The sequence below is a fragment of the Mesorhizobium sp. M0140 genome (genome assembly GCF_040322475.1).
GTDB lineage: Bacteria > Pseudomonadota > Alphaproteobacteria > Rhizobiales > Rhizobiaceae > Mesorhizobium.
The window spans coordinates 113,855-338,087 of record NZ_JAMYTM010000001.1 but is presented as its reverse complement, the minus strand read 5'-3'; the positions used below and the strand labels follow the sequence as shown (position 1 = coordinate 338,087).

The window sequence follows — 224,233 nt, the reverse complement described above, 5'->3', positions numbered from 1 at the left end:
GTTTTCGCTGAGCGGCACTGACCAATGGTCTTTACGGTCTAAAGCCACTCCAGACTTTTGCCTTCGAGCTTAAGCAAACGATCGTGCGGTATTTCCAGGTTCGCTGCCTCGTTCTCGGTCAGCCCCAGAACGAAGCGAAACAAGGTGCGCATGACGCCGCCATGGGTCACGGAGATCGTCTGGCGTTCGATCGCGTCGAAGCATGGCCTCACCCGTTCGAGCAGCATCTGGTAGCTCTCCGCACCTTCACCGGGCGGCTGAAAGTTCCATTTGTCCAGCGCGCGCGTCCTGCTCGCTCCGGGATATCGTGTCTCGAGTTCGGCAAAGGTAAATCCCTGCCAATCGCCGAAATTGACTTCGACGAGGCGCGGGTCGGTTCGATAGGCACCCGGATCGAGCTTCATCGCAGCGCGAATACGCTGCATCGTTTCGCGCGTCCGTTTCATCGGACTGGCGAGGAAATCGAACTCCCAGGGATTTGGGACCAACGCGGCTAGCCGAAGCCCGTTGCCGGTCGCCTGCTCGCGGCCAAGAGCGTTGAGATCGGTGTCGGCCTGCCCTTGAAGCCGCATTTCGGCGTTCCACGCGGTCTGGCCGTGGCGCGCGATATAAACCAGCGGGTACATCAGGTCTTCCGGTGCGGGATCGGGACGGACGACGGTTGGCCGGGCGTTAGTCCTTGACCGTCGAAATATCAGGCGCGTCGACGGCCTTCATGCCGACGACGTGGTAGCCCGAATCGACGTGATGCACTTCACCGGTGACGCCGCGCGACAGATCGGACAGGAAATAGACGCCGGAATCGCCGACTTCCTCCTGCGTCACCGTCTGCTTCAGCGGCGAATTGTACTCGTTCCACTTCAGGATGTAGCGGAAATCGCCGATGCCGGAGGCCGCAAGCGTCTTGATCGGGCCGGCCGAAATGGCGTTGACGCGGATCTTCTTGGCGCCGAGGTCGACCGCCAAATAGCGCACGCTGGCCTCGAGCGCCGCCTTGGCGACACCCATGACGTTGTAGTGCGGCATGACCTTTTCGGCGCCGTAGTAGGTCAGCGTCAGCAACGAGCCGCCATTGGTCATCAGCGCCTCGGCGCGCTTCGCAATGGTGGTGAAGGAATAGACCGAAATGTCCATGGTGCGCAGGAAATTGTCGCGCGTCGTCTCGACATAGCGGCCGGTCAGCTCGTCCTTGTCGGAGAAGGCAATGGCGTGGACGAGGAAATCAAGCTTGCCCCAATGTTTGGCGACATTGGCGAAAACCTCGTCCAGGCTCGCCGGATCGGTGACGTCGCAATGGCCGGCGACAAAGGCGCCCAGTTCCGCCGCCAGCGGCTCGACGCGCTTCTTGAACGCCTCGCCCTGATAGGTCAGCGCGATCTCGGCGCCATGGTCGACGCACGACTTGGCGATGCCATAGGCGATCGACCTGTTGTTGGCGACGCCAAGAATGAGGCCGCGCTTGCCGGCCATTAGGCCCTGTCCACCCGCCATGTGAGCGCTCTCCGCAAGATTTCAGCTTTGTGGGTTGCCCTATCGCACAGGCACAGAGCCCCTTCAAGCGTTCAAACCGGACAGTTCAGGGGACAAAAGCCGCCGATCAGCCTTTTTGGCTGCGCAACAGCGCTTCGAGCGCGCTATCACCGCCTTCCGGCAGCATGATACGCACATGAGCGTAGAGATCGCCGTGGCCGCCGGCCTTTTCCGGCAGGCCTCTGCCCTTCAGCCGCAGGACCTTGTCGGAGCTCGACCAGGCAGGAATGTTGACCGCGAGCCTCCCGGTCGGCGTCTCGACCGGCACCTTGGCGCCGAGCACCGCATCCGCCAGCGCCACCGGCAGATCGGCGTGCAGGTCGCGGCCCTCGATGCGGTAGCGTGGATGGCGGCGCAGATGGATCTTGACCAGCGCGTCGCCCGGCTGGCCCGGCCCCTGCTCGCCTTGGCCCTTGAGGCGGATGGTCTGGCCATCCTCGACATAGGCCGGCAGCTTGACCGCCACCTTGCGGCCGTCGGGGAACATCGCCGTCACCTTTTCGGCGGTCGCCGCTTCCTCGATGGTGACATCGAGCGTGACGTTCAGATCGGCTGCTGTCGCCTGCTGGCGGCGATCGCCCGTTCCGGGACCGCGCGCGCCCGAAAAGGTGTCGCCAAAAATCTGGCTGAAGATGTCGCTGTTGCCGTCGAACGGATCGCCACCCGGTCGGCCGGAGCGGAATTCGAACCGCGAACCGCCCGGACCTTGCTGCCGGCGGAAGCCACCGAAGGGATCGCCGCCACCGGCAGCGCCCTCAAAGCCTTGGAATCGCGGCTTGCCGTCGGCGTCGATTTCGCCGCGATCGAAAGCGGCGCGATTCTTTTCGTCGCCGACGATCTCATAGGCCTGGTTGGCCGCGGCAAAACGGTCCTTCGCCTTGGGATCATTCGGGTTCTGATCCGGATGATGCTTCTTGGCGAGTTTCCGGTACGCCGATTTTATATCCTTAGCCGATGCGTTCTTGGCAACGCCCAGCACCTCATAGGGGTCGCGCATGCTTACTGCCCTGGAGAAGAGTTGAGTCTCTAGCTGCCCCCTATATGCGCTCGCATAGGAAGAAATTCCAGTGCTGGAGCCGCATATCAGACGCGGAAATCAGAGCCGGTCCGATCGGCTTGCGGATCAGGCTCAGAGTGCCTTGAAGTCCTGCATGCGCCAGCCGCCGGCGCTGGCCAGGCACAGTTCGCCTTCAAACATGGCAACGCCGTCAAAGCTTTCGCGCGAGGCCTTGAAGCGGCGGCAGGTCTGGCCGTTGTCCTTCAATTCCGCCAGATCGGTGATGGAACCGCGCGAGCCGGTATCGGCATTGGCCCATGGGACGGCCTGCCCGCCGAGCTGCTCAATGTCGGCCGAGGAGACTGCATTGCCGATCGTCGTCTGGTCGGAGTCGCGATCCAAATTGGCCGGCGCGGCCGAGGCCGACGTGCTGCTGGTCAGAATCGAACGGTCGACTTCGGCTTTTTCCAGGCTGAAGCCGCCGGCGCCACAAGCGGCAAGCGGCAAGGCGACCGCCACGATCGCGGCTTTCGCGCTGGCCGAAGCGATAACGCTCCATTGCCTGCTGTCAAAAGCTTGCGCGATACGCGACAATCGGCAGCCTCCCCCTTGCTTCGTTAAGAATCTTGGTTTTGTAAGAATCTTGGCTTCGTGACAATTTGAGAAAAACTATGAGTGACACTGAGTTAACAAGCGGTGACTTTACCGAGGCTGCCGAGCCGTTTCGCCTCTTTGCCGCATGGCTGGACGACGCAACGAAAAGCGAGCCGAACGACCCCAACGGCGTGGCTCTGGCGACCGTCGATGCCGACGGCATGCCGGATGTGCGTATGGTGTTGCTCAAGGGATTCGATGAAGGCGGGTTTGTCTTCTACACGAATTTCGAGAGCGCCAAGGGCCAGGAGATTCTTGGCAGCATGAAGGCGGCGATGTGTTTCCATTGGAAGTCGCTGCGCCGCCAGGTGCGCATTCGCGGACCGGTGGAGATCGTCAGCGACGCCGAAGCCGACGCCTATTACGCGACGCGGCCGCGCGGCAGCCGCATCGGCGCCTGGGCCTCGAAACAGTCGCGACCACTGGAAAGCCGCTTTGCGCTGGAAAAGGCGGTGGCAGAATACACGGCACGCTATCCGATCGGCGAGATCCCCCGGCCAAAGCACTGGTCCGGCTTCCGAATCGTGCCGAGCACCATCGAGTTCTGGCACGACAGGCCGTTCCGCCTGCACGACCGGCTCGTCTTCAGCCGCGACGCGAAAGGCGCCTGGGATAAGACGAGGCTTTATCCCTGAAGGAGAGGCTCAGGCCTTCTTTCTCGTCATGAACGCGGTGAGCGCGGCGCGGGCCTCATCGGACTTCAGCCGCTCGCGAAAATGCTCGCTTTCCTCGCCGATGCGGGCGACGAGGTCGTCTCGCGAGCCACGCATCAGGTCGCGCGCGATCTTCAGCGCCTGCGGCGGCTTGGCCGCGATCTGCCCGGCCGCCGCCAGCACCGAGGCCTCCAGCGCTGCTTCCTCGACCACCTCGTAGATCAGGCCGGCGGCCTTCGCCCGTTCAGCCGAAAAGCCTTCGCCGAGGCCGAGCAGCGCGAAGGCACCCTGCTGCCCGAGGATGCGCGGCGCCAGAAGGCTCGATCCCGCCTCAGGCACCAGGCCAAGGTCGACGAAAGGCGTCCTGAACACGGTGCGTGGCGTGGCGAAGGTCAAGTCGCAATGCAGGTTGAGCGTGGTTCCGATGCCGACCGCGATGCCGTCGACGCCGGAGACCATGGGTTTTTCGACCTTGGCCAGGGCCATCAGGAAATCCCAGACTTCGGTGCCGCCGTCGCCGCCGGTGGCGACGACCATGAAGTCGGCAAGGTCGTTGCCGGAGGAGAAAGCGCCGGGCACGCCGAGGAAGACATGGACGCGGATCGCGGGATCGGCGTCGCCTTCAGCCAGGGCTTTTGACATTTTCGCATACATGGCGCGCGTCAGCGCGTTCTTCTTGTCCGGCCGGTTCATGCGGATAATCTGGATGGCGCCCTGGCGCTCGACGAGGATATGGTCTGTCACGGTGTCTTCCTTGTGAAACGTCAGGCGGAGACGAGCGTCTTGCCGGCAGCGGCGAGGCTTTCGGCGCCATCGATGACGCGCGCCCTCAAGGCGCTGACCTCGCCGAGCAGGTTTTCGGCAAAGAAACGGCAAAGCGCTATGCGGTTGTGATCGGCAAGAGCACCGCGCGCCAGATAGGCGCCGCCGGCGGCAAGCGAGATCAGCCTGAGATAGGGCGTGGCGCCTGCCAGCGCCTCTTCCGACCGGCCATCGGCCGTCAGTTTTTGCAGGAAGCGGGTCGCTTCGCTGAGATCGCCAAGTGCCGCGTCGAGAGCGTCGGCGGTGCGGCCGAAACCCTTCATGTTCGAGGTCCGCACCGCTGCGGCCATATCAGCCAGTTCGGCGATGTAACCATGCACATGGTCGCCACCGCCGAGTGGCAGCTTGCGCATCACCAGATCGATCGCCTGGATGCCGTTGGTGCCCTCGTAGATCGGCGCGATGCGCGCGTCACGATAGAAGGCGGCCGCTCCCGTCTCCTCGATGAAACCCATGCCGCCATGAACCTGGAGGCCGAGTGAGGCAACTTCGACGCCGATATCGGTCGAGAACGCCTTTGCCAGCGGCGTCAGCAGATTGGCGCGGTCGCGCCAGTGTGCCGCCTCGTCACCGGCGGAGACACGGGCCATGTCGATGGCGTGGGCACAGGAATAGCTGATGGCGCGTGCGGTCTGGGTCAGCGCCTTCATGGTCAGCAGGCTACGCTGGACATCGGGGTGATGGACGATAGGCGCCATACCCGTGCCAGTGTAGCTCGAGGCCTTGCCCTGCCGGCGCTCATTGGCATAGGCGATCGCCTTCTGCGTTGCGGCTTCCGCGACCGCCACCCCCTGCATGCCGACACAAAGCCGCGCATTGTTCATCATGGTGAACATGCAGGCTAGCCCCTTGTTCTCCTCGCCGATCAGCCAGCCGACGGCGCCGGGTTCGGCCCCTTCGAAGCCGTCGCCATAGATCATGGTGCAGGTCGGCGAGGCATGGATTCCGAGTTTATGCTCAAGTCCGAAACAGAAGACGTCGTTGCGGCCGCCGAGCGCGCCATCGTCGCCGACCAGGAATTTCGGCACCAGGAACAACGATATGCCGCGCGTGCCGGCCGGCGCATCGGGCAGCCGCGCCAGCACCAGATGGATGATGTTGTCGGTGAAATCGTGCTCGCCATAGGTGATGAAGATTTTTTGGCCGAAGATGCGGTAGCTGCCGTCACCCGCCGGCTCGGCACGGGCGCGCAAGGCGGCGAGGTCCGAACCGGCTTCCGGCTCGGTCAGGTTCATCGTGCCCATCCAGTCGCCGGAGACGAGCTTTTCGAGATATTTGGCCTTGAGGTCGTCGGAGGCGTGTTTGTCCAGCGCCTCGACCGCGCCCATGGTCAGCGTCGGGCCGATGCCGAAGGCCATGGCGGCGGAGTTCCACATTTCGAGCGCGGCCACGCCGAGCATGGTCGGCAGCGCCTGGCCGCCATATTCCGCAGGCCCGGAGAGCGCGTTCCAGCCGCCATCGATCCAGCGGCGATAGAGTTCCTTCCAGCCGGGCGGCGTGGTGACGGCGGCGCCGTTCAGCACCGCACCCTGCCGATCGCCGATCGTGTAGAGCGGTGCGACCTCTTCGGTGGCGAAACGGCCGGCCTCGCCAAGAACGGCATCGACCAGATCCTCGCCGAGATCGCCGAAGGTGCCGGCATCGAGCGCCGACTTCATGCCGGCCACGTGCTTGAGCGTGAAGGCGATATCCTCGACCGGTGCCCTATACATGCCGCTCACTCCTCCTGATGCATCGGCCCGCCCAACCCTAGAGCCGGTGCCGCTGCAAAACCACCCGCCGTATCAGCGGTCTCCCATCTTCTTTTTACGTAAACGTCAAATTTTGTCACGCGGATTTTGCAATCGCGGCGGCGCGTATTAAATTCAATCGACGCCGGATCAAATCAACCGGCGACAGATCAGAACCCGCCGACCGGAACCGCCCATGCTTGCCAGACCCGACGCTTACCGCTGCATCGAATGCGGCCTGCCCTATCGAGCGGAGGGGTTCTGCTACCATGGAGGCAGACTGGACCACGGTGCCGCCTACTGGTCGGATCGCGGCATATTGTGCTCGCCGCAATGTTCGCTCGCCCACCACCGCAAACGCGCCGCCGAAGGCACGCTGCGGCAAGAGCCGGCGCCGGACCCGTTTGAATTCTAGCCATTCAGCCGGCGCTGAACGCTCGACCAAAGGTGATCATAATGCCAAACGAACAGACCGGTATTGCCCACACCGAAGCAGCGCAGCCCTCCATTGACGAGGCTGCCGCCATCCGCCTTTCAATCGAGGACCAGATCGCCTTGGTGGCAGCGATTGTGAACCCGCCGGAGCCGAATGAAGCGCTACGCAAAGCCGCGAATGCTTACAAACGGCTTGTCGTTGAATCCCGGTAAATCTCACCCTGATCGTCGATCCACCAAAGGCCACCTCAGCCGTGTCTCCCGCCGAAGCAAATCCTTAACCATGGCGGTTCAGGATTTGCCTTTGATCAACGGGGATTCCCTGTTTTGAAAAGTACGGTGCGCCTTCTTCGCCGCACAGCGCTCCTCGCTCTTGCGGCGACGATGGCGCTTTCGACGGCGGCAACGGCCTCGGATTTTTCCGAGCCGTGGAAGAACGCCGACCGCGCTCTGGTCGTCGATGCCTACGAATACAATTCCATCGACTGGGCCCAGCTCGCCACCGACAAGCGGGTCGTCGGCTTCATCAACAAGGCCTCCGACGGCATGCCGCCGTCCTATTTCTGCCTGGGCAACGACATTGAGGTGAAGCTTTGCAAGGCGCTGTGGAAACGTCATGCGGTGACGCGCGAACTGTTCCAGACGCGCCGGGTGGTCGCCAAGGCACTCGGCCTGAAATGGGGCGCCTATCACCTCGCCCGCCCCGGCAATCCGGTCGAGCAGGCCAACAATTTCCTCGATTTCGCCGAGCCTGCGCCGGACGATCTCATAGCTCTCGACATCGAGGGCAATGATCCCTCGCAATGGATGTCGCTCGACGATGCCGAGGAGTTCGTACGCCATGTGCATCGGCGCATCGGCCGTTTCCCGGTGCTGTACACCAACGGCAAGACCGCCCAGTACATTGCCGACAACAGCTACCGATACCGGCTCCTGTCGCGGCTGCCGCTCTGGTATGCGCGCTACACCAACGACATCGACGTGCATTTCCCGATGGGCAACTGGCAAGGCTACGCACTTTGGCAGTTTTCGGCGCAAGCCAATTGCGGCCGTTTCCGCTGCCCTTACAGGGTTGCCGGCACGCCTAACGACATAGACGTGAATGTCGCGCCGACAGACGCCGCCACGCTGCGCGCGCAATGGCCGTTCGGTGGGCTTATCGACGTGCCGCCGGACTATCTCGCCTCGATACCGCTACCGGTCTCACGCGAGGCCGGCCTCGCCGGCAATGTCACCATCACCTATGCGTCAGTGGCCGCGCCGCCGACTTTCGAGGACATGGTTGCAGCGTTGGGCACACGCTGGTCCCGTTTCCGCGACGGCTTCCGCATGCCAGTCGTGAAGACGGTGCCCCGGAGACCGAGTTTCGGCATTGTCCAATATGTCGCCTGGAAGCGGACCGAGCGGCGTTCGCCCGCACAACTCGACGCTGCCTTTGCCTTGTCCGATCCGCTCAGCACCGCTTCCACCGAACTCGATCGCGGCCAGCGGTGAGCCAACGCGGAACTTCAGGTTCCCTGTTCGCGCGCCACGGCCTGCCAGCCGATATCGCGGCGGCAGAACCCGTCCGGCCAATCGATGCGGTCAAGCGCGGCATAGGCTCGTTTCTGTGCCTCGCCGACCGTGGCGCCTGATGCCGTCACGTTGAGGACGCGGCCGCCATTGGCAACCAGCGCGCCGCCATTGATGGCGGTACCGGCGTGGAAGATCTCGACACCGTCGCTCGCCGCGTCTTCGACGCCGCGGATGACCGAGCCTTTTTCCGGCGTGCCGGGATAGCCTCTCGCCGCCATCACCACGGTGAGTGCCGCCTCGTCGCGCCAGCGCACCGAAGTATGCGCAAGCTGGCCGTCGGTCGCCGCGTTGAGCAGGACCAGCAGATCGTCCTTCAGCCGCATCATCAGCACCTGGCATTCCGGGTCGCCGAAACGGGTGTTGTATTCGATCAGCCTCGGTCCCTTGTCGGTGATCATCAGCCCGGCAAACAGCACGCCGGAGAACGGCGCGCCAAGTTCGGCCATGCCGCGCATGGTCGGCTCGATGATCTCGCGCATGGTGCGCTCGACCAGTTCCGGCGTCATCACCGGTGCCGGCGAATAGGCGCCCATGCCGCCGGTGTTCGGACCGGTGTCGCCGTCGCCGACGCGCTTGTGATCCTGCGCGGTGCCGAAGGGCAGCGCGGTGTTACCGTCGCAGAGACAGAAGAAGCTCGCCTCCTCGCCGGTCATGAATTCCTCGACCACAACTTCCGCGCCGGCGGCGCCGAAGGAACCATCGAAGCAGGCATCGAGTGCTGCCTGTGCTTCACTGGGCGTCATGGCGACGGTGACGCCCTTGCCGGCAGCGAGCCCGTCGGCCTTGATGACGATCGGCGCTCCGGTCTTTTCGACATAGGCCTTGGCCGAGGCCAGATCACTGAAACGGCCATAGGCGGCGGTCGGGATGTCGTAGCGGGCACAGAGGTCCTTGGTGAATCCCTTCGAACCTTCCAGCTGTGCGGCAGCCTTGGAGGGACCGAAGACGCGGATATTTTCGGCGCGCAGATCGTCGGCAATGCCGGCGACCAGCGGCCCCTCCGGACCGATCACCACGAGGTCGATTTTTTTCTCCCGGCAGAACGCGGCCACGGCGGCGTGGTCGGCTAAATCCAGCTTCACCAGCTCAGCCTCGCTGCCGATGCCCGGGTTGCCGGGAGCCGCATAGAGCTTTGTCAGCAGCGGTGATGCGGCAATCTTCCAGGCGAGCGCATGTTCGCGGCCGCCGGAGCCCAGAAGAAGAACGTTCATGGCCACCTCTTGATGCCGAAATTCTGCTCTGGCGGCCATCTGATGGCGTTTTCTGCGCTTCCGTTGCTCACGGACCAAATGTCCGCTCCGCTACGGTTCTCGAAACCACCACCATATGACTCGCCAGAGCGAATTTCGAAACAGTCTCTTGGAGCACCCGCTATTGCTCTCCGGGCGACGGGTCAAGGCATCAGGGTGTTTTGATCGGAATTGCGCACGGGAACGTTACCCCAGCCAGAATATGGGCCTCGAATACCGGCGCTCATATTCTGGCTGCCGCCTCAGCCCTGGTAGACCACCGGAAACCAATCCTCGCGCAATCTCTGTCCCGGCTGCATGCCATGGCCATGATAGGGCGGCGAGGTGCGGCCCGGCCGCTCGACATAGCGCGCATCGTCACCGACCCAGCGAAGCGACAGCGCCCGGCGCCGCGCCGCGGTCATATTGCCACGGGCGCCGTGCGCGGTCCTGAAGTCGAACAGGATGGCGTCGCCCGGCTCCATTTCCCATTCGAGCACCTTCATCGACGGATCCTTGTCGGGATCGGGCACCGGCAGATAGTCGCCCTCGCCGGCATAAAAGTTGCTGTCGTCGAGCCAGCGCACCGGCAGGATCATCTTGTCCCATTTGTGCGAGCCGGCGATCAGACGCAGCGTCGCTTCCTTCACCGGGTCGATGGGTATCCAGAAGCTCACCGTCTGCCGGCCATCGACGAAATAGTAGGGGATGTCCTGATGCCAGGGCGTCGGCTTCTGCGTGCCGGGTTCCTTGACCAGCACGTGATCGTGGAAGAACTGCGCGGTGCGCGACTGCATCACACCCGCCGCCAGTTCGGCGGCGGGTGAGTCCCGCACCAGGCTGACGAATTCGGGGATGCGCTCCCAGTTGCAGTAGTCGTCGAAGAAACTGCCGCGGCCGTTGGCGATGTCGGATGCGGTAGCGCTGCGGCTCTGCATGTTGCGTTCGATGCCGGCGGCAATCGTGTCGACCCAGCCCTTGAAGGCGCCGCGAATGCAGACAGCGCCGTCACGCTGATAGTCGGCAATCGTGGACGCGTCGATCATGGTGGCGTCGATGGTGGCAGTCTGGGAAGCCATGGCGTTCTCCTCTTGGAATGAAGCCATTATCGCAGTATCAATTCATTCAGTAAAATAATAACTTTCCATCCGATATATAGAGTACTCCTATGAGTGTGACCCTCACGCAGCTGCGCTACCTGGTTGCCGTGGCGCGTCACGGCAGCGTCACCGGCGCGGCAAAGATGCTGAACGTCTCTCAGCCGTCGATTTCGGTGGCGATCGACGCGGTCGAAAAGAATTTCGGCCAGAAGCTGTTCGTCCGCCAGCGCGGAAGCGGCGTGTCGCCGACATCGTTCGGCCGCGCCGTCGTGGCCAAGGCAAGGCAGGTTCTCACCGAAACGGACGAACTCGTCGGCCTGGGTTCAAGCAAATCGGCTGTCGCGGGTGAGTTGGTGCTGGGATGCTTCGAGGATCTGGCGCCTTTCTTCGCGCCGGCTTTGATCCGCGCCTTCTCCGAACGCTATCCGGCCGTCAAAATCGTCGTTCGCGACGAGACGTTCGAGACCCTGGGACGACGGCTGGGTGATGCGGCCATCGATCTCGGCCTGACTTATGACCTCAGCCTGCCGACGCATTTCGCCCGCATCCTGTTGCGCGAACTTCGCCCGCATGCGCTGTTGCCGGCAGGCCATGCCCTGGCGGACCGGCCAACGGTCAGCCTTGCCGATTTGGCCGCCTATCCGCTGATCACGACGGACCAGCCGCACAGCTGGCAGCACATGCTCGACCTGTTTCGCAGCCGCGGCCTTTCGCCGGTGGCCGATACGACGACAAGCTCGTTCGAACTGCAGCGGAGCATGGTCGCCAACGGATTCGGAGTCGCGGTCAGCTACACCCGCCCGCACGGCGACCGCAGCTATGACGGCCTGCCGCTCATCTGCAAGCCGCTGTCCGATCCGCTGCCCATGCAGCGGATCCTGCTCACCTATGACACGCATCAGCGTGTGTCGAATGCAGCGCTGGCCTTCGTCGAGGTAGCCAGGGACTGGTTCGCCACCCGCGACATCTTTGCCTCGTGAAAGGCTGACGTGCACCACTCTCCCGCTTGCCGCTTGACGGTTTCTGCCGCTGCTGCCACTCCATGGACATGGAAAACATCCAGTCGAAAGCGGCCCAGGGCCGTGTCGCCGATGCGCCGAACGGCCATTGGGTCTACGGCGTGCTGCCGCGCTCGATATGGCCCTATGCGCAGCTTGCCCGATGGGACAGGCCGATAGGCTGGCAGCTGCTGCTGTGGCCGTGCTGGTGGTCGGCGGCCTTGGCGGCAAGCGCCTATCCGCGTCCCGGCGACCCGCTGCTCTCACTGCTGCCGGCACCAGTGTATCTCGTGCTTTTCCTGGTCGGGGCCATCGCCATGCGTGGCGCCGGCTGCACCTACAACGACCTCGTCGACGAGGACATCGACAGCCAGGTGGAGCGCACGCGCTCGCGACCGCTGCCGTCGGGCAAGGCGACCCGCCGGCGGGCATGGCTGTTTCTCGTCCTGCAGGCTCTGGTCGGCCTCGTCGTGCTCATCCAGTTCAACAGCTTCGCCGTCCTGCTCGGCATCTGCTCACTGGCGGTCATCGCCATCTATCCATTCATGAAGCGGATAACCAACTGGCCGCAACTGGTGCTTGGCCTTGCCTTTTCCTGGGGCGCGCTGATGGGATGGGCGGTCGAGTTCGGCGATCTCGATGGGCCTGCCATCATGCTCTATATCGGCTCGATCCTGTGGGTGATCGGCTACGACACGATCTATGCGCATCAGGACAAGGAAGATGACGCCATTGTCGGCGTGCGCTCGACGGCACGCTTGTTCGGCGACAACACCAAGTCGTGGCTGGCAGGGCTTTATGGTGGCGCGCTGATCTGTTTTGCGATCGCCTTCGCGTCGGCGCAGGCGCCGGTGGTGGCGCTGGCCGGGCTGATTGCCGCCGGCGCCCATATGGCGCGGCAGATCGCGGTTCTGGATATCGACAATCCGGACCAATGCCTGCGACTGTTCAGGTCGAACAACCAGGTCGGCTGGCTGATCTTTCTCGGCCTGATCGGCGGCGCTGTGTGGGTGGCGCTGAAGCCGCTGGTTTAGCGGCTTCCCGTTTCAGCATTCCCAGCGGGATCATGCTCAGTCCCTCGAAATAATCTCCTGGCCGTCGATGACCAGCCTGAGACCGAGGGCGCCTGCTCTGCGGCGAGCGAGGAAACGCGGGCGGCGCGTGTTCGAAATCCGCCCCTTGCGCCGATCCTGCGGCGGCAGCGTCTTGATGGCGGCGCCGAGCGATTCTTCCAGGGTGCGGGCAACGCCGTCCGATTCGATCAGCAGCATCGGCAGACGGTAAGCGTCGGCCCAGGCGCGCCAGTCGGCTGCGACATCGTCGAGATCGTCGGCCACAAGCAGCGGCACCGACAGCATCGGGTCGTTGTGCAGGAGTTCCAGGGTCACCGTGACATTGCCGTCCGGGTCTTCCATGGCGCGGGCGGCAACGCCGCGGAACGCATTGGCGGGCAGAACGATGATTGCGGGCAGGCCGCTCATCTCGAGCAGGCGGCGGATCACGGCGCCGCGCTGGTCGATGGTGAAGGTTACATCGCCGTAGTCGTCGCGAGTCGCGTAGCTCACCACTTGCGGCAGGCGGAATGGGTCGAGACGCATGTTGCGTCCCGCCCAGACTGGCTTCAGTCCGGTGTTCATAGAGTGGCCTTCCTGTCTGTCTCCTGAGAGCCGGTGTCCGGTTCTCTCCGGGCCGGTTTTTCCGGCCTCGTTTGTATGGAGACAGTAGCGCGGGCTCCTTACCGCCCCGCTTAAGAAAGTCGGTTAAATTTTGCTGATCTCAGGGATGGTTATCGGAATCCCACCAGCCACAAGATGTCGAAAGGATCAGATAACCTTACCCGGATTCATGATGCCGGCCGGGTCGAAAGCGGCCTTAACCCTTCGCATCAGATCGATCGCCATCGGCGGCGCGGTGGCGATCAGTTCGTCGCGTTTCAACTGGCCGATGCCGTGCTCGGCCGAGATCGAACCGTGCAGGCTGCGCACCACATCGTGCACCGCCTTGTTCATGGGATGATAGAGAGCGAGGAACGCCTCATCGTCGCCGTCGACGGGCCGCGAAATGTTGTAGTGGAGATTGCCGTCGCCCATATGGCCGAAGCAGACGACGCGGGCACCGGCGCTCACCGACGCCACGGCGCCGGCAGCCTCCGCGATGAAACGCGGAATCGATGCAATAGGCACCGAAATGTCGTGCTTGATCGAGGCGCCCTCCGGCTTCTGCGCCTCGGGCAGCAGCTCGCGGAAATTCCAGAAGGCATCGCCCTGCGTGAGACTCGCGGCAATGACGGCGTCGCCGACGAATTCCTGTTCAAGGCCGGCCGAAAGCACGTCCTCGATCAAGGCTCTCGAATCCTCCGATGAACGACCGGACGAAATCTGCATCAGCACGTACCACGGCCAGTCCTCGATCAGCGGCCGCACCACGCCCTGGGCATGCGCCAGCGTGAAATCATAGGGCCGCTTGCCGATCAGTTCGAAAGCGGTGAGTGCTGCCCCGGCACGGTCCATGGCCAGGCTGAACAGCGAAAGTGCTGCCTCGGGCGACGACAGGCCGACGAAGGCGACTTCGCGCCCCTTCGGCTTCGGGAACAGCTTGAGCACGGCGGCGGTGATGACGCCGAGCGTGCCTTCGGCACCGACGAACAGGTTTTTCAGATCGTAGCCGGTGTTGTCCTTCTTCAGCTTGCGCAGGTCGTCGAACACCTCGCCGGTCGGCAGCACCACCTCGACACCGAGACAGAGTTCGCGCGCATTGCCATAGGCAAGCACTCCGGTGCCGCCGGCATTGGAGGAAAGATTGCCGCCGATCTGGCAGGAGCCTTGCGCGGCCAGCGACAGTGGAAACAGCCGGTCGGCGGCGTCGGCCGCCTCCTGCAGCGTCTGCAGGATGACACCGGCCTCGACCGTCACCGTGTTGGACAAGACATCGATTTCACGGATGCGGTTCAGCCGCGACAGCGACAGGACGATTTCGCGCCCGGACCTGTCCGGCACCTGGGCGCCGACCAGGCCGGTGTTGCCGCTTTGCGGCACGATCGGCGTGCCTGTCTCGGTCGCCAGCCGCATGATCCGGCTGACTTCGTCGACGCTGCCCGGCCGCAGCACCAACGATGTCGCGCCGTGCCAGAGCCCGCGCCGTTCAACGAGGTAAGGCGCGATATCCTGCTCTTCACGCAGCGCATATTTGTCGCCGACGATCGCCGTGAAGCGATCGATGAGAGCGGGATCGAGTGTCTCTGTGATTTCGGTCATGGGGAAAAACTATGTTGCGGGTTGTGGGATGTCACGAGGGGCGGCGGCACGCGACAGCCGATCGTTGATCGCTTCGCCGAGCCCGTCGAAGGGAACCGGCTCGACGGCGATGGTCCGCGCGCCGCTGCGGTCAAGCTCCTGCATATAGGCGAACAGATTGCTCGCCGCTTCGCGCAGGTCACCGGTTTCGGACAAATTGAGGAAGGCTTCGGCGCGGCGCCAGCCTTGCGCCCTCTGGCTGCCGAAGCCGAGCAAAGCCTCGCCCTCGCCGACCGTGCCGGCATGGAGCCGCATCGCAGCACCTGGCGCATAGTGCGAGGCAAGCATGCCCGGCGCCTCGATACCGGCGGTGCCGCCGCGCAACAGCTCCATGCCGATAGCCGCCTCGATCTCCTCGGCGGCGATGCCGCCGGGCCTCAGCAGCCGCAATCTGTTTCCTTCGGCCTTGATGATGGTCGATTCCAGCCCGATCGGGGTCGCGCCTCCATCGACGACCAGCTTGATCCGCGCGCCGAGATCGGCCGCCACCGCTTGCGCGGTCGTCGCGCTGATCCTGCCGGATGAATTGGCGCTGGGCGCGGCAAGCGGGCGGCCGAGCCTGGCGATCAGGTCGCCGCCAAAGCCCCTCGGCATGCGCAAGGCAATCGTATCGAGCCCGGCGGTGACCAGCGGATGGATGCCGTTGCCGGGCCGTTGCGGCAGCACCAGCGTCAGCGGACCTGGCCAGAATGCCAGCGCCAGTTTCCTGGACAGCGGATCGAACATCGCGAGGCGCTCTGCCATCGCCATGTCTGCGACATGGGCAATCAGCGGGTTGAAGCGTGGCCGGCCCTTGGCCTCGAAGATGCGCGCCACGCCGATGCCGTTGGTGGCGTCGCCGGCCAGCCCGTAGACGGTTTCCGTCGGGATGGCGACGACATCGCCCTCCCTGAGCAGCGCCAGCGCCCGCTCCAGCGCCTCGCCCGAGCCAAGTATTTCAGCCACTCTCGTCACCTCACAGATGCGGGGTGCGTAGTACGATGGCGGCCGTTGGGCAAGTCGGCTGTTGGGTAACCGATTGTTGGCGAGCAGGAGCATTGGCGATTTATCAATCCCTAAAATGCTATGTTTCCACGAAAGCCGGCATCAATTCCGGCCTGCTATCGAACAGCTTCTGGGCAAAGGGGAGCGATATCAGTGTCTGCGCGTATCTTGCTGGGTATCATTCTTGCTGCTGCGGCCGGCGAAGCCCAGGCGTCATCCCTGGTTTTTCCAGGCACGCCATCCTCCACACCATCGATCGTCAGGATCGGCGCCCCCAACCAGCCTGGAACCGCCGATGCAGTCAACGCCAGCGATGCGCGGTCGGTGGTGGCAAAAGGGGAAGCGCAGCCCGACGTCACCGATGAAAAGGTGGCGGCGATCCCGGACAAGCCCGCGACCGGGCACGGCTTCCAGCCGGGCCCGATGGTCATTCGTGGCGGCGTTACCGGTCCCGACTTCCCGGCACCGGCGCCAACCGCTGCACCAGCGACAGGTACTGCGCCGGCCGCTGGCACGGCGCCGGCAACGGCCACCGCCTCCGCAGCCCCTTCGGGGACCGAGAACCAACCCACCCCGCCGAGTCCCCCGGCGCCGGCTGCAGGTCAGCGCATGCCTCCCAACGGCTACACCAAATAGCCCCGGCTTGAAGACAGGCTGACATCGATGGCGTGACTTGACGGCGGTCTGGCGACCGGCGCACCATTGCCAAGCAAACCCCGTTTCGGTTTATGTCAGCCGCAGGACGCCATCGCCTGTATTTCGCCAGGCGGTTTTGGCAGACGGGATTTCATCACTAGGGGGTAAAGGGGGGGACCATGAGAAAAGCTGGAATCGTAACCGGGGCTGGCCTTCTGCTGGCGTCACTGCTTGGCGTCCTCGCAGCTCACGCCGACGACATGCTGGGATCTTATGTCGCGCGCATTTCCGATCGCGACCATCAGGCGAGTGACGGCTATGCGCTGGACAATGCCGCGCAGATGGTGCGGCAGGACCGCGCCAACTGGCACAAATTCCACCGCCGTGACAGCGACGACGAGGGTGATGGCTGGTTCAGGACCAACGGCCAGCGCGCCGACCTGCAACGCATGCTGGAACGCGGCGGCGCGATGAGTTCCTCGACCAAGCGCGCCATCGTCAATGGCGAACCGCTGATCCAGGTCGATGTCTACGAAAACAGCGTGCGCGTCAGCATTCTCGAGAACTGACCGGGCCGTCGCCCGGGGCGGCTGACAGTCGGCTTCGGGGACGACTGACAGGAAAAGGCGGCGCCTCAGCACCGCCTTGCCATCGATGGAACCGGCGGCTGAAAAAATCAGGCTTTTTCCTTGTCATCGTCTTCTTCGGACTCGTCGCCTTCAGCCTTCACGCTATCCTCGGCGTCGTCTTCGTCTTCGTCCTCGTCGTCTTCATCTTCGTCGTCATCCGAGAGCGTGGCAGTTTCGGTGGACTCTTCGCCATCTTCATCGTCGCCGTCTTCGTCGTCATCAGACAGGTCAGCGGCTTCGACCGCTGCGGCGGCGGCATGATCGAGGATGGTTTCGGAAGCGGATTCAAGCGCCTCGGCGGAAGCCGGGGTTTCTTCTGTCACTTCGATGTCGTGATCGGAATTCATAGAAGCCTCCGTGGGGTTGGGGAACATGTCCCTTTTGCCACGGAGAGATCATCGCCATATGACTGTAAGCCGGCTCGAACGGCCGGCGGCAAAGAATATTTTCTTCGCCTTAACCTGCGATCTTCGAGAAATCCGCGACCTGGCCGGTGGCCGCGCGGATGCGGGCGAGCAGCGCCAGGCGGTTGGCACGCACCGCCTGATCCTCATCGTTTACAAGAACATGCTCAAAGAATGAATCAACCGGTTCGCGCAACACGCTAAGCGCCAGCAAGGCGGCGGAAAAGTCATCGTTTTGAATCGCTTCGCCGGCTTGCTTCTCAGCCTGATTCACCGCCGCAAACAGCGATTTCTCGGCATCCTCGCGCAAGAGTGCCGACTCAACGGTTTCGGCGACCACCGTTTTCTTCTTCTCCTCGGCGGCCAGAATGTTGGCCGCACGCTTGGTGCCGGCGAGCAGGTTCTTGCCATCCTCGGTGTCGAGGAAGGAGCCCAGCGCCTCGACCCGGCGCACGATCTGCAGCAGGTCGTCATTGGACGATTGGCCAATCTCCCCCCTTGTGGGGGAGATGCCCGGCAGGGCAGAGGGGGGTACTTGGCGCTGAGAGGACGGCGGGACAGCGCCCCCCTCTGTCGGCTTCGCCGACATCTCCCCCTCTAGGGGGGAGATCGGGCGCGAACCTGTCGCCAGCACCGCATCGATCAGGTCGTGCCGAGCGCCTTGATCGCGGAGGTAGACCTTTAGGCGATCGTGGAAGAAGGCCAGGAGGTCGCGATCCCCAGACTTTCCGTCGCCGGCGTGCGCCCGTGCACTCACATAGTCGCCACCCAACTTGACCTGCTCTTCAGCGTGCCGGCGGTCGATCTGGTCTTCAATGATTCTTCGATGTTCAGCTACGATCGAAAGAAGGCTTACCGGCGTCTCGTTATCCAGCACCAGCCTCACCACCCCAAGAGCAGCTCTGCGCAGTGCGTAGGGATCCTTCGACCCGGTCGGCTTTTCATCGATCGCCCAAAAGCCGACCAGCGTATCGAGCTTGTCGGCGAGCGCGACAGCGACCGACACTGGATCGCTCGGTACGCGATCGGACGGGCCCTGCGGCTTGTAGTGTTCCTCCGCTGCAGCGGCGACCGATGCATGCTCGCCCTGAAGCAGCGCATATTTGCGACCCATAGCGCCTTGCAGTTCTGGGAACTCGCCAACGACTTCGGTGGTGAGATCGGCCTTGGCCAAGACGGCAGCGCGCCGCGCCAGTGCCGGATCGGCGCCGATGATCGGCGCCAGTTCCTCGGCAAGCCGCGCAATCCGCTCCACCCGTTCGCCTTGCGTGCCGAGCTTGGCGTGGAAAGTCACGCCGAGATGGTCGAGGCGGGCCATGCGCTGGTCGAGCGGCTTCTTGAGATCAAGCCCGAATTTTTCCGCCGATGCCTCGAGCTCACGCAGGTCAGGCAAGTCGCCCTGGTCGGTCGTCCAGAAATAGAGCGCATCGGACAGGCGGGCGCGCACCACCTTGCCATTGCCGTGGGCGATCTCCTTGCCGCCATCCCTCGCTTCGATATTGGCGGTGAGGATGAAGCGATTGGAAAGCGCGTCGTCGAAACCCTGCGGCCGCGTCACAAAGCATTTCTGGTTGGCGCGAATGGTCAGCCGGATCACTTCGGCTGGAATGGCGAGGAATGCCTCCTCGAACTCGCCCATCAGCACGACCGGCCATTCGACCAGCCCGGACACTTCCTCCAGCAGCCCTTCGTCCTCAACCAGATCAAGCCCGTTGGCGAAGGCGAGATTGCGGGCATCGGCAAGGATGATCTCCTTGCGCCGGTCGGCATCGAGCACGACCTTGGCCGCTTCCAGCTTGGAGACATAGTCGTCGAAGCGGCGCACCGTGATGGCATCCGGCGCATGGAAGCGGTGGCCATAGGTGATGTTGCCGGAGCGGATGCCGTCGATCTCGAAATCGACCACGACAGGCTCCTCTGTTTCCGGGCCGAAGGTGCACAGGATCGATTGCAGCGGCCGTACCCAGCGCAGTGAACCGGGCTTGGCCGAGGCCGGCCCCCAGCGCATCGATTTCGGCCACGGAAAATTGCGGATGATGCCCGGCACCAGTTCGGCGATGATCTCCTCCGCCGCCCTGCCCGGCTTCGAAATGTGGGCGACATAAAAATCGCCTTTCTTCGGATCGGAATGGACATGCGCCTCGGCGATCGAGGAAAGTCCGGCCTTGCGCAGGAAACCCTGGACCGCCTGTTCAGGCGCCGATGTCGAAGGCCCCTTGATCTCTTCGCTTATATCCTTCGAGCGCGCGGTCAGGCCCCTGATGTCGAGGGTCTGCCGCCGCGGCGTCCAGTACTCGCGCGCCGCCTCATAGGTCAGTCCCGCCTCGACCAAACCGTCGGTCAGCATCTTCCTGAGATCACCCGCCGCCTTGCGCTGCATGCGCGCAGGGATTTCCTCAGAGCGAAGTTCTAGAAGCAGGTCAGGCATCGGGGTCAGCTCATGCGGGAGAGTGGTCCGGGCGGGGCATAGCAACTCGGCTGGCTGCTGTCACCCTTTACACAAATTTTGACCGCCCTGTCGGGACGAGACCACGCCACCCGTCCTTGGATCAAAGATTTCCATGAACCGAACGCAGCGCTGAAGCGACCCACGCTCAGGCAGGGAACATTTGGCTCAACGATCATGAAAACGGCATCCAGACTTCTGCAGATCCTCGCACTCGGCGCCTGCTTCACCGCGCAGGCTCACGGTGCCTTCTCGATGCCAGGCGTTCGACAGGCATTGCGCACGATCGACGGTGCCAGCAGCCAGAACATACTGCCGATCAAAGCTTCCTTCGAGATGATGAAGCGGGCCTGAGACTCAGGCCGCCAAGCCACCCGCCTGCGTCTTCAAAAATGCCTCACCGCAAGCCTTGGCCAGATTGCGCACCCGCAGGATATAGCTCTGCCGCTCGGTGACCGAAATCACGCCGCGTGCGTCGAGCAGGTTGAAGACATGGCTGGCCTTGATGCACTGGTCGTAGGCCGGGAAAACCATGCGGTGCATCGGCAGATTGTCGTTCGATGCCGGCGCGCCGGCGTCGAGCAGCGCCTTGCACTCGGCCTCGGCGTCCTCGAAGTGGCGCAGAAGCATCGCCGTGTTGGCGTATTCGAAATTGTGGCGCGAATATTCCTGCTCGGCCTGCAGGAAGACATCGCCATAGGTGACCTTGTCGGCGCCTTCGCGGCCGTTGAAATTGAGGTCGTAGACATTGTCGACGCCCTGCACATACATGGCCAGCCGCTCCAGCCCGTAAGTTAGTTCGCCGGCCACAGGCGCGCATTCGATGCCGCAGACCTGCTGGAAATAGGTGAACTGCGAGACTTCCATGCCGTCGCACCAGCATTCCCAGCCGAGACCCCAGGCGCCCAGCGTCGGGCTTTCCCAATCATCCTCGACGAAGCGGATGTCGTGCAGCAGCGGATCGACGCCGATCGCCGCCAGCGAGCCGAGATAGAGCTCCTGCAAATTGGGCGGGTTCGGCTTCAGGATCACCTGGTACTGGTAATAATGCTGCAGCCGGTTCGGGTTCTCGCCATAGCGGCCATCCTTGGGACGACGCGAGGGTTGGACATAGGCAGCGTTCCAGCGTTTTGGGCCGAGCGCGCGCAGCGTCGTTGCCGGATGAAACGTGCCGGCGCCGACTTCCATGTCGTAGGGCTGCAGGATGACGCAGCCATAGGCCGCCCAATAGTTGTGCAAGGTCAGGATCAGCCCCTGGAACGAGCGGCTGGGATGCATATGGGCGGGGATTTCAATTGTCACGGGTGGCCTCGACAGCACAGGCTAGCTTGCCGGCACGTCCTAGAGACCCAGCAGCAAAGCGTCAAGCAAGGCACGCCGATGCCGTCACCCCGACATTATGGACAATGTTGAAAGCTTTGCAGGGGCTGGCCCATTGCCCATCTCTCGGGCCTGCGCTCTGTTTGCCTGTGCAGCAACGACAACAGGTTTCAGCCATGCCCAGCCCGATCGTCATCCGCCCTGTCGCGCGACAGGATTTCGAGCAATGGCTGCCGCTGTGGGATGGCTACAATGCATTTTATGGCCGCTCGGGCGAAACGGCCCTGCCGGGTGAGATTACCCAGATGACATGGTCTCGTTTCTTCGATGCCTATGAGCCGGTCCACGCGCTGGTGGCCGAAGGCGAGGGACAGCTTCTCGGCCTCGTGCACTATCTCTTCCATCGCAGCACCACGGCGATCGCACCGAATTGCTATCTGCAGGACCTTTTCACCACGCAGGCATCGCGTGGCAAAGGCATCGGACGGGCGCTGATCGAGGGCGTCTACGAGCGCGCCCAGGCGGCCGGCTCGGGCCGCGTGTACTGGCTGACGCATGAGACCAATCACACGGCGATGAAGCTTTACGACAAGGTCGCCGAACACTCCGGCTTCGTCGTCTATCGCAAGCTCTTCTGAGACAGCCAGCCTAATACGGTTCAAACGAAAACGGGACTCCGAAAGAGCCCCGCTTGCGTTGAATTCAAATGGCTGACTTCATCCCTTCGGGGCGGGCACCGGCTCCGGCTTGACCTTCGGGGTCTCCTGCGCCGTGTTGGATTCGATCGGCGGCAGGCCCTTCATCAGCTTCTGCTGCAAGTTGGCCAGCACATCGGGATCCGGCTTCAGGTCGCGAGCCTGGTTCCACTGGAAGGTGGCTTCCAGCTTGCGGCCGACGCGCCAGTAGGCGTCGCCGAGGTGATCGTTGAGAACCGGATCTTCCGGCTTCAGCGACACGGCGCGTTCCATTTCGCGCACCGCGTCATCGAACCTGCCGAGGCGGAAATAGGCCCAACCCAGCGAATCGACGATGTAACCGTCGCTCGGCCTGAGGTCGACGGCCTTTTGAATCATCGCCAGGCCTTCCTTGAGGTTCATGTTCATGTCGACCCAGGAATAGCCGAGATAGTTCAGCACTTGCGGCTGGTCGGGGAACAGTTCCAGCGCCTTGCGGAAGTTCGGCTCGGCCTTGGGCCATTCCTTCAGGCGCTCATAAGCGATGCCGCGCTGGTAGAAGATGTTCCAGTTGGCCGCGGTCGGCGCCTTCAGCACCTCGACGGCCTTATCGTAGAGAGTGGCGGCCGAACGGAAATCGTCCTTCGAGGAATAGACGCCACCGAGCGCCAGATAGGCGCGCATGTCATTGGGATGGGCGTCGACCAAGGCTTTCAGATGGGTGATCGCTTCTTCGTGACGGTCGAGATCGGCAAGATTGAGGCCGAGTTGCAGGTCCGAAAGCTCCTTCAGCGGCGAAGCGGCGGGAATCCGGCGATAGAGCGCGATGGCACCTTCGCCGTCCTTCAATTGCTCGGACACGGCGGCGAGTTGCACAAGGGCAGCGTCGCTATCTGGCTTCAAAGCAAGCGCATATTGCAGATAGAGGCGGACGAAGGGCTCGCCGCCACCACGGTTGAGCGCGGTGGCGAGGTCGAGCAGGATTTCGGAGGCGCCATCGGATGGACCGGCAACCAGCGGCGCAATCTTGTCGCCTTTTGCAATTCGGTCGCGCAAGGCGACGATTTCCAGCTTGCCCGGCGAAAACGCCTCGGCCTGGTCGAGCACCGACAGCGCCTTGGTCTTGTCGCCCTTGCGGACCAGGAACGAGGCGTAGGCCTGGGCATTGCGCATCCAGGTTTCGGGAGCGGCACCGCCGGCGGCGGTATCCTGCATGGTCGCGGCATAGATCGCCTCGGCCTTTTCGGGCATGCCGGATGCATCAGCGATCAGGGCGCGGTGGAACGACTTGAACAGGCCGAACCAATCCGGCCCCTGCAGCTTGTCGATGGACGCCATCGCATCGGCAGGCTCGCCGGCGCCTTGCTGCGCCCAGCCGGACATCACCCCGGAGATCAACCGGTCGAGATCGGATTCCAGCGACAGCTTGAGCCAGTACTGCGCCTTGGTGAAATCCTTCTTGTGGAAGGAATCGACGGCGAGCGCCAAGCGCGAGAAACGCTCGACGTCAGGCACTTCCTTGAGCTTGTCGGCATAGACCAGGGACTCGTCGAAGCGCCCTTGCGCGATCAGCGACAGCATCAGGCTCTGCTGCAGGCCGGTGTCGCTCGGGTCAAAGGCCAATGCTTGCTTGTAGTAGGCGATGGCGCTGTCGAGGTCGTTATCGCCTTCGGCGATCCGGGCTGCCAGATAGGCGCCCGAAAATGACGTGATCTTGACCGGTTCGCTGGTCTGCTTGGCATAGGCCGGCAAAGCCGAGATCGTCATGCCTGTCACAATTGCCAGCCTTGTCAGCCAGCGCGCACATCCTTGCCGCATCGTATCCCTTTCAGCCAGGCGCCATCTCCGCATCAGCGGGATCGGCGTAGACTCGATCTTTCCAGGCAAAGCATGGCCTTTTTGGGGTCGCGCTTCAATCCGCCTCGAATTCACAATCCGGGCACCCGATTAACAAATCATGGCGACAGGGGGCAGTTTTCCGATTTTGAATTTCGGCCATGGCCCTGCGCAGCGCCGAATATATCACAGCTTCGACCCTTGAGCTCGGCGCCAATATCAACCCTTGGCTGGCGAGGCGGACCGCTGCACCAGCGTGTCGCTATATCCACCGGCCGCTATCGTGCTGCACAGTTCGTTCCATTCGCAGCCGCCGCAGGCCTTGCGTACAAGGCCAGCCGAAAACGCCTGCCGCATCCGGGCTAAGGTCCCCGTGTCGAGATCGAGGTGGGTGCCGACACGGATTGGCCGCGCCAGCAATTCCTCTACATCCAGCGCGGCGAGCCGGTCCCGCTCGACGACACTCTCGTTGAGACAATGCGGTTCCGGCTCGTCGAGCAAGGGAGCGCAGACATCGTCGGGGCCGGAAACGAGGAGGATGCCCTCGCCCCGGCTCAGGCGCTCCGCGACGCGATCATAATTGGCGATGAAGGCGGGGCTGTATCCCTTGCCCACATAGGTGAGCAGGCAAAGGAGGTGATGGGCGCGCAGCCTGATCGTCACGGATTGGCCGGCTTCGCCTTGCCGCCGGGAAGGGCCATGAGGGTCGCGGCACCCAGCGCTGACTTGAGCAAGCCGCCGACGATGAACGGCAGGAAGCCGAAGGTAACGGCCTGTTCGGCTCCAATCATGACGGCAAGCCATGCTGTGCCAAGCACAAGGCAGGCAAGGTTGCCAAGCAGCATGGCGACGAAGGCAAGCATCACCCTTTTGCCGTTCCAGCCGCGTTCGGCCAGCCAGCCGACCAGTGCGCCGACAAGCGGGAAGGCGAAGAGATAGCCACCCGTCGGCCCGACGAAATGCGCCGCACCCGCTGCCCCTCCGGACAGAACCGGAAAGCCGACCGCACCCTCGACCAGCCAGGCGGCGATGGTGAGCGCGCCAAGCCGCCAGCCATAGAGGGCGCCGATCAGTGTCACCGCAAAGGTCTGCATGTTTACCGGGACCGGCACCATCGGCACCTCGATATAGGACGCCAGCGCCAGGAACAGCGTGCCAAGCACGACGGCTCCAACCTGCCAGGCAAGAGAACGATCCTGGAGCTGGAGCGGACTGAACGACGGCTTGCCGGGTGAGAATGCGACGTCTGTCATTGGGATTCCTTCGATCGATTGCAAATTATAGATAATTTCTGTTTTCGATCTATTATCGAATCCACACTTCCCTGGGGATTGCAAGCCCTGGCTTTGGCGGAGGCCGTCTAACCTACTATGGCGAAGGCTTCGCGCGTCGTTCCGGAAGCCGTCCTGACCGGCTTGCGGCCAATCCATTGGACGTGCCGCCCCAGTGTGACGGCCGCGGATTCGGTGTTTCCCTGCCGCAAGGCGGTGAGGATCGCGCGATGGTCCTGATCGGTGCGCGTCTCCCACTCCGACCGCCATGCCGCGAACAGGAAACGGGCGCTTGCCGCGTGCAGGTCGTCGATGGTCGCGAGCAGGCGCGGCATGCCGCATGGCGACAGGATCAAGCGGTGGAAGGCGCGGTTGGCCTCTTCCCACGACCTGACATCGCGGGACTTGTCGCCGGCCTTGGTCGCCTCCTCGGCGAGATCGAGAATGGCCGATGTCAGATGCGGCGCGGCGTGGCGCAGCGCCAGCACTTCGAGTGCTGCCCGCATTTCGGCGACCTCCTTGACCTCGCCCAGATCGAAAGACGCGACACGCACGCCGCGGCGCGGCTCGCCGATGGCCAGTCCCTGCGCCTCGAGACGGCGGAAGGCCTCGCGCACCGGAACATGGCTGGTTTGGAATTCCTCGGCGATATGATCCTGCCGAAGCCTGGCCCCTGGCTCGATCGCACCGGAAATGATCCGGTCCGCCAGAACCTTGCTGATGCGCACCGCGATGGTGTCGTCCGTGCCCTTTGCCATGTTTATAGATAATTTGCGGCAGGGCAGCTTGTCGAGCCAATTGCAGTCGAAATCGCGAGGCGCCAGAAGCAAGACTCAAGGCTGTGAGACGAAACCGTCGAGTGCAGGCATCGCCACGGTGATCAGGTCATGCAGCCGCTTCTTCGGCACCCCGTCGCGCGCCTGCACAGAGAGGCCAAACAACAGCGTGGTGTAGTAGTCGCCAAGCGCTTCCGGATCAGTATCCGGCTTGAGGTCGCCGTCGCGAACGCCCTTTCTCAGGCGCTCGACAATCAATGCATTGCGCGCCAGTCGGCGCTCGGCCAGCCAGTGCAGCACGTTATCGTTTTCCGTGGCGCAGTTGGTGGCGGCCGAGACGACCATGCAGCCTTTCGGCAAGTCCGGCCTTGTGTAGATTTCGATTGCATCGCGCAGCAACCGCTCGACAAACCGCCTTGCGGTCGGCTCCTCGGCAAGCGCGCTGGTGGCGAAGCTTCCTTCGCTGGTTTCGTAGAGAACAACGGCTTCGCGAAACAGATCCTCCTTCGAGCCAAAGGCGGCATAGATGCGCGCCGAGGCTAGGCCAAGCATGGAGACGAGGTCGGCCATCGAGGTGCCCTCGTAGCCGCGCATCCAGAAGGCATCGCGCGCTTTCTGCAGAGCCTGGGCTCTGTCGAACTCCCTTGGCCGTCCCGCCATTGCAGCCTCCATTTCTTTATCGATCCACAAATAATCCGCTTGACTCCGGATTGCAAATTCAATTCTTTGTCGATCGATAAAGAACCAAAAGGAGATTGGCATGAGTTCATTCGATCAAGGGCTGCCGTTCGGCGCCATGGCGACACAGGGAGAGGTTGGCGCGAAGCGCGGCGCTACGCTGGCATTGCTCGCCTTCGCCCAGCTTATCATCGCTCTCGACATCAACATCGTCTTCGTGGCGCTGCCCGAAATCGGGGCTGGACTGGGCTTTTCCGGCCAGACCTTGCAATGGGTGGTGAGCGCCTACACCGTGTTTACCGGCGGTTTTCTGCTGTTCGGCGGCCGAGCCGCCGACCTTATCGGTCAGCGCCGCATTTTCATCTTCGCTCTCTGGCTCTATGCGCTTTCGTCGCTGGTCGGCGGCCTCGCCTGGTCGCCGGAAATCATCATCGCTGCCCGCGCTGTACAAGGCATCGGCGGCGCTTTCCTGTTCCCGGCGACGCTCTCGCTGATCAACCGCCTGTTTGCCGAAGGACCGGAACGCAACAGGGCGCTGGCGGTGTGGGGCGGTGCCGGCGCGAGCGGCCTCACCCTTGGCTCACTGGCCGGTGGATTCCTGACAGGCGCCTTCGGCTGGTCGTCGGTCTTCTACGTCAATGTGCTGCTGGCAGGCATCGCCATCATCGCCGCTTTTGCCATCATTCCACGCGACCCCAAGCGGCGCGAGCACCGCAACTTCGATCTCCCGGGCGCGCTGACCGTCACCGCAGGCGCCACGCTGCTGGTCTTCACGCTGGTCCAGGGACCTGAATATGGCTGGGGTTCGCCAGCGATCATCGCCAGCGCCGCGCTGGCAGCGATCTTCATCATCGCCTTCGCGCTGATAGAGGCAAGGAGCGCCGACCCTCTGATGCCGCTGCGGCTGTTCCGCAATCGCAGCCTCGTCGCCGGCATGACGATCACCTTCCTGTTCATGGGAACGTTCGGGGCCCTGCCCTATTTCCTCACCGTCCTGTTGCAGACCGTGCATGGCTTTACCGCGCTGGAAACCGGCCTCGCCTTCCTGGTGCCGTCGATCGCCATCGCCGCCGGCACGCAGCTCGGTGAACGCCTGGCAACGCGCTTTTCAACCCGCTCGACCCTGGTCGGCGGCATGGTCATAGGGGCGGCCGGCACGGCGCTGATGGTCCTTGGAGCATCAGCCAACAGCTTCTATCTGGCTCTCGTTCCAGGGCTGATCATCTCCGGTGTCGGACAGGGCATCGTCTGGACCGCCATGTGGATCGCGGCCGCGTCGGGCGTGGCTCACGACGAACAGGGCGTCGCCTCGGGGATGGCCTGCACGACGCTCAACATCGGCAACGCGATCGGCATGGCGACGTTGATCGCGATCGCCAACAGCCATGTCGGCGGATTGAGCGGCGATGCACTGAAGGCCGCGATAGCCGACGGCATACAGATCGCCTTCTGGCTGGCGGCGGCGGGCATCGTTGTCAGCCTGCTTGCCGCAATCGCTTTGCCGGGAAAGGCGAAGTAGCCGGCAACCGGGTGACGCCGCTCAGTTCACCCGGCTGATGCAGAAATCGATGACGTCGATCAGCGCCGATTTCTGCGGCGTCGCTTCCAGCGGCGCCAGCGCGTCGCGGGCGATCTCGCCGAAATGGCGGGCGCGTCCGATCGTGTCGGCAATGGCGCCATGGCGAGTCATCAGGCCGATCGCCTTTTCCAGACCGGCGTCATCGGTGACATTGTCCTCGATGGCACGCTTCCAGAAAGTGCGCTCGGCCTTCGTGCCCCGCCGATAGGCGAGAATGACCGGCAAGGTCACCTTGCCTTCGCGGAAATCGTCGCCGACATTCTTGCCGAGATCCTTGCTGGTGCCGCCATAGTCCAGCGCGTCATCGATCAGCTGGAAGGCAAGGCCGAGATTCATGCCGTAGGAGCGCAGCGCCGCACGATCGTTGCGGGTCGCCTGGGCAATGACGGGGCCGACCTCGGCAGCAGCCGAAAACAGTGCGGCGGTCTTGGCCTTGATGACGGCGAAATGCTCGTCCTCGGTGGTTTCGAGGTTCTTGGCGGCGGCAAGCTGCATAACCTCGCCCTCGGCGATGATGGAGGCAGCACTCGACAGGATATCGAGCGCTTCGAGCGAGCCGACATCGACCATCATGCGGAAAGCCTGGCCGAGCAGGAAGTCGCCGACCAGCACGCTTGCCTGGTTGCCCCAGATCATGCGGGCGGTCTTCTTGCCGCGCCGCATGCCGCTCTCGTCGACGACATCGTCGTGGAGAAGCGTCGCCGTGTGCATGAATTCGACGGAGGTGGCGAGCTTGACGTGGCCCTCGCCGGCATAGCCGAACATCTGCGCGGCGGCCAGCGTCAGCATCGGCCGCAGCCGTTTGCCGCCGGACGAGATCAAATGGTTGGCGACCTCCGGGATCATCTCGACGTCGGAGCCGGCCTTGGACAGGATCAATTCATTGACGCGCCCCATATCCGCCACTGTCAGATCGATCAGATCCTTGATGGAGGCGGGCTCCCGCTTCCCGTTTTCGATGTTGAGAACGACACCCACAACAATCACTCCCGTCTTGGTATAGAGCGTGCGACGGCACCCTTAGTCCCTGCATGGACTCTAGGGCGGCGGACATGGCCACGGCAAGTGGCGAATTGGCGCGGCGTCGATGACGGAATGTCAACGACCCGAGAGGGAAAGGGGCTCTGCCTCGGAATCCCCTGCCCGTTTACATCAATAGCGCAAACTGCGAGTTTCATACGATGATAGAACTTGTCCGCACCAACGATGCCGTGATCATCTCCTTTGTTGAATCGCTGATGCGCGACGCCGGCATCGCCTGCTTTGTCGCCGATCAGAATATGAGCATTCTCGAAGGGTCGATCGGCCTTTTGCAGAAACGCGTCATGGTCGATGCCGACCAGGCCGACGCGGCACGGCGCATCCTGACGGATGCCGGCATCGCCAACGAAATCCGCGGAAAATAATGTCCGCCGCGCCCGCCGCCCTTGTCCCGGACACGCCGGCCCATACGGTCGATGCTTTCCATCGCGGCCGATTCTGGCTCGTGCAGCCCAAACATGGCGGTCATCGCGCCGGCATGGATGCGATGATGCTGGCGGCCTCCGTGCCATCGACCTTTAGCGGGCGCCTGGCCGATTTCGGCGCCGGAGCCGGAGCTGCCGGACTGGCGGTGCTGTCACGCTGCCCGGCGGCAGAGGCGGTGCTTGTCGAACGCGCGCCGGAAATGGCGGCCTTCGCGGCGGCGACGCTTGCCCATCCCGGCAATGCCCATCTCAGCGATCGCGCATCCGTGCTGGTCGCCGATGTCACCGTATCGGGCCGGGCGCGGGCGGCCGCCGGCCTCGCCGACAACGACTTCGACTTCGTCATCATGAACCCTCCCTTCAACGCTCCCCGGGACCGCGCCTCCCCCGATCGCCTCAGAAAAGAGGCCCATGTCATGGAGGACGGGGTGTTCGAGAGCTGGATCCGCAGTGCGGCGGCGGTGGTCAGGCCGCGCGGCGGGCTCGCCGTAATCGCCCGGCCCGAACAGCTCGGCGCCATTCTCGATGCGATCGCCGGCCGCTTCGGCGATGCCGAGATGCTCGCCGTCCACCCTCGTCCCGATGCGGCGGCGATCCGCATCGTCGTGCGGGCAGCGCTCGGGACACGGGGAAAGCTTGCCATCCGCCCGCCCCTGATGCTGCACGCGCAATCAGGCAACGGCCCCGACGAGCGCAGCGAAATGATCACCAACGGCCTCGCCTCGCTGTTCGGAGATTGAGCTATTCTGCCCGGCCACATTGCCGTTGGCCGGGAAATCCCTACATGCCTGCAACCTATCGACCGGAGACCGCGCCCTCGTGAAACGACTCATCAACCGCCTGTTGCCGAAATCCTGGCGCTCCACCGTCGTCACCATTCCGGTCATCCGGCTGCACGGCACCATCATGGCAGGCGGTGGGCAGTTTCGGCCGAGCCTGTCGCTGGCTTCCACCGCCGGCCTCATCGAGAAGGCGTTTTCCTACGACGCGCCGGCGGTCGCCATCTCGATCAATTCGCCGGGCGGCTCGCCGGTGCAGTCTAGGCTGATCTTCAAGCGCATCCGTGACCTGGCCACGGAAAAGAACAAAAAGGTACTGGTCTTCGTCGAGGATGTCGCGGCGTCGGGCGGCTACATGATCGCGGTCGCCGGTGACGAGATCTTTGCCGATCCGTCCTCCATCGTCGGGTCGATCGGCGTCGTCTCGGCTTCGTTTGGCTTCCCGGAACTGATGAAGAAGATCGGCATCGAGCGACGTGTCCACACCGCTGGCCAGAACAAGGCGGTGCTCGATCCGTTCAAGCCCGAGAAAAAGGAAGATGTCGAGCGGCTGAAGGCGCTGCAGCTCGAGGTGCACGCAACCTTCATCGACCTCGTCAAGGAGCGGCGCGGCACGAAACTGAAGGACGATCCGGACCTGTTCACCGGCCTGTTCTGGACCGGCATCAAGGGCCTCGAACTCGGGCTGGTCGATGCGCTCGGCGACATGCGCACTGTGCTCAAGACCCGTTTCGGGGCGAAAACCCAACTCAGGCTGATCACGACACCGCGCGGTTTCCTTAGCCGCTTCGGCCTGTTCGGCTCAAGCAAGGGCTTTTCAGCGCCCGATATCGCAGCCGCTGCCGCCAGCGGCGTGATCGATGCGGCGGAAGAGCGCGCATTGTGGTCTCGCTTCGGGCTTTGAAAACCCGGCAAAACCGTCTAGCATGAGAGCTTGAGTTTCATGCATGTCGTGTTCCCAAAAGCGGGCCGACATGCATCAACCGACCCGACCGGCCGCCTTCGCCGGCCCAGCGTGGGAGGAGTTTTGGCATGCCGCAGATCATTTTCTTGGCCGTCGTTGGCGTTGCCGCCTATTTCGGCTACCGCACCTTCATTAGGGAAGCCGAGCGCGTGACCGCCAAGGTGCGGCGCACAGAAAAGCAAACGGCCAACGGCGCGATCGGCACTTTGGTCAAGGATCCGAAGACCGGCGAATACCGGCTGGCCAAGGACTGAGCATCATCCCGCAGACGATTGTGGACACCGACATCGGGTCGCGTAGCTGGCACGCACACGCCAAAATCAATCTTGCGCTGCATGTCACCGGCAGGCGCCCTGACGGCTATCATCTGATCGAGAGCCTGGCGGTGTTCACACGGTTTGGCGACAGGGTCGAAATCGCGCCCGCCGACGGCGATGAGTTTACCGTATCCGGCCGTTACGCCCCGGCCGTTCCTCTCGACGCCAGCAATCTGGTGCTCAAGGCGCGCGATGCCCTGCGGCAGACAGCCGGGCACGAGAGAACACCGCCGGTCGCTATTCGGCTGGAAAAGAACCTGCCGGTTGCCTCCGGCGTCGGCGGCGGTTCGAGCGACGCGGCGACCGTGCTGCGCGGACTGGTGGAGACATGGGCGCTGGACATCGATGGCAGCGAGCTGGCGCGGATCGGCCTTTCGCTTGGCGCCGATGTGCCGATGTGCCTGGCGGCAAAGCCGCTGGTGGCGCGTGGCATCGGCGATGAACTGTCGATGGTGCCGGATTTTTCGGCGCTTGGCCTGGTGTTGGTCAATCCAGGCACCCCGGTGTCGACGGCGGATGTCTTTGCAGCGCTTTCCCGGCGCGACAATGAGGCCTTGCCGCCGCTGCCGCGCAGCATCGATTTTCACAGCCTGCGCAACTGGCTGGAGATCACCCGCAACGATCTCGAGCCCGCGGCGCTGGAGGTGCAACCCGCAATCGGCAGGGCGCTTTCCTGGCTGAACAAGGCCGGATCGGGGTTCTCGCGGATGTCGGGATCCGGCGCGACATGTTTCGGCCTGTTCGAAACCGGCAATGTCGCCAAGCGCGCCGCCGCCGAAATCCGCGGCCGCCAGCCCGACTGGTTCGTTGCCGCGACGCGCAGCATCGCATCGGAGGGCGCAGATGGCCAGAATTGACGAGAGCCGCTCCTTCATTCCCGTGCGCATCGCGGTGCTGACCGTTTCGGATACGCGCAGCCTCGCCGACGACAAATCCGGCCAGACGCTGGCCGACCGCATCACCGAGGCCGGCCATCTGCTGGCGGCCCGCAATATCGTCACCGACGACCGCGAGAAAATCCGCGACACGGTTCTGGCGTGGTCACAGGACAAGAATATCGATGTCGTCATCACCACCGGCGGCACCGGCTTCACAGGCCGTGACGTGACGCCGGACGCGCTGGAGCCGATCTTCGAAAAGCGCATGGATGGCTTTTCGGAAGTGTTCCACCGGATTTCCTACGACAAGATCGGCACCTCGACGATCCAGAGTCGGGCGACCGGCGGCGTCGTCAACGCCACCTTCGTCTTCGTGCTGCCGGGTTCGCCAGGCGCCTGCAAGGACGCGTGGGACGGCATCCTGAAAGCGCAGCTCGACTACCGGCACATGCCGTGCAACTTCGTCGAGATCATGCCGCGCCTGGACGAGCATTTACGGCGCGGCAAATCGGCTTTGTAAAAGCCAGGCAAAGCGTCGGTTCCACGCCGCTTTTGCAGGCAGAACAGCACCGGTGCCTTCGAAACACCATTCCAAACCGAACCTCGGAAAAGTACCTTGCCTGAAGGCGATCATCGCCATCACGACAAGGCAGAACCATGACCACGCATACCGGCGGATGCCATTGCGGCAACATACGCCTTGCATTTTCAACCGAACTCGACCCATCGCAAATCGAAGTTCGCGCCTGCCAATGCTCGTTCTGTGTCAGACATGGTTCGCGCGCCATTGCCGATCCGGACGGCAGACTGACCATCTCGGTCAAGGATGAGGCGCGATTGCGAAAATATCAGTTCGGGCTGAGGACGGCCGACTATTTGATCTGCCGGGATTGCGGCGTCTATGTCGCCGCAATCGCCGGAGAGGATGACGCAAGGGCGATCGTCATCATCAACGCCCTGGACGACCGAGAGCGGTTCAATCAGGAGCCGGCTCGTGTCGACTTCGATGCCGAAAGCCGGGCACAGCGCCAAGCCAGGCGCCGCGCTCACTGGACGCCTGTCGAGATGAGCTTCGGATAGGCAGCTCTCAGCGGATGACCGGCTCGCCATGAAACCGTCGGCGCGACGGCGGCGATACGCCGAAGCCGACTTCCATCATCAGTCGCGGCGTGCGTGCCGGCACGGTGCCCATATGAAAGCCAAAGGGGTCCTCGACGAAGCCGAGACCGGCCTCGCCGGTCAGCGTCACCGGGCTCTGCTCGCCATAGACATCCAGAACCTGTTGCGCGGGATGGCCGACCAGAAGGGTAAGCTGATGCTTTAGGCTGCGGCGCTTGTGGCTGCCCCTGACATAGACATGCGGACCGGTGTCGGCGTCGACCGGCTTGAGGTAGAAGAAGAATTTCAGCATGCGCCAGTCGTCGAGGTCAAAATGATACTTGCCGAGCGAGGCGAGGTTCTTGTCGGCATCCGAAGCGGCACCTGTGGGAAAACTCCACCAGACCCGCGTCGTGATCAGTTTCGCCTGGCCGCCGAGATAGTGCGCGGCAATATCCAGAAGCAGCGGATCGCGCTGGATGGCAAGCGCCGCCGGGCAGTCGAGGATGCGCTCGAAAAAATGCCCGCTAAGCAGCGAGCGGCCAAGGCGTTTCTCGGCCTCGGCATGTTCCCCCGGCATGAATTCGAGACGGCGGTCGAAATTGCCGAAGCAAGGCGTGCGCCCGGCGAAGTCGGCGATCTCTTCATGGATATCAGGCGGCAGGACCAGGCCTGAGAACAGCCCGTCGGAGCGCAACGCATCGACGACCGCTCCCCGTTCGACACCGGCAAACATCGTATCCCCGGCATTGGCGACCGGGCGGGCGCGCTTTGCGCCGAGCCAATGCATGCGGCGTCCGGGCATGGTGCGCGCCAACACGAACATCGGCAGCCAGGCAGGGTTCTCACGCAGGTCCGTCAGATAGGTTGGAATACGCACGGCGATGCGCCGCAGCAGGCTGCCGTTGCGCGCAATGGCCTCGAGACTGGCCGCGCCGGATGTGTCGGGGGTTGAAAGCTTCATTGGGTCCTCGGCTATGAGAGCACCACCGATGCCGCATCGGTGCTCGCCTCTCGGCATGACCCAAACCCAATTCCCGCTTGAACGGAAGCTAACCCCGCGTCAAACTTTGTGCAATGCACAATGACCTGAGCAACTGCAAAAAATCACGTCGAGGGGCGGCGCTCCTGCTTGGCCGGCGCCATCCAGATTTCGGCGTCGAGCCGCTTCGTCGCGAGGCCGCGGGCGATGGCCTCGGCACTGCCGGCACTCTTGGCCGCGGCCGCCGCCTGACGCTTGCTGATCAGCAAGCCGTCGGCCAAGGCGCGGTTCCCCGAAAAGACCCGGGCCAGGAATGGCGTGCGACTGGCTCGCGTGCGCGAAAACCGTGCCGCCATGGTCTGCCTGGCCGTATGGGCGACAACTTCATCGATCCAGCCCTCCACCAGCCGCGCGCCCGGCTCCAGGAGCAGCAACCAATCCCCCTTGGCCTGGCGGATGCCGGCAGCGACACCGCCCGTCACGTACTGACAGCCGGCATGCTCGGCCACATGATGCGTCTGGTCGGTAGAGCCTGTGTCGCAGACGATGACTTCACGCACCACGCCTTCGACCGCGCCGCCAATCAGCGAGGCGAGCGTGCGGGCGAGGCCCTCCTCGTCGTTGCGGGTTTCGATGAGAACACTGAGCATCCTTAGCCGAATAGCGGAAAGCGCCCGACAGCGCCAGTTTTGCATCGCACCATAGAAAGTTCTTGCTTTGTTCTTATCAACGAAATAGGAATAATTTCATGAGCAGAGCGATTCGACACAACATGGACAGTCCCTGGGAGCGGGCGAAAATGGAACAGATCGTGCGCGCCGACATTGCAGCTTTCGGAGCAGGAAGAGCCGAGATGGCCAACGCGATGGTCGAGCAGAGCGGCATGCGTGTCCGCCCGGACCGCAACCGCGGCAGGTCAGCGGGTATCAATCCGTCCGGCCGGTTCGAGCCGGTCAGCCGGCACGTGTTCGACGATGGCTGGAATTCGCTGGAGGAACTGCCGCCCTTCAAGACCGAAGTGCAGGTCGAGAAGCCGCGCACAATCATCACCCGCAACGAATCGCCCGACATTTCCTTCGACCGTTCCATCAACCCCTATCGCGGCTGCGAGCATGGCTGCGTCTATTGCTTTGCCCGCCCGACGCACGCGTTCATGGGCCTGTCGCCGGGTCTGGATTTCGAATCGAAGTTGTTCGCCAAGCCTGATGCGGCGCGCTTGCTTGACAAGGAGCTTTCGAAAGACAGCTACCAGCCGCGCACCATCGCCATCGGCACCAACACCGACCCCTACCAGCCGATCGAGAAGCAATACCGGATCATGCGCGAAATTCTCGAAGTGCTGGAAGCGCGCGGCCATCCAGTCGGCATCGTGACAAAGTCCGCTCTGGTGACGCGCGATATCGATATCCTGTCACGCATGGCCGAACGCGGGCTCGCCAAGGTGGCGCTGTCGGTGACGACGCTCGACCGTATGCTGGCGCGCACCATGGAGCCGCGCGCGTCGACACCGACCAAGCGGCTGGAAGCGATCCGGCAGCTTTCGGATGCCGGCATTCCGGCGTCGGTCATGGTGGCTCCTATCATTCCGGGCCTGACCGATCCGGAGATGGAACGCATCCTCGATTCCGCACGTGCGGCCGGCGCGCGCGAAGCGGGCTACGTGATCCTGCGCCTGCCGCTGGAGGTCAGCCCGATCTTCAAGGATTGGCTGCTGCGCCATTATCCCGACCGCTACCGCCATGTGATGTCGCTGGTCCGCTCGATGCGCGACGGCAAGGACTACGATTCGGAATGGGGCAAGCGCATGAAGGGCGCCGGTCCCTACGCCTGGCAGATCGGCCGGCGCTTCGAGATCACAGCCAAGCGGCTCGGCCTCAATGCCGAACGGCGCACGCTGCGGACCGACCAGTTCGTTGCCGCCGGGAAAGACCAGGTGCAGCTGACGCTGCTTTGAGAGACAATTCGTCGCGGTGGTTTGATCCGTCGCGGCACCAGAATCCCGTCCGGCCTGCCCCGGCCTGCAGACGGTGCCCTCCCGGTCCGGCGCCCCACCCGACCCGGAGGGACTTGCGGAGAATCAGAGCCGATGCGAACCTCGCCGCAACATGGCTCGCGCGCGTTCTGATTCTCCGCCTCTCTTTGAGATCATCGAGAAGCCTGACTTCTCCTTCGAGACGAAGGCGATGGCGGAGGGCCTGTGGCCGGTCGCCGGGATGGACGAGGCCGGCCGTGGCCCCCTGGCCGGGCCGGTGGTCGCCGCGGCCGTGGTGCTCGATCCCGCCAACATTCCGGACGGCCTCGACGATTCCAAACGCCTCAGCCATTTGCAGCGTGAGGCCTTGTTCCTGCGAATTCTCGGCTCTGCGCAGGCGGTCTCAATGGCCTCCATCAGCGCCGAGGGCATCGACGGCAGCAACATCCTCAAGGCAAGCCTGGAAGCCATGCGCCGCGCCCTGGTCGGGCTGTCGGTCCGACCGAAACTCGCCCTTGCCGACGGACGCGACGTGCCACCGGGGCTGCCTTGTGAAGGGCGCGCGCTGATCAAGGGCGACCAGCGTTCGCAATCGATCGCTGCCGCCTCGATCGTCGCCAAGGTAATGCGGGACCGCATGATGTGCGGATGCGGCAACCACCACGACCGCTACGGGTTCGAAGTCCATATGGGCTACGCCACGCTTCGCCATCGCACCGCGATCGAAGCGCATGGCCCGGTGGCGCGGCTGCATCGCGTATCGTTTTCGCCGTTCAGGCTGGGTGGCGCTGAAGTGGTTGAAGAAGAGAGCTTTGCTGGGCTGGATTGAACAACGGCGGCGGCGACAAGCCAATCTCCCCCTTGTGGGGAGATTGACCGCTTCGGCGTCTCACGCACTCTCCAAGCAAAAAAGCCGCCAGGTTGCCCGGGCGGCTTTAATTGTATGAGGGCCGTGAGGGCTCAGTTCAGCTTCGACTTCACGTCCGCGAGCGATGCCTTGAACAGATCGGCACCGGCCTTGGCGTCGATCTTGCTGGCAAGCAGCGCGCGCGCTGCCTCGACGGCGATATCGACGGCGCTGGCGCGGACTTCGCTGATGGCGTCACGCTCGGCCTGGCCGATCTTCTGTTCGGCAAGCGCGGTGCGCCTGACAACATAGTCCTCAGTTTTCTTGTGCGCCTCGGCGGCAAGCATATCGGCTTCGCGCTTGGCGGCGGCGACGATGTCGGCGGCCTCCTGCTCGGCTTCCTTGCGCTTGCGCTGATACTGGCCAAGCAGTTGCTGGGCCTCCTCGCGCAGTCGGCGTGCTTCGTCCAGTTCATTGCTGATCCTGGCGGCGCGGGCGTCGAGCGCCTTGGCGATCAGGCGAGGCACCTTGATGTAGACGGCAATGCCCAGGAAGATGACCAGGGCAACCGTGGCCCAGAGCGTCGCGAGAGATGTGTAATCCATGATGCGCTCCTCACCGGGCCACGGATTTGACCGCGGCCGCGATCTCGGCCTTGCTGGCCTTGCCGCCAACCAGGGCTTCGACGATCGCCGAAGCGGTATCCTCGGCGATGCTGCCGACTTCCTTCATGGCATTGGCCTTGATGGAAGAAATGCGGGCTTCGGCTTCGCCAAGCTTGGCGTCGAGCGCGGCCTCGACCTTCTTGCGCGCGGTATCGGCCTCGGCCTTGGCCGCGTCGCTGGCCTGCTGGCCGATCGCGTTGGCCTTGGTCTTGGCTTCCGCCAGTTCCTGCTCGTAGGCAGCAACGGCGGCGTCGGCCTCGCCCTTCAACTTGGCCGCCTGATCAAGGTCCTGCGTGATGCGATCGTTGCGGACATCGATGATGCCGCCGACGCGCGGCATCACCACCCGCTTCAGGAAGAGATAGAACAGCCCGAAGGTGATCGCCAGCCACAGAAGCTGCGACGGGAACGTCGCCGGATCGAATGGCGGAAACGTGCCATGCGCTTCAGCAGGCACGCTGGTGCTGGAATGCGTGTCGCCTTCCGTCGCAGCGTGGCTGGTATCGGCTGATGGCGCGGACTCTTGCGCAAAGGCAGATGTCACGAACATGGACTATCCCCGAAATTCAGGCCCGCCGCTCGCGCGGCCGGCCTGTCCAATCTTCCCGAGTGCTCAGCCGAACAGGGCCAGAAGCGCGATGAGAAGCGAGAAGATGCCCAGAGCTTCGGTCACGGCGAAGCCGAAGATCAGGCGGCCGAACTGGCCATCGGCAGCCGACGGGTTGCGCAGTGCGCCCGCCAGGTAGCTGCCGAAGATGTTGCCGAGGCCAATGCCCGCGCCACCCATGCCCAGGCAAGCGATGCCGGCGCCGATGTACTTTGCTGCTTCTGCGTCCATTTGTTCAACTCCTTTGGATCTAAAATTCCGTTGCGATTCCATCCGGCGCCTATGTTGGAAATTCCTGGGCCGGAAACTTTTGGACCTAATGCCCGGGGTGCAGGGCGTCGTTGAGATACATGCAGGTCAACACGGCAAAGACGTAGGCCTGCAGGAAGGCGACCAGCAGTTCCAGTGCCGTCAGCGCCACCGCCATCGCCAGAGGCAGGATAGAGCCGGCGACGCCGACCGCGCCGAGCGCGCTCAGGCTGACCACGAAGCCGGAGAACACCTTCAGCGTGATGTGGCCGGCGAGCATGTTGGCGAACAGACGAACCGAGAGGCTGACCGGGCGCGACACGAAGGAGATCACCTCGATCAGCACCACCAGTGGCAGCAGGAAGACCGGCACGCCATGCGGCACGAACAGTTTCAGGAAGCCAAAACCATGCTTCATGAAGCCGTAGACGACCACGGTTGCGATCACCAGCACGGCAAGGCCGAAGGTGACGATGATGTGGCTGGTGACGGTGAAGAAATACGGGAACAGGCCAAGCAGATTGGCGACGAGCACGAACATGAACAGCGAGAACACGAGAGGGAAGAACTTCATGCCTTGCGTGCCGGCGGCATCGCGCAACATGTTGCCGACGAACTCGTAGGCCATCTCGGAGACCGACTGAAGCCGCCCGGGAACCAGGCTGCGGCTCGACGTCGTGAGAAACAGGAATCCAGCCGCGACGATCACGGTTGCGACCATGAACAGCGCCGAATTGGTGAAAGACAGGTCATAGCCGCCGATGTCGATCGGAATCAGCTTGTTGATATGGAACTGGTGGATCGGATCGACCTTGTCAGCTGCCACGTTCAAACCCCGTCAATGCCGCGTACGGCCTCGTTACCATTACCGCACATGAAGCGCGGTCATTTCTTGTCGTCTTGGTCACGGCGCGATTTATCGCCCTGTCCAAATTCTGCCACAACGCCGGCGGAACGCATCACATTGAGCACTCCGGCGCCAAAACCAAGCAGCAGAAACACGATCAGACCCCATGGCGATGTCCCCGCCAGACGGTCGATGATCCAGCCGATGCCGGCACCCACCACCACCCCGGCGATAAACTCGCTGGAGAGTTTGAGCGCCTGACCATAACCGGCCACACTGCCCGCTTTCGCGTCGTCTTTCCCCTCGAGCCGGCCCGGCCGCCTTGTCGCAAGCGAAGCTTCAAGGTCACGGCGGCGGCGCTCAAGATCGTCGTCGCGGATATCGGGTTCATGCTGATTGCCGCGGCCGGTTTTTCCGGTTCCGTCTGGCCCATTCTTGTCGGCCATCGCAACCCCCCTGCCCGGTCAGACCGTCACCGTCCGTCCGCTTCTAAAGTCGCCGGCAACATAGTTAGAGGGTTTGCGCCCGTCAAGCCACGGGCGGAAGTTCATTGCCATGTATTTTAGGCAATAAAATCAACAGATTAGAAAGGTGCGACATCGTGCCCGCCATGATGACGAGGATGCATGGCGCGAATCCCCCGCGCAATGGCTCTTCGATAGGCTGCGCGCCACATCAAAGATCAGCGGCTGCTCCGTACTCAGCTCCAGCCGCCGCCATAGGTCCGATAGAAGATATGCAGGCCGATCTTGGTCATCTTCTGCATCGTGCGCGCCCAGCCGGGATGGACATATTGCGCATAGTAATGGGTCGACGATCCGACCTCCGGGATGAAGATCTTGCCGGCAGTGACGGCCATGGCGATCTCCTGGGCGGTCTTGTAGGCGACGGGACTGTCGATGCGCTTCTTCCTGCCGTCGCAGGCGAAGGAGAACTGGCAGCGGTTGAACCAGCTGTCGTTCTGGTAGACGACGCCGCAGATCGAATTCGGATAGGTCGGATTGCGGACGCGGTTGAGGATGACCTGGGCGACAGCGGCTTGGCCGCGCACGGATTCGCTCCTCGCCTCGAAATAGATGCCGTTGGCAAGGCATGCCTGCTCCTTTTGGGAGAAGACACTGGCGGGCAGCGGGTTCTGGATCCACGAATGATCGCCCTTGGCCATCGGCGGAATGAAGCGGCCCTCATTGGGCTGCTCGTCCTGAAGCAGGGCTTCGAAGGGCGATGCCTTGGCATAATCAGGCTCGGACTGCGCGTAGGCGGTGGCCAGCACGTCTGGATGGTCGTTGTTGACCAGCGCTGCCAGCATGGCCGGCACGCCGGGATCCGGCTTCTTGTCCTCGCGCGCATGGAATGCCGCGGCGATCTGGATTTCCTTGCCTTTGATCTGCGGCTTGGCGAAAGCCATTTTCAGGCCGCTGTCCATGCTGGGCCGCAGCAAGGAGGAGGTGCGCTCGAAGATCGAGCCGGCGTTGAAGTTCTTCGGCGGTGCGACGGGAGACATCTGGACGATGCGCCCTTTCTTCTCGGCGCGCACGACGCGGTCCTCATCGGGCGTGCCGCTGACCTTGCCGCCCTTGCCGCGAAACGACACGTTGCCGACACCGGCCAGGTGGACACCCGATCCGGAGATGGAGCCGGTGACATCAGAATCGACAAAGGGCATCTCGGCCGCATGGGTGGAGCCGGCGACGGATTTCTCGACATAGGAATTCCAGCGCGTGCTCGATGCTTCGAGGCCGGAAACCAGGCTCGTCATGTCCTGATAGGCGGCGACCGTCGGAAAGCCGATCCAGATGCCGAAACCGATGACGAGCGGAGCCAGAAAGCCACGTTTTCTCTCACCGGCGGCGGCAACCAGCCGCTTCAACACACGTCGATGCACGGAACTCTCTCCAGGAACGCTACAGACCCCACTGGAGAGCAAAATGATGCATTAACCTTGATGGGACGTTAACGGGTTCGATCGGGTTTTCCCGGTCGGCCCGAGGTGGTGGTTCCGAAGTCGGGCGGTTTTGCGGCGGTCCATTTAGGCCGGACGCAGGAAGATCGGCCGGGCGATCAGCGCGCAGATGGCGGCCGCCAGCCAGACGCCGGACCAAGACCAAAGGTGCAAAAGCCCCGGAATAGCCACCGGCACCAGGAAGAAGCCGACGAAAACAAAGGTGTTGGCAAGACTGAGCGCGGTCCCGACATGGCTGGCGCCGGCAAGGGTGGCAAGCTCGGTGTATGCGACGCCGTGCCAGGCGGAGACGGAGATGCCTGCGACAATAAGCACGACTGGAAGGACCGCCAAGCAGATGAGCTGGCCGCCCGGAACGGTTGGGCCGAACAGGACCAGCAGCCAAAGCATGGCGAAGGCAAGGGCGCTGAACGCGCTGCACAAGCGAAGAAAATGGCGGCGGTTGCCGTGACGGTCGGTGAAGCGGCCGCTCCAGATGCGCATGACCATGGCGCCGATCTGAACGGCGGCGAGGCTCGCGCTGATCGCCGCCGTTCCCAATCCAACGAAATCGTGCAGGAACACGGAGGCGAAGGTGAGCACGGCCACCTGCGGAAAGCAGAGCAGGCCGATGGCGGTCGCGATACGCCAAACATCGCGATTGCGCAGCGGCGCCGGTCCGGCCACAGAAGCCGCAGCGAGATGATCCTTGCCCGCCGTCGGCGGCTCGTGCAGCCAGCGCCAGGCGAACAGGGCAGACAGAGCGGATGCACCCGCCAGGACCCCGAACACCGCGCCAAAGCCGAAAGCCAGAGCAAGCGAGGGCAGTATGAGGGCGCCAAGGCCGCCGCCGAGCGGCACCGCCGTCTGCCTGATGCTCATTGCAAAGCCGCGCTCGTTTTCCCGGAACCAGCCCATGATGGCGCGGCCGCTCGAACCGTTGACGCTGCCGCCGAGCAGTCCGGTGATGAGCAGGCTCGCGGCGAGCAGCGTGACGCCGGGAGTACCGGCCTTTGTCGGCACAACCAGCATCGCCATGACCAGGAGCCACACCGCCGTCGCGCCGAGCCCGATCAGGAGCACGCGGCGATCGCCCCAGCGATCGGTGAGCAGACCCCAGGGCAGTTCGCTGAGCGCGACCCCCAGCCCGAGAAGGCCGAGCGCCAGGCCGAGCTCGGCATTGCCCAGGTGATAGCCCTGGCGAAGAACGACCGCCGTCGCCGGGATGCCGGAGAACGTAGCCGAGAAGGCGGCATTGGCGGCGACGCCGATGCCCAGAACCTTCCAGCGATGGCCGGGCTTGAATACCCTTTCGGCGGAACCGGCTGCCGTATCTTCCAGGAGTTCTGACGGCTGCCGGTCGGTGCAATTGACAATGGCGGACATGATTTCATTTCCCGTTCTGGCCAGTGGTCCGGCCTTGACGATCTGTCCCTACCGCCGTAATTTCATCCTGAAAATTAGGAAGTTTTGAACATACAATCCTGAAAATCGGGACTCACATGCGACGCGTAACTTTCGACCTCGACGTCCTGCGCAGTTTCGTCACCGGCATGGAACTGGGCAGCTTTGCCAAGGCCGCTGGCCGGCTTGGCCGGTCGACGTCGGCGGTCAGCGCGCAATTGAAGAAACTGGAAGAACAGGCGGCGACGCCGATCTTCCGCAAATCAGGACGCGGCCTCGCCCTGACCGAGGCCGGCGAGACCTTGCTCGGCTATGCGCGCCGGCTGATCGAATTGAATGATGAGGCGGCATCCGCCATCCACGATGTCGAGTTGGAAGGCTGGGTACGGCTCGGCTTGCAGGAGGATTTCGGCGAGGCGGTGCTGCCGGACGTGCTCGGCCGATTTGCCCGGGCGCACCCCAAGGTGAAGATCGAAGCCAGGATCGCACGCAGCCACGACCTTGCCGAAAGGGTCATGTCAGGCAGTCTCGACATCGCGCTCGCCTGGCACTGCGGCGAAACGCTGCCCTACAGCCAGCATGTCGCCGATGTGCCGATGCGTTGGATCGGGCCGGCAAAGGGCATCGAGGCCAGCCTGCGGCACGGCGAGCCGCTGCCGCTGGTGGCGCTCGAGGCGCCATGCCTTTTGCGTACGGTTGCAACTGAAACGCTCGACCGTGCCGGCCTGTCGTGGCGGATGGCCTTTTCCAGCCCAAGCCTTGGCGGCATCTGGGCCGCGGTTGCTGCGGGGCTGGGGCTGACGATCCGCACCGACATCGGCCTGCCGGCCAGCGTCAGCGCAATGACGCCGGAGATCGCCGGATTGCCCGCCCTGCCCAAGATGGCGTTGTTCCTGCATCGCAAGGACGCCGAGGCGGAGCCGGTGGCGGCCCGCCTCGCCGATATCCTGCTGGACGCCGCACGGCAAGCGCTGCCCGAAAATGCGCGGGTCAGCGACAACGGCCTGCGCAACGTGGCGTGATCATGAAGCGCCAGGTGGGCGCCGACGATCAGCTGCGTTTCTTGTTTGACCTGCCGGCGAACGGGTTGTCCGACGTGCGCAGCGCAATGCGGATCGGCACGCCGGGCATGTCGAAGGCTTCGCGCAGGCTGTTGGAGAGGTAGCGGACATAGGATTGCGGCATCGCGTCGGGCCGCGAGCACTGGACGACGAAGCCCGGCGGACGGGTCTTGGCCTGGGTGACGTACTTGACCTTCAGCCGGCGCCCGGCAACAGCAGGCGGCGGATGATGCGCCAGGATGCCCTCCAGCCAGCGGTTGAGCTTGCCGGTCGAGACGCGGCTGTTCCACACCTTGTGGGTCTTGATGACGGCATCCATCAGCTTGTCGAGGCCGCGCCCGGTCTCGGCCGAGACGGGTACGGCCTGCATGCCGCGCGCCTGGGGAAGAAGCCGTTCCGTCTTCTCGCGCAGTTCGGCCAGAAGCTCCTGGGGATGGTCGATCAGATCCCATTTGTTGAAGGCGATCACCGGCGCCCGGCCTTCCCTGATGATCAGGTCGGCGATCTGCAGATCCTGCTTCTCGAAGGGGATGGTGGCGTCGAGGACGATGATGACGATCTCGGCAAACCGGATGGCGCGCAGACCGTCCTGCACCGACATCACTTCCAGCTTTTCGTGGATCCTGGCCTTGCGGCGCATGCCGGCCGTGTCGAACAGTTTCAGGCGGCGGCCATGCCAATCCCAATCGACCGAGATCGAATCACGGGTGATGCCGGCTTCCGGTCCGGTGAGCAGCCGCTCTTCACCGATCAGCGCGTTGATCAGCGTCGACTTGCCGGCATTGGGGCGGCCGACGACGGCAATGCGCATCGGTTTGGTGTCGTCATAGGCGTGCTCGGCATCCGGATCGGCGATATCCTCGCCGATCAGCACCTCGCCGGCAGCGACGTCTTCGTCTTCGCCATCTTCTTCTTCGCCGAAGGCGCGCGCTTCGCCGAGCGCGCCGATCACGGCGTCGCGCAAATCGGGCATGCCCTGGCCATGCTCGGCCGAAACCGGGATCGGCTCGCCAAGGCCGAGCTCCCAGGCTTCCAGCATGCCGCCCTGGGCGCCCTTCGCCTCGGCCTTGTTGGCGACCAGCACGACCGGCTTGCCGGACTTGCGCACGATCTCGGCGAAGGTCCTGTCGTCAGGCAACAGGCCGGACTTGGCGTCGATGGTGAAGAAGATCAGGTCGGCTTCGCGGATGGCGATCTCGGTCTGCGCACGCATGCGGCCGGGCAAGGTCGAGGCGCCAGCGTCCTCGAAGCCGGCGGTGTCGATGACATCGAAATGCAGGTCGTAGAGCTTGGCGGCATGGACGCGACGGTCGCGGGTGACGCCCGGCGTGTCGTCGACGAGCGCCAGCTTCCTTCCCACCAGCCGATTGAAAAGAGTCGATTTGCCGACGTTAGGTCTGCCGATGATGGCGACTTTGAAGGTCACGACGCACTGCCCGACCCGCGGATCAGCTCGGACATCAATGTTGCGCGCTCGCGGGTGTTGCGCGGGGCGCCGTCATCGGCGGCGATCTGGTCGAACAGTTTCAGCGCATCCTGCGTCTTGCCTTCCTTCCAGGCGGAAAGGCCGAGTGCCTCGCGCGCCGTGTGGCGCAGCGTGTTGGTGTCGGATGTGAGCGCTTCGACACGGCTGGAGACGTCGGCAAAGGAGCCGTGGTCGACAAGCAGCAGTGCTGCCCGCAGGCGCGCCATGTCGCGAATGCCCTGGGGAATGGCCGTATCGGCGGCGACTTCGTCGAAATCCTTGACGGCGGCGGGGACGTCACCCTTGTTCGCCTTGACGGTCGCGCCGCGCATGCGGGCGAGCAATGGATAAGCGCCGTAGCCATCCTTCTCCAACTGATCGAGCGCGGTCAGCGCCTCATCGTTCTTGCCGTCATTGGCGAGCTTCAGCGCCTGCGAGAACGCATCGCCCGAGCGGTTGGCGCGCGTCTCGTCCCAATAGCGGTAGCCGACGAAGGCGGCGGTGCCGAGCACCACGAGGATCGCAACGACAATCAGAGCGGGGCCAAAACGGTCCCACAGCGCCTGCGCCTGTTCGCGACGGATCTCGTCGTTGACTTCACGGATGAAACTGTCGTCGGACATCAAATCAAACCATTCCTGCCCCGTCGGGCCTTTGTCAGCCCGCGTTTTAGCGAAATTTTGCCGGCATGGAAGGGGTTCAACCGGAAAATCGCCTATTGTCCGGGGCAAACGGATGTTTGCCCCGGACAAGCAGCCGAAAAGGCTCATCGCACCCACGCCACATTTAGGCGATAGCCGGCTTGCAGACGTTCCCCGAGTGAAGATCAGATTGCCTATGCTTCGTCCGTTCCGCGTTGTTGCGTTTTCGCTTGCCGCGCTCACCACTGGTGGCGGGGCTTTGGCCGATCCGCCGGTGCCGGCAAAGCCGAAACAGGTCGTCATCATCTCATTCGACAGCGCCCGCGATATTTCGCAATGGAAACGCAGCCGGGCATTGGCTGAGCGCACCGGCGCGCATTTCACCTATTTTCTGTCCTGCGTCTTCCTGCTGTCGACGGAGACGCGCAAGGAGTACACCGCACCCGGCAAAAGCGCCGGCAAATCCAACATCGGCTTTGCCGCCTCCAAGCAGGAAGTCACCGAGCGGCTCGAACAGATCGGCCTTGCCGCGCATGAAGGCCACGACATCGCCAGCCATGGCTGCGGCCATTTCGACGGCAAGGACTGGAGCAAGGCGGACTGGCTGAAAGAGTTCAGTTCGTTCGAGCACATTCTCGAAAACGCCTATGCGATCAACGGCATTGCACCCGAACCACAGGGCTGGCGCGATTTCGCGCGGCATGCGGTGGTCGGCTTTCGCGCGCCGTACCTGTCGACCAGCAAGGCGCTTTACGAAGCGCTGCCGGCGGCCGGATATCAATTCGATGCCAGCGGCGTCTCGCAAGGCCCTGCCCGACCGGCGGCCAGCAACGGCATCATGCACTTTTCGCTGCCGCAGATCCCCGAAGGACCGAAGTCGCGGCCGGTGATTGCCATGGACTACAACCTCTATGTCAGGCATTCTGGCGGCTTCGAGCGGCCAAGCCAAGCGGGCGAGTTCGCCAACCGGACCTATGCTGCCTTCCGCGCCGCCTTCGACAAGCAGTATGCGGGAAAACGCATTCCGCTGGAACTCGGCTTCCACTTCGCGCTGATGAACGACGGCGCCTACTGGAACGCGCTGGAGCGCTTTGCCGGCGACGTCTGCGTCAAAGCCGATGTCGAATGCATCAGTTTTCGCGATTATGTTTCGCGCCAGGATGCTGGCCAAAGGCAGGTCTCGGTCGACGGCTGAGCCGCCAACCCGGTTCGATTTCCAACCCTCGGTTTTTAGGCTGGGTCCTCGGCGCCCTGCCTTGCCAGATAGCGCTGGTCGATTTCAGGCAGCGGCTCGCCTTGGAGCGTCGCCTCGAAGGCGCGCAGGCGCTTGTGGACCGATTGCAGCTCGACGATGGTCGACCAGGAGGTGAGCAGAAACTGCAGCGAACCGGTCACCTTGCCGAACGCGTTCGAAATCTGGTTCAGCGCGCCGAACGTTATCTTGTGCGCCACCAGCGAGGGACCGAGGATCAGCAGCGAGAAAATGTTGTCGGCCTGCAGGTAGGTGTAACGGACGACGTTGAAATAGATGTAGTGAAAATAGAGCCTGAAATAATTGTGACGAACATTCTCGAACAGCTCGGCAGTGGTGGCCGGCTGGGCCCGGTCCGCATGATCCTCGCCGTAGACGAGTTCCTTGCGGTAGGCGGCTTCGACACGCTGGTTGCGGAACTGCAGCCCTGGAAGCTTCAAACCGGCAACCATGACCGAGATCGTCCCGAACAGACACCAGGCAAGGGCCGCGACAACCAATGGCTGCGGGATCGCGCCGATAATCGGCAACTCGGTGATATGGGCCTGCAACTGGATCATGACCGGCAGGAATGCGATCAACGTCATGATCGACTGGACGAAGCTGGAGCCGAGATCTTCCATGATCTGCGAGAACCGCATCGTGTCTTCCTGGATACGCTGCGAGGCACCCTCGATATGGCGCAGCCTGCCCCAGTTCTCGACGAAGTAGTTGTTCATCGCCGTGCGCCAACGGAAGATCCAGTGACTGACGATGAAGGCATTGACCACCTGCACATTCATGCCGACCAGCGCCAGCCACGAAAAATCGGCCAATCCGATATAAAATTCGCTGTTGGTCGACTTTCCAGTCCCCGACATCAGGCCCTGCACATAGTCGAAGAAAGGCCCATACCAGGCGTTGACGGCGACACTGACCTGCACATTGAAATAGATGAAGAACAGGATGACCGCGGTCATCAGGATCGACCAGCGCTGCCATGGATGCGGCGAATACCAGCTCCAGAATGCGTAGAAGACGAGCACGCAGAACGCGAAATAGAGATAGAACCAGAGGAACGGTTTCGATACGAGGATGGCGATGCCGATGAGGGGCGGCGCGCCGGCCGCGGCGGGCGGCAATCCGAAAACCGCACCCAATTGTTCACCACCGAAGAACCAGAACAGGATCGCCGCAAGGCTCCAGACGGCGGCCGAAGTGAAAAAGAGCTTCGGCTGCGGGAAAAAGGATACGAACACTGTGGCGAATTCCTCGATCTAGGCGCAAATCAGCTGACGACAGCGGGCATAAAGTCACACATTAGTGGGAAAGAAAATGCCCGTGCCCGATGCCCGGCACAGCAAGCCCACAATCATGGCGATTTTGGCGCAGCCGACCAGGTGATGGCGCCCGAGACGACCAGCATGGTTGCGGCGGTGATCGAGGCGAGGAAGAAATCGCCGGACATTTGCGCCAGAAATCCGGCTGCGACCGGACCGATGATCTGGCCAAGGCCGAACGCAGCCGTCATCAGGGCAAAGATCCGCCGCGGCGCCTCTGGCGCCTGCTGCCGGGCGGCTTGCAGGCCAAAGGCGGTAATGGCAATGAAGGTGCCGCCGAGCAGCACGCCGGCAAGCAGCGGCCCGGTGGCTCCGCCGATGGCGACGCTGGCGGTGACGCCGGCAACTTCGATGAAGCACGCCAGCGCATAGGCGGCATAGAGGCCGGTCCGGGCCGCGATCTTCTGCCAGAGCCAGACGGAGGGAAAGCCCGCAAGACCGGCGACCATCCACACCATGGCCTCGAAGATGCGGCTGCCGCCGCCTTGCCGAACGATGGCGACCAGGAATGTCGCCGTCACCACATAGCCAAAGCCGAACAGGCCGTAGGCGATGATGACCTTGACCAACGACCGGTCCATCCGCAGTGCCGGCTCGCGGGTGACTTCGCCGTTGCCGAGCGGACCCTCATTGACCAACAGAGCGACGAGGACGAAACCACAGGCCGAAATCGTCGCCGACCACAGCCAGCCTGCCGCCCAGCCCGAATGCTCGGCGACCAGCACCGCCATCATCGCCGCCGATGCCGCTATGCCGAGCCCGACGCCGCCGAAATGCCAGGCCTGCAGGTCGTTGCGACCGGCAGCCGCGATATGGCTGAACACGATGCTGGCCATGAACACCATGACGAAGGCGCTGGCCAGACCGGCCAGAAAGCGGATGGCGAGAAAGGCCGCCATCGCTTCGGTCAGCCCCATCAGCGCGGCAAGGACCGCACTGGCGCCAAGCCCCGCCAGCATCAGCAGGCGCTCGCGCCCATGCGCCCAGCCGCCCGCCGCTGCCAACGCGCCGACGAGGTAGCCGAGATAATTGGCCGACGCGATCCAGCCGGCATCGGCAGGCGACAGATGCAGTTCCTGCATCATCCCGGGCAGGATCGGCGTGTAGACGAAACGGCCGATGCCCATGGCAATCGCCATGGCAATCATGCCGGCGAGAGCGAACCGCAGCGCTGTCGAGGTGGCTGATGTCATTGCACTGCACAATAAGTGCAGGGATCGCTGAAACAATCGCCATCTGTTGGGCCAGTGCGTACGCGGGACGTGCTCGCCTCGACTTCCTATGTCGGAACGCTTGGCGCCTGCTCAGCAGCGACCGCCGGCGCGCAATGAACCCCTCTCGTGCACTGTCCGCCGTGCCGTCAGCCTGAACGGCACATCGCCCAGTTCGCGCTCCGACATGGTGTTCAGCACCGGATGCGAAAGCGGATCGATCAGCCATCTCTGCGTTTCGCTGTCCTGGCGCGGCTCATGCGAAGTACTCGCAGCGAAAAAGACCTTCAGCGATGACGACAATATCCTCAGCATTTCCGGCTCCACAGGTCTGTCTCTCCCGAGAAAATCTGCCGTTTCGACATGCCTTTCAATTGAGATTTCAGCCGGATCAGTTTAGAAAAACTCAATGGCCATGCTCAACCGCGTCCATCTCAACGGCCTCCGCGCCGTCGAAACCGTTGCCCGTCTCGGATCGCTGGCGGCGGCGGCCGGTGAACTCAACGTTTCCGTCAGCGCCGTCAGCCAGCAGATCAGCCGTACCGAAAAACAGCTCGGCCAAGCGCTGTTCGAGCGAACGGCGAGCGGTCTGGCACTGACCGAATTCGGCGCCGTCTTCGCGGCCCGCCTTGGAGCAGGGTTTCGCGAGCTTGCCCAGGCCGTGGCGCTGGCCGACGAGGCGACGCAATGCACATTGGTGGTTTCGGTGGCGCCGGCCTTTGCCTCGAAGTGGCTGTTGCCCAGGCTATCTCGCCACTTCGACCGGCATCCCAACGTGCTGCTGCGCATCGACGCTTCGGTGCGGCTGGCCAATCTCGATCACTCGGACATCGACATCGCCATCCGGCTCGGCGACGGCAAATGGCCGGGCGGGCGCACGGAACTGCTCCTGGCGCAGGAAGTCTTCCCGGTCTGCGCGCCGGCGATCGCCCAAAAACTGAGATCGATCGAGGACCTTGCCCAGACCTGCGCGATTACCGACGAGCGGGCGATGATCAACTGGGAAAGCTGGTTCGAAACGGCCGGTGTCCCACCTGTCACCTTCCTCAAGGGTGCGCGTTTCACCGACCCGATGCTGTGCCTGGAGTCGGCGATTGCCGGCCATGGCGTGATGCTGGGCTGGCAATTGCTCGCCGCGGATGCGCTGGCCGACGGGCGGCTGGTGGCGCCTTTCGGAATCCGCGCCCAGAGCGGGCTCGGCTATTGGCTGGTGACCTCGTCCGTCAAGGCGGAAAGCCGCAAGGTCCGGGATTTCAAGCTCTGGATCAGGGAAGAGATCGAGGCAACCATGGCGCGGTTCGGGTCCGCGAACGCAGAACCCACCGTCGCGATCGCGGTGGAAAGGACGGAGGCACCGAGCTATGTAGAGTCGGACATCAAACTACGACAGGCAGGATCATGACCACACATTCGCGCGGCGTTTCCGCATCGATCGACCCGGTGAAGCTCGACAGGCTGGCGGAAGTCGCCATCAAGGTCGGGCTGCAATTGCAGCCAGGCCAGGATCTGGTGTTGACTTCGTCGATCGCGGCACTGCCGTTGACCAGGCGGATCGTCGAGCATGCCTACAAGGCCGGCGCCGGGCTGGTGACGCCAATCTTCAACGATGACGAGATGACGCTGGCCCGCTACCGTTTCGGCGCCGACGCGAGCTTCGACCGCGCCGCCGGCTGGCTTTATGAGGGCATGGCGAAAGCCTTTGCCAACAATGCGGCCAGGCTTGCCGTGCGCGGCGAGGATCCATCGCTGTTGTCGGCTCAGGATCCGGCGAAGGTGGCGCGCGCCAACAAGGCGAATTCGATGGCGTATCAGCCGGCGCTGGAAAAGATCACCGGCTTCGACATCAACTGGAACATCGTCGCCTATCCGGACCTCGCCTGGGCCAGACAGGTCTTCCCCGGCGATGCCGACGACGTTGCCGTGGTGAAGCTTGCCGATGCCATCTTCGCCGCCTCGCGGGTCGATGTGGAGGACCCGATCGGCAACTGGAAAGCGCACAACGCAGCGCTGCGCAGCCGCACCGAATGGCTCAACGGCCATAATTTCCATGCGCTGCATTTCACCGGGCCAGGCACCGACCTGACCGTTGGGCTGGCGGACGGCCATGAATGGATGGGCGGCGCCTCGACCGCCAAGAACGGCATCACCTGCAACCCCAACATCCCGACCGAGGAGGTCTTCACCACGCCGCACGCAAGGCGGGTCGAGGGTCATGTTTCCTCGACCAAGCCGCTGTCCTACCAGGGCACGCTGATCGACGACATTTCGGTGCGTTTCGAAGAAGGCAGGATCGTCGAGGCCAAGGCATCGAAGGGCGAGGACGTGCTGAAGAAGGTGCTCGATACGGATGAGGGCGCGCGCCGCCTCGGCGAGGTGGCGCTGGTGCCACATTCCTCGCCGATCTCGGCGAGCGGGCTGTTGTTCTTCAACACGCTGTTCGATGAGAACGCCGCCTGCCACATCGCGCTCGGCCAGTGCTATTCGAAGTGCTTCGTCGACGGCGCCTCGCTCAGCCAGGACGAGATCGCGGCGCGCGGCGGCAACAAGAGTTTAATCCACATCGACTGGATGATCGGCTCGGACAAGATCGACATCGATGGCGTTCACAAGGACGGCGCCCGCGTGCCCGTCATGCGCAAGGGCGAGTGGGCCTGACCCGCTTACGGAGGGTCCGATGGCCTTCGACCTAGCGGTCAAGCGTATCTACGAGCCACCCGCGCCCGATGACGGGCAACGGGTTCTGGTCGACCGAATCTGGCCACGCGGCGTCAGCAAGGAGGACGCCGCGCTGGCGCTGTGGCTGAAGGACATCGCGCCGAGCGACGATCTGCGCAAATGGTTCGGCCATGAGGCGGCGCGCTGGGCTGAGTTTCAGAAGCAGTACCGAGTTGAGTTGGACGGGAATGAAGATGCGGTGGGTGAATTGCGCGGCCTGCTTCGCCACGGCAAGGTGACACTGCTCTACGGCGCGCATGACGAGGCGCACAACAATGCGGTGGCGCTGGCGGCATTTCTCAGAAAGACGGATTGAAGGGCGCCCACAATCTGTAAGGTCGGCGATTGGCCAATCTCCCCCCTTGCGGGGGAGATTGGCAGCGTCGCCTTCTCGCTACGCTACTTCACCGCCGCCTGATAAACATCAGCCTTGAACCCCACCAGAATCCGATCACCGACCTCCAGCACCGGCCGCTTGATCACGGTCGGCTTGGCCAGCATCAACGCCTTGGCCTTCTTTTCATCCAGGCCCTGCTTGTCCTTTTCCGCCAGTTCGCGAAACGTCGTACTCGCCTTGTTGAGCAGCTTTTCCCAGCCGACCTTGCCAACCCAGCCGTCAAGACGCTTGGCGTCCAGCCCCTCTGCCCTGAAATCGTGAAAACGGTAGGAAACATCATGGCCCTCCAGCCAGACGCGCGCCTTCTTGACGGTGTCGCAGGTGGTGATGCCGTAGATGATGATCGTCAAAACAGTGGCCCTTCCGATTTCGAATCTGACCGCAGATTAAGGACGCTCTGCGCGCTTTGCCAGCGCTCCCCGGCATCCCTTCGGTTTGCTCTTGCCAACGCTAAGGAATTTTCCTAAGTGTTTTGACAGCGCCTCAGGACCAACCAATGACAAGCCTTCAGACCACAACTCCGAGCCGTCCACCGATCGACGGCATCTTTCGCGCACTGTCCGATCCGACGCGGCGACGCGTGGTGGAGCGGCTGAACCGCAGCCCTGCCTCGGTCAGCGAGCTTGCCCAACCGTTCGACATGGCCCTGCCCTCCTTCATCGAACATCTCAAAATCCTCGAAGGTTGCGGGCTGGTGCGCTCGCAAAAGACCGGCCGGGTCAGGACCTATCAACTGGCACCCGAGCCGCTGAAGCTTGCCGAAAACTGGCTGGCCGAACAGCGCACGCTGTGGGAGCGCCGCCTCGACCAGTTCGACGCCTATGTGATGACCCTCCAGGAGACAGAAAAATGATCTATCCCCTCAAGCCGGATCCCAGACTGGACCTCGTGCTGGAGCGCGTCATCGATGCGCCGCGCGAATTGCTGTGGCGCGCCTTGACGACGCCTGAGCATGTCAAGCAATGGTTCACGCCTAGGCCTTGGATGATCACCGACTGCGAGATCGACCTTAGGCCGGGCGGTCTGTTCCGGACGCGCATGCAGTCGCCCGACGGCAATGAGGTCAACGACCGCCATTGCTGCTATCTCGAAATCGTGCCGAACGAGCGGCTGGTGTGGACGGATGCATTGTTGCCGGGTTACCGGCCGTCAGGGGAACCCTTCATAACCGCTGTCATTTCCTTGCAGCCGGACGGCAAGGGCACGCGCTACACCGCCACCGCCATCCATCGCGACGAGGCGACCCGCAACAACCATGAAGAGATGGGTTTCTTCGATGGCTGGGGCACGGTGGCCGATCAGCTTGCGCAGTACGTGAAGACCATTTGAGCCTCTCACATGGCGGCCTGGGACATCGTCCCGGCCGCCATGCTTATTTTTCAACCTTCAGCGACGAGACCGAGCTCCCGCAAGCCGATGGTATTTCACGGCCTCAATAATAGAAGCGCTCTTCGGTGATCTTGCCGTTTTTGACCGTGTAGAGGCCAACTTCATCCATGGTGACACGCTCGCCGGTAGCCTTGGGCGTTATGTCGAACTTGAAGCGCACCGCGAACTGGTCTCCGTTGACGTAGGGGCCCTCGACCGAGCCGCCATGCACTTCGTTGTTCTCCTGCCACCACTGGCCCTTCTGCCTGAGCGCCTCCTTGCCATGGGAGATGGCCATCGGCCCCGCCATGGCTTCGAGACTGACTATATCATCGGCGTTGTGCTTCTCGGCAGCAGCTTCGTTATCGCCCTGCTTGAGCAGCTCGGTGAAATCCTTGGCAATTTCCGCGATGGTCATTTGTATTCCTCCTGTCAGACGCACTGCAAATGGGGAACAGCTTGCTGGCCTGCCATCGTCGGGCCACGTCGTAGCTGACAAGCCATGTCAGCATGATGGTCCCGCGGACATATGACGATGATTTGGGGCGTTTACATCGCGGGCCGGGCATCGTCCTGGCCCGTCAATCGCCAACGGTAAGGCATCTCGTACCGACCTTCCTGGATGAAGCTCTGGACGAGCGCAAAATCCCGCACTGTCCAACTGATGCGGTCAATCGCCCTTTCGCGAATTTTGGGCACTCCCACTTTGTCACGAAGCAGCGTGACATGCGGTTCAATGGATTTTGTGAGAAAGGGCTTTAACGGGCTATCCGAAATCACCGCTGTGAGGTTTCGCCAGAATTCTTGCAGCGAAGGATTGCCGTCGCTGTTGCGTAAAACAAGCGCGCCACCCGCCAAAAGCGCACAAACGATCAAAAGAAACGTCGAATGGTTTTGCGACAATCATCGAGCCTATGTGGTGAGCGAGTTCTACCAACCCCTCCGGCAATCCGTCATGGTCGCCGAGTCCAACAAGCGAGATGTGATTGGCAACTATTTTCCCTTTCAGCCCGAGTTCCTGCCGCCAAGTGGTTGCTTGTAAAGCGATAGGGTCGGCGATGGTGCCTTCCATCAGGTGACAGAAGAACAACCGATCAGTGCGACGACGCCTGCTCCGCTCATGCCAATTGAAAGATGCTTGACCGTTTTCGGCTGTGTTGAATGTGGGCAGTTCGTTCATGTCCTTCCTCTTTTTGCGCCACCCATCTCCGCCAAGCCGGAGATTTTAGAACAAAAAGGGAACACAGCAAGCGAAATGAGCGTTGGGGCTTTCCGGATCCGCGCCCGCGAGGGAATCGCGTAGCCCAATCGGCATATTCGCGATCATTGCCCGACTGCTTGTAGCCGCCGAACGTGCGACGTGTGCTCCGTTTTTGATACCAATGAAACTAACCTGGTAGCACCGGGCAATTGGCGCCACGGCGCAGGCTGATATGCGCCACGTCGCCGACCTGAAATTGAAAACCCTCGGCCTGGCGCGGCGCGTCTATGACAACAGGTGCGCCCTGCCCGAGTTCAGCGTGCAGACGCAACGTGCAGCCGTGAAAGACGATGCTGTTGACGCGTGCCGGCGCTGTGCCGGGCGCGGCCTCGGTCATCGCCAGGAGATCTTCCGGCCGCACGCCGACGGTGCGCATGGCATCCTCGGCGAGAGCTTCGCCGGTTTCAGAAATGGCCTCCAGCGGCAGGGCGCCGGCGGCGAAGCGCAGGCGATCGCCATCTCGGCCGACGAAGCGCGATTGCAGGAGATTCATGGTGCCGATGAAGCTCGCCACAAACTTCGTGGCGGGCCGGTCGTAAAGGGTGGCCGGGGGCGCGATCTGCTCGATGCGGCCCTTGTTCATAACGACGATGCGGTCGGAAATCGACAGCGCTTCAGTCTGGTCATGGGTGACCATGACGAAGGTGGTGCCGAGCCGCGACTGCAGCCGTTTCAGTTCAACCTGCATCTGCTCGCGCAGATGCGCATCGAGCGCCGACAGCGGCTCGTCGAGAAGCAGTACGCGTGGCTCGCAGACGATGGCACGCGCCAGCGCGACGCGCTGGCGCTGGCCGCCAGACAGTTCGGAGACGCGGGCGCCAAGCTTGTCGGCGAGGCCGACCATGTCGAGGGCTTCGCCGGCGCGCTTTGCCTGTTCGGCTCCAGACAGTTTGCGCAGCGACAGGCCAAAGCCGACATTTTCGGCGACATTCATGTGCGGGAACAGCGCGTAATCCTGGAAAACGGTGTTGACCGGCCTGTCGAACGGCCGAAGTGCCGTGATATCGCGACCATCGAGCAACACCTTGCCGGTCGTCGGGCTTTCGAAGCCGGCGATGACGCGCAGGCTGGTGGTCTTGCCGCAACCCGACGGCCCGAGCAGCGTGATGAACTCGCCGCCGACAATGTCGAGATCGACGGCGTCGAGCCCGACGATGCCGCCAGGAAAAATCTTCGAGACAGCCTGTAGCCGCACAACTGGATCAGGCGCCATCGCGAACCTCGGATGGCTTCGTGGTGTTGACCCAGAGGATCTGGCAACGCTCGGCGCCTGGATTGCGGAAGGCATGCAAAAGCGTGCTCTTGAACGCAAAACTGTCGCCGGTCTTCAGCACGTAATTTGTCGAATCAACCACCAGTTCGACCTCGCCCGACAGCACGAAGCCGAATTCATGACCGGCATGCGCATAGGCCTCCGCGGTGCCGCCGCCGGCTTCCACCGTCACCAGCATGCCGGTCAGCGTCGCGCCCGGCGGCGACAGCAGCGCCTTGGCAATGCCTTCCGACTTGACCGGGATTTGCCGTCGCTTATCGGCACGCACGCAATAGAGATCGTTGACGGCATCGTTGCCGTCGGCGATCAGCGCCGACGGCTCGATGTCGAGGGCGGCGGCGAGCGGCCAGATCACCTTGACGCGCAGCGAGGACATGCCGCGTTCGATCTGGCTCAACGCACCGATCGACACGCCGGCTTTTGCCGCAAGATCGGCCAGCGACAGGTTGCGCTCCAGCCGCAGCGCCCGCACGCGCCGGCCGACCCGCACATCGGCATCGTCCTTCGGCTTCTCAGCAGCTTCGTCCAGTATGTCCATCAATTCCCGACCTCGTTTGCAGTGTCTCGGGTGACACCGCGTGGCTGACGCCGCGCGGTGCTCTAGGGTTCAGCCGCCTGCCTTGACCTTTTCGAACATCTTGGCGAGGTCGTCATTCTGTTTCATCGGTCCGGTGAAGATGGTGGTCTTCAGCATCACTTCCGGGTCGGATGGCAGCTGCAATTTCTCCAGCTCCTCCTTCGGCACGGTGGCAAAAGCGGAGCTCAGCGAACTGCCATAGCCATAGGCCTCGATCAGGTATTTGCCGGAGTCGGCTTCCAGCCGGCTGTTGATGAAGTCATAGGCGAGGTCGACATTCTTGGCGTCCTTGAGCATGACGAAGCCGCAGGCCCAGGTCAGCATGCCCTCCTTCGGCTTCATGAACTCGACCGGCACGCCCTGCTTCTTCAGCGAGGTGGCCGACGCGTTCCAGGTCATGGCGGCGACCAATTGGCCGCTGGCCAGCGCCTGTTCGACGGAGGTCATGTCGGTGGTGTAATTGGAGAGCAGCGGGCGCTGCTCGCGCAGCTTCTCGGCCACCTTGTCCATTTGCTCCGGCGTCATGTCGAACGGATTAACGCCGGCGAGCAGTGCGGCAACGACCGGCGTGTCGTGCACCGCGTCGATCGTCGCCATGCGACCGGCATACTGCTTGTCCCACAAAAGGTTCCAGCTCGCTTCCGGGTTCTTCACCAGGTCGGTGCGGTAGAGGATCGAGGTGTTGCCCCAGTCCCATGGCACCATCCAGACCTTGCCGTCGCCGGCCTGCAGGTCGGGCAGGTTCTTGAACACCGGGAAGATCGAGTCCCAGTTCTTGATCCGCTTGGTGTCGATCGGCTGCAGCAGGCCTTCCTTGTTCCAGCGCGCCACCTTGTCATAACAGGGATGCGCGATGTCGGGGCGGAAGCCGGCCTTGACCTTGGTGAAGGCGTCATCGTCGTCACCGAAGATCGAGGCCTCGACGCCGTCGGGGTGCGCGGCGAGGAAGCTCTTGTTGAAATCGGGCAGTTCATAGCCCGACCAGGTGAAATATTGCAGCTTGTCGCCGGCGAAAGCGACGGTCGACGACAGCGCCAGCGCGAACGCCGTCAATCCAGCGCAAACAGTCTTTGCAGAGATCGATTTCAGGTCGAATGCCATTGCAGTTCTCCTCTCTTGGTTTGTTTTGGTTGTGACGGATCCGCGGGCTTTGGCGCCGTGGCGGACAAGCCGCGATGGCGCAGGATTTCAGCCGCTGCAGCGATGATGAAGGACACAGCCAGGATCGACGTGCCCAGCGCCATCACCGTCGGCAGCGACTTTGGAAAACGCAGCTGGCTCCAGATGTAGAGCGGCAGCGTCGGCTCGGTGCCGGCCAGGAAGAAGACGACAATGAATTCGTCGAAGGAGATCAGGAAGGCCAGCATGAAGGCCGAAACGATGGCCGGCAGGCTGAGCGGCAGCATGATCCGCCGGAACGTCGTCCAGTCGGAGGCGCCGAGATCGAGCGCCGCCTCGCGAATGGTTTTCGGGATGGCGGCGAAGCGGCTGCGCATGATCACCACGGTCGTCGGCAGCGCCACCAATATGTGACCGAGAACGATGGCGATGCGCGATGGCCCCAGACCAATGAGATTGATGAGGATCAGCAGCGATATGCCGACGATGACGCCGGGGATCAGGATTGGCAGCCGGGCGATGGCGCTGATGGTGGCGGCCAGCGGCGAGCGGCCGTAGAGGTCCATGTAGGATACGGTGATGCCGCACAGCGTCGCACTCGTGGCGGCAATGGCGCCGATGACGAGGCTGTTCAGGAGTGCACCGGTCAGCGCCGAATTGCCGAACAAAGTCGCGTACCATTGCAAGGTGAAGCCTTGCAGCGGAAACGCTGCCTGGATCGAGTTGTTGAAGGAAAACAGCGGGATCAGCAGCACCGGCAGATAGAGAAAGACCAGATAGGCGACGACGTAGACGCCGAGCCAGCGGCCGCCTCCCTGCGTGCGTGCAGCGCTCATGTGCGGCTGCCAAATCTGCGGTCGGCGAAACGCGCGACCAGCACCACGCACAGGATGACCAGCATGACGGCGACGGAGAGTGCGGCGCCAAACGGCCAATCGTTGGCCTTGCCGAATTGCGCCTGGATCAGCGTGCCGATCATGGTGCTGGCCGGGCCGCCGACGAGCGCCGGCGTGACATAGTCACCGACCGTCGGCACGAAGACGACAAGGGCTGCCGCCAGCACGCCCGGCATCGAATTGGGCAGCACGACACGGCGGAAAGAGGTGAAGGGCCGCGCGCCGAGATCGGAAGCGGCCTCGATCAGCGATTTCGGGATGGTGTCCAGCGCCACGTAGATCGGCAGGATGGCAAAAGGCGCGTAGGCGTGCGCCAGCGTGACGACGACGGCGGCCGGCGTGTTGAGAAAGGCCAATGTCGGCTCGGACCAGATGCCGCTTTCGATCAGCGCCGAGTTCAAAACGCCATTGTAGGCGAGCACGATCTTCCAGGCGAAGACGCGCAGGAGATAGCTGGTCCAGAATGGCAGCGTCACCAGAAACAGCAGAAGGCCGCGCCGCCGGCCGGCGTGGAAGGCAAGATAGTAGGCGACGGGATAGGCAGTGACGACGGTCGCCAGCGTGACCAGAGCGGCAATGATCAGCGAACGCAGCGTCACCGTCCAGTACAGCGGATCGGACACCACAGTTGCGAAGTTCGCCAAGCTGAAACCGGCACCGAGCAGCGAACCGTCATTGTTGCGGAAGGCGAGGAAAAGCACGAGGCCGAGGGCAAACAGGATCAGCAGGAAAGTGACCAGAGCGCCCGGGAGCAGCATGGCGACCCGGAAGCCCTGAGAAGACCGGGCCTCTGGCGCTGATGTTGCAACTAGGGTCGACATCGACCTGCCTATCGGAATTTGAAATTGGCTTAGAGTTTTTCATATCCATGAAACTGTCAAGCGGAATCCCAAACGGAAACCCATTGACAGGAATTGCTTTGGTCAGCGCTCCAACGCATCGAGCAGCCGGTACCAGGCGATGGTCGCGGCGACGCCGACTTGGCGGAAGGCGTGAAACGGGATCGGTCGGATCGGCGAGACCGGGAAGGGCAAATGCCTGGCGTCGCCACTTTGGAGATAGCCGGCGATGCGCTCGCCAAGAGCGGTCATCAGGCCGACACCACGACCCTGGCAGCCGACCACGGCGAGCAGGCCCTGCTCCGGCTCGTGGATGTGCGGCAGATGGTCCGGCGTCATCGCCACGCGGCCGAACCAGCGCTTCTCGATGGCGATGCCGGACAGCATGGGATAGAGCCGCCGCAGCGCCCGCTCGAGATGCGCCCAGTCGCTGGCGCTCGTCGGCAGCGCCATGCGACCCCGCCCGCCAAGCACCAGCCGGCCGTCGGCGCTCTTGCGGTAGTAGACGAGGATGCGCCTGGAGTCCGACACCGCCTGCCCTTCCGGCAGGATCGGGGCCGCCTGACCGGACGACAGCGGTGCTGTGGCGATCTGAAAAGAATGCAGCGGCACGATCGTCTGCGCAAGGCCGGGGATCAGACCGTCCGTATGGGCGTTGGTCGCCAGAACGACCGCCTTTGCCTGCAATTCCAGGCCATTTTCGGTCGAAATACGCCAAACGCCGGCGGTCTTGGTGAGCCGCACGACCTTTTCGCGCTCGGCTACCCTCACGCCAGCCGCGGTCGCGACACGGGCGAGTTCAGATGTGTAAGCGAGCGGATCGATAACACCGGCGCGGCGATCGAGCCAGCCGCCGAGATAGCCCTGCGCACCGGTCTTGGCCGCGATCTCCGCTGCGTTCAGCAACTGGACATCCGCGCCCCGTGCGCGCCATTGCCGGTCACGGTTTCCCGCCGCCTTCAGCGCGGCCTCGGTGTGCGCCGCCTGGATCCAGCCATTGCGAACGAACGGCACCGCCAGCTTCTCGTCGCGGATCAGCTCGAACACCGCATCGGCGGTCGACGCCGCAAAATTGACAAGCGCCTCGCCGCGCTCAAGGCCAAAATGCTCCAGCAGCCATTCCGGATCGTATTTCAGGCCGGGAATGACCTGACCGCCATTCAAGCCTGATGCGCCCTGGCCGATCTCGCCGGCGTCCAGCACCTGCACCGACAGGCCAAGCCGGGCGGCATGCAAGGCGGTCGATAAGCCCATGATGCCACCGCCAACAATGGCGAGATCGACACGTTCGCCATTGGGAAGCGATTGAAACGTGGAAGCTGCCTGTGGCTTGAGCCAGATCGGATCGGAGAATGCTGTCGCCAAGGGTCACCTGAATGCGCTGCGATTGGTGAAAATCCTAGTCAGAATTTCACATTTTTGAAAGAGCACTCCGGCTTTCGTCTGTGGACTGCCGCCGAGGCGATCGGAGACCCAGAGTTCCGATCGCCTGCGACGGGATAGACCTTTGACGGGAATCCGGTGAAAGTGCCGCGCCGATCCGGCCGCCCACATTGACGATCACTTCGCCACATTGTCGATCACTCAGAGGACAGAGCGCTATGACGAACCCGACCCACCTGCCCACCGAGGGCCTTTTTGTCGGACGCGCCAGAGGTAGCGATGCCGCATACCCGCTGGTCGTCACGGTGCGCGATGGCACGGTCTTCGACATCACCTCGCGTGCGGCACCAACCATGCGAGACCTTTGCGAGATGGCTGACCCCGCTGGGCATGTCCGCTCGGCCGAGGGCAGACCGATCGGATCGCTCGATGACATCGCCGCCAACAGTTTTGAGACCGGGCGCGATCCAGCAAAACCCTACCTGCTCTCCCCGGTCGACCTGCAGGCGGTCAAGGCATCGGGCGTCACCTTCGTCGTCAGCCTGCTGGAACGGGTGATCGAGGAACAGGCGCGCGGTTCGGCTGAAAAAGCCGACGCCATCCGCGCCGACATCGCAGGACTGATCGGCCACGATCTGTCGAAGCTGAAACCCGGTTCGCCCGAAGCGATGGAGATCAAGGCCAAGCTGATTTCGCGCGGCGCCTGGTCGCAATATCTGGAAGTGGGCATCGGCCCCGACGCCGAGATCTTCACCAAGTGCCAGCCGATGGCCTCGGTGGGCTTCGGCGCCGATGTCGGGCTGCACCCGGTGTCGACCTGGAACAATCCGGAACCCGAGATCGCCATGATCGCCGCCTCCAGCGGCAGGATCGTCGGCGCCACCATCGGCAACGACGTCAATCTGCGCGACGTCGAAGGGCGTTCGGCGCTGCTGCTCGGCAAGGCCAAGGACAACAATGCCTCGGCCTCGCTCGGTCCCTTCATCCGCCTGTTCGACGACAAATTCTCCATCGATGACGTCAAGCGCGCCGTCGTGCGCCTGAAAGTCGAGGGCGAGGACGGGTTCTCGTTGGAGGGCGCAAGCTCGATGGCCGAGATCAGCCGCTCGCCGGAGGAACTGGTCGCCGCGGCCATGGGGCCGCACCACCAGTATCCGGACGGGCTGGCGCTTTATCTCGGCACCATGTTCGTTCCGTCCAAGGATCGAGGCGAGAAGGGCAAGGGGTTTACTCACAAGGTCGGCGACATCGTCACCATCTCGTCGGAGAAATTCGGTGCGCTGGTCAACCGGGTGCGGCTCTCGCCCGACTGCCCGCACTGGACCTATGGCGCCAGCCATCTGATGCGGGAGCTAGCCAGAGCCGATCTGATCTAGCAACTGGTATCGTCGACGCCCTGCCAGGGCGCTACGGACCTGGTCCCGTGGGCGTAGGATGATCGCCGGCGTGACCCTTGTCGACGCAGGCCGCGTTCGCGCGACCCGAAACAATCCCACCAATTATCCGACAGTCGGAAAATCACCTCAACTGATGCAATCTGATGGGGCAGCTGATGACGACCCGTCAGGCGCCCACTACACCTGCAAATGGAGGCTTGCCATCCGTCGAAAAAGGGGATGCTCTGACGCATTCAACCGGCGCTGGCAAAAGATGCTGAACAAGGGACGGATTTTGAACTGACCATCTACAACGGGAGGAAATCAAATGCTGACACGGCTAAGACTTGTTCTATACGGCCTGTTGGTGGCGCTGATGGTGATACCAGCAGCGGCACAGGCCAAGACGTTCTACTGGATTTCGCATGGCGGCCCGGCCGATCCGGTCTGGACCTACTTCCTGGCCGGCGCCAAGCAATGGGCCAAGGATACCGGCAACACGGTCAACACCTCGTTCCACAATGGCGACGTCGCCTCACAGCAAGAAGCGGTTCGCGCCGCCCTCTCCGCCAAGGCCGATGGTATCGTCACCACGAGCCCTGATCCGGGCAGCCTGATCGAGATCGTCAAGGAAGCGCGGGCGGCGAAAGTGCCGATCATCAATTTCAACACGCCCGACCCGAAAGCCGACTTCAACGCCTATGTCGGCGGCGACAATGTCACCTTCGGCAAACACTGGGCGCAGTATCTGGTCGACAAAGGCCTGGTGAAGAAGGGCGACTTCGTCTGGATGCCGGTCGAGATCCCCGGCGCCACCTATGGCGTGCAGGAAGAGGAAGGCATCAAGAGCGTCTTCGAGCCGCTCGGCATCACCTATGAAATCACCGAAGCGACGCTCGACCAGGCTGAAGTGATCAACCGCATGGTCGACTACCTCACTGCCAACAAAGCCAAGGTCAAGGCGATCATCGGCCTGGGCGATCTCGTCACCGGCTCGATCAAGCGGGTGTTCGACCAGGTCGGCATCAAGCCGGGCGAAATCCCGGTTGTCGGCTGGGGCAACTCGCTCGACACCACCCAGGAAGTGCTGAACGGCTATGTCAATGCCGGCCAGTGGCAGGACCCGCAGGCGACCAGCTATGTCGCGCTTTCGCTGGCCAATATGGCCGCCGGCGGCATTCCTCCGGGCTTCAACGTCATCACCGGCGCGCTCTACGAAAAAGACACCGCGCAGATCTACGACGACATCCTGTCCGGCAAGTAACATCCAATCTCAACAGTCGCGGCCGCCCAACGGTCGCGACTGGCTCTCCATTTCGCCGAGCCCTTCGCACGCGATGTGCAACGCTCAGCCTTCCACTCATGTCGCGGATTGCCTGTGGAAAATCATTCGCTCGTCCAACGCCTGATCGCACGGCCGGAATTCGGCCCTTTCGTGCTGCTCGTCGTCGAGATCGCCGTTTTCTGGAGTTTCAACCACGACTTCCTGTCGCCGCAGAATATCTCCAATACGCTGGCCTTCACGGTCGAGCTCGGCCTGATCGCGCTGGCGATGACGCTGTTGATGACGTCGGGCGAGTTCGACCTCTCGGTCGGTTCCCTGTTCGGCTTCTCGCCGGTCTTGATGTGGACCCTGTTCAACAGCGGGCTGACCTCCCTTGAGGTCGGCTTTGTCGCCGCGCTGCTGGTCGCCGCCATCATCGGGCTGGTCAATGGCTGGTTCGTGACGCAGCTCAAGATCCCATCCTTCCTGGTGACGCTCGGCATGCTGCTTGTGGTGCGCGGCACCGCCCTTTTCGTCACCGACGGTTTTCCGCAGCGCACCTGGAGTGCGGAGGGCAGCTGGCTGGCCGAAGCGCTGGTCGGCGATTTCTTCATCGGACCGTTCCGCATCTACATGTCGCTGTTCTGGTTCATCGCCGCGGCGATCGCGCTCGGCTATGTGCTGACGCAAAGCCGCACCGGCAACTGGATCCAGGCGGCCGGCGGCAACCCGAGTGCTGCAAGGGCGCGCGGCGTCAATGTCAGCGGCGTCAAGATCGGCCTGTTCGTGCTGTCGTCGGTCATGGCTTCGCTTGCCGGCGTCATCTCGTCGCTGCGCACCTCGGCGGCCAACCCCAACAGCGGCACCGGCTATGAACTGGAAGTCATCGCCATGGTGGTGATCGGCGGTACCGCGCTGACCGGCGGGCGCGGCACGATCATCGGCACCGTGCTCGGCATCCTGATCCTGCGCGTGATGCGCAACGGCATCGTGCTGATCGGCGTGCCCGGTCTTGCCTACAACATCTTCATCGGCGCCATCATCCTTGGCATGATGGCGCTGCATTCATGGCTGGAACGCCGGCATCAGGCAGGGACTTGAACCATGGCCGAGCCACTGATCCGCATGACGAACATCCGCAAGTCCTACGGCCGCGTGCAGGCGCTGGAGGATGCCAATTTCCACGTCAATGAACGGGAGATCGTCGGCTTGCTCGGCGACAATGGCGCCGGCAAGTCGACGCTGATCAAGGTGCTCTCGGGTGCCGTTCCGCTGACCAGCGGCGACATCTTCATCCGCGGCAACAAGGTGAGCCTGCGCAGCACCAGCGACGCCATCGCCCACGGCATCGAGACCATCTACCAGGACTCGGCGCTGGTCACGCAACTGTCGATCGCCCGCAATCTGTTCCTCGGACGCGAGCCGATCAAGTCGCCGCGCTTTCTCAACCGGATGGACCAGGACGCGATGAACACGGTTGCCCGCGACTTGCTCAAGCAGGTCGGCATCTCGAAGAACATCCCGCCGACGACGCCGATCGGCTCGCTCTCCGGCGGCGAGCGCCAGGCGGTGGCGATCGCGCGCGCCATGCATTTCGACAGCGACCTGATCATTCTCGACGAGCCGACCAACAATCTCGGCGTCGCCGAAACACAGGGTGTGCTGAGCTTCGTGCGCAGCGCCCGCGATTCCGGCCATTCCTGCATTTTCATCGCCCACAACATCCACCATGTCTTCCAGGTGGTCGACCGCATCGTCGTCATGCGCCGGGGCAAGGTGGTTGCTGACGACATAGACCCCAAGAAGACCAGCGTGGCGGAGGTCGAACGGATCATTACCGGCATGTCGGACAAGGAGATCCGCGATGCCATCGCCGATGGCAAGCCATCGCACTGAGAATGGTGATGGGCGGCAATCACCCGTCACCTCAGATCGCATCGCTTGTCTGACGCGCCATCGCATGGCGAACAGGATTGCAGCATGAAAGCCACAGTCTCGGATACCGCACGCAACTGCGGGCTGTGGGTTACGGCATGAAAGCCACTGTCTCCGATATCGCTCGTAGCTGCGGGCTATCGACCGCAACGGTCGACCGGGTGCTCAACAACCGGCCGGGTGCGAGTGCGGCCAACCGCCAGCGCGTCATGGAGGCGGCCAAGCAAGTCGGCTATCTGCCGGTCGCCGATCAGGTGACGCTACCCTCGCGGCCCGCCCACCTTGAATTCCTGCTGCCGATCGGCAGCAATGCCTTCATGCGCGATCTCGCCGGGCACATCGAGGACTACGCCGCGCGCCTGCCGCTTGTTGCCTCGTGCCGGATCCATAACCTCGCCGGTATCTCGCCGAACGCGCTGCAGAGCGCTGTCGAAAACCTTTCGCTCAGGGCCAATGGCGTCGGTGTCATCGCCGTCGATCATCCGCGTACGCGCAACATCCTGCACGACATCGTCGATGCCGGCATGCGCCTGGTGACGCTGGTGTCCGATGTTCCGGCGGCACCGCGCGCGGCCTATGTCGGCATCGACAACCGGGTGGCGGGACGAACGGCGGCGCTGCTGATGGGACGCTTCCTTGGCGGCCGAATCGGTCATCTGGCGATGGTCGTCGGCTCACGTTCCTATCGCGGCCACGAGGAACGCGAAATGGGTTTCCGCTCGGTGCTCAGTGAGGAGTTTCCCAATCTGACCGTCAGCAGCGCCGTCGAGGTCAACGACGAGCCCGATGCCAGCTACACCGAGACCATGAAGGCGCTGCACGACGAGCCGGAGCTGCTCGGCATCTATTGCGTCGGAGCTGGGCATTCGGGCGTTGCAAAGGCGATCCGCGAGGCCAGGCCGAACCGCAAGCCGGTGTTCATCTGCCACGACTTGACCAAGGACACGCGTGGTCATCTCGTCGACGACCTGCTCGATGTCGTCATCGACCAGAATGCCAGGCTGATCGCGGAACAGTCGGTCATTCGCCTGCTCGGCTCGATTGCCTCCTCGGCACCCTATCTGACGCGCAAGTTCATCGAACCGCGCTTGATCTTCAGGGAAAACGTCCCCGTGCAGTAATGCGAAATGGCTTGGCTAAACCGGGTTTCCGGATTTGTACGATAATTGGCACGGCAAATCTGCACAGCAGCTATGCAAGTTTCTTTGTTGCCGAATCGTTGGGCAACTCGTAGGTTCTGGTTGTCGGCCATCTACTCCTCCCAGATGCGATGCCGACGCTGAATGGGGTGCACCTCCTCCCGCGCCACATTCGAAAATCGAGCCCGCTGCCACCTCCTCCCGGCAGCGGGCTTTTTTCGTTTGGCCGGCAGGAATGGCGGTACAGCGACACCAAAGCACGCCCAGTCATCGCAGATGGAATGACGCACGTTGACAGGCCACGGGTCCCGTCAACCGGCGGCGGCGCCCCGGAAAGAAGCGATCAATCCTTCAGCCATGCGCACGAACTGCGTGCTCGGACCTTCCGAACCCACGGTCTGTACACTAACCCGCGCACCCTCGAGCAGAAGCGACAGCGTATCGGCGAGCAGTTCAGCCTGGCCGATGCCCGCGTCCCGACATAGCGTCACAAGGCGCTCGCGCTGGGCTTCTTTGAGTTCCTTGATCACCAGCCTGGCCGGATGGTCCGGCTCGGTCAGTTCAGCGGCGGCGTTGGCCATGTCGCAGCCGCGCCCGTCCGCATTGAGCATGGCAGCCGCCTTGCGAACCCAGGCATGCAGCTGGGCAAGCTTGTCACCAGGAAATTCGGCATCGAACGCATCCCACATAGCGCCGGCCTTGGCCGCATTGGCGCGCAGGCATTCGACGATCAGTTCGTCCTTGGATTCGAAGTGACGATAGAGCGTCATCTTGTTCGTGCCGGCAGCTTCGGTGATGGCGTCGACGCCGACGCCCTTGATGCCATGCTTGTGGAACATGTCGCGTGCCGTCTCCAGGATCCGATCCCGGGGACGAGAGCGCTCCACGATGCCGTCTGTCATCATGATCTCCTTTCGTTTCCAAAAAACCCTCGGCCACCTCTTGACTAGGGTGTTACCGGTCTGTAACTTCCAGAATGTTACTTACTGGTAACACCTATATCGTCCACCGTCAATAACAAGGCCGTGAACGGCCCTGCCAGACGAGAGGGGCGAGAAACTGCCAATCATGCGGCCTCGGCCGGTGAAGAGATTAAAAACGGTTCGCGAGCATGGGCTGCGAATCGACAGACAAGGAGCCGGCCAATGCCACAGCGCCGCGATCTTACCATAGATGAGGCCGTCCGGGATCCGATGATCCGGCTGGTCATGAAAGCCGATGGCGTCGACCCGCGCGCCTTCGAGACGATGCTGCGCTCGCTTGCCGATGCGCAGCGCAACGAGGTGCCGTTGCTGCATTCGCGGGACGACCTCGGTGACAAGCGCGGTCAAAGACTGTCCAGCGTCGCCAGCGCCTTCGGGCGGGCAAGAGCAGCCGGGGAGGCTTGCGTCTCGTGGTAAACTTTTTCATCCACCGTCCGATCTTCGCCTCGGCGATCGCCATCATCATGGTGCTCGCCGGGTCGATTTGTTATTTCCTGCTGCCCGTCTCGCAGTTTCCCGACATCACGCCACCGCAGGTCGTGGTCAGCGCCCACTATCCAGGCGCCAGCGCACAAGTGGTGGCCGATACGGTGACGACGCCGCTGGAGCAGCAGATCAACGGCGTGCAGGGCATGACCTACATGTCGTCGACGAGCTCCAATGACGGCTCCTCGACCATCACCATCACCTTCGATGTCGGCTATTCGCTGAGCACCGCCGCCGTCGACGTGCAGAACCGCGTCTCGCAGGCGGCTTCGTCGCTGCCGGCGATCGTCAACCAGGGCGGCGTGACGATCAAGAAGCAGAATCCGAACTTCGTCCTCATCGTCAACCTGACCTCACCCGACAGTTCGGTCGATCCGGTGGCACTGAGCAACCTTGCCTATCTGCAGGTGGTCGATCCGCTGAAGCGGCTGCCCGGCGTCGGCGATGTGCAGATCTTCGGCGAGCGGCGCTATTCGATGCGCGTCTGGCTCGATCCCGACAAGCTCGCCAATCTCGGCATCACCGCCGTCGATGTGCAGAACGCCATCGCCGAGCAGAATGTCCAGGTGGCGGCCGGCAAGATTGGCCAATCGCCGGCCCCGGCCGGCACCGCCTTCGAGATGCAGGTCAACGCCGTCGGCCGGTTGAGCGATCCAAAGGAATTCGGCGACATCGTCGTGCGCGCCAATACCGACACCGGCTCGTTGGTCAGGCTGCGCGACGTCGCCCGCATCGAGCTCGGCGCGCTGCAATATTCGTCGTCGGCCTTCTTCGGCAAGGACCCGACCGTGGTGCTTGCCGTCTACCAGATGCCCGGCTCCAACGCGCTCGATCTGCAGCAGCGCGTCAAGGACAAGATGCAGGAGCTGTCGGGCCGCTTCCCGAAGGGCGTGTCCTATGCGATGCACTACGACACGACGCGCTTCGTCTCGGCATCGATGCATGACGTGCTGATCACGCTCGGCGAAGCGCTGGTGCTGGTCGTCGCCGTGGTGTTCCTCTTCCTGCAAAGCTGGCGCACGACGATCATCCCGACCATCGCCATTCCGGTGTCGCTGGTGGCGACGCTGGTCGTCATGGAGATGCTCGGCTTCTCGCTCAACATGCTCTCCCTGCTCGGCATGGTGCTGGCGATCGGCCTCGTCGTCGACGACGCCATCGTCGTGGTTGAGAATGTCGAACGACAGCTGGAGGCCGGGCTCAAGCCGCTTGCGGCGACCAAGGCCGCAATGCGCGAGGTCACCGGACCGATCATCGCCACCACCGCGGTGCTGATGGCGGTGTTCGTGCCGGTCGCCTTCATTCCCGGCGTCTCCGGCAAGCTCTACAACCAGTTCGCGCTGACCGTGGCGATCTCCGTCGGCATCTCCGCCTTCAACTCATTGACGCTCAGTCCCGCGCTCAGTGCGGCCTTCCTGCGCCATCGCGGCGAGACGCAGTTCGCCCCGTTCCGCTGGTTCAATGCCGGCTTCGACAGGCTATCGCACGCCTACGCCAATGGCGTACGCATTCTCATCCGCTTGCGCTGGATCATGCTCGGCCTGTTCGCGGCCGGCCTGGTCGCCACCTACTTCGTCTGGCAGCGGCTGCCCTCGACCTTCCTTCCGGTCGAGGACCAGGGCTATTTCTTCGTCGTCATCCAGTTGCCCGACGGCGCGTCGCTGGAACGCACCGACGCGGTGGCGCAGAAGGCGCGCGACATCCTGCAGGCGACGCCCGGCGTCGAGATTGTCGGCTCGATCAGCGGCCTGAATTTCCTGACCAGTGCGGCGCAGTCGAATTCGGCGGTCGAATTCGCCATCCTGAAGCCCTGGGAGGAGCGCGGCCCCGACCAGAGCGCGTCGAAGCTCGTCGCCGATGTGCGCGGCAAGCTGATGCAGATCCCGGAAGCTTTCGCGCTGAGCTTCGATCCGCCGTCTATCCCGGGTATCGGCACCACAGGCGGCTTCGAATTCGTCGTCGAGGATCTGACCGGCCGCGGCAGTTCAGCCCTCAACGATGCGACGCAAGCCGTGATCGCCGAGGCGCGCAAGCAGCCGGAAATCAACCCGCAGCAGCTGTTCTCGCCGTTCTCGACCTCGACGCCGCAGTTCAACTACGACCTCGACCGCAGCAAGGCCAAACTGCTCGGCCTCAACCTGCCCGATGTCTTCAACACGCTGCAGATCTATCTCGGCTCGCTCTACGTCAACGACTTCAACCTGTTCGGCCGCACCTTCCGGGTGACCATCCAGGCCGACAAGGATGCACGTGCGGGTGCCGCCGACATTTCGCGGCTCTATGTACGCAATGCCTCCGGCGGCATGGTGCCGCTCTCGACGCTGGGCAAACTCGTGCCCTTCGTCGGCCCGGAGACCGTGCCGCATTACAACAACAATGCCTCGGCCTCGATCAATGGCGGTGCCGCACCCGGCTTTTCCTCAGGCCAGGCGGTTGCCGCGATGGAACGGGCCGCCGCCATTGCGCTGCCAAGGGATTTCGGTTTCGAATGGACCGGCATCACCTTCCAGGAGCTCAAGGCAGGATCGATCGCGTCCGTCGTCTTCGGCCTCGCCATCGTCTTCGTCTTCCTGATCCTGGCGATGCAGTATGAGAGCTGGGCGATGCCGTTCATGGTGCTGTTGGCGGTGCCACTGGCCCTGTTCGGCGCCTTCGTGGCCTTGTTGCTGCGTGGCATGCAGATTGACGTCTACTCGCAGATCGGCTTCGTCATGCTGATCGGCCTGGCGGCCAAGAACGCGATCCTGATCGTCGAGTTCGCAAGGCGACGGCGCGAAGAAGGCCTCAGCATCGTCGACGCGGCGATGGAGGCGGCACGGCTCAGGCTGCGGCCGATCCTGATGACGGCCTTCGCCTTCATCCTCGGCGTGCTGCCGCTGATGTTTGCGACCGGCGCCGGTGCGGCAAGCCGGCAGTCGATCGGCACCACCGTGTTCGGCGGCATGGTCGCGGCGACCATCCTGTCGCTGGTGTTCGTGCCGGTGTTCTACGCGGTCATCGAGCAGCTGCGCGAACGCCGCGGCAGTGACGAGCCCGCCTCTCAAGACAATGAACCAACGACTGAGCACGCTATCCCGCCCCTGGCGGAAGCGGCCGAATAAGATTGGAGACTGATCATGCGTAAATGGAAAATCGCGTTGGGAACGGCCGTCGCACTGGGAGCGATCTCGGTGGCCAGCGTCCACCTGCTCGACATGGGCAATCTCAGCCTCAATGCCGGCACGGCCGCAGCGACGCCTGCTCCGGCGGCATTCGTCATGCCGGTGCCGGTGGTCAGCGTCGTCAAGAAGACGATCCCGATCTACCTGGACTACGCCGCGCGGACGGAACCGATCCGCAGCATCACCTTGCAGGCCAGGATTCCAGGCTATCTGCAGGAGCAGGCCGCCGACGACGGTGTCGATGTCCGGCAAGGCGACCTTCTCTACAAGATCTCGCCTGACGACTTCCAGGCGGCTCTCGACCAGGCCAAGGCGCAAGTGCAGCGCGACACGGCGACGCTCGACTATGCCCGGTCCAATCTCGGTCGCGGCACCGAGCTCGCCAAGAGCGGCTACCTCGCCAAGGACGGGTTCGACCAGCGCACCAGCACCTTGCGCGAAGCGCAGGCGTCGCTGGCGGTCAACCAGGCGGCGGTCCGCACGGCAGAGCTCAATCTGGGCTATGCCGAAATCCGCGCGCCGTTTGGCGGGCGCCTGGGCCGCAACCAGGCCTCGGTCGGAACGCTGGTCAGCGTTGCCGGTACCGTGCTCAACACGCTGGTGCAGCTCGACCCGATCTACGTCACCTTCAACCCGAGCGAGACGGATCTGGCCGAGATCGAGCAAGCCCGTGCCAACGGCCCGATCGAAGTGGAGGTCCTGCTCCCCGGCCAGACCGAGGCCAGCCAAAAGGGTGAGCTTACCTTCATCGACAATTCGATCGACCGCTCGACCGGCACCATCACCGCGCGCGCGACGATCGGCAATGGCAAGTTCACGCTGCTGCCGGGCCAATATGTTCGTGTCCGGCTGCATGTGAGAGAGCAGGCCGACGCGCTGATGGTGCCGCAGACGGCGCTGGGCTCGAGCCAGCTCGGCAAATATCTCTATGTCGTCGGCAAGGGCAACACCGTCGACCAGCGGCTGGTTTCGCTAGGACCGACGAGCGGCGATCAGGTCGCCATCCTCAGCGGCGTCGCCGAGGGCGACCAGGTGATCACGGGCAATCTGCAGAAGATCGGACCCGGAGCGCCTGTATCGCCGATACCGGAAAAGCCGGCCACCTGAACACCCCCGTCAGGACCCGGCTTCAGCGCGGCGCCCCCCCCGTGCCCCAGGTGGCGGGGGCCCCGCGACCGGGCAGTTCCACCAGACCGGCAACATCGGCGCGGTCGGCCTTGGCCGGCGGCATAAACGCACAGTAGGGATGCCCGAGGCGCACCGAGACGGAGGAGAGCGCAATCAGCCGACCGGCCTCCAGATCGGCGCGCGCCATGACCCGCTGGCCAAGGGCGATGCCCAGACCCAGTCTTGCCGAGGCGATCGCCAGGCTGGACAGGCCGACGCGCCGCCCGTGCGACGGGTCGGGCGAGCGACTGCCGCCGGATGCCGCGAACCAGTCCGCCCAGGTCGGGTGCGAGGCATAGTTCGGCCCCCAATTGGTGTGGATGAACTGGCTCTCGTGCAAATCCGCCAGACTGGGATCGCCATTGCCGTGCCGGTGCCAGAATTCCGGTGCACAGACCGGCAGGACATCGTCATGGACGAGACGAACAAGTTTCAGCCCGGGATAGTGATAGTCGCCATAGCTGATGCGCAGATCGATGTTCTGGCGCATCAGGTCGACCGGATCGTCCTCGACCCGAACGTCGATCGCCATCTGCGGAAAGGCATCGAGAAGTACCGCCAGCCTCGGCGCCAGCCACAGTTCGGCCAACGAGAATGGCACACTGACGACCAGACGCGTCCGCACCCCGCCCTCCAGCATGCGCTGGCCTATGGTGGCGATGTCTCCCAAAGCTTTCGCTGTCTGCGGATAGATGGCGTGGCCGGCGTCGGTGAGCGCGATGCGATTGCCGCTACGCACAAACAGCTGCTTGCCGAACCAGCTCTCGAGGTTGCGGATCTGCTGGCTGACCGCCGCCGACGATACGCCGAGTTCAGAGGCGGCCAAAGTGAAGCTGCCGGCACGCGCCGCAACCTCGAAAGCCTTGATCGCATTCAGCGGCGGCAACCGTTCCACATCGAGTCCGTAAGTTTTTCTTGGCCAATCCTAACTATTTTCGACGTTGAGAGAAAGATTTTTTTGCCGTCTCATAAGCTCACAACCTTCGGAGCCATGACGATGAAAGACATCCTCGATCTCAACCGCTATCCGCTCGACCGCGAAGGCAGCGCCGAATGGCAGCGCCTTGTCGAACAATCCGTCGCCGCGCTCGAAGCCGACGGCATGTTCAATCTGGAAGGGTTTTTGCGCCCCGGCGTGGCGGAACAAGCCGTGCGCGAAATCCAGCCGGTGATGGCCGCGCGCTCGCATGCGCACAAGCGCATGCACAACATCTACTTCAAGCCTGACATTCCCGAGCTTGCACCCGACCATCCGGCGCTGCGCAAGGTGGAGACCATCAGTCACACCGTCTGTGCCGACCAGATTCCTGGCAGTGTCGTGCTCGCCATCTACGAATACGAACCGCTACTGCGCTTCCTGGCAGCGACGATGGGCAAGCCCAGATTGCATGTCATGCAGGATCCCCTGGCCCGTACCAACGTCATGGCCTATCGCGCCGGCGAGGCTTTGAACTGGCATTTCGATCGTTCCGAATTCACGACGACGCTGTTGTTGCAGGCAGCGGAGCGTGGCGGCGACCTCGAATACCGCACCGATCTGAGGTCGGACGACAATCCCAACTATGACGGCGTCGCAAGGCTGCTGGAAGGGCGCGACCCCGATTCCAAGATCCTGTGCATGAAACCGGGCACACTCAATGTCTTCCGCGGCAAGAACACCGCGCATCGCGTCACCACCGTCGAAGGCGAGCGAGAGCGCATGATCGCGGTGTTTTCCTACTATGAGAAGCCCGGCGTGATGTTCAGCGCCGAGGAGCGCGTCGGCTTCTACGGCCGCGCCGCCTGAGACCGAAGAGGCAATATGCCAGCGGCCCCAAGAATCCGAAGATGACCTCTTGTTAGATCGTCGACAATCTGCTTGTCTTGCTTTCGATTTCCCTGGGAGCGGCCGAATGGCGAAAGCGGATTTCAGTCCGATTGCGGACACGACGCGACGCGCCGAGATCGTCGCGCTGTTGCGGCGCGCGATCCTGACCGGGCAGCTCGCACCCGGCCAGAAGCTCAACGAGCTGCGGATTTCCGAACAAATGCGGGTCAGCCGCGCGCCGTTGCGCGAGGCAATGCGCGAGCTGGTGCAGGAAGGCATCCTGACCAGCATTCCCTATGCCGGCACCTTTGTCATCGAGGTCACAGCCAAGGACATCGACGATGCCTATTCGTTCAACAAGGTGATGGACGAGCTGGCCATCGAGCGGGCGTGGCCGCTGCGCGACCAACGCTTCTTCGACGAGCTCGACCGGCGCCACGAAGCCGTGAAGCAGGCGACCCGTGCGTTGGACACGACACGCCAAATCGAAACCGCGCTGCAACTGCATGGCCTGATCTACGAATGGGCCGACAATTCGGTGCTGCTGGAAACCTGGCAACGGCTGACCAGCCGGCTGCAGATGTATTTTGCGCTCCACCAACATGCCCGCAATGAGCCGGTTCCGGCCGAAGACGTTCACGAAACCTATGTGCGGTTGCTGAAGGGCAAGGACATGCGTGCCGCCCAGCGCCATGCCAGGGAGCACATCGATCTCGATTTCGAGGAGTTGCTTGCCTACGCGCGCGGCCTCGAACAACGCCCGTCGAGGGGCGCCTGACCCGTTCCCAACTCACAGACAGCGGACAAGACACGTGCAGATCGAAACCATCAAGGCCTACCACGTCGTGCAGCCCTTCGTGGACGGGCCATACCGCATGTCGAAGGGGCGCGAAGCCGACGCATTCGACGCGGTGATCGTGTCGATCACCTCCGACAGCGGCCTTACCGGCTGGGGCGAGATGGCGCCGCTCGGCAATTTCTATTCGGCAGCCTTCCCGGCCGGCACCCGCGCCGGCGTGCCCGAAATCGCGCCGCACCTTATCGGCCACGATCCGCGCGGGCTGGCAAGCATCGGGCGGCTGATGGATACGGTGTTCAAGGGCCATTCCTACATCAAGTCGGCGCTCGACATGGCCTGCTGGGATCTGGCGGCACGAGCCGCCGACGTGCCGCTGGTAACGCTGCTGGGCGGCAAGGAGAGCGAGACGGCCGAACTCTACAAGGTCGTCACGCACGGCAGCCTCGACGCCATGGCCGCGCTGGCCAAGCGCATCGTCAAGGATGGTTTCCACCGGCTGCAGGTCAAGGTCGGCGGCAATGTCCATGACGACATCGAACGCGTCGCCGCGGTCGCCGCCTCGGTGCCGAAAGGCACGGTCATCTTCTGCGATGCCAACGCCGGCTGGACCCCCTACCAGGCGCGCCAGTTTGCCGACGCGACGCGCAGCATCGACTACACGTTCGAGCAGCCCTGTACGACGATCGACGAGAACATGTCGGTTCGCCGCATGCTCGACAAGCCAATGGTGCTCGACGAATCCGTCACCTCGCTCGAGGAGATGCTGGAAATCCATCGTCGGGGCGCGGCCGACGGGCTAACGCTGAAGATCTCGCGGCTGGGCGGCGTGACCAAGACCCGTCAGATCCGCGATGTTGCCGTCGATTTGGGTTTCATGATCACGGTCGAGGACACTGGTGGCGCCGAGATCGACACCGCTGCGATGGCACACCTGTCGCTGTCGACGCCCGAGGAGCGCCGGCTGCACGCCATCGCCTTCCATGAATGGGTGACGGTGCGCACGGCGTCGAACATGCCGCCGGTCACCGGTAGCCGCATGGGCATTCCGGACGGACCGGGCCTCGGTATCGACGTCGTTCCCGATCTGCTGGGCAAGCCTTTCTTCGAAGTCGGCCGCTGAGATGAAAATCCGCAGCATCAAAGCCACGCCGATCAATTTGCGCCTCGAGGCGCCCTATGCCTGGGTGTTCGGCGAACTCGACGGATTTTCGCCGACCATCGTCGAAGTCGAGACGGAGGATGGCTTGATTGGCCTCGGCGAAGCGCCGACGCCGGCGGCGGCCGCGATCATCAACGATGTCCTGGCGCCATGGCTGGTCGGGCGCGATGCCTTCGACATCGCCGGCGCCGAGCATGTCTGCCTGCCCTTCTGGACCGGCGTGCAGTCGATCAACGACCGCACCCGCATCATGGCTTTCGGCGCCATCGAGATGGCTTTGTGGGACCTGCGCGGGAAGGCGTGGAACCAGCCGCTCTACCAGTTGCTCGGCGGCGCCGTGCGCAAGGACATCCCGTTCACCGACTATTTTTCGCTGCGCGGTGACGGGCCAAAGGTGAAGGGCGAGACGACGCCGGAGGAAGTCGCCGACTATTGCGTCGAATTGCACGAGACGCATGGAACGACCTTCTTCGAAGGCAAGTTCTCGACCGAAGATCCGAAAATCTCGCTCAGGATGGTCGAGCTGATCCGCAAGAAACTCGGCGACGATGCGATGATCCGCATCGATTCCAACCAGGCCTATTCGCTCAGCACCGCGCGTCGCCTAGCGCGGTCGCTGGAAGACCTCGGCGTGCGCAACTGGGAGGATCCGGTGGCGACGATCGAGGAGATGCGCGAATTGCGGCGCCATTGCTCGATCCCGTTTTCGACCCACAACATCGACATTGCGCGCGCCATGGAAACCAAGGTGCCGGACGCCTTCGTCGGCAACCCGACGACGCATGGCGGCATAGGCCGGCTGTTGCGCTTCGTCGGCGCCTGCGAGCATGCCGGCATCGATTTCTGGTGCTACAGCGGTGACAGCGGCATCGGCAGTGCCGCCTATCTGCACCTGTGCGCGGCACTAGGCTGGATCAGGGAGCCTAACCAGTCGCTGTTTCGCATGCTGCCGATGGATGTCACCGAGGAAGGGCCGTTTTCGCCGAGAAACAATTTCGTGCGCGTTCCGGAAGGTCCCGGTCTCGGCGTCACCTTATCGCGCGAAAACCTCGCTGCCTGTCACAGAGACTTTACCGAGAAAGGACCGTGCAACAAGTATCATGACCCGGCAAAGCCCGGAACCTATCGCCGTTTGCCGCTGAACTAGATGACGGCAAGACCGACGGCCAGGCACGAGAAGCCAACCACCGCGACTTCGGCCGGGAAGGTTGGACAAAGACGATGGAAGCAGTGCAGCCAGCAATCCGGCGCGTCCGTGCCACGACTAGATACCGGGCAAAACCGCATGCTAAGATTCCGATCGACAGGCCTCTCTGGCGATCCGAAATGGAGCAATCCACGAAATTTCGTCAACCATAAGAAATAGGGGAAAGGGTAAAAACCCATGAGCAAGAACTACACCATTCTCGACCTGATCCGGCGCAATCGCACGCCGCTTGAAAATCACCTGATCGACGGCCTTGTCGACGGTCGTGTCAGCCGCCGCGACTTCGTCCGTCACGGCAGCCTGCTCGGCCTGTCGCTGCCGCTGCTGGGCCGTATCGGCATGGCAGCCGGCCTCAGCGGCATGCCGTCGCTGGCGCGCGCCCAAGGCGCGCCCGGCGCCACCATCCGCGTCGCCAGCAGCGTGCCGGCAGCGACAATCGACCCGGTCACCATCGCTGACGCAGGCGGCCTGCTGGTCATGCAGCAGGTTGCCGAATTCCTTTGCGTCGACGGCCCTGACCTCGTTCTTCAGCCGGCCTTGGCCGAAAGCTGGAAGCCGAACGACAATGGCACCGTTTGGACCTTCAAGCTGCGCAAAGGCGTAAAATTCCACAGCGGCGGCGAGATGAAAGCCGACGATGTCGTGGCCAGCATCGACCGCCTTGCCGATCCGGCCAATTCGTCCAATGCGCTGTCGGTGTTCACCGGCATCCTGCAGAAGGGCGCCTCGAAGAAGGTCGACGACTACACGGTGGAATTCCACCTCGATGCGCCGAACGGCAACTTCCCCTACATGCTGTCGTCCGACAACTATAACGCCGTCATCATCCCGGCGAGCTACAAGGGCGACTATGAAAAGAGCTTCGACGGCACCGGGCCGTTCAGAATAGAGAAATACACGGCAAAGGTCGGTGCGTCCTTCGTCCGCAACGAGGACTATTGGGGGCCGAAGGCGCTGCCGGAACGCACCGAGTTCACCTTCTTCACCGACATGCAGCCGCAGATCCTGGCGCTGCAGGGCGGCCAGGTCGACATCATCAACCAGATGCCGGTGCTGGCCGGCGTCGCTCTGCTCAACGATCCGAACGTCGACATCATCAGCTTGAAGTCGTCAGCCCATCAGCAACTGCACATGCGCTGCGACGAGGGCCCGTTGAAGGATGCGCGCGTGCGCCGTGCCATTGCGCTCTGCCTCGATCGCGACAAGCTGGCCGCCGGCCTCATGAAGGGACGCTCCGCTCTGGGCAATGACAGCCCATTCGCCGCCGTCTATCCTTCGACCGATACGAGCGTGCCGCAACGCAAGCAGGATATCGCCCAGGCCAAGCAGCTCATGGAAGCAGCCGGCTTTGGCCAGGGCTTCAAGATAACCCTGACCACCGAACGCTACCTAGAAATCCCTGAATACGCCCAGCTCATCCAGAACTGGGTCAAGGAGATCGGTGTTCAACTCGACCTCAATATCCTCGACCAGAGCGGCTATTACGGAGACGCGGTGTTCGGCAAGTCGAACTGGCTGGATTCGGTGATGGGCATCACCGACTATGGTCACCGCGGCGTGCCGAATGTCTATCTCGCGGCACCGCTGAAGAGTGAAGGCACCTGGAACGCGGCACACTTCAAGAACAAGGACTATGATGCGCTGGCGACCAGCTACATCGCGGCCCTTGACCTCGAGGCGCAGAAGGCCGACGCCGGCAAGATCCAGAAGCTGCTGCTCGAGGAAACGCCTGTCATCTTCGGCTATTTCTACGACTATCTGACGGCGACGGCGAAGGGCGTGGCCGGCGTACAGCCGACCGCCATGTCGCAGCTGTTCCTCGATAAGGCATCGAAGGCCTGAGCGGAAAGGAAAAGCCAATCCTCTAACAGCCAGCTCCCGCATGGGGGCTGGCTCCACAAGGAGTCCTAGCCATTCTCTCCTTCCTTGTCCGGCGTGTCTCGCTGTCGCTCGTCACGCTGTTCCTGCTCAGCATCATGGTGTTCCTGGGCGGCCAGGTGCTGCCCGGCAATGTCGGGCGCGCAATATTGGGTCCGTTCGCAGACCAGCGCGCGGTCGACACGCTCAATCACACGCTCGGTGTCGATCGTCCGCTGCTGGCGCAGTATTGGAGCTGGATCTCCAATTTCGTCCAGGGCGACATGGGCACGTCCTACATCTTCCGCTCGCCGGTCGCGCCTTTCGTCATCGATGCGCTCGGCAATTCGATGAAGCTGGCGGCGGTCGCCTTCGTTCTGGTGGTGCCGATCGGCATTCTCGGCGGCGTCATTGCAGCGCTCAACCTCAACCGGCCGCTCGATCGCATCATCAGCCTTGGCGGCCTGTCGGTGACGGTGCTGCCGGAATTCGTCACCGGCATCATCCTGATCCTGATCTTCGGCGTGTGGCTGCGCTGGCTGCCGATCTCGGCCGCATGGCCGCGCGATGCCGGCTTCTTCACGCAGCTCTATTACCTGATCCTGCCCTCGCTGCCGCTGTTCCTGGTGCTGTTCGGCTACATCGCCCGCATGGCACGCTCCGGCATGATCGAGGCGCTCGATTCCGACTACACGCGAACGGCCGTGCTGAAGGGCCTGCCCTGGCGCACGGTGATCTGGCGGCATGTGCTGCGCAACGCGCTGCTGCCGACCATCACTGTCATCGCGACGCAGACCGGCTACCTCATCGGCGGCCTTGTCGTCATCGAAACGCTGTTTCGCTATCAGGGAATCGGGTCGCTGATCTTCACCGCCGCGCGCGGCAAGGATTTCCCGATGCTGGAGTCGGGCATCCTCACCATCGGCATTGTCTATGCCGTGGCCACCCTTGTCGCCGACTTCCTCTATTCCGTGCTCAATCCGCGTATCCGTCTGGGGTCAGATCAATGAGCGCCGTCCAAACCAGCTCTCCGACACCAGACGACACGCGCCGGCGCGGCCCGCTGGCGGAGGTCTTTTTCTCGCTGTTGCGCTCCCGAACATTCCTTGTTGGTTTCGCCATCGTGCTGTTCTGGGTTGCCTGTGCGCTGTTCGGCGAGCATTTCGCACCTTATGATCCACTTGCGGACGACATCATCAACGCGCTGGCGCCGCCCTCTTCCGAACACTGGTTCGGCACCGACCAGATCGGCCGCGACGTCTTCTCGCGCGTCATCGTCGGTTCGCGCGACATCCTGACCGTCGCACCGCTGGCAACCTTGCTGGCGACAGTGGCCGGCACGGCGCTCGGCCTCCTTACCGGCTATTTTCGCGGTCTCGTCGACGATGTCGTCAGCCGCATCCTGGAAGCCTTCATGGCGATCCCGGTGGTCATCGTCGCGCTGCTGGCCATCGTTGCGCTCGGCACCTCGAAGACGACCGTCATCGTCGTCATCGGCCTGAGCTTCGCGCCGATCATCGCGCGCACCGTGCGCTCGGCGGTGCTGGCCGAGCGCGAACTCGACTATGTCGCCGCCGCACAGCTTCGGCATGAAAGTGCGCTGCATACAATGTTCGTCGAGATCCTGCCCAACGTCATCCCGCCGATCCTGGTCGAAACCACCGTGCGGCTCGGCTATGCCATTTTCGCCGTCGCCACGCTCTCCTTCATGGGCTTTGGCATCCAGCCGCCCTCGCCCGACTGGGGGCTGTCGATCTCCAACAATTACGGCATGATCGGCGGCGGCTTCTGGTGGACGGTGCTGTTCGATGCGCTCGCCATCGCTTCGCTGGTGATCGGCGTCAATCTGGCGGCCGACGGCGTTCACGGAGCGCTCAATGACTAACTCCGCCAAGGCCGGAAACGCACTCGAACTCACCGATCTTTCGGTTGCCTACCGCGTCGCCGGCCGCAATCGCGCCGTGCTGCGCAACCTCAGCCTCAGCATCGGCCAGGGCGAAGCCTACGGTCTGGTCGGCGAATCCGGTTGCGGCAAGTCGACAGTGGCGCTCACTGTCGTGCGTTATCTTCCTAGAAACGGTTCGATCACCGGCGGCGCCATCTCCCTCGATGGCCAGAATGTGATGAAGCTGGACGCCGAGGCGCTCAGGCGGGCGCGCGCGGAAAGCGTCTCCATGGTCTATCAGGACCCGGGCAAGGCGCTGAATCCGTCGATCCGCGTCGGCCGTCAGCTGACCGAGATTTTTGAACTCGGCGGCATTTCGGGACAAGCGGCCACCGACCGGGCGATTGCGATGCTGAACCGCGTGCGCATCTCCGACCCCGTCAGCGTCATGCAGCGCTACCCGCACCAGCTTTCCGGCGGCATGCAGCAACGCGTGGCGATTGCCATGGCGCTGGCCAACGATCCGTCGATGCTGATCCTCGACGAGCCGACCACCGGCCTCGATGCGACGGTGGAGGCCGAAGTGCTCGACCTGATCGCACAGCTCAGGCAGGAACTGTCGGCCTCTATCCTGTTCATCAGCCACAACCTCGCGGTCGTTTCCAACATGTGCGACCGGGTTGGCGTGCTCTATGCCGGCATGCTGGTCGAGGAAGGGCCGACGGAGGTCGTGTTCAACGATCCGCGCCATCCCTACACGGTGGCGCTGCTGCGCTGCCTGCCGCGCGGTGGCCAGCGCAAGGATCAGGGCCGCCTCGACACCATTCCGGGGTTTCTGCCCGGCATCGGGGCCGACATCAAGGGCTGCGCCTTCGCCGACCGCTGCGCGCTCGCCGACGACCGTTGCCGCACCGAATTGCCGCCGCTCTATGATCTGAGTGACGAACGCGGGAGGCGCTTGTCACGCTGCCACTATCACGACAAGGCGCAAGCGTTGCCGCGTGCGACACCGAGCGATGTGGCGCCGGCGCCAAAGGTGGCAGCAGCACCGGTGCTGCGCGTCGCCGGGCTGAACAAGACCTATGCCAGCCACGGCCATGCACTGCGCGCCGTCAAGGACGTCTCGCTTGATCTCAGACCCGGCGAGACGCTCGGGCTGGTCGGCGAGTCCGGCAGCGGCAAGACGACCTTTGCCAGGCTGCTGCTCGGCCTGGTGCCGCCAGACGCAGGCGGCACCATCGAGCTGGAAGGCAAGGCGCTGGCGCCACGGCTGGAGAACCGCAGCGACGACCAGATCAAGGCGATGCAGATCGTCTTCCAGAATCCGGATTCCGCACTCAACCGCTCGCATTCGATCCGCCACCTGATCGGCCGCGCGCTGAAGCGGCTGGCGGGCCTCTCCGGCAAGGCGCTGGAGGCTCGTCTCAACGACCTCGTCCGCTCGGTGCGGCTCACAGACCGGCATCTTGCCGTCAAGCCACGCCAGCTTTCGGGCGGCCTGAAGCAGCGCGTTGCCATCGCGCGCGCCTTCGCTGGCGATCCGCGCATCGTCGTCTGCGACGAGCCGACCTCGGCGCTCGACGTGTCGGTACAGGCAGCGATCCTCAATCTGCTCGCCGACCTGCAATCCAAGGAAGACGTCAGCTACATCTTCATCTCGCACGACCTTGCCGTGGTGCGTTACCTCTCCGACAAGATCGCCGTACTTTATCTCGGCCGCATCATGGAACTAGGACCGTCGGAAGACGTCTTTTCCGGCCCGCATCATCCCTATACCGAAGCGCTGCTGTCGGCCGTGCCCAAACTCGACCAGACCGAGACGGCGCGTATTCGTCTCGATGGCGAAATCCCCAGCGCCACCAACCCGCCGTCGGGCTGCGTGTTCCACACGCGTTGCCCGCGCAAGATCGGCCCGATCTGCGAACAGCAGGAGCCGCCACTCAGCGAAGCCCAGCCCGGCCATTCGATCCGCTGCCACATTCCTTACGCCGAACTGGCTAGGCTGCAGAGGGCGGTCGCAACCGAGCCGGCATAGCGCTGTCGCTCGCGTGGCTTGGCCGGTCAGATCTGCCCGGCCATGCCGAGGGAACGGTCACCTTCCGAAAAGCCCTGAACTTCAGCCCAGTCCCTGGCCAGCGTACGCAGCCCGGTGAGCGCGACATCCAGGACATCCGAAGACACGGGATTCGAGGGATAGGCGAGGTAGATTGGCCGCTGGAATACCGGTGTGTTGTCGATGCGCCGCATCTCACCGCGCTCGATATGGCCGCTGACGGCGCTGAGCGGCAGATAGGCGGCGGCTTGCTGCGACAGGACATGCTGGAGGCCGATGAAGACCAGCCCGGCCGATATGGCCGGCTTGACCATGCCGGCAAAGGCGCGGTCGTGCTCGATGCGGAATTCCAGTCCCCAGTCCATCAGGATATAGTTTTCGGTCCATGGCTTGGTCTGTGCGGCGTGCTGGACGAGCACGACCTGATCGACGGCCAGCGTCTCGTAGACAATGCCGGGATGCGGTCGCGGAAGATAGAGGATGCAGATGTCGAGCAGGCCTTCTGCCAGCTGGTCGATCGCCAGATCCGGGAAACTGCCTTCAAGCCGCAGCGCCACGTTCGGCCGCCTGGCGCGCATCCACTCGACCCAGGGCGAGGTGATGCGGTCCCAGAGATAGGCCGGCGCGGTCAGCCGCAGCAAGGTTTCGTAGCCATCGGGAACGGCGATATCCTGCCGTGATTGCTCCCAGGTGCGGGTGATGGACGATGCGTGCGGCAGGAATTGCCGGCCGGCCGGCGTCAGCGTGACGCCATCGCGGTCGCGCACGAACAGCCGGCGTCCCAACTGATCCTCCAGTCCCCTGATCCGCGCACTGACCGTGGACTGGGCGAGGTTGAGCCGGCTGGCCGCGACGGTAAAGCTGCCATGGGTGGCGACTTCGAGAAAGCTGCGCAGATTCTCAGTGTCCATACCCACCTCTTGCATCGAAAATTTCGATGACCCCTATCAAAAAAAATCGCTTTCCGGCGGCAGTCAACAATGAACTAGATGACTGAATCCCAAGACAAGCGAGGAATCCAGCCATGCCCAAGCATTTCCGGATGATCGACAACGCTCGCAGGACGCTCACTGCAATCGAAAATTCCGCTGTCGACGAATTGCTGGCCGGCAGGATGGGCCGGCGCGACTTCCTGCGCCATGGCAGCGTGCTTGGCCTCTCCCTGCCGTTCCTGGGCAGCCTTGTCGCAGCAGTTGGCTTCGGTACACAGCAGGCACGCGCCGAGGGCAAGCCGGGCGGCACGGTGCGCGCCGGCGTGGCGACGCCGGGCGGCGCCATCGATCCCGTCACCTACTATGACAGCGGCAGCTATCAGCTGGTTTTCCAGACCGCCGAGTTTCTCTGCATCACGCAGCCGGACCTCACCTTGAAGCCGGTGCTGGCGGAAAGCTGGGCGCCGAACGAGGACGGCAGCATCTGGACCTTCAAGCTGCGCAAGGGCGTGAAATTCCACAATGGCGAGGACTTCAAGGCCGACGACGTCGTCGCAACCTTCGATCGGCTGGCCGACCCCAACGGTGCCTCCAACGCGCTGTCGGTGTTCAAGGGGCTGCTGTCGAAGGGCGGCACCCGGAAGGTCGACGACCACACCGTCGCCTTCCATCTCGATGCGCCGAATGGCAGCTTTCCCTATTCGGTGTCGATCGACAACTATAACGCCGTCATCCTGCCGGCGAGCTACAAGGGCGACTACGAAAAGACGTTTGAAGGCACCGGGCCGTTCCGGCTGGAGACCTACACGCCGAAGGTCGGCGCGACCTTCATCCGCAACCCAGACTATTGGGGTGAGAAAGCGCTGCCCGACCGGCTCGAGTTCAAGTTCTACGGTGACGTGCAACCGCGCATCCTGGCGCTGCAGGCGGGCGAGGTCGACATTCTCGATGCTGTTCCGCTCGATGTCAGCCAGGTCGTGCTGAACAGTCCTGATATCACCGTGTTGCGTGTCGCTTCGACCGCGCACCGCCAGCTTCACATGCGCTGCGACACCGGCCCGTTCACCGACAAGCGCGTACGCCAGGCGCTGGCGCTGTGCATCGACCGCTCCAAGCTGGTCGACGGCTTGTGCCGCGGCATGGCGGCGACCGGGAATGACAGCCCGTTCGCGCCGGCCTTCCCTGCGACCGACAAGTCGGTGCCGCAACGCGTCCAGGAGATCGCCAAGGCCAAGCAGTTGCTCGAGGCGGCGGGTCTCGCCGAAGGCTTCGACATCACGCTGACCACGCTGCGCTATTCCGACATTCCGGGCTATGCGCAATTGTTCCAGAATTTCGCCAAGGAAATCGGTGCCCGCATCTCGCTCAACATCGAGGACCAGGACAAATATTACGGCAAGGCGGTGTTCGGCCAGTCGGACTGGCTGGACAGCCCGCTCGGCATTACCGATTACGCGCATCGCAGCGTGCCGAACGTGTTTCTCAAGAGCCCGCTGGTCAGCGACGGCCCGTGGAACGCGGCGCATTTCAAGAGCCCGGCCTATGACGGCATGGTCACCAGCTATCTCAAGGCGCTCGATGTCGGCGCGCAGCGCGCCGCCGCCTCCGACATCCAGAAACTGCTGCTCGACGAGACGCCTGTCATCTTCAGCTATTTCCCCGATCTGCTGGTGCCGGTGCGCAAGAATGTCAGCGGCCTGCCGCCGATCGCGGCCGGCCTGCTGCTCGACCGCGTGTCGTTGAGCTGATCGTGCCCCAACGCCCGATGACAAAAGAAACAAAACGGGAGACTACCATTCGCAAGCCTCATTTGCGCGGCCGTGGGCCGCATTTTCCCTTGCTGGACACCCTCGTGCAGTATGAATTCGAGCCGGGCTACATAGCCTTCACCATGCCGACGCAGAAGCGACTGCGTGTGCAGGTGGGGTCGATGACCGTGGCCGATACGACCAATGCCTTGGTGTTCTACGAATCCGATCACCTGCCGGTCTACTATTTCCCGATCGGCGACGTTCGCGAGGAATTCCTGCTGCCGAGCAAGACCACGACAGAGGATCCGTTCAAGGGCACAGCCACCCACTACTCGCTCAACACCGGCATCACGCTGGTCGAGGACGCGGCCTGGCGCTATCTCGATCCGGTCAAGGGCTGTCCGCCTATATCGGACTACATGTCGTTCACCTGGAGCAAGATGGGCCACTGGTTCGAGGAGGACGAGGAGATCTTCGTCCACGCCCGCGATCCGTTCCGCCGGATCGACTGCCTGCCGTCGTCGCGGCGCGTGCAGGTCATCCTCGACGGCGAACAGGTCGCCGATTCACGCCGCGGCGTGTTCCTGTTCGAGACCGGCCATCCGGTGCGCCACTATCTGCCGATCGCCGACACGCGGCTCGATATGTTCGCGCCCAGCCGCTACATCTCGCGTTGTCCTTACAAGGGCATCTCCAGCTATTATCACGTGACGACGAAGGCCAAACGTCACGAGAACCTCGTCTGGTATTATCCGGAACCGGTGCACGAGGCAGAGCGCATCAAGGGGCTGGTCTGCTTCCACCACGAACTGGTCGACAAGATCCTGGTCGACGGCGTCGAAATCCCGAAGGAAGCCACGGCCGCGTCGAGCGGTTATTTCTGAGCATCGACGCCGCCTGCGCGCGGGCGCTTGATCGAAACACGGCTCAGCCATACCCTCTCCGAGGCAGGGAGGGCACTCGATGGATCTTTTCAAGCTGGGTGGCGATGTCGCGCTGGTCACCGGCGCCGGTAGCGGCATCGGCCAGGCAATCGCGATCGGGCTCGCCGAGGCAGATGCCGACGTCGCCTGTTTCGGCCATACATCGAAGGGTGGGCTGGACGAGACCGCGCACCGAATCGCGGCACTCGGCCGCAAAGCGCTGGTGCTGACCGGTACAGTGACATCGCAGAGCGATCTCGCGGCTGCGATCGATCGCGTTGAAAGCGAACTCGGTGCGCTCACCGTCGCCGTCAACAATGCCGGCATTGCCGGCTCCGAACCCGCCGAGACGATGCCGCTGGAGACATGGCAGAAGGTTCACGACGTCAATGTCGCCGGCGTGTTCCTGTCCTGTCAGGCCGAAGCGCGCAAGATGTTGGTGCGAGGCAAGGGCTCGATCATCAACATCGCCTCGATGTCGGGCACCATCGTCAACCGCGGCCTGACGCAGGCGCACTACAACTCTTCGAAGGCCGCCGTCATCCACATGTCGAAGAGCTTCGCCATGGAGTGGGCCGATCGCGGCCTGCGCGTCAATGTCGTCAGCCCGGGCTACACGCTGACGCCGATGAACAAGCGGCCGGAGGTGGCGGAAGAGGTGAAGATCTTCAAGCGCGACACGCCGATGGGGCGCATGGCGGCGCCGGAGGAAATGGTCGGGCCGACGGTGTTCCTCGCCAGCCGCGCAGCGAGCTTCGTCACCGGCCTCGACCTGATTGTCGATGGCGGCCACGTCTGCTGGTAAGAGCTCAGCTTCGCCTGCAGTCTGAATTTGTACGTCTCGCGAAGCGTTAGTCGTTGCACGACATGAACCTTGGTATATATAATTTCATCCTATGAAACGGCCTTGGCGCGATGGGGCTTACCAGGCGGGTAGCCGAGATCATAGGACCTTGATGGCTCGCACCTTGCAGGGCGCCGCAGGACTGGCAATCGATCCGCGGATGACCGCTCCCTCAGCGATCCGTCGGCACTCATGACGCCGACACTCCAATCCTATCCCATCATCACCGAAATTGAGCACCATCTTGCCTGCGCTGGCCAAAGCCGGGGCAATAATTTGGCGCCGACGGCCTTGCGCAAAGACCAGCCTTTCCAACACAATCAAGAAAAGCCGCAAGAAGGGAACGAACGATAATTTTCACAGCTTGAAGGAGAACAAGCATGTCACTTCGCAGTGTGATTTCGAACTTAACAATGGGAGCCTTCGCGCTTGCCGCCGCAAGTGCGCTTACATCACCGGCTTACGCAGCCGCGCCGGAATCGAACGACCCGATCAAGATCGCGCTGTTCGACTGGACCAGCGTCAACCTGAACGCCAAGATCCTCGGCGGCATCCTGGAAAAGCTCGGCTACACCGTCGAGTATCCGACCGCCGACTACCTCTCCAGCCTGACCACAGGCCTCACCAATGGCGATCTCGATGTCGGCATGGAATTCTGGGACACGACCGCCGGCGAGGCCATGAAGGCCTCCGATGCGACAGGCCAGACCGAACGGCTGGGCAAGCTCGGCCCGAAGGCCAAGGAAGAATGGTGGTTTCCCGAATACATGAAGGAGAAGTGCCCCGGCCTACCCAATTGGGAAGCGCTGAAGGACCCGAAATGCGCCGAAGCCTTCTCGACGGCCGAGACCGCACCGAAGGGGCGCTATCTCGGCGGCCCGGTGACCTGGGAAGGCTTTGACGACGAGCGCGTCGAGGCACTGAAGCTGCCCTTTACCGTCATCCATGCCGGCACCGACGCGGCGATGTTCGCCGAACTGGACTCGGCCTATCAGCGCAAGGCGCCGATCATGCTGTGGATCTATTCGCCGCACTGGGCGCCGGCCAAGTACAAGGGCGAGTGGGTGGAATTCCCCGAATACACGCCCGAGTGCTACAACGACCCGAAATGGGGCACCAATCCCGACGCCAAATATGATTGCGGCAAGCCGCATGGCGAGATCTGGAAGTACTCCTGGTCCGGCATGAAGGACAAATGGCCGGTCGCCTACAAGGTGGCCAAGGCCTACACGGTCGACACCGACGAACTCAACAAGATGAGCGGCGAGATCGATCTCGGCGGCAAGACGCCGGAAGATGTCGCCGCAGCCTGGATCGCCGCCCACGAGGCCGACTGGAAAGCCTGGGCGCAGTGATCGTTCCAACTGGAAAAATGAGACCCGGCTGCTTGATCAGCCGGGTCTCAATTCTTGATGTTCCAGAAGGACGTTTGAATGACGGACAAGACTGAACGGGAGCCAAACGTGGTGGGCACGCCAAAGGATGCCCGTCCGATAAAGCTCGCCTGCCGCAACGTCTGGAAGCTGTTCGGATCGAACGCGGCCAACTTCATCCGCGAACGCGACGGCAAGGCCAGCATGGCAGACGTCACTGCTGCCGGGCTGGTCGGCGCGGTGCGCGCCGTCGACCTCGAAATCCGCCAGGGCGAGATTTTCATCATCATGGGCCTGTCGGGCTCCGGCAAGTCGACGCTGGTCCGCTGCATGTCGCGGCTGGTCGAGCCGACCCATGGCAAGGTCGAATTCGAAGGCAATGACCTCCTGAAAATCTCCGATGCAGCACTCATCGAATTGCGGCGGCACCGCATGGGCATGGTGTTCCAGAACTTTGCCCTGCTGCCGCATCTCAACGTGCTGGAGAACATCGCCTTCCCGCTCGGCATCCAGGGTCAGGACCGGGCGACACGCGAAGCGCGGGCGCGCGAGGTCATCGAACTTGTCGGCCTGCGTGGCCGCGAGCATTTCTATCCGCGCGAGCTGTCCGGCGGCCAGCAGCAGCGTGTCGGCATCGCCCGGAGCCTGGCGACAAAACCGGAAATCTGGTTCCTCGACGAGCCGTTCTCGGCGCTCGATCCGCTGATCCGCCGCGAAATGCAGGACGAGCTGATGCGGCTGCAGACCATGCTGCACAAGACCATCGTCTTCATCACCCATGATTTCGACGAGGCCATCCGGCTGGCCGACCGCATCGCCATCATGAAGGATGGCGAGGTCATCCAGATCGGCACGCCGGAGGAGCTGGTGGTCAATCCGGCGACCGACTATGTCGCCGAGTTCACCCGGGACGTCGACCGCGCCAAGGTTATTTCAGCACGCAGCCTGATGCGCGCCTGCGACGGCTCGGAACATGGCGGCACCGTTGCCCCGGATGCCAAGATCGCCAGCTTCTCGGCCGGCATCGTTGCCGCCAACAAGCCGTTCGCGGTGGTCAACGGCACCGGCAAGCCGATCGGCGAGGTGACGCCGCAAGCGGTGATCGATCTGCTGGCCGGCATCGATCGCTCAAGGGTCGGCGCATGACGGTGACAGCAAGCGCCAGCGAGGCAAGGCCACGGCCGATTCAGGTATGGCTGCTGATCTGGGCGGCAGCGCTTACCGTTGTGCTTGTCGTGCTCCTGCTGCAGGATCGCCTGCCCTGGGCCGTCAATTATCCGGCCAGCGCCGTCGTGCCGGTCGCCGATTGGGTCAGCGCGCTGATGCGCTGGATCAAGTCGAACCTGTCCTGGTTGACCCGCTCGATCACCGCTGTGCTCGGCGTTCCCCTCGATTTCGCGCTCAATCTGTTGGCCAAGAATTTCAAGATCGGCCACGGCGCTGACGCCTATATCCTGCCGCGCCTGTCCTGGGTCGGCGTCTGCGCCGCCGCCTTCCTCGCCGGTCATGCCGTTGGCGGCAGAAAACTCAGTCTGCTGGTAGGCGGCTGCTTCCTCTACATCGCCCTGTTCGGCCAATGGACCAGTGCCATGCTGACGCTGGCGCTGATTTCCATCGCGGTGCCGTTCTGCATCGTCACCGGCCTGTTCGCCGGCATCTGGGCGTGGCGCAAGCCATGGGCGGAAAGGCTTGTCGTCTCCCCTGCCCTTGACCTGATGCAGACGATCCCGACTTTCGCCTATCTTATCCCGATGCTGCTGCTGTTCGGCAACAGCCCGGTGTCGGCGATGATCGCGACCGCCATCTTCGCCACGCCGCCGATGGTGCGGGCAACGATGCTCGGCCTGTCGCGTGTACCCTCGGAAATCGACGATTTCAGTGAGATGGCCGGCTGCACGGCGCGGCAGAAATTGTGGCGGGTGCTCTTACCCTCGGCGCGGCCGACACTGATGATCGGCGTCAACCAGGTTATCATGCTGGCGCTGAACATGGTGATCATCGCTTCGATGATCGGCGCCGGTGGCCTCGGCTACGACGTGCTTCTGGCGCTGCGCGCGCTGAAGGTCGGCGAAGCGATGGAAGCCGGTCTTGCCATCGTCGCGCTCGCCATCGCGCTCGACCGGCTGAGCCAGGCCATCGCGCACAGCCAAGCAAAGGGCCATGTCCATCAGGAGGCAAGCCTCGGCCTCTGGCGGCGCTACCCCAATCTGACACTGGCCATCGCCATCCTTGTCATCACCACGCTGCTTGGCCTGTTCGTGCCGGCCTTCGCGGCAGTGCCGAAAGCGATCACCTTCACCACCGCGCCGCTATGGAGGGCAGCGGTGAACTGGGTGACGATCAATTTCTTCGACACGATCGAAGCGTTTCGCGTGGCGCTCATCCTCAATGTGCTGAACCCGCTGCGTGCCTTCTGCGAAGGCTTTCCCTGGCTGGGTGCCGTCTTCCTGCTTGGCCTCGCCGGCTACCAGCTTAGCGGCTTCCGCCTGGCCATATTGGTCGCCGCATTGACCGCCTTCTGTGCCGTCACCGGGCTGTGGGAAAAGACCATGGCGACGGTCTATCTCTGCGGCATCTCGGCCTTCATCGCCTGCCTTATCGGCATCCCCATCGGCCTGATGGCCGCGCGCAGCGACCGCTTCGAAAAGATCGTCACGCCTGTCATCGATACGCTGCAGGTGCTGCCGTCCTTCTGCTTCATCATTCCGGTGGTGATGCTGTTTCGGGTCGGCGACGTCACTGCGATGATCGCCACCGTCGCCTTCGCCGTGGTGCCGGCGATCCGCTACACCAATCACGGCATCAGGCAGGTGCCGCCGGCGCTGATCGAAGCGGCGAAGGTGTCGGGCTGCACGCCGCGCCAGACCTTCTTTCGCGTGCAACTGCCGCTGGCGCTGCCGGAGATCATGCTGGGCGTCAACCAGACGATCCTGATGGCACTGGCGATGATCATCATCTGCGCCATGGTCGGCACGCGCGATCTCGGCCAGGAAGTGTTCATTGCGCTGTCCAAGGCCGATTCCGGTCGTGGTATCGTTGCGGGCTTGGCCATCGCCTTCATCGGCATCGTCGCCGACCGGCTGTTCAATGCCTGGACGGCGAAGGCCAGGGCAAGGCTGGGATAGAAGCCGGATGTCCGAGCCGGGCGAGCCACCCTTCGCCGTCCTCGTTTTCGATATGGCCAGAACCGGCGAGCCGGACGGCGAGCACCTGATATCCGGCTTCGGCACGCTGGAGGCGGCGACGAACTATGCGATCGCGCGGGTCCGCGCCTCGGTGGAGGAACTGCGAAAGCCCGGCATCGCGGCAGCGGAGTTGCGAAAGCTCTGGCACCTCTACGGCGAAGACTGCCCGGTATTGAGCAGCCCGGTGCGCGGCAGCGATCTTCTCGACGAGTTCATCGCGACGCCGGCGACACCTGCCGAATGCGACTGGCCGGCGCTGGCGCCAAGGCTGCGCCGTTTTCGCGCCACTCTGCTGATCTCCAACGACACCAACGAATCCGTCTGGTGCGGCGGCTTCTTCCGCGCGACCTACAGGCTGTCGGGGCAAGGCCTGCTCGAGCGATTCCATGAGGACGCCGTTGCCGCCTTCAAAGCCAAGGGCATCGCGCCTGATGTGCCGACAAAAATTCATGTCGCCAATTACTTCGAGCTTCCCGACCCGCCCTACCCACCACCAGGCGCAACGCTGCGATCCTGGAAGGTCGAGGTCGGTTTCGTCTGCCACCATGTGAAATTCGGCGGCGACGCCGCCGGCGTCTTCGCCTGGCCGGAAGAACCGACCGACTGGGCGCTCAGAACCATGCAGTTCCTGCTGATGGCCGACACGATGGCGATGCGCGGCGATGGCCCCGACTGGGCCAACGACTGCGACGTGTTGTCGGTCAAGGTGACGGAGACCGATGCTGCTCCCGACTATCCGCTGGATTGAGTAAAGCTGAACCGCCCAACCCTGCAAAGGAGAGAGTGATGACAGGCCGGACAGCTCGCTGCACCTGCGGCCAATTGCAGATCCGATGCCCGCAAGAGTCGGCCAAGGTCTCGCTTTGCCATTGCCTGGACTGTCAGCGACGGACCGGCAGTCCGTTCGGGATCGCCGCCTTCTTCGATGCCGCCGCGATCGAGATCAGCGGCTCATTCCAGACATACCAACGTGATTCCGACAGCGGCTTTCCCGTCACCTTCCATTTCTGCGGAACGTGCGGCTCGACGGTTTTCTGGTATCCATCGCGGAGACCCGCAGCGGTGGCCGTTGCCGTCGGCTGTTTCGGCGACCCGTCATTCCCGGAGCCGACACAGTCTGTCTACGGCAAGAGTCGCCACGGCTGGGTCGCGGTGCCGGCCTGAAGGCAAGCCCACCCGCTATTCCGCCGCGACCCCCTTCACCTCGAGATAGCTCTCCATCGAATCGTCCAGCGCCTGCAGCCAGGGCGTATGATGCAGCGGCGCCATGGTCCCGGTCATCAGCGAGCGGTAGGCGTGGTCGCGGAAGCCCATGATGTTCTCCGCCTTGTGATGTTCCCATTCCATGAAGGTCTGGTTGACCGCCTCGACGTCGAAACCGGGATAGTCGGTCTGGTCCATCAATTCCTTGGTGTAGTCGCCCTGGAACCAGATCATCTGCTCGGCGTCTTCGAGCGTTTCCTCACGCGTCCTCCATTTCGCGCCGTGCTCGGCCATTGCCTTGGCCGACGGCAGCTTGATGCGGCCCATGATGACGTCGCGGGCGAACCAGGCCTGCGCGTCGAACATGTTGAAGGTGTAGAACTGGTCCTGCATGCCGATGAAGGACAATTTCGGGTTCTTTTCCCAGACGACGCCCTCATAGAGCCCGTCCGGCCACATGCGGTTGGCGGTCTTCAGCTTCAGGTCCTCGGTGAGGAACGGGAAAGAGTGCAGGTAGCCGGTGCACAGGATGATGGCGTCGACATCCCTAGTGGTGCCATCCTTGAAATGCGCGGTCTTGCCGACGACCTTCTGCAGCAGCGGCACCTCTTTCCAATTGTCGGGCCATTTGAAGCCCATCGGCTTCGAGCGGTAGCTGGAGGTGATCGATTTGGCGCCGTATTTGTAGCATTGCGAACCGATGTCCTCGGCCGAATAGGAGCGGCCGATGATCAATATATCCTTGCCCTTGAACTCCATCGCGTCGCGGAAATCGTGGCTATGCAGGATGCGGCCGTTGAAGGTGGAGAAGCCCTCGAAATAGGGCACGTTGGGCACCGAGAAATGCCCGGAAGCGACGACGACATTGTCGAACTCTTCCGAATAGGTGACGTCGTTGGTGCGGTCATGCGCGGTGACGGTGAATTTCTTCGTCTCGTCGGAAAACGTCACCATGCGCACCGGGCTGTTGAAGCGCACCCATTTGCGAAGGCCTGATTTCTCGACGCGTCCCTTGATGTAGTCCCACAGCACGGCGCGCGGCGGATAGGAGCCGATCGGCCGGCCGAAGTGCTCCTCGAAAGTATAGTCGGCGAATTCCAGGCACTCCTTCGGTCCGTTCGACCAGAGGTAGCGGTACATCGAGCCGTGCACCGGATCGCCATGCTCGTCGAGGCCGGTGCGCCAAGTGTAGTTCCACAGGCCGCCCCAGTCGGACTGCTTTTCGAAGCAGACGATTTCGGGAATGTCGGCGCCTTTGTCGGCCGCCGACTTGAAAGCCCTGAGCTGTGCCAGGCCGGACGGGCCGGCTCCGATGACGGCAACGCGACTTTTCATGGCAGGCCTCCCGATCTGGTTTCGACTTTGTCTTGACGCAATTCCCAAGGGGAAAGCGCTATGCGCCTTTCCCGGAATTGCTCTTACGAAACAAATTTCACTCACAGGACAGTAATTGGCCCTTTCGTGCTGTCAACAGCCCGATGCTGAAACAAGGTTCCGCCGATGTGGATTTCCCGCGAAAAATCGGACGCTGCCAAACATCATTATCGTGCGCATGCGCGTTCACGCGGCTTGCCGTCGCAGTTGCGCTCCTGTATCGGCACCTGACATGTTCACCTAGAGTGAAATAAATCCTAGGAGTGCCGGGGGCGACATGGCGAAGAAGGTTTCCGATCCCAAGGCTGGTCTCGCCGGTGCGACGGCCAAGCCGCTGCCAAAGGTTTCGGCCGACGGCAAGACCATCCGCGCGCCGCTGACGCAGAACCCGCATGCCATTCGCGACACGCGCGAAAAAGTGCTGGAGGTGGCGATCGGCCGCGAGGTGCGGGCGTTCCGCAAGAAGCTCGGTATCACCGTCGCCGATCTGGCGGTCGCCACCGACATTTCTCTGGGCATGCTGTCGAAGATCGAGAACGGCATCACCTCGCCGTCGCTGACCACCTTGCAGGCACTGTCGCGGGCGCTCGGCGTTCCTGTCACCGCCTTTTTCCGCCGCTTCGAGGAAGAGCGCAGCGCCGTCTTCGTCAAGGCCGGCCAAGGCCTCGATGTCGAGCGCCGCGGCACCCGTGCAGGCCATCAGTACAATCTGCTCGGCCATATCGGCTCCAACACCAGCGGCGTCGTCGTCGAACCCTATCTGATCACACTGACCGAGGATTCCGATGTGTTCCCGACCTTCCAGCATGAGGGCATGGAGTTCCTCTACATGCTCGAAGGTGAGGTCGTTTACCGGCACGGCAGCAACCTCTACCCGATGAAGCCCGGCGACAGCCTGTTCTTCGATGCCGACGCACCGCACGGGCCGGAGCAGCTGACGAAACTGCCAATGCGGTATCTGTCGATCATCTGCTATCCGCAGAGCGCGGGGTGAGCGGGACGCAAGCAGCCCTCACCCGGATTGGCAACCGAATTGCGAAGGGCAATTCGGGGCAATCCGACCTCTCCCCGAGGGGAGAGGAGGCTGGCGCCAGCGTTGGCTATCTCTTCTCCCCTCGGGGAGAAGGTGGCCGCGTAGCGGCCGGATGAGGGGGCCTTGCTCAATCCGGCCCAAACCCCGGACTTGTCGCGCTCCCATCATCCAGCTTCGACAGCCACTCGACCAACGCGGGGCGATAACGCGTCAAGCCCTTGTAGTTAGCAAGCTCCTCGGGCAGGTCACGGATGACGCGGTGCAGGCGCCGTGCCCATTTTGGTTGCGTCGCCAGCTCGTCCATCTTGATAAGATAGCAGCGGATGGGGAAGACGATGCCGTTGGAGCGCGGCAGGCGCCAGAAACTCTGCAGCTCGACACGCAGATGCACCTTGTCGCCGACATTCTCCGGCGTCACCGTCGCCCGGTCCGGACCCCATTTGTGGTAGTTCTCGGGGCTGGTGTCGAGGCGCGGATTGATGGTCATCGTCCAATTCAGGCGCCGCGCCGGCTTGCCCTGCTGGATGTTGGTGAGGAATTTCAGCGCCCTGACGAAAATCCCCTTCTCATGCGCCAGCGGCACCGGCGCATGCCATTCGAAGAAGTTCATGCCGATGTCGAAATCGAGCGACCAGTCGGCCTGGGTGGTGACCATGCCGGCATCCATCCACAGATTGCCGTCGCGCTGGTCGAGGATGCAGAAATCGCCCTGGCTCTGCCGGGTGATGTATTCCATCGGGCCGTAAGGCAACGTCGAGGTGTCGCCGAAGGTGAAGGTGTCGTCGATGCCGAGCGGCCGGTTGATCCAGCGCCAGCGATCACCATCGCGTGTCAGCGTGAAATGCTCGGGATAGCCCAGCGCCTGCTGCTCCATCAGAAGTTCCAGCAGGTCCCAGCCGGCCAGCGTCATGTGCGGCAGCGATTGACAGCGCAGCGGATCCTCGGCCAAGACCAGCGCGCGATCCTGCATCTCGGCGACATAGTGCTCGTCGACGTCGATCAGGTTTTCCAGCACGCTGCCCCTGGGTCCGACGACATGCGGCTCGATGTTGACCGCATACATGTAGGCGTCTTCGTGGAACGGGAACGGAAACCGCCTTATGTGCTCGGGGCTGTTCTTGAAGGTGAAGTCGTCGCGGAACGTTTCCTTGCGAAAGGTAATGCCCATGATTTTCTCCTACCGTTCCAGGACCAGCGACCGGCCTTCGAAGCGCGACACGCACGGCATGATCTTCTTGCCCGAACGGTGCTCTTCCTCGCTTAGCCAGTGGTCGTTGTGGATGAACTTGCCGTCGCAAGAGATGACGTTGGTTTCGCACTGGCCGCAGACGCCGCCGCGGCAGAGGTAAGGCGGATCGACGCCGGCCGCCTCGATCGCTTCCAAGAGGCTCTGCTGTTCGTCGACGCGGATCGCCTTGCCGCTGACGGCAAGCGTCACGTCGAACGGCAGCCCGGGCTGGGGTGCCGCGAAATGCTCGAAATGCACGGTCTCCGGCGGCCAGCCCAAGGCAGCAGCCCGATCGCGCACCCAGTTGATCATGCCGGCCGGGCCGCAGACATAGAGATGCGTGCCGAGCGGCTGCGTCGACAGCAACCGGTCGAGTCCGATGCGCTCGTCGAGGTCATCATGATAGAGCCTGACCCTGCGGTCGTAGCGCGCGCGCAGCACATCCGCATAGGTGCCGAGCGATGCGGTGCGGACGGTGTAATGCAGTTCGAAATTGCCGCCCTCCGCCGCCAGCTGCGCGGTCTGCGCCATGAACGGCGTGATGCCGATGCCGCCGGCCAGCATCAGATGCTTTTTGGCGCGCAGGTCGAGCGAGAACAGGTTGACCGGATAGCTGACCACCATCTCCATGCCGGGCTTGACGCTCCGGTGCATGAACAGCGAGCCGCCGCGCCCGACATCGTCACGGCGCACCGAGATCGTGTATTCGCGCGTATCGAGTGGCGAGCCCATCAGCGAATAGGGATTGAGCCGGGTCCGTTCGCCATCGCGCATTTCAACGACAACGTGCGCGCCGCCGGAAAATGTCGGCAACAGGTTGCCGTCGCGCCGGCGGAAATGGAAGCGGCTGACCAGGTCGTTGACCGGGACGACATCGCTGACAACGACGTCTAGCTTAGTGGTGCCGGTGCTCATCGGAAAATCTCCTCCATCGGAGGAATTTCGCTGCGATCTTCCGCATTGATGCAGACGCCCTGGAAGGCTGCGATGCGCCTGGAATAATGGTCGCGCACCAGAAGCAGCAGGCCGCAATGCGCGCAGGTCGCCGGCTGCGTCGTGACATTCTCGGTGATGCCCTTGCAGTGGACGCATTGCATGCGCCGCGCCAGCGAGCCGCGGTGCTCGGTCTGGATCGAGGTGTGGTCGATGCCGGCTTCAAGCGCCACCTGCATCGCCTGGCCGATCAGGCCCTCGGTGCCCGAGAGATAGAGGCGCAGGCCCATATGCGCGTTGGCCAGTGTCTGCCGGAGCCGTGGCAACAGGCTGGCAAAGGACGGCGCCTGGTGGAACTGTGCCGGCTTCAACGCTTCGAGCGCGACGGTGTGTTTGCCGTCCGGCCCAGGAATGAAGACGATTTCGGCGTCGTCGAAAAACGCGGGGGGCGCCCTCACGGCCATCTCCGCTATTGCCAGCGCCCCTTCCGCGTCCGCGATGAAAAGATGATGCTTGCCGGGTTGCGGAGACAAAGTTCCGTAAACCGGCCGGCTGATGATGCTTTTGGCTGCCATTTATGCCTTCGTGCCTCGAACCCCTCGCCGTTGACTATGCCTCAACCTTTCGCGGTGCGCTTGGTCTTCTTGGGATCGTCGAATGGCAGTGGCTGCGCCGTCGCCTTGATGGCACCGCTCTTGTTGCGGATTTCGAGCTTGGTGTCCTTGACCGCGCAGTCGACATCGAGTCGGGCGATGCCCATCGATTTCTCGGCCAGCGGCGAATACATGGCGCAGGTCACCACGCCGACCTTTTTGCCGTCGCGATAGACCGGCGCGCCTTCATCGGCCGGCTCCTTACCGTCGAGCAAGACGCCATAGATCTTGAAGCGCTCCTTACCCTTCAGACGATAGTGCTCCTCGGCACCGCGAAAGCCGGTCTTGCCAGGGCTGACGGTGAAGTCGAGGCCGAGTTCCCACAGCGTGTCGCCTGGGCCTTCGTTCTCAAACGGATATTTTTGGGAGTTGTCATAGGGGTAGAAGAGCAGATAACTTTCGACGCGCAGCATGTCGAGCGTGGTGAAGCGGCACGGAATGATGCCGGCGCTCTTGCCCTCGTCGAGGATCCTGTCCCAGATCGTGCCGGCATCCTGGCCGCGGCAGAAGATCTCGTAGCCGCGCTCGCCGGTATAGCCGGTGCGCGAGATCATCACCGGAAGACCGAACAGCTGCGTCTGCATGTGATGGAAATAGTTGAGGTCGCGAATACCCGGCACGTGCTTGGCCAGATAGTCGACCGCTGTCGGACCCTGCAGCGACAGATCGTGCAGATTGTCGTCGAAGCGCAGCGAGACGTCGCGTCCTACCGAAGCACGCTGCAACTCCTCATGGCCGGTGCCCGAACCATGCACGACCATCCATGCATTGGGGCCGGTGCGGTAGAGGATGCAATCGTCGGTGAATTTCCCCGCCTCGTTCAGCATGCAGGCATAGGCCGACTTGCCGGGATAGATCTTTTCGACATCGCGCGTCGTCGCCAGGTCGATCAGGTGTGAGGCATGCGGCCCGGTGATATGGACTTTCTTGAGGCCGGAGACATCCATCAGACCAGCCTTGGTGCGGATGGCGATGTACTCCTCGTCGGCATCCTTGTCGTAGGTCCAGGCGGTTCCCATGCCGCTCCAGTCTTCGAGCTTCGAACCGAGCGCGCGATGGCGATCCGCCAGGGTCGAAAATCTCCAGGATGCCGTCATCCGCTCGTCCTCCGTTTCGATAATGCTCTGCTGTTCCCTGCCCCCTGCGCAGCGGCGGGAGCTTTGGCCGAATATTGATCGCAAACCTCCGGGCGCCGCAATACCCATAAGCAATTAATTTCATTCTCAGGCAAAATCCGTTGCGCCAAGCAAACGGTTAACCCCGCGTAAATCGCGCTTGACAATTGCGGGATTCAGACAGAACTTATGAAAAAAATTTCACTCTGTTGAAAGAGGACGGCGGACGGGAGATTCGGAACCGGACGGCGGAAAAGGGGAGAAACCGATGTCAGACATGCAGCAGCGCATCGAAGCGCTGTACCGTTCCGACCTGCGCGGAGCCGCGCTCCTGATCGTCTGCCTGTGGGCGACGATCCTCTTCGTCCTCCTCATGACATGGCCCTACATCCCGCACAGCGGCATCAAGGCCGTCGTCGCGATCGCCGCCGCCGCCGTGCTGATCTTCAACACCGCGGCCATCCTGGCGATGGTCAAGCACTACAAGGAAGACAAGGAATTCATTTACGGGCTCGACATCAAGAACGCCGACGCGTTCAGCAACCGCAAGTCCTGAGGGGTAGAAGAGATGTCCCGCTACACGCCGCCGGAGCAAAGCAAGGCCGGGCAGGTTTTCGACATCGCCGTCGTCGTCGTCGCCATTTTCGTGGCACTGTGGCTACCGCTCAAGCTGGGCCTCGCCGGCGCGGCGAAATCCATCGACGCGCTCGACGCCAAGACCTGGGAAGCGCTAGGCCAGAACCCGACCATGGCGTCTATCTGGGAAAAGCTCGGCTATACGCCCGAGACCGCGCACGACATCATCCAGAACCGCTTCCACTATGTCATCGACTGGCCGACGCTGATCATCATGGCGGCGGTGCTGATCGGTTATTTCATCTTCCTGTTTCGTGCATCAGACCGCGAATACCGCGACGTCATCAACGAAAAATTCGACGACAAGTAAGAGTTCTGAGGACGATCTAATTCGGGGGACACGATCATGTGGGTGGCACTCTCTTACGCATGCTGGGGCATCTCGATCGTGCTCGCTTTGTGGATGCTCTACGACTGGTTCAAGGTCGACACGACCTTCTCCGAAGAGGTGCTGACCTCCTCGCGCGAAGGCGAACTGGAAGCCACTTCCGAAAAACACCGGATCTGAGTGAGGATTGAACAATGACGATCGCACTTGAACCGGCTGCCCCGGCTGCCCAAGGGGACAGAGTTTCACTCCTGCGCGTGCTCGGACCGGCCCATGTCTGGGCGCTCGGCGTCGGCATCGTCCTGGTCGGCGAATTCACCGGCTGGAATTTCTCGGCCGACAAGGGTGGCGCACTGGCCGCGCTGATCGTCTGCTGGGTCGTGGGATTGCTCTACACCTCGGTCGCCATGATCGATTCCGAGGTGACATCGACCGTGGCCGCCGCCGGCGGCCAGTATGCGCAGGCAAAGCACATCGTCGGACCGCTGATGGCGTTCAACGTCGCGCTGTTCCTGGTCTTTGCCTACACCATGCTCGAAGTGTCCGACGCCATCCTGCTCGGCGACACCATCGTCGCCAAGGCCGGCGTCGAAGGGCTCACCCACAATTCCTTCATCGCCGCGACCATCGTCGTGCTGGCGTGGCTGAACTATCGCGGCGTGCTGATGACGCTCAACGTCAACTTCGTCATCACAGCAGTCGCCTATATCTCGATTGTCATCCTGTTCTTTTCGGTCAGCCCGTGGACGCAAGGCGCCGTGCTGAAGCTGAACGAGTTGGTCACTCCCGGCAATGCGCTCCCCTATGGCTGGATCGGCGTCATCGCCGCCTTCCAGTTCGGCATCTGGTACTATCTCGGCATCGAGGGCACCACACAGGCCGCCGAGGAAGTGCGCTCGCCGGCCCGCTCGCTGCCTTACGGCACCATGGCCGGCATGATCACGCTTTTGATCGCAGCCGCCATGACCTGGTATGTCTGCGCCTCGATGATGCCATGGGAATATCTCGGCATCACCTATTATCCGCTGTGGGACGCCGGCAAACTGACTGGCAGCCCGCTGCTCGAGAACCTGTTGTTCGTCGCCACGCTGCTTGCTGCAATGGCCTCCGCCAATGGCTGCATCAACGATGCGGCGCGCGCCTGGTTCTCGCTCGGCCGCGACCGCTATCTGCCGACATGGTTCTCGGCCGTGCATCCGAGATATCGCACGCCCTATCGTTCGATCCTGTTCCTGCTGCCGATCGCGCTGGCCTTCGCCTTCATCGCCGACCTCAACCAGGCGATCACCTTCTCGATCCTGTCGGGCGTGCTGCAATATACCTTCATGAGCATCAACATCATCATGTTCCGCAAGAAGTGGCCGCTGGGCTCGATCCGGCGCGGCTACACGCACCCCTTCCACCCGATCCCGGCCATCGTGCTGTTTTGCCTGTGCGTGGTGACCTTCTTCGCCATCTTCCTCGGCTTCGGCTCGCAGCTGATCGCCATGGTCGCCTTCTATTTCCTGATCTCGCTGTGGTTCCATTTCTATCGCTACAAATTCGTGCGGCGCGGCGACCAATTCACCATGCCGTGGCCAAAGCCGCAGGGTTATTGATGGGAGTAGGCCCGTCCGGATCCCGGGCGGGCCTGGCATGAGAAAATGTCCGAGGTGACATCAGCACTGCTGGCCGGGGCCATTGTCCTAGCTGTCGTCCTCCACCTTGCCTGGCAGGCGCGTGCCAGCCACAGCAGGGCGTCGATGGCGCTCGCCGTCGAGCAGGGCCGCATCCGCACAGTCATCGCCGACGCTGCCAATGTTTCGGATGGCACCGCCGGCGTCATCACCTGGGAAGGATCCTGGAACGGCAAACGTGTCCAGGTGCGCACCATCGTCGATACGCTGGCGACGCGAAAACTGCCGGCGCGCTGGCTCAGTGTTTCGATCACCGAAGAGGTCGCGGTGCCGGCGACGTTCGACATGATGATGCGGCCGGGATCGCCGACGACCTTCTCCAATTTCGATCATCTCGAGCACACGCTGCCGAAGAGCTCAGCATTTCCGGCTGAGGCCGTGTTGCGGACCGATCGCAGGGGCGTCCACTTCCCACTGGAGACCATCGCCGGCCACCTCGGGATTTTTTCCGAAGGGCGCGCCAAGGAACTGCTGATCACCCCGAAAGGGGTACGCATCGTGTGGCTGCTGGCCGAAGCCGAACGGGCGCGTTATGGCGTCTTTCGGCAGGCCGAATTCGGCGACGCCACACTCGATCCCGCGCTGATCGAAAGACTGCTGGTGTCGGTGTCGGCGCTTCGCGACGCCATCAACAAAAGCGAACGGCAGGCCGCATGACCATTCCCACCACTGCACCCACCAACCCCTATCTGGTTCTCGGCGCCGCAATCGTGTTGCCGGGAAGCGGGCATGTCATTCTCGGCGTGCCGGTGCGCGGCCTGCAGTTCCTTTTCTTCATGGTGATCCTGGCATGGGTGACGGCCAAGATCGCACCGTCGGATGCCAGCTTTGTCGGCCGTCACGCCGGCGGCTTCCTGATCTATGCCTTGTCGATTCTCGACGCCTACAAGATCGCTCGCATCCGCACCGCGAAATGGGTTCACAATGCCCGGCGAGACGGCGACAGTGCGCAGAGCGGCATTGAGCCGCATAGGTAACTAGAGGAATATTTTTTTCATACGATTGAATTTGTGCAACTCATTCGATACATCCTCTCTTAGCTACAAACGATCTCTTAGCTACAAACATCGGGAGGCTGACATGTGTGGAATTGTCGGACTGTTTTTGAAGGACAAGTCGCTGGAGCCCCAGCTTGGCGCGATGCTGTCGCAGATGCTGATCTCGCTCAGCGATCGCGGTCCCGACAGCGCCGGCATTGCCATCTATGGCGCGCCTTCCAAAAATGAGGCCAAGATCACCATTCAGTCGGCCAAGCCGGACCGCGATTTCCGCGGCCTCGAGGCGGAGCTCGCCAAGGCCATCGGCACCCCGGTGACGATCGCGGTGAAATCCACCCATGCGGTCGTCAGGACCACGCCCGCCAAGATCGATGAAGCGCGCGAAACCATCCAGACGCTGCGCCCCGACATCCGCATCATGGGCGCCGGCGACGTTGTCGAGATCTACAAGGAAGTTGGCCTGCCCGAGGCGGTCGTCGATCGCTTCGATGTCCGCAAGATGACCGGCACACATGGCATTGGCCACACCCGGATGGCGACGGAATCGGCTGTGACGACAATGGGCGCGCATCCGTTCTCGACCGGCGCCGACCAGTGCCTTGTGCACAATGGCTCGCTGTCGAACCACAACAATGTCCGCCGCGAGTTGATCCGCGAAGGCATGAAATTCGAGACCGAGAACGACACTGAAGTGGCCGCCGCCTATCTCTCGTCGCAGATGGCGCATGGCAAGAATCTCGGCGAAGCGCTGGAAGGCACGCTCTCCGACCTCGACGGCTTCTTCACCTTCGTCGTCGGCACCAAGAACGGCTTTGGCGTGGTGCGCGATCCGATCGCCTGCAAGCCCGCCGTGATGGCCGAGACCGACCAGTATGTCGCCTTCGGCTCGGAATATCGCGCGCTGACCAAACTGCCTGGCATAGACAATGCGAGGGTCTGGGAACCCGAACCCGCAACCGTCTATTTCTGGGAGCATTGAATTCATGCCGGCAACCACGCTTTCAAAGACGGCAGCACACGACCCTCGGGTCTTCGATCTCGACCAATTGTCGCTGCGTGAACTCAACCAGGCGCTGCACAATCTGGCTCCCGGCTCGAACGAAACGGCATGGGAAGTGCTGAACCCGAAAGGCAGCCATTCGGTCGCCGTCGGCGTCGACCAGCCTGTTGCCATCGATGTGCGCGGCAGCGTCGGCTATTATTGCGGCGGCATGAATTCCGGCAGCACCATCACCGTGCACGGCTCGGCGGGTCCCGGCGTCGGCGAGAACATGATGTCGGGCTCGATCACCATCAAAGGCGACGCCAGCCAGTATGCCGGCGCCACCGGCAAGGGCGGCCTGCTGGTCATCGAAGGCAATGCGTCGTCGCGCTGCGGCATTTCGATGAAGGGCATCGACATCGTCGTGCACGGCAATATCGGCCACATGTCGGCCTTCATGGCGCAGTCGGGCAATCTGGTGGTGCTGGGCGATGCCGGCGACGCGCTGGGCGATTCCATCTACGAGGCGCGTCTCTTCGTGCGCGGCAAGGTCGACAGCCTGGGTGCCGACTGTATCGCCAAGGAGATGCGGGCCGAGCATCTGGAATTGCTGCAAGGCCTGCTCGACCGTGCCGGCGTCACCGGCGTCAAGCCGTCGGAGTTCAAGCGCTACGGCTCGGCGCGCACGCTCTACAATTTCAATATCGACAACGCCGACGCGTATTGAGGCAGCATGACCTATCGCAACCCGCCGACGACGCCGCGCAAATCCGCGACCTTCGACGACTATACGCTTTCCGAGATCCGCCGTGCGGCGGCGACCGGCATCTATGACATCCGTGGCGCCGGCGCCAAGCGCAAGCTGCCGCATTTCGACGACCTCCTGTTCCTCGGCGCCTCGATCTCGCGTTATCCGCTCGAAGGCTATCGCGAACGCTGCGACACATCGGTCGTGCTGGGTTCACGCCATGCCAAGAAGCCGATCGAGCTGAAGATCCCGATCACCATCGCCGGCATGAGCTTCGGTTCGCTGTCGGGGCCCGCCAAGGAAGCGCTCGGGCGCGGCGCCACACTGTCGGGCACCTCGACCACCACCGGCGATGGCGGCATGACCGAGGAAGAGCGCGGCCATTCCAAGCAGCTGGTCTATCAATACCTGCCGTCGCGCTATGGCATGAACCTGCGCGATCTGCGCCGTGCCGATGCGATCGAAGTCGTCGTCGGCCAGGGCGCCAAGCCGGGTGGCGGCGGCATGCTGCTTGGCCAGAAGATTTCCGACCGCGTCGCCGAAATGCGCACGCTGCCGAAGGGCATCGACCAGCGCTCGGCCTCGCGCCATCCGGACTGGACGGGTCCCGACGATCTCGAGATCAAGATCCTCGAATTGCGCGAAATCACAGACTGGGAAAAGCCGATCTACGTCAAGGTCGGCGGTGCCCGGCCCTACTATGACACGGCGCTTGCCGTGAAGGCCGGCGCCGATGTCGTCGTCGTCGACGGCATGCAGGGCGGCACCGCCGCGACACAGGAGGTGTTCATCGAAAATGTCGGCATGCCGACGCTTGCCTGCATCAGGCCGGCGGTGCAGGCGCTGCAGGATCTCGGCATGCACCGCAAGGTGCAGTTGATCGTCTCCGGCGGCATCCGCAACGGCGCCGATGTCGCCAAGGCGCTGGCGCTCGGCGTCGACGCGGTCTCGATCGGCACGGCCGCCCTTGTCGCGCTCGGCGACAACGATCCCCGCTGGGAGGCGGAGTATAACGAGCTCGGCACCACGGCCGGCGCCTATGACGACTGGCACGAGGGGCGCGACCCCGCAGGCATCACCACGCAGGACCCCGAACTGATGAAGCGGGTCGACCCGGTGGCCGCCGGACGCCGGCTGGCGAACTACCTCAAGGTGATGACGCTGGAAGCGCAGACCATCGCCCGTGCCTGCGGCAAGAACAGCCTGCACAATCTGGAACCCGAGGACCTCGTCGCGCTGACGATCGAGGCAGCCGCCATGGCCGGCGTACCGCTGGCCGGCACCAACTGGATACCGGGGAAGAACGGCTTCTAATCAATGAAGGGCCGAAGCCCACACGCTCTGGGGCCACAATCGACAAAAAATGGGGAACTTCCGTGACAGTTGATCTTGCTGAATTCGCAAGGGCGAAAAACGTCAAATATTTCATGATTTCCTACACTGACCTGTTCAGTGGCCAGCGTGCCAAGCTGGTGCCGGCGCAAGCCATCGCCGACATGCAGAAGGATGGCGCCGGCTTTGCCGGTTTCGCCACCTGGCTTGATCTGACGCCAGCGCATCCCGACATGCTGGCGGTTCCGGATCCGGATTCGGTGATCCAGCTGCCGTGGAAGCCTGAGGTCGCCTGGGTCGCGGCCAACTGCATCATGGACGACAAGGAGGTCGACCAGGCGCCGCGCAACACGCTGAAGCGGCTGATCGCGGAGGCCGCCAGCGACGGCATGCATGTCAAGACCGGCGTCGAGGCCGAGTTCTTCCTGATCTCGCCGGACGGCAAGACGATTTCCGACGAATACGACACGGCCTCAAAGCCCTGCTACGACCAGCAAGCTGTGATGCGCCGCTATGACGTCATCGCCGAGATCTGCGACCACATGCTGGCGCTCGGCTGGGGCGCCTACCAGAACGACCACGAGGATGCCAACGGCCAATTCGAGATGAACTGGGCCTTCGACGACGCGCTGGCGACCGCCGACAAGCACTCGTTCTTCAAATTCATGGTCAAGTCGATCGCCGAGAAGCACGGCCTGCGCGCGACGTTCATGCCCAAACCCTTCCAGGGCCTGACCGGCAATGGCTGCCATGCCCATATCTCGGTCTGGGACAAATCGGGCAAGACCAACGTCTTCGCCGACAATGCGATGGAGCTTGGCCTGTCGGCCAAGGGCCGGAATTTCCTCGGCGGCATCATGAAGCATGCTTCCGCGCTTGCCGCGATCACCAACCCGACGGTCAATTCCTACAAGCGCATCAATGCGCCGCGCACCATTTCGGGCGCCACCTGGGCGCCGAACACGGTGACCTGGACCGGCAACAACCGCACCCACATGGTGCGCGTGCCCGGCCCCGGCCGCTTCGAACTGCGGCTGCCGGATGGTGCTGCCAACCCTTATCTGCTGCAGGCGGTTATCATCGCCGCCGGCCTCGACGGCATCCGCTCGAAGGCAGATCCCGGCAAGCGCTACGACATCGACATGTACCAGCATGGGCACACGGTGAAGGGCGCGCCAAAACTGCCGCTCAATCTGCTCGACGCGCTGCGCGAGTTCGACAAGGACAAATCGCTCAAGGCGGCGCTGGGTGAGGAATTCTCGTCGGCCTACCTAAAGCTGAAGCACCAGGAATGGAATTCCTATGCTTCGCACTTCACGCAATGGGAGCGCGACCACACGCTGGATATCTGACCACCAGCGCGGTGCGAGCGACCTCGGAATGAACGTATGAAATATTCGATCTTTTCGCTCGCCCGTGCTGCCCTGTCCGGCCACAAGAATTGGCAACGCACCTGGCGCGACGCCACGCCGAAGGACCGCTACGATGTGGTGATCATCGGCGGTGGCGGCCATGGCCTTGCCACCGCCTGGTTTCTCGCCAGCGAGTACGGCATCAAGAATGTTGCCGTGCTCGAAAAAGGCTGGATCGGCTCCGGCAATGCCGGCCGCAACACCACCATCATCCGCTCCAATTACGGCCTGCCAGGCAATACCGGCTTTTACGAATTGTCGATGAAGCTGTGGGAGCGGATGGAGCAGGACCTCAACTACAATGCAATGGTCAGCCAGCGCGGCGTCATCAACCTCTACCACTCCGACGCACAGCGCGACGCTTATGCGCGGCGCGGCAACACCATGCGTATCAACGGCATCGACGCCGAACTGCTCGACCTCGCTGCCGTCAAGAAGATGATACCGTTCCTGAACTTCGACAATGCGCGCTTTCCCGTGCAAGGCGGGCTGTTGCAGCGACGCGGCGGCACGGCGCGGCACGATGCTGTTGTCTGGGGCTATGCGCATGCGGCGAGCGAACTCGGCGTCGACATCATCCAGAATTGCGAAGTCACCGGCTTCGTCAGGGACGCCAATGGCAAGGTGACCGGCGTCGAGACGTCGCGCGGCAAGATCGGCGCCGGCAAGGTCGGTATGGCTGTTGCCGGAAGTTCATCGCGCGTCGCGGCGATGGCCGGCCTGCGCCTGCCCATCGAAAGCCATGTGCTGCAGGCCTTCGTCTCCGAGGCGATCAAGCCGCTCATCCCTGGTGTCATGACCTTCGGCGCCGGCCATTTCTACGTCAGCCAGTCCGACAAGGGCGGGCTGGTGTTCGGCGGCGACATAGACGGCTACAATTCCTATGCCCAGCGCGGCAATATGCCTGTCATGGAGGACGTCTGCGAGGGCGGCATGGCGCTGATGCCGATGATCGGCCGCGTGCGCTTGCTGCGCCAGTGGGGCGGCATCATGGACATGTCGATGGACGGTTCGCCGATCATCGACAAGACGCCGGTCGACGGGCTCTATCTCAACGCCGGCTGGTGCTATGGCGGCTTCAAGGCGACGCCGGGCTCCGGCTTCGTCTTTGCCCATCTTCTTGCGCGCGACGAATCGCACGAAGAAGCCGCGCGGTTCCGCCTCGACCGGTTCCGGACTGGCGCCATGATCGACGAAAAGGGCCAGGGCGCCCAACCGAACCTGCATTGAAGGCGGTCTAGAACAGCATGCGCATTGTCTGTCCCTTCTGCGGTGAACGCGAACTCGGCGAGTTCACCTATCTCGGCGACGCCAAGCCTGTGCGGCCCGAAGCCGGCGCCTCGGAAGACGAGGTCTTCGACTATGTCTATCTGCGCGACAATGTCGCCGGACAGACCAGCGAACACTGGTACCATGGCGGGGGTTGCCGGGCCTGGCTGAAGGTCACCCGCAACACGCTGACGCACGAGATTTCCGCCGTTGAGCCGGCGGCGGGTGCCGGCGCCGCGAAAGTCGGTGCGTGATGGCCGGCGCGCAGACACACCGGCTCGGCAATGGCGGTCTCATCGACCGGTCGGCGCCGCTGAACTTCCGCTTCGACGGCAAGGCTTTCTCCGGCTTCCAGGGCGACACGCTGGCCTCGGCGCTGATCGCCAATGGCGTCAAGCTGGTCGGCCGCTCGTTCAAATACCATCGCCCGCGCGGTATTCTCACCGCCGGTTCGGAAGAACCCAACGCATTGGTCGAGTTGCGCACGGGTGCACGGCGCGAGCCGAACACCAAGGCCACCACGGCCGAGCTTTATGAAGGGCTTGAAGCCGCGAGCCAGAACCGCTGGCCATCGCTGCGCCACGATATGATGTCGGTCAACCAGTTGTTCGCGCCGATCTTCGTCGCCGGCTTCTACTACAAGACCTTCATGTGGCCGGCGAAATTCTGGGAAGCAATCTACGAGCCGGCGATCCGTCGCGCCGCCGGCCTTGGCCGCGCCGCAGGCGTCGCCGATCCGGACCACTACGACAAGGCATGGGCGCATTGCGATGTGCTGATCGCCGGTTCAGGCCCGGCCGGTTTGGCCGCGGCATTGGCAGCCGGCCGCGCTGGTGCCCGCGTCATCCTGTGCGAAGAGGATTTTGTCCCCGGCGGCCGCCTGCTGTCGGATGACGGCACGATCGATGGTGTGCCGGCAGCCGAATGGCTGTCGCGGACGCTGGCTGAACTGGCTGATATGCCGGACGTCCGCATCATGACCCGCACGGCACTATTCGGCGTCTACGATGGCGGTACCTATGGCGCGATCGAGCGAGTCAACGACCACCTGCCCTCGCCGCCCGAGCATCAGGTGCGCCAGCGGCTGTGGCGGATCGTGGCCAAGCGCTGCGTTGTCGCGGCCGGCGCCATCGAACGGCCGATCGTCTTTGCCGGCAACGACACGCCCGGTGTGATGATGGCGTCCGCCATGCGCACCTATGTCGCGCGCTATGCGGCGACACCGGCGAAGCGCCTCGCGCTGTTCACCAACAATGAGGATGGCTGGCGCACTGTCGAGACGGCACTCGGTGCCGGTCTGCAGATCGCGGCGGTCATCGATGCACGGTCCGAAGTATCGCCGGCGCATCGTTCGCTGGCCTCCAAGGGCGGCTTCCCGGTGCTGCACGGTTCCGTCAGTGGCGTCGATGGCGGCAAGGATGGGGTCAGGAAAATCGCGGTGTCGCTGACCGGCGGCGCGCGCGCCGAAGTCGAAGCCGACGGGCTCGCCGTCTCGGGCGGCTGGAACCCGGCGGTTGGGCTGACCTCCTATCATCGCGGCCGGCCGAAATGGCGTGACGACATTGCCGCCTTCGTGCCCGACGGCGCGCCCTCCGGCATGGTCGCCGCCGGCGCCGCCAATGGCGATTTCGGGCTCGGCGCCTGCCTGAGCCAGGGATTTGCCGCCGGCGCGGCAGCGGCGCGTGACACGGGACATAGCGGCACAGTGGGTACCGCGCCTTTCGCCGACGACGAGGCATTCTCGCTGACGCCGCTCTGGCACGTCGCCGGCAAGGGCAAGGCTTTTGTCGATTACCAGCACGACGTCACCGCCTCTGACATCGAACTGGCGCAACGCGAAGGCTTTGAATCCGTCGAACACCTGAAGCGCTACACGACGCTCGGCATGGCCACCGACCAGGGCAAGACCTCTAATGTCGCCGGCCTTGCCATCATGGCCGCGGTCAGCGGCCGTTCGATCCCCGAGACCGGCACGACGATCTACCGGCCGCCTTACGTGCCGGTCGCCATCGGCGCCTTCGCCGGCCATCACCGCGACGAGACGTTCCATGCGACGCGGCTGACGCCGTCGCACCACTGGGCCGTGGAACAAGGTGCTGTCTTCGTCGACACCGGCCTGTGGAAGCGGGCACAGTGGTACCCCCGCGCGGGCGAGAAGGACTGGCTGGAATCGGTGACCCGCGAGGTCAAGGCGGTGCGCGGTGGCGTCGGCTTCTGCGATGTCTCGACGCTCGGCAAGATCGACGTGCACGGCCCCGATGCCGGCGCCTTCCTGGATCGCGTCTACATCAACACCTTCTCCAGCCTCGCAGTTGGCAAGGCGCGCTATGGGCTGATGCTGCGCGAGGACGGCATCGTCTATGACGACGGCACGACGTCGCGGCTGGCCGAGGACCATTATTTCCTGACCACCACCACGGCCAAGGCCGGGCTGGTGATGCAGCATCTCGAATTCTGCCGCCAGGTGCTGTTCCCGGAGCTCGACGTGCAGCTCACTTCCGTCTCCGACCAGTGGGCGCAATTCTCGATCGCCGGGCCGAAGACACGCGACCTGCTGAGGGAAATCGTCGATCCGACCGAGGACCTTTCCAACGAAGGCTTTCCATTCATGGGCGCGCGCGAAGTAGCACTTCGCGGGGGCCTGAGGGCAAGGCTGTTCCGCATCTCGTTCTCAGGCGAGATGGCTTTCGAGATTTCGGTGCCGGCGCGCTTTGGCGATGCCATGGCGCGCAATTTGATGCTGGCCGGAGCGCCATTCGGCGTGACGCCTTACGGCACCGAGGCGCTCGGTGTCATGCGCGTTGAAAAGGGTCACGTCGCCGGACCGGAACTGAGCGGCACGACGACAGCCGCCGATCTTGGCCTCGGCAAAATGATGTCGACCAAGAAGGATTTCATCGGCCGCGTGATGGCCGGACGCGAGGCACTGATCGCCCCGGATCGCCAGGTCGTGGTCGGCATCAAGCCGACCGACAAGGGCCGCCGCTTGCGCTCTGGCGCGCACATCATCCCGAAGGGTCAGACGCCCGGCCCCGGCAACGACCAGGGCTATGTCACCTCGGTCTGCTTCTCGCCGACGTTGGATCAGTGGATCGGGCTCGCGCTTGTCGAACGCGGCCGCGAGCGCATCGGCGAGATCGTCCACGCGCATGATCCATTGCGCGGCGAAGACTACGATGTCGAACTCTGCAATCCCGTCTTCTACGATCCGGATGGAGGGCGTCAGCGTGGTTGATTTTTCCTGGACTCCCCGCAGTCCGCTTGAAAAAGCGCTTGTCACCGGTGCGCATGGTGCACGCGGTATCGAGGCTGGCGTCTCGCTGACCGAGGTTCGCAATTTTGATCCGATCCAGGTGATGGCGCGGCGCGGCAAAGGAGCCGAACTGGCAAAGGCGACTAGGACCCGCTTCGGCATCGCGGCACCGGATGCGCCGAAGGCGGTACAAACTCCGGATGCCACGCTGATCTGGTCGGGGCCGGATCAGTTCTTGATCCTGTCGAAAAGTGGCAAGCACACGATGTGGACGCTGGCGCCGGCATTCACCGGTCCCGCTTCGCTATCGGACCAGTCGCATGCACGCGCGTTGATCAGCGTTTCCGGAATCCAGGCGCGCGCCATGCTCGCCAAGCTGTCGTCGATCGACCTGCATGCCGCCTCGTTTCCGATTGGTGCCGCTGCTGCGACGTCGATGGACCACACCAGCGTCACGCTCTGGCGCGGGAATGATCGGCCGGATGGCCTGGCGGTGTTCAACCTCCTGGTGTTCGCGACCTTTGCCGAAAGCCTTTGGCATACGATGCTCGACTCGGCTGCGGAGTACGGCGTTACGGTCAGCCATTCCGAGGATTTCGAATAGCGTTTGCGCGCGCCCCACCTTCTCCCTTGGGGGAGAAGGGAAGAAGTGCGCTTCGCCTTGCCAAACGCACGCGCACTGCTATTCTTACCGCTAAAATAATTTCACACACAGGCAAACTTGTTTCTCGAACCGCAAGGCTGAGATGAGCCAGTCGCCCTACCCCGCAATTGCCGCCGGACCGCCGCGGCCGAGCCTCATCCTGAGGCCCGGCCAGATCGCGCTGCCGCCGGGCATGGAGCGTTATACGATCCATGGCAATGGCGCGGTGCTCATCGATATCATGGCCGGCGACACGATCACCGTGCGCAATGTCGAGGGTGGCCAGGCCTGCGAGTTGCTGGCCTGGGACAGGACCGGCGCGACCGATCCCGGCATTTTCGGTGAAGCATCGGACAGCAACGCTGCCGGCATCAAGGCGCTGCTCATAGAGGACGACGACAGCCTCGCATCGCTACGGAGCGGGCTCGCGCGCCGGCAGGTGCAGCTTGACCATGCCAAGGCGGTGCGGGTGTTCGGCGCCACTACGCCTGCCGGTACAGAACAAACATTCACGGTCACGCGTGACGGCTCGATGCTGATTGCGGCCCCCGGCGGGCCGATGCTGGTCGACGGTCACGACACGGCGACGCCGCTGACCGCCATCGTTCGCCGCGCCACGATCCGCCCGGCGGCGAAATCGCTGTTGGCGGACCCGCTGGCCGACCCGGTGCTCGATTTGCGTGTCCATTCGGCGACGGCGGAGGCCTATTTCGTCAAGGCCGGTGACTATCTGCAGATCATCGATGTCGACGGCCGCCAGTGCACCGACTTCCAGTGCTTTTCGGCGCGCAAGCTGGACAGGGGACTGGATCATCCGCTCGACGTGACGACAACGCGCACGCTGATGGGTGCGAGCTACCCGATGCCCGGCCTGCATTCCAAATACTATGACCAGGACATGGAGCCGCTGGTCGAGGTGGTGCAGGACACATGCGGTCGGCACGACGCCTTCGCGCTCGCCTGCGCCGCCAAATATTACGACGACATCGGCTATCCCGGCCACACCAACTGCTCTGAGAACTTTAATCGCGCGTTGTTGGACAAAGGCGTCACGCCCCGCGCCGGCTGGATGGCGATCAACTTCTTCTTCAACACCGCGATCGACGCGCATGGCGTCATGGTGTCCGACGAGCCGTGGTCGCGGGCGGGCGACTACGTGCTGCTGCGGGCGCTCACCGACATCGTCTGCGTTTCCTCCGCCTGCCCCGACGACACGACGCCGGCCAATGGCTGGAACCCGACCGACATCCATGTGCGGACCTATTCCGGCCAGCACAAATTCTCGCGAGCGATCGCCAGACGCATGACGCCCGATTCGGAACCGAAAATGACCCGCGAGACAGCTTTTCATTCGAGCTTTGCCAAGCACACCCGCAACTTCGGCGAGTACAGGGGCTATTGGCTGGCCAATTCCTTCGCCAAGGACGGGCCGATCGCCGAATACTGGGCCTGCCGGCAGGACGCGGTGATCATGGACCTGTCGCCGCTGCGCAAGTTCGAGGTTACCGGTCCGGATTCCGAAGCGCTGCTGCAATACACGCTGACCCGCGACGTCAAGAAGCTGGGCGTCGGCCAGGTGGTCTACTCGGCGATGTGCTACGAGCATGGCGGCATGGTCGACGACGGCACCCTGCTGCGGCTCGGCAAGGACAATTTCCGCTGGGTCGGCGGCGACGATCTGTCCGGCGAATGGCTGCGCGAGACGGCCGCCAAGCTGGGTCTCAACGTGCTGGTGCGCTCGTCGACCGACCAGATGCACAATGTCGCCGTGCAGGGTCCGAAGAGCCGCGACATCCTGCGAGAAGTGATCTGGACTTCGCCATTGCAGCCATCGATCGACGAACTCGAATGGTTCCGCTTCGCCGTCGCCCGCATTGGTGGCGGCAACGGCATTCCGGTCGTGGTCTCGCGCACCGGCTATACCGGCGAGCTCGGCTACGAGATCTGGTGCCATCCGCGCGACGCCGAAAAAGTGTTCGACGCCATCTGGGAAGCCGGCCAGTCGCATGGACTGAAGCCGATGGGGCTGCAGGCGCTGGACATGGTGCGCATCGAGGCCGGGCTGATCTTCGCCGGCTACGAATTCTCCGACCAGACCGACCCGTTCGAGGCCGGCATCGGCTTCACCGTGCCGCTGAAGAGCAAGACCGACGATTTCATCGGCCGCGAAGCGCTGATCCGCCGCAAGGAGCACCCGCAGACGAAGCTGGTCGGCCTCGACATCGAGGCCAATGTCGACGTCGGCCATGGCGATTGCGTGCATGTCGGCCGCGCCCAGATCGGCGTGGTCACGTCGGGCATGCGTTCTCCGATGCTGAACAAGACCATCGCGCTGGCCAGGCTCGACGTCACCCATTCAGCTGTCGGTACCGAGGTCGAGATCGGCAAGCTCGACGGCCATGCCAAGCGGCTGCCGGCGCGCGTCGTCGCCTTCGCCCACTACGATCCGCAAAAGACCAAACCACGCTCCTGACGGCCTTCCTCCCAAGACAGTGAGGCCGTGCTGGCAGTTCGTGATAGGAATTTTTTCTTGACCTGCTGAGGGCAGCTATGCTACATATTCGTCCATGGTGCTGATTTGCGCCGCGACCCGCCTCCGGCGGGTTTTTCGTTTCCAGACCCCTGGTCCTTTTCCGAACAATCCTGCCCGCCAGTGTGAAGCTGACATGTTTCGCAAGCGGGATGTGCACGGCGCGACAATTCGCTTGACCTGAAAGCGCGCCGGATCAATCTTCACTGTTAAGAAAAAAATACGACTGAGTGGAAACACCGGCAGTCGAACAATGCATGCGTCGATGGTGAAGCCTCGCGAAGCCGCGGCGGTCACGAACGGGGAACATCAAAATGGGGAACAAAGACATATGAGCACGATAGTGACTGTCCTGGAGCCGCTTGCCGAAGGCAAGTTGCACCGAAATATCGACTGGCGCGGCGCCTTCTGGGTGGCGAGCGGTGTGCCTGCCCTCGTCCTGTTCTCGATCGGCGGCATTGCCGGCACGACCGGCACGCTGGCCTTCGCGATCTGGATCTTCTCCATGATCATGGGCTTCCTGCAATCCTTCACCTATGCCGAAATCGCCGGCCTGTTTCCGAACAAGTCGGGCGGCGCGTCGATCTACGGCGCCACCGCATGGCTGCGCTATTCCAAGTTCATCGCGCCGCTGTCGGTGTGGTGCAACTGGTTCGCCTGGTCGCCGGTGCTATCGCTCGGCTGCTCGATCGCCGCCGCCTATATCCTCAACGCGTTGGCGCCGGTGCCGCTGTTCACCGATGCCTCGCCCGAAGTCGTCGCCTATATCGCCGCGCATGCCGGGACGAGTGCCGCCGACGCCATCACGGCGGTGACCGCCGCGGCAACGCCGGTGATCCGCAACTGGACGCTCTACAGCCACACGCTGGGGCCGGTCTCGTTCACCCTCAACGCGACCTTCTTCATCGGTGCGGTGCTGATGCTGATCATCTTCGCCATCCAGCATCGCGGCATCCTCGGCACTGCCAACGTGCAGAAATATATCGGCCTGCTGGTCATCATTCCGATGCTGATCGTCGGCGTGGTGCCGATCGTCACCGGCCAGATCAACTGGGCGAATTTCTCGCCGCTGGTGCCGCTGGCGGCCGCCTATGCGCCCGAACCCGGCGCCTGGAACATTGCCGGCTGGACGCTGGTGCTTGGCGGCATGTTCATCGCCGCTTGGTCGACCTACGGTTTCGAGACCGCCGTCTGCTACACCTCGGAGTTCAAGAACCCGGGCACCGACACGTTCAAGGCGATCTTCTATTCCGGCCTTTTGTGCATGCTGCTGTTCATCCTGGTGCCGTTCACCTTCCAGGGCGTGCTTGGCCTCAACGGCATGCTGGCGACACCGATCGTCGACGGCTCCGGTGTCGCCGACGCGCTGGCCGGCATGGTCGGCGGCGGCGCACTGATCCACAGCCTCTTGGTGATGCTGATGATCCTGGCTCTGGTTCTGTGCATCATGACCGCCATGGCAGGCTCTTCGCGCACGCTCTACCAGGGCTCGGTCGATGGCTGGCTGCCGCGCTATCTCAGCCATGTCAACGAACATGGCGCGCCGACGCGGGCAATGTGGACCGATCTCGTCTTCAACCTGATCGTGCTGGCCATCGCCTCTGCCGACGCGACGAGCTTCTTCTTCATCCTCGCCGTGTCGAACTGCGGCTATATCATCTTCAACTTCCTCAACCTCAACGCCGGCTGGATCCACCGCATCGACAACGGCCATATCGCCCGGCCCTGGAAAGCACCGAGCTGGTTGCTCGGCGTCGGCGCGATCTTCGCCTATGTCAACATGATCTTCATGGGCGCCGGCGCCAAGGTGTGGAACCCGATGGCGCTGTGGGCCGGCCTGATCACCGCGGCCCTGATCATCCCGGTGTTCTGCTTCCGCCACTATATCCAGGACAAGGGCAAGTTCCCCGACCACATGCTGGCCGATCTCGGCATGACGGGGGCCGACCTCTCGGTCAAAAAGGCGGGGATGCTGCCTTATCTGACGCTGGTCGCCGGCGTGGTGGTGATGCTGCTCGCCAACTGGTTCTTCGTCATCTGACCTCGTAAAAGTGAAAAGGACCGGGCGCGCTTCGGCGCGTCCGATCCTTTTCGACTGGCGTGATCGATCTATTCGGCGGCCAGCGCCAGTTGCGGCTTTTCGGCTTCCTGGCTCAGTTCCAGATCGTCCGTCCGCCCCTCCGCCCCGCGCTTCTTCGGCTCCCGGCCGAAGAACAGGGCGTAACCGGCCGGCAGGACCAGGATGGTCAGCACCGTGGCAACGAGGATGCCGCCCATCATGGCGTAGGCGAGCGGACCCCAGAAGACGCCGCGCGAGATCGGGATCAGCGCCAGCACCGCCGTCAGCGCCGTCAGCGTGATCGGCCGGAAACGGCGAACGGCCGAACCGATGATCGCCTCGTAGCGGTCCATGCCCGCGGCGATGTCCTGGTCGATCTGGTCGACCAGGATGATCGAGTTGCGCATAATGATGCCGAGCAGCGCGATGACGCCGAGAATGGCGACGAAGCCGAACGGCGCGCCGCTGATCAAGAGTGCCGCGGCAGCACCGATAATGCCAAGCGGACCGGTCGCCAGCACCAGCATCGCCTTGCCGAAGTTCTGCAGCTGGATCATCAAAAGCACGACGATGACGGCCAGCATGATCGGCGCCTTGGCGGCGATCGAAGCTTGGCTTTCCGCCGAATCCTCCGCACCGCCCTGGATCTCGACCTTGTAGCCGGGCGCCAATCCGTCACGCAGGCCCTGCATATCCTTGTACAGTTTGGTGACGACGTCATTGGACTGCACGCCGTCGGGCAGCGTTGCCCGCACACTGATGGTCGGCAGACGGTCGCGGCGCCACTCGATGCCTTGCTCCAGCACCGGCACCACCTTGGCAACCTGCGACAGCGGCACGAAGCCACCGAAGTCGGTCGGGATATAGACCGAGTCGACCGAGGACAGCAGGCTGCGGCTGGCATCCGGCTCGCGGGCGACGATGGACACCGTCTCCTCGCCGTCGCGGAAGTCGTCGAGCGGCGCGCCGGACATCGCCGCCTGCAGCATCTGGCGGATGCGCTGCGAGGTGACGCCGAGTGCGCGGGCACGATCCTGGTCGATGACCAGCTTCATCGCCGGAACCGGCTCCAGCCAGTCATCATGCACGGCGCCAAGCAGCGGATCCTCGCGGAACTTCGCCTTCACCTGGTCGGCGATGCGGCGCACCTCCTGGCGATCCGGCCCCATGACGCGCATCTGCACCGGCCAGCCGGTCGGCGGGCCGAGGAACAGACGATCGACTTTGGCACGGATGGATGGGAAGTCTTGCGCCAGGACGGTGCGCAACTTGGCGATCAGCCGTTCGCGGGCCGGTTCGTCATTAGCCATGACGAGCAGCTGGGCGAAGTTGGGGTTGCTCAGCTGCTGGTCGAGCGGCAGGAAGAAGCGCGGCGCGCCTTCGCCGATATAGGTGGCGATGAAACGCTTGTCCTTGTCGTCCATCATCTTGGTTTCGAGCGCCTTGGCCTGCGCCTCGACTTCCTTGATGCTGGTGCCTTCCGGCAGCCAAAGGTCGACAAGGATTTCCGGCCGCGACGATTGCGGGAAGAAGTTCTGCGGAATGAACTGGAAAGCCCACAGGCTGGTGCCGAAGGTGACCAGCGTCATCACCAGGACGATGATGCGATGGCGCACGGCCCAGCTGACGGTAGCACGAAGCCGGCGGTAGAAACGTGTGTCGAAGACATCGTGATGGCTGCCGGCATGCTTGCGCTGCTTGAGGATCATGTTGCCGAGCCATGGCGTGAAATAGACCGCGACGAACCAGGAGACGATCAGCGCGATGCCGACGACATAGAACAGGGTGCGGACATATTCGCCGGCGGTCGAGGCCGCGAAGCCGACCGGAATGAAGCCGGCTGTGGTGATCAGCGTGCCGGTCAGCATCGGGAAGGCGGTCGAGGAATAGGCGAAGCTCGCCGCCTCGACCTTGACCATCCCCTCCTCCAGCTTGCGCTCCATCATCTCGACGACGATCATCGCGTCGTCGACCAGAAGACCGAGCGCGATGATCAGCGCGCCGAGCGAGATGCGCTGCAGGTCGATGCCGAGTTCGTACATGATGGCGAAGGTCGCAGCCAGCACCAGCGGGATGGCGATGGCGATGACCAGGCCGGAACGCCAGCCTATCGACAGGAACGAGACGACGAGCACGATCAGCAGCGCTTCGCCAAGCGCATGCATGAACTCGGCCACCGCATCGGTGACGACGCCGGGCTGGTCGGAGATCTGGTCGACCGCAACGCCGTAGGGCAGCGCCTCTTCGAAGCGCTTGTAGGTGGCCTCGACATCCTTGCCGACGTCGGTAACCTTGAAGCCCTTGGCCATGACGACGCCCAACTGCACGCTGTCGTGACCGTTAAAGCGGTATTTGCGCTGGAACGGATCTTCCAGCCCCGAGGTCACCGTGGCGATGTCGCCCAGCCTTGTGACCTGTCCGCCGGCGCGCAGGCGCAGGTTCCGGATATCCTCGACCTTGCCGACATCGCCCTCGACGGAGATGCGTACCGAGTTGGTGCCGGTATCGACGGAGCCGGCCGGGTCGACATTGTTCTGTCCCTTGATCGCATTCTGCAGATCGGTCAGCGTCAGGCCGCGTTCGGCCAGGGCCTTGGACGAGACGTCGATATAGAGCTTTTCCGGCTGGTCGCCGATGATGACGGCCTTCTCGACGCCAGGCGTCGTCAAAAGCATGTCGCGCGCCTGGATGGCGAACTTCTTCAGCTCGGGATAGCTGAAGCCATCGCCGCTGATCGAATGCAGCGTGATGAAGGTGTCGCCGAACTCGTCGTTGAAATAGGGGCCGAGCAGACCTTGCGGCAAGTCACCGGCAATGTCACCGACCTTCTTGCGCACCTGGTAGAAAGCGTCCGTCACCTCGGCGGTGTTGGTGTCGCCCTTGATCTGCACAGTGATGATGGCGCTGCCGGCGCGGGTGAAGGAGCGCACGAAATCGAGATGCGGCGTTTCCTGCAGCTTGCGTTCGATCTTGTTGACGACCTGGTCTTCCATCTCCTTGATCGAGGAGCCCGGCCAGATCGCCTGGACGACCATGATCCGGAAGGTGAAATCGGGATCTTCCTTCTGGCCCATACGCATCAGGCCGAGCGCGCCGGAAATGATGATCAGGCCGAACAGGAACCGCGCAATGGCGGGATGGCCGATTGCCCAGCGCGACAGGTTGAAGGGCCGCTTCTCTTCCGTGGAATTGGTCATCGACGCTGGTCCATCTATCTAGCGCAACAAAATCGAGGGTTCGTAGTGGCTTCCGGGCGGCAAGGCTCTCCGAGAGGAGAAACGCTCATCGCGGTGGGACGCGAAATCGACGTGGGGGTTACATCAATCGAGCGTCTCGGTCGGGCGCCTGCCGCCCGGAAACCAGCGACTGCGGGAACGCGCAGCCGGTTGTCTGTCGTCAGCGCACCTGCTTGGCGTCGCCGTCTGCCGCGGATGCCGATTGCAGCGCCGTCTCACCGGCGAGCTTCACCTTCAGGTTTTCGGTCATGAATTGCGTGCCGGCGGCGACCACGACATCGCCGGGGTTCAAACCCTCTGCGACACGCACCCCATCGGCGGCGAATTCGGCGACCTTGATCGGACGGGCATGAACGGTGTCGGCGCCACGATTGACGGTCCAGACGATCGATTGCGTGCCTTGCTCGGCCAGTGCGCTCAGCGGGATCGAGACCAGCTGCCGCTCATTGGCCGCCGAGGCTTCGATGCTGGCGGTCATGCCGAGCAGCACACGCGGATCGTTGGGCAGGCTGACGCGGACGGCAAAGGTGCGTGACTGCGGATCGGCGCTGCCGGCGACTTCGCGGACCTTGCCATCGAGCGCCAGCGCATCGTCGGACCAGAAGCCCGCCTTGACGGCCTTGCCCGGCTTGAATTCGGCGATTTCCATTTCGGGAACGGCGATCAGCACTTCCTTTTCGCCGTCGACGGCGACAGTGACAACCGGCGTGCCGGAACCGACCACCTGGCCGACGTCGGCGCTGACCGTGGTGACGATGCCATCCCTGTCGGCCTTGAGATCGGTATAACCGACCTGGTTCTTCGCCTGAGCAAGTGTCGAAAGGGCGGAATCACGGGTGGCGACCGCTTGGTCATAGGTCAAGGTCGCCTGTTCGAGTTGTGATTTCGGGGCAAAATTCTTGGCAAAAAGCTGCTCGGCACGCTTGCGGGCAAGCTCCACGGTCTCGACCTGCCGCTCGGCGGCATCGAGCGCTGCCTGCGCGCTCTTGACCGAAAGGTCGTAGTCAATGGGATCGATGCGGGCGAGCACATCGCCCGAGGCCACATGCTGGCCGATGTCGACGAGGCGCTCGGTGATCTTGCCATTGACGCGAAACGCCAGAGCGCTCTCGGTGCGGGCCCGCACCGACCCGGAATATGAGAGCATGCGGGTGTCATGCGCCTTCGCGATCTCGACAACCTTGACCGGGCGGATGATATCCTTGACTTCGGCTTTTTCCTGGCTGCAGCCGGCAAGCCCGAGAGTGGCGGTGACAAGCAGCACCGGGCCTACAGCCGGCAACCTGCTGATGATTGAACTGAACGAAGACACGCGCGTACTCCCGAAATGGAGATGAATCGTTGAAACCGGCGCCCGGCGGGCGGAGGCTACTTCAAGGCCTTGATTGCATAGTCGATGAGGTCGTGAGGCATTGCCCGGTTGGTCTTGGCAAGGCATTGCGCCACCATCTGCGGATGACACAGGATGACGGTCGCAGCGCCGAAGCAGCGCGACGCGGTCACCGGGTCCTGTTGTCTGAACTCACCGGCCTCGATCCCGTCGCGGATCACCTCCGCAAACAGGTCGTGGATGCTGTCGACATGCTTGTCGATCACCCCCCAATCCCGTTCGAGGGCGACGATGACCATCTCGTGGACCTTCTGGTCGTCGAGCATGACCTCCATCGTCATCTTGTATTGCGCATGCACGTAACGCCGGAGCCGCTCCTCGGCGCTGATCGGCAGGCGCGAAATCTCGTAGGCCATCTTGTAGCTCGCGCCGAGCATCCGGCCGCAGACGGCCTGGTGGATTTCGACCTTGGAGGCGAAGAAACGGTAGATGTTGGCCGGCGACATGCCGAGCTCACGCGCAACGTCGGCGACATTGGTCTTGCCGTAGCCATAGTGCCGGAACAGGCGCTCGGCGCAATCAAGAATGCGCGTTACATTTTCCTGTCGGGCGGCTTCGGCGACTATGGTGGTGGCTTCGGACATGATCCACTGTCAATTTACGAGTGACGAATTTCGATTTTCATCACTCGTAAATTGAAAAGAGCGACCTGTCAACGCGGATTCGATGTACGCGTACGAATGGTGACAGATGGTGACAGTGACCGACGAAAGTCGCGGAGGCTTTGCCTAATCGCAAAAGTCGTAACTGGAGGAGAGAAGCGAGGAGCTTAAGTCCCCCTCGCCATCTCGCGCAACCGGAATTTCTGGATCTTGCCGGTCGAGGTCTTCGGGATTTCGGCGAAGGTGACCGCCTTCGGCACCTTGAACCGGGCAAGCAGCGCGCGGCAGTGATCGATGATCTCGGCTTCGGTCGCGACCTTGCCGGGCTTCAGCTCGACATAGGCAACAGGCACCTCGCCCCATTTGTCATCGGGCCTGGCGACGACGCCGCAAGAGGCAACCGACGGGTGCTTGTAGAGCGCGTCCTCGACCTCGATAGAGGAAATGTTCTCACCACCGGAGATGATGATGTCCTTGGAGCGGTCCTTGAGCTGGATGTAGCCATCGGGGTGCATGACGCCGAGATCGCCGGAATGGAACCAGCCGCCGGCGAAGGCTTTGTCGCTCGCCTTGCGGTTTTTCAGGTAGCCCTTCATGACGATGTTGCCGCGGAACATGACCTCGCCGATGGTCTCACCATCGGCCGGTGTCGTCCGCATCGTCTCGGGGTCCATGACCGTCAGGCCTTCGAGCGCTGCATAGCGCACGCCCTGCCGCGCCTTCCTGGCGCTGCGCTCACCCTTTTCGAGATCGTCCCAGGCGCCATGCCATTCGTTGACCACCGCCGGGCCATAGGTCTCGGTCAGGCCGTAGAGATGGGTGACGGCAAAGCCGGCATCCGCCATGCCGGACAGCACGGCTTCCGGTGGCGGAGCTGCCGCGGTGTTGAAGGTGACCGTTTGCGGGAATTCGCGCTTGTCCTCGTCTCTGGCATTGATCAGCACCGACATGACGACCGGGGCGCCGCAGAGATGGGTGACGCCGCGATCGGCAATCGCATCGTAGATCGGCTTCGGCCGCACCCAGCGCAGGCAGACATGGGTGCCGGCCTGAACAGCAAGCGTCCAGGGAAAGCACCAGCCATTGCAGTGGAACATCGGCAGCGTCCAGAGATAGACCGCGTGCTTGGCCATGCCGGCATGAATGGTGTTGGTGTAGGCCATCAGCGCGGCACCGCGATGGTGGTAGACGACGCCCTTCGGATTGCCTGTCGTTCCGGAAGTGTAGTTGAGCGAGATGGCGTCCCACTCGTCGTCGGGCATCGACCAGGCGAAATCCTCGGCGCCGCCTGCAACAAACGCCTCATAGTCCAGCGTGCCAACCCGCTCGCCCTTCGGATACGGCGCGTCATCGGCGTATTCGGGATCGTCATAGTCGATGACCAGCGGCTTGACCTTGGTCAGTTCCAGGGCCTGCTTGACGACACTGGAGAATTCGCGGTCGACGATCAGCACCTTGGTCTCGGCATGATCGAGCTGGAAGGCGACGACCGCGGCATCGAGGCGAGTGTTGAGCGAATGCAGCACCGCTTTGGTCATCGGCACTCCGAAATGCGCCTCCAGCATCGGCGGCGTGTTTGACAGCATGACGGTGACGGTGTCGCCCTTGCCGATGCCGCGCCTGTCGAGCGCCGAGGCAAGCTTCAGCGAGCGCTGCCAGAAAGTGCGATAGTCGATGCGCTGGCGGCCATGGATGATGGCGATATGGTCGGGATAGGTCTTGGCCGCGCGCTCCAGATAGGTGAGCGGTGTCAACGGCTGATGGTTGGCCGCGTTCTTGTCGAGATCCTGTTCGTAAGGACTGCCCATCCCATGCTCCCCCGCGGTTTTCTTTCAGACGTTCTAATCGCAGGCTCGGGCCGCGTCACCACAAACGATGCCACGACAGAGCGCATTCGCCGCAATGATGAACCAGATTCGGCGTAAGCGGGAGTATCGCATACCTCTGCCCAGTTTGACTTTTGTCGAGAGCCGTGAATAATGTCAGCCGAGGAGACGGCATGGCGATCCGACCGGCAGAACAACTCATCCACAAGGCCGCCTGGCTCTACTATGCCCATGGCCTGCGGCAGGACCAGGTGGCGAGCCAGCTTAACATTTCCCGTGCCTCAGTCGCCATGTACCTGCGCAAGGCTCGCGAGACCGGCATCGTCAACATCTCGACTTCGACCCAGCTTTTCACCGACGACGTGCTGGCGCGCAAGCTCGAGGATGCGTTGAGCCTCGACGCCGTCTGGATCGCACCGGAGAATGATCATATTGCCGACCCGTCGACGGAAATCGCCGTGCTGGCGGCGAGTGTCTTTCTCGAACTGGTCAAGAAGGGCGACCGCATCGGCGTTGCCTGGGGCCGAACCGTCTACATGATCGCCGACGTCATGTCCTATGCCGATCTGCAGGACGTCACTGTGGTGCAGCTCTGCGGCAATCTCGGCGCACCCTATTCCTATCGGCCCGACCAATGCACCATGGAGATCGCGCGGCGGCTCAACGCCAAGGGGCTCAATTTCTACGCGCCGCTGGTGCTGTCGACGGAAGAACTCGCGCGGGCGCTGCGTGCCGAGCCGGTGATCCGGGAACAATTGTCGGGTGTCAGCGAATGCGACCTGGCATTATACTCGGTCGGCGCGGTCGACGCCGACAGCCATCTGGTCAAATGCGGCGCGCTGACGCCCAGTGAAATGGCGGATCTGCGCAGCCAAGGCGCTGCCGGCGTGATTGCCGGGCAGATCATAGACGCCGAGGGCAAGGTGCTCGACTGCAGTTATAACAGGCGGGTGATCTCCGCCGAGCTTGCCTCGCTGCGCGCCATCGCCAGGCGTTTGGTGGTGGTGCAGGAGGACAGCAAGTTCGAACCGCTGCTCGCGGCGATCGCGGGCGGCCTTTGCACGCATCTGGTGGTCGGCGCGCACATGGCGCAGCGGCTCCTGGACCATGCGGCTGCCACCATAGAAAAGGCCTCCTAGAAATCCTCCTCTCCGCTGCCGGCGCATTGTCATCAAAGCGTCGCGGCAATCCTGTTTCACCAACAAAGACAGCAACCGGACGAAGCGAACATGAAGAACTTGTGGAATGACGAAGCAGCCGAAAAACTCGTCGCCGACTACGCGAAAAAGGGTGTCGGCCGCGACCTGGCGCTGCGCGTCTACACGACCCGGCTGCTCGGCGGCGAACCGCGGCTGGTTCTGCATGGCGGCGGCAACACCTCCTGCAAGACGACGGCCACCGATCTCGTCGGCGACCAGTGGGACGTGCTGTGCGTCAAGGGCAGCGGCTGGGACATGGGCGTCATCGAGCCGCAGGGCCTGCCGGCGGTCAAGCTCAAGCCGCTGCTCAAGGCGCGCGCGCTGAACAGACTGGCCGACGAGGACATGGTCGCGCTGCAACGCGTCAACCTCATCGATCCATCCTCGCCCAACCCCTCGGTCGAGACGCTGCTGCATGCCTTCCTGCCGCACAAATTCGTCGACCACACGCACTCGACCGCCATCCTCGCCATCGTCGACCAGGAGGACTCCAAGCCGCTGGTGAAGACGGTTTTCGGCAGCAAGATGGGTTACGTGCCTTATATCATGCCCGGCTTCGACCTCGCCAAGGCGGCGGCCGACATCTTCGATGCCGACCCTGATGTCGAAGGGTTGATCCTCGACAAGCACGGCATCTTCACCTTCGGCGACGACGCCAAACAGGCCTACGACCGGATGATCCACTATGTGAATGTCGCCGAGGACTTCATTGCCGCAAGCGGCAAGCCGAAGGCGGCAAAGGCAGTCTTGCCGGCAAAGCTCGCGACACCGGCGTCCATTGCGCCGATGCTGCGCGGAGCGGTGGCGGTAGCGCGCGGCGAAGGCCGCTTCGACCGCATGATCTCTGACTTCCGCACTTCGCCGGCAATCGTCGATTTCATCAATTCATCCGAGATTGCCGATTATGCCGGACGCGGCGTGTCGACACCCGATCTGTCGATCCGCATCAAGACCGGGCCGATGGCGCTGCCGGCGCCCGATGCGGACAAGGCCGGCGACTACAAGGCGGTGATCAAGAGCCATGTCGACGCGTTCGCCAATGATTATCGCGCCTATTTCGAAACCAATGATTCGCTCGACGACGTCAAGCGCACCATGCTCGACCAGATGCCGCGGCTGACGCTGGTGCCCGGCCTCGGCATGTTCGGCCACGGCCGCACGCTGAAGGACGCGAAGATCGCCTCGGATGTCGGCGAGATGTGGATCGAGGCGGTGCGCGGCGCCGAGGCGGTCGGCCGTTTCCACCCGCTCTCCAAGGCCGATCTGTTCCCGCTGGAATACTGGTCGCTGGAACAGGCCAAGCTCGCGTCCAACAAGCCGAAGCCACTGACTGGCCAGGTGGTGCTGATCACCGGCGGCGCCGGCGCGATCGGCGCAGCGACAGCCAAATTGTTCGCCGACAATGGCGCCCATGCCGTCGTCGTCGATCTCGACGCCGAAAAGGCTGCCGACGCGGCGAAGAAGGCCGGCAACAACTCGATCGGCGTCGCAGCCGACATCACCGACCCGGCGCAGGTGCGTGCCGCCTTCGACAGAGCCGTCGCCGTGTTCGGCGGTGTCGACATCATGGTTTCCAATGCCGGCGCGGCCTGGGAAGGCCGCATCGGTGAGCTCGATGACGCACTCCTGCGCAAGAGTTTCGAACTCAATTTCTTCGCCCATCAGTCGGTGGCGCAGAATGCCGTGCGCATCATGCTCGAGCAGGGCACAGGCGGCGTGCTTTTGTTCAACACCTCCAAGCAGGCGGTCAATCCAGGTCCGAAGTTCGGCGCCTATGGCGTGCCGAAAGCAGCGACGCTGTTCCTGTCCCGGCAATACGCGCTCGACTATGGCGCGCATGGCATCCGCTCCAACGCCGTCAACGCCGACCGCATCCGCTCAGGGCTTCTGACCGACGCCATGATTACCAGCCGCTCAGGCGCGCGCGGCGTGTCGGAGAAGGACTACATGTCCGGCAATCTGCTCGGCCAGGAAGTGACGGCGCAGGACGTGGCGCAGGCCTTCCTGCATCACGCGCTGGCCGACCGCACCACCGCCGATGTGACGACGGTCGATGGCGGCAATATCGCGGCAGCGCTGCGCTGATGTAGAGATCCGTTAGACGAAAAGGTGCGGTGCAACTCCGAAACTTGAGCTTATTGCCCGGAAACGCGCTGGAGAAAGGGCGGTTGGGAACTTTCGACCCGACCGGCCATTGAGATCGAGCAAGGTCAAGCAGCCAAATTTTTGCCTTCTCGAGGAGTTCCCTCATGCCAGCCGAAAACTGGTCCCTGCCCGAACGCTTTATTTTTTCGGGTCACCCGATCGCATGGGGAACGATCGGCGACGGCCCGCCGGCGGTCTTGCTTCATGGCACCCCGTTCTCGTCGGTGGAATGGCGGCGGATTGCAGCTTGGCTCGGGCAACGGCGCCGGATCTACTATTTCGACATGCTCGGCTACGGGCAATCCGCCAAGCCCGACGCGGACGTGTCGCGCGGCATTCAAAACCAGCTGTTCGCGGCGCTCTACGCTCACTGGGAGCTGGAGCTGCCCGACATTGTGGCGCATGACTTCGGCGGCTCCGTCGCGTTGCGTGGCCACCTTCTCAACAGGCTCGATTATCGCTCACTGGTGCTGATCGATCCGGTCGCGATCAGCCCTCAGGGATCGCCCTTGGTTCAAGCGGCAAAAGAAAACGAGAAAGCGTTTGCCAGTCTGCCGGCCTATATCCATGAAGCCATGCTTCGCGCCTATATCGGCGGCGCTGTCGCGAACGCATTGCGCGCGGACGAAATGCAGCTCTATCTGCAGCCATGGCTTGGAGACGAAGGACAGAAGGCTTTTTGGCGTCAGATCGCACAGATGGACGACAAGTACAGTCGAGAGGTCGAGTGGCGATATGGCGAGATACGTTGCCCTGTGACGATCCTGTGGGGTGAAGACGACGAGTGGATTCCGCTCGACGACGGGCGAGAACTCGCGCGCCGCATCCCCGGTGCGCCGTTCATCACGGTTCCAAATGCCAAACATCTCGTTCAGGAAGACGCGCCAGAGGCAATAATCTCGACTGTGCTCGACTTCTGGAACGACCAGCATTCTTCAGCCGCCGCGAAACGCGTGCTACAGCAACTCTAGGATGTGTTTCCAGGCCCTGGTTCCCAGCCTCGAATCAGCCTCGTCACTGCCGCCATGCTCATGCGACACCGAGCGCGGCGTGATCTCCCCCGGTAAGAGAATTCGGTGCCCCGCATCCGGCGATGAAACGAGGTGGGTGATCTTGCCGGCTTTGCCGCGCCGCCGGACAATCTCTTCCGCAAACCATAGGGAGGGCCACAGCGCATCGTCGCCACCCGCGACAAGCACAATCTCGGCCGATATCTTTTCCACCGGGATGGTCGCGGCATTCGCCTCCCGCTTGAAGGTTTTCAAGCTGCGTTCGAATAATCCGCTGTAAGACACCAGACCATCCACGAGCTTGGGTACCCAATCCGGATCTGTCGGCACGAATGGCAGGGGGATACCGTCGAGCGACCATGAGGACCGCTCAGGCCAGCTGACGCCATCCCGGCCCGCACCGATATTTCCCCAAACCACCGATGAGGGGCTGATGGCGACCACAGCGTTGATGCGCTGGTCATGGACGGCCGCAAGGAGTGATGCCTCGGCACCCTTGGATGTGCCGACATAGACTATGCGGCGGCATCCCGTTCCAATGAGATAGTCGGTTGCCGCAAAGAAGGTTTCGAGGGGAATTTCGCATATTCCGGGAGCCTGGCCCTCACCGCCGAACCATTGCAGGGCAAGGGCCGACAAACCCTGGTTTGCAAAGAGCCGTGCGCGCCCGACATCGACGCGACCACTCGATCCACCCAGCACCACCACGCCGGTGGTAGCGTGCGGGCATCGAAACAATGTTCCAGCGACGGCGCCGGACAGGTTTTTCTCGATTGCCGCCTGTGCTTCCATTTACGCACCGAATCTTGGCCCGGAACCTGTGAGCCGGCTGCAAATATTCGGCAAAAGGCCGCCTGCAGAAAGCGGCTGCTGGCGGCCTTCGACAGCGAAAGTTACTTGGCGTTCGGGTTGGGCATCCAGGCCGGCATCGCGACATCGGCGTGGGCGAACTGCGGCAGCTTGGCCGACAGGTCCTCCATGTTCTTGATGTCCTTGTCGATGAGGTCCTTCTGGGTGATCAGCGTCGGCGGCACGACGACGTTGTGGCCGGGATCTTCGCCGGCCAGCAGCTGCGCCAGCGCACGCACCGAGACCTGGCCGACGACGGCCGGATTGGTCGCGGCGGTCGCGGCCCAGGCGCTGTCGGGCTCACGCATCGCAGCAATATCTGAGGTCGAAATGTCAGCCGAATAGATCTTGATGCCCTTGTTCAAGCCTGCTTCGTCGACAGCGATCTTCACGCCCTTGGCGAATTCGTCATAGGGAGCGAACATCACCTTGATGTCGGGATGCGCCGTCAGCACCGAACGCGCCTGGTTGGCGACGGAGTTGGCAATCGGATTGTCGAGCGTGCCGAACATCGCGACTTCCTTGATGCCGGCATACTTCTTCTTGACGTCGACCCAGGTCTCGTTGCGGCGGTCGAGCGGCGCGATGCCGGCGACATAGACATAGCCGGCATTCCAGCTTTCGCCATTGTCCTTGACCGCCTGCTCGAGCGCGAGGCGCGCCAGGTCGCGGTCGGATTGCTCGACCTGCGGGATCTTGGGATTTTCGACATTGACGTCGAACGCCACCACCTTGATGCCGGCGTCGACCGCACGCTGGGCGGCGTCCTTCATCGATTCCGTCAGGCCGTGCTGGATGATGATGCCCTGCACGCCGAGCGCGATGGCCTGATCGACCATGTCGGACTGAAGGGCGGCATCCTGGCGGCTGTCGAGGACGCGCAGGTCGATGCCGAGCGCCTTCGACTGTGCCTCGACGCCCGAGAGATAGGCCTGGAAGAAGTCACCGGTCGAGAGATAACGCACCAGCGCGATCTTGACGCCGGGCTTGTCGAAAGGCGCCGGCTTGTCCGCGGCAAAAGCCGGGACCTGCATCAGCATGGTTGCGCCGGCCAATCCGAGCGCCACCTTCCCCAGAAGTCTTCTTGTAATGCTCACTTTGTTTTCCTCCACTCTTGTTGAACTCGAAAATCCTGTTCCGGTCGAAAGCTACCTCCTGCCCCTGCCCGAAAGCGCAAAGGTGAAGACAAGGGCGACGACCAGAACCACGCCCTTGACGAAATCCTGCGTGTAGTAAGGCGCGTTCATCATCGTCAGGCCTTGCAGCAAGATGCCGACGAACAGCGCACCGATGGCAGTGCCGAAGGCGTTCGGCTTGGCGGCGCCTAGCACCGCGTAGCCGATCAGTGCCGCGGCGACCGCATCGAGTAGCAGATTATTACCCGAGGCGATGTCGCCGCGTCCAAGCCGGGCAGCGAGCAAAATACCGCCGATCGAGGCAAAAACTCCTGAAATAACGTAGGCCCAGATCTTGTATGCCTTGACAGGCGCACCGGCGAGTTCGGCGGCGCGCTCATTGCTGCCTACGGCATACATCATGCGCCCGAAGCGGGTGTATTCGAGAAAGAACCAGATCAGCACGGCGAGCACGAGCAGCACGACTACCGACACCGGAATGAGGTTCGGGATGAAGAAGTCGAAGCGGTGGCGGCCGAGCGCCAGGAAGGCGTCGGAGAATTTGCCGTTGGCGACCGAACCGTCCGGCATGGTCATGCCGGTGGCGATCGAGCGGCCTTCTGTCGGAATGCGCTGCAGGCCGACCAGCAGGAACATCATGCCGAGCGTCGCCAGCAGATCGGGCACGCGCATGTAGACGATCAGCCAGCCATTGATCAGGCCGACAACGGCGCCGATCAGCAGGCAGACGACGACCGCGACAAGGGCGTTCTGTTCCAGCACCACCATCACATAGGCGGCCGCCATCATGGCTGATGTAGCGACCGATCCGATCGACAGATCAAAGCCGCCGACGACCAGCGTGGCGGTGACGCCGAGCGCCAGCACGCCGGTGATGGCGACTGACTGGAAGATGAAAACGGCACTTTGCGGCGAAACGAAACCGTCGGCGGCGATCGAGAAATAGGCGACGAGCCCGAACAAGAGCACGATGAACCCGTAGCGGATGGCGTGGTCGCGCAATGTCATCCGGCGCTCCCGCGCGCTGCTGCCGTCTTTACCCAACCCGAACCCATGCTCTCTCCATTCCAATTCCTATCGCCCACGCTCAGGCCGCACTGTGCAGCGGCCCGCCGGCGACCTCGGCCAACAGACGGTCGAGATCGACATCGGCATTGCGGTGCTCGCCGACGATGGTCTGTTCCGACATGACCAGGATGCGATCGGCGGTCTCCAGCGCCTCATCGAGCTCGGTGACGAACAGCAGCGTGGCGCGGCCGTTTGCACTGGCCCTGAGCTTGGCGGCAATGTCGCGCCGGGCCGAGATATCGACGCCCTGAAACGGCTCATCCAGAATGAACAGTCTTGCCTCCTGCGCCATCCAGCGGGCGACCATCACCTTCTGCTGGTTGCCGCCGGACAGCTCCGACATCTCGTCCTTCTCGGAACGGCAGACGATGCTCAGTTCCTCGATCTGCCGGCGTGCCGTGGCGCGTTCGAGGCGGCGCCTCAGGATGCCGAAGCGCGACATGCGCTTGTGAAACGGCAGGCTGATATTTTCCTGGATGTTGAAGCCTTGGACGATGCCGTTCTCGCCGCGGTCCTTGGCGACGAGGAACACGCCGGCGGCGATCGCCTCGCCGGCTGTTTCAGGCGCATAAGGCCTGCCGTTCAGCGTCATTGTACCGGCGAGCGGCTGGCGCACGCCAAACAGCGTCTCGGCAAGCGCCGTCTTGCCGACGCCGACGAGGCCGGTGATGGCAACGACCTCGCCGTCGCCGAGCGTCAGCGAAATCGGCCGAGCGCCGTGTGCAATGCGCAGACCTTCTATCTTGAGGACGGCCTTGGCCGAATTCCTGACGACGATCTGGTCGAGATGGATCTTGCGGCCGAGCATGGCGTTGACCGCGCCCTCATAGTCGAGCGGTTTCTTGTCGAAAATGCCCGAGATGATCCCGTCTCGCATCGAGATGATGCGATCAGCCAACCGCCTGATGTCCGACATGCGATGCGAGATGTAGAGGATCGCCACGCCCTGCTCGCGCAGCCTGTCGATCAGCGCAAACAGCCGATCAGCCTCGGCGCTGGAGAGCGATGAGGTCGGCTCATCGAGGATCAGCACTTTCGGCTGGTGCGCCAGGGCGCGGGCAATCGCCACCATCTGACGATCGGCCAGCGAAAGATCGCTCACCCGCGCCTTCAAATCGATGGCCAGCCCCATGCGCTCGGCAACCGCCTTGGCCTCCCGCCGCACGCGCATTGGATTGAACAGGGTCGGCGCACCGCTGCCGCTCAGTCGGTCGAGGGTCAGGTTGGTGGCGACGTCGAGATCGGCGACGACACCGTCGTTGATATTCTGGTGCACGGTGACGACGCCGGCGCGGATCGCTTCGGCAGGGGTTTTCGGTGCGAAATCCTGGTCGGCGAGCGCCATCGTGCCGCCGCCGCGTTCGTAGACACCGGAGATGATCTTGACGAGGGTGGATTTGCCGGCGCCGTTGGCGCCCATCAGCACGGTGACTTCGCCGGCATGCAATTCGACCGAGACGCCGCCTAGCACCTCGTTATGGCCAAAGGATTTCCTCAGTCCCTCTACGCGGAACACGGCATTACCGACCATGCGTTCCTCCCTGACATGACGCTATGGGCTGCATCGGCAATTGTCAACACGATTGACAATTGCCAGATCGCTTCCTAGCTTGGCCCAGCCGCCATGCGTCCGTTATGTTCGGAGCGCATAAGCGGGAGGATGACGATGACTGAAAAATTGCGGTTCGAAGCACTATCGGTCGAAACCCTGGCTGCACGCCTTGGCGGCAACGAGGCGCTGTGCGCGAAGATCGGCAAGGACACTGGCGCCTGGAAGGTCCGCGAGGTCGGCGACGGTAATCTCAACCTGGTGTTCATCGCCGAGGGCGCCAATGGTGCAGCCGTCGTCAAGCAGGCCCTGCCCTATGTTCGCCTGGTCGGCGACAGCTGGCCGCTGCCGTTGAAGCGCTCCTTCTTCGAATATCACGCGCTGACCAGGCAAGAGGCGCGCGCGCCAGGCTCGGTGCCGGCGATCCATTATTTCGATGAAGGCCAGGCGCTGATCATCATGGAATATCTTGCGCCGCCGCACATCATCCTGCGCCGCGCCCTGATCGACGGCCGCCAGCTGCCCAACATTGCCCGGGACATCGGCCTGTTCATGGCCCGCACGCTGTTTCGCGGCTCCGACCTGCACATGGCCGCCAAGGACCGCAAGGCCGATCTGGCGCTGTTCGCCGACAATGTCGAGCTCTGCGACATCACCGAAAGCCTGGTGTTTTCCGACCCCTATTTCGACGCCAAGATGAACCGGCACACCTCGCCGCAGCTCGACAGCCTGGTCGCCGAACTGCGCGCCGACCGTGACCTGAAGGTCGAGGCGCAGCGGCTGAAGCACATCTTCGCCGCCAATGCCGAAACGCTGCTGCATGGCGATCTGCATTCCGGCTCGATCATGGTCACCGACACCGAAACCCGGATGATCGATCCGGAGTTTGCCTTCTACGGCCCGATGGCCTTCGATGTCGGCATGCTGCTCGCCAATTTCTGGATGTCCTTCTTCTCGCAGCGCGGCCACGAGCAGGAGGGAAAGCGCGACGCCATGCGCGCCTATCTGCTCGGGGTGACGACCGAGACCTGGGCGGTGTTCCGCGCCGAGTTCTCGCATCTATGGCGGACCGAACGCACCGGCATGCTCTACCAGAGGAGCCTGTTCGAGGATCAGGGCGACAGGCTCGGTGCCGAGCAGGCGCTCGACCATGTTCTGCACCAGATGTGGACCGATTTGCTCGGCTTTGCCGGCATCGAGGTGCACAGGCGCATCCTCGGCCTCGCCCACAATGCCGATTTCGAGACCATTGCCGATGAGGATTTGCGCGCCAGTTGTGAGGCAAAGGCGCTGAAATTCGGCCGTCACCTCGCCGTCAACCGGCGCCAGATCCACAGCATCGACGAGGTCAACCAACTGGCCGCGCTGATCGAACAGGAGAGCAGCCTTTGAACGTCGGCGACCGCCACTATCGCACCATCTGGCTGAGCGACGACGGCCGTTCGGTCGAGATCATCGACCAGCGCTGGCTGCCGCATGATTTCCGCATCGAAACGATCGGCACGGTCGACGGCATCGCCACCGCCATCCGCGATATGTGGGTACGCGGCGCGCCGCTGATCGGCGTCACCGCTGCCTACGGCGTCGCCATGCAGATGGCCGACGATCCGTCGGATGCAGCGCTCGACGCCGTGTGGGAGACCCTGCACGAGACACGGCCCACGGCGATCAATCTGCGCTGGGCGCTGGACGAGATGCGGCGCTTCCTGCGGCCTTTGCCTCCCGAACAACGCGCGGCAGCCGCCTATCGGCGGGCCAGTGAGATCGCCGACGAGGATGTCGGCCTCAACCGCGCCATCGGCGAGAACGGTCTCGCCATCATCAAGGCGATCGCTGCGCGCAAGCAGAAGGGCGAGCCGGTCAACATCCTGACCCACTGCAATGCCGGCTGGCTGGCGACAGTCGATTACGGCACGGCGACCGCGCCGATCTATCTGGCCACGGAGGCCGGCATTCCGGTCCACGTCTATGTCGACGAGACACGGCCGCGCAACCAGGGCGCCCAGCTGACCGCCTGGGAGATGGCCGGCCACGGCGTGCCGCACACGCTGATCGTCGACAATGCCGGCGGCCATCTGATGCAGCGCGGCGAGATCGACATGGTCATCGTCGGCACCGACCGCACCACGGCCGACGGCGATGTCTGCAACAAGATCGGCACCTATCTGAAGGCACTCGCCGCCGCCGACAATGATGTGCCGTTCTATGTCGCGCTGCCGTCGCCGACCATCGACTGGACGGTGCATGACGGACTGGCCGAGATCCCGATCGAGCAGCGCTCGGCCGACGAGGTCTCGCTGGTCTGGGGCAAGACCGCTGCCGGCGAGATTGCCCAGGTGCGCATTTCGCCGGAGACGACGCCTGCGGCCAACCCGGCCTTCGACGTGACGCCGGCGCGGCTGGTCACCGGCCTGATCACCGAGCGCGGCGTTGCCAAGGCATCGCGCGAGGGATTGAAGGCGATGTTCCCCGAGCGGGCGTAGCCACGTCCCTAGTACAGAGGCTCGGCCATATGCTTCGGCGTCGGCCATGTCTCGGTAATGCCCGGCTGCACCGGCCGCTCCAGATAGGTCGATAAAACCACATAGCTGCGCGTCGAGGTGACGCCCGGCGTTTCGTACAGGCGCGCCAGAAGGCCTTCGAGTGCTCTGGTGTCTTCCGTGCGGACCTTCAGCAGCATGCAGGTATCGCCGGCGACGGTATGGATCTCCTCGACCTCGGGATATTGCGAGACCGCCATCAGTTCCGGCGTCTTTCCCCAGCCCCTGGTGTCGATATGGACAAAGGCAAGCAAAGGCTTTTTCACCGCCCGGGGATCGATGATGGCGACCGTGTTGCGGATGGCGCCGCTGCGACGGAGCCGTTTGACCCGCTCATGCGCTGCGGGTGGCGACAAGCCGACGCGATCGCCGAGTTCGGCGTAGCTGATCGTGGCGTCATCGACCAGGACGCCTAATATTCTTCGGTCAATCGCGTCGAGGTCGCGGGCCGTAGCCTTGTTCTGCGGAATACCATCTGTTTCTTCATCCATGGCGAAATTCCTGGTTCTCCACTGAATAGAATACGGCCATTATGCTGATATGTCGAACATTGATCAAGTTGCGCCATTGACTGCCCGAGCCCCGATCCCGGCGCTTGCCTATCTCTTGACGGGCTGCATCGCCGTCATCGGTTCGAACTCGCTAGTGCTGGGTCCGATCGCACCGGCTGTCGCCTCGTCGTTCAGAACCAGCGTGCCTGCCGTGATGATTGCGGCGGCCGCGTTCGGCCTCGGCACCTCGGCCAGCGCCCTGTTCCTGGCCCGCTACATCGACCGGCTCGGCGCACGCCGGATGCTGCAGGGCGCACTGTTGCTGCTGGCACTAGCGCTGGTGGCGAGTGCCGCCGCACCCACGGTGATCATGCTGGTCTCCGCACAGCTGCTGGCCGGCATCGCTGCCGGCATCGCCATGCCCGCGATCTATGCCAGCGCGGCGGCCATCGCCCCACCGGGCAGGGAGAGCGGCACGATCGGCGTCGTGCTGACCGGATGGACGCTCAGCATGGTCGCCGGCGTCTCGCTGTCGGCCGTGCTTGCCGATCTTGTGCATTGGCGCGCCGTTTTCGCAGCGGTCGCGGTGCTTGCGACCCTTGCATGGATGGGGCTGACAGTGACGTCGCTTAGCGACATCAGGAAGGCCGGACCGGCGCCCGCCCCGCTGGAAGCGCTCGGCATTCCCGGAATCCTGCCGCTGCTGGTCGCGTGCGCGGCCTTCATGACTTCGTTCTACGGCGTCTATGGCTATCTCGGCGACCATCTTCATGTCGGGCTTGGACAGCCGGTTAGCGCCAATGGGCTGGCGGCGCTTGCCTATGGTGTAGGCTTCGGCACCGCTGCTCTTCTTGACGGCGTCATCGACAGACTGGGTGCGCGGCGCGTCATGCCATTCGCCTATCTTCTGGTCGCCGTCGTCTACGTCGCCATGGCTGCGGCAAGCGGCAGTTTCGGGCTGACCTTGACCATGGTGGCAATCTGGGGACTGGCCAATCATTTCGGCCTGAATGTCCTGGTGATGCGCCTGTCTGCACTCGATCCGTCGCGGCGCGGCACGATCATGGGCCTGAACAGCGCGGTGACCTATCTGGCGGTTTTCGTCGGCACCACCAGCTTCGGGCCGCTTTATTCCAACTTCGGCTTTGCTGCCTGCGCGATGGTTGCAGCGCTGCTCATGCTGATCGCCGCATCGGCGGCGGCGTGGCGCACGCGGTAGTCGACGTGCTTGGCCCAACCTTCCCACGGTTGACAGCAGCGCCCTGCCCTTTCATACAAAGCCGTTAATGTTCTCAGGGCGGGGTGAAAGTCCCCACCGGCGGTAAGGGTTTTACCCAAGCCCGCGAGCGCCCTCCGATGGTCGGAGGGGTCAGCAGATCCGGTGTGATTCCGGAGCCGACGGTTACAGTCCGGATGGAAGAGAACGAAACGCAAAACGGACCGCCCCGGCGGGCCGGATTGCGTATCGTGCGTCCTGATTCTGGTTCGAAACGGAAGGATGGACCCATGAATCAGCATTCCCACAAAGACTATGAAACGACCCGCATCGCCGTTATCAGGGCGCGCTGGCATGCCGATATCGTCGACCAGTGCGTACAGGCCTTCGAGGCGGAACTGGCTAACGTCGGAGGCGAGCGCTTCACCGTCGATGTCTTCGACGTGCCGGGCGCCTATGAGATTCCGCTGCATGCCAAGACCCTGGCCGGAACCGGCCGCTATGCCGCGATCCTCGGTACCGCCTTCGTCGTCAATGGCGGCATCTACCGGCATGAGTTCGTCGCCAGCGCGGTGATCGACGGCATGATGAACGTGCAGCTGTCGACCGGTGTACCGGTGCTGTCGGCGGTTCTCACGCCGCTCAACTACCATGACAGCGCCGAGCACCACCGCTTCTTCTTCGAGCACTTCACGGTCAAGGGCAAGGAAGCGGCGAACGCCTGCGTGCAACTCCTGGCGGCGCGGGAGTTGATCGCGGCTTAAGTCACCAAAACGGCCGGATTTCAACCCTGCAACAAGAATTGCGATCGAGAAGAGCTCTGAAGGTTGCGGTTCCGTTGAAATCCCGCCAGAAGCATCAAGGGCCGACCGGCAACCGGCCGGCCCGCGACGTTGCGCTTGAAACCAGATACGGGAGACTATTGGGTGGCTCGCATAACACTGAGACAATTGCTCGACCACGCTGCCGAATACGGCTACGGCGTGCCCGCTTTCAACATGAACAACATGGAACAGGGCCTTGCCATCATGGAGGCCGCCGAGGAGACCAAGTCACCGGTCATCCTGCAGGCAAGCCGCGGCGCCCGCGCCTATGCCAATGACGTGGTGCTGGCCAAGCTGATCGACGCGCTGGTCGAAATCCACCCCGACATTCCGGTCTGCATGCATCTCGACCATGGCAATAACGAAGCCACCTGCGTCACCGCTATCCAGTACGGCTTCACCTCGGTCATGATGGACGGGTCGCTGAAGGAAGACGGCAAGACGCCGGCCGACTACGCCTACAATTCCGGCATCACCAAGCGCGTCGTCGACATGGCGCATTGGGGCGGCGTGTCCGTGGAAGGCGAGATCGGCGTGCTCGGCTCGCTGGAGAGCGGCGGCGGCGAGCAGGAAGACGGCCACGGCGTCGAAGGCGCGATCAGCCACGACCAGCTTTTGACCGATCCCGAACAAGCGGTCGAGTTCGTCAAGGACACCCATGTCGATGCGCTGGCGGTTGCCATGGGCACCAGCCACGGCGCCTACAAATTCTCGCGCAAGCCTGACGGCGCAGTGCTGGCCATGAACGTCATCGAGGAGATCCACCGCCGGCTGCCGAACATGCATCTGGTCATGCACGGCTCGTCCTCGGTGCCCGAGGACCTGCAGGAAATCATCAACAAATATGGCGGCCAGATGAAGCCGACCTGGGGCGTGCCGGTCGAGGAAATCCAGCGCGGCATCAAGCACGGCGTGCGCAAGATCAACATCGACACCGACAACCGCATGGCGCTGACCGGCGCGATCCGCAAGGTGCTGACCGAGAATCCAAGCGAGTTCGATCCGCGCAAATATTTGACACCGGCCATGGCCGCCATGCGCAAGCTCTGCAAAGAGCGCTTCGAACAGTTCGGCACCGCCGGCAACGCGCAGAAGATCAAGCCGCTGCCGGTCGCCGAAATGGCCAAGCGCTATAAGTCGGGCAGCCTCGACCCGAAGTTCGGCTGAGCTCCAGCGATTTATCCCAGAGCTGCCAGAAGCATCCTGGCAGCTCTGGCGACGGCTGTTTTACTCCGGAGTCTCGGCCTCGGCACGAACCAGCTTGATATCTGCGCCAGCCGCCCATGCGCCGATATCTTCCCGACGCAATGCCGCCGCCATCATGTCTGGAAACAGATCCGGCGTGCAGGCAAAGACCGGAATGCCGAGGGCGGCCACCGAGCCTGCCATCTTCGGGTCATAACCCGGCCTGCCCTGGTCGGTCAGCGCCAGGAGCACCACGACGTTGACGCCGGAGCGAACGAGTGCAGCAAGCCGCTGCAGCAATTCCTGCCCGTTGCCGCCCTCATAAAGGTCAGTGATCAGCACCATATGCGACTTGGTCGGCCGTTCGATGCGGTCCGCGCAATAGGCCACGGCCTGGTTGATGTCGGTGCCGCCGCCCAGCTGCACGCCGAACAGGACTTCGACAGGATCGCTAAGCTCCTCGGTCAGATCGACGATTGCCGTGTCGAAGCAGACAAGCTTGGTCCGCACCACCGGCAGGGAGGCCATCACCGCCGCGAATATCGAGGCGTAGATTACCGAGCTTGCCATAGAGCCCGACTGGTCGACGCACAGCACCACCTCATCCAGGTCGACCAGCCTTCGCTGTTTGCGCATGAAGCCGACCAGCTTCTCCGGCACGATGGTCTTGTGCTCGGGCTGGTAATGGCGAAGGTTGGCTGAGATCGTACGCGGCCAGTCGATGTCGCGCTGGCGTGGGCGGTTGGTGCGCTGCGATCGGTCGACCGCGCCGCGTATCGCCTCGGCTGTCTTCTGTTCCAGCCGCTGCATCAGCTTGGCAACGATATCGGCGATGATCGTGCGCGCAATGTCCTTGGTCTTGGCCGGCATGACCGAGCGGAGCGAAATCAGGTCGGCGACGAGATTGACGTCGGCCTCGATCGCTTTGAGGAATTCCGGCTCCATCAGCATCTGCTTCAGGTTGAGCCGTTCGAAGGCATCTTTCTGGACCATCTGGACGACCTGTGCGGGAAAGAACGACCTGATATCGCCCATCCACTGTGCCACCCTTGGCGCCGAGCGGCCGAGGCCGCCGCGCCGCTTGCGCGGATCGGCAGCCGCATCGCCGGCACCATCGCCGTAAAGCGCATCGAGCGCCGCGGAAAGCCGCTTGTCGGTGTCGGACAGCGCTGACGAGGTTTCCTCATCGGCACCGATCGCCATGCGCCAGCGGCGCTCGCGTCCGTCGCCGGCTTGGATTGGCTCGCTGATTTCGGCCTCGTCATCCATTGCCGGCCTCGCTCATCAGCAGGGGTCCAAGCCGTTCCAGGTGCCGGCGCCACGCTTCGCCGCCATCCGGAGTCGGCGTCAGTCCGGCAGGCAGCCGTGCGGTGCGGCCGAGCACCGCTTCGATCAACCGTCGCCGCTCCATCGAGTCCAGATGCGAAAAGACCCGGCGCAGCAACGGCAGATGGGCAATGAAGGCCTCTTCGTCGAGGGATGCGAGCCAGGCATCCACCGCACCGCGCAGGCCCTGGTCGTAGATCAGCCGTTGGCCGGCAGTGCTGAAGAAACCCTCGAAGAACCCTGCAGCCTCGGTGACCGGCGTTCCTGGAGACAGACGTCGTGCGATCAGACCGGTTGCCGCGTCGGCTGACAAATGGCCGGCTTCGTAGAGCAGATGCGCGGCACAGCCTGCCACCAGCGCCGTCGAGCGCGATCCATCGAGCACCGCAGCCAGTCCATTGCGCCAGATGTCCAGCACGTCCTGTTCAGGCTCGACCAGACTGATCGCTTCGTCGGCCTTGCGCATGGCGCCGACCAGCGTCGTGGATGCCTGGGCATCGAGGTCGCGGGCGGCATAGGCAAGTGCGATCCCGCCTTCGACGATCAGCCGCTCCAGGAGGCCGGACAGACGGGCGGTTTCCGTCTTGCGAGCCTCGCCGTAGCGGATGATGTCGGCGAGCGGCGGCACCGATGTCAGGATTTCCAGGCATTCGCTGCTGCGCGCCGCCCGTTCCTCCAATGCCGCGAGACCGGCCGCCGACGCTTCCGACAGGTTTGCCGTGATGGCGCCCTGGACCAGTGCGGCCATCGCATCAAGAGACGTCGCCGCGCCGATCATCTGGATCAGCCGGCCATTGGCCGCCTTTTCGATGGTTGGTCCGTAGACCAGGTTCTCGACCAGTCGAACGGCATATTCAGGTTCCCACGACAGCATCCAGCGCTCGCGAAAGGTGCCGCGGCTGCGGCCGCTGTCGGTCAGCTTGCCCCAATGCACGCCAAGCACGGACAGCCGGTGCAGCAAGGTCGATCGAAACAGCCCGCTTTCGCTGCGCAGGTCGACCGACAATTCACGCTCCAGCGCTTCGGGCTTCAGCCGCGCCGCCTTCTGGCTGCGCTGCAGGTCCTCGATCAGCGGCGCCAGCGGCGTGTCCGGCGGAATTTCACCGACATCGGCGCCCAGCAGCAATTCGGCTTCGACCAGCGCCCACAGCAGCGCTTCCCCGTTGAACAGGGCGGCGATCGCGGCGTCACGCAATTCCTCGAACCCGGGCTTTGGCCGTTCACGGATCACAGCCAGCGTGCGGGCCAGCCGTTCGGCTTCGATCAGCGAGGCGGTCGAGACCATGTGCCCCTTGGCCCTCAGGACCGCCGCGATCTTCGCCAGCCACAGGACCGAGGAGTCCCCTTGCCCGCGCGTCTGCCACAGATGCTTGCACCAGCCGGGCGCGACAACGCCGGCGCCATAACCGAAGCCCAGCGCCAGGCGCGGCCCCGTCCACGGCGCCCAGGTCATCATGCTTTTGCGGCGGGCGAGCCCCTTGAGTAGCGCCTGGTCCTCCTTCAGCGGTCGCGTCGCCTGCAGTGCCGGCACATGGAAGGCACCGCAAACGATAGCGATCGGCCCATCGAATTCCTTTCGCGCGGCGGCGATTTCAAGTCGCATATGCGCTTCGCGCTTTGCCTCGAATTCGGCAAGCGGACCTTCGCCTTCGCGCAACGTCGTCATCGCGTCGGCTATTGCCGCGAAGATTGGGCCGGGCTCAGGGTTCTGCTCGATGATATCAGCCCACCAGCTTTCGCCATCTTCATAGCCGGCAGCTTGTGCCAGCGTTCCGATCGGGTCCCGCAGATGCGGCGCCAAGTCAGCCTCAACGCTGGCTTCCGTTCCATCGCTATCGGTTTCCCCCACGGCCTCAATCGGCGCAGTGCGGGCTGAAGACGGCAAATCGATGAAGCGCACTGCCGCATTGTTGGTGACGGCCCAGAGCGTCGCCTGGTACTCCGGCGAGAATTCGGCGAAGGGCCAGAAGCTTGTCGAGGCCGGATCGTCTTCGGGATAGCAGAGCAGCGCCACCGGCGGCTGCATTTCGGGGTGGGCCAGCAACGGCAGCAGCGGGCTGGCGTCGGCCGGTCCTTCGATCAGCACGGCGACCGGTTTCAACTCCTGCAACGCCTGCACCAGGCTGCCGGCGGAGCCTGGCCCGTGATGGCGTATGCCGAAATAGGAAACGTCGCTAAGCGCCATGGCGTCAGATCGCCGCGTTCAAGGCCGCGTAGTAGCCGGCATAGTCTGGCCGCTTCTTGAGCACGGTTTCCAGATACTCCTCCAGCACCAGTTTGTCCTGCACCGGATCCTTCACGATCGCACCGACGAGGCTGGCGGCAAGACCTTCGGCGCCGAGCTTGCCGCTGTCGAACCAGGCCGCCTGGCTGAGGCCGCCGACCATGGTGGCAATGGCTTCGGCCGTGGACAGCGAACCGGACGGCGTCTTCAACGTCACCTTGCCGTCGGCTGTAGCGCCGGAGCGCAACTCGCGAAAAATGGTCAGCACGCGCGAGATCTCCTCACCGACATTCTTCGGCACCGGCAGGTCAAGACCGCCGGCCATCTCGCCGACCCGCTTGGAGACGATCGCCACTTCCTCCGCCATGTCTTCGGGCAAGGGCAGTACGACGACGTTAAAGCGGCGCTTCAACGCCGAGGACAGCTCGTTGACGCCCTTGTCGCGGTTGTTGGCGGTGGCGATGATGTTGAAGCCGCGCTGCGCGTAGATCGAGGTGTTGAGTTCCGGGATCGGCATCATCTTTTCGGACAGCACGGTGATCAGCGTGTCCTGCACGTCGGAGCCCATGCGCGTCAGCTCCTCGAGGCGGCAAAGCTTGCCGTCCTGCATGGCGCGGTAGAGCGGCGTCGGCACCAGCGCGTCCTGGCTTGGGCCCTTTGCCAGAAGCTGTGCGTAGTTCCAGCCATAGCGGATCTGGTTCTCGTCGGTACCAGCCGTGCACTGCACGATCAGGGTCGAATCGCCCATGATGGCGGCGGCGAGATGTTCCGACACCCAGGATTTGGCCGTGCCGGGGACACCCAGCAGCAACAGCGCGCGATCGGTGGCGAGCGTCGCCACCGCGGTTTCCATCAGCCGGCGCCGGCCGACATATTTGGGCGTTATCACTGTCCCGTCGTCAGCCTTTCCGCCGAGCAGGTAGGTAAGGACCGCCTTTGGCGAAAGGCTCCATCCGGCAGGCCTTTGCCGGTCGTCATTGCGCGAGAGCGCCTGCAATTCGGCGGCATAGGCCTGCTCGACCGGAAGACGGATGGCTGCGTTCATTGGCTGTTCTCCGGATTGATCATGTGTCGGTTAAGGTTCGGCCAGCGCTGCGTTGAGGCGCAGAAGACCGAGTGAAGGCGCTGCCGGCGCCATACCGGCCGCAACGACGTCTCCGATCAATTTCTCCGCCGTCGCCGCCGTGGCGAGAAAGCCCATAGTTTCCAGGAGCTGGTCGACGCCTCGCTTCACAGCGTCATCGTTTCCTGCAACAGCGGAGCGAAGCGCCGGGAGCGTCTGGCCGTTTGTCAGGTCGGTCCATTCCAGCCAGCTTGCTTCGAGGCCCTCGGCCAGATTGAGCGCGCCGAGATGTTGCGTGTCCTTCAGGATCGACCTGACCAGGACGCGCTTCCTGCGGCTGTCCAGACGCGCCATGAGGTGGAGGACGAAGAGTGCGGGCTTGCCACCTTCGGCGACAAGCATATCCGCCATGTGCGTCACCGCGGCGTCGCCGCCCGACGCGGCGACCATTCGGGCAACAAGGATATCGGCATTGTTCTCAGCGCCGAATTGCCACGCCCCGATAAACTCGGATTCGGTGGTGCCGAAGCGCGTGGCGAGGTCGACCAGGTTGCAGGTCTCGAACAGTTCGGCGCGACGTCTTTCCTGCGCCGGCGATTTGAGTTTTGCCGGCGTGTAGGTGGTGCGGCGGCGGATGAAGCCGGATTTGCCTTCAGCGATGAAGGCAGCGAGTTCGGCCGTCGGATCTTCCGGCCCGCCATCGCCTGGCGAGCCGTGCTCTCCCAATCTTGCCAGCAACCGGCCAGCGAGCTCGCGCAGCTTGCCGGAACGATCGGCGGAGAGGCTCTTCAGGAACGGCACGTCATCGGCGCCCAGACCGAAGCGCAACAGGTCGACGAGTGCAATCCTGATCTCCGCCGGCTCGCCGGATGCCTTGGTTTCGATCAGCTGCCTAGCCGAAGCCGGTGCGGTGCGGCGCATATCGGCGAGCGCGGTGCGGCGTGCGGCGGGATAGAAGTCATCCCAGTTTTCCACCGTCAGATGCTCCTGGCTTGCAGGTTTTTCGCCGTCCGCGCCTGCCTGCCAGTCGATCCAAGGTGCATAGACGTCCGGACTGCTCTGATCCGACGCGGCTGGCATCCAGTCCATCGGATGCAGCACGAAGCCGCGGCTGGCGACGAGCGTGACCACACGCGACTTGCTTCTTGTGTCGGCGGCATGCTTTAGCGCGGCTCGCAATAGCGGCCGCAGCCGTTCCGGCAGCATCTGCAAGGCGAGTTCGGGCAATTGCGGGCGGCGTTTCAGCGTCTTTGGCGCGGCTGGCCGCAAGGCGATGTCGAGAGCTTGTGCGGCGATCGCCAGCAGCCGGCGTTCGCGCTCGTCGGGGCTGGCACCGCCGGCGATCTCCTTCCACGCGCCCGGAGCCAGGTCGAAGGTGATCCCGCCGGTGATCCAGCAGTCACGCATGGCCGCCAGGCCGGTCTGCTCGATCTCGTTCACGACAGGTCAAGCCTACCGAAACCGCTTTGCGCCGCCAGCAGGTCAAGCCGGCTGCCATTCCAAAGTGCTGCCGTTGCCATAAGGTCCAGCCCAAGCAGCGTTGGATTGACGGTGTCGGCAATCGGCAAGGCGATACCATGCGGATCGCCGGCGGCTTGCCACCAGGCGGCGCCCCGATCGTCCAGCAGGATCGCGCCGGGCGGCAGCATGACAGGACAATCGGTGAGCCAAGGGGCTGTGTTCTGGTGAGCAGCATGCGCCGCGAGCGGATCGGCTGTGTGAAAGCCGAAATCGGGCCACTCACCTGTCGGGACGTCGCCCTTGCGGTCCGCCACCAAGGCCCGCAGCGGCTGGCGTGCCGGGTAAAAGACCAACCTGGCATCGAACCGGTCGCCCGGTGTGAAGGCGTTCGACCGGCGACCGGCCGAGGCCGGAAAATAGTCGAGCAAGAGAGCAAATTGCGGGCTCGCGCTCTTCAGGTCGAGGAGCCAGGTCGAATGGCTGACGAGACCGTCACGGCGCGACTCGATCTTCTCGCCAAGCACCTCCCAGACGCTTTCGACCTGTTTGGCATCGGGATTGGCCAGAACCTGCTCACGGCTTTCGGACGTCGATACGAGCCGCCTCAGTTCGGCGTCTCCTGGTGTCGATCGCCAGGCCTTGACCACCAGCACAAGCTTGCCGAGTTCGCGGAGCGCCGCGTCCGGGCGCTCCTCGCTGCGCAGCCCCATCAGCCGTGACGGAATCTCGTCGATGCGGCCGGCAAGCGCTGTCGCCTTCATGTCGACCAGCCGTGCCGCAATCCGGCGGCAACGGTCACTGCTGTTGTCGACAAAACCGGCCAGGCCAAGCCGCAACTGGTCAGCGATCCATTGATCCAGCTCATCCAACGCCGCCGACACCGCGGATTGCGTATCCAGCGTCCGCTTGCGCTGCGCTGCCTCGCGGCGCTCGACCGCAGCGGCGTCCTCGATGTCTGCGCTTTCGTCGTCGCGCGAGGCCTCGCCAATGCTCTTGCCTCCCGCACCGGGCGCTGGCGCCGCCGGCTGTGGCGAGGCCTTCCTGCGGCGGCCGAGCCAATCATTCACCCATTCCGGGGTCGAGCCTGCGGGGGTAAAACTGGCCGGCGTGGTGGCTGCAATCCACATCAGCGCCAAAGTGTGCTTGCAGGGAAATTTCCGCGACGGACAGGTGCATTTGTAGCCATGGTCGCCGGTGTCGACGACCACACGATACGGATTGGAGCCGGAACCCTGGCATTCCCCCCAGAGGAGCCCCAGCTGATCGCTCTTCTCGAGCCGTGGCCAGTTCGATTGCCTGGTCAACCTGGAAGCGGCGCTCAACGACGCCTGATCGGGCGCAAGCGCTTCGATGGTTTTCAAGTCGAATTCCAAGCCGCGCCTCTCGTCGCTCGAACGATACGGGTAGCCAGTATAGATGGCCGTCCATGACGGATTCTTGTAGCAGCAACCGTACAGAGATCGATACAGCTGAACACAATAGTTGCGCCAGTCAATCTGATCCGTCGGCAATGCCATTGCTATCAGCGATGTCTCCCCCGAGAAATTATCTCTTGGCGAGGATAAACGCGCGATATGACTTATTGAAGCGTCCGCGCCGGCTGACCGGCGTGGTCGCGTGCGATGCCGGCTTCGGCATCCTCGGCGCCAAAAGCACGGTCGAGGCCCGTCGCCACGACCGAGACCCTGAAGCGGCCTTCCATGCCCTTGTCGAAGATGGCGCCAACGATGATGTCGGCATCCTCGTAGACCTCTTCGCGGATGCGGGTGGCGGCCTCGTCGACCTCGAACAGGGTCATGTCCCTGCCGCCCGATATCGAGACCAGCACGCCCTTGGCGCCTTTCATCGACACTTCGTCGAGCAGCGGGTTGGCGATCGCGGCTTCGGCCGCCTTCATCGCCCGACCCTCGCCGGAGGCCTCACCGGTGCCCATCATGGCGCGGCCCATGTCGCGCATCACCGATTTGACATCGGCGAAGTCGAGATTGATCAGGCCTTCCTTGACGATGAGGTCGGTGATGCAGCTGACGCCGGCATAGAGCACCCGATCGGCAATGACGAACGCATCGGCGAAGGTGGTCTTGGCATCGGCGATCCGAAACAGGTTCTGGTTCGGGATGACGATCACCGTGTCGGCGCTCTCGCGGAGCCGCTCGATGCCCTCTTCGGCCATCTGCATGCGGCGCCGGCCTTCAAAGGCGAACGGCTTGGTGACGACACCAACCGTCAGGATGCCGGCCTTGCGTGCCGCCTGGGCGATGATTGGAGCCGCACCGGTTCCCGTGCCGCCGCCCATTCCGGCGGTGACGAAACACATATGCGTACCGGCCAGATGGTCCATGATCTCGTCGAGCGATTCCTCGGCCGCGGCGCGGCCGATCTCGGGAAGCGATCCGGCGCCCAATCCTTCGGTGACGTGGGCGCCAAGCTGGATCAGCCTGGACGCCTTCGACATGGTCAGCGCCTGGGCGTCCGTGTTGGCGGCGATGAATTCAGTACCCTGAAGCTGCTCCGCGATCATGTTGTTGACGGCATTGCCACCGCCGCCACCAACGCCGATCACGGTGATCTTGGGTCTCATCTCGGAGATTTCGGGCTTCTTGAACTCGGCCATGCCTGTGTCTCCTTCGCCAATTGCGCGCGCTTCACGACCCACCCGCAGACTGCCTTGAAACCTTGCAATCGAGCGGCATGATGCGAATCACTCCGTTGCGATGGGTAGCCCAAAAAGCCAGACAGCGGCCAGAGGTGCAAGTGCATGCGAGGTCAAGATTTGTGATGACCGTTTTGCACAGCGTGGCAGAGACGCCATATGCCTGACAATCAAGCCGTCGGCCTTGGTGCGACGCGTCGGCTTGCCGCGCAACGATCGAAGCGTCTATCATGTGCTTGATAAGTCGCTGACTTCGGCGTTCTCGCCGGGCTCGGCCACGCAGAATCCCCAGCGGCGAAACCAGCCGGCCGCACAGATTTCTGAACCGATGAAGCAGCGCCCCGCCAATGGCCGACAAAACACAATTCGGGTTGACCGCCGTCGACACCGTTCCCTTGCATGAAAAAGTCTATCTGGAACTTGTGCGAGCGCTGATGTCCGGCCAGTTCACGCCGGGCCAGAAGCTGACGTCGCGAAAACTCGCAAGGGAACTCGGCACCAGCGACATGCCGGTGCGCAGCGCCTTCATGCGGCTGCAGGCGCTGCGGGCGCTCAGCCCGATGCCGAACGGCAGCGTCGAAGTGCCGGCGATATCGGCCGAGCGGTTTTCGCAATTGACCGCGGTGCGGACTATCCTCGAAGGCTCGGCGACCGAACTGGCGACAAAACGCATCAATGGCAACAATCTGCGCACGATCCGACGCCACGCCACCGACCTGACTTTGGCGGCCCGCAAAGGCGATATCGATGATTACCTGCGCAAGAACCACGACTTCAAATTCTCGATCTATCGCCATTGCGGCAACGAGCAGATGATCTTCCTGATCGAAACCGTATGGATGCAGGTCGGCCCTTTCCTCAGGAACCTTGCCATGGGTTTCGAGGATAACCTCGCCTCCATCCTCGACATCGACTTTCACGAGGAAGTCGTCGCTGCGATCGAGGCCCAGGATGGCGAGCGCGCCCGCGCTGCCATCGTGCGCGACATCGACGAAGGGGCCTCGCACATACTGCAGCAGGCGAGATTTCCGAAGGCGAGAAACTGATGCGCGTCGCGTTTGTGCGGATTCGGGCGACGCCACTTGGCTTTCCGGCCTCTTGCCTCTATGTTGCGATCGCAGATCGCGCAATTGGTTTTGAAATGCCTCCCGACATCCCGGCTAGTGACTTGAAAAAATAAGGAAAAGCGCTTGGCGACAGCCAAGTCTGTTTTCCTAAAACTCACAAGCTATTTTTATCAGGGACAGTGCAGCCGGTCAGGTTGCGGCACCTTCGAAAACCAGAGGTCATAAATTGAGCGATGCAATTGCGGACGTTTTGAACTGGCTTGATAGCAGGACCGACATCCAGAGCCTGAGAGCCGCGGTGTGCGACCTCAACGGCATCATGCGCGGCAAGCGCATTCCCGTCGAGCAGGCAAGAAAGGCGCTGGAAGGCAAGCTGCGCATGCCTTTTTCGCTGATCGGGCTCGATGTCTGGGGCGAGGACATCGAAGGCAACACACTGGTATTCTCGACCGGCGATGCCGACGGACTGTGCCAGTGGACGGGGCGCGGCATTCTGCCGGTGGCCTGGACGGCGCATCCGACGGCGCTTGTCCCCCTCTGGCTCGCCGACGAAAGCGGCGCGCCTTATCTCGGCGACCCGCGACGGGCGCTGGCCCGCATCCTCGATCGCTACAAGGCCTTGGGCCTGACTCCGGTCGCGGCAACGGAACTCGAATTCTACCTCGTCGATCCGCAGTCGCAGCGGCCGGTCGGACCGGTCTCGCCGGTGACCGGACGCCGCCTCGATTCCGACGCGGCGCTGTCGATCGACGAGATTGACGACTTCGAATCCTTCATCCATGACGTCTACGAGGCCTGCCGGACGCAAGGCATTCCCGTCGACACGGCCATCGCCGAGAACGGCGTCGGCCAGTTCGAAATCAATCTGAACCATGTCGCGGACGCCTTGCGGGCGGCTGACGATGCGGTGCTGTTCAAGCGCACCGTGAAGGGCATTGCCCGCAAGCACGGCTTTGCCGCCTGTTTCATGGCCAAGCCCTATGGCGACCGGGCCGGCAACGGCTTTCACGTTCATTTCAGCCTGATCGACGGCGAAGGGCGCAACGTCTTCGATGACGGCACCGACCAGGGTTCTGAGACCATGCGCCATGCGGTCGGCGGCCTGCTTGCGGCAATGGCCGAAAGCACGCTGGTGTTCGCGCCGCACTTCAACTCCTACCGCAGGCTGCGCCCGAGATCCTATGCGCCGACCGCAGTCGCCTGGGGTTATGAGAACCGTATGGTCGCGATCCGCATTCCCGGCGGGCCAACCGGTGCGCGCCGCATCGAGCATCGCGTTTCGGGAGCCGACGCCAATCCCTATCTGGTGCTAGCGGCCATATTGGGCGCCGCACTGACGGGCATTGAAAGACAAATATCGCCAGGCGATCCGATCGGCACCGACGGCCAGGGACTTCCGCCGGCAAAGCTGCCGCCGGACTGGGCGTCGGCGATCGCCGCCTTCGAGAGCGGGACGCATGTGGCGGAGATTTTTCCAGCCATCCTGCGCGACTCCTTCGTTGCCTGCAAACGCCAGGAATTGAACACGTTCGCGCTCAATGTCAGCGATTTCGAGATCGAGACATACCTCGAAAGTGTTTGAGGCCCGATTGCCCCAGCGGCATTGGTTCCGGCCGATTTTCGAGCAGCCGCAAAGCACTTGCGGTGGGGTCGTTAACCGGGCATAAACATGATGGTTTTTATCATGTATTATGGCTGGGATCACAAGACTTGACCTTCGTTGCGCGCATGGAAAGCCGGATTGAGGGCTTTTCAGTCATTGGCGACCTGAAATGGCATGTCTGGGACGGCGTGGTCGCCGACCTCTGGGATGTCTCATGCGGTGACAAGGCCGAAGGCTATTACGTCTCTCCCGACCCCCGGCTGTTCGTCGCGCTCGATGTGGATGGCGATGGCGCTTTCTTCGTCGAAGACGCCAAGGGCGAATTGCGCCGCCACGACCAGGCTTTTTCCATGGCCTACATACCGGCCGGCGTGCCGATCCGCGGCCGGGTCGAGGGGCTGCGGCGGATCCGGCATCTCGACCTGCATTTCGACGCCGCAGTGCTGACGCGCCGCTTCGGCCGCAGCCTTGACCACGAGGCCTTGCGGATGTCGCGCTTCCAGTTTCGCGACGACCGGATCGCCATGCTTGCCGGCCTGATCGCCGCCGAATGCGGCAGCGACCGGCCCCTGCATGATCTCTATGGCGAGGGTCTGCTCAATGCCTTGTTCGCAAGCCTGTTCCAGATCGACCGGCCTGATACCCTTAGGCGGCGGTCGCCGCTGTCGCGCCGCAAGCTGCGCCTCGTCACCGACTACATCGACGCGCATTGCCTGGAAAGGATCCGGCTTGCCGACCTCGCCGCGCTGACCGGCCTGTCCGAAACCGCGATGAGTCACGCCTTCAAGGCGGCGACGGGCGTGCCGCCGCATCGTTGGCAGATGCAGGCGCGGGTCGACAGGGCCAAGGCCATGATGGCGCGTGGCACCGCTTCACTTGGCGACATCGCCGAGGCAACGGGTTTTTTCGACCAGGCGCATCTGACGCGTGTGTTCAAGTCGATTGTCGGCGTGACACCCGGCGCCTGGATGAGGAGCACCAGTCGCCAGTGACATTTCCGCAACATCACACCGCGATGTCCCTCGTTTGGACAAGAATGGACAAACCGCCCAATTCCGTCCAATGACCAGCAGATAAGTTGAGATAAATAATCAGGTATCTCAATATCGACAGGCGGGGACTTTCCTGATGAGCAGAACTTACCTGATGAAGGCGCTTCTGGCGGCCAGCGTCGCCGCAGCCGCGATGATCCCGCCAATGGCCGCGTTGGCGCAGTCGGTGCAAACCAGCACCCAGCTTGAACCGGTGGTGGTCGAGGGCGAGGCCGGCGATGGCGCGACCGGACCGGTTAAAGGCGTCGTCGCCAAAAAAAGCAGGACCGGCTCCAAGACGGCGACCGACATCAAGGATATCCCACAATCCGTGTCGGTGGTCGGACGTCAAGAGATCGACGACCAGGGCGCACAGAAAGTCGACGAGGCCTTGCGCTACACGGCCGGGGTGTTCGCACAGCCCTTCGGCCCGGACAGCGACACCAACTGGCTGTTCATCCGCGGTTTCCAAGCCACGGCTGATGGCACCTACATGGATGGGCTGCAACTGTTCAGCTACGCCTTTGGCGGCTTCTACGTCGACAGCTTCGGCCTCGAGCGAGTCGAAGTGCTGAAAGGGCCGGCCTCCGTACTCTATGGCGGCAGCAATCCCGGCGGCCTCGTCAACTATGTCAGCAAGCGACCGGATGGCAGGCAGCGCTATATCGAGACCGGCGTCAACGATGCCGGCAATGTCTATCTGGGCTTCGACATCGGCGACGTCGACGGCAATGGTGTTGTCAGCTACCGGGTAACGGGCAAAGTCGCCGGCGGCGACACCTACAGCGATTTGCAGAATGGCTGGCGCGGCTTCATTTCGCCCAGCATCACCTGGCAGCCCGACGAGCAGACCAAGCTGACGGTACTGGCCAACTACAGCCACATCGACGAGAACCACAATGGCGGCAGCTTCCTGCCTTACATCGGCACTGTAACGGATCGGATTATCGGCGGCGTGAATTACGGTCGAATCGACCCAGATGCCAATTTTACCGAGCCGAGTGTCGATCTCTACAAGCGCGAGCAAGGTTCGATCGGCTACGAGTTCGAGCACACTTTCGACAACCAATGGACGGTGCGTTCCAACATGCGCCTCAGTGCGGCCTCGATTAATGAAGTCAACGTCTACGCCAACGGGTGGGCGAGCGCGACGCAGCTCAATCGCATCAATTTCGGTCACGATACCGACGCCACGACATTCCTGTCGGACCTGCAGATCGAGGGCAAGGTGGAGACAGGCGCTGTGGAACACACGCTGCTGGCCGGCATCGACTACAAATATTACAACATCGACCAGGTGCAATCGTCGGCGCTCTTCGGCACAACCCCTCCCATTGATGCTTTCGACCCAATCTACGGCGCGCCACTGACGCCACGAGTCAGCTACCTCAATCAGGACTTGACCCAGAAGCAGCTCGGCTTCTACGCGCAGGACCAGTTGCGCTTCGGCGACGGCTGGCTGGTGACGCTGAACGGCCGTTACGACCGTGGCTGGCTCGACGCCGACAATCGGCCGACATATTACTCGGCGAGTTCCAGCACGCAGAACCAGACTGTCGGCGACTTCTCCGGTCGCGCGGGCCTCGCCTATGAGTTTGCCAATGGCGTAACCCCCTATGCCAGCATTGCCACCTTCTTCAACCCGCTCATCGGCACCGACGCCAACGGTAATCTGTTCAAGCCGGAAGAGGGCGTGCAGTACGAAGTCGGCGTCAAATATGTGCCGACCTTTGTCGATGGCCTGTTCACCCTGTCGCTTTTTGACCTGACCCGTCAGAATGTACCGTCGAACGTTACTTTCTTCACGCAGTTGCAAACCGGCGAAGTGCGCTCACGCGGTATAGAACTGGAAGGCAAGGTCAACGTCACCGAGGATTTCCGGCTCACCGGCGCTTTCACCGCCTATGACATCGATATCACCAAGGACGCCAACCCGGCGCTGATTGGCAAGACGCCGTTCATCGTGCCAGAGGTGATGGCCTCCGCCTCAGTCGACTATACTTTTCGTGGCGGCTGGTACGACGGCATCTCGATCGGCGGCGGCCTGCGCTACGTCGGCTCCTCATGGGCAGACAACGCAAACAACAACAAGGTTCCAGCTGTCACGCTGGCCGACTTGAAGCTTGGCTACGACAAGGAGACCTGGGGTGTCGATCTGAACATCACCAATCTGTTCGACAAAACCTATGTCTCCAGTTGTCAGACCACCACTGTCGAAGCCTGTTCTTATGGCGAAGGCCGCTCATTCAAGCTGAAGGCGCATACGACTTGGTAGCCATGTGCCGAATCCGCCAGTGATGATCCATCTGCCCAACAGACGGCAGGTGCTTGCGCTGGCGGCCGCGGCATTGCTGCCACCGGTCGCCGCCAGGGCGGCGGCGATGCGCGTTGCCGCGATCGACTGGGGCATGCTGGAGACGTTGCTGGCGCTCGGCATCGAGCCGGTGGCGGCGACCGAACTGATCCAGTTCCGCAAGATCGCGGTCGAGCCGGCGGTTCCTCAATCGGCAACCGATCTCGGGCTGCGCGGCGCGCCCAATTACGAGCTGCTGCGCATCGTCGCGCCTGATCTCATCGTGATCTCCAATTTCTACGAATACCAGCGCCCGATGCTCGAACGCATCGCGCCGGTGTTTGCGCAAACGGTCTACGAGGCCGGCGTGCCACCTTATGCGCTCGCCGAGGCGGCGACACTGGCCCTGGGCGAAAAGCTGGGACGGCAGGCCGAGGCGAAGCGCTACGTCGATGAGACGGCGGTCGAGATCACGCAGCTTGGCGCCACCTTGCCCCCCTCCCCCGCGCGGGTCTTCGTCATCAGTCTCGGCGATAGCAGGCATTTTCGAGCCTTTGGCCGCGATTCCATGTTCGGCGATGTGCTGACGCGTCTCGGCCTGGTCAATGCATGGACCAACGAGACGAGCTACAGCGCGGCGGCACCCGTCGGACTGGAGGCGCTAGCGCGCGTGCCCGAGGCGTCGATCCTGATCGTTTCGCCACTGCCGGCAGATGTCGGGCGTTCGCTTCCTACAAATGCCTTGTGGAACGCGCTACCCGCTGTCCGCCAGGGGCGTGTTGCTGTGCTGGATCCGGTCAACCATTTCGGTTGCCTGCCATCGGCACGCCGCTTCGCGCGTCTGGCGACGGCCGCCCTTGCCGGGCAGAGCCATGGCTGAGCGCACCATAAGCGATCGCACCGCGACGAGTGCCGCGCTGTCGCCAATCGCCCTGTGGAGCTTCCTGGCGGCGCTGGCCGCCCTCCTCTTCGCATGGCGCGTCGGCATGCAATGGCCGGCCGCACCGCCGGGCGACGGCATTGATCTCGACAGCGTCATCCTGGTCTACAGCACGCTGCCGCGCGCCGCCGTGGCGGTGCTGGCCGGCGCGGTGCTCGGCCTGTCCGGCCTGCTGTTGCAGCATGTGCTGCGCAACCCGCTGGCCGAACCGTCGACGCTCGGTATTTCGGCCGGCGCGCAACTGGCCATGACGATCGCCTCGCTTTACGCACCGCTGCTGATGGAGCGGTCGCAGGGCCTGGTCGCCTTCGCCGGTGGCATCGCCGCGGTGCTGCTGGTGCTGGCATTGACCTGGCGGCGCGGGCTGGAACCGGTCTCCATCGTGCTCGCCGGGATGATGGTGGCGCTGACCGCCAGTTCCGTCAGCGCAGCACTGATCCTCGCCAATGGCGAGTACCTGTTTTCGCTGTTCATCTGGGGCGGCGGATCGCTGGTCCAGCAGGACTGGGAGCCGACCATCGCGCTGACGATCAGGCTGGCGGCCGGTGTGGTTGCCGCATTGATGCTGCTGCGGCCGCTGACCATTCTTGGTCTCGACGATGCCTCGGCACGCGGCCTGGGCGTCGCCCGTCACTCAAGCCGCTTTCTCATCATCGCGCTTGCCGTGTGGATGGCGACGTCGGTCGCGGCAGAGGTTGGCGTCATCGGGTTCGTCGGTCTTGCAGCGCCGGCGCTGGCCACGCTTTCGGGCGCCCGCACACTGCGCCAAAAACTGATCGCCGCGCCGCTGATCGGCGCCGTGCTGCTGTGGCTGACGGACGGGCTGGTACAGCTGGCCGCCGGTTCCGGTGGCGAACGCATTCCGACCGGTGCCGGCACCGCCCTGCTCGGCGGTCCGCTGCTGCTGTGGCTGTTGCCGCGGCTGCGCCTTTTCGAGTGGCCGCATCTCGGTTCGAATGGTACCGCACCGCGCAAGGCCAGCCGGCCCTGGCTCATCATCCTGCTTCTGCTTGCGCTGGCGCTTGTCGCTGCCATCGTGGCGCTTGTCGTCGGGCGTGGCCCGGACGGCTGGTCTATTGCTGGGGGAGACCTGTTAACCGATCTCGCCGCGTGGCGTGCGCCGCGGATCGGCGTGGCGGCCGCCGCCGGCGCCATGCTCGCGGCCGCCGGCGTCGTCATCCAGCGGGTCACCGGCAACCCACTGGCAAGCCCCGAAGTGCGGGGAGGCGGCACCGGCGCCGGTGCCGGCCTGACAGCCGTGCTGATGGTCAGCGCCACGGCCAGTCTCGGCTGGCAGCTCGCCGGCTCAGCCCTGGGCTCACTGGCGGCCTTGATTGCCATGCTGGCCCTTGCCGCACAAGCAAAGTTCGGTGCCGAGCGGCTGCTGCTTGCCGGTATCGCCATGAGCGCGCTGTGCAGCGCTGCGATCACCGCAACGATCGCGATGGGCCACGCGCAGTCCTACATTCTGTTGCGCTGGCTGAGCGGCTCGACCGGCCAGGCGTCGGCGCTCGATGCAGGGCTAGCACTCGCCTGTCTGTTGCCGCTGACGTTGCCGCTGTTCCTTGCCGCCCGCTGGCTGGATATCCTGCCGCTCGGGTCCGACAGCGCACGCGGGCTGGGCGTGCCGGTTGCCGGCGGACGGCTGATGCTGATCATCGTTGCCGCGCTGCTGACTGCGCTGGCCGCCATGGTCGTCGGGCCATTGAGCTTCGTCGGCCTGATCGCGCCACACCTTGCCCGTCTGGTGGGCTTTTCCCACGCCCGCGTCCATCTCGCCGGAGCGATGCTTCTGGGCGCCCTGCTGATGATCGTCTCGGACTGGCTGTCGCGCATGGCGGCCTTTCCCTACGAACTGCCCGCCGGCCTGTTCGCTTCGCTGCTTGGCGGGCCGTACCTCGTCTACCTGCTTGCCAAGGGCGTGCCGCGCCAAGGCTGACGGGTTCCGAAATGCTATGAGGTTCTATCCATAGGGCTAGACCAGTGCGGCCAAGCTGGCGCGCATCGATCGGTCATGTTCCGGCAGCCGCGATACGGTCGGCAGGCCGCGGGCTTCCTGGGCACCGAAGCCCAATCGTGTCAGACAGGCTCGCGCCAAGGCCGCATTGCTGTCGATGACGACCAATCCATTGATATCGTTGAGGCTGGCGGCCACCACCGACAGTTCGGTGCAGCCGAGCAGGGCTGCATCGGCGCCGGCCGCTTGCGCGATGTCGAGCGCGCGCTCGGTTTCAACCGCCGCATCCGCGATCGAACCCGCCTTGACGAGGCTGATCGCGCTGTCGACGCAGGCCTGAAACTCGGTGTTCGCGGGAAGGCAGAGCTCAAATCCCGCTGCCGACATCCTGTCCTGGTAGAAGCCGGAGACCAGCGTGCCTTGGGTGGCGAGAACAGCAACCCGGCCCTGATCCAGGCTGCGACGCGTCTCCGTCACCACAGCATCTCCGATATGGATGATTTCCGCGCGCGAATTCGCCGCCAGTTGGCCGTACCAATGGTGGGCGGTGTTGCACGGCATCGCGATGCGGGCGACGCCGAGCGCATTGAGCGTCGCGACCGCGGCTTTCAAAGGCGCCAGCGGCCCGTCATGGCCGGCAAGGATCGCTTCGGTCCTGTCGGGCAGCTGCGGGACACTGAGGATCACGGCAGGCACATGTTCGTTGTCTCTGAGCGCCTGGGTCATCCGGGTCAGCTTGAAGTAGAAATCAGCCGAAGCAAGCGGCCCAAGACCGCCGATAATGCCGAGCTGGGGACGGATGCTGTCGTCGATCATCTGGCAGGCTCGGCTTCGAGCTGTTCCGAGACGGTTTCAGGCTGTGCCGCCTCCCTGTGGCTGGGAGCGATCATTGCCGTGCTCGCCGCGACGGTGCAGACGCTGGCCAGCGTCATGAACGTGTCGACGGCTGCATCCACCGCGACGAACAGGACGAACGCCGCCTCGAAGGGAAGCTTCAGGTAGCCGCAGACGATGGACATCTGCGACAGGATGAGCAGGCTGCCCATGCCGCCGGTGGTGAGCGCGAGAAGCGCTGAGATGATACCGACGAGCACGAGGTCCGGGACTGCAAGCTGGTGGCCGTAGAGCTGAGCGATGAACAGCGCACCCGAGGTATAGAGCAGTGCCGGGCCTGTCCGCAGCAGTGCCGCCTGTAACGGCACGAGCAGTTCGACGACCACCAGGCTGAACCGCAGGCGCTCGCCCAACAGGTTGATGACCCATGGGAGCGAGGCGACCGAGGAGCGTGTGGTGATGGCCACCATGAGAAGCGGCTGGCAGGTCTTGATCGTCGTCCAGTAGCTGCGTCGCGACCGGATCGCGATAATGGCAAATGCCCCGGCAACGAATGTAAGGCAGGAAAGACCCATCACCAGCAGGTAACCGCCCATCAGCATGAGCGGCTTGGTTCCGGTCGACGCTGTCTGGTCCGCGATCAGGATGAAGGTTGCAAAGGGCAACCCCCAGATGAACCAGTTGGTGAGCACCGTGCAGGCCCGGTAGACCGCGTTGAGCGCCTGGGTCAGGCTCATGGACGAGGGCTGGGGAATCTTCCCCATCGCGAGCCCGAAAAGCAGGCAGAACAGCAGGACCTGAATGGTCTGGCCCGAGGCCAGGGCATTGAAGACGTTGTTCGGCACCAGGTCGAGCAGGATCGAGTGCCCGCCATTGGGATCCCCATTGGAGGCTGGCGGCTGGAACGGGAAGGCGAGATCGGTGGATACGCTGCCTTGCGAATTGATGAACTCGCCAAGCTCGATGCGCGACTGGGGATTCTCGATCTGGCCCGGCTGCAGGATCAGCGACAAGGTGCCACTCACCAGCACGCTCAGGAACGACACGACCAGCACGGCCATACCCACCTTGCCGAGGTAGCGGACCGATTTCGGGTCCTGGACCATCGCCGTGATGGAGAAGATGACCGACGAGACCAAATAGGGCAGGACGACCATCTTGAGGAAATTCAGGTAGAGCTGTGCGACAGGGCTGATCGCATGGGCAAAATCTGGATAGTAGAGGCCGCACAGGATCCCTGCAGCAATCATCGCGATCGTCGTCACGGGTGATCGCAGTATGCGCCTGGCCATCAGGCGCCAATCGAAAGGCAGGGGTCCGGCTAACTCGGAGATTGCCATGTCAGGCTTTGCTCCCCTGGCGATAGCGGGCGATGATCTCGTCCGTGCTGAGAACCTGCTGACCCCGCGCGAGATCGAGATACAGATCGACAAAGGCTGCGAGATGCGGATTGTCCGGCCGCACGCCGACTGCGATCGTATCGACCTTGTCGGTCAGCGTGATGGAGCGCGCTACGACCGTCATCGACGGATCGTCGACCATCAGCTTCTTGATCTCGAAATCATCGCGATAGGCCATGTCGATCGTCCCGTTTCGGATCGCATCGATGATCAGATCCCAGCTTGCCAAGCGGTGGATTTGCGCATGCGGGAAAGTCGTGGCCGCATAAGTGGCGAATGAAGAGCCCTCGATCACGCCAAGATCGCCTGAGAAATCACGGACGATCCCTTCGGGCGGCTTGCCTTGCGCGATACGCGCCAGGTTGAGGCGGTTGGCGATCAGCCCTTGCCGCAGCATGGCGTAGGGGCGCGAATAGATGATCGACCGGCCGCGCTGAAGCGTCCGGCTGAGCTTGCCAATCGCCAGGTCGGCCTGTCCGGAACTGACCTGTTTCACAATATCGTCGAACGTTGCGGCGGATCGGTCGAACACCGGCTCGACGCCAAGCGCCGCGGCGATGCCGTGGGCCAGTTCCATGTCTATACCATCGTCCCCCGATCCGTCGGCCGGGAAGAACGGATTGGAAGCGAAGGCCGGCATTGCGATGCGCAATGCATCGCCGCTCGCGATAGGTTGAGGGGCGCTCTCCGCCTGCTGTCCCAGAGTGCTGGCTGCCCGGGCTTGTGAAATCAGCAACCCGCCGCTCCCGGCCGCAAGCAGTGTACGACGTGTAACCGACATGCGCGTTCTCAATTAACCCGGGAAAGCTGCAACATGCACAACCGGCGTTAAACAAACGTATATATTACCCTATGTCTTTTTATGTATTGGATAAGCAGCTTAGCGCCACAAAATATCAGCATTGCCTAATATGCAAGGAACGGCGGAAGGATCGCATTACTTCCCGCCCGCCGGTCAGCTGGATTGTCAAAACGTCTCGACCCAGGGCCGCAACTCAAGCTCCGAGCTCCAGGCGCTGCGATGCTGGCGATGGGTTGTGAGATAGGCCTCGGCGATGGCATCCGGCGACAGGCGGCGGTCCGGCCGGTCGGGATCGGCTGCCTGTCCGGGCGGCTCGATCTGGCCGTCGATGATGAAGTGGGCGACATGGATGTTCTTCGGGGCGAGTTCGCGGGCCATGGACTGCGCCAGGCCGCGCAGGCCGAATTTCGGCATGGCAAAGCCGCCCGAGCCGGGAAAGCCCTTCACACTGGCGGTGGCGCCGGTGAACAGGATCGAACCGGATCCCCGGACAAGCAGCCGGCGCGCCGCCTGCTGGCCGACCAGGAAGCCGCCATAGGCGCCGACCAGCAATGCCTGTTTGACCGCTTCCGCATCGAGCTCGGCGATCGGGCCGCGTGTGCGTGCGCTGGCGTTGAACACCACGAGCGCCAGCGGGCCGGCCTTGTCGGCGGTGTCGAACAGCCTGGCGACGGACGCAGCGTCGGCGACATCCGTCTCAACGGCCAGCGCACCGGTCTCATCGACCAGAGCGCCCAGCTTCTCGACGTTGCGGGCGGCCAGAACCACGCGAAAGCCTTCCCGGGTGAGAAGGCGCGCAAGCGAGGCGCTCACACCAGCGCCCGCGCCTGCAATGACGGCCACATCGGATGATGTCATGATTTTCTCTCCCTTGCGGATTTCGGCGGAAGCGTTTGCCAGATCGAGCAAGGTCGCGCCTTCGCGCATGATAGGCAAGAGGTGGCATTGCCGCTGTGTTGAGCCCAAACGACCGCAGAACCGGCGTTGCGCAGTCCAGTGTCGCCCGTGGCGCTACGAGGATAGGTCCGCCTCGGCACCGCGACCCCCGCCTCGACAGGGGCAAGGCTTGGACCTTGCTCACCAACCGGATCCATCCGACACGTCATTTCGACAGTGGAATCGTTTTGCTTCGTCAAGCGGTCGGCGGCCTCATTAATGGGGACTGGAGCATGGCCCCGAAAAGTGGGAAACCGTTTTCGGAAAAGATCATGTTCGATAAGGAAACGATTATGGAACCAATCTGGGCCGTCGGCCTGATGACCGGCACGGTGCTGGACGGCAACATCGACGTCGCGCTGATCAAGACCGATGGCGAGCAGATCGAGGATTTCGGCACCTATCGGCTGATGCCCTATCCCCCATCTATCCGCTCCCTGCTGGAAGAGACGCTGACGGAGGCGCGGGCGTGGAACTTTGTCGGGCCGGAGCCGGCGATCTTCCGCACCGCGGAGGAAGCCCTGACGCGTGCCCAGTCGGCAGCCGTCAAGGAATTGGTCGAAGGCTATGGCATGACGATGGCCGATATCGGCGTCGTCGGTTTTCACGGCCAGACCGTTCTGCATCGCGCGCCGCAGGTTGGACGGCTGGGCCAGACAAGGCAGCTCGGCGATGGCGAGCTGATGCATGCCATCTTGGGCACCAAGGTCGCATACGATTTCCGCTCGGCCGACATACGCGCCGGCGGGCAAGGCGCGCCGCTGGCCGCGGTCTATCACACCGCGCTGATGCGCAGCGCCGGCGCCAATGGCGAGGTCGCCGTACTCAATCTCGGCGGCGTCGCCAACATCACCTGGTGGGATGGCGCCGACAATGTCGTCGCCTTCGACACCGGACCCGCCAACGCGCCGCTGAACGATTTCATCAAGTCGAAGGGGCTCGGCGAGATGGACCGCGACGGCGCGCTTGGCCGTGCAGGTAAGGTGGACGAGGCCCGGCTGGCCAAGCTGTTGCAGCACCCTTATCTGAGCAAAGCCTACCCGAAATCGCTGGACCGTTTCGACTTCGGTGCCGCGATGGCGGACGGCCTGGATGCCGAGGATGGTGCCGCCTTGCTCACCGCCTTCACCGCCGGCGCCGTCGGCAAGGCACTCGACCTCTTACCAAGCCGGCCTAAAAAGCTGGTGGTCAGCGGCGGTGGTCGCCATAACCCGACCATGATGGCAATGCTGGCCAGCCGCGCCGGCGTCGAGGTGGTGCTGGCGGAAAGCCTCGGTTGGAGCGGCGATGCGGTCGAGGCGGAGTGTTTTGCCTTCCTCGCGGTTCGCGTGTTGCGCGGCTTGCCGATCAGTTTCCCGAGCACCACCGGCGCGCCGCAGCCGATGCGTGGCGGAAAACTCGCCGGCTAGACTCTTGCTTTGACGCAATTCCGGACGCAAAACCGCTTCACACTTTTCCTGGAATTGCTCAACCGCCAACCAGTTCCTTCTGCAGGAAGATGCGGCTGCGGCCGACAGGGAAATCGGCCAGCGAGCCGAAGGGCCGATAGCCCTGGCGCTGATAGACCTTGGCGGCGTTCGGATTGAAGGTATCGATCCAGGCATTGTTGCAGCCGCGCGCCACCGCTTCCTGTTCGGCCGCGTCCAGCATTGTGCCGGCCATGTGCTGGCCGCGCAGCCGCTCATCGACCCAGAGCCATTGCACATAGAGCCAGCCCCAGGCCGTGTAACCGGAAATGCCGGCGACGACCGCGCCATCCTCGTCGCGCACAAACACCACAAGCGCCTTCCTTTCGGATGCGCCGACATCGCCGTCGTTGAACGCCGTCAACCTTTCGCCGAGAAAGGCGAGTTCTTCCGGCGAGGGATTTGCCGTCGTTTCAATGGTCGTATTCATCGCTTTTCCGAGATGGGTTGCGTATCGGTATCGCCGCCATTGCGAAATTCGGATGCGGCAATGCCGTGGCGCTTGAGCTTGTCGTAAAAGGTCTTGCGCGGCACGCCGAGGGCGTCGATGGCGCCGCGCACGTCGCCGCCATGGTCGCGCAGCGCGTCACGGATGAGCTGCGCTTCGTATTGGCCGACCCGTTCGGGCAATGCTGCCGCAGGCTCCGGCGCGTGCGCGGAGACCGTCCTCACCTCATCGTCCGGACCGAGACCGAGCGCGACGCGATCGGCGAAATGGGCGAGCTCGCGGACATTGCCCGGCCAGTCATGCGACTGGAGATGATCGCTGACGGCTGCATTCATCTTGGCGACCGGCCGGCCGAACCGTTCCGCCGCCTTGCCGAGAAAATGCCCGAACAGCATCGGGACGTCGCCGCGCCGTTCGCGCAGCGGCGGGATGCGCAGCGTCACCACGTTGAGGCGAAAATACAGATCCTCGCGAAAATCGCCGCGCTGGTCCGGCCGGCCGAGATCGACCTTGGTCGCCGCAACGACCCTCAGATCGATGCGCCTGATATCGTTCGAGCCAAGCGGGGTGAGGCTGCGCGTTTCGAGCACCCGCAGCAGCTTGACCTGGAGCGCCGGGGGCATGGATTCGATCTCGTCGAGAAACAGCGTACCGCCGCTGGAATGCTCGATGCTGCCGATCCGCCGCCGCTGCGCGCCGGTGAACGCGCCCGCCTCATGGCCAAACAACTCGCTCTCGATGACCGTCTCCGGTAGGGCGCCGCAGTTCAGTGCCACGAAGGGTTTTGAGCGCCGCCGCCCCCACCTGTGCAGCAGGTCAGCCACCACTTCCTTGCCGGTTCCCGTTTCTCCCTCGACCAGCACGTCGACATCCATGTCGGCGATCTGGCGCAAGGTCTCGCGCAGCCGCTTGATGGCAGGAGCCTCGCCGATCAGCGGCAGGCCGTCAGTGGCGAGCGCCGCGGCTTCGCGCAGCCGCCGGTTCTCCATCACCAGTCGTCGCTTCTCCGATGCCCGTTTCAGCGCCTCGACAAGGCGGTCGCCGGCAAAGGGTTTCGGGATGAAATCGTAGACACCATCCTTGAGCGCGGCCACTGCGAGATCGACGTCGCCATGGCCGGTGACCAGGATCACGGGTATGTCCGGGTCGATCGCCTTGATGCGATCGAACAGCTGCAGCCCGTTCATGCCCGGCATGCGGATGTCGCTGACCACCACGCCTTCAAAGGTCCTGTCGACAACGGCAAGCGCTGCCTCGGCGGCGTCGCGCGCGACCACAGTGAAGCCGGCAAGCTCGAGCAATTGCGTTGTGGCGTGAAGGAGGTCCGCATCGTCGTCGACGAGCGCCACCAACCCTGATCCCTCAATCATTCAATTCGCCTCAAGTCGACGGTAAAAGATGCGCCGGTGCCATTGCTGGGATCGAGCCGCAGCGTGCCGCCCAATTCCTGGGCAATCTCCTGCGAGATCACCAGCCCGAGACCAAGCCCCTTCTCCTTGGTGGTCTGGAACGGCATAAACAGATTGCCGGCTGCTTCCGGGCCGAGACCTGGGCCATTGTCGCGCACCGAAATCAGCACCCTGTCGTCGTGCTCGGCGAGTTGGATCTCGATGCGGGGATCAGACTGGTCCTTCATCGCGTCGAGCGCATTCTGCAAAAGGTTGACGAGTATCTGCTCCAGCCGGATGCGGCTGGCCAGGACCACCGGCGAGGCATTGCCGCGCGGCTTGACGATGGTCACGCCGGAATCACGGATGCGGCCCGACAGCAGCGACAGCGCGCCATCAATTGCCTCGCGCACCGGCAGCGGCGAAGCGGCAACCCCGGGTCGACGGGCGAAAGTGCGCAAGGTGCCGGTGATCGCGCCGATGCGCTCGGTCATCGAGACGATCGACGTCAGATTGCCGCTGGCCGGTTCGGTTTTGCCGGTTTCGAGAAAGCGGCCCGCATTCTCGGCATAGGTGCGGATAGCGGCGACCGGCTGGTTGATCTCGTGCGCCACGCCGGCGGCGATTTGGCCGAGGATGGAAAGCCGGTTGGCCTGGGCGAGGTCGTCGCGCAGCCGGCGCACCTTGGCTTCGGCATTCTCGCGCTCGGCGATTTCACCGGCAAGTGCGGTGTTGGAGCGGGTCAGCTCGGCCGTTCGCGTGCTGACTCGGCTCTCCAGCTCGGCATTCATACGCGCCAGCGCCTCCTGCCTCAGCCTGCGCGTTCGCCGGCGCCGGGTCAGCACGTAGGCAAGCAAGCCCATCAGCAGAAGCCCAAGCAGCGTGGTCAGGCGCGCCGTGTTGGCGGCCGATGAAAGAGCAGCGTCGGCGGGAGTGAGCAGCCAGAGACGCCAGCCAGGAACAGCACCAGGCAAATCCTGCACCACCTCGACGAACTGGCGCGGTTTTCCCGCGTTGTCGATCGTCGCCAGGCCGTCACCCGCGCCGCGCCGGATCGGCAGCGGCTCGAAGCCTGCATCGGCCAACTGGAGCTGCTCGTGGGCTGCGGCGGTGTCCTCGGCCGACAGTGGTGCCAGCGCACGGAACCGCCAGTCGGGCTGGCTGGTAGCCAGCACCACGCCGCGTTCATCAGTGATGAACACAAGGAAACCGCTGGAACGCCAATTGGCTTCGACGCCGTCGAGTTCGACCTTCAGCACCGCAACGCCAAGCGGCTTGCCGCCATCGTCGACGCGGCTGGCAAGGTACAGCCCCGGTCTGCCGCTGATTGTGCCGAGGCCATATTGGCTGGCAGCACCCTTGCTCATCGCTTCCTGGAAATAGTGCCGAAAATTGTAATCGATGCCGACAAAGCTCGCCGGTTCGTCGGCATTGCTGGCTGATATGGCGATGCCTGCCGTATCGATGATGTAGATGGCGGATGCCGAGGCATCGCCGGCAATCGACTTGAGCTTGTCGTTGAGGGCCTTTTCTTTCATTTTTCCGGCCCGGCGCAGAGCGCCGCGCACCGCATCGTCTCTGGCCAACACCAGTGGAACCAGGCGCTGCTTTTCGATTTCGCCGGTCAGGGTTCCCGCCGCCAGCGGCAGTGCGGCGAGTGCCGTCTCGCGCAGATTATCGGCCGCCTGGCCGGAGGCGATGCGCCCGGCAATGGCGATCGCGCCGGCCAGAAAGGCAAGAGCGACGACCACGGCAACCCAGCGGCCATCGCGCAGCCGCGCCACCGCCTCGCGCAGCAATTCACGGCCGGCAAATCCAGGGAATCCGCTATCGGTGCCTGCTTGCGGCGTCTGCCCTCTCCCCTTTGCTCGCGGCTTTCGGCCAGTGTAATGCGAAAACCCGCCCAGGCAAACACTGCCTGTGCGGAAATCCGCACAGGCTTTGCCCGCATGACGTCAGACAAAGGCGGAAATCCCGTGGTTCCGGCCTTTCCGCGAACTGGCACAACGCTTGCAAAACTCCCTGGCAGCGGCGTGCGACCGGAGCGCCGCGATGGGAGAAGTCACGCAGGGCGCTCCGCCCCATCCGGCCAGGGAGAGTTCGATGCACATCGCAGACCAATCAGGCGCGCTTGCCGCGCAGCGCAAGCCTTTCTATGCCCAACTCTACGTGCAAGTGCTCGTCGCGATCACCGTCGGCATCCTGCTCGGCCATTTCTATCCGTCGGTCGGCGAGAGCATGAAGCCGCTCGGCGACGCCTTCATCAAGCTGGTCAAGATGATCATCGCCCCGGTCATTTTCCTGACCGTGACGACGGGCATTGCCGGCATGAGCGACCTGCAGAAGGTCGGACGTGTCGCCGGCAAGGCGATGCTCTATTTTCTCACCTTTTCGACGCTGGCTCTGATCATCGGCCTTGTCGTCGCCAATGTCGTGCAGCCGGGCGCCGGCTTCAACATCGACCCGGCGACGCTCGACGCCTCGACCATCAGCACTTACGCCGCCAAGGCGCACGACCAGTCGGTCACCGGCTTCCTGATGAACATCATCCCGTCGACCATCGTCGGCGCCTTCGCCGATGGCGACATCCTGCAGGTGCTGTTCTTCTCGGTGCTGTTCGGCATCGCGCTGGCGTTGGTCGGCGACAAGGGCACGCCCGTGCTCAATTTCCTGCAGGCGCTGACGACACCGATCTTCAAGCTGGTCAGCGTGCTGATGAAGGCCGCCCCCATCGGTGCCTTCGGCGCCATGGCCTTCACCATCGGCAAATACGGCATCGGCGCGGTCATCAACCTCGCCATGCTGGTCGGCACCTTCTACGTGACGTCGTTCCTGTTCGTGTTCGTCGTGCTTGGCGCGGTCTGCCGCTACAACGGGTTCTCCATCCTGTCGCTGATCCGCTACATCAAGGAAGAGCTGCTTTTGGTGCTGGGCACCTCCTCGTCGGAGGCCGCCCTGCCCTCGCTGATGGAAAAGATGGAGAAGGCCGGCGCCAAGCGCTCGGTCGTCGGCCTGGTCATCCCAACCGGCTATTCCTTCAACCTTGATGGCACCAACATCTACATGACCTTGGCGGCGCTGTTCATCGCACAGGCGACCAACATCCACCTGTCGATGGGTGACCAGATCCTGCTGCTGCTGGTGGCCATGCTTTCCTCCAAGGGTGCCGCCGGCATCACCGGGGCCGGCTTCATCACCCTTGCGGCGACGCTTTCGGTGGTTCCGGCGGTGCCGGTCGCTGGCATGGCGCTGATCCTCGGCGTCGACCGCTTCATGTCTGAATGCCGGGCGTTGACCAACTTCGTCGGCAATGCTGTCGCCACGCTGGTGGTGGCGCGCTGGGAAGGCGAACTCGACGAGGCCAAGCTGGCGAGGGCGCTGGCGGGCACGGCCGACGATAGCCTGCCGGCGGACGTTGTTCCCGCCGAGTAATGACGCGCGGTCAATGCGTAAAAGGCCGGAGGCGTGCTGCCTCTGGCCTTTGTCATGCAGGTCGCAACGTCAGACCGTGCCGGTCTTGCTCAGCGGTGTCCGGAAACGTGCTTGGGCCAACAGGCATGCGGGCTGCCAAAGTGCCGCCGTCGTCGAACAGCACAAGGCTGGCGGCGCCGACGAGCCCGGCATGGCGGCCGAGCTGGGCCTGAACGACCGGCACGTCGCGATAGGCGCGCATGGCCCGTTGCCTGATGGTCGCCTCGATGGTCGGCAGCATCAGGTCGAGCCCATTGGCGATGCCGCCGCCAACGACCAGCACATCGGGCGAATAGAGATGCAGGAGATTGGTGAAGCCAACACCCAGCCAGCGCGCTTCCTCCTCCAGCAAGGCCGAGGCAAGAGCGTCCTGCAGCCGTGCCGCCTCGACGACATGGCGGCCGGTTACCTCCGCGTCCGCTGACAAGCGTCGCAAGGTAGAGCCGTCTCCGGCTGCCGTGGCGGCGCTGGCGCGGCGGCCAAGTGCCGTTCCCGAGGCGATGGCCTCGAAGCAGCCAACGACACCGCATACGCAGCGCTCGCCTTCATTGGTGATGGTCATGTGACCGATCTCGGCGGCAAGGCCACGGCGGCCATGCAGGATGCGGCCGTCGACGACGACACCACCGCCAATGCCGGTGGAAACCGTGACGAAGACCAGCGAGCCCGCACCATGGCCGGCACCGAAACGCCATTCGCCGAGCGCCGCGGCATTGGCGTCGTTCTCCAGCCGCACCGGCAGGCCGAGCCGCCGCTCGAGGATGTCGGCAAGCGGCACGTCCAGCCAGCCGGCGAGTGTCGGCGGGCCGACGGCGATGCCGGCCAGCGGATCGAGCGGTCCCGGCGCACCGACGCCGACGCCGACGATCGAGAGTGCCGGCGCCTCGGCGTGGACTGTCGCCGCCAACGCCTCGATCTGGCCGATCACCACATCGGGACCGGCCTGCGCCTGCGTCGGCACCGCCGCGAATGCCAGGATCTTGCCGTCGCGGTCGACCAGGGCGACACGAAGCTCCGTCCCGCCAAGATCGATCGCAAGGGCGGCTTCTGATGTCATGCCGCGACCTTCAAGCCGTGCAGCCAGCCGATGCGGCCGGCGAGGTCCTTGTCACCGAAGGCGAGCGAACCGAGAACCACGGTTTCAGCCCCGGCGGCACGCAGCGACGGCACGGTCTCGTGGCGGATGCCGCCATCGGCCGCCAGAACCACCTGTGCCTCACGGCCGGCCTTTCTCAGGATGGCGCGGGCAGCGCCCAGCCTGTCGCAGGCCTTGTCCGACAGGCTCTGTCCCTTGACGCCGATTGCGGTTCCAAGAAGCGTCACGAAGGCGACTTCCGGGGCAAAGGCCGTCACCGCTTCCACAGGCGTCTCCAGCCTGAGTACGACGCCGGCCTCGGCGCCGAGCTCCCGCGCCAGCCGCACGGCGCGCAATCCGGCCTCGCCATTCTCGGCATGGACGCTGATCATGTCGGCGCCGGCCTCGATGAACTGGCGCGTCTGCGCCTCGACGATTGCTTCATCGACCATCAGATGGACGTGGATGGGTTTCGCCGTCAGCCCGGCGATGCGGGCGACAAGATCGGGAAAGAACAGGAAGGACGGGGCGAAGTGGCCGTCCGCCACATCGATATGATGAAGATCGACATAGGGCTCGATGCGCTTCAAGTCGTTTTCGAAATTGGCGAGGTTGGCCGACCACAGCGAGAATTCGGCGATCATCCGATCGCGTGGCAATGCGGCGATGGCGGCCGGGCCTGAGAGAGGTTTCGAGATCATGACTGGTCCTGGTTGTTGAAATTTATGTCGAGAAAGTCCGCGATGGCGGCGCGAATTTCGGCGAAATGGCGCTCCTTGTCGGTGGCCTTCGGCCTCACCTCGGCAAAGGTCGCATTGGGGATGGCGTCGGCGAGGCTGCGGGCGGCGGCCAGCGGATGGACCAGATCGATGCCGCTGCCGATGACGAGCGTAGGGAACGCAAGGCTAGCGGCCGCTGCCCGCGTCACGCCAGGTCCATCCTCTGCGATCGCCTGCATCACCTCGGCGAAGACGGGCGCGTCTTCGCGCGCGAAGAAGCCGAGCAGGGAAGCAAGATTGTCCGGCGCTTCGGTTCGAAAGCGTGCGGTCGTCGCGGACGCCGCGAAGATATCTCGCGCCTCCGATAAAGGACGGCTGAGGATGAGCTCCGCCACTTCCACGTAAGGGCGCATGTTTTGCGGTGCCGCGTCGAAAGCCCAGGCAGGGCGAACAAGCACCAAACCCAGGACGCGGTCAGGGTGGCGGGCGGCAAGCTGCAAGGCAATGGCCGCACCCATCGAAATGCCGCCGGCGACGAAACGGTCGAGGCCGGCCGCATCTGCGGCGGCCAGCACATCATCGGCGAACATCGCGATCGAAAACGGGCGCTTGCTACCGGCGCCGGAACCGCCCTGCGCGCGGCATTCGACGGTCAGCCGGCGGTATGACGGGCTGTCGGGATAGTTCTGCGCGACCTGCGCTGCGTCACCGCCGAGGCCATGCTGGAAGACGACGGGAAGTCTGCCCTGCCCCGTGTCGAAGACACGAAGCGCTGCATCGTCGCGGAGCAGGATCGTCGGGGCGGCGCCCATCAGAGGAGCCTTCGTAGAAAGGCGGCGACATCGGGGGCTTCGTCGGCGGACAGCCCGTGGGTGACGAGCGATCCCTCGAAGCCGACTGCCTTCAGCCGCGCGCCGAAATCCGGGAAATCGACGATGCCTTGCCCTGATGGGGCAAAGCGGCCGTCACTATAGCGGTCCTTGGCGTGCGCCATGGCGATGTGGCCGGCGGCCTCGTCGATCGCGGCGGCAACGATGGCGCGCGCCTCGCCGGGCGTGGCGTGTTCGAACAGGTTTGCCGGATCGAGCACGATCTTCAGATGCTTCGATCCCATCTCGGCGATCAGCCGGGTCGCATCCCTGGCCGAGGTGACGATGTTGGCCTGCTCAGGCTCGATGCCGAGATCGACATTGGCACCTTCGGCCAACGCCAGCGCCTTCGCCATCTCGGCGGCCATGTCGGACCAGGCGGCCGGATCGGCATTGTCGGGATGATAGGCCCACTGATCGGCGGCGTTGCGCGAGCCGGTGCAGAGCGTGACCAGCGGGATGTCGAGGGCAGCAGCAGCCTCGATGACGACGGCGAGACGCCGAAGGCCATCGTCGCGCACGGCTTTGTCGGGATGCGCCATGTTGTAGGTGCCCGAAAGTGCTGCAAGTGAGACACCGCTCGATTGCGCTGCGGTGCGGATGGAGGCGATGGCGTCCGCCGGCACAGCATCCGGCATCGACGGCAGGCCGGCACAGGCCAGATTGAGCTGCGTCGTCTCGTATCCCGACTGCTTCACCGCAGCCAGCACGGCGGCCGGGTCGGTGCCGGCAAAGGTCTTGGCGAAAATGCCGAGACGCATCACACCGCCCCCGAAACCGAGGCGAGTTCGACTCGCTCGCCTGATACCACCGAACGCGCGATGGCGACCATGGCGCGGATCGAGCCGATGCCGTCCTCGACATTGGCGCCGCGCATCGGCGCGCCGTTCAGCACCGTGTCGGCAAGACCTTCCAGCTGGCGGCGGAAGAAATGGCCATCGGCGCCGAGCGGCCGGCGCGATGTCGCGTCCTTCTCATGAAAAATGTCGACCTCGCTGGCGCGGAAATACCAAGGGTTGAATGTCCTGGCGATAACGGAGCCGTTCTCGCCATAGAGCTGAAAACCTTCGTGCCAGTCCATGCGCACGGCAACCGTCAGGTCGAGATGGCCGAGCGCGCCGCTGGCGAACTCGGTCTCGACGAACCAGCAATAGGCGCCGAAACGCTCGTTGAGGCGCGCGCGGACCGCAAGGATTTCGCCACACAGGAAACGCGCCGTGTCGACGAGATGCGAGCCATGCGCCAGCATGAAATATTGCCTGAGATCAGCCTTGGGATTTCCCGCTGGCTTCCTGGCTAGCCTGCTGGTGACGGGCAGCGGCTGCACGGCATCGGTGTTGGTGTAGCGATGGGTGGAATCGCAGTACCAGGCCTTCAGCGCCAGCACTTCGCCGATCTCGTCTCGAACGAAGTCGCGCGCCGCCTCCAGTGCCGGATCGAAGCGCTTCATGTGCCCGACCTGCAGGATCTTGCCCGAGCGCCTGACCGCTTCGGCCAGCGCCTCGCCTTCCTCAACCGAGGTGCCGATCGGCTTTTCACAGAGAACATGCTTGCCGGCGTTGAGCGCCCTGATCGACATCGGCACGTGATAGGCGTCCGATGTGGCGACGATCACCGCTTCCAGCTCAGGATCGGCGAGCATTGCCTCATAGTCGGAATACATCTTCTGCGGCTCGTAGGTCGCGCCCATGCGCGCAAGCAGATCGGGTGCCGCGTCGCAGATGGCGTAGAGGTCGGCATTGCCGGCCTTGGCGCAGGATTCCAGATGCGCGAACTGCGCGATGGGGCCGCAGCCGAGCACGCCGACCCTGAGGCGTCTGTCCTGTTTCTTGATCATCGTCTCGTTCTTCAGGCGCCGTAGGAGCGCATCGTCTGGCGGTTGGTCTTGACCGCGCCGGCGGGATCGGCGGCGGCCGTTTCGGATTCTTCCTCCAGCACCAGCCAGCCATTGAAGCGCGGTGCGGTGCCGGCGATCTCGATGACCGCAGGCGTGTCGCAGACGCCCTTGCCAAGCATGGCCCAGGTACCGTTGGCATCGACGTCCTTGAGGTGGATGTAGCGGATGCGGTCGCGGTGGGTGCGCAGCGTGTCGGCCATGTCCTTGTGGCCGCGCAGGATATGGCCGGTATCCGGCACCCAACCGACCAGATCGGGATCGAGCAAGGCAAAGATCGTGTCGTAGTCGGCCCGGTCGAACAGCAGCGTGTTGTGGTGCGAGCTTGGATGCACCGCGACCTGGACGCCGGTCTTGCGGCCAAGCTCGCCAGCCTCGTTGTAGACCTCTGCGGCGATGGCGAATTTGTCGTCGCGCGGACCGTCGGAGACCACCGTCGCAGAGCCCATCGACACGAGCGCGCCAGGGAAGGCGGCGGCGAAGTCGATCCAGCGTTTGGCGGTCTCGAGATCGGCGCCGATCTCCTCCTTCAGCGTAAAACCACTGTTCGAGCCAAAGGCGAAGGAAACCAGCGTCAGCCCCGACGCCTTCAGCGCGGCGGCGAACTCCTCCGGCTTGTCGCCATAATGTCCGATCATGGTGTCGGTGATCTCGATGCCGGCATAGCCACCGTCAGAGATCGCCTTCAGCAGATCGTCGGGGCCGCCGGTGAACCGGTCTCCCAGCATTTCCCAGGTGAAGGTCTGGCAGCCGACTTTGAGGTCTTTCACGTTCATCCTTTCATTCCTTGGTATCGCCTATTGCTTGATGCCACCCTGCGTCGCCGTCGGATGGACGTCCTACTTGACCGAGCCCGCGGTCATGCCGGCGAGGAAGTACCTCTGGGCAACGAGGTAGATGAGCAAGAGCGGTAGCGAGCCGAGCACACTCATTGCCATCATCTGGTTCCATTCGAAGGCGTGCTGCCCCATCAACAGCTGGATGCCGATCGGGACGGTGCGCATGGACGTTGACTTCGTCAGTGTCAGCGCAAAGAGAAATTCGTTCCAGCACAACAGGAAGGTGTAGACTGACGTCGCCACGATGCCAGGCAGTGAAATCGGGACTATCACCCGCCAAAGCGCTGTCCAACTGGTGCCGCCATCGACGGCTACAGCTTCATCGAGATCGCGGGGCAAGGTGTTCAGATACCCCGTCATTAGCAGGATCGCGTAGGGCAGCGTAAACACCAGATAAGTCAGGATCAGTGCGACATAGGTGTCGAAGATGCCGTATGAGACGACGAGCCCGAAGAAGGGGATCAAAAGTGTGATCGGCGGAATCGTCTGCGTGCTGATGATGATTGTGTTGAGGCTGCCCTTGCCGCGGAAGTTGAAGCGGCTGAACCCGTAGGCCGCCAGCAGGGCGATCAGCACCGTCAGCACAGTCACCGCTCCCGCCACGAAATAGCTGTTGAAGAAGAAGCGCAGCTTTACCGGGTCGCCAAGGATGGCTGCATACGCTTCCAGCGTAAACGCCTTTGGCAGGATGGTTGGTGGCAGGGCAAAGATTTCGGTATTCGATTTGAACGAGCTGCTCAGCATCCAGTAGATCGGAAATGCCGCGAAAAAGAGCCCCGCTGCAAGCGCTACATGGAGCGCGACGGTGATCAGCCTGTCTTTCGGCGTATGCCTTTTCCTCATGATGACTACCGAGCCTTTTGATAGCGAATATAGAACAGCGTCAGGCCGAGAGAGATCAACAAGATGACCACAGCGCTCGCCGAAGCCTGCGACAGGTTGTAGCTCGAAAACGCCAGCTTGTACGTGTAGGTGCTGAGGACCTCGGTCGAGTAGATCGGGCCACCGCCCGTCGTTATCCAGATTAATGGGAAGACCTGCATGGTCCAGATGAAGTCAAGCAGCGAGATGCTGATGATGATCGGCATCAGCTGCGGAATGGTGATGAAGATCAGCTTCTGGTAGGCTTTCGCCCCGTCGATATCGGCGGCCTCGTAGAAATCCTTGGGAATGCCCTGCAAACCCGCGAGCAGGCTGACCATGAAGAGCGGATAGCCCGCCCAGATATTGGCGAAGGTGACGGCGTGCAGCGCGGTCTCAGGCGAGGAAAACCATTCGACCTTGGAACCGATGATGCCGATTTGCATGAGTATGCTGTTCACGACACCGTTCGGCTCAAGCAGCAGGCGCCAGATCACGGCGATAATCACCGCGGTGAACAGCCAAGGCAATATGTAGAGCACGCGCAGAATATTGCGCAGCGTCGGATTGATGCGGTCGCTGTTCAGCATGAGCGCGAAGGCCATGCCAATGGTCATGTGGAAAATGACACTCATGCATGTGAAGTAGAGCGTGTGCCACAGCGAAGCCCAGAACACGGGGTCGTCGAAGATCGCCTGGTAGTGTTTCAGTCCGGCAAAGGATGGGTCACGACGCAGCACCGCGCTGTTCTGGAACGAGTAGCCAATCACCGTCACCATCGGCAGCAGCATCAGAAGCCCGATTATGAGCAGCGAGGGCGACAGATAGAGGTAGGGTGCGACCGCTCGTTTAAGCTTATGGTGGGAGCGCTTTTGCCGGGTCATGTGCCAACCTTGGGATACGCCTTCAAGAGAAGGTAAGCTTCAAAAACAGGTCCACTCAAATTGCCGATCCGTTGTTGCCGGGTGGCCTGCCCGAAGTCAGGCCACCCGGTCAAAGATAGCAAACGGGAACAGGCCGATCAGAATTTCGCCATCCAGCCCTTCTGAGCGGCGGCTGCGGCTTGTTCCGGAGATTGCTCGCCGGCGAGCATCTTTTGAGCTTGCACGTCGAACTGGGTCATCAGGTCTTCTGCCACCGGCAGGCCCGTGAACTCATTGGCGAGATAACCGGTCTTGAAGATTTCAAAAGCCTTGCCGAAAGCCTTGTCCGAGGTCACGAAATCGGGCTGGGCGTTGACGTTGCCCGGGAAGGCGTTTGCAAGCGATACGAGCTTGGCGTTCACCTTTTCACTCATCACATATTGGACGAGTTTCCAGGCCTCTTCCTGATGTTTCGAGGCAGCAGAGATGCCGATGCCCCAGGAGGCATAGGGAAGGCCGCGCTTGCCGGTATAGTTTTCCACGACCGGGACCGGGATGAGGTCGAAGTTCAGCTTGGGATTGCGCTTACGGATGAGGTTCACATGCGCGAGCGAGTCGATCATCATCCCGACGCGGTTGTTGACGAACTCCTCGACCTTTTCCTGCTCGGTCTTGGTGGCGATGCCGGGCGAGATGGTTCCGGCGTCGTTGAGAGATTTGACGAAGGTGAGCATATCCACCACCGGTTTGCCCTCAAGGTCCGGCTTGCCGTCCGCCATCATCGACTGACCCGAAGCCCAAACCCACGACATCATGTCGTTCTGGACGCCGGATGGCGTTTGCAGCGAGAGGGGCAGCACCCAGCCATACTGGTTCTTGTCGGCGATCGTCATCTTCTTGGCGGCTTCGAGAAACTCCGCACGGGTCGACGGCAGCTTGGTCACGCCTGCCTGGGCGGCGAGGTCCAAATTCACGAAGACCGGATAGACGAAAGAAGCCACGGGAAACATCACCGCCTTGCCGTCCACCTTGACGATGTCCGCGACCTGGCTCTTGTCGAAACCGCTCGCATCCATCATCGGATTCATGTCGGCGAGTGCGCTCTGCGCATTCAGATTGTTCACCCAGGCACCGTCGAGACCGACGACGTCGCTGAGCGTTCCGGTTGCAGCACCAACCGAGATCTGGTCGCGCGTGGTCGCGTAGGGGCCGCTGACCAGCGTCACTTTGATTCCTGGATTTGCGGCCTCGAAGTCATCCATGATTGCCCTGAGCGAGCCAGCCGGCAATTCGGGCTCCCACCATTGGGTGAATTCCAGCGTCGTATCCGCCATGGCGCCGGTTGCGCCAAGCAACCATGCGGCTGCGGCTATTTTCAGCATCGCGGGTTTTATACGAAACGTCATCTTCTCCTCCTTCTTTATATTCGACCGCACAATGCGGCCGATCGTCTGGTTATTCACAAGTCTTCTTATGCAGGTGCCTCACCCTCACCCGCGGGTCTTATCGCTGATATTCAGATTGCCAGATGCGTCTCGGGATCGAAGAAATGGAGCTTGGTATCATCCAGGGCCAAGCTGATTTCCGAGCCGGAGCGGACTGTGCTGACCGGTTCGAATTTCGCCACCGCATTCGACGCCAGGCCGAAATCCTGCACCGCGTCGGGGTCGCCGGAGTCCACCCGGACCGCGTCGATGTCGAGATGGACGATTTGTTCGGATCCAAGTTCTTCGATCGAGGTCACCTTTGCCGGTATCGTCTGATACTTGCGGCCGGATTCGAGGCTGCTGTCATAGAGATCCTCCGGTCGTATCCCGAACACGACCTTGCGCCCCGCATACGACCTCAAGCCCGGCCTGCGCACGAAGGCTGCATCCTGCAGCCGGATGGTTAAGGCACCGGACATCAGTTCGTCGCCTGTCAGGGTCGCCTCGAAAAGGTTCATCGAAGGAGACCCGATGAAGCCGGCAACGAAGGCGTTCACCGGCGATTCATAGAGCCTCTTGGGTGTATCGACCTGCTGCAACACGCCGCCTTTCAACACCGCGACCCTGTCGCCCATCGTCATAGCTTCGGTTTGGTCGTGGGTCACATATATGGTGGTTACGCCGAGCTGCTTTTGCAGACGGGTAATTTCGGCGCGCATTTGAACACGCAATTTCGCGTCCAGATTGGAAAGGGGTTCGTCCATGAGAAAGGCTGCCGGCTCGCGCACCATGGCGCGGCCCATGGCAACCCTTTGACGCTGTCCGCCTGAAAGGTTCGCGGGTTTGCTGTCCAGCAGAGACGTCAGTTGAAGGGTTTTGGCGATCTCGTCCACGCGCTTTTTGCGCTCGGCCTTCGGCTTGCCTGCCAGCCGCATCGAAAAGCCGATGTTTTCGAACACCGTCATATGCGGGTAGAGGGCGTAGCTCTGGAAGACCATCGCGATGTCCCGGTCCTTGGGCGGCATGTCGACGACGTCGACACCGGCGATCCGAAGGCTGCCGCTGGTGACGTCCTCCAACCCCGCGATCATCCGCAGCGCGGTGGATTTGCCACAGCCGGACGGCCCGACGAGAATCAAGAACTCACCGTCCTTGACCGACAGGTTCAATTGGTCGATTGCGTGAAAATTGTTCCCGTATGTCTTGCAGATATTTTCAAGAACGACTTCTGCCATATTCCTCCCTCCACAAGTCTAAGCCACTGATTTTTATGATTGTCCTCGGCTTACGTTCACCTGCGAATTTTTCCTCGGATAGTTCGGCTATGTTCCGGTATCAAGCCGCGCATATTTCAGTTCGACTGCCGACGGCGCGTTCGTCGATGCCAGGAGTTCCGTGACCTGGGCGTCGGTCGGAAGCGCCTCGCGCCCGCCACGCCCCGTTATCGAAAGGGCCGCCGCCGCGGCCGCGAACGCGACCCGGCCTGCGGTATCGGCCCCGCGCGTCAATGCAAGGGCATAGGCGCCATGAAAGCAGTCACCGGCGCCGGTCGAGTCGACGACGGCAACCCGGTGCGGAGGCAGGTGCCAGAGCCCTGTCTCGTTGCGTCCGCGATAGAAGACGCCCCTGCCGCCATCCGTCAGGACCACGGCGGACCGCGACGGCAACCACAACGCATCGAGTATCTCGGCCGGCGACCGGCGGCCCGTGGCGGTCCGCGCAAAGCCGAGTGGAAGAATGAGATGGTCGCAGAGCCCGATCAGTCTCTCGGTGGCCGGGCCGTGGCTCCATTCGACATCGCCGAGGATCGCAAGGCCGAGATCGCGAGCCCGAGCCACGACATCCAGCGACCCGATCCCGTAACTGTCGACGATCAGGACGGTCGCGCGGCTGAGAACCTCGTCCGGAAAATCGGGCGCGGTGCCCAGCATCGCTTCGTCGTCATACGCGATGAATCGCTCGCCATCCGAACCGACGGTGATCCGCGAGCGCACCGGGCGCGCGTGCGGGTGGCGCGGCGCGAACGCGGTTTCAACGCCGCTCGCAACGAGATCGCACAACACGGCGTCGTCGGCGGCACTGCCCAGCCATCCGACGAACCCGGCGCTTCCGCCGAGCCGCGCGACGGCGGCAAGTGCCGTCGCGACATTTCCTCCGAAAGCTCGGGCACTTTGCAGAACCTTCCCCTTGCCCGCCGACAACGGCTGATCGACATAGACGATGTCGTCGATCGCAATAGCTCCGAAGCCGAGGATTGAAGGGACGGTAGGCATCGTTCAGGCACCTGCCTTCGCCAAGGCGTCTTGCGCCGAAAGGCCGTCATGGATGACGCCCCGAAAGGCGATCGCTGCCTTTTCCGGATCGCCGTGCCCCCAGAGATTGCGGCCCACCACGGCACCACGTGCGCCGGCACGGATGGCGTCCGCCGTCTGCTGAAGGGCGCCGAGCAGCGTGTCGGTCTTCGGACCGCCGGCGATCACAACCGGCACCGGGCAGGTCCGAACGGTCTCTCGAAACGACTCGAAATCGCCAGTGTAACCGATCTTGATCACGTCGACGCCGGACTCGTAGCCGATGCGTGCCGCATAGGCGATCTCGTCGGGGGTGAAGACGATTTTTGCCCCGTCGGTGAAATCGCGAGGGTAGATATGCGCCACCACCGGCATGCCATAACGGGCCGCCGCATTCACCGAATCGGTCAGCCAGCGTATGTATTTGCCCTCGGTCGCGCCGCGCACCGGAATGGCCACGGCCAACGCATCGGCGCCAGCGCGCACCGCATCCTCGGGCGTTGCAATCAGTTCACTGATGCGATCGTCCGGGGTGAAGCAGCCGGCCTGGATCACCAGGCAAGCCTTGCCCGCGTATTGCGGCCACAGATGGCGCGCGGTCCCAGGCTGGATGCTGACGTAGTCGGGTTTGCCTACCATGACGCGTGCAAGCGCGCCCGGCAGGTCGGCAAGACCTCCTTTGCGCACGTCGCCATAGCCGACAAAGTGGTCGACCGCGCCGCCAAAAAGATTTCCCGATGGATGTGAGAAGAGGCGCGCCAGGCGCACCTTGGTTCCGAGGCTCATGAGTCCAAAACTCTCCAATCGATTGATTTCAAAATCCTGGACCCAGTGTTTGCGAAAGAAAAGACAAATGCAATCTTTCGAAAGCTTTCGAATTCGCATATTTTTGGTAGAGTGAACCGAGGCCAGGGGGATTGCTTGGCGGATGGAGGCAAGGACAGGGCAATGTTATCAGAGCAGAGACGCCAATCGATCCTGGGTGAAGTGCAACGCAGCGGACAGGTTCGCATCAAGGACCTGTCAGACGATTTTGGCGTGTCGGAAGTCACTGTGCGCTCCGACCTCGAGATACTGGACCGTAAGGGACTGCTGACCAAGACCCGCGGAGGCGCGGTAACCCGAACCACGGATTCGACCACGGCCGCGTTCGCCCGGCGGATGCAAACGAACCTCGATGCAAAGAAACGCATCGCCCGGGCAGCGGTAGAACTGTTCGAGGACAACCAATCGGTCATCTTCGACGGCGGCTCGACATTGATGCAGGTTGCCATGCTGTTACCGCCGCTCAGCAATGTCGTGGTCGCGGCCACGGCGATGAATATCGTGCAGCATCTGATGCATCGGCCCGGGCTCGACGTTCACATGATCGGCGGCCGGGTCTATCCAGACACGGTGAGCACACTGATCACCGATGCCGACACGGCTCTCGGCGGCTTGGTAGCGCATCAGGTCTTTGTTGGAGCGCATGCGATTGACTCGTCACTGGATGTGGTCGACGTGAACGAAGACATGGCGCGAACGAAGCGAAACCTCGTGCGCATGGCCCGGCGCGTTGTCCTCCTTGCGGATTCGAGCAAATGGGGCGTCAGCGGGACCTCAAAGGCCTTTTCGCTGTCGAGCGTCGATGTCGTGATCACGGACGATGGCCTGTCCGGCGCGATACGCAGCCAGCTTGATAGGACCGGGGCCAAGGTGATCTATGCCTGACTCCCTCGCGGTCCCTGGCCACGACGGAAATACCCAATGCGCGCATGACCCACCGGATTCGCATCGGCGGTCGGCCGTTTTTTCATGTCGGTCATTTTCTCCTCCCAGGGCTGGCAGCCTCCCGATATCGCGCCAGCATTTTCGCATGTTGTATAAAAATTTTACGCGCGTCAATATTTAAAATGTTGTATAGCCCTTTGCGAAAGCGATCCGTTGCCGGCTGGGCGAATCCGGCGGAGCATGGCGCATCGGGAGGTACGATCGAAAATGCACGGGATACCAATGACGAAACTCGGGATCGGCGTCATCGGATGCGGCAATATCTCGATGACCTATCTGCGCAATGCCGCCCTCTTCGGCGGCATCGAATTGCGCGCCTGCGCCGATATTTCCGCCGACATGGCGGCAGTGCGGGCGAAGGAATATGGCATACGGGCACTCGGCGTCGATGCACTGCTGGCCGACCCCGAGATCGATCTTGTCCTCAACCTGACCATTCCGGCGGCGCATTTCGATATTTCGTTTGCCGCGCTTTCGGCCGGCAAGCACGTCTTCACCGAAAAGCCGCTCGCCACCTCGGCCGCCGATGGACAGCGCCTGGTCAATGAGGCGCGGTCGCGCGGCCTGCTGCTCGGCTCGGCGCCCGACACGTTCCTCGGTGCTGCCGGGCGCCGTGCGCGCCGGTTGATGGACCAGGGCGCCATTGGCCGTCCGGTCACCGGCACCGCCTTCATGATGGGCCGCGGCATGGAGCACTGGCACCCCAACCCGCAATTCTACTACCAGCCAGGCGGTGGCCCGGTGTTCGACATGGGTCCGTACTATCTGACCATGCTGGTCAATCTGCTCGGCCCGGTCGAGCGCGTCATGGCAATGGCGACACGCGGCCAGGAAGAAAGGCTGATCACCGCCGAAGGGCCATTCAAGAACACCACATTCAAGGTCGGCACGCCGACCAATGTGCTGTCGCTGCTCGAGTTCCGCTCCGGCGCGACCGTCACCTTCGGCGCCTCGTGGGACGTCTTTCGCCACTCCAACCATCCGATCGAACTGCACGGCACGGAGGGCTCGCTGCGCCTGCCCGACCCCGACACGTTCGGCGGCACGGTGTCGCTGTCGGAACGCGGCACCGACTGGCAGGATTTCGCCAGCGAGGGCGAGCTCTACGGCGCCCGCAACTGGCCTTACGCGGCACCCGATCGCGCCAATTACCGCATGCTCGGCGTCGCCGATCTGGTGCGCTCGCTTCAAACCGGCAACACCCCACGGGCCTGCGGCAGCCTTGCGCTGCATGTACTGGAGGTCATGGAGGCTATCCTGCGCTCCGGTGAAACACAGGGCTCGGTCGCCATCGCGGGCGATGTCGTGCAGCCGGCTCTGCTGACCGAGGAAGAGGCGAGCAGCCTGCTGGCCTGAGGGTATGATCATGACGCTCGATCCGGATGCGCTGCGCGTCCTCGAAATTGGTCGTGCAGCCGGCGGCGAGCCATTCGAGACCGGCAGCGTGGCGGCGGCGCGAACTGCCTACAACGCCTCGTTCCCGGCGCTACAGGGTGAGCACGAGCCGGTCGCTGCGACCCAGGAACGGCAGATCGACGGGCCGAATGGGCCTATTGCGCTCCGCATCCATCGCGGCATCGGCGCACCGCAAAGCGGGGCGCCGGCGCTGCTCTATTTGCATGGCGGCGGCTGGGTCATCGGCAACCTCGATTCGCATGACGAGATCTGTCGCCTGATGGCCAATCTCGGCAACGCCGTCATTGTCTGTCCTGACTATCGCCTGGCACCGGACCATAAATTTCCCGCCGGGCTCGAGGATTGTCTGGCAACTCTTCGTTTCCTGGCCGAGAACGCCGCCGATCTCGGCATCGACATCAGACGCATCGGTGTGGCCGGCGACAGCGCCGGCGGCAATCTCGCCGCCGTGCTGGCGCTGCTCGCCCGCGATGGGCTGGCGCCGTCCCTTGCCGCGCAGATCCTGATCTATCCCAACACCGACGCGCGGCAGACATCCGACAGCTACCGGCGTTTCGGCGACGGCTTCGGGCTCACCGCAACCACCATGGCCTGGTTCCGCGACCATTATTTGCGAACGCCCGACGATATCACGGACTGGCGCGTCTCGCCCTTGCTGGCGCCTGCCCTCGCCGGCGCGGCGCCGGCTTTTGTGGCGCTTGCCGGCTGCGACATCCTCGCCGACGAAGGGGCAGCCTATGCGGCGCGCCTGCAAGCCGCGGGCGTTCCGCTCATCCTGCGGCAATGGCCGGGCCAGATCCACGGCTTCGTCTCGATGGGACGCCATATCCCCGCTGCCCGGCAAGCGGTGGCCGAGGCGGTGGCCGCCTGGCGCCAGTTCGAGAAAAGCTGATGCCGGTCGCTCAGGCTGACTGACGCATCACCAGGGTGGCGCCGAGCTTGACGGTGCGCGCCATGCCCTGCTTCGGCGGATCGGCCTCGTCCAGCAAGGCCAGCAGGATCTCGACGCTGCGCCCGGCCATGGCGGCGAAATCCTGCGCCATGGTGGTCAGCGCCGGGCAGGTGTAGCGGCTCAGCGGATGATCGTCATGCGCGGCAACGCGCAGATCGCAATCGGGCCTGCGGCCGACCTTCAGGCCGCGCGAGAACGCAGCCGCCATCACGCCAAAGGCGAGACGATCGTTGGCACACAGGATTGTGCGGCCGGGCAAGGCGCCGGCCTCCAGCATTTTTTCCGTCTGCTCGTAGCCGATGCGTTCGAAGTCCCAGGTGTAATCGCGGGCGGCCTCGATGACGACCGGCTTGAACCCGGCGGTCTCCATCGCGACGATGTAGCTTTCCTGGCGTTCGCCGGAGTTGTGGTTGACGTGTGGGATGTCAAGATAGACCGGCGGCTCACCCGAACGGCAGAGATAGTCGACGATGGTCGAGACGCTCTGCCGGTTGTCGTTGCCAACGAACGGCGTATCGCCCTCGATATAGGTGTCGAAATAGACGATCGGAATGTCCTGCCCGAGCTTGTCGAAGACGCCGCGGTCAGAAGCCAGGCCCAGTGGGGCGATGATCGCGCCGGCGACCTTCAGGGACAGCAGCGTCCTGACCGACTCCGCCTCCAGCTTCGGCGAACCATGCGAGGAGATGACGATCGGCCAGTAGCCTTCGTCGCGGCAGCGAAATTCGATGCGGCTGACCATCTCGGCGTAGAACGGATCGGTGATCGTCGGCACGACGATGCCGATGTTGCGGGTGCGCTTGCGGTTGAGGTTGCGGGCGAAAAGGTTGGGCTGATAGTCCGAGGAGCGCAGGGCGGCTTCGATGCGCGCCCGCGTCGCCGGCTTCACGCTCGCCGGATCGTCGAAATATTTGGACAGCGTCGGCCGGGACACGCCGCATGCCTGGGCGAAGTCGTCCATCGTGCGGTGTGTCTTCTCCGCCATCGATATATTCCTGATCCCCTGCCATGATCGGCCCCGCCACCAGTCATGCGGCCGTTGACCGGATGCGACAATGCTCGACAGAACTTATTCAGTCAATTTTCACGGTTACCAATAGAGCGCAAAAAAATTGCATGCGTCAAATTATTTGTTAACGTTTAAAGCTGACGTGGCTCGCCGCCGTTTTCCCGCCAAACGCTTTCGGACAGCGCTGTTTCGTCGACTTGATCGTCAGTTCGACTATCAAGGGATAGGCTGCAGAAGCTTGCCGCTCGCTCTCGGCTACGGGCCTGCTTGCCAAATGTCGCCATGCCGCCCATACACGGCTTGGGCAATCGCCTCGCCCGTTCGCCACCTGCCAGGGATACTGTCCGATGTCTGCGACGCCGTGGTCAAAGCCGTGACGGATTCTTCCATGCCATCTCTCGCCAGCCTGGGCTGGACGGATTTTTTCGCTGATCAGCTCGAGCCCGACGACGCCGATCTCGTGCCGACGCGGATCGCCACCGTCCACCGCGATCGCCTGACCGGCCTGTCGCAGGCAGGGCCGGTCGATCTGACGCTGCCGGCGCAGGCGAACACCGGTGACTATGCGGTCGGCGACTGGGTGCTGGTCGATGGGCATGAACACCTTGTCCAGCGCCGCCTGTCCCGCAAGACGGTGTTGGAACGCCGCACCCAGGGCGGCAGGGTGCCGCAGCTTGCCGCGGCCAATGTCGACACGCTGTTCATCGTCACCTCGTGCAATGCCGACTTCAATCCCGCCAGGCTCGAGCGCTACCTGGCGCTGGCCAATGAAGCCGGAACGACGCCGGTGATCCTGCTGACCAAGGCCGATACCGCTGAAGACGCCGAGACCTATGAAAGGCAGGCTGCCGCGTTGCAGCGCGGATTGCCGGTCGTGATGCTGAACCCCCGCACATCGGATGCGGCAACCGCCCTGGCTGCCTGGTGCGGTGTCGGCCAGACGGTGGCGCTGATCGGCTCCTCCGGCGTCGGCAAATCGACGCTGGTCAACACGCTGGCCGGATCGGCGCAGCAATCGCCGCAACAGACCGGAGGCATTCGCGAGCACGATTCCAAGGGACGCCACACCACCACGTCGCGATCGCTGCACGCCATTGCCGGCGGCGGCTGGGTGATCGATACGCCGGGCATGCGGACTTTGCAGGTCAGCGACGTCGCCTCCGGCATCGACACGCTGTTTGCCGAAATCACCGAGCTCGCGCCGCTCTGCAAGTTCCGCGACTGCACGCATGTGCATGAGCCGGGCTGCGCTGTGCAGGCTGCCTTAAAGGCCGGGACGCTCGATCCGGAGCGCCTTGCCCGCTGGCGAAAACTGTCCGACGAGAACCAGAACAACACGCCGGTTCAGAGCGGCCCCCGCGGAGCCAAGTCTCCCGGCGGTCGCGGGAAGAGGCGTTGAACGGTTGGGGTTGGTCTGGCCTCGGACTAGAGCCGCGCCGTCCCGAAAACCCGATCCCAGAATATCGACGTCACGCCGAAATTGGCGTTTTCGTCGACATGATGATGCACGGCGTGTCGGCGCTTGAGCGTGTAGAGATAGCTCGGATGGGCGGGGTGCCAGTGATGGATCATGTGGTGGATGCTGATGTACCAGAGGTACCCCAGCATCAGCCCGCAGCTTACCGCGCTCGCGGTTGCGAAGTCCGAGACCACCCAAACGGGCACAAACGCGATCAGCGCATGCACCCCGAGGCTGAGCCAGGTCGGGGTGCCCACCGAACTGCGCTCCTCGACATGGTGACGATCATGCAGGTCCTTGATGTAGGGAATATGGTGAAGAACGAACCTGTGCAGCACATACTCGATCAGCGTCCAGAGGCCTAGACAGGCGAGGACCGTGCCGATCCAGCCTGGTGCACTCTCTTCGCCGGCCTCGAGCAGCCCGGCCACTGCCAGCACGGCGATTACCAGCGGATACACGACGAAGTCGCTATAGTAGCCAATAAGACCGAGTTGCATCGTCACCTAGCCTTCGAGCCGCCAAATAAGCGATGGTATCAGATTGCCGGACTCGCGGGTGAGGTGCAATGCAGACGAACCTGACATAGCGTCGCAATCCCTAGGTGCAAGGTTCGCGTCAACGATTCAAGGACCATCGGCAGGCTGCCGGCTTCGCAAACGGACGTATCACAATGGCAAAACGCAGTGCGGGATTGCTGATCTATCGCCGCGGCGACGGCGATCTCAGGGTGTTGCTGGTTCATCCGGGCGGACCGTTTTGGGCGAAGAAGGACGACGGTGCGTGGTCGATACCGAAGGGCCTCATCGGCGAGAACGAGGACGAGTTGGCGGCAGCGCAGCGCGAGACCGAGGAAGAGCTCGGCATCAGGGTCGATGGGTCCTTCACGCGTCTCGGCGACTACAGGCAACCAGGCGGAAAGATCGTCATGGCCTGGTCTGTCGAGGCGACCGCCGACATTGATGTCGCTGCCATCACGAGCAACATTTTTACCATGGAATGGCCGCCAAGGTCGGGATTCCTGAAGGAGTTCCCGGAGGTGGACAGAGCGGGCTGGTTCACCTTGGCCGAGGCCGAGGTGAAGATCCTCAAAGGGCAGCGCCCGATGCTGTCGGACTTTGCCAGGCAGCAAGGCGCCGGATGATCCGCGGCCCTCAGTACGGCAGGCCGACATAGTTCTCGGCGAGCGCGGTCGATGCGGCACGTGACTGCACGAGGTAGTCGAGTTCGGCCTCCTGGATGCGCTGGCCGAACTCGCCGGTGTCTGGAAAGCGGTGCAGCATCGTCGTCATCCACCAGGAGAAACGCACCGCTTTCCAGACCCGTGCCAGAGCCTTGCCTGAATAGGCGTCGATGCCGGCCGTTGACTTGTCGCGATAGAAATCGTGCAGGCCGGCAAAGAGATAGCGCACGTCGCTGGCGGCGAGGTTGAGGCCCTTGGCGCCGGTCGGCGGCACGATGTGGGCGGCATCACCGACCAGGAAGAGCCGGCCGAAGCGCAGCGGCTCGGCAACGAAGGAGCGCAGCGGCGCGATCGATTTCTCGAAGGACGGTCCAGTGACGACATTTGCCGCCGTCTGCTCCGGCAAGCGGCGGCGCAACTCGTCCCAGAAGCGCTCATCCGACCACGCCTCCACGCGATCGTCCTGCGGGCACTGCACATAGTAGCGGCTGCGATGCGTCGAGCGCATCGAGCACAGCGCAAAACCCCGCTCGTGATTGGCGTAGACCAGTTCGCGGTCGGCTGGCGGCACCTCGGCCAGCACGCCGAGCCAGCCGAACGGATACCGCCGCTCGAAGATTTTTAGCGCACGCTCGGGCACCGATTTGCGGCTGACGCCATGATAGCCGTCGCAGCCGGCAACGAAGTCGCAGTCGATGCGATGCGTGACGCCGTCCTTGTCATAGGTGGCGAAAGGCGCGGTGCCGTCGAAATCGTGCAGAGCGACATTTGCCGCCTCGTAGATCGTGGTCAGCCCTGCCGCGTCGCGCTTGTCCATCAAATCGTGCGTCACCTCGGTCTGGCCATAGACGGTGACATGCCTGCCGCCGGTCAGCGCCTCGAGGTCGATGCGATGCAAGCGTCCGTCGAAGGCGAGCGAGATGCCAGTGTGCGGCAGCCCTTCGGCATGCAGCCTTGCCGCCGCGCCGGCCTGTTCCAGCAATTCGACGGTGCCCTGTTCGAGCACCCCTGCCCGCACGCGGCCAAGCACGTGCTCGCGGCTCGCACGTTCCAGAATGACCGTCTCTACGCCGATGCCGGCCAGCAGTTGCCCAAGCAGCAGCCCGGACGGCCCGGACCCGATGACGACGATTTGCGTGCGCATCAGTGGCCGAGACTTTCGACCTGTGCGGCCAGTTCGGCGGCAAGGCGCAGCGACGCGGCCGTTGCGACGACCATCTGCGGCAGCAATAGCCACTCCAGCGTCCAGGCAGCACCCGACCGCTCCTGCTCATGCACGAGCGCGTGATGCATGCCGGCAAGCTGCGTGGCGTTGAAGCGGGCAAGCGCCACCAGCGCTTCGGCCTTCACCGGGTTCTTCTTGTGCGGCATGGCCGACGAGCCGCCGCCACTGGAAAGCTCGATCTCGGTTCCACCTTGCGCCAGCAGCGCGATGTCCTGGCCGAACTTGCCGAGGCTGCCTGATACCAATGACATCAGGCCGGCAAAGTCGGCGAGCGCGTCACGCTGGCTGTGCCACTGCGGTGCGTCGCCAAGACCAAGCCTGGCGGCAAGTGCCGCGCGCACCGCCGGCCCCTTGTCATCAAGCTTTTCCAGCGTGCCGGCGGCACCGCCGAATTGCACCACCAGCAGACGCCTGGACTGCTCGGATAGCCTCTCCTGATGCCGTTGCAGCGGCGCCCGCCACACCCTGACGCGATCGGCCACTTTGATCGGAAGCGCCTTCTGCATGCGCGTCATCCCGGTCAGCGCCCTGCCGCCAAAACGCTCTTTGAGCGAAGCGAGGCGTATGACGGTTTCGGTCAACAGCAGATCGAGATGCTCGACGACGGATTTCAGCCGAAGCATCAGGCCGGTGTCGATCACATCCTGGCTGGTCGCACCGAAATGCACTTTCCGGCCATGCGGTTCGCCGACCGCAGCCCTGATCTGGCGCACCAGCTCCGGCACCATGACGCCGTCCTTGGCGACCCCGGCTCGCAGCAGAGCCGTGTCCGGCCGGAAGGTGCCAAGCGCCGCCACGATCGCTGCCCCGGCATCCTTGGGGATTATCCCGTTATCGGCCTCCGCTTGCGACAGCGCCTGTTCAAAGGCCAGCATGGCCTCGATTTCCGCCTCAACGGAAAAATGCCTCGCCGCTTCTTCGTCGCCGAGAAGAGCGGAGAGCAGCGGATGGTCGAAAGGCGATACAGTCATGTCACAGGCCTCCTGAGCATCAGCTATCGAAGAAGACCGTTTCCTTCTCCCCCTGGAGATGGACATCGAAGATGTAGGTATCGCCCTTGCGCTCGGCGATTAGCGTCGGCACGCGGACGCGGTGCTCGATGCGTGCCAGGATCGCATCCCCGGCATTGGCCTTTTCCTCGTCGGAAAAATACAGCCTTGTGTGCAGGCCGAGATTGATGCCGCGGGCGACGATCCAGAGCGTGATATGCGGCGCCATCAGGCGACCATCGTTGAACGGGACGCGGCCAGGCTTGACCGTCTCGAACGTGCAGAGGCCGGTGTCCATATCGGTCGGGCAACGGCCCCAGCCGAAGAAATTCGGATCGGCAGCACCACGCAGTTCGGCCGGCGAATTGTAGAGCCCATCCGCATCCGCTTGCCAGATCTCGATCAGCGCGTCCTTGAGCGGCGTGCCGGTGCCATCGAGCACCCGGATGCGCAGGCCGATGCGCTCGCCCTTGGTCTTGTCGTTGACCATGGTGGCGCCGAGATCACTGGGATAGACGCCGCCGATGCCGCAGAAATTGGGTGTCAGCCCGATATGAACGTAGGGTCCGGCGGTCTGCGAAGGGCTTTCCCTGAGCCGGTCGAGCGACTGGGCCATCAATTGCCCTCCAGCCTGTTTTCGAACAGCGACGCGCGGCGCCCGCGCAGCACGATGTCGAACTTGTAGGCGCGCGCGTCGAAGGGGATCGTCGCTTGCATGTCGAGCGCGGCGATCAGCGTCTCAACGGCTGCCTTGTCGGGAATGCCGCGCGCGATCGGGCACTGCCAGATCAGCGGGTCGCCCTCGAAATACATCTGCGTGATCAGCCGCTGGGCAAAGCCGTGGCCGAACACCGAGAAATGAATGTGCGAGGGGCGCCAGTCGTTCGGCCCATTCGGCCAGGGATAGGGTCCAGGCTTGACGGTGCGAAACGCATAGCCGCCGTCCTCGGTGGTGAGGGCTCGGCCGCAGCCGCCAAAATTCGGGTCGAGCGGCGCCAGATAGCCATCCTTCTTGTGGCGATAGCGGCCGCCGGCATTGGCCTGCCAGAATTCGAGCAGCGCGCCGGGCACGCCAACGCCTCGCTCGTCGAGCACTCGGCCATGGACGATAATCCGCTCGCCGAGCGCGCTCTCGCCGGGCCTGGCGAAATTGTGGATCAGGTCGGCGTCAAGTTCGCCCAATATTGCGTGGCCGAAAACGGGGCCTGCAATCTCCGACAGCGTGTTGTCGAAGACGAGGGGGGCTTTTTGCGGCGAGCGCAGCATCGAGGTCTTATAATTCGGCGTCAGAGCCGGCGGATGCCAGGTCCGATCGCGCCGGAAGAAGGCGCCGGTCTCGGGCCTCGTCGAGCCGGACTCAGCGGGCATTCCTGGCTCCGTCCATTTCCGAAAACACGTCCTTGGCTATTCTGAAGGCACGGTTGGCGGCCGGCACGCCGGCATAGATGGCGACATGCAGGAACGCCTCGCAGACGTCGTCGCGCGAAGCACCGGTGTTGACGGTGGCGCGCACATGCATGGCGACCTCCTCATCATGGCCGAGTGCGGCGAGCAGCGCCAGCGTGACGATCGAACGCTCGCGCTTGGTGAAGCCCGGCCGCGCCCACACGGTACCCCAGGCGGCCTCGGTGATCAGTTCCTGGAAAGGCTGGTCGAAATCGGTGGCGGCGACCTCGGCCCGGTCGACATGCCGGTCGCCAAGCACGGAGCGCCGCACCGCGAGGCCGGTGCGATATCTGGCTTCGTTGCCGGGGACTTCATCCATGGGTTTCGGCTCCAGGGGCAAGCGATGCGATAAAATCGCGGATCAGGGCGACCAGCGCCTCTGGCTGTTCGACGCAAGGAATGTGCCCGGCGTCGCGGATGATTTCGAAGCGCGCGCCGGGGATCAGCTCGGCCAGGGAGCGGACAAGATCGGGAGGCGTCGAGCCATCCTGATCGCCGGCGACGCAGAGCGTCGGCACCGCTATGTGGCGTGCGGCATCGGTGAAATCCGCATCGCGAACGGCCATGCAAGTCCCGACGTAACCGGCAAGCGCTTGCCTGGTCATCATGTTCCAATAACCGTCCAGCTCGGCCAGACGCGCCGCGTGGAAGGCGGGGGTGAACCACACTTTGAGCACGCCATCCGCAACGGCCTGGATGCCCTTGCTTTCGACCGTCGCGATGCGTGTGTTCCAGCTGTCTGTCGTGCCGATCTTGTGGGCCGTGTCGCAAAGGATCAGGCCTTCGACCATTTCTGGGCGCCGGCGATAGAAGCCTTGTGCGATCAGGCCGCCGACCGACAGGCCGCACAGCACGACCTTGCTCAACCCGAAATGATCGACGAGCGCCGAGAGATCGTCGACATGATCGTCGATCGATCTGATGTCGCCGATATCGGACAGCCCATGGCCGCGCTTGTCATAGACCAGCAGCGGCATTTCACCATCGAGCGCCGAGACAATTTCGTCCCAGACCCGGAAGTCGGTGCCCAGCGAATTGATGAATATGATCGGGCGTGCATTGCCGGCCGCCTTGGTGTGGCGATGGTGCAGCGTGATGCCGCCGATGGTGACGAATGGCACGGTTTTGGTCCTCCGCCTCCACATTGCACAAGGCGTTTGGTTCGGTAAAATGATATTTTGCGTCGTTTCATTAACTCATGGGTTATCAATCCATGTCCCATAGCCGCATCCGGTTCCGTCACCTGCAGGCATTCCTGGAAGTTGCGCGGCAAGGAAGCGTGGCGCGAGCGGCCGACTTGCTGCATGTCAGCCCGCCGGCGGTGACCAAGACATTGCGCGAACTGGAAGAGGCGCTGGGGGTGGCGGTGGTGGAGCGCGACGGCCGCGGCATCCGACTGACGCGCATCGGCGAAATCTTCCTTCGCCATGCCGGCACGGCGATCACGGCGCTCAAGCAAGGCGTCGATTCCGTCCGGCAGGACGGAGCGGTCAACCGGCACCCGATCCGCATCGGCGCGCTGCCGACGGTCTCGGCGCGGGTGATGCCGCTCGCCATGACCTTGTTCCTCAAGGAGAGCGCCGGTGCGGCGATCAAGATCGTCACCGGCGAGAATGCGGTGCTGCTCGAACAGTTGCGAACCGGCGCACTGGATCTCGTCGTCGGACGGCTGGCGGCGCCGGAGAACATGACCGGCTTCTTCTTCGAGCACCTCTATTCCGAACCGGTGCTGTTCGTGGTGCGGGCGGGACATCCGCTGCTCGATCCAGGACAGGATGTGTTCGCACGGCTCGACGAATTCCCGATGCTGATGCCGACGCGGGAATCGGTCATCCGCCCCTTCGTCGACCGCCTGTTCATCACCAACGGCATGACGGCGCCGGCAACCGAGATCGAAACCGTCTCGGACTCCTTCGGCCGAGCCTTCCTGCGGCAGAGCAATGCCGTCTGGATCATTTCGGCTGGCGTCGTTGCCAACGAACTCGGCAGCGGCGCCTTCGTCGCCTTGCCGGTCAACACCGAGGAAACCAAGGGACCGGTCGGTCTGACCATGCGCACCGACACGGCGCCCTCGCCGGCCTTCTCCATCCTGCTGCAGACCATCCGCGAAGCAGCAAAGCAAAGCAGTTGATGCGGCTCAGATTGGCGATCAGGCCGCCTGCGAAGGCGTGAAGCGAACGCTTGCGGATCGCATCTGCCCAGGCGCCAGCACGATGCAACCGGTGTCGATGCCTGCTTCACCCGTGCGGTTGAAGGCGTCGGTGATGTTGCTGACCGGCTCGGCGCAAAAGAATGGCTCGCCGGGCGGCGTGTAGAGGACGAGGAAATCGAGCGGCGCCTCGGCCTCGATGTCCAGTTGCCGCCCACGCTCCGGCCAGGAGATCCGGGCACGGCGCGTCCATCCGGTGAAGACCGTGTCGAAGTCCGTCTCCGACACGTCGAAGCCGGTGGTAGGATTGGAGCCAGCGGGCGGCAGGACGTGCCGGGTGGGCAGGATTTCCGCATCGGTCTCCCACATGCCGGATACCTGCGCCTGGACATGTGTCCACGGTGTCGACGGGAAATAGGGATGGAGGCCGAAGCCTGCCGGCATCGGCATGTCCGAGAGATTGCGCAGCGAAAGGGCAATGATCAGCCCGCCATCGACCAGCGAGATCGCTTGCCTTGCCTCATAGCTCCACGGCCAGGAATCGGCGGCATGGCGATAAGATAGGAGGGTGGTGCTGGCTTCGTGCCGGACGACTGTCCATGGCCGACGCCAGCCATGGCCATGCTCATGATGCGGATCTTCCGGGCTGGTCGGCAGTTCGACGGTGCGGCCCGCGAATGCGAAGCGCCCGCCCCTTATGCGATTGGAATAGGGAACCAGCGGGAAGCAGGCCATGGCGCCGGCATCGCGGCTGTCGATCGCCGCCTGATCCGCAGGACGCAGCCAATCCACGACGGATCCGTTTTGCCGCCAGCGATACGACGCCAGCGCGCCGCCGGCGGCCGGGGCAATCTCTACAGTCGCAATGCCATCGCTGATCGAGACCAGCTCTTGATGCCGCTCGGCAACGGCAGCGGAATTCTTTGTCACCGGCATTCCCCCTCCCTTGACTCCAGTCGCAATGCCGATAAGACATATCATATGAATAGTATGAAGAATAAGAAATCTTTCAGCACGGCGCGCACGTCGAGGGTTGCGGTCGCGGTCTCCAGCGGCTCGACGGCGCTGCATGCGACTGTCGTCGAGCAGATCGGATTGCGCATCGTGCAAGGCGATTTCCTGCCCGGCGAGGCACTGCCCAATGCCGACGATTCCAGCGAGATGCTGGGGGTCAGCCGCACGGTGCTGCGCGAGGCGATCAAGGTGCTGGCCGGCAAGGGACTGGTCGAATCGCGGCCGAAGACCGGCACAAGGGTGCGTCCCCGTGCCGACTGGAATTTCCTCGACCCGGACGTCCTGTCATGGCGCTACGCAGGCGGCGTCAGCGCCGACGATGTCCGGGCGCTGTTCGAGCTGCGCCGAGCCATCGAGCCGATGTCGGCCGCACTTGCCGCGCAACGCGCCACGCCGGCGCAGATTGCCGAGATCAATGCCGCGCTGGCCGAAATGGAAGCGGTGGTTGACGACGGCGACCGCTTCGCCAAGCCCGATCTTTTGTTCCATCAGACCATCCTGCGCATGACCGGCAATGAGCTGATCGGCTCGCTGGCGGCACTGGTCGAAACCGCATTGGTGATGAGCTTTCGCCTCTCCAACGACAATCCGGACGGGCAGCGTCATTCTTTGCCGCTGCATCGGGAAGTGGCCGAAAAGATCGCATCCGGCGACGCCACTGGTGCGCAAAACGCGCTGCTGGTGCTCATCGACAATGCCGAGGAAGACGTGCGCCGCAGCGTCGAAAGCCGCAACAAGCGCCGCCAGGATCGGGAACAGACATCGTGACCGACACCAAACGCAAGCTGCGGTCCGAGGCCTGGTTCGGCGGTGAGGGCAAGAACGCCTTCATGCACCGCAGTTGGATGAAGAACCAGGGCATCCCCGCCGACGCTTTCGATGGCCGCCCGGTGATCGGCATCTGCAACACCTGGTCGGAACTGACCCCATGCAATGCCCATCTGCGGGCGCTGGCCGATCACGTCAAACGCGGCGTCTATGAAGCGGGCGGCCTGCCGCTCGAATTCCCGGTGATGTCGCTCGGCGAGAGCAACATGCGCCCGACCGCCATGCTGTTTCGCAATCTGGTCAGCATGGATGTCGAAGAGTCCATCCGCGGCAACCCCATCGATGGCGTCATCCTGCTGGTCGGCTGCGACAAGACCACGCCGGCACTCTTGATGGGTGCCGCGTCGTGCAACCTGCCGACCATCGCCGTTTCCGGCGGGCCGATGCTCAACGGCAAGTTCCGCGGACAGGATATCGGCTCGGGCACCCATGTCTGGAAATTCGCCGAGGAAGTTAAGGCCGGCCGGATGCCGGTCGCCGACTTTCTCGCCGCCGAGCAGGGCCAAAGCCGATCTGCGGGCAGCTGCATGACAATGGGCACGGCCTCGACCATGGCCAGCATGGTCGAGGCGCTCGGCATCGGCATGCCGGACAACGCCGCGATCCCCGCGGTGGATTCGCGCCGTGGCGTGCTCGCCCAGATGGCCGGACGCCAGATCGTCGACCTCGTCCGCAGGGACGTGACAATCGCGCAGATCCTCACCCGGGAAGCATTCGAGAACGCCATTCGAGTCAACGGCGCGATCGGTGGCTCGACCAATGCGGTGCTGCATCTGATCGCCATCGCCAACCGGATCGGTGTCGATCTCAGCCTCGATGACTGGGACCGCCTTGGCCGGGACATTCCAACTATTGTCGATTTGATGCCGTCGGGCCGGTTCCTGATGGAAGATTTCTACTACGCCGGGGGGCTAGCTGCGGTCATGGCGTCGCTTGATGAAGTGGGGCTTCTTCATCGCGACGCCATGACCGTCAGCGCCAAGACCATCGGTGAACTGATCGACGGCGCGCCCAACTACAACAGCGAGGTGATCCGGCCGCTGAGCCAGCCGCTGACCAAGGAAGGCGGCATCTCCATCCTGCGCGGCAATCTGGCGCCTGACGGGGCAGTCATCAAACCGTCCGCGGCAACGCCCGCGCTGATGCAACATCGCGGCAAGGCGGTGGTGTTCGAGAACATCGAGCACTACTACGCCCGCATCGACGATCCGGAGCTGGACATCGACGCCTCCTCGGTGATGGTACTAAAGAATTGCGGACCGCGCGGTTATCCCGGAATGGCCGAGGTCGGCAACATGCCGCTGCCGGCGAAACTGCTGAAGCAAGGCGTCTCCGACATGGTGCGCATTTCGGACGCGCGCATGAGCGGCACCGCCTACGGCACCGTGGTTCTGCACGTGGCACCCGAAGCAGCCGCAGGCGGCGCGCTGGCGCTGGTGCGCGACGGCGATCTTATCGAGCTCGATGTCGCCGGCCGCCGGCTGGAGCTTTTGGTATCGGACGAAGAGCTCGCAATCCGCCGGCGTGACTGGAAGCCGCCGGCGCCGCCGGAAGGCGGCTATCAGAGCCTTTATGTCGAGCGCGTGCTGCAGGCCGACAAGGGCTGCGATTTCGACTTTCTCGTCGGTCGGCGCGATGCCGGCATTCCTCGGCATTCGCACTAGAGAGGCGCGCGATGACGGATGAAATCGGCTATGCGATCTATCCAAGCCTCAAGGGCCGCAGCGTCTTCATAACCGGCGGCGGCAGTGGCATCGGCGAAAGCCTGGTGCGCCATTTCTGCGCGCAAGGCAGCCGCGTCGCCTTCGTCGACATGGCCGAGGAGCCTTCCCGGCGTCTGGTCGACGCGATCTCGGCCGAGGGACATGCCGCGCCGCTGTTCATTTCCTGCGACCTGCGCAACGTCGAAGAGTTGCAGGCGGCAACCGTTCAGGCGATGCAGCACAACGGCCCTATCCAGGCGCTGTGCAACAATGCCGGCAATGACGACCGCCACCAGACCAAGGACGTGACGGTTGCCTACTGGGACGACCGCATGGCGGTCAATTTGCGCCATCAGTTCTTCGCGGCGCAGGCGGTGCGTCCACAGATGAATGCGCTGGGCGGCGGCTCGATCATCAATTTCGGCTCCATCACCTGGATGGTCGGCGATCCGGATTGCCCAGCCTATGTCACCGCGAAAGCGGCTGTTTACGGCATGACGCGGGCGCTGGCTCGCGAACTCGGCCCCGAACGCATCCGCGTCAACTGCATGGTGCCGGGATGGGTCATGACAGAGCGCCAGATGCGGCTGTGGCTGAACTCGGCCGGCGAACGCCAGATCGCGGAAAGGCAGTGCCTGCCCGACCGGCTGCAACCCTCCGATATCGCGCGCATGGCGCTGTTTCTCGCCGCAGACGACAGCCGCATGTGCACGAGCCAGCAGTTCATCGTCGATGCGGGCTGGGTGTGACCCGTACGGCTCCAAGGGAAGAAGGTTAGTATTCATGCGTCTTGTTCAGTTCAGAATGGCCGACGGCAGCAGAGGGGTTGGCCGTGTCTCGGATGACGGCAATCATCTGCACCCGCTCGAAAAGACCGGCAGCGTGCTGGAGCTGGCCGAAGCGGCAATTGCCCAGGGCACGTCGATCGCAGCGCTGGTCGAGAAGCAGACGGGCACAGCGAAAATCGACTACGACCAACTGTTACGCGATGGCCAGGTGCTCGCTCCGGTCGACCATCCGGAACCGGCGCGCTTCCTGGTCACCGGGACCGGCCTGACCCACACGGGAAGCGCCGCCGCGCGCAACCAGATGCATGTTCTGACCCATGGCGAAGGTACCGAGGAATCGGATTCGCTGAAGATTTTCCGTATGGGCCTGGAAGGCGGCAAGCCTGCCGCCGGGCAGATCGGCATCCAGCCCGAATGGTTCTTCAAGGGCGTCGGCACCTGTGTCGTGCCGCCCGGCGCGCCGCTACCGATGCCGGCCTTCGCGCGCGCCGGCGCCGAAGAGGCCGAGATCGTCGGCCTCTATCTCAACGGTCCGGACGGCCGCCCCTATCGGATCGGCTATGCGCTCGGCAACGAATATTCCGACCATGTGACGGAGGGCGAGAACTACCTCTACCTCGCCCACTCCAAGCTTCGCTCGTGCTCCATCGGACCCGAGCTGCTGATCGGTGACCTGCCCGAAGAAGTGCGCGGCCATTCGCGCATCCTGCGCGACGGCACTGTCATCTGGGAGCAGGAGTTCCTGTCGGGCGAAGCGCACATGTCGCACTCGATCGCCAATCTCGAACACTTCCATTTCCGCTACCCGATGCACCGCAAGGCGGGCGACCTGCATGCCCATTTCTTCGGCGCGGCGGTGATGAGCTACGCCTCCGGCGTCAAGACGGCTTCCGGCGACGAGTATGAAATCCAGGCACAGACATTCGGCAAGCCACTGCGCAACCGGATGGTGTCGGTGCCGGACGAGGGACTGGTCGCTGTTACCCAGCTGTGACGGCGCAGGCCCGGAAATTACGGTCCACCAGAACGACAATGGGAGATTAAAAATGGGACTGAAGAAAGCGTTTCTAAGACTAGCGACAATCGGGCTCGGCATCGGCCTGATGACATCGGCGGCGCTCGCCGCGAACCTGCGGGTACTGGCCTGGGACGGCTACGCCGATGCCGACTGGGTCAAGGACTTCACCGCCGCGACCGGCATCGGCGTCGATGTCGTCTTCATCGGCAGCGACGACGAGATCTGGGCCAAGATCAAGGGAAGCGAAGGCCAGGACTTCGACGTCTTCGCCGTCAACACCGCCCAGTTGCAGCGCTACATCAAGGCCGACCTGGTGTCGCCGATCGACGTCACGAAGCTCGCCAACCAGAAAGAAGTGCTGCCGCGCTTCCGCGACCTGACGGCGGTCAGCGGCGTGACCAAGGACGGCAAGGTCTACGGCATTCCGTTCTGCTTCGACTCCATCGGCCTGATCTACGACACGGACAAGGTCAAGCCGGCGCCGACCTCGATGTCGGTTCTGTGGGACCCGGCCTACAAGGGCAAGGTTCTGGCCTATGACAATGGCGAGCACAATTTCTCGTTCACCGCACTGACGCTCGGCTACAAGGATCCGTTCAACCTCAACGAAGAGCAGATGGCGGCGGTCAAGGCCAAGCTGGTCGAACTCAAGCGCAACGTGCTGAGCTTCTACACCACCGCCGACGAGGCGCAGCAGATCTACCAGAACAATGACGTGGCCCTGATCTGGGCCAATTACGGCCAGCAGCAGGTCAAGGCGCTGCAGAAGATCGGCGCCCATGTCGCCTACGTCAACCCAAGCGAGGGCGCGCTCGCCTGGCTCGACAACTGGGTCATTTCCAAGGGTGTCCGTGACAATGCGGCAGCCGAGAAATGGATCGACTTCATGCTGAGCAAGAAGGTCGGCGGCGAGCTTTCCGAGCGCACCGGCTTCGGCAACACGGTGACGGAAACCGGCAGCGCCGGCGGCAACGACAAGCTGGTCTGGCTCAACAATGTCGAGGACCCGCTCAAGCGTTCGGACATGTGGAACGAGGTCAAGGCTACGCCCTGATCTTTCCGCTCTATGCCTTCGAAGGACCCGGCGGTCCGGAGGTTCCGGACCGCCGAAGCGTATGCGAGAGTATTTCATGAACCAGAACACCGACCTCTTGACGCTGCGGTCCGTCTCGAAATCCTACGGCACGGTCCCCGTGCTGCACGACATCGACCTGTCGATCCGGGATGGTGAGTTCCTCACCGTGCTCGGGCCTTCGGGCTCCGGCAAGACCACGGTGCTGCGGCTGATCGGCGGACTGGAACCGCTGACGTCAGGCGAGATCCGCCTGGATGGGCAAGACATCAGCCGCATGCCGATCAACCGACGGCCGTTCAACACGGTATTCCAGGACTATGCGCTGTTTCCGCACCTGACCGTTTCCGGCAATGTTGGCTACGGGCTTTCGGTTCGCCATATCCAGCGCAAGGAAATCGCGCGCCGTGTCGCGGAGGCGCTGGACCTGGTCCAGCTCGGACGTTTCGCCGACCGCTTTCCGGCGCAGCTCTCCGGCGGCCAGCGCCAGCGTGTCGCGCTCGCCCGTGCACTGATCTGCCAGCCGCGCCTGATCCTGCTCGATGAGCCGCTGGCGGCGCTCGACCTCGAACTGCGCAGGCAGATGCAGGCCTTCCTGAAATCCATCCAGCGCGAAATCAAGACCACCTTCCTGTTCGTCACCCATGACCAGGAGGAAGCCATCGGCATGGCCGATCGGATCTGCGTCATGGAGGCCGGCCATATCCGCCAGCACGGCACGCCGCACGACCTTTACTACAGGCCGAATTGCGAGTTCGTCGCGCGCTTCTTCGGCGAGAACAATCTGATGTCCGGAAAACTTGGGCCGGTGCAGGGCGAGCTGCGATCGATCGAGACGGCGCTCGGCCGCCTGGTCTGCTCGATCAGTGACCAGCCGCATTTGAAGGCCGCAGCAGATGGCGCCAGCGCCTACGCTGCGTTCCGTCCCGAGGCCTTGCATCTTGCAGACGCAAAGGACACCGACAACCGTTTTTCCGGCACGATCTCCGACATGGCCTTTGCCGGCTCATCGAGCGTCGCCACCATCGCGGCAGGCCCAGACAATGCTGCGCAACGCTTGCGGCTGCGCGTGCCGAGCCGCATCGACGGCAGCGCGCTCAAATCCGGCGAGGCTGTATCGCTTTCGTTTGCGCCGCATGAAGGCCATCTGGTGCTGGCATGAGCGAAGCCGGCTCGACACTCACTGCGGAAAGACGACTGTCGCTGCTGGTCACGGTGCTGGCGTTTGCCTTGCCGGTTGTCTTCGTCCTGGTGCCGCTGGCGATCTTCCTCGGCTACAGCTTCTTCAGTGTCGACCAGGGCACCATCGTCTACGGGTTGTCCCTGGGCAACTATATCAGGTTCTTCACCGATCCGGTCTTTCTGCCGGTGTTCTGGAACACCATCGTGCTGTGCGTGTCGGTGGCCATCATCTGCATCCTACTTGCCTATCCCGCCGCCTACTTCCTGACGACGCTGAAAGGCCGTTGGCGCTATGCCTTGCTGATGCTGCTGCTGGTGCCGCTGCTGATGAGCTACGTCATCAAGATCTATGCGATCCGCAGCATCCTCGGCCTCAACGGCTTCCTCAACAAGGCGCTGGTGGCGCTCGGCATCCTGCAGGAACCGTCGACGCTTTTCGTGTTCAACATGAACGCCATCCTGCTGACGCTGACGCTACTTTTGATTCCCTTCGCCATCCTGCCGATCTTCCTGTCGCTGGAGCGGATTCCGCAGGTGCTGCTGCGTGCCTCGGACGATCTGGGGGCCAGCAGCTTGCAGACCTTCCTGCGCATCACCTTGCCGCTCAGCCTGCCCGGCGTCGCTTCGGCGGCGAGCTTCGTCTTCGTGCTGGCGATCGGCGATTTCCTGACGCCGCAAATGGTCGGCGGCATCAGCGGCTTCACCTTCGGCCGCATCCTCTACAGCCAGTTCGGCACGGCCTATAACTGGCCGTTCGGCGCGGCGCTGTCGGTGGCGCTGGCCGTCGTGGTGATCGCCGCAATCCTCGTCGGCGAACGCTTTGGCCGCAACCGGGGGACTTCGGTATGAGCGCCCTGCCCCGACTGTCCACGATCTTTCTGGCCGCGATCACGACACTGGTTGCGGTGCTGCTCTACAGCCCGCTGTTCGTGCCGATCGTGTCGTCGTTCTTCACCATTTCGCATGGCTCCGTCGACTGGTCGGCGCCGACCCTGTCGACCTATGTGGCGCTGGCTGAAAACCACGACATACTGGTCGCCTTGCGCACCACGCTGATCGTCGGCGTCTGCACCGTCATCCTGTCGGTGGTCAGCGGAACGCTGCTGGCGCTCTATTATCATGGGCGCCGCTCCGGACGCTCGCTGCTGCAGTTCATCATCTTCCTGCCGTTCCTGATGCCTCCGATCATCAGCGGCCTGGCGCTGCTGATCTTCTTTCGCGAAATCGGTCTCGAACGCTCGCTGCTGACGGTCGTCATCGGCCATACGGTTTTCGTGCTGGCGATCGTCTACCGCACGGTGCTGATGCGGCTGCAGTCGATGAGCCGCACGCTGGTCGAAGCGTCCTACGATCTCGGTGCCACGGGCTGGCAGACCTTTTGGCGCATCATCCTGCCGAACCTGTCGAGCGCCATGGTCGGCGGCGCCATCCTGGCCTTCGCCCTGTCGTTCGACGAGACCATGATCACCATCCTGGTCACCGGCACGCAAAGCACGCTGCCGGTCAGGTTGTGGGCGATGATGCGGCTTGGCTTCTCACCCGACATCAATGCGCTGGTGGCGCTGATCCTGATGTTCACCGTGCTGCTCTGCGTGCTTGCCGCCCGCTTTCTCATCCCCAGACAGCTCGCAACGGAACGGACTTGAGATAGCGGGCAATCGTCATCGGGAGAAGGCGGTCGGGTTGAGGTCGAAGACCCGTCCCCGATTGAGGATGTTTCTGGGGTCAAGGGCTGTCTTCAGCCGCCGCATCGTGGCGATCTCGGCGTCGCTGCGGACCAGATGCAGCCACTTCTTCTTGTCGAGGCCGATGCCGTGTTCGGCCGAAACGCCGCCGCCGGCCGCCGCCACGCCGCGATAGACGATGTCATATGCCGCCGCCGCATCGACCGTGCGGACCTGGTAATGCAGATTGCCGTCGCCGAGATGGCCGAAGAAATAGATGTCGGCGCCGGGATCGACGGCGTGGATGGCTGCGTCCGCCTCTTGCAGGAACGCTCCCATGCGGGCCAACGGGATGCTGATGTCGACGCCGATCAAACCCTTGATCGAAAACAGGACGCGATTGGCGTCCTCCCGCACGTCCCACAGAGCGCGAAACTCGCGCGGCGATTGCGAGACCACCACATCGTCGATGACACCGTCTTCGACCAACTGCATCAACACCTCGGCGAAGCGCTCGCCGTCGCGTTCCGGCTGACTGCCCTGGATCTCGGCCAGCAGATAGACGGGCGAGCCTGCCGGCAGCGGCGCCGGCATAGCCATGCTGGCGACCATGAGGTCATAGAGCGGTGCGAAGTTGACCTCATAGGCGGACAGGAGCGGGCCGAGCTTTTGCCGCAGCAGCCCAAGCAGGGCGATTGCCGCATCGAGCGAAGAGAGCGCGCAGAAAGCGTTCACCTCGGACGCCGGCTTGGGATGCAGCCTGAGCGCGGCGCGGGTGACCACGCCGAGCGTTCCTTCCGTGCCGATAAAGAGCTGACTGAGGTCGTAGCCGGAATTGTCCTTGGGCAAGCCCTTGAGCGAGGTCATCACGCTGCCATCGGCAAGCACGGCTTCCAGTCCCAGAACCTGAGCGCGGTACATGCCGTAACGCAGCACGCGGATGCCGCCGGCATTGGTGGCGATGTTGCCGCCGACCGTCGCGGAGCCGCGTGCGCCGATATCGACGCCGAACATCAGCCCGGCGCTGTCGGCCGCCTCCTGCACCGCCTGCAGCGTCGCGCCCGCTTCGGCGACGATGCTAGCAGCCTGGCGATCCGGAACGGCGAGGTCGGTCATGCGCTCCAACGACAGCACCACCTCGCCCGGCTGCACACGGGCGGCGCCTGCCAGGCTGGTGCGTCCTCCCTGGACGACAACCGGCTGGCTGAGATCGTTGCAAACCGCCAGCGCTGCCGCGACACCTTGTGTGTCGCGCGGGCGCAGCACCGCTTCGGGAAGCGCCCCCAGCTTGCCGTCGGGATCGTCACGATAGCGCTGATCCACCTCCGGACCGGCGAGCACGCCGCCCGCGCCCAGCCGGTCGCCGAGCGCAGAGAGGAGCTGTTGGATTTCAGGCGACATCGGCCGATCCTATCCATGATCGCCTGCCGGTCAAACGCTCGTCCACGCAAAGCGACGTCGTCCGTGCCCGTGGTAATGCAAAACAGGACAATCGTCCGGTATCGACCACGATGGGATCGTGATCGATACCGGAGAATAGGTAGTCTTACTGAAGTTTCGCTTGCAGGGCGTTGACGTCGTCGGTGGTCATTTCACCGTCGGTCGCCACCTTGCCATCGACGATCTTCCACAGCCGGAACGGGCCGGTGATGTCGCCATATTTGTCGAAGGCGACAGGGCCGATGACGCCTTCATAGCGGATCGGCTTGCCGTCCTTGATCAGGCCAAGCGCCTTGGCGAACTCTTCCTTGCCGGCAAAGATCGGCGTGCCGGCCGGATCGACCGCCTTGTACATCGCGTCCTTGATCTTGGCCGGATCCTCCGAACCGGCAATGGCGATGGCGAGGCCAACAATCGCGCCGGCGTCATAGGAACGGTCGGCTGCCGGATTGGTCGGTTCGATGCCGGAGAATTCCTTGTAGTTCTTGGTGAAGTACTCTGTCGAAGCGGTCGGGCTGGTGCCGGACGAGGTGCCGTAGGCTTCCTTCAGATAGTCGGCGCCGACGGACTCGATGAAATCAGGGCTGTTCATGCCGTCATTGAGGAGGAATTTCTGCACGCCGCCCTGCGAGATCCAGGTACGGGCGACCGTTGCACCGTCGACCGGCGTGCTGACGAGATAGAGCCCGTCCGGTTCGCCGGCCATCGCCGCCGTGACTTCGGAGGCATAGCTCGACTGCTTCTCGTTATAGGGCGTGTCGGAGACGATGGTGCCGCCGAGCGCTTTATAGGCACGCGAGAATTCGGCCACCATGTTGACGCCGAAATCGTTGTTGACGTGGATGATCGACAGTTTCTTGAAACCCTTGTCGACGGCGTATTTGGCGGCGGCGACGCCCTGCAGCGCATCCGAGGTGATGGTGCGGAAGAAGATGCCGTTGGTCTTGCCGTCGCGGCCGAGCGCGGTCAGCGTCGGCGAGGACGAAGCCGGCGAGACCTGGACGATCTTGGCTGGCGCGGTGACGGAGGTCAGGATCGGGATCGACACAGACGAGATGATGCCGCCGATGATGACCGGCACCTTCTTGACCTGAACCAGCTGGGTGGCTGCGTCGACCGCTATGTTGCCCTGGCTCTGGCTGTCGCGCGTATCGGTGACGAGATCGCAGCCGCGCACACCGCCGGCTCCGTTGATGTCGCGGAAGGCCATCTCGACCGACTTGGCCCCGGCCTGACCGTATTCGCCGGCCGGGCCGGTCAGTTCCATGACGAGGCCGACGGTGATCTTGCAATCGGCTGCCTGCGCGGCACCCGCCATCGTGACGAGGGCGAGCGCGGTGGTGAGTTGGAGTATCGTCTTTGTCATTGTTGTTCCCCTTTCGTTACTCGACTGTATTTGAATTCTGGAGCCTGTTCAGCGTTCCGGCACCTGCAGCCAGGTCTCATGCAGATGTCGCCATTCGACGCCGTTGGGCGCCGATGAACTGGTGGTGAAGACGGCGCTCGACTGGCGGCGGCTGTGCTTGCCTGCGCGCAGCTGCGCTTCGACATAAAGGACGACGATGGTATCGGCGTCCTGCCAGCCGGGCCGGATGTCCTCGATCGAAATGGCAAAACCGTCGTCGCAAGAGGCGCGGCTTGAGCGGACATGGTCGACGACCGCTTCGCGATCGAGGACCTGCCCGTCCGGCGCCACCATGCTGAGGTCTTTACCCATGGCGCGTTCGAAGCGGCCGAAGTCCACCGTGTTGGCGCGCGCGGCGACGAACCAGTCGACGAAGAAGCGGTGCAGGTCGATGATTTCGGCGCTGGCGCGTGAAAACAGGGAGGGTTCGCCGCTCATTTCTTCCCCGCATTGAGGTTGTAGTGCATGATCGAACCGTGGCGTCCGTGGCGGTCGCGCTCCAGCGTGTAGACGTCGCCCTCCAGGCCCGTGCCTTGCGCGATGACGGCCGCAATCCGCGCCCGGTCCTCGGCGTCAAGCGCCACGTCCATGATTTTCGCATTGGCAATGGCGTGCGCCTGGTTGCGGGCACCGACGATGACAGCCGCCACTTGCGGCTGTTCCAGCACCCAGGCGCTGGCGATGGTGGCAATGTCGACGCCGTGGCGGTCGCCAATGGCTTTCAGTGCCTGAAGCAGGTGCTGGAACAGATCCCAGCCGCCGAAATCATCGATGATCAGCTTGTATTTGACCAGCGAGCGGTTTTCGAGCGGCGTGGCGGGTTCGGCCGCACCGAGCCATTTGTCGCTGAGGAAGCCGCCGGCAACCGAGCCGTAACAGAGGAAGCCGACGCCGTTCTGTTTTGCGAGTGCCGCCAGGCTGTTGCCCGGCCGCTGGTCGAGCACGGAATACTGCAGCTGTTGACTGACAAGCGGGATGCCGGCGGCGAGGATTTCGGTGAGCCGCGGCGTATCGAAATTGGTGGTGCCGAGATTGCGCACCTTGCCTTCCAGCCGAAGCTCGTTGAGCCAGCCCATCGCCTCGACATAGCGAGGCTGCGCATAGTCCCACCAGTGGAACTGGACGAGATCGAGCCGCTCGGCCTTCAGCCGCCGCAATGACTGGTCGACGATGCCCCTGATGTAGTCGCGGCTGATGCTGGCCAGCCGTTCCAGGTCGGGCACCAGCTTGGTGTGCACCTTCATCCGGGCGGCGACGTCGAGGCCGCGCTCGCTGGCCAGCCGCAGGCGCGCCGCGCCGATGAGCTCCTCGACACCGGTGTAGATGTCGGCGCAATCATAGGTCCAGATGCCGGCATCGAAGGTGGCGATCAGATCGGCAACCGCTTGGCTGCGGTCGATGGCGCCGTGGCCGCCGGCCAGCTGCCAGCCGCCGCGAATGACGCGCGAGATGGTGTAGCCGGGGCCGAGTTCGAAGGTCTTGGCGGTCATGTCAGGTCATCCTCCTTCGGCAGCGGCACCGCTGTGGTCTCGGCGTGGCTGAACCGTCGCTTGGCCACCCTGACAATCCGGAGGCGGCTGGCGCAATTGGGATCGGGACAAGCGATCTCGGCGTCCGATGTCATCCAGTCGTTCGGGTGGGTCGGGCGCTGCTTGGCCGCCAGCAGCGGCAAGACGGCGGCGAGCGAATAAATCGAAAAGCCCTGCCCTGCCGGCATCGACAGCATCTCGCCCTTGAGCTCGAAATAGTCACCGGCCCTGGCGCCGCAATAGATCGGCTTGCCCTCCGGGATGACCACCTCGACGCGAAGATCGAACAGCTCGAAACTGTCGTCGGCCATGTCAAGCCTCCACCAGACTGAAGGTGACATCGCAGGCGCCGTTGCGCCGGATGCCGCCGCAAGCGGCGGCGAACTGATCGCGCTCCCCGGCACGCACCTGCGCCACCACGCTGCCGGCCAGCCAGCCGATCGGGAACAGGAGCCGCGCACCCTGGCCGTAATAGAGGCCGATGTCGAAGATCGCATTGGGATTGCCGCCCCACATGCGTGGCGGCACATAGGACAGCACGATGTCGCCCGGCTGCGGGTTCAGCGTTGCGTTCTCGGCCGGCAGCGGTTTTGCATAGGCCTGGCCCTCGAGGTCGGCTGGTGGAACCGGACAGGAAATCTCCGGCCCCGTCCACATCGCGTGGATGCCCGGAACAACGCGTGGCGTGCCGAGATAGGCCAAGAGGAAGGCAGCGTTTTCCGGTGCCTTTTCGGGCAGCAACAATGCCGTGACGGAAAGCTGCGAGCGCGGCTCGGTGATCCTGATGGCGGTCATGTCTGGTCTTTCGCGGCGGCAGCCTGCAGCTTGCTGCGCAGAAAGGTGAAGGGGCGGCTGATGTCGGCGACCAGCGACTCGCGCGCCGCCTGCGCATCCTGCGTGGACAGCGCCGTGACGATGCGGCGGTGATACTGGGCGGTGTCGACCTCGCCGGCTTCCGAGAAGGCGTAGATGGCGACACGGATGCAGGGGCCCGATTGCAGCCACAGGCTCTCGATCATCGGGATCAGCACGGCCGAACCGCAGGAGCGGTAGATCTCGAAGTGAAAGCTCTGGTTGAGCGTCACTTCGCGATCGACGTCCTTCTTGTGTTTCAGCGCCCGCATCTCGTCCCATTCGCCGAGAATGGTCTCTATGGTGGCGATCTGGCGCGGACCCATGCGGGCGGCGGCAAGCGCGATCGCCTCGCCCTCGATCAGGATGCGGGCCCGCAAGAGATCGTCGAGGCGTTCCAGCGTGATCGGCGGCACGCGCACCGAACGGTTGGGCAACGCCTCCAGCGCCTTTTCGGTGATCAGCCGGCCCAGCGCCTCGCGCACCGGCATAGTCGAGGTGACCAGCGCATCGGCCAAGCCACGGATGGTCAGCACCTGGCTTGGTTCGAACAGCCCGCCGATCAGGGCACGGCGCAGTTCGGAGTAGACGCGGTCCTGTACCGTTTCGCGGCCGACCGGCGCAAGTTGGGCCGCGATCGCCTCGTTGTTCTTTTCGATGGCAGCCTTTTGCATGGAATTCCGTTCTTGGCCGGTTTTCGGCTTGCGGATCAAATTAAAGCCGAATAGCGTGATCAAAGCAAGTGTGATCACAAATCAATAATCAGAAGGCGGCAACGATCGTCTTCGGCCAGAGGGTTTGATGAGCGAGGCAACCAAACGGCAAGGGGAAACCCGCGCGCCGGTTCTGACGGCAAGAAATGTCGTCAGGCGGTTCGGCGGCCTTGTCGCGGTCAACGATGTCTCGTTTGAAGTCAAAGCGGGAGAAATCCTCGGCCTGATCGGCCCCAACGGCGCCGGCAAGACGACGATGTTCGACCTGCTTGCCGGAAGCATCCTGCCGACCAGCGGTGAAATCCTTCTCAACGGTACGCCAGTCTCGGGCGAAGCCGCACATCTGCGCATCGGACGCGGTCTCGGCCGCACCTTCCAGATACCGCGCCCGCTGCCCAATCTGACGCTGATCGAAAACATCATGCTGGCGGCACAACGTCAGGCCGGCGAAAAGCTGCTCGCCAATTTCGTCACGCCATGGCGCGTCGCCGCGCAGGAAAGAGCCGCCAGGACAAAGGCGCTCGAACTGCTGGAACTGGTCACCCTCACCCGCCTCGCACACGAGCCGGCGCGCGTGCTTTCCGGCGGCCAGCGCAAGCTCCTCGAACTCGCCCGCGTCATGATGGCCGACCCGGCGATCATCCTGCTCGACGAACCGGCCGCCGGAGTCAACGCGACGCTGCTCGAAGTCATCATAGACCGCATCCGCGATATCAACGCGCGCGGCATCACCTTCCTGCTCATCGAGCACAATATCGACATGGTGACGCGGCTTTGCCATCGCGTCCTCGTCATGGCGAGCGGCCAGCTGCTCAGCGAAGGCACGGCAGAGGAAGTCGCCCGCGACCCACGTGTCATCGAGGCCTATCTCGGAGGCGCGGCATGAGCGAGATCGTCCTCGATGTCCGCGACCTCGAGGCCGGCTACGAGCCCGGCGTGCCGATCGTGCGCGGCGCCTCGATCATCGTCGCCAAGGGTGAGATCGTCGTCGTGCTGGGCGCCAACGGCGCCGGCAAGTCGAGCTTCATCAAGGCAATCGCCGGCCTCGTCCCGATCACCGGCGGCACGGTGTTTCTGGACGGCAAGGACATCACGGCCGCGCCTGCCCACACCATGGTTCGGCTCGGGCTTGCCTTCGTGCCGCAGACCGAAAACATCTTTCCGCTGATGTCGGTCGAGGACAATCTCAAAGTCGCCTGCGGCATCCTCGAACGGCGCGAGATCCCTGGCCGCATCGAGGAGATGTATTCGGCCTTCCCCGATCTCGTGCGCCAGCGTCGCACCGCCGCCGGCAATTTGTCGGGCGGGCAGCGGCAGATGCTGGCCGTAGCGCGCGCGCTGATCGTCCACCCCAAAGTGCTGGTTCTGGACGAGCCGTCGGCCGGCCTGTCGCCGAAATTCGTCTCGATGGTGTTCGAGATGCTGGCCGGCATCCGCAAGTCCGGCGTCACCATCCTTTTGGTCGAGCAGAATGCCAAGGCGGCACTCGCCATCGGCGACCGCGCCTATGTGCTGGTCGAAGGCAAGGACCGGCACGAGGGCATCGCCTCCGAACTATGGAACGATCCGGTGGTCGCCGAACTCTATCTTGGCCAGCGCCCCCGTAAGGCCGACACGGGAGGTGCGGCATGAGCCTGCAATTTGTCGTCGACGGATTGCTGACGGGTTCGATGATCGGCCTCGGCGCCATCGGCGTGACGCTCACCTATTCGATCCTGCGCTTCTCGAACTTTGCCCATGGCGACTTCATGGCCTGGGGAACCTATGCGACGCTGGCCGTCGTCAGCGCCATCGGCGCGACAGTCGGCAAGGTGGCGCCGATCGCACCGTTGTCCTTCGGCTGGCCGCTCATTGTTGCGCTCGCTATCGGCATGGCCTTCACCGCGCTCTTGGCGCTGCTGCTCGACAAGGTGCTGTTTTCGCGGCTTCGCTCGCAAGGCCAGGCGATCATCGTGGTGATGGCGAGCTTCGGCGCCTCGATGGCGCTGAGAAGCTTGCTCGAATTCACTTTCACCTCGCGGCCGACCTATTTCAGCCGGGCAATCCAGATCGCCATGCCGGTCGGCTTCGGCATCCGCATCACGCCCGACCAGATCGCCCTGCTGCTACTGACCGCGGTGCTGGTGCTCGGCGTGCATCTGTTGATGACGCGCACGCAAACCGGCCGCTCGATGCAGGCCCTGAGCCAGAACGCGGCACTGGCCCGCATCGTCGGCATCGATGTCGCCAGCGTGGTGCGCGTCACCTGGGTCATCGGCGGGGCGCTGGCCTGCGTGGCCGGCGTGATGATCGGCATTCTGGTGCAGATCCGCCCGTTCATGGGTTTCGACATGCTGCTGCCGATGTTCGCTGCCGCCATTCTCGGCGGCATCGGCAGCATTCCTGGCGCGGTGCTCGGTGGCTTGATCATCGGGTTCGCCGAAGCCGGTGCAGTACAGCTGATCGGAGCCGAGTGGCGCGCCGCCGTCTCCTTCATCATCCTGATGGCGGTGCTGTTCGTGCGGCCTATCGGCCTGTTTGGTGTGAGGGAACGCTGATGGACCTGCTCGGCTACGGCGCCTTCTTCCTGACCACCGCGCTGATCTTTTCGCTGGTCACGCTGGGGCTCAATCTGCAATGGGGGCTGACCGGCCTGTTCAATGTCGGCCTCGCCGGCTTCGTCGCCATCGGCGCCTATACATCGGCGCTGCTGACCACACCGGACGATGCCGCGCGGCTGGGCGGCTTCGGCCTGCCGATCCTTGTCGGCTGGCTCGGCGCCATGGTTGTCGGCGGCATCGCCGCGGCGCTTACCGGCATGGCGACGCTGCGGCTGAGATCCGACTATCTTGCGATCACCACCTTCGGCGTCGCCGTGGTGGTGCAACTGGTCGCGCTCAACGCGCAGAAGCTGACCGGCGGCCCGTTCGGCATCGGTTTCATCCCGCGCCCCTTCGGCAGCCTTGCCGAGACGCCGCTGCTGTTCAACCTGTCCAACCTCGCGGTCGTATCGGTGGTGACGCTGATCGCCTATCTCGCTTTGGAGCACCTGTCGCGCAGCCCATGGGGGCGGGTTTTGAAGGCGTTGCGCGAGGATGAGCGGGCGGCGATCTCGCTTGGCAAGAGCGCGCGTTTCTACCGCGTCCAGGCCTTTGCCGTCGGCGGCGCCATCATGGCGCTGGCCGGCGCGCTGCAGGCGCACTTCACCGGCTTCATCGCGCCGGACAATTATTTGCCGATCCTGACCTTCCAGGTCTGGGTGATGCTGATCGTCGGCGGCTCGGGCAGTAATCTTGGCGCCGTCATCGGCAGCATCCTGGTGTGGGCGATATGGGCCGGATCGGGCACGCTGACCAGCATCCTGTTCCCGCCGGAACAGCAGGCTCGCGCCGCCGCGCTGCAGATCGCCGCCATCGGCGTCATGCTCTGCGTCATCCTGCTGATCCGGCCGAACGGCCTGTTCGGCGACAGGCCGCGGCGGCGCCGCTTCAGCAAGCGGGCGAAGATCGCTGCGGGCGAGAGCAGTTCCGGCTCATGAATGCCGTGATCCGGCAGGAGGCACAAGGCGCTTCGCTCTGGCATGCCGTCAGCGGTAGCCGCCGCGAGCGGCCGGCGCTGCAAGGTGGGCTCAATGTCGACCTGGCCATTGTCGGCGGCGGCTTTTCCGGCCTTTCAACCGCGCTGCACGCCGCCGGGAAAGGCCTTTCCGTCGCCGTTCTCGAAGCCGAATTCATCGCCTGGGGCGCGACCGGCAGGAATGCGGGATTTGTCGTGCCGAACTTCGCCAAGATGGACCCGGCCGACATACTGGCCCATCTCGGACCGTCGCGCGGCGAAAGGCTGATCGATTTCGCCGCCGGCAGCGCCGACCTGGTCTTCCGCCTGATCCGGCAGCACGGCATCGACTGCGACGCCGTGCAGAACGGATGGATCCAGCCAGCGCATTCGCCTGCCGCCTTCGAGAAGGTCAAGTCACGTGCCGGGCAATGGGCACAGCGTGGCCGGCCGGCTGTCACATTGGATCGGCAGGATGTCGAAGCCCTGACGGGAGTGCCAGGTTATGTCGGTGGCTGGATGGATCGTTGCGGCGGCGTGCTCAATCCGGTCGCCTATGCGCGCGGGCTCGCCGATGCGGCGGAGAAGGCCGGCGCGAAGATCTTCGAGCAGACGCGCGTCACCTCGGTTGATCGCATAGCCGATGGCTGGGTGCTGAAAACGCCGGTGGGATCGGTACGCGCCGCAAAGGTGCTGATCGCCACCAACGCCTATGGCTGGTCCCTCAACCCGTCATTGCAGCGAACCTATTTCCCGCTCAAGGTTTTCCAAATCGCCACGGCGCCGCTGCCGCCCGAAATCCGCGCGCGCCTGTTACCCGGTGGGCAAGGTGTCGGCGACACCAGGCGCAATCTGTTCACATTCCGCTTCGACGCCGAAAACCGGCTGATCAGCGGCGGCATGCATATCCTTGGCGCCGGTGCGGATACGCGCGTACCGCAGACGATCTGGCGAAGGCTTGGCCGGCATCTCGGTCTGCCCGATCTCCCGCCGCTTGCCTACAGCTGGTCGGGAATGGCGGCGGTCGAACCGGATTTCCTGCCGCACCTGATCGACCTCGGTCCGGGCCTGATCGCCGGACGCGCCTGCAACGGCCGCGGCATCGCCATGACCACAGCGATGGGCAAGGTGCTGGCCGACTGGGCCGCTGGAGCCGAGGCCCGCGACCTGCCGCTGCCCTTCGCGCCACCGGCGCCTATCCCGTTCCATGCCTTGCTGCGGCATGCGCCCAACATGCTGCTCGGCTGGAGCATGCTGCGCGACCGGCTGGACGGGACGAGCTAGGCCGACGGCTACCTGGCAGCGTCAAGGTTTGCAGATAATACGGCGGCCGCCACGGCGATGTCCTCTTCTATGAAAGTCCGCACAGTGGGACCGCTGCGCCGCTCCAGCGCGGCGACGATCTTGCGATGCGCGTCGTTGGACTGCGGGATGTAGCGATCGGCCTGCATCAGCAGCTTGAGATAAGGCCCAACCCGCCCCCAGAGGTCGCGGATCATGTTGAGCAGGATCGGCGCGCCGGCATGCTGGTAGATGGCGAAGTGGAACGCCTCGTTCAACGAGAGATAGGCCCTGGCGTCGCCGGCCTCGATGGCACGCTGCATGCCGGCGAGCGTCGCCTGTATGTCAGCCAGTCCGCTTTCGCTCATCCTGGTCGCCGCCATCTCGCCCGCCAGTCCCTCGACGGCGATACGGATGCGCGTCAGTTCCTCGAAGGCGGGCGCGGACAGCAACGGCACGATGACCGAGCGGTTGTTCTGCATCTCGAGCAGTCGCTCGGCGACAAGCCGCTGCAGCGCCTCGCGGATTGGCGTCGTCGAGATGCCGAACGTTTCGGCGAGCTTGCGGATGACCAGCGTCTGCCCCGGGCTGAAGCCGCCTGAAATCAACTCCTGCTTGAGCGCGCCATAGGCGCGGTCATTCAGGGTTTGATGTTCGAGCTTCAGCATGCGTTCGGCCCGATCACCAGTTCGACAGCGCGCGATCGAGCGTCTCGGCCAGTTGCTCGGCATTGTCCCTGGCAAACGGCAGTGGCGGCCTCATCTTCAGCACATTGCCGCGCGGACCGCAGGACGAGATCAGCACGCCGTCCTCGCGCATGGCTTCGACGACCGCCGATGTCTTGGTGGCGGCCAGCGCCTCGTCACCGTCCGCCGTCAGCTCGACACCGAAATAGAGGCCGTTATGCCTGATATCGGCGACCGCGCCATGCCGGCTCTGCAGGGTGCGCAGCAGTTCACTCGTATACGCGCCGACATTGCGCGCATTCTCGATCAGCCCCTCGCCCTCGATCACCGCCAGCACGGCGAGACCGACGGCGGCAGCAACCGGATTGCCGCCGAAAGTGTTGAAATAACCGGTGTTCGAGCCGAACGAAGCGACTAGCTGCGGCCGCACGAGCACGGCGCCCATCGGGTGTCCATCGCCGATCGGCTTGCCCATTGTGACGATGTCGGGCTCGATGCCATAATTGGCGAAACCCCACATGCCTTGGCCAAGCCGGCCGAAGCCGGACTGGACCTCATCGGCGATGACGATGCCGCCGGCCTTTCTGACGTGATCCACCGCCTCGCGCATCACCGCCGCATCGGGAAAGAAGATGCCGTCGCTGGAAAAGGCCGAGTCGAGAAGGAGTGCGGCCGGCTTGATATCTTTTACGCGCATGTCCTCGATGGCGGCGGCGACATTTTTTGCGAAAACATTCGCGGCCCGGCCATGGTCGCGGAACGTGTCCGGCGCCGACACGGTGCGGTGCTGCGCGCGCACGCCCTTTGCTCCGACCGCCGCCGGCGACAGTTGCGCCGTCGCGATGGTGGCGCCGTGATAAGCGAAGTCGGTGATGATCACGCCGGTGCCGCCGCTGGAATGCTGGGCGATGCGGATGGCGAGGTCGTTGGCCTCGCTTCCGGTGCAGGTGAACATGGCGTGGCCAAGATGGGCCGGAACGGTGCCGAGCAGTTTTTCCGCGTAATCGAGGATGATCTCGCTGAGATAGCGCGTGTGGGTGTTGAGCGTGGCGGCCTGTCCGGACAGCGCCTCGACAACGCGCGGGTGGCAGTGGCCGACCGAGGCGACGTTGTTATAGGCGTCGAGGAATTTACGGCCCTGGGCATCGTAGAGCCACACACCGCTGCCGCGCACCAGATGAATAGGGTTGCGGTAGAAGGCGCGATAGGTCGGCCCAAGCAGCCTGGCGCGGCGTTCAAGCAGCGCGCGCTCCGATGCAGCCGCGTCGGCATTTGAAGGATATGGCGAGGACTGGGACACGAGCATTTACTCCGGATTGGAATGGTCGAGAAAATAGCGGCGGGCATCGGTGGATGACAGACCATCCAGCTTTTCGAGCGAGGCCCAGACCTCGGTGGCGAGGCGCAGCACATAGTCGCGCTTGGCCGGGAAGCGCTCGGCCTGCCAACTGGCGATGTTGACGATGAGCGCAAGCCGGGCACGGATCAGATCGAAGAGAATGCCGATCTCTTCCTCCTCCAGCAGCTGAACCGATTGATAGCCGGCGACGAAGCGCGCGGCCGGCGCCAACGGATGGCCTTGCGCCGGCCAGCGATAGACGGCGCCGATGGCGAGGTCGCAGATCAGCGGCGAATGGATCATGTCGCCGAAATCGAGGATGCCGCTGACGACCTCCGGCCGCGACGCGTCCATCACCACATTGTAGGAGTTCATGTCGTTGTGGACGATCTGGGCGCGCAGGGTCGGAATGATTGGCGCCGCATGCTGCTCGAAGGAGTCGATCGCGCGCTCGACCATCGCCCTCCGGCCCGGATCAGTGATGTGCACCGTCATCGGTCGTATCTTGGCGACCTTGCGGATATCCCAGAGCAGGTCGCTGCCGGCGGCCGGGTGGAAGAAACCGCGCAGCGCCCGGCCAAGGCGGGCGAGGAAGATCCCGAGATTGCGATCCTGCGCATCGGAAGTCGGCGAGCGCGACAGCAGCTGACCGGGCAGATAAGTCACCAGCCGGACGATGCGCGGTGCCGATCCACCAACACTGGCCGTAAATTGCGCTTCGCCCTCAAGGCTTTTGCGCACCGAGGGAACCGGCAAGGTGGGGTCGACTGCAAGGATGTGGTCGAGCGCCTTGTTCTGGAAGTCGGTGAAGCCGGCCTCTTCCGCCGGATGGGAAACCTTGAGGACGAACTCGCCCTCGCCGTCGGTCTGGATGTGGAAGTTATGGTCGCGTTCGCCAGGCAATGGACGCGCGGTGCCGGTCAGCCCGTAGTGCCGGCGCACGATGGCAAGCGCGTCGGTCGTCGAGACATGGGGCGCGTCCTCGGCGAGCGTTTCGCCGAAAGCATCGGGGACGGCTGCATTCATGGCTTGGCCTCGATAGGTTCGAGGCCGCACCAGTCGGCGATGAACAGCGCGATCGTCTGGGTGACCTTGCGCACCGAGTCGAGATCGACGGCCTCGTCATAGCCGTGCGGCATGCGGCAGATCGGGCCGTAGACGATCGCCGGCGTTTCAGCATAGAGGCCGAAGAAGCGCGCATCAGTGGTCGCCGAGGTGACGTGCTCCGTCAGCGGCTCGCCCCACACGGCGGTGTGGCTGCGGCGCAGCACCGCTTCCATCTCGTCGGCGCCTTCCAGCACATAGCCCTCGGCCATGAAGCCGTTGTAGGTCATCATCGGTGGGCGATTGGCCAGGAACGGATCGGCACGCGCCGCTTCGGCGATACAGGCCTCAAGCTCGGCCCTGGCGTCTTCGAGCCTCTGGCCGGGATAGGTGGCGACGCGCATCTCGAAGACACAGCGCGCCGGAACGCTCGATGTCCATTCGCCCCCTTCGATCTTGCCGAGATTGAAGCGGATCGGGTGCGGGTGATCATGGAAATGCTTGTCGTCGACCTTGCGCGCGTTCCAGACGATTTCGAGCTGCTTCAGCGCCTGGATGATGACAAATGCCTTTTCGATGGCATTGGCCCCGGCAGAAAATGCACCCGACGCATGCTGGGGATCGCCGTCGACCTCGACCCGGAACCAGATCGGCCCGACCTGCGCCCGCATCAGCCTCGGCTCCAGCGGTTCGGGAATGAAGGCGGCGTCGGCGCGGTAGCCGCGCTGCAGACAGGCAAGCGCGCCATTGCCGGTGCATTCTTCCTCGACCACCGACTGGAGATACAAGTTCGCGGCCGGCTGATAGCCAAGGCTGCGCAATGCGGCCAGCGCATAGAGGCAGGCGGACAGGCCGGCCTTCATGTCGCCGGCGCCGCGGCCATGCATCCAGCCGTCCTCGATCACCGGATCGTAGGGATCGCGCACCCAGCGGTCGAGTGGCCCTGTCGGCACGACATCGATATGGCCGTTGAGGATCAGCGAGCGGCCGGTCGCGTTTCGCGGCGTATGCGTGGCAACGACATTGAAGGCGTCGTCATAAGAAACTGCCACGGGTGAAAAACCCGGCAGGTCGCGAATCGCATCGACATCGACGCGCCACATGTCGACGGCATAGCCGTCAGCCTCAAAGGCAGCCGCCATGAACGATTGTGCGGCATGTTCCTCACCACGCTGCGAAGGAAAACGCACGAGGTCTTGCAGAAACGCTACCTGCCGCGCGAAGCCGCCATCGACCGCGCTGAGAATGGCCTCGTCCGCAATCCGCTCAGGCATTATGTTTCACTTTCATCTGAATGGTGTATCATATCTCATATGCCATTTCTGTGAAATGCAAGAGGCATACGCGCCAAACTTTCAGTCCAGGACTTGCCGTTCAATGCTGCCATGGTCTGGGGAGTTGGCATCGGATGCAGCAAGCCGATACTGCTATCTCTGGAAGACATGACGAGGAATGCGTTGATCACCGAAGACACGATGCCGGCCGAAATCACCGATCTCGCCATTGGCTACCATCGCCTGCCGGCGGGCAAGCTTGCCAATGCGGTGACGTGGATGGAGGCGCGCTCGCCGCAGCCCGATCTCGCGCACCCCTTGGCCATGACACGGATCACGCCCCCCGACTGCGCTTCCTACCGGGCGATTTTCCTAGAGATCGGCGCGCCCTGGCTTTGGGACCGTGTTTCCGAAATGTCCGATGCCGAAATCACCGAGCATTTCGCCGACCCGCGCCAGCATCTCTACTACGGCCATGACGAGACCGGCGCGCATCTCGGTATGGTCGAATTCTTCGTCGCCGACAGCAGCGAGATCGAGATCACCTATTTTGGCCTGTTCCCGTCCCTGACCGGCAGGGGTTTCGGCAAACGGCTGATGGCCGGGGCACTGGACCTCGCATGGCGTCTCAACCCGAGCCGCATCTGGCTGCATACAAGCAGCTTCGATCATCACAGTGTCATCGGGTTCTACAGTGCCTGCGGGTTCGTCCCCTTCGCGACCGGATTTGAGATCATCGACGATCCCCGGATCAAGGGAACCTTGCCGCGCGATGCCGCACCGCAGATTCCGCTGATCGAAACGGAGTGGAGCAATGGCAAGGGAGCCGCGCTTTCGCGGAAAAGCGGCAGGTTGCACGGACCTAGATGAGAACAGCTCCGCAATCCGTCAGCCAAGCGTCGCCGCACCATCGCCGATGGGTGCGCCGCGAGACCATCCTGTCGACGCTGGAGCGCCACATCGACACGCGGATCGTGCTGTTCGCCGCGCCCGCCGGCTTCGGCAAATCGACGACAATGGCGCAATGGGCCACGGAGGTCGCGCGCCACGGTCGGCTGACCGCATGGCTATCCTGCGAGGCAACCGACAATGACGAGGGCGCCTTCCTGTCGCATCTGGTGGGCGCGCTCCGCCATCTCGTCCAGAGCCCAGCGGAACTCGACCTTGCCTTCCAGTCCAGCCCGATCCCCCAGCTCGATGTCATGCTCGCGGCACTGGTCACGGGCCTTGCAGCGCGCGAAGCTGACATCACGCTGTTCTTCGACGACTACCACGCTGTCGAGGCGACGGCGGTGAAGCGGTTCATGGAGCGCCTGACCCGGCAGGCGCCGGCAAACGTCGCCTTCGTCATCGGCTCGCGCAGCCTGCCCGATCTGCAACTCGGCAAGCTCAGGGTGCTGGGCGACATCTTCGAAATCGGCCCCGACGATCTGCGTTTCGCCTCGTCCGAGGCCGAGGCTTTCTTCAACGAGAAGCTGGGCCTGAGCGTCAGCAGCGGCACAGTGGAGACCTTGTGCTCGCGTACCGAAGGATGGGCCGCCGGCCTGCAGCTCGCCTCGCTCTCGCTGAGTGCCGCACACGCACCCGAAACCTTCATCGGCAATTTTACCGGCGCCAACCGCAACGTCGCCGACTTCCTGATGGGCGAAGTGTTTCTGGAGCTGCCGCCGGCAATCGCAAAATTCCTGCTCTACAGTTCGATCTTCGAACGCTTCAGCGCCGAAGCCTGCCGGGCGGTGATGCGCGCGGCGGATGCCGAGGCGGCGATTACCGAGATCGAGACGCGCAACCTGTTCCTGGTGCCGCTCGATGAAGAGCGACGCTGGTTCCGCTACCATCATCTGTTCCGCGATTTCCTCAGCCGCGAAATGGAACGGCGCGAACCGGAGATGATCGCGCCGCTGCATCTGGCGGCCGCCGAATGGTTCGGCGAACGCAAGATGCTGACCGAGGCGATCGGGTACGCGCTGGCCGCCGGCGACCAGGCACGCGCGGCGGTATTCGTCGAAAACAACGCGCTCGACCTCATCGCCCAGTGCCAGCTTCTCTACGTGCGCCAGCTGCTCGCGCTGCTGCCTAGGAAACTGATCGACCAGCGCATCCGGCTGCAACTGGTGGTGCTTTGGCTGGCGGTGCACAGCAGCCAACCCGAGATTGCCCAGCAGACGCTGAGCAATGCGCGCAAGCTGGTCGAGACCGGACCGACTGACAGCAATGACCCAGGCACCATGACCGGCACAACGATCGAGGCCGAACTGGTGGTTCTCGCCGCTGCCGTCCACAGCACGCTGGAGCAGTTCGATCAGGCGCGCGACACAGCACTTGCGGCCCTGCGCGTCATCTCACCCGATGCCTGGTTCATGGAAGGCGCGACCGCCAATGTCATCGGCTACAACCTCTATGCGCTGGGTGACCTCGAAGGTGCCCGCGCCGCGATCGATGCGGCGCGACGGGCGCATGAGCGAAGCGGCAGCCTGCTCGGCGTCACCATTGCCAATTGCTACATGGCCGTTGTCGAGCGTTCGGCGGGCCGCTTGCCCGCCGCCGAGCGGCTGCTGCGCAACGCCATCATCGAGGCCAGGGCGCGGATCGGTGCTAATTCCTATGCCGAGGCCTTGGCCGGAACGCTGCTAGCCGAGCTCGCCTACGAGACCAATGCGTCGGGCGAAGCGCTGACCCTGGTCGAGAATCTCGGCCCGCAGATCGAGGGCGCGGCGGTCATCGTCTATCCCCTTGCCAGCGTGCCGACCTATGCCCGTGTGCTGCAGCTGACCGGTCGCACCGAAGCCGCACTGGACATGCTGGAGCGCGTCTATCAACGCGTGCGCGGCACGGTGTATCGCCGCCTGGCATCGATGATCATGCATGACCGCGTACGTGTGCTGCTCGACCAGAACCGCAATGCCGAGGCGCGCGCGCTGCTGGCCGAGCATCGCGGCGAAGAGACCGAGACTTCGACGGTCATCACCACCGCAAACGAGTTCGAGTTCTTTGCCGAGGGCCGTTTGCTGACGGCGGAAAAATCCTATGCCAATGCAGCGGGGGTTTTCGACGCGCTTCTGGAGCGCACGAGAACCAGCGGGCGCATGCGTCGCCATATATTGGCGCTGATCCTGCGAGCCAAAGCGGCCAGCGCTGCCCACGACCAACGCGAGGCAGACCGCAATCTCCTCGATGCGTTGCGTCTCGCCCAACCTTCCGGCTTCATCCGTTCCTTCGTCGACGAGGGAAGGTCTGTCGTCGAAGGGTTGATGCGGCTGCGTGCTGCCCAGGCGAAGACCGACCCCGCGCTGTCAGCCTATGCCACGCGCATCATCGATGCAGCGCAGGCGATGCCCGTGGCGGCGCGCAAGCTGGCCGCACCAGCCGCTGAGAAGGAACAGCTCACCCAGCGCGAGGCCGAACTGCTGCGCTATCTCACTGAGGGCATGTCCAATCGCGATATCGCCTTGGCGCTGTCGGTGAGCGAAACCACGGTGAAATGGCACCTGAAGAACATTTTCGGCAAGCTTGCGGTATCCAACCGGGTGCAGGCGGTGCGCGCCGCGCAAGGGTCAGCAGGCGCCTATACCCCTCCGAAAGGAGGGGCATAGATACAGGCGCAGCCCCTCTTTCGGGTCGGGCCACATGATCGTTAGCCTGCTAGCGTCACCTGGTTTTTAGAGGACGCTGCGAATGGCGACAGGCTACGTTTTTCACGAACAGCTGATGTGGCATGACACCGGCTCCAGCGCCGACATGATGCCTCCCGGCCGTTTCGTGGAACCCGGCCGCCATCTGGAATCCCCTGGCTCGAAGCGGCGGCTGAACAACCTCATCCAGGTCAGCGGCCTGTCGCGCCATCTCGTCCCGATTATCCCCGAGCCGGTCTCGGTCGAGGACCTGTTGCGCGTCCACACGCAACGTCACGTTGACGACATCAGGATGCTCAGCGAGCGCGGCTCCGGTTTCGCCGGGCCGCAGGCGCCAATCGGCCTCAACAGCTTCGACATCGCGCTGCTGTCTGCCGGCACCACCTATGCCGCGATGCGCGCCGTGCTGACCGGACGCGTCGACAATGCCTATGCGCTGGCGCGGCCGCCGGGGCACCATGCCGAGCCTGATCAGGCGATGGGCAACTGCCTGTTCTCCAACATCGGCGTCGCTGTCCGCCGGCTGCAGCATGAAGGCCTGCTTGGCCGCGCCGCAGTGGTCGACTGGGATGTGCACCACGGCAACGGCACCGAGACGGTGTTCTATTCCGACCCGTCGGTGCTGACCATTTCCTTGCATCAGGACAATCTCTACCCGACCGGGCGCGGTGCGCTGGCCGACAACGGCAAAGATGCCGGCGAAGGCTACAACATAAACATACCGCTGCCGGCGGGCAGCGGCACCGGCGCCTATGAAGCGACTTTCGACCGTGTCGTCGCGCCGGCGCTGCGTGCCTACAGACCGGACCTCGTCATCGTCGCGTCCGGCTTCGATGCGTCCGGCTTTGATCCGCTCGGCCGCATGATGCTCAACAGCGAATGCTTCAGGCGGCTCGCCGCGCGCATGGTGGCGCTGGCCGCCGAAACTTCGCAAGGGCGCCTGATGATGACCCATGAGGGCGGCTACTCCGAGGGCTATGTGCCGTTCTGCGGCCATGCCGTCATCGAGACTCTGGCCAACCATCGCACCGAAGTGGTCGACCCGTTGTCGGAGCATATCGACGAATGGGCGGGGCAGGATCTGCAGTCGCATCAGGCCGCGGCGATCGATGCCGCCGAAGGCCTGCTCGCCGGCCTGCGCCAACGTCTCGCCAGTGCGGCCTGACGCGATGGATTTTCTCATCACCACGCTGCTCAATGCGCTGACGCTGATCAGTATCCTGATGCTGGTCGGGCTCGGGCTGGCGATCAGCTTCGGGCTGATGAACGTGACCAATTTGGCGCATGGCGAGTTCGTCACCGTCGGCGCTTTCGCGGTTTATTTCGTCCAGAGCGTGGGCGGCTCGTTCTGGCTGGGCCTGGCGGCGGCGCCCGTTGCCGGCGCGGTGGTCGGCTGTATCCTCGAGTTCGCCATCATCCGCCATCTCTATTCCAGGCCGGTCTCGACCGTGCTTGCCACCTGGGGCGTCAGCCTGATCCTGCAGCAAGGGCTGGAACTGATCTTCGGGCTCGGCGCCAAGCCGGTGACGCCGCCGATCGAGGGCACGCTCGATCTTTTCTTTACCGTCTATCCGGCCTACCGGCTGATCCTGATCGGCATTGCCATGCTGACCTTGCTCGGCGTCATCCTGTTGATCAGCCGGACGCCCTTCGGTCTCGACATCCGCACCGTCATCCAGAACCGCGAGATGGCCGAAGGCGTCGGCATCAATACCCGGCGCACCTACGCCATCGCCTTCACCTTCGGCGCGGCAATCGCCGGCCTTGCCGGCGGACTGGTCGCACCGCTGGCAATCGTGCTGCCGCAGATGGGGGTGAACTATCTCGCCAACGCCTTCTTCGTCGTCATCGTCGGTGGTGTCGGCTCGATCGGCGGCCTTGTCGCCGGCAGCGTCTTCGTCGGCGGACTGACCAGCATCCTCAATTATCAGATTTCGCCGTCGCTGGCGCAGGCGATCGTGCTGCTGGCTGCCATCGTCGCTGTCCGTCTGCGGCCCAACGGCCTGTTCAACGGAGCGTCGCGATGATCGCCCGCGACCGCAACTGGCTGATGATCTTTGCCGTCTGCGTGGCGCTCGCGATCATCTATCCGTTCTTTGCCGGCGGCTATCAGTTGACGGTGATCCGCGACGCGCTGATCTTCGGCCTGTTCGCGGCGAGCCTCGACTTCTTCTGGGGCCGCACCGGAATCCTGTGTTTCGGCCACGCCGCCTTCTTCGGCATCGGCGGCTACATCATGGCGCTGGTTACGCTCAATGATGCCATCCCCTTCGGAAGCCTGCTTGGCATCATCGGTGCGGTGGCGGGTGCGGCCTTCGTCGCCGCCATCATCGGCTACTTCCTGTTCTTCGGCGGCATTCGTGGCAGCTATTTCACCATCGTCACGCTGGCCATGGGCGTCATCTGCCAGCAGGCCGCGGTTTCCTGGAGTTCGGT

At 63.3% G+C, this 224,233-nt stretch carries 213 protein-coding genes and 1 riboswitch (1 of these 214 only partly in view); of the genes, 108 read left to right on the top strand and 105 right to left on the bottom strand.

Going from position 1 to position 224,233, the window contains the following annotated elements:
• Window positions 1-38 precede the first annotated feature (38 nt).
• The 4 genes from NKJ37_RS01595 to NKJ37_RS01580 all read right to left on the bottom strand — a co-directional run bounded on the left by NKJ37_RS01595 (window position 39) and on the right by NKJ37_RS01580 (window position 3,121).
• Window positions 39-626 (bottom strand): histidine phosphatase family protein, encoded by a 588-nt coding sequence (locus tag NKJ37_RS01595; protein ID WP_352772306.1) that lies wholly within the window; start codon window positions 624-626, stop codon window positions 39-41.
• A gap of 46 nt (window positions 627-672) precedes the next feature.
• Complete coding sequence (gene fabI, locus NKJ37_RS01590; protein ID WP_023808634.1) at window positions 673-1,491, bottom strand: enoyl-ACP reductase FabI; 819 nt, start codon at window positions 1,489-1,491, stop codon at window positions 673-675.
• A gap of 106 nt (window positions 1,492-1,597) precedes the next feature.
• Complete coding sequence (locus NKJ37_RS01585; RefSeq protein WP_352772303.1) at window positions 1,598-2,527, bottom strand: DnaJ C-terminal domain-containing protein; 930 nt, start codon at window positions 2,525-2,527, stop codon at window positions 1,598-1,600.
• A gap of 132 nt (window positions 2,528-2,659) precedes the next feature.
• Window positions 2,660-3,121 (bottom strand): RT0821/Lpp0805 family surface protein, encoded by a 462-nt coding sequence (locus tag NKJ37_RS01580; protein WP_023808636.1) that lies wholly within the window; start codon window positions 3,119-3,121, stop codon window positions 2,660-2,662.
• A 77-nt stretch (window positions 3,122-3,198) separates the two neighbouring features.
• Here NKJ37_RS01580 and pdxH point away from each other — a divergent pair, with 77 nt between their 5' ends.
• Window positions 3,199-3,816, top strand: coding sequence for a pyridoxamine 5'-phosphate oxidase (gene pdxH / locus NKJ37_RS01575; protein WP_352439989.1), 618 nt, complete (start codon window positions 3,199-3,201; stop codon window positions 3,814-3,816).
• A 9-nt stretch (window positions 3,817-3,825) separates the two neighbouring features.
• On the opposite strand, the gene NKJ37_RS01570 is transcribed toward pdxH, so the two are convergent.
• Complete coding sequence (locus tag NKJ37_RS01570) at window positions 3,826-4,578, bottom strand: crotonase/enoyl-CoA hydratase family protein (protein ID WP_352772300.1); 753 nt, start codon at window positions 4,576-4,578, stop codon at window positions 3,826-3,828.
• Between the two features lie 20 nt (window positions 4,579-4,598).
• Window positions 4,599-6,368, bottom strand: a complete 1,770-nt coding sequence (locus NKJ37_RS01565) for an acyl-CoA dehydrogenase family protein (RefSeq protein ID WP_352439991.1) — start codon at window positions 6,366-6,368, stop codon at window positions 4,599-4,601.
• A 214-nt stretch (window positions 6,369-6,582) separates the two neighbouring features.
• Between NKJ37_RS01565 and NKJ37_RS01560 the strand changes: the two genes are divergently transcribed.
• The 3 genes from NKJ37_RS01560 (at window position 6,583) to NKJ37_RS01550 (ending at window position 8,315) form a co-directional block, all read left to right on the top strand.
• Entirely contained in the window at window positions 6,583-6,801 is a 219-nt protein-coding gene (locus NKJ37_RS01560) for a hypothetical protein (protein WP_013532811.1), read from the top strand.
• 41 nt (window positions 6,802-6,842) lie between these two features.
• Window positions 6,843-7,034 (top strand): type II toxin -antitoxin system TacA 1-like antitoxin, encoded by a 192-nt coding sequence (locus tag NKJ37_RS01555; RefSeq protein WP_352628619.1) that lies wholly within the window; start codon window positions 6,843-6,845, stop codon window positions 7,032-7,034.
• Between the two features lie 171 nt (window positions 7,035-7,205).
• A complete protein-coding gene (locus tag NKJ37_RS01550) occupies window positions 7,206-8,315 on the top strand; it encodes a glycoside hydrolase family 25 protein (protein ID WP_352772371.1) in 1,110 nt (369 codons plus the stop codon).
• A gap of 14 nt (window positions 8,316-8,329) precedes the next feature.
• Here the strand turns inward: NKJ37_RS01550 and purD are convergent, their stop codons facing one another.
• Window positions 8,330-9,607 carry a phosphoribosylamine--glycine ligase gene (gene purD, locus NKJ37_RS01545; protein ID WP_352772296.1) on the bottom strand — a complete coding sequence of 426 codons (1,278 nt, stop codon included), beginning with the start codon at window positions 9,605-9,607 and terminating at the stop codon, window positions 8,330-8,332.
• Window positions 9,608-9,888: 281 nt separating this feature from the next.
• The gene (locus NKJ37_RS01540) at window positions 9,889-10,704 is read right to left on the bottom strand and encodes a phytanoyl-CoA dioxygenase family protein (RefSeq protein ID WP_352772293.1); all 816 of its coding nucleotides are present in this window, start codon (window positions 10,702-10,704) and stop codon (window positions 9,889-9,891) included.
• Window positions 10,705-10,793: 89 nt separating this feature from the next.
• On the opposite strand from NKJ37_RS01540, the gene NKJ37_RS01535 reads away from it, so the two are divergent.
• Together NKJ37_RS01535 and ubiA are read left to right on the top strand one after the other, a co-directional pair.
• Window positions 10,794-11,705 carry a LysR family transcriptional regulator gene (locus NKJ37_RS01535; RefSeq protein ID WP_352722795.1) on the top strand — a complete coding sequence of 304 codons (912 nt, stop codon included), beginning with the start codon at window positions 10,794-10,796 and terminating at the stop codon, window positions 11,703-11,705.
• A gap of 68 nt (window positions 11,706-11,773) precedes the next feature.
• Window positions 11,774-12,757 carry a 4-hydroxybenzoate octaprenyltransferase gene (gene ubiA / locus NKJ37_RS01530; RefSeq protein ID WP_352772368.1) on the top strand — a complete coding sequence of 328 codons (984 nt, stop codon included), beginning with the start codon at window positions 11,774-11,776 and terminating at the stop codon, window positions 12,755-12,757.
• A gap of 36 nt (window positions 12,758-12,793) precedes the next feature.
• Here ubiA and NKJ37_RS01525 read toward each other — a convergent pair whose 3' ends face one another.
• The 3 genes from NKJ37_RS01525 to NKJ37_RS01515 form a co-directional block, all read right to left on the bottom strand.
• Complete coding sequence (locus tag NKJ37_RS01525; protein WP_023808648.1) at window positions 12,794-13,360, bottom strand: DUF6101 family protein; 567 nt, start codon at window positions 13,358-13,360, stop codon at window positions 12,794-12,796.
• A 186-nt stretch (window positions 13,361-13,546) separates the two neighbouring features.
• Window positions 13,547-14,977 carry an FAD-binding oxidoreductase gene (locus NKJ37_RS01520; RefSeq protein ID WP_023808649.1) on the bottom strand — a complete coding sequence of 477 codons (1,431 nt, stop codon included), beginning with the start codon at window positions 14,975-14,977 and terminating at the stop codon, window positions 13,547-13,549.
• Between the two features lie 9 nt (window positions 14,978-14,986).
• Window positions 14,987-15,961: an L-threonylcarbamoyladenylate synthase gene (locus NKJ37_RS01515; RefSeq protein WP_164892811.1), complete on the bottom strand. Its 975-nt coding sequence runs from the start codon at window positions 15,959-15,961 to the stop codon at window positions 14,987-14,989.
• A gap of 192 nt (window positions 15,962-16,153) precedes the next feature.
• Here NKJ37_RS01515 and NKJ37_RS01510 point away from each other — a divergent pair, with 192 nt between their 5' ends.
• Window positions 16,154-16,636: a hypothetical protein gene (locus NKJ37_RS01510; protein ID WP_128302477.1), complete on the top strand. Its 483-nt coding sequence runs from the start codon at window positions 16,154-16,156 to the stop codon at window positions 16,634-16,636.
• A gap of 179 nt (window positions 16,637-16,815) precedes the next feature.
• On the top strand, window positions 16,816-17,205 hold the full coding sequence (locus NKJ37_RS01505; RefSeq protein ID WP_352772289.1) for a hypothetical protein: 390 nt from the start codon (window positions 16,816-16,818) through the stop codon (window positions 17,203-17,205).
• A 107-nt stretch (window positions 17,206-17,312) separates the two neighbouring features.
• Here NKJ37_RS01505 and NKJ37_RS01500 read toward each other — a convergent pair whose 3' ends face one another.
• Window positions 17,313-17,612 carry an ATPase gene (locus NKJ37_RS01500; protein WP_352772286.1) on the bottom strand — a complete coding sequence of 100 codons (300 nt, stop codon included), beginning with the start codon at window positions 17,610-17,612 and terminating at the stop codon, window positions 17,313-17,315.
• 109 nt (window positions 17,613-17,721) lie between these two features.
• Window positions 17,722-20,097, bottom strand: a complete 2,376-nt coding sequence (gene glyS / locus NKJ37_RS01495) for a glycine--tRNA ligase subunit beta (RefSeq protein WP_128302475.1) — start codon at window positions 20,095-20,097, stop codon at window positions 17,722-17,724.
• A 195-nt stretch (window positions 20,098-20,292) separates the two neighbouring features.
• On the opposite strand from glyS, the gene NKJ37_RS01490 reads away from it, so the two are divergent.
• A complete protein-coding gene (locus tag NKJ37_RS01490; RefSeq protein ID WP_164755492.1) occupies window positions 20,293-20,469 on the top strand; it encodes a hypothetical protein in 177 nt (58 codons plus the stop codon).
• Window positions 20,470-20,472: 3 nt separating this feature from the next.
• On the opposite strand, the gene NKJ37_RS01485 is transcribed toward NKJ37_RS01490, so the two are convergent.
• Window positions 20,473-21,393 carry a glycine--tRNA ligase subunit alpha gene (locus NKJ37_RS01485; RefSeq protein WP_056581147.1) on the bottom strand — a complete coding sequence of 307 codons (921 nt, stop codon included), beginning with the start codon at window positions 21,391-21,393 and terminating at the stop codon, window positions 20,473-20,475.
• Window positions 21,394-21,611: 218 nt separating this feature from the next.
• Here NKJ37_RS01485 and NKJ37_RS01480 point away from each other — a divergent pair, with 218 nt between their 5' ends.
• Complete coding sequence (locus tag NKJ37_RS01480) at window positions 21,612-22,073, top strand: GNAT family N-acetyltransferase (RefSeq protein ID WP_023808656.1); 462 nt, start codon at window positions 21,612-21,614, stop codon at window positions 22,071-22,073.
• Between the two features lie 78 nt (window positions 22,074-22,151).
• On the opposite strand, the gene NKJ37_RS01475 is transcribed toward NKJ37_RS01480, so the two are convergent.
• The 5 genes from NKJ37_RS01475 to NKJ37_RS01455 all read right to left on the bottom strand — a co-directional run bounded on the left by NKJ37_RS01475 (window position 22,152) and on the right by NKJ37_RS01455 (window position 26,652).
• Window positions 22,152-23,927, bottom strand: a complete 1,776-nt coding sequence (locus NKJ37_RS01475) for a tetratricopeptide repeat protein (protein WP_023808657.1) — start codon at window positions 23,925-23,927, stop codon at window positions 22,152-22,154.
• A 237-nt stretch (window positions 23,928-24,164) separates the two neighbouring features.
• Entirely contained in the window at window positions 24,165-24,608 is a 444-nt protein-coding gene (locus NKJ37_RS01470; RefSeq protein ID WP_352772283.1) for a DUF1284 domain-containing protein, read from the bottom strand.
• Complete coding sequence (locus NKJ37_RS01465) at window positions 24,605-25,198, bottom strand: biotin transporter BioY (RefSeq protein WP_023808659.1); 594 nt, start codon at window positions 25,196-25,198, stop codon at window positions 24,605-24,607. Before NKJ37_RS01465 ends, NKJ37_RS01470 begins: the two co-directional genes overlap by 4 nt.
• Before the next feature lie 107 nt (window positions 25,199-25,305).
• A complete protein-coding gene (locus NKJ37_RS01460) occupies window positions 25,306-25,974 on the bottom strand; it encodes a GntR family transcriptional regulator (RefSeq protein WP_127290934.1) in 669 nt (222 codons plus the stop codon).
• Window positions 25,975-26,049: 75 nt separating this feature from the next.
• On the bottom strand, window positions 26,050-26,652 hold the full coding sequence (locus tag NKJ37_RS01455) for a TetR/AcrR family transcriptional regulator (RefSeq protein ID WP_023808661.1): 603 nt from the start codon (window positions 26,650-26,652) through the stop codon (window positions 26,050-26,052).
• Between the two features lie 100 nt (window positions 26,653-26,752).
• Between NKJ37_RS01455 and NKJ37_RS01450 the strand changes: the two genes are divergently transcribed.
• Window positions 26,753-28,189 carry an MFS transporter gene (locus NKJ37_RS01450; RefSeq protein ID WP_352772278.1) on the top strand — a complete coding sequence of 479 codons (1,437 nt, stop codon included), beginning with the start codon at window positions 26,753-26,755 and terminating at the stop codon, window positions 28,187-28,189.
• A gap of 21 nt (window positions 28,190-28,210) precedes the next feature.
• Here NKJ37_RS01450 and NKJ37_RS01445 read toward each other — a convergent pair whose 3' ends face one another.
• Window positions 28,211-29,227 (bottom strand): polyprenyl synthetase family protein, encoded by a 1,017-nt coding sequence (locus tag NKJ37_RS01445; RefSeq protein WP_023808663.1) that lies wholly within the window; start codon window positions 29,225-29,227, stop codon window positions 28,211-28,213.
• Between the two features lie 203 nt (window positions 29,228-29,430).
• On the opposite strand from NKJ37_RS01445, the gene NKJ37_RS01440 reads away from it, so the two are divergent.
• From NKJ37_RS01440 to NKJ37_RS01410, 7 genes are all read left to right on the top strand, one after another.
• On the top strand, window positions 29,431-29,655 hold the full coding sequence (locus NKJ37_RS01440) for a putative signal transducing protein (protein WP_127257011.1): 225 nt from the start codon (window positions 29,431-29,433) through the stop codon (window positions 29,653-29,655).
• Window positions 29,655-30,455, top strand: a complete 801-nt coding sequence (locus NKJ37_RS01435) for a tRNA1(Val) (adenine(37)-N6)-methyltransferase (RefSeq protein ID WP_352772275.1) — start codon at window positions 29,655-29,657, stop codon at window positions 30,453-30,455. Before NKJ37_RS01440 ends, NKJ37_RS01435 begins: the two co-directional genes overlap by 1 nt.
• 79 nt (window positions 30,456-30,534) lie before the next feature.
• A complete protein-coding gene (locus NKJ37_RS01430; RefSeq protein WP_023808666.1) occupies window positions 30,535-31,398 on the top strand; it encodes a S49 family peptidase in 864 nt (287 codons plus the stop codon).
• Between the two features lie 128 nt (window positions 31,399-31,526).
• Window positions 31,527-31,712 carry a hypothetical protein gene (locus NKJ37_RS01425; RefSeq protein ID WP_352772272.1) on the top strand — a complete coding sequence of 62 codons (186 nt, stop codon included), beginning with the start codon at window positions 31,527-31,529 and terminating at the stop codon, window positions 31,710-31,712.
• A gap of 20 nt (window positions 31,713-31,732) precedes the next feature.
• Entirely contained in the window at window positions 31,733-32,632 is a 900-nt protein-coding gene (locus NKJ37_RS01420) for a 4-(cytidine 5'-diphospho)-2-C-methyl-D-erythritol kinase (protein ID WP_023808668.1), read from the top strand.
• Window positions 32,619-33,173, top strand: a complete 555-nt coding sequence (moaB, locus tag NKJ37_RS01415; protein ID WP_023808669.1) for a molybdenum cofactor biosynthesis protein B — start codon at window positions 32,619-32,621, stop codon at window positions 33,171-33,173. Before NKJ37_RS01420 ends, moaB begins: the two co-directional genes overlap by 14 nt.
• Before the next feature lie 137 nt (window positions 33,174-33,310).
• Complete coding sequence (locus NKJ37_RS01410; RefSeq protein ID WP_023808670.1) at window positions 33,311-33,733, top strand: GFA family protein; 423 nt, start codon at window positions 33,311-33,313, stop codon at window positions 33,731-33,733.
• 7 nt (window positions 33,734-33,740) lie between these two features.
• Here NKJ37_RS01410 and NKJ37_RS01405 read toward each other — a convergent pair whose 3' ends face one another.
• Window positions 33,741-34,715: a hypothetical protein gene (locus NKJ37_RS01405; protein WP_023808671.1), complete on the bottom strand. Its 975-nt coding sequence runs from the start codon at window positions 34,713-34,715 to the stop codon at window positions 33,741-33,743.
• Window positions 34,716-34,858: 143 nt separating this feature from the next.
• Window positions 34,859-35,383 carry a glycosyltransferase gene (locus NKJ37_RS01400; RefSeq protein WP_023808672.1) on the bottom strand — a complete coding sequence of 175 codons (525 nt, stop codon included), beginning with the start codon at window positions 35,381-35,383 and terminating at the stop codon, window positions 34,859-34,861.
• Window positions 35,384-35,532: 149 nt separating this feature from the next.
• Between NKJ37_RS01400 and NKJ37_RS01395 the strand changes: the two genes are divergently transcribed.
• Both NKJ37_RS01395 and rnhB read left to right on the top strand, forming a co-directional pair.
• Window positions 35,533-36,687 carry a PA0069 family radical SAM protein gene (locus NKJ37_RS01395; protein ID WP_023808673.1) on the top strand — a complete coding sequence of 385 codons (1,155 nt, stop codon included), beginning with the start codon at window positions 35,533-35,535 and terminating at the stop codon, window positions 36,685-36,687.
• 151 nt (window positions 36,688-36,838) lie between these two features.
• A complete protein-coding gene (gene rnhB / locus NKJ37_RS01390) occupies window positions 36,839-37,534 on the top strand; it encodes a ribonuclease HII (RefSeq protein ID WP_023808674.1) in 696 nt (231 codons plus the stop codon).
• A gap of 131 nt (window positions 37,535-37,665) precedes the next feature.
• Here rnhB and NKJ37_RS01385 read toward each other — a convergent pair whose 3' ends face one another.
• From NKJ37_RS01385 to NKJ37_RS01355, 7 genes are all read right to left on the bottom strand, one after another.
• A complete protein-coding gene (locus NKJ37_RS01385) occupies window positions 37,666-38,157 on the bottom strand; it encodes a F0F1 ATP synthase subunit B (RefSeq protein WP_352751258.1) in 492 nt (163 codons plus the stop codon).
• A gap of 10 nt (window positions 38,158-38,167) precedes the next feature.
• Window positions 38,168-38,767 (bottom strand): F0F1 ATP synthase subunit B, encoded by a 600-nt coding sequence (locus NKJ37_RS01380; RefSeq protein WP_352440006.1) that lies wholly within the window; start codon window positions 38,765-38,767, stop codon window positions 38,168-38,170.
• Between the two features lie 63 nt (window positions 38,768-38,830).
• Entirely contained in the window at window positions 38,831-39,055 is a 225-nt protein-coding gene (locus NKJ37_RS01375; protein WP_006206606.1) for a F0F1 ATP synthase subunit C, read from the bottom strand.
• Window positions 39,056-39,140: 85 nt separating this feature from the next.
• Window positions 39,141-39,899, bottom strand: coding sequence for a F0F1 ATP synthase subunit A (locus NKJ37_RS01370; protein WP_023808677.1), 759 nt, complete (start codon window positions 39,897-39,899; stop codon window positions 39,141-39,143).
• Window positions 39,900-39,958: 59 nt separating this feature from the next.
• Complete coding sequence (locus tag NKJ37_RS01365; protein WP_023808678.1) at window positions 39,959-40,366, bottom strand: AtpZ/AtpI family protein; 408 nt, start codon at window positions 40,364-40,366, stop codon at window positions 39,959-39,961.
• A 254-nt stretch (window positions 40,367-40,620) separates the two neighbouring features.
• Window positions 40,621-41,805, bottom strand: a complete 1,185-nt coding sequence (locus NKJ37_RS01360) for a cell wall hydrolase (RefSeq protein WP_352772268.1) — start codon at window positions 41,803-41,805, stop codon at window positions 40,621-40,623.
• Window positions 41,806-41,949: 144 nt separating this feature from the next.
• Window positions 41,950-43,248, bottom strand: a complete 1,299-nt coding sequence (locus NKJ37_RS01355) for an MFS transporter (RefSeq protein WP_352772265.1) — start codon at window positions 43,246-43,248, stop codon at window positions 41,950-41,952.
• Window positions 43,249-43,364: 116 nt separating this feature from the next.
• On the opposite strand from NKJ37_RS01355, the gene NKJ37_RS01350 reads away from it, so the two are divergent.
• A complete protein-coding gene (locus NKJ37_RS01350; RefSeq protein ID WP_352772262.1) occupies window positions 43,365-44,288 on the top strand; it encodes a LysR substrate-binding domain-containing protein in 924 nt (307 codons plus the stop codon).
• Window positions 44,289-44,316: 28 nt separating this feature from the next.
• Here NKJ37_RS01350 and der read toward each other — a convergent pair whose 3' ends face one another.
• Complete coding sequence (der, locus tag NKJ37_RS01345) at window positions 44,317-45,753, bottom strand: ribosome biogenesis GTPase Der (protein WP_352440008.1); 1,437 nt, start codon at window positions 45,751-45,753, stop codon at window positions 44,317-44,319.
• Window positions 45,750-46,415, bottom strand: coding sequence for a tetratricopeptide repeat protein (locus tag NKJ37_RS01340; RefSeq protein ID WP_023808683.1), 666 nt, complete (start codon window positions 46,413-46,415; stop codon window positions 45,750-45,752). Before NKJ37_RS01340 ends, der begins: the two co-directional genes overlap by 4 nt.
• A 214-nt stretch (window positions 46,416-46,629) precedes the next feature.
• Between NKJ37_RS01340 and NKJ37_RS01335 the strand changes: the two genes are divergently transcribed.
• Entirely contained in the window at window positions 46,630-47,628 is a 999-nt protein-coding gene (locus NKJ37_RS01335; RefSeq protein ID WP_352772364.1) for a polysaccharide deacetylase family protein, read from the top strand.
• A 35-nt stretch (window positions 47,629-47,663) separates the two neighbouring features.
• Here NKJ37_RS01335 and sbmA read toward each other — a convergent pair whose 3' ends face one another.
• From sbmA to NKJ37_RS01320, 3 genes are all read right to left on the bottom strand, one after another.
• Window positions 47,664-48,923, bottom strand: coding sequence for a peptide antibiotic transporter SbmA (gene sbmA, locus NKJ37_RS01330; RefSeq protein ID WP_023808685.1), 1,260 nt, complete (start codon window positions 48,921-48,923; stop codon window positions 47,664-47,666).
• Between the two features lie 113 nt (window positions 48,924-49,036).
• Window positions 49,037-50,197: a YbfB/YjiJ family MFS transporter gene (locus tag NKJ37_RS01325; RefSeq protein ID WP_128302465.1), complete on the bottom strand. Its 1,161-nt coding sequence runs from the start codon at window positions 50,195-50,197 to the stop codon at window positions 49,037-49,039.
• Window positions 50,198-50,308: 111 nt separating this feature from the next.
• A complete protein-coding gene (locus NKJ37_RS01320; protein WP_352722808.1) occupies window positions 50,309-50,530 on the bottom strand; it encodes a hypothetical protein in 222 nt (73 codons plus the stop codon).
• A 94-nt stretch (window positions 50,531-50,624) separates the two neighbouring features.
• On the opposite strand from NKJ37_RS01320, the gene NKJ37_RS01315 reads away from it, so the two are divergent.
• Genes NKJ37_RS01315 through NKJ37_RS01305 form a run of 3 tightly spaced genes read left to right on the top strand, consistent with a single transcriptional unit; the run spans window position 50,625 to window position 53,246 of the window.
• Window positions 50,625-51,617 (top strand): LysR substrate-binding domain-containing protein, encoded by a 993-nt coding sequence (locus tag NKJ37_RS01315; protein WP_352772258.1) that lies wholly within the window; start codon window positions 50,625-50,627, stop codon window positions 51,615-51,617.
• Window positions 51,614-52,870, top strand: coding sequence for an aminopeptidase (locus tag NKJ37_RS01310; protein ID WP_023808689.1), 1,257 nt, complete (start codon window positions 51,614-51,616; stop codon window positions 52,868-52,870). The genes NKJ37_RS01315 and NKJ37_RS01310 overlap by 4 nt, the downstream gene beginning before the upstream one ends.
• Before the next feature lie 19 nt (window positions 52,871-52,889).
• Complete coding sequence (locus tag NKJ37_RS01305; protein WP_352440011.1) at window positions 52,890-53,246, top strand: DUF488 domain-containing protein; 357 nt, start codon at window positions 52,890-52,892, stop codon at window positions 53,244-53,246.
• Window positions 53,247-53,329: 83 nt separating this feature from the next.
• On the opposite strand, the gene NKJ37_RS01300 is transcribed toward NKJ37_RS01305, so the two are convergent.
• Window positions 53,330-53,677, bottom strand: a complete 348-nt coding sequence (locus tag NKJ37_RS01300; protein WP_023808691.1) for an ArsC family reductase — start codon at window positions 53,675-53,677, stop codon at window positions 53,330-53,332.
• 146 nt (window positions 53,678-53,823) lie between these two features.
• On the opposite strand from NKJ37_RS01300, the gene NKJ37_RS01295 reads away from it, so the two are divergent.
• On the top strand, window positions 53,824-54,180 hold the full coding sequence (locus NKJ37_RS01295; RefSeq protein ID WP_023808692.1) for an ArsR/SmtB family transcription factor: 357 nt from the start codon (window positions 53,824-53,826) through the stop codon (window positions 54,178-54,180).
• Window positions 54,177-54,656: an SRPBCC family protein gene (locus tag NKJ37_RS01290; RefSeq protein ID WP_352550902.1), complete on the top strand. Its 480-nt coding sequence runs from the start codon at window positions 54,177-54,179 to the stop codon at window positions 54,654-54,656. The genes NKJ37_RS01295 and NKJ37_RS01290 overlap by 4 nt, the downstream gene beginning before the upstream one ends.
• 103 nt (window positions 54,657-54,759) lie before the next feature.
• Here the strand turns inward: NKJ37_RS01290 and NKJ37_RS01285 are convergent, their stop codons facing one another.
• From NKJ37_RS01285 to NKJ37_RS01250, 8 genes are all read right to left on the bottom strand, one after another.
• Entirely contained in the window at window positions 54,760-55,113 is a 354-nt protein-coding gene (locus tag NKJ37_RS01285; RefSeq protein WP_352772255.1) for a SnoaL-like domain-containing protein, read from the bottom strand.
• A 348-nt stretch (window positions 55,114-55,461) separates the two neighbouring features.
• Window positions 55,462-55,875, bottom strand: a complete 414-nt coding sequence (locus NKJ37_RS01280) for a 2'-5' RNA ligase family protein (protein WP_352772252.1) — start codon at window positions 55,873-55,875, stop codon at window positions 55,462-55,464.
• A gap of 208 nt (window positions 55,876-56,083) precedes the next feature.
• Window positions 56,084-57,169, bottom strand: a complete 1,086-nt coding sequence (locus tag NKJ37_RS01275; protein WP_352772250.1) for an ABC transporter ATP-binding protein — start codon at window positions 57,167-57,169, stop codon at window positions 56,084-56,086.
• Entirely contained in the window at window positions 57,159-57,767 is a 609-nt protein-coding gene (locus NKJ37_RS01270; protein ID WP_128302457.1) for a cupin domain-containing protein, read from the bottom strand. Before NKJ37_RS01270 ends, NKJ37_RS01275 begins: the two co-directional genes overlap by 11 nt.
• Before the next feature lie 69 nt (window positions 57,768-57,836).
• Window positions 57,837-58,907, bottom strand: coding sequence for an ABC transporter substrate-binding protein (locus NKJ37_RS01265; protein ID WP_023808698.1), 1,071 nt, complete (start codon window positions 58,905-58,907; stop codon window positions 57,837-57,839).
• A complete protein-coding gene (locus tag NKJ37_RS01260) occupies window positions 58,892-59,761 on the bottom strand; it encodes an ABC transporter permease (RefSeq protein ID WP_023808699.1) in 870 nt (289 codons plus the stop codon). Before NKJ37_RS01260 ends, NKJ37_RS01265 begins: the two co-directional genes overlap by 16 nt.
• Window positions 59,758-60,642 carry an ABC transporter permease gene (locus NKJ37_RS01255; protein ID WP_023808700.1) on the bottom strand — a complete coding sequence of 295 codons (885 nt, stop codon included), beginning with the start codon at window positions 60,640-60,642 and terminating at the stop codon, window positions 59,758-59,760. Before NKJ37_RS01255 ends, NKJ37_RS01260 begins: the two co-directional genes overlap by 4 nt.
• A 102-nt stretch (window positions 60,643-60,744) precedes the next feature.
• Window positions 60,745-62,025 carry an NAD(P)/FAD-dependent oxidoreductase gene (locus NKJ37_RS01250; protein ID WP_023808701.1) on the bottom strand — a complete coding sequence of 427 codons (1,281 nt, stop codon included), beginning with the start codon at window positions 62,023-62,025 and terminating at the stop codon, window positions 60,745-60,747.
• 236 nt (window positions 62,026-62,261) lie between these two features.
• Between NKJ37_RS01250 and NKJ37_RS01245 the strand changes: the two genes are divergently transcribed.
• The 5 genes from NKJ37_RS01245 to NKJ37_RS01225 all read left to right on the top strand — a co-directional run bounded on the left by NKJ37_RS01245 (window position 62,262) and on the right by NKJ37_RS01225 (window position 67,739).
• Complete coding sequence (locus tag NKJ37_RS01245; protein WP_023808702.1) at window positions 62,262-63,419, top strand: fumarylacetoacetate hydrolase family protein; 1,158 nt, start codon at window positions 62,262-62,264, stop codon at window positions 63,417-63,419.
• 328 nt (window positions 63,420-63,747) lie between these two features.
• Window positions 63,748-64,683: a substrate-binding domain-containing protein gene (locus NKJ37_RS01240; protein WP_023808703.1), complete on the top strand. Its 936-nt coding sequence runs from the start codon at window positions 63,748-63,750 to the stop codon at window positions 64,681-64,683.
• A 114-nt stretch (window positions 64,684-64,797) separates the two neighbouring features.
• A complete protein-coding gene (locus NKJ37_RS01235; RefSeq protein WP_128302453.1) occupies window positions 64,798-65,784 on the top strand; it encodes an ABC transporter permease in 987 nt (328 codons plus the stop codon).
• Between the two features lie 3 nt (window positions 65,785-65,787).
• The gene (locus NKJ37_RS01230; RefSeq protein ID WP_023808705.1) at window positions 65,788-66,579 is read left to right on the top strand and encodes an ATP-binding cassette domain-containing protein; all 792 of its coding nucleotides are present in this window, start codon (window positions 65,788-65,790) and stop codon (window positions 66,577-66,579) included.
• Window positions 66,580-66,716: 137 nt separating this feature from the next.
• Window positions 66,717-67,739, top strand: a complete 1,023-nt coding sequence (locus tag NKJ37_RS01225; protein WP_128302452.1) for a LacI family DNA-binding transcriptional regulator — start codon at window positions 66,717-66,719, stop codon at window positions 67,737-67,739.
• A gap of 329 nt (window positions 67,740-68,068) precedes the next feature.
• Here the strand turns inward: NKJ37_RS01225 and NKJ37_RS01220 are convergent, their stop codons facing one another.
• The gene (locus tag NKJ37_RS01220) at window positions 68,069-68,659 is read right to left on the bottom strand and encodes a TetR/AcrR family transcriptional regulator (RefSeq protein ID WP_023808707.1); all 591 of its coding nucleotides are present in this window, start codon (window positions 68,657-68,659) and stop codon (window positions 68,069-68,071) included.
• A 243-nt stretch (window positions 68,660-68,902) separates the two neighbouring features.
• Here NKJ37_RS01220 and NKJ37_RS01215 point away from each other — a divergent pair, with 243 nt between their 5' ends.
• Genes NKJ37_RS01215 through NKJ37_RS01205 form a run of 3 tightly spaced genes read left to right on the top strand, consistent with a single transcriptional unit; the run spans window position 68,903 to window position 73,494 of the window.
• Window positions 68,903-69,157, top strand: a complete 255-nt coding sequence (locus NKJ37_RS01215) for a hypothetical protein (protein ID WP_023808708.1) — start codon at window positions 68,903-68,905, stop codon at window positions 69,155-69,157.
• Window positions 69,151-72,327, top strand: coding sequence for an efflux RND transporter permease subunit (locus NKJ37_RS01210; protein WP_352440017.1), 3,177 nt, complete (start codon window positions 69,151-69,153; stop codon window positions 72,325-72,327). Before NKJ37_RS01215 ends, NKJ37_RS01210 begins: the two co-directional genes overlap by 7 nt.
• A 15-nt stretch (window positions 72,328-72,342) precedes the next feature.
• On the top strand, window positions 72,343-73,494 hold the full coding sequence (locus NKJ37_RS01205; RefSeq protein WP_352440018.1) for an efflux RND transporter periplasmic adaptor subunit: 1,152 nt from the start codon (window positions 72,343-72,345) through the stop codon (window positions 73,492-73,494).
• A gap of 22 nt (window positions 73,495-73,516) precedes the next feature.
• Here NKJ37_RS01205 and NKJ37_RS01200 read toward each other — a convergent pair whose 3' ends face one another.
• On the bottom strand, window positions 73,517-74,449 hold the full coding sequence (locus tag NKJ37_RS01200; RefSeq protein ID WP_352772248.1) for a LysR substrate-binding domain-containing protein: 933 nt from the start codon (window positions 74,447-74,449) through the stop codon (window positions 73,517-73,519).
• Between the two features lie 102 nt (window positions 74,450-74,551).
• Between NKJ37_RS01200 and NKJ37_RS01195 the strand changes: the two genes are divergently transcribed.
• The 8 genes from NKJ37_RS01195 (at window position 74,552) to NKJ37_RS01160 (ending at window position 84,303) form a co-directional block, all read left to right on the top strand.
• Window positions 74,552-75,340 (top strand): HalD/BesD family halogenase, encoded by a 789-nt coding sequence (locus tag NKJ37_RS01195; RefSeq protein WP_023808712.1) that lies wholly within the window; start codon window positions 74,552-74,554, stop codon window positions 75,338-75,340.
• Between the two features lie 106 nt (window positions 75,341-75,446).
• Complete coding sequence (locus NKJ37_RS01190) at window positions 75,447-76,139, top strand: GntR family transcriptional regulator (RefSeq protein ID WP_023808713.1); 693 nt, start codon at window positions 75,447-75,449, stop codon at window positions 76,137-76,139.
• A 34-nt stretch (window positions 76,140-76,173) separates the two neighbouring features.
• Window positions 76,174-77,280 carry a mandelate racemase/muconate lactonizing enzyme family protein gene (locus NKJ37_RS01185; protein ID WP_352772245.1) on the top strand — a complete coding sequence of 369 codons (1,107 nt, stop codon included), beginning with the start codon at window positions 76,174-76,176 and terminating at the stop codon, window positions 77,278-77,280.
• Window position 77,281: 1 nt separating this feature from the next.
• Window positions 77,282-78,466, top strand: a complete 1,185-nt coding sequence (locus NKJ37_RS01180) for a mandelate racemase/muconate lactonizing enzyme family protein (protein ID WP_352440021.1) — start codon at window positions 77,282-77,284, stop codon at window positions 78,464-78,466.
• Window positions 78,467-78,703: 237 nt separating this feature from the next.
• Window positions 78,704-80,368, top strand: coding sequence for an ABC transporter substrate-binding protein (locus NKJ37_RS01175; protein WP_352440022.1), 1,665 nt, complete (start codon window positions 78,704-78,706; stop codon window positions 80,366-80,368).
• 71 nt (window positions 80,369-80,439) lie between these two features.
• Window positions 80,440-81,393 (top strand): ABC transporter permease, encoded by a 954-nt coding sequence (locus NKJ37_RS01170; RefSeq protein WP_352440115.1) that lies wholly within the window; start codon window positions 80,440-80,442, stop codon window positions 81,391-81,393.
• Window positions 81,390-82,268, top strand: coding sequence for an ABC transporter permease (locus NKJ37_RS01165; RefSeq protein ID WP_352440023.1), 879 nt, complete (start codon window positions 81,390-81,392; stop codon window positions 82,266-82,268). The genes NKJ37_RS01170 and NKJ37_RS01165 overlap by 4 nt, the downstream gene beginning before the upstream one ends.
• A complete protein-coding gene (locus NKJ37_RS01160) occupies window positions 82,261-84,303 on the top strand; it encodes a dipeptide ABC transporter ATP-binding protein (protein WP_352440024.1) in 2,043 nt (680 codons plus the stop codon). Before NKJ37_RS01165 ends, NKJ37_RS01160 begins: the two co-directional genes overlap by 8 nt.
• A gap of 26 nt (window positions 84,304-84,329) precedes the next feature.
• Here NKJ37_RS01160 and NKJ37_RS01155 read toward each other — a convergent pair whose 3' ends face one another.
• Window positions 84,330-85,232 carry a LysR family transcriptional regulator gene (locus NKJ37_RS01155; RefSeq protein WP_023808720.1) on the bottom strand — a complete coding sequence of 301 codons (903 nt, stop codon included), beginning with the start codon at window positions 85,230-85,232 and terminating at the stop codon, window positions 84,330-84,332.
• Between the two features lie 113 nt (window positions 85,233-85,345).
• Between NKJ37_RS01155 and NKJ37_RS01150 the strand changes: the two genes are divergently transcribed.
• The 8 genes from NKJ37_RS01150 (at window position 85,346) to NKJ37_RS01115 (ending at window position 94,493) form a co-directional block, all read left to right on the top strand.
• Complete coding sequence (locus tag NKJ37_RS01150; protein WP_023808721.1) at window positions 85,346-87,001, top strand: ABC transporter substrate-binding protein; 1,656 nt, start codon at window positions 85,346-85,348, stop codon at window positions 86,999-87,001.
• A 17-nt stretch (window positions 87,002-87,018) separates the two neighbouring features.
• Window positions 87,019-87,888 carry a DUF427 domain-containing protein gene (locus tag NKJ37_RS01145; RefSeq protein ID WP_031212247.1) on the top strand — a complete coding sequence of 290 codons (870 nt, stop codon included), beginning with the start codon at window positions 87,019-87,021 and terminating at the stop codon, window positions 87,886-87,888.
• Between the two features lie 79 nt (window positions 87,889-87,967).
• Window positions 87,968-88,732 (top strand): SDR family oxidoreductase, encoded by a 765-nt coding sequence (locus tag NKJ37_RS01140; protein WP_352772240.1) that lies wholly within the window; start codon window positions 87,968-87,970, stop codon window positions 88,730-88,732.
• A gap of 419 nt (window positions 88,733-89,151) precedes the next feature.
• Window positions 89,152-90,126 carry an ABC transporter substrate-binding protein gene (locus NKJ37_RS01135; protein WP_127291030.1) on the top strand — a complete coding sequence of 325 codons (975 nt, stop codon included), beginning with the start codon at window positions 89,152-89,154 and terminating at the stop codon, window positions 90,124-90,126.
• A gap of 78 nt (window positions 90,127-90,204) precedes the next feature.
• Window positions 90,205-91,290, top strand: coding sequence for a quaternary amine ABC transporter ATP-binding protein (locus NKJ37_RS01130; RefSeq protein ID WP_352440025.1), 1,086 nt, complete (start codon window positions 90,205-90,207; stop codon window positions 91,288-91,290).
• Complete coding sequence (locus tag NKJ37_RS01125; RefSeq protein WP_352440026.1) at window positions 91,287-93,269, top strand: ABC transporter permease; 1,983 nt, start codon at window positions 91,287-91,289, stop codon at window positions 93,267-93,269. Before NKJ37_RS01130 ends, NKJ37_RS01125 begins: the two co-directional genes overlap by 4 nt.
• 7 nt (window positions 93,270-93,276) lie before the next feature.
• Window positions 93,277-94,077 (top strand): hypothetical protein, encoded by an 801-nt coding sequence (locus NKJ37_RS01120; RefSeq protein WP_352440027.1) that lies wholly within the window; start codon window positions 93,277-93,279, stop codon window positions 94,075-94,077.
• A 38-nt stretch (window positions 94,078-94,115) separates the two neighbouring features.
• The gene (locus NKJ37_RS01115) at window positions 94,116-94,493 is read left to right on the top strand and encodes a GFA family protein (RefSeq protein WP_352772238.1); all 378 of its coding nucleotides are present in this window, start codon (window positions 94,116-94,118) and stop codon (window positions 94,491-94,493) included.
• Window positions 94,494-94,508: 15 nt separating this feature from the next.
• Here NKJ37_RS01115 and NKJ37_RS01110 read toward each other — a convergent pair whose 3' ends face one another.
• Window positions 94,509-95,867, bottom strand: coding sequence for a trimethylamine monooxygenase (locus tag NKJ37_RS01110; protein ID WP_352772236.1), 1,359 nt, complete (start codon window positions 95,865-95,867; stop codon window positions 94,509-94,511).
• 316 nt (window positions 95,868-96,183) lie between these two features.
• On the opposite strand from NKJ37_RS01110, the gene NKJ37_RS01105 reads away from it, so the two are divergent.
• Window positions 96,184-96,900, top strand: coding sequence for a helix-turn-helix domain-containing protein (locus tag NKJ37_RS01105; RefSeq protein WP_127270283.1), 717 nt, complete (start codon window positions 96,184-96,186; stop codon window positions 96,898-96,900).
• Between the two features lie 166 nt (window positions 96,901-97,066).
• Here the strand turns inward: NKJ37_RS01105 and NKJ37_RS01100 are convergent, their stop codons facing one another.
• From NKJ37_RS01100 to NKJ37_RS01085, 4 genes are read right to left on the bottom strand one after another with little or no spacing between them, the layout of a single operon-like run.
• Entirely contained in the window at window positions 97,067-98,107 is a 1,041-nt protein-coding gene (locus tag NKJ37_RS01100; RefSeq protein WP_352772233.1) for a heme-dependent oxidative N-demethylase family protein, read from the bottom strand.
• A gap of 9 nt (window positions 98,108-98,116) precedes the next feature.
• Window positions 98,117-99,082, bottom strand: a complete 966-nt coding sequence (locus NKJ37_RS01095; protein ID WP_023808730.1) for a PDR/VanB family oxidoreductase — start codon at window positions 99,080-99,082, stop codon at window positions 98,117-98,119.
• Window positions 99,079-99,675 (bottom strand): dimethylamine monooxygenase subunit DmmA family protein, encoded by a 597-nt coding sequence (locus NKJ37_RS01090; RefSeq protein WP_352772230.1) that lies wholly within the window; start codon window positions 99,673-99,675, stop codon window positions 99,079-99,081. Before NKJ37_RS01090 ends, NKJ37_RS01095 begins: the two co-directional genes overlap by 4 nt.
• A gap of 41 nt (window positions 99,676-99,716) precedes the next feature.
• Window positions 99,717-100,850, bottom strand: a complete 1,134-nt coding sequence (locus NKJ37_RS01085) for an aminomethyl transferase family protein (RefSeq protein ID WP_352772227.1) — start codon at window positions 100,848-100,850, stop codon at window positions 99,717-99,719.
• A gap of 286 nt (window positions 100,851-101,136) precedes the next feature.
• On the opposite strand from NKJ37_RS01085, the gene NKJ37_RS01080 reads away from it, so the two are divergent.
• The 16 genes from NKJ37_RS01080 (at window position 101,137) to NKJ37_RS01005 (ending at window position 118,716) form a co-directional block, all read left to right on the top strand.
• On the top strand, window positions 101,137-101,424 hold the full coding sequence (locus NKJ37_RS01080) for a hypothetical protein (protein ID WP_023808733.1): 288 nt from the start codon (window positions 101,137-101,139) through the stop codon (window positions 101,422-101,424).
• A 12-nt stretch (window positions 101,425-101,436) separates the two neighbouring features.
• The gene (locus NKJ37_RS01075; protein WP_023808734.1) at window positions 101,437-101,814 is read left to right on the top strand and encodes a hypothetical protein; all 378 of its coding nucleotides are present in this window, start codon (window positions 101,437-101,439) and stop codon (window positions 101,812-101,814) included.
• A gap of 36 nt (window positions 101,815-101,850) precedes the next feature.
• On the top strand, window positions 101,851-102,012 hold the full coding sequence (locus NKJ37_RS01070) for a hypothetical protein (protein ID WP_013532900.1): 162 nt from the start codon (window positions 101,851-101,853) through the stop codon (window positions 102,010-102,012).
• Window positions 102,013-102,026: 14 nt separating this feature from the next.
• Window positions 102,027-103,430, top strand: a complete 1,404-nt coding sequence (locus NKJ37_RS01065) for an APC family permease (protein WP_023808735.1) — start codon at window positions 102,027-102,029, stop codon at window positions 103,428-103,430.
• A gap of 45 nt (window positions 103,431-103,475) precedes the next feature.
• Entirely contained in the window at window positions 103,476-104,165 is a 690-nt protein-coding gene (locus NKJ37_RS01060) for a hypothetical protein (protein WP_023808736.1), read from the top strand.
• Entirely contained in the window at window positions 104,162-104,485 is a 324-nt protein-coding gene (locus NKJ37_RS01055) for a hypothetical protein (protein ID WP_352440033.1), read from the top strand. The genes NKJ37_RS01060 and NKJ37_RS01055 overlap by 4 nt, the downstream gene beginning before the upstream one ends.
• Window positions 104,486-104,588: 103 nt before the next feature.
• Complete coding sequence (locus NKJ37_RS01050; protein ID WP_023808738.1) at window positions 104,589-105,485, top strand: class II glutamine amidotransferase; 897 nt, start codon at window positions 104,589-104,591, stop codon at window positions 105,483-105,485.
• A 4-nt stretch (window positions 105,486-105,489) separates the two neighbouring features.
• Entirely contained in the window at window positions 105,490-106,215 is a 726-nt protein-coding gene (locus NKJ37_RS01045) for a GltB/FmdC/FwdC-like GXGXG domain-containing protein (RefSeq protein WP_023808739.1), read from the top strand.
• 6 nt (window positions 106,216-106,221) lie between these two features.
• Window positions 106,222-107,550, top strand: a complete 1,329-nt coding sequence (locus NKJ37_RS01040; RefSeq protein ID WP_023808740.1) for an FMN-binding glutamate synthase family protein — start codon at window positions 106,222-106,224, stop codon at window positions 107,548-107,550.
• A 62-nt stretch (window positions 107,551-107,612) separates the two neighbouring features.
• A complete protein-coding gene (gene glnT, locus NKJ37_RS01035; RefSeq protein WP_352440034.1) occupies window positions 107,613-108,920 on the top strand; it encodes a type III glutamate--ammonia ligase in 1,308 nt (435 codons plus the stop codon).
• Between the two features lie 36 nt (window positions 108,921-108,956).
• A complete protein-coding gene (locus NKJ37_RS01030; RefSeq protein WP_127270293.1) occupies window positions 108,957-110,210 on the top strand; it encodes a sarcosine oxidase subunit beta family protein in 1,254 nt (417 codons plus the stop codon).
• Window positions 110,211-110,227: 17 nt separating this feature from the next.
• On the top strand, window positions 110,228-110,503 hold the full coding sequence (locus NKJ37_RS01025; RefSeq protein WP_352440035.1) for a sarcosine oxidase subunit delta: 276 nt from the start codon (window positions 110,228-110,230) through the stop codon (window positions 110,501-110,503).
• Window positions 110,503-113,484: a sarcosine oxidase subunit alpha gene (locus NKJ37_RS01020; RefSeq protein WP_352440036.1), complete on the top strand. Its 2,982-nt coding sequence runs from the start codon at window positions 110,503-110,505 to the stop codon at window positions 113,482-113,484. The genes NKJ37_RS01025 and NKJ37_RS01020 overlap by 1 nt, the downstream gene beginning before the upstream one ends.
• Complete coding sequence (locus NKJ37_RS01015; RefSeq protein WP_023808744.1) at window positions 113,477-114,106, top strand: sarcosine oxidase subunit gamma; 630 nt, start codon at window positions 113,477-113,479, stop codon at window positions 114,104-114,106. Before NKJ37_RS01020 ends, NKJ37_RS01015 begins: the two co-directional genes overlap by 8 nt.
• Before the next feature lie 142 nt (window positions 114,107-114,248).
• Entirely contained in the window at window positions 114,249-116,618 is a 2,370-nt protein-coding gene (locus NKJ37_RS01010) for a trimethylamine N-oxide demethylase (protein ID WP_352772224.1), read from the top strand.
• Between the two features lie 388 nt (window positions 116,619-117,006).
• A complete protein-coding gene (locus tag NKJ37_RS01005; RefSeq protein WP_128302425.1) occupies window positions 117,007-118,716 on the top strand; it encodes a trimethylamine N-oxide permease in 1,710 nt (569 codons plus the stop codon).
• A 68-nt stretch (window positions 118,717-118,784) separates the two neighbouring features.
• Here NKJ37_RS01005 and NKJ37_RS01000 read toward each other — a convergent pair whose 3' ends face one another.
• From NKJ37_RS01000 to NKJ37_RS00985, 4 genes are all read right to left on the bottom strand, one after another.
• The gene (locus tag NKJ37_RS01000) at window positions 118,785-121,931 is read right to left on the bottom strand and encodes an efflux RND transporter permease subunit (protein ID WP_352628552.1); all 3,147 of its coding nucleotides are present in this window, start codon (window positions 121,929-121,931) and stop codon (window positions 118,785-118,787) included.
• A gap of 199 nt (window positions 121,932-122,130) precedes the next feature.
• Window positions 122,131-123,282 carry an efflux RND transporter periplasmic adaptor subunit gene (locus tag NKJ37_RS00995; protein ID WP_352628549.1) on the bottom strand — a complete coding sequence of 384 codons (1,152 nt, stop codon included), beginning with the start codon at window positions 123,280-123,282 and terminating at the stop codon, window positions 122,131-122,133.
• 56 nt (window positions 123,283-123,338) lie between these two features.
• Window positions 123,339-123,944 carry a TetR/AcrR family transcriptional regulator gene (locus NKJ37_RS00990; RefSeq protein ID WP_352609368.1) on the bottom strand — a complete coding sequence of 202 codons (606 nt, stop codon included), beginning with the start codon at window positions 123,942-123,944 and terminating at the stop codon, window positions 123,339-123,341.
• Window positions 123,945-124,129: 185 nt separating this feature from the next.
• Window positions 124,130-125,770: an acyl-CoA synthetase gene (locus NKJ37_RS00985; protein ID WP_352628547.1), complete on the bottom strand. Its 1,641-nt coding sequence runs from the start codon at window positions 125,768-125,770 to the stop codon at window positions 124,130-124,132.
• Window positions 125,771-125,961: 191 nt separating this feature from the next.
• Here NKJ37_RS00985 and NKJ37_RS00980 point away from each other — a divergent pair, with 191 nt between their 5' ends.
• The 3 genes from NKJ37_RS00980 to NKJ37_RS00970 all read left to right on the top strand — a co-directional run bounded on the left by NKJ37_RS00980 (window position 125,962) and on the right by NKJ37_RS00970 (window position 130,103).
• Window positions 125,962-126,927 (top strand): sugar-binding transcriptional regulator, encoded by a 966-nt coding sequence (locus tag NKJ37_RS00980; RefSeq protein ID WP_127291072.1) that lies wholly within the window; start codon window positions 125,962-125,964, stop codon window positions 126,925-126,927.
• Window positions 126,928-127,017: 90 nt separating this feature from the next.
• Window positions 127,018-129,072 carry a bifunctional aldolase/short-chain dehydrogenase gene (locus NKJ37_RS00975; protein ID WP_352440040.1) on the top strand — a complete coding sequence of 685 codons (2,055 nt, stop codon included), beginning with the start codon at window positions 127,018-127,020 and terminating at the stop codon, window positions 129,070-129,072.
• 164 nt (window positions 129,073-129,236) lie between these two features.
• Window positions 129,237-130,103, top strand: coding sequence for an alpha/beta fold hydrolase (locus NKJ37_RS00970; protein ID WP_128302420.1), 867 nt, complete (start codon window positions 129,237-129,239; stop codon window positions 130,101-130,103).
• On the opposite strand, the gene NKJ37_RS00965 is transcribed toward NKJ37_RS00970, so the two are convergent.
• From NKJ37_RS00965 to NKJ37_RS00950, 4 genes are all read right to left on the bottom strand, one after another.
• Window positions 130,089-130,934, bottom strand: a complete 846-nt coding sequence (locus NKJ37_RS00965; RefSeq protein WP_128302419.1) for an acyl-CoA thioester hydrolase/BAAT C-terminal domain-containing protein — start codon at window positions 130,932-130,934, stop codon at window positions 130,089-130,091. The genes NKJ37_RS00970 and NKJ37_RS00965 overlap by 15 nt on opposite strands.
• Window positions 130,935-131,035: 101 nt before the next feature.
• Window positions 131,036-132,088, bottom strand: a complete 1,053-nt coding sequence (locus NKJ37_RS00960) for a substrate-binding domain-containing protein (protein WP_128302418.1) — start codon at window positions 132,086-132,088, stop codon at window positions 131,036-131,038.
• 51 nt (window positions 132,089-132,139) lie between these two features.
• Window positions 132,140-133,135, bottom strand: a complete 996-nt coding sequence (locus NKJ37_RS00955) for an ABC transporter permease (RefSeq protein ID WP_127291078.1) — start codon at window positions 133,133-133,135, stop codon at window positions 132,140-132,142.
• Window positions 133,136-133,214: 79 nt separating this feature from the next.
• Entirely contained in the window at window positions 133,215-134,726 is a 1,512-nt protein-coding gene (locus NKJ37_RS00950) for a sugar ABC transporter ATP-binding protein (protein WP_352772219.1), read from the bottom strand.
• A 135-nt stretch (window positions 134,727-134,861) separates the two neighbouring features.
• Here NKJ37_RS00950 and mtnK point away from each other — a divergent pair, with 135 nt between their 5' ends.
• Both mtnK and mtnA read left to right on the top strand, forming a co-directional pair.
• Window positions 134,862-136,136 (top strand): S-methyl-5-thioribose kinase, encoded by a 1,275-nt coding sequence (mtnK, locus tag NKJ37_RS00945; protein ID WP_023808758.1) that lies wholly within the window; start codon window positions 134,862-134,864, stop codon window positions 136,134-136,136.
• The gene (gene mtnA, locus NKJ37_RS00940; RefSeq protein ID WP_352554822.1) at window positions 136,133-137,227 is read left to right on the top strand and encodes an S-methyl-5-thioribose-1-phosphate isomerase; all 1,095 of its coding nucleotides are present in this window, start codon (window positions 136,133-136,135) and stop codon (window positions 137,225-137,227) included. The genes mtnK and mtnA overlap by 4 nt, the downstream gene beginning before the upstream one ends.
• Before the next feature lie 8 nt (window positions 137,228-137,235).
• On the opposite strand, the gene NKJ37_RS00935 is transcribed toward mtnA, so the two are convergent.
• On the bottom strand, window positions 137,236-137,775 hold the full coding sequence (locus tag NKJ37_RS00935) for an Lrp/AsnC family transcriptional regulator (protein ID WP_023808760.1): 540 nt from the start codon (window positions 137,773-137,775) through the stop codon (window positions 137,236-137,238).
• A 49-nt stretch (window positions 137,776-137,824) separates the two neighbouring features.
• Between NKJ37_RS00935 and NKJ37_RS00930 the strand changes: the two genes are divergently transcribed.
• The 3 genes from NKJ37_RS00930 to fba all read left to right on the top strand — a co-directional run bounded on the left by NKJ37_RS00930 (window position 137,825) and on the right by fba (window position 140,982).
• Entirely contained in the window at window positions 137,825-138,994 is a 1,170-nt protein-coding gene (locus NKJ37_RS00930; protein ID WP_352440046.1) for an MFS transporter, read from the top strand.
• Window positions 138,995-139,059: 65 nt separating this feature from the next.
• A riboswitch (FMN riboswitch) is annotated at window positions 139,060-139,204 on the top strand.
• Window positions 139,205-139,281: 77 nt separating this feature from the next.
• Complete coding sequence (locus NKJ37_RS00925; RefSeq protein ID WP_352609359.1) at window positions 139,282-139,755, top strand: 6,7-dimethyl-8-ribityllumazine synthase; 474 nt, start codon at window positions 139,282-139,284, stop codon at window positions 139,753-139,755.
• A gap of 162 nt (window positions 139,756-139,917) precedes the next feature.
• Entirely contained in the window at window positions 139,918-140,982 is a 1,065-nt protein-coding gene (gene fba, locus NKJ37_RS00920) for a class II fructose-bisphosphate aldolase (protein WP_013532928.1), read from the top strand.
• Between the two features lie 60 nt (window positions 140,983-141,042).
• Here the strand turns inward: fba and NKJ37_RS00915 are convergent, their stop codons facing one another.
• The 6 genes from NKJ37_RS00915 to ftsZ form a co-directional block, all read right to left on the bottom strand.
• Window positions 141,043-142,269: a VWA domain-containing protein gene (locus tag NKJ37_RS00915; RefSeq protein ID WP_352628542.1), complete on the bottom strand. Its 1,227-nt coding sequence runs from the start codon at window positions 142,267-142,269 to the stop codon at window positions 141,043-141,045.
• Window positions 142,262-144,511 (bottom strand): DUF5682 family protein, encoded by a 2,250-nt coding sequence (locus NKJ37_RS00910; protein WP_352772215.1) that lies wholly within the window; start codon window positions 144,509-144,511, stop codon window positions 142,262-142,264. Before NKJ37_RS00910 ends, NKJ37_RS00915 begins: the two co-directional genes overlap by 8 nt.
• A 4-nt stretch (window positions 144,512-144,515) precedes the next feature.
• Window positions 144,516-145,595, bottom strand: coding sequence for an ATP-binding protein (locus NKJ37_RS00905; protein ID WP_352772212.1), 1,080 nt, complete (start codon window positions 145,593-145,595; stop codon window positions 144,516-144,518).
• Window positions 145,596-145,625: 30 nt separating this feature from the next.
• Entirely contained in the window at window positions 145,626-147,053 is a 1,428-nt protein-coding gene (locus tag NKJ37_RS00900) for a DUF5691 domain-containing protein (RefSeq protein WP_352751201.1), read from the bottom strand.
• The gene (locus tag NKJ37_RS00895) at window positions 147,050-148,435 is read right to left on the bottom strand and encodes an SWIM zinc finger family protein (RefSeq protein ID WP_352772209.1); all 1,386 of its coding nucleotides are present in this window, start codon (window positions 148,433-148,435) and stop codon (window positions 147,050-147,052) included. Before NKJ37_RS00895 ends, NKJ37_RS00900 begins: the two co-directional genes overlap by 4 nt.
• A gap of 218 nt (window positions 148,436-148,653) precedes the next feature.
• On the bottom strand, window positions 148,654-149,688 hold the full coding sequence (ftsZ, locus tag NKJ37_RS00890) for a cell division protein FtsZ (RefSeq protein WP_023808769.1): 1,035 nt from the start codon (window positions 149,686-149,688) through the stop codon (window positions 148,654-148,656).
• Between the two features lie 386 nt (window positions 149,689-150,074).
• Here ftsZ and NKJ37_RS00885 point away from each other — a divergent pair, with 386 nt between their 5' ends.
• From NKJ37_RS00885 to fhuB, 6 genes are all read left to right on the top strand, one after another.
• Complete coding sequence (locus tag NKJ37_RS00885; protein WP_023808770.1) at window positions 150,075-150,773, top strand: GntR family transcriptional regulator; 699 nt, start codon at window positions 150,075-150,077, stop codon at window positions 150,771-150,773.
• Between the two features lie 247 nt (window positions 150,774-151,020).
• Window positions 151,021-152,376 (top strand): glutamine synthetase family protein, encoded by a 1,356-nt coding sequence (locus NKJ37_RS00880; protein WP_127268594.1) that lies wholly within the window; start codon window positions 151,021-151,023, stop codon window positions 152,374-152,376.
• A gap of 128 nt (window positions 152,377-152,504) precedes the next feature.
• A complete protein-coding gene (locus NKJ37_RS00875; RefSeq protein WP_023808772.1) occupies window positions 152,505-153,389 on the top strand; it encodes a helix-turn-helix domain-containing protein in 885 nt (294 codons plus the stop codon).
• Window positions 153,390-153,525: 136 nt separating this feature from the next.
• Complete coding sequence (locus NKJ37_RS00870) at window positions 153,526-155,703, top strand: TonB-dependent siderophore receptor (RefSeq protein WP_245486018.1); 2,178 nt, start codon at window positions 153,526-153,528, stop codon at window positions 155,701-155,703.
• A 22-nt stretch (window positions 155,704-155,725) separates the two neighbouring features.
• Complete coding sequence (locus NKJ37_RS00865) at window positions 155,726-156,601, top strand: iron-siderophore ABC transporter substrate-binding protein (protein WP_128302525.1); 876 nt, start codon at window positions 155,726-155,728, stop codon at window positions 156,599-156,601.
• Window positions 156,594-158,600: a Fe(3+)-hydroxamate ABC transporter permease FhuB gene (fhuB, locus tag NKJ37_RS00860; protein ID WP_352772207.1), complete on the top strand. Its 2,007-nt coding sequence runs from the start codon at window positions 156,594-156,596 to the stop codon at window positions 158,598-158,600. Before NKJ37_RS00865 ends, fhuB begins: the two co-directional genes overlap by 8 nt.
• A 36-nt stretch (window positions 158,601-158,636) precedes the next feature.
• Here fhuB and cuyB read toward each other — a convergent pair whose 3' ends face one another.
• The 4 genes from cuyB to NKJ37_RS00840 form a co-directional block, all read right to left on the bottom strand.
• Window positions 158,637-159,434: a cysteate racemase gene (gene cuyB, locus NKJ37_RS00855; RefSeq protein WP_023808776.1), complete on the bottom strand. Its 798-nt coding sequence runs from the start codon at window positions 159,432-159,434 to the stop codon at window positions 158,637-158,639.
• The gene (locus NKJ37_RS00850; protein ID WP_128302408.1) at window positions 159,431-160,792 is read right to left on the bottom strand and encodes a dicarboxylate/amino acid:cation symporter; all 1,362 of its coding nucleotides are present in this window, start codon (window positions 160,790-160,792) and stop codon (window positions 159,431-159,433) included. The genes cuyB and NKJ37_RS00850 overlap by 4 nt, the downstream gene beginning before the upstream one ends.
• Window position 160,793: 1 nt before the next feature.
• Window positions 160,794-161,633: a substrate-binding periplasmic protein gene (locus tag NKJ37_RS00845; protein WP_031212267.1), complete on the bottom strand. Its 840-nt coding sequence runs from the start codon at window positions 161,631-161,633 to the stop codon at window positions 160,794-160,796.
• A 186-nt stretch (window positions 161,634-161,819) separates the two neighbouring features.
• Entirely contained in the window at window positions 161,820-162,512 is a 693-nt protein-coding gene (locus NKJ37_RS00840) for an SDR family NAD(P)-dependent oxidoreductase (RefSeq protein ID WP_023808778.1), read from the bottom strand.
• Window positions 162,513-162,883: 371 nt separating this feature from the next.
• Between NKJ37_RS00840 and NKJ37_RS00835 the strand changes: the two genes are divergently transcribed.
• A complete protein-coding gene (locus NKJ37_RS00835; RefSeq protein ID WP_023808779.1) occupies window positions 162,884-163,999 on the top strand; it encodes an anhydro-N-acetylmuramic acid kinase in 1,116 nt (371 codons plus the stop codon).
• 58 nt (window positions 164,000-164,057) lie between these two features.
• Here the strand turns inward: NKJ37_RS00835 and NKJ37_RS00830 are convergent, their stop codons facing one another.
• From NKJ37_RS00830 to NKJ37_RS00820, 3 genes are read right to left on the bottom strand one after another with little or no spacing between them, the layout of a single operon-like run.
• Window positions 164,058-164,486, bottom strand: coding sequence for a GNAT family N-acetyltransferase (locus NKJ37_RS00830; RefSeq protein ID WP_023808780.1), 429 nt, complete (start codon window positions 164,484-164,486; stop codon window positions 164,058-164,060).
• The gene (locus NKJ37_RS00825; RefSeq protein WP_023808781.1) at window positions 164,483-165,874 is read right to left on the bottom strand and encodes a sigma-54-dependent transcriptional regulator; all 1,392 of its coding nucleotides are present in this window, start codon (window positions 165,872-165,874) and stop codon (window positions 164,483-164,485) included. The genes NKJ37_RS00830 and NKJ37_RS00825 overlap by 4 nt, the downstream gene beginning before the upstream one ends.
• Complete coding sequence (locus NKJ37_RS00820; protein WP_031212271.1) at window positions 165,871-167,691, bottom strand: sensor histidine kinase; 1,821 nt, start codon at window positions 167,689-167,691, stop codon at window positions 165,871-165,873. Before NKJ37_RS00820 ends, NKJ37_RS00825 begins: the two co-directional genes overlap by 4 nt.
• 304 nt (window positions 167,692-167,995) lie before the next feature.
• Here NKJ37_RS00820 and NKJ37_RS00815 point away from each other — a divergent pair, with 304 nt between their 5' ends.
• The gene (locus NKJ37_RS00815) at window positions 167,996-169,324 is read left to right on the top strand and encodes a dicarboxylate/amino acid:cation symporter (RefSeq protein ID WP_023808783.1); all 1,329 of its coding nucleotides are present in this window, start codon (window positions 167,996-167,998) and stop codon (window positions 169,322-169,324) included.
• A gap of 52 nt (window positions 169,325-169,376) precedes the next feature.
• Here NKJ37_RS00815 and NKJ37_RS00810 read toward each other — a convergent pair whose 3' ends face one another.
• The 12 genes from NKJ37_RS00810 to NKJ37_RS00755 all read right to left on the bottom strand — a co-directional run bounded on the left by NKJ37_RS00810 (window position 169,377) and on the right by NKJ37_RS00755 (window position 180,987).
• A complete protein-coding gene (locus tag NKJ37_RS00810; RefSeq protein WP_128302404.1) occupies window positions 169,377-170,420 on the bottom strand; it encodes an ROK family protein in 1,044 nt (347 codons plus the stop codon).
• A complete protein-coding gene (locus NKJ37_RS00805) occupies window positions 170,417-171,139 on the bottom strand; it encodes a ribulose-phosphate 3-epimerase (RefSeq protein ID WP_023808785.1) in 723 nt (240 codons plus the stop codon). Before NKJ37_RS00805 ends, NKJ37_RS00810 begins: the two co-directional genes overlap by 4 nt.
• Complete coding sequence (locus NKJ37_RS00800) at window positions 171,136-171,969, bottom strand: alpha/beta fold hydrolase (RefSeq protein WP_128302403.1); 834 nt, start codon at window positions 171,967-171,969, stop codon at window positions 171,136-171,138. Before NKJ37_RS00800 ends, NKJ37_RS00805 begins: the two co-directional genes overlap by 4 nt.
• Entirely contained in the window at window positions 171,969-172,787 is an 819-nt protein-coding gene (locus NKJ37_RS00795) for a sugar phosphate isomerase/epimerase family protein (RefSeq protein WP_352674019.1), read from the bottom strand. Before NKJ37_RS00795 ends, NKJ37_RS00800 begins: the two co-directional genes overlap by 1 nt.
• Window positions 172,787-173,863 (bottom strand): Gfo/Idh/MocA family protein, encoded by a 1,077-nt coding sequence (locus tag NKJ37_RS00790; protein ID WP_023808788.1) that lies wholly within the window; start codon window positions 173,861-173,863, stop codon window positions 172,787-172,789. The genes NKJ37_RS00795 and NKJ37_RS00790 overlap by 1 nt, the downstream gene beginning before the upstream one ends.
• A gap of 11 nt (window positions 173,864-173,874) precedes the next feature.
• Window positions 173,875-174,696, bottom strand: a complete 822-nt coding sequence (locus tag NKJ37_RS00785) for a sugar phosphate isomerase/epimerase family protein (protein WP_023808789.1) — start codon at window positions 174,694-174,696, stop codon at window positions 173,875-173,877.
• Between the two features lie 63 nt (window positions 174,697-174,759).
• Entirely contained in the window at window positions 174,760-175,602 is an 843-nt protein-coding gene (locus NKJ37_RS00780) for a carbohydrate ABC transporter permease (protein ID WP_023808790.1), read from the bottom strand.
• Between the two features lie 5 nt (window positions 175,603-175,607).
• The gene (locus NKJ37_RS00775; RefSeq protein ID WP_023808791.1) at window positions 175,608-176,504 is read right to left on the bottom strand and encodes a carbohydrate ABC transporter permease; all 897 of its coding nucleotides are present in this window, start codon (window positions 176,502-176,504) and stop codon (window positions 175,608-175,610) included.
• 137 nt (window positions 176,505-176,641) lie between these two features.
• Entirely contained in the window at window positions 176,642-177,889 is a 1,248-nt protein-coding gene (locus NKJ37_RS00770; RefSeq protein WP_352440061.1) for an ABC transporter substrate-binding protein, read from the bottom strand.
• A 110-nt stretch (window positions 177,890-177,999) separates the two neighbouring features.
• On the bottom strand, window positions 178,000-179,145 hold the full coding sequence (locus tag NKJ37_RS00765; RefSeq protein ID WP_352772202.1) for an ABC transporter ATP-binding protein: 1,146 nt from the start codon (window positions 179,143-179,145) through the stop codon (window positions 178,000-178,002).
• An 87-nt stretch (window positions 179,146-179,232) separates the two neighbouring features.
• Complete coding sequence (locus NKJ37_RS00760; protein WP_352554796.1) at window positions 179,233-180,183, bottom strand: PfkB family carbohydrate kinase; 951 nt, start codon at window positions 180,181-180,183, stop codon at window positions 179,233-179,235.
• Between the two features lie 3 nt (window positions 180,184-180,186).
• The gene (locus tag NKJ37_RS00755; protein ID WP_127255183.1) at window positions 180,187-180,987 is read right to left on the bottom strand and encodes a beta/alpha barrel domain-containing protein; all 801 of its coding nucleotides are present in this window, start codon (window positions 180,985-180,987) and stop codon (window positions 180,187-180,189) included.
• 162 nt (window positions 180,988-181,149) lie between these two features.
• Between NKJ37_RS00755 and NKJ37_RS00750 the strand changes: the two genes are divergently transcribed.
• The 3 genes from NKJ37_RS00750 (at window position 181,150) to NKJ37_RS00740 (ending at window position 184,279) form a co-directional block, all read left to right on the top strand.
• Window positions 181,150-181,911, top strand: a complete 762-nt coding sequence (locus NKJ37_RS00750) for a DeoR/GlpR family DNA-binding transcription regulator (protein ID WP_023808795.1) — start codon at window positions 181,150-181,152, stop codon at window positions 181,909-181,911.
• A gap of 267 nt (window positions 181,912-182,178) precedes the next feature.
• Window positions 182,179-183,327 (top strand): Gfo/Idh/MocA family protein, encoded by a 1,149-nt coding sequence (locus tag NKJ37_RS00745; RefSeq protein WP_023808796.1) that lies wholly within the window; start codon window positions 182,179-182,181, stop codon window positions 183,325-183,327.
• 10 nt (window positions 183,328-183,337) lie between these two features.
• On the top strand, window positions 183,338-184,279 hold the full coding sequence (locus NKJ37_RS00740; RefSeq protein ID WP_023808797.1) for an alpha/beta hydrolase: 942 nt from the start codon (window positions 183,338-183,340) through the stop codon (window positions 184,277-184,279).
• A 10-nt stretch (window positions 184,280-184,289) separates the two neighbouring features.
• On the opposite strand, the gene NKJ37_RS00735 is transcribed toward NKJ37_RS00740, so the two are convergent.
• The gene (locus NKJ37_RS00735; protein ID WP_023808798.1) at window positions 184,290-185,324 is read right to left on the bottom strand and encodes a LacI family DNA-binding transcriptional regulator; all 1,035 of its coding nucleotides are present in this window, start codon (window positions 185,322-185,324) and stop codon (window positions 184,290-184,292) included.
• Window positions 185,325-185,736: 412 nt separating this feature from the next.
• On the opposite strand from NKJ37_RS00735, the gene rsgA reads away from it, so the two are divergent.
• The gene (gene rsgA / locus NKJ37_RS00730; RefSeq protein ID WP_031212275.1) at window positions 185,737-186,747 is read left to right on the top strand and encodes a ribosome small subunit-dependent GTPase A; all 1,011 of its coding nucleotides are present in this window, start codon (window positions 185,737-185,739) and stop codon (window positions 186,745-186,747) included.
• A gap of 26 nt (window positions 186,748-186,773) precedes the next feature.
• On the opposite strand, the gene NKJ37_RS00725 is transcribed toward rsgA, so the two are convergent.
• A complete protein-coding gene (locus NKJ37_RS00725) occupies window positions 186,774-187,307 on the bottom strand; it encodes a sterol desaturase family protein (protein WP_023808800.1) in 534 nt (177 codons plus the stop codon).
• Window positions 187,308-187,480: 173 nt separating this feature from the next.
• On the opposite strand from NKJ37_RS00725, the gene NKJ37_RS00720 reads away from it, so the two are divergent.
• Entirely contained in the window at window positions 187,481-187,951 is a 471-nt protein-coding gene (locus tag NKJ37_RS00720) for an NUDIX hydrolase (RefSeq protein WP_023808801.1), read from the top strand.
• A gap of 10 nt (window positions 187,952-187,961) precedes the next feature.
• Here the strand turns inward: NKJ37_RS00720 and pobA are convergent, their stop codons facing one another.
• From pobA to pcaD, 6 genes are read right to left on the bottom strand one after another with little or no spacing between them, the layout of a single operon-like run.
• Window positions 187,962-189,134 (bottom strand): 4-hydroxybenzoate 3-monooxygenase, encoded by a 1,173-nt coding sequence (gene pobA / locus NKJ37_RS00715; RefSeq protein ID WP_023808802.1) that lies wholly within the window; start codon window positions 189,132-189,134, stop codon window positions 187,962-187,964.
• On the bottom strand, window positions 189,134-190,186 hold the full coding sequence (locus NKJ37_RS00710) for a 3-carboxy-cis,cis-muconate cycloisomerase (RefSeq protein ID WP_352628508.1): 1,053 nt from the start codon (window positions 190,184-190,186) through the stop codon (window positions 189,134-189,136). The genes pobA and NKJ37_RS00710 overlap by 1 nt, the downstream gene beginning before the upstream one ends.
• Window positions 190,187-190,205: 19 nt before the next feature.
• Entirely contained in the window at window positions 190,206-190,820 is a 615-nt protein-coding gene (gene pcaG / locus NKJ37_RS00705) for a protocatechuate 3,4-dioxygenase subunit alpha (RefSeq protein ID WP_023808804.1), read from the bottom strand.
• Window positions 190,820-191,572, bottom strand: coding sequence for a protocatechuate 3,4-dioxygenase subunit beta (pcaH, locus tag NKJ37_RS00700; RefSeq protein WP_023808805.1), 753 nt, complete (start codon window positions 191,570-191,572; stop codon window positions 190,820-190,822). Before pcaH ends, pcaG begins: the two co-directional genes overlap by 1 nt.
• Entirely contained in the window at window positions 191,562-191,969 is a 408-nt protein-coding gene (pcaC, locus tag NKJ37_RS00695) for a 4-carboxymuconolactone decarboxylase (RefSeq protein ID WP_023808806.1), read from the bottom strand. The genes pcaH and pcaC overlap by 11 nt, the downstream gene beginning before the upstream one ends.
• Window positions 191,962-192,771 (bottom strand): 3-oxoadipate enol-lactonase, encoded by an 810-nt coding sequence (gene pcaD / locus NKJ37_RS00690; protein ID WP_023808807.1) that lies wholly within the window; start codon window positions 192,769-192,771, stop codon window positions 191,962-191,964. Before pcaD ends, pcaC begins: the two co-directional genes overlap by 8 nt.
• A 92-nt stretch (window positions 192,772-192,863) precedes the next feature.
• Here pcaD and pcaQ point away from each other — a divergent pair, with 92 nt between their 5' ends.
• Complete coding sequence (gene pcaQ, locus NKJ37_RS00685; protein WP_023808808.1) at window positions 192,864-193,781, top strand: pca operon transcription factor PcaQ; 918 nt, start codon at window positions 192,864-192,866, stop codon at window positions 193,779-193,781.
• A gap of 18 nt (window positions 193,782-193,799) precedes the next feature.
• Here pcaQ and NKJ37_RS00680 read toward each other — a convergent pair whose 3' ends face one another.
• A complete protein-coding gene (locus NKJ37_RS00680; RefSeq protein WP_352440066.1) occupies window positions 193,800-194,729 on the bottom strand; it encodes an aldose 1-epimerase in 930 nt (309 codons plus the stop codon).
• Between the two features lie 60 nt (window positions 194,730-194,789).
• On the opposite strand from NKJ37_RS00680, the gene NKJ37_RS00675 reads away from it, so the two are divergent.
• The 8 genes from NKJ37_RS00675 to NKJ37_RS00640 all read left to right on the top strand — a co-directional run bounded on the left by NKJ37_RS00675 (window position 194,790) and on the right by NKJ37_RS00640 (window position 203,050).
• A complete protein-coding gene (locus tag NKJ37_RS00675; RefSeq protein WP_031212276.1) occupies window positions 194,790-195,581 on the top strand; it encodes a FadR/GntR family transcriptional regulator in 792 nt (263 codons plus the stop codon).
• Window positions 195,578-197,305 carry an IlvD/Edd family dehydratase gene (locus NKJ37_RS00670; protein WP_128302382.1) on the top strand — a complete coding sequence of 576 codons (1,728 nt, stop codon included), beginning with the start codon at window positions 195,578-195,580 and terminating at the stop codon, window positions 197,303-197,305. Before NKJ37_RS00675 ends, NKJ37_RS00670 begins: the two co-directional genes overlap by 4 nt.
• A gap of 11 nt (window positions 197,306-197,316) precedes the next feature.
• Window positions 197,317-198,093 (top strand): SDR family NAD(P)-dependent oxidoreductase, encoded by a 777-nt coding sequence (locus tag NKJ37_RS00665; RefSeq protein ID WP_352440067.1) that lies wholly within the window; start codon window positions 197,317-197,319, stop codon window positions 198,091-198,093.
• A gap of 34 nt (window positions 198,094-198,127) precedes the next feature.
• On the top strand, window positions 198,128-199,126 hold the full coding sequence (gene araD1 / locus NKJ37_RS00660; protein ID WP_352772196.1) for an AraD1 family protein: 999 nt from the start codon (window positions 198,128-198,130) through the stop codon (window positions 199,124-199,126).
• A 52-nt stretch (window positions 199,127-199,178) separates the two neighbouring features.
• On the top strand, window positions 199,179-200,204 hold the full coding sequence (locus tag NKJ37_RS00655) for an ABC transporter substrate-binding protein (protein WP_127255164.1): 1,026 nt from the start codon (window positions 199,179-199,181) through the stop codon (window positions 200,202-200,204).
• 76 nt (window positions 200,205-200,280) lie between these two features.
• Complete coding sequence (locus NKJ37_RS00650) at window positions 200,281-201,384, top strand: ABC transporter ATP-binding protein (RefSeq protein WP_352772194.1); 1,104 nt, start codon at window positions 200,281-200,283, stop codon at window positions 201,382-201,384.
• Window positions 201,381-202,253: an ABC transporter permease gene (locus NKJ37_RS00645; protein ID WP_352609326.1), complete on the top strand. Its 873-nt coding sequence runs from the start codon at window positions 201,381-201,383 to the stop codon at window positions 202,251-202,253. Before NKJ37_RS00650 ends, NKJ37_RS00645 begins: the two co-directional genes overlap by 4 nt.
• On the top strand, window positions 202,250-203,050 hold the full coding sequence (locus tag NKJ37_RS00640) for an ABC transporter permease (RefSeq protein ID WP_128302376.1): 801 nt from the start codon (window positions 202,250-202,252) through the stop codon (window positions 203,048-203,050). The genes NKJ37_RS00645 and NKJ37_RS00640 overlap by 4 nt, the downstream gene beginning before the upstream one ends.
• 15 nt (window positions 203,051-203,065) lie before the next feature.
• On the opposite strand, the gene NKJ37_RS00635 is transcribed toward NKJ37_RS00640, so the two are convergent.
• The 7 genes from NKJ37_RS00635 to NKJ37_RS00605 all read right to left on the bottom strand — a co-directional run bounded on the left by NKJ37_RS00635 (window position 203,066) and on the right by NKJ37_RS00605 (window position 208,968).
• Window positions 203,066-204,469, bottom strand: coding sequence for an FAD-binding oxidoreductase (locus tag NKJ37_RS00635; protein ID WP_352440071.1), 1,404 nt, complete (start codon window positions 204,467-204,469; stop codon window positions 203,066-203,068).
• Window positions 204,470-204,614: 145 nt separating this feature from the next.
• Window positions 204,615-205,874 carry an ABC transporter substrate-binding protein gene (locus NKJ37_RS00630; protein WP_127327037.1) on the bottom strand — a complete coding sequence of 420 codons (1,260 nt, stop codon included), beginning with the start codon at window positions 205,872-205,874 and terminating at the stop codon, window positions 204,615-204,617.
• Window positions 205,875-205,922: 48 nt separating this feature from the next.
• A complete protein-coding gene (locus NKJ37_RS00625; protein WP_023808818.1) occupies window positions 205,923-206,351 on the bottom strand; it encodes a DUF4440 domain-containing protein in 429 nt (142 codons plus the stop codon).
• A complete protein-coding gene (locus tag NKJ37_RS00620; protein ID WP_128302375.1) occupies window positions 206,348-207,403 on the bottom strand; it encodes an aldo/keto reductase in 1,056 nt (351 codons plus the stop codon). Before NKJ37_RS00620 ends, NKJ37_RS00625 begins: the two co-directional genes overlap by 4 nt.
• A complete protein-coding gene (locus NKJ37_RS00615; protein ID WP_128302374.1) occupies window positions 207,400-207,753 on the bottom strand; it encodes a TIGR04076 family protein in 354 nt (117 codons plus the stop codon). The genes NKJ37_RS00620 and NKJ37_RS00615 overlap by 4 nt, the downstream gene beginning before the upstream one ends.
• A gap of 1 nt (window position 207,754) precedes the next feature.
• Window positions 207,755-208,237, bottom strand: a complete 483-nt coding sequence (locus tag NKJ37_RS00610) for a DUF3830 family protein (RefSeq protein WP_128302373.1) — start codon at window positions 208,235-208,237, stop codon at window positions 207,755-207,757.
• Complete coding sequence (locus tag NKJ37_RS00605; protein ID WP_127327034.1) at window positions 208,234-208,968, bottom strand: GntR family transcriptional regulator; 735 nt, start codon at window positions 208,966-208,968, stop codon at window positions 208,234-208,236. The genes NKJ37_RS00610 and NKJ37_RS00605 overlap by 4 nt, the downstream gene beginning before the upstream one ends.
• A gap of 127 nt (window positions 208,969-209,095) precedes the next feature.
• Between NKJ37_RS00605 and NKJ37_RS00600 the strand changes: the two genes are divergently transcribed.
• Genes NKJ37_RS00600 through NKJ37_RS00580 form a run of 5 tightly spaced genes read left to right on the top strand, consistent with a single transcriptional unit; the run spans window position 209,096 to window position 213,825 of the window.
• Window positions 209,096-209,893, top strand: a complete 798-nt coding sequence (locus tag NKJ37_RS00600; protein WP_128302372.1) for an ABC transporter ATP-binding protein — start codon at window positions 209,096-209,098, stop codon at window positions 209,891-209,893.
• Window positions 209,890-210,639 (top strand): branched-chain amino acid ABC transporter ATP-binding protein, encoded by a 750-nt coding sequence (locus NKJ37_RS00595; RefSeq protein WP_352772191.1) that lies wholly within the window; start codon window positions 209,890-209,892, stop codon window positions 210,637-210,639. Before NKJ37_RS00600 ends, NKJ37_RS00595 begins: the two co-directional genes overlap by 4 nt.
• On the top strand, window positions 210,636-211,544 hold the full coding sequence (locus tag NKJ37_RS00590; protein ID WP_128302370.1) for a branched-chain amino acid ABC transporter permease: 909 nt from the start codon (window positions 210,636-210,638) through the stop codon (window positions 211,542-211,544). Before NKJ37_RS00595 ends, NKJ37_RS00590 begins: the two co-directional genes overlap by 4 nt.
• Window positions 211,541-212,524 (top strand): branched-chain amino acid ABC transporter permease, encoded by a 984-nt coding sequence (locus NKJ37_RS00585; protein WP_023808826.1) that lies wholly within the window; start codon window positions 211,541-211,543, stop codon window positions 212,522-212,524. Before NKJ37_RS00590 ends, NKJ37_RS00585 begins: the two co-directional genes overlap by 4 nt.
• A complete protein-coding gene (locus NKJ37_RS00580) occupies window positions 212,521-213,825 on the top strand; it encodes an NAD(P)/FAD-dependent oxidoreductase (RefSeq protein ID WP_023808827.1) in 1,305 nt (434 codons plus the stop codon). The genes NKJ37_RS00585 and NKJ37_RS00580 overlap by 4 nt, the downstream gene beginning before the upstream one ends.
• 8 nt (window positions 213,826-213,833) lie before the next feature.
• On the opposite strand, the gene NKJ37_RS00575 is transcribed toward NKJ37_RS00580, so the two are convergent.
• Genes NKJ37_RS00575 through NKJ37_RS00560 form a run of 4 tightly spaced genes read right to left on the bottom strand, consistent with a single transcriptional unit; the run spans window position 213,834 to window position 218,165 of the window.
• On the bottom strand, window positions 213,834-214,490 hold the full coding sequence (locus NKJ37_RS00575) for a GntR family transcriptional regulator (protein WP_023808828.1): 657 nt from the start codon (window positions 214,488-214,490) through the stop codon (window positions 213,834-213,836).
• 13 nt (window positions 214,491-214,503) lie between these two features.
• Window positions 214,504-215,814 carry an aspartate aminotransferase family protein gene (locus NKJ37_RS00570; RefSeq protein ID WP_031212279.1) on the bottom strand — a complete coding sequence of 437 codons (1,311 nt, stop codon included), beginning with the start codon at window positions 215,812-215,814 and terminating at the stop codon, window positions 214,504-214,506.
• On the bottom strand, window positions 215,815-216,873 hold the full coding sequence (locus tag NKJ37_RS00565) for a phosphotransferase (RefSeq protein ID WP_023808830.1): 1,059 nt from the start codon (window positions 216,871-216,873) through the stop codon (window positions 215,815-215,817).
• Window positions 216,870-218,165, bottom strand: coding sequence for an ArgE/DapE family deacylase (locus NKJ37_RS00560; protein ID WP_164892806.1), 1,296 nt, complete (start codon window positions 218,163-218,165; stop codon window positions 216,870-216,872). The genes NKJ37_RS00565 and NKJ37_RS00560 overlap by 4 nt, the downstream gene beginning before the upstream one ends.
• A gap of 168 nt (window positions 218,166-218,333) precedes the next feature.
• Between NKJ37_RS00560 and NKJ37_RS00555 the strand changes: the two genes are divergently transcribed.
• The 5 genes from NKJ37_RS00555 to NKJ37_RS00535 all read left to right on the top strand — a co-directional run.
• Window positions 218,334-219,035 (top strand): GNAT family N-acetyltransferase, encoded by a 702-nt coding sequence (locus NKJ37_RS00555; RefSeq protein WP_245273050.1) that lies wholly within the window; start codon window positions 218,334-218,336, stop codon window positions 219,033-219,035.
• A complete protein-coding gene (locus NKJ37_RS00550; protein ID WP_352628492.1) occupies window positions 219,032-221,758 on the top strand; it encodes a winged helix-turn-helix domain-containing protein in 2,727 nt (908 codons plus the stop codon). Before NKJ37_RS00555 ends, NKJ37_RS00550 begins: the two co-directional genes overlap by 4 nt.
• Window positions 221,759-221,840: 82 nt before the next feature.
• Window positions 221,841-222,962, top strand: coding sequence for a histone deacetylase-like amidohydrolase (locus NKJ37_RS00545; protein WP_023808834.1), 1,122 nt, complete (start codon window positions 221,841-221,843; stop codon window positions 222,960-222,962).
• Window positions 222,907-223,824: an urea ABC transporter permease subunit UrtB gene (gene urtB, locus NKJ37_RS00540; RefSeq protein ID WP_352628490.1), complete on the top strand. Its 918-nt coding sequence runs from the start codon at window positions 222,907-222,909 to the stop codon at window positions 223,822-223,824. The genes NKJ37_RS00545 and urtB overlap by 56 nt, the downstream gene beginning before the upstream one ends.
• Window positions 223,821-224,233, top strand: partial view of a branched-chain amino acid ABC transporter permease gene (locus tag NKJ37_RS00535; protein WP_023808836.1) — the start only. The gene runs 574 nt beyond the window's last position; 413 of the gene's 987 nt are visible here — the first part of the coding sequence; it begins with the start codon at window positions 223,821-223,823; the stop codon falls past the right edge of the window. Before urtB ends, NKJ37_RS00535 begins: the two co-directional genes overlap by 4 nt.

What these genes read in the sequence shown, in the direction of transcription:
- NKJ37_RS01595 (WP_352772306.1), bottom strand. Translation starts at nt 626, where the DNA reads ATGTACCCGCTGGTTTATATCGCGCGCCACGGCCAGACCGCGTGGAAC.
- fabI (WP_023808634.1), bottom strand. Translation starts at nt 1,491, where the DNA reads ATGGCGGGTGGACAGGGCCTAATGGCCGGCAAGCGCGGCCTCATTCTT.
- NKJ37_RS01585 (WP_352772303.1), bottom strand. Translation starts at nt 2,527, where the DNA reads ATGCGCGACCCCTATGAGGTGCTGGGCGTTGCCAAGAACGCATCGGCT.
- pdxH (WP_352439989.1), top strand. Translation starts at nt 3,199, where the DNA reads ATGAGTGACACTGAGTTAACAAGCGGTGACTTTACCGAGGCTGCCGAG.
- NKJ37_RS01565 (WP_352439991.1), bottom strand. Translation starts at nt 6,368, where the DNA reads ATGTATAGGGCACCGGTCGAGGATATCGCCTTCACGCTCAAGCACGTG.
- NKJ37_RS01560 (WP_013532811.1), top strand. Translation starts at nt 6,583, where the DNA reads ATGCTTGCCAGACCCGACGCTTACCGCTGCATCGAATGCGGCCTGCCC.
- NKJ37_RS01555 (WP_352628619.1), top strand. Translation starts at nt 6,843, where the DNA reads ATGCCAAACGAACAGACCGGTATTGCCCACACCGAAGCAGCGCAGCCC.
- NKJ37_RS01550 (WP_352772371.1), top strand. Translation starts at nt 7,206, where the DNA reads ATGGCGCTTTCGACGGCGGCAACGGCCTCGGATTTTTCCGAGCCGTGG.
- purD (WP_352772296.1), bottom strand. Translation starts at nt 9,607, where the DNA reads ATGAACGTTCTTCTTCTGGGCTCCGGCGGCCGCGAACATGCGCTCGCC.
- NKJ37_RS01540 (WP_352772293.1), bottom strand. Translation starts at nt 10,704, where the DNA reads ATGGCTTCCCAGACTGCCACCATCGACGCCACCATGATCGACGCGTCC.
- NKJ37_RS01535 (WP_352722795.1), top strand. Translation starts at nt 10,794, where the DNA reads ATGAGTGTGACCCTCACGCAGCTGCGCTACCTGGTTGCCGTGGCGCGT.
- ubiA (WP_352772368.1), top strand. Translation starts at nt 11,774, where the DNA reads ATGGAAAACATCCAGTCGAAAGCGGCCCAGGGCCGTGTCGCCGATGCG.
- NKJ37_RS01525 (WP_023808648.1), bottom strand. Translation starts at nt 13,360, where the DNA reads ATGAACACCGGACTGAAGCCAGTCTGGGCGGGACGCAACATGCGTCTC.
- NKJ37_RS01520 (WP_023808649.1), bottom strand. Translation starts at nt 14,977, where the DNA reads ATGACCGAAATCACAGAGACACTCGATCCCGCTCTCATCGATCGCTTC.
- NKJ37_RS01505 (WP_352772289.1), top strand. Translation starts at nt 16,816, where the DNA reads ATGAGAAAAGCTGGAATCGTAACCGGGGCTGGCCTTCTGCTGGCGTCA.
- NKJ37_RS01500 (WP_352772286.1), bottom strand. Translation starts at nt 17,612, where the DNA reads ATGAATTCCGATCACGACATCGAAGTGACAGAAGAAACCCCGGCTTCC.
- glyS (WP_128302475.1), bottom strand. Translation starts at nt 20,097, where the DNA reads ATGCCTGACCTGCTTCTAGAACTTCGCTCTGAGGAAATCCCTGCGCGC.
- NKJ37_RS01490 (WP_164755492.1), top strand. Translation starts at nt 20,293, where the DNA reads ATGAAAACGGCATCCAGACTTCTGCAGATCCTCGCACTCGGCGCCTGC.
- NKJ37_RS01485 (WP_056581147.1), bottom strand. Translation starts at nt 21,393, where the DNA reads ATGCATCCCAGCCGCTCGTTCCAGGGGCTGATCCTGACCTTGCACAAC.
- NKJ37_RS01480 (WP_023808656.1), top strand. Translation starts at nt 21,612, where the DNA reads ATGCCCAGCCCGATCGTCATCCGCCCTGTCGCGCGACAGGATTTCGAG.
- NKJ37_RS01475 (WP_023808657.1), bottom strand. Translation starts at nt 23,927, where the DNA reads ATGCGGCAAGGATGTGCGCGCTGGCTGACAAGGCTGGCAATTGTGACA.
- NKJ37_RS01465 (WP_023808659.1), bottom strand. Translation starts at nt 25,198, where the DNA reads ATGACAGACGTCGCATTCTCACCCGGCAAGCCGTCGTTCAGTCCGCTC.
- NKJ37_RS01460 (WP_127290934.1), bottom strand. Translation starts at nt 25,974, where the DNA reads ATGGCAAAGGGCACGGACGACACCATCGCGGTGCGCATCAGCAAGGTT.
- NKJ37_RS01455 (WP_023808661.1), bottom strand. Translation starts at nt 26,652, where the DNA reads ATGGCGGGACGGCCAAGGGAGTTCGACAGAGCCCAGGCTCTGCAGAAA.
- NKJ37_RS01450 (WP_352772278.1), top strand. Translation starts at nt 26,753, where the DNA reads ATGAGTTCATTCGATCAAGGGCTGCCGTTCGGCGCCATGGCGACACAG.
- NKJ37_RS01440 (WP_127257011.1), top strand. Translation starts at nt 29,431, where the DNA reads ATGATAGAACTTGTCCGCACCAACGATGCCGTGATCATCTCCTTTGTT.
- NKJ37_RS01435 (WP_352772275.1), top strand. Translation starts at nt 29,655, where the DNA reads ATGTCCGCCGCGCCCGCCGCCCTTGTCCCGGACACGCCGGCCCATACG.
- NKJ37_RS01425 (WP_352772272.1), top strand. Translation starts at nt 31,527, where the DNA reads ATGCCGCAGATCATTTTCTTGGCCGTCGTTGGCGTTGCCGCCTATTTC.
- moaB (WP_023808669.1), top strand. Translation starts at nt 32,619, where the DNA reads ATGGCCAGAATTGACGAGAGCCGCTCCTTCATTCCCGTGCGCATCGCG.
- NKJ37_RS01410 (WP_023808670.1), top strand. Translation starts at nt 33,311, where the DNA reads ATGACCACGCATACCGGCGGATGCCATTGCGGCAACATACGCCTTGCA.
- NKJ37_RS01405 (WP_023808671.1), bottom strand. Translation starts at nt 34,715, where the DNA reads ATGAAGCTTTCAACCCCCGACACATCCGGCGCGGCCAGTCTCGAGGCC.
- NKJ37_RS01400 (WP_023808672.1), bottom strand. Translation starts at nt 35,383, where the DNA reads ATGCTCAGTGTTCTCATCGAAACCCGCAACGACGAGGAGGGCCTCGCC.
- NKJ37_RS01395 (WP_023808673.1), top strand. Translation starts at nt 35,533, where the DNA reads ATGGAACAGATCGTGCGCGCCGACATTGCAGCTTTCGGAGCAGGAAGA.
- rnhB (WP_023808674.1), top strand. Translation starts at nt 36,839, where the DNA reads ATGGCTCGCGCGCGTTCTGATTCTCCGCCTCTCTTTGAGATCATCGAG.
- NKJ37_RS01385 (WP_352751258.1), bottom strand. Translation starts at nt 38,157, where the DNA reads ATGGATTACACATCTCTCGCGACGCTCTGGGCCACGGTTGCCCTGGTC.
- NKJ37_RS01380 (WP_352440006.1), bottom strand. Translation starts at nt 38,767, where the DNA reads ATGTTCGTGACATCTGCCTTTGCGCAAGAGTCCGCGCCATCAGCCGAT.
- NKJ37_RS01375 (WP_006206606.1), bottom strand. Translation starts at nt 39,055, where the DNA reads ATGGACGCAGAAGCAGCAAAGTACATCGGCGCCGGCATCGCTTGCCTG.
- NKJ37_RS01365 (WP_023808678.1), bottom strand. Translation starts at nt 40,366, where the DNA reads ATGGCCGACAAGAATGGGCCAGACGGAACCGGAAAAACCGGCCGCGGC.
- NKJ37_RS01355 (WP_352772265.1), bottom strand. Translation starts at nt 43,248, where the DNA reads ATGTCCGCCATTGTCAATTGCACCGACCGGCAGCCGTCAGAACTCCTG.
- NKJ37_RS01350 (WP_352772262.1), top strand. Translation starts at nt 43,365, where the DNA reads ATGCGACGCGTAACTTTCGACCTCGACGTCCTGCGCAGTTTCGTCACC.
- NKJ37_RS01340 (WP_023808683.1), bottom strand. Translation starts at nt 46,415, where the DNA reads ATGTCCGACGACAGTTTCATCCGTGAAGTCAACGACGAGATCCGTCGC.
- NKJ37_RS01335 (WP_352772364.1), top strand. Translation starts at nt 46,630, where the DNA reads ATGCTTCGTCCGTTCCGCGTTGTTGCGTTTTCGCTTGCCGCGCTCACC.
- NKJ37_RS01325 (WP_128302465.1), bottom strand. Translation starts at nt 50,197, where the DNA reads ATGACATCAGCCACCTCGACAGCGCTGCGGTTCGCTCTCGCCGGCATG.
- NKJ37_RS01320 (WP_352722808.1), bottom strand. Translation starts at nt 50,530, where the DNA reads ATGCTGAGGATATTGTCGTCATCGCTGAAGGTCTTTTTCGCTGCGAGT.
- NKJ37_RS01315 (WP_352772258.1), top strand. Translation starts at nt 50,625, where the DNA reads ATGGCCATGCTCAACCGCGTCCATCTCAACGGCCTCCGCGCCGTCGAA.
- NKJ37_RS01310 (WP_023808689.1), top strand. Translation starts at nt 51,614, where the DNA reads ATGACCACACATTCGCGCGGCGTTTCCGCATCGATCGACCCGGTGAAG.
- NKJ37_RS01305 (WP_352440011.1), top strand. Translation starts at nt 52,890, where the DNA reads ATGGCCTTCGACCTAGCGGTCAAGCGTATCTACGAGCCACCCGCGCCC.
- NKJ37_RS01295 (WP_023808692.1), top strand. Translation starts at nt 53,824, where the DNA reads ATGACAAGCCTTCAGACCACAACTCCGAGCCGTCCACCGATCGACGGC.
- NKJ37_RS01290 (WP_352550902.1), top strand. Translation starts at nt 54,177, where the DNA reads ATGATCTATCCCCTCAAGCCGGATCCCAGACTGGACCTCGTGCTGGAG.
- NKJ37_RS01285 (WP_352772255.1), bottom strand. Translation starts at nt 55,113, where the DNA reads ATGACCATCGCGGAAATTGCCAAGGATTTCACCGAGCTGCTCAAGCAG.
- NKJ37_RS01280 (WP_352772252.1), bottom strand. Translation starts at nt 55,875, where the DNA reads ATGAACGAACTGCCCACATTCAACACAGCCGAAAACGGTCAAGCATCT.
- NKJ37_RS01275 (WP_352772250.1), bottom strand. Translation starts at nt 57,169, where the DNA reads ATGGCGCCTGATCCAGTTGTGCGGCTACAGGCTGTCTCGAAGATTTTT.
- NKJ37_RS01270 (WP_128302457.1), bottom strand. Translation starts at nt 57,767, where the DNA reads ATGGACATACTGGACGAAGCTGCTGAGAAGCCGAAGGACGATGCCGAT.
- NKJ37_RS01265 (WP_023808698.1), bottom strand. Translation starts at nt 58,907, where the DNA reads ATGGCATTCGACCTGAAATCGATCTCTGCAAAGACTGTTTGCGCTGGA.
- NKJ37_RS01260 (WP_023808699.1), bottom strand. Translation starts at nt 59,761, where the DNA reads ATGAGCGCTGCACGCACGCAGGGAGGCGGCCGCTGGCTCGGCGTCTAC.
- NKJ37_RS01255 (WP_023808700.1), bottom strand. Translation starts at nt 60,642, where the DNA reads ATGTCGACCCTAGTTGCAACATCAGCGCCAGAGGCCCGGTCTTCTCAG.
- NKJ37_RS01245 (WP_023808702.1), top strand. Translation starts at nt 62,262, where the DNA reads ATGACGAACCCGACCCACCTGCCCACCGAGGGCCTTTTTGTCGGACGC.
- NKJ37_RS01240 (WP_023808703.1), top strand. Translation starts at nt 63,748, where the DNA reads ATGCTGACACGGCTAAGACTTGTTCTATACGGCCTGTTGGTGGCGCTG.
- NKJ37_RS01230 (WP_023808705.1), top strand. Translation starts at nt 65,788, where the DNA reads ATGGCCGAGCCACTGATCCGCATGACGAACATCCGCAAGTCCTACGGC.
- NKJ37_RS01225 (WP_128302452.1), top strand. Translation starts at nt 66,717, where the DNA reads ATGAAAGCCACTGTCTCCGATATCGCTCGTAGCTGCGGGCTATCGACC.
- NKJ37_RS01220 (WP_023808707.1), bottom strand. Translation starts at nt 68,659, where the DNA reads ATGACAGACGGCATCGTGGAGCGCTCTCGTCCCCGGGATCGGATCCTG.
- NKJ37_RS01215 (WP_023808708.1), top strand. Translation starts at nt 68,903, where the DNA reads ATGCCACAGCGCCGCGATCTTACCATAGATGAGGCCGTCCGGGATCCG.
- NKJ37_RS01205 (WP_352440018.1), top strand. Translation starts at nt 72,343, where the DNA reads ATGCGTAAATGGAAAATCGCGTTGGGAACGGCCGTCGCACTGGGAGCG.
- NKJ37_RS01195 (WP_023808712.1), top strand. Translation starts at nt 74,552, where the DNA reads ATGAAAGACATCCTCGATCTCAACCGCTATCCGCTCGACCGCGAAGGC.
- NKJ37_RS01190 (WP_023808713.1), top strand. Translation starts at nt 75,447, where the DNA reads ATGGCGAAAGCGGATTTCAGTCCGATTGCGGACACGACGCGACGCGCC.
- NKJ37_RS01180 (WP_352440021.1), top strand. Translation starts at nt 77,282, where the DNA reads ATGAAAATCCGCAGCATCAAAGCCACGCCGATCAATTTGCGCCTCGAG.
- NKJ37_RS01175 (WP_352440022.1), top strand. Translation starts at nt 78,704, where the DNA reads ATGAGCAAGAACTACACCATTCTCGACCTGATCCGGCGCAATCGCACG.
- NKJ37_RS01165 (WP_352440023.1), top strand. Translation starts at nt 81,390, where the DNA reads ATGAGCGCCGTCCAAACCAGCTCTCCGACACCAGACGACACGCGCCGG.
- NKJ37_RS01160 (WP_352440024.1), top strand. Translation starts at nt 82,261, where the DNA reads ATGACTAACTCCGCCAAGGCCGGAAACGCACTCGAACTCACCGATCTT.
- NKJ37_RS01155 (WP_023808720.1), bottom strand. Translation starts at nt 85,232, where the DNA reads ATGGACACTGAGAATCTGCGCAGCTTTCTCGAAGTCGCCACCCATGGC.
- NKJ37_RS01150 (WP_023808721.1), top strand. Translation starts at nt 85,346, where the DNA reads ATGCCCAAGCATTTCCGGATGATCGACAACGCTCGCAGGACGCTCACT.
- NKJ37_RS01145 (WP_031212247.1), top strand. Translation starts at nt 87,019, where the DNA reads ATGACAAAAGAAACAAAACGGGAGACTACCATTCGCAAGCCTCATTTG.
- NKJ37_RS01140 (WP_352772240.1), top strand. Translation starts at nt 87,968, where the DNA reads ATGGATCTTTTCAAGCTGGGTGGCGATGTCGCGCTGGTCACCGGCGCC.
- NKJ37_RS01135 (WP_127291030.1), top strand. Translation starts at nt 89,152, where the DNA reads ATGTCACTTCGCAGTGTGATTTCGAACTTAACAATGGGAGCCTTCGCG.
- NKJ37_RS01130 (WP_352440025.1), top strand. Translation starts at nt 90,205, where the DNA reads ATGACGGACAAGACTGAACGGGAGCCAAACGTGGTGGGCACGCCAAAG.
- NKJ37_RS01125 (WP_352440026.1), top strand. Translation starts at nt 91,287, where the DNA reads ATGACGGTGACAGCAAGCGCCAGCGAGGCAAGGCCACGGCCGATTCAG.
- NKJ37_RS01120 (WP_352440027.1), top strand. Translation starts at nt 93,277, where the DNA reads ATGTCCGAGCCGGGCGAGCCACCCTTCGCCGTCCTCGTTTTCGATATG.
- NKJ37_RS01115 (WP_352772238.1), top strand. Translation starts at nt 94,116, where the DNA reads ATGACAGGCCGGACAGCTCGCTGCACCTGCGGCCAATTGCAGATCCGA.
- NKJ37_RS01110 (WP_352772236.1), bottom strand. Translation starts at nt 95,867, where the DNA reads ATGAAAAGTCGCGTTGCCGTCATCGGAGCCGGCCCGTCCGGCCTGGCA.
- NKJ37_RS01105 (WP_127270283.1), top strand. Translation starts at nt 96,184, where the DNA reads ATGGCGAAGAAGGTTTCCGATCCCAAGGCTGGTCTCGCCGGTGCGACG.
- NKJ37_RS01100 (WP_352772233.1), bottom strand. Translation starts at nt 98,107, where the DNA reads ATGGGCATTACCTTTCGCAAGGAAACGTTCCGCGACGACTTCACCTTC.
- NKJ37_RS01095 (WP_023808730.1), bottom strand. Translation starts at nt 99,082, where the DNA reads ATGAGCACCGGCACCACTAAGCTAGACGTCGTTGTCAGCGATGTCGTC.
- NKJ37_RS01090 (WP_352772230.1), bottom strand. Translation starts at nt 99,675, where the DNA reads ATGGCAGCCAAAAGCATCATCAGCCGGCCGGTTTACGGAACTTTGTCT.
- NKJ37_RS01085 (WP_352772227.1), bottom strand. Translation starts at nt 100,850, where the DNA reads ATGACGGCATCCTGGAGATTTTCGACCCTGGCGGATCGCCATCGCGCG.
- NKJ37_RS01080 (WP_023808733.1), top strand. Translation starts at nt 101,137, where the DNA reads ATGTCAGACATGCAGCAGCGCATCGAAGCGCTGTACCGTTCCGACCTG.
- NKJ37_RS01075 (WP_023808734.1), top strand. Translation starts at nt 101,437, where the DNA reads ATGTCCCGCTACACGCCGCCGGAGCAAAGCAAGGCCGGGCAGGTTTTC.
- NKJ37_RS01070 (WP_013532900.1), top strand. Translation starts at nt 101,851, where the DNA reads ATGTGGGTGGCACTCTCTTACGCATGCTGGGGCATCTCGATCGTGCTC.
- NKJ37_RS01065 (WP_023808735.1), top strand. Translation starts at nt 102,027, where the DNA reads ATGACGATCGCACTTGAACCGGCTGCCCCGGCTGCCCAAGGGGACAGA.
- NKJ37_RS01060 (WP_023808736.1), top strand. Translation starts at nt 103,476, where the DNA reads ATGTCCGAGGTGACATCAGCACTGCTGGCCGGGGCCATTGTCCTAGCT.
- NKJ37_RS01055 (WP_352440033.1), top strand. Translation starts at nt 104,162, where the DNA reads ATGACCATTCCCACCACTGCACCCACCAACCCCTATCTGGTTCTCGGC.
- NKJ37_RS01050 (WP_023808738.1), top strand. Translation starts at nt 104,589, where the DNA reads ATGTGTGGAATTGTCGGACTGTTTTTGAAGGACAAGTCGCTGGAGCCC.
- NKJ37_RS01045 (WP_023808739.1), top strand. Translation starts at nt 105,490, where the DNA reads ATGCCGGCAACCACGCTTTCAAAGACGGCAGCACACGACCCTCGGGTC.
- NKJ37_RS01040 (WP_023808740.1), top strand. Translation starts at nt 106,222, where the DNA reads ATGACCTATCGCAACCCGCCGACGACGCCGCGCAAATCCGCGACCTTC.
- NKJ37_RS01030 (WP_127270293.1), top strand. Translation starts at nt 108,957, where the DNA reads ATGAAATATTCGATCTTTTCGCTCGCCCGTGCTGCCCTGTCCGGCCAC.
- NKJ37_RS01025 (WP_352440035.1), top strand. Translation starts at nt 110,228, where the DNA reads ATGCGCATTGTCTGTCCCTTCTGCGGTGAACGCGAACTCGGCGAGTTC.
- NKJ37_RS01020 (WP_352440036.1), top strand. Translation starts at nt 110,503, where the DNA reads ATGGCCGGCGCGCAGACACACCGGCTCGGCAATGGCGGTCTCATCGAC.
- NKJ37_RS01010 (WP_352772224.1), top strand. Translation starts at nt 114,249, where the DNA reads ATGAGCCAGTCGCCCTACCCCGCAATTGCCGCCGGACCGCCGCGGCCG.
- NKJ37_RS01005 (WP_128302425.1), top strand. Translation starts at nt 117,007, where the DNA reads ATGAGCACGATAGTGACTGTCCTGGAGCCGCTTGCCGAAGGCAAGTTG.
- NKJ37_RS01000 (WP_352628552.1), bottom strand. Translation starts at nt 121,931, where the DNA reads ATGACCAATTCCACGGAAGAGAAGCGGCCCTTCAACCTGTCGCGCTGG.
- NKJ37_RS00990 (WP_352609368.1), bottom strand. Translation starts at nt 123,944, where the DNA reads ATGTCCGAAGCCACCACCATAGTCGCCGAAGCCGCCCGACAGGAAAAT.
- NKJ37_RS00985 (WP_352628547.1), bottom strand. Translation starts at nt 125,770, where the DNA reads ATGGGCAGTCCTTACGAACAGGATCTCGACAAGAACGCGGCCAACCAT.
- NKJ37_RS00980 (WP_127291072.1), top strand. Translation starts at nt 125,962, where the DNA reads ATGGCGATCCGACCGGCAGAACAACTCATCCACAAGGCCGCCTGGCTC.
- NKJ37_RS00975 (WP_352440040.1), top strand. Translation starts at nt 127,018, where the DNA reads ATGAAGAACTTGTGGAATGACGAAGCAGCCGAAAAACTCGTCGCCGAC.
- NKJ37_RS00970 (WP_128302420.1), top strand. Translation starts at nt 129,237, where the DNA reads ATGCCAGCCGAAAACTGGTCCCTGCCCGAACGCTTTATTTTTTCGGGT.
- NKJ37_RS00965 (WP_128302419.1), bottom strand. Translation starts at nt 130,934, where the DNA reads ATGGAAGCACAGGCGGCAATCGAGAAAAACCTGTCCGGCGCCGTCGCT.
- NKJ37_RS00955 (WP_127291078.1), bottom strand. Translation starts at nt 133,135, where the DNA reads ATGACATTGCGCGACCACGCCATCCGCTACGGGTTCATCGTGCTCTTG.
- NKJ37_RS00950 (WP_352772219.1), bottom strand. Translation starts at nt 134,726, where the DNA reads ATGGTCGGTAATGCCGTGTTCCGCGTAGAGGGACTGAGGAAATCCTTT.
- mtnK (WP_023808758.1), top strand. Translation starts at nt 134,862, where the DNA reads ATGACTGAAAAATTGCGGTTCGAAGCACTATCGGTCGAAACCCTGGCT.
- NKJ37_RS00935 (WP_023808760.1), bottom strand. Translation starts at nt 137,775, where the DNA reads ATGGATGAAGAAACAGATGGTATTCCGCAGAACAAGGCTACGGCCCGC.
- NKJ37_RS00930 (WP_352440046.1), top strand. Translation starts at nt 137,825, where the DNA reads ATGTCGAACATTGATCAAGTTGCGCCATTGACTGCCCGAGCCCCGATC.
- NKJ37_RS00925 (WP_352609359.1), top strand. Translation starts at nt 139,282, where the DNA reads ATGAATCAGCATTCCCACAAAGACTATGAAACGACCCGCATCGCCGTT.
- NKJ37_RS00915 (WP_352628542.1), bottom strand. Translation starts at nt 142,269, where the DNA reads ATGGATGACGAGGCCGAAATCAGCGAGCCAATCCAAGCCGGCGACGGA.
- NKJ37_RS00910 (WP_352772215.1), bottom strand. Translation starts at nt 144,511, where the DNA reads ATGGCGCTTAGCGACGTTTCCTATTTCGGCATACGCCATCACGGGCCA.
- NKJ37_RS00905 (WP_352772212.1), bottom strand. Translation starts at nt 145,595, where the DNA reads ATGAACGCAGCCATCCGTCTTCCGGTCGAGCAGGCCTATGCCGCCGAA.
- ftsZ (WP_023808769.1), bottom strand. Translation starts at nt 149,688, where the DNA reads ATGGCCGAGTTCAAGAAGCCCGAAATCTCCGAGATGAGACCCAAGATC.
- NKJ37_RS00885 (WP_023808770.1), top strand. Translation starts at nt 150,075, where the DNA reads ATGGCCGACAAAACACAATTCGGGTTGACCGCCGTCGACACCGTTCCC.
- NKJ37_RS00870 (WP_245486018.1), top strand. Translation starts at nt 153,526, where the DNA reads ATGAGCAGAACTTACCTGATGAAGGCGCTTCTGGCGGCCAGCGTCGCC.
- NKJ37_RS00865 (WP_128302525.1), top strand. Translation starts at nt 155,726, where the DNA reads ATGATCCATCTGCCCAACAGACGGCAGGTGCTTGCGCTGGCGGCCGCG.
- fhuB (WP_352772207.1), top strand. Translation starts at nt 156,594, where the DNA reads ATGGCTGAGCGCACCATAAGCGATCGCACCGCGACGAGTGCCGCGCTG.
- cuyB (WP_023808776.1), bottom strand. Translation starts at nt 159,434, where the DNA reads ATGATCGACGACAGCATCCGTCCCCAGCTCGGCATTATCGGCGGTCTT.
- NKJ37_RS00850 (WP_128302408.1), bottom strand. Translation starts at nt 160,792, where the DNA reads ATGGCAATCTCCGAGTTAGCCGGACCCCTGCCTTTCGATTGGCGCCTG.
- NKJ37_RS00845 (WP_031212267.1), bottom strand. Translation starts at nt 161,633, where the DNA reads ATGTCGGTTACACGTCGTACACTGCTTGCGGCCGGGAGCGGCGGGTTG.
- NKJ37_RS00840 (WP_023808778.1), bottom strand. Translation starts at nt 162,512, where the DNA reads ATGACATCATCCGATGTGGCCGTCATTGCAGGCGCGGGCGCTGGTGTG.
- NKJ37_RS00835 (WP_023808779.1), top strand. Translation starts at nt 162,884, where the DNA reads ATGGAACCAATCTGGGCCGTCGGCCTGATGACCGGCACGGTGCTGGAC.
- NKJ37_RS00830 (WP_023808780.1), bottom strand. Translation starts at nt 164,486, where the DNA reads ATGAATACGACCATTGAAACGACGGCAAATCCCTCGCCGGAAGAACTC.
- NKJ37_RS00825 (WP_023808781.1), bottom strand. Translation starts at nt 165,874, where the DNA reads ATGATTGAGGGATCAGGGTTGGTGGCGCTCGTCGACGACGATGCGGAC.
- NKJ37_RS00815 (WP_023808783.1), top strand. Translation starts at nt 167,996, where the DNA reads ATGCACATCGCAGACCAATCAGGCGCGCTTGCCGCGCAGCGCAAGCCT.
- NKJ37_RS00810 (WP_128302404.1), bottom strand. Translation starts at nt 170,420, where the DNA reads ATGACATCAGAAGCCGCCCTTGCGATCGATCTTGGCGGGACGGAGCTT.
- NKJ37_RS00805 (WP_023808785.1), bottom strand. Translation starts at nt 171,139, where the DNA reads ATGATCTCGAAACCTCTCTCAGGCCCGGCCGCCATCGCCGCATTGCCA.
- NKJ37_RS00800 (WP_128302403.1), bottom strand. Translation starts at nt 171,969, where the DNA reads ATGGGCGCCGCCCCGACGATCCTGCTCCGCGACGATGCAGCGCTTCGT.
- NKJ37_RS00795 (WP_352674019.1), bottom strand. Translation starts at nt 172,787, where the DNA reads ATGCGTCTCGGCATTTTCGCCAAGACCTTTGCCGGCACCGACCCGGCC.
- NKJ37_RS00790 (WP_023808788.1), bottom strand. Translation starts at nt 173,863, where the DNA reads ATGATCAAGAAACAGGACAGACGCCTCAGGGTCGGCGTGCTCGGCTGC.
- NKJ37_RS00785 (WP_023808789.1), bottom strand. Translation starts at nt 174,696, where the DNA reads ATGAACGTGAAAGACCTCAAAGTCGGCTGCCAGACCTTCACCTGGGAA.
- NKJ37_RS00780 (WP_023808790.1), bottom strand. Translation starts at nt 175,602, where the DNA reads ATGAGGAAAAGGCATACGCCGAAAGACAGGCTGATCACCGTCGCGCTC.
- NKJ37_RS00775 (WP_023808791.1), bottom strand. Translation starts at nt 176,504, where the DNA reads ATGACCCGGCAAAAGCGCTCCCACCATAAGCTTAAACGAGCGGTCGCA.
- NKJ37_RS00770 (WP_352440061.1), bottom strand. Translation starts at nt 177,889, where the DNA reads ATGACGTTTCGTATAAAACCCGCGATGCTGAAAATAGCCGCAGCCGCA.
- NKJ37_RS00765 (WP_352772202.1), bottom strand. Translation starts at nt 179,145, where the DNA reads ATGGCAGAAGTCGTTCTTGAAAATATCTGCAAGACATACGGGAACAAT.
- NKJ37_RS00760 (WP_352554796.1), bottom strand. Translation starts at nt 180,183, where the DNA reads ATGCCTACCGTCCCTTCAATCCTCGGCTTCGGAGCTATTGCGATCGAC.
- NKJ37_RS00755 (WP_127255183.1), bottom strand. Translation starts at nt 180,987, where the DNA reads ATGAGCCTCGGAACCAAGGTGCGCCTGGCGCGCCTCTTCTCACATCCA.
- NKJ37_RS00750 (WP_023808795.1), top strand. Translation starts at nt 181,150, where the DNA reads ATGTTATCAGAGCAGAGACGCCAATCGATCCTGGGTGAAGTGCAACGC.
- NKJ37_RS00745 (WP_023808796.1), top strand. Translation starts at nt 182,179, where the DNA reads ATGCACGGGATACCAATGACGAAACTCGGGATCGGCGTCATCGGATGC.
- NKJ37_RS00740 (WP_023808797.1), top strand. Translation starts at nt 183,338, where the DNA reads ATGACGCTCGATCCGGATGCGCTGCGCGTCCTCGAAATTGGTCGTGCA.
- NKJ37_RS00735 (WP_023808798.1), bottom strand. Translation starts at nt 185,324, where the DNA reads ATGGCGGAGAAGACACACCGCACGATGGACGACTTCGCCCAGGCATGC.
- rsgA (WP_031212275.1), top strand. Translation starts at nt 185,737, where the DNA reads ATGCCATCTCTCGCCAGCCTGGGCTGGACGGATTTTTTCGCTGATCAG.
- NKJ37_RS00725 (WP_023808800.1), bottom strand. Translation starts at nt 187,307, where the DNA reads ATGCAACTCGGTCTTATTGGCTACTATAGCGACTTCGTCGTGTATCCG.
- NKJ37_RS00720 (WP_023808801.1), top strand. Translation starts at nt 187,481, where the DNA reads ATGGCAAAACGCAGTGCGGGATTGCTGATCTATCGCCGCGGCGACGGC.
- pobA (WP_023808802.1), bottom strand. Translation starts at nt 189,134, where the DNA reads ATGCGCACGCAAATCGTCGTCATCGGGTCCGGGCCGTCCGGGCTGCTG.
- NKJ37_RS00710 (WP_352628508.1), bottom strand. Translation starts at nt 190,186, where the DNA reads ATGACTGTATCGCCTTTCGACCATCCGCTGCTCTCCGCTCTTCTCGGC.
- pcaG (WP_023808804.1), bottom strand. Translation starts at nt 190,820, where the DNA reads ATGGCCCAGTCGCTCGACCGGCTCAGGGAAAGCCCTTCGCAGACCGCC.
- pcaH (WP_023808805.1), bottom strand. Translation starts at nt 191,572, where the DNA reads ATGCCCGCTGAGTCCGGCTCGACGAGGCCCGAGACCGGCGCCTTCTTC.
- pcaC (WP_023808806.1), bottom strand. Translation starts at nt 191,969, where the DNA reads ATGGATGAAGTCCCCGGCAACGAAGCCAGATATCGCACCGGCCTCGCG.
- pcaQ (WP_023808808.1), top strand. Translation starts at nt 192,864, where the DNA reads ATGTCCCATAGCCGCATCCGGTTCCGTCACCTGCAGGCATTCCTGGAA.
- NKJ37_RS00675 (WP_031212276.1), top strand. Translation starts at nt 194,790, where the DNA reads ATGAAGAATAAGAAATCTTTCAGCACGGCGCGCACGTCGAGGGTTGCG.
- NKJ37_RS00665 (WP_352440067.1), top strand. Translation starts at nt 197,317, where the DNA reads ATGACGGATGAAATCGGCTATGCGATCTATCCAAGCCTCAAGGGCCGC.
- araD1 (WP_352772196.1), top strand. Translation starts at nt 198,128, where the DNA reads ATGCGTCTTGTTCAGTTCAGAATGGCCGACGGCAGCAGAGGGGTTGGC.
- NKJ37_RS00655 (WP_127255164.1), top strand. Translation starts at nt 199,179, where the DNA reads ATGGGACTGAAGAAAGCGTTTCTAAGACTAGCGACAATCGGGCTCGGC.
- NKJ37_RS00650 (WP_352772194.1), top strand. Translation starts at nt 200,281, where the DNA reads ATGAACCAGAACACCGACCTCTTGACGCTGCGGTCCGTCTCGAAATCC.
- NKJ37_RS00645 (WP_352609326.1), top strand. Translation starts at nt 201,381, where the DNA reads ATGAGCGAAGCCGGCTCGACACTCACTGCGGAAAGACGACTGTCGCTG.
- NKJ37_RS00640 (WP_128302376.1), top strand. Translation starts at nt 202,250, where the DNA reads ATGAGCGCCCTGCCCCGACTGTCCACGATCTTTCTGGCCGCGATCACG.
- NKJ37_RS00635 (WP_352440071.1), bottom strand. Translation starts at nt 204,469, where the DNA reads ATGTCGCCTGAAATCCAACAGCTCCTCTCTGCGCTCGGCGACCGGCTG.
- NKJ37_RS00630 (WP_127327037.1), bottom strand. Translation starts at nt 205,874, where the DNA reads ATGACAAAGACGATACTCCAACTCACCACCGCGCTCGCCCTCGTCACG.
- NKJ37_RS00625 (WP_023808818.1), bottom strand. Translation starts at nt 206,351, where the DNA reads ATGAGCGGCGAACCCTCCCTGTTTTCACGCGCCAGCGCCGAAATCATC.
- NKJ37_RS00620 (WP_128302375.1), bottom strand. Translation starts at nt 207,403, where the DNA reads ATGACCGCCAAGACCTTCGAACTCGGCCCCGGCTACACCATCTCGCGC.
- NKJ37_RS00615 (WP_128302374.1), bottom strand. Translation starts at nt 207,753, where the DNA reads ATGGCCGACGACAGTTTCGAGCTGTTCGATCTTCGCGTCGAGGTGGTC.
- NKJ37_RS00610 (WP_128302373.1), bottom strand. Translation starts at nt 208,237, where the DNA reads ATGACCGCCATCAGGATCACCGAGCCGCGCTCGCAGCTTTCCGTCACG.
- NKJ37_RS00605 (WP_127327034.1), bottom strand. Translation starts at nt 208,968, where the DNA reads ATGCAAAAGGCTGCCATCGAAAAGAACAACGAGGCGATCGCGGCCCAA.
- NKJ37_RS00600 (WP_128302372.1), top strand. Translation starts at nt 209,096, where the DNA reads ATGAGCGAGGCAACCAAACGGCAAGGGGAAACCCGCGCGCCGGTTCTG.
- NKJ37_RS00595 (WP_352772191.1), top strand. Translation starts at nt 209,890, where the DNA reads ATGAGCGAGATCGTCCTCGATGTCCGCGACCTCGAGGCCGGCTACGAG.
- NKJ37_RS00590 (WP_128302370.1), top strand. Translation starts at nt 210,636, where the DNA reads ATGAGCCTGCAATTTGTCGTCGACGGATTGCTGACGGGTTCGATGATC.
- NKJ37_RS00580 (WP_023808827.1), top strand. Translation starts at nt 212,521, where the DNA reads ATGAATGCCGTGATCCGGCAGGAGGCACAAGGCGCTTCGCTCTGGCAT.
- NKJ37_RS00575 (WP_023808828.1), bottom strand. Translation starts at nt 214,490, where the DNA reads ATGCTGAAGCTCGAACATCAAACCCTGAATGACCGCGCCTATGGCGCG.
- NKJ37_RS00570 (WP_031212279.1), bottom strand. Translation starts at nt 215,814, where the DNA reads ATGCTCGTGTCCCAGTCCTCGCCATATCCTTCAAATGCCGACGCGGCT.
- NKJ37_RS00565 (WP_023808830.1), bottom strand. Translation starts at nt 216,873, where the DNA reads ATGAATGCAGCCGTCCCCGATGCTTTCGGCGAAACGCTCGCCGAGGAC.
- NKJ37_RS00560 (WP_164892806.1), bottom strand. Translation starts at nt 218,165, where the DNA reads ATGCCTGAGCGGATTGCGGACGAGGCCATTCTCAGCGCGGTCGATGGC.
- NKJ37_RS00555 (WP_245273050.1), top strand. Translation starts at nt 218,334, where the DNA reads ATGACGAGGAATGCGTTGATCACCGAAGACACGATGCCGGCCGAAATC.
- NKJ37_RS00550 (WP_352628492.1), top strand. Translation starts at nt 219,032, where the DNA reads ATGAGAACAGCTCCGCAATCCGTCAGCCAAGCGTCGCCGCACCATCGC.
- NKJ37_RS00545 (WP_023808834.1), top strand. Translation starts at nt 221,841, where the DNA reads ATGGCGACAGGCTACGTTTTTCACGAACAGCTGATGTGGCATGACACC.
- urtB (WP_352628490.1), top strand. Translation starts at nt 222,907, where the DNA reads ATGCCGCCGAAGGCCTGCTCGCCGGCCTGCGCCAACGTCTCGCCAGTG.